Raw genomic sequence first — 227090 nt, forward strand, 5'->3', positions numbered from 1 at the left:
ATCATGATTCATCCAGCCTTACGTGTCACGGCTTTTGCGGTTTTAACCCTACCAGGAGGTTGTTCCCATGCAGAGCGTTATTCCCCCCAGGTCTAAGTTGCCCGATGTCGGCACCACGATCTTCACCACCATCGGACAGCTGAGCGCCGAGCACCAGGCCCTGAATCTGTCCTCGGGGGCGCCAAGCTTTGACTGCGATCCGCTGTTGATAGACGGCGTGGCGAAAGCCATGCGTGCCGGACATAACCAGTATGCGGCAATGCCGGGACTGATGGCCCTGCGCGAGGCGCTGGCGGATAAAGTCGAGCGCCTGTACGGCTGCCGGTATGATCCTGAAAGCGAAATCACCATACTCGCCAGCGCCAGCCAGGGGCTTTACAGCGCCATCAGCGCCCTGGTGCATCCGGGCGACGAGGTGATCTATTTTGAACCGGCGTTTGACAGCTATTCCCCCATCGCCCGCTTGCAGGGGGCGGTGCCGGTGCCGGTGAAAATCCCGCTGGAACAGCACGCTATCGATTGGGACGCGGTGGCCGCGGCCGTGACGCCGCGCACGCGCATGATTATCGTCAACAGCCCGCATAACCCTACCGGCATGGTGTTCAGCGAAGAAGATATCCAGCGGCTGACCGCCCTGACCGCCGGCACCGATATCCTGATCCTCTCCGACGAAGTGTATGAGCATATGGTGTTCGACGGCGCGCCTCACCGCAGCATGGCGGCGTATCCCGCCCTGGCCGAGCGAAGCGTGGTGGTTTCGTCCTTCGGTAAAACCTACAGCGTCACCGGCTGGCGCGTGGGGTATTGCCTGGCGCCGGCCGAATTGATGCTGGAAATCCGCAAGGTGCATCAGTTTATGGTTTTTGCCGCCGATACGCCGATGCAGTATGCGTTTGCCGAAGCGTTGGGCAAGCCGGAAAGTTATCTCGGCCTGGCGGCTTTTTACCAGCAAAAGCGCGATATACTGACCCGCGCCCTGCGGGATTCGCCGTTTAAACTGCTGCCCAGCGCGGGCGGTTTTTTCCTGTTGGCGCAGTTCAGCCATTTCTCGGCGGACAGCGATAACGATATGGTTATAAAATTAATCCGCGATGCCAAAGTCTCGTCGATACCCCTGTCGGCGTTTTACAGCGACGGCACCGAAACCGGCATGATCAGGCTCAGTTTCGCCAAAGATGAAGCCACGCTGCGCGAAGGCGCGCGCCGGCTTTGCGCATGGCGCCAGGCGTAAGCGGCCGGGATGGCCGTATTTTTTTGACGTTCACACACTACCTATGACGGGACACGACAATGAAAAAAATAGCGACACTGTTGATATTGGCCTGCGGCATGGCCGCGCTGCCGGCCATGGCGGCCGAGGGCAAAATCCGTTTTGGCCTGGAAGCGCTTTACCCGCCGTTTGAATCCAAATCGCCGAGCGGTGAATTGCAGGGGTTCGATATCGATTTGGGCAACGCCGTGTGCCAGGCCGCCGGCGTCAAATGCGAATGGCTGGATACCTCATTCGATGGTTTAATCCCGGCGCTGCAGGGACGCAAATTCGACGCCATCAACTCGGCGATGAATGTCACCGAGAAGCGCCGCCAGGCCATCGATTTCACCCAGGTGATCTATCGGGTGCCCACCAAACTTATCGCCCGCGCCGACGCGGGGCTGCAGCCGACCCCGGACGCGCTGAAAGGTAAAAGCATCGGCGTGCTGCAAGGCTCCATCCAGGAATCCTACGCCAACGCCCACTGGGCCGGCCAGGGCGTGAACGTGGTGGCCTACCAGGATCAAAACCAGATCTATATGGATTTGACCTCCGGCCGCCTCGATGGCACGCTGGTGCTGGCGCCGGCCGGGCAGTCCGGTTTCCTGTCCCAGCCCCAGGGCAAGGGCTTTGCGTTTAGCGGACCCGCGGTCAGCGATGACGCCATCCTCGGCAGCGGCATCGCCTTCGGCATTCGCAAAGGCGACGACGCCCTGAAAAAACAGCTGGACGACGCCATCGCCAAGGTGAAGGCCCAGGGAACCATCGGCACCCTGGCGAAAAAATATTTCGGCGATATCGACGTGTCCGCCCCCGACTGATGCGTCCGCAGGCCCCGGAAAGCACTTTTCGGGGCAATATTCATACCAGAACGACAAACCCTGACAATACCTCCACACTTCCTCCATTTTTACCCGCGTTTTTTTGGCTAAACTGGGTATATCATTCTTATTTTATGCGGGAACGTGCGATTCTGATGCCTTGTCCGCATGATTACAGGTATAGCGATACATGAAGGGTAAACGCAATGGACGCTTATTGCTCCTGATAACGACACTGCTGATCCTCCTTATCGGCGCGTTTTTCATATGGCGGCATGTCCGGGAACAGCCCGCCGCCGAACCCACCGCCGCCGCCCGGCCGGGCGCGGCCCGCCCCGAGACCGGGCGGCGTGGCGGCCGCGCCGGGCGCCACGCGCAAACGCTGTCGCCGGTGCAGGCGGCCACCGCGCAGTCCCGATCGGTGCCGCGGTTTCTCACAGGCCTGGGCACGGTGACCGCCGCCGGCACCGTCACCGTAAGGAGCCGGGTGGACGGCCAGCTGATGGCGCTGCATTTCGCCGAGGGCCAATGGGTCAAGGCGGGGACGTTATTGGCGCAAATCGATCCGCGGCCGTTTGAGGTGGCGCTGCTGCAGGCCAAGGGGCAGTTGGCGAAGGACCAGGCGACGCTCGCCAACGCCCGGCAGGATATGGCGCGCTACCAGCAGTTGGTCAAAACCAGCCTGGTCTCCCGTCAGCAGCTCGACACCCAGCAATCATTGGTGCGCGAGGCCGAGGGCACTTTGCTGGTGGACCAGGCGGCGGTGGCCAGCGCCGAGCTGCAACTGGCCTACAGCCGCATTACCGCGCCGATGGACGGCCGGGTCGGCCTGCGCCAGGTGGATGTGGGTAATTTTATCACCAGCGGCGATACCACGGGCATCGTGGTGCTGACCCAGACGCGGCCGATCGATGTGCTCTTTACGCTGCCGGAAAGCGATATTCCAAGCGTTATCGCCGCGCAGAAAACCGGCAACGCGCCCCTGATTGAAGTATGGGATCGCACCAATAAAACCAAGCTGACCGAGGGCGCGCTGCTCAGCCTGGACAATCAAATCGACGCCACCACCGGCACGGTAAGGCTTAAGGGCCGCTTTGCCAATGCCGACGACAGCCTGTTTCCCAATCAGTTCGTCAATATCCGCATGAAGGTCGACACCTTGCAAAACGCGGTGGTGATCCCCCCCGCCGCGGTACAGATGAGCAACGACGGCCATTTTGTCTGGGTCCTGAACGATGACGACCAGGTGAGCCAGCACCGGGTCACCACCGGCATGGAAGACAGCCAGCAGGTGGTGATCACCGCCGGCCTGCAGGCGGGGCAGCGGGTGGTTACCGACGGTCTTGACCGGCTGACCGAAGGGGTCAAGGTCGAGGTTATCGCCCCCGCCAGCACGCAGCCCGCCGCAGGCCCCCGCGCCCCCGCGCGCCGCGGGGAAAAATCCTGATGGAGTTGCTGCCGTCCAGCCATAGCGGCGGCCCCTCGCGCCTGTTTATCCTGCGGCCGGTCGCCACGACGCTGCTGATGATCGCCATCCTGCTGGCCGGTATCCTCGGCTACCGGACGCTGCCGGTGTCGGCGCTGCCCGAGGTGGATTATCCCACGATCCAGGTGGTGACGCTGTATCCCGGCGCCAGCCCGGACGTGGTCACCTCCGCCATCACCGCGCCGCTGGAGCGGCAGTTCGGCCAGATGTCGGGATTAAAGCAAATGGCGTCGCAAAGCTCGGGCGGCGCGTCGGTGGTTACGCTGCAGTTCCAGCTGTCGCTGCCGCTTGACGTGGCGGAACAGGAAGTGCAGGCGGCCATCAATAACGCCACCAACCTGCTGCCGGACGATCTGCCCAATCCGCCGGTATACAGCAAGGTCAATCCCGCCGATCCGCCCATTATGACGCTTGCGGTCACGTCGACATCCATGTCGATGATCCAGGTGGAAGATATGGTGGAAACACGGGTGGCGCAGAAAATTTCCCAGGTCAGCGGCGTGGGGCTGGTCTCGATTTCCGGCGGCCAGCGCCCGGCGGTGCGGGTCAAGCTTAACGCCCCCGCCCTGGCGGCCTACGGCCTTGACAGTGAAAGCGTGCGCACCGCCATCGACGCCGCCAACGTCAATTCCGCCAAGGGCAGCCTGGATGGCCCGCAGCGTTCGGTAACCCTGTCGGCCAACGATCAGATGAAATCCGCCGAGGATTACCGCCGGCTTATCGTCACCTGGCAAAACGGCGCGCCGGTGCGGCTGCGCGATGTGGCGACCATTGAACAGGGCGCCGAGAACAACCGCCTGGGCGCCTGGGCCAACCGTCAGCCGGCCATTGTCATGAATATCCAGCGCCAGCCCGGCGCCAATGTCATTACCACCGCCGACAGCATCCGCGCCCTGTTGCCTTCGTTAACCGCCAGCCTGCCGAAGTCGGTCACCGTCTCGCTGCTGGCCGACCGTACCGACAATATCCGCGCCTCGGTCAGCGATGTGCAGTTTGAACTGTTGCTGTCCATTGCGCTGGTGGTGATGGTGATTTACCTGTTCCTGCGCAATGCCGCCGCCACCATTATCCCCGCCGTGGCCGTGCCGCTGTCGCTGGTGGGCACCTTCGGGGTGATGTATCTGCTCGGATTTTCCGTCAATAACCTGACCCTGATGGCGCTGACCATCGCCACCGGTTTTGTGGTGGACGACGCCATCGTGGTGATCGAGAACATCTCCCGTTATATCGAACAGGGGGAAAAACCCCTGGCGGCGGCGCTGAAGGGCGCCGGCGAAATAGGCTTTACCATTATTTCCCTCACCGTGTCGTTGATCGCGGTGTTAATCCCGCTGCTGTTCATGGGCGATATCGTCGGGCGGCTGTTCCGGGAATTTGCGGTGACCCTGGCGATAGCCATCCTGATTTCGGCGGTGGTGTCCCTGACCCTGACGCCGATGATGTGCGCGCGCATGCTGAGCTACGAATCCCTGCGCCGGCAGAACCGCTTTACCCGCGCCAGCGAAAGGCTGTTCGAACAACTGGTGGCCGGCTACGGCCGCTGGCTGCGCAAAGTGCTGTTTCATCCCTGGCTGACGCTGTCGGTGGCGATTGCCATGCTGGCGCTGACCATTGTCCTGTACCTGGTTATCCCGAAAGGATTTTTCCCCACCCAGGACAACAGCGTGATCCAGGGCACGGTGCAGGCGGCGCAAAGCGTGTCGTTCAGCAATATGGCCCAGCGCCAGCAGGAGGTGCTGTCGGTCGTCATGCGCGATCCGGCGGTACAAAGCGTATCCTCGCTGATTGGCGTGGACGGCGCCAACGCCACGCTGAACAGCGGACGGCTGCAGATCAACCTCAAGCCGCTGGATAAGCGCCAGGACAGGATCGGCGTGGTGATCGAACGCCTGCAGCGGGCCACCGCCGGCCTGACCGGCATCCAGCTTTACCTGCAGCCGGTGCAGGACCTGACCATCGATACCCAGCTCAGCCATACCCAGTATCAGTTTACCCTGCAGTCCTTGTCCCTGACCGATTTGGGTAAATGGATACCGCCGCTGCTCACCCGGTTGCAAAGCCTGCCTCAGCTGCGGGATGTCAGCAGCGATTTGCAAGATCGCGGCCTGGAAGCCTATATCAAGGTGGACCGGGACAGCGCCAGCCGCCTGGGCGTCAGCATGGCCGATGTGGCGAACGCGCTGTATAACGCCTTTGGCCAGCGCTTGGTTTCCACCATCTATACCCAGGCCAACCAATACCGCGTGGTGCTGGAGCAGGATACCGACACCCTTTCCGGGCTCGCGGCGCTCGACGATATCCGCATCAGGGGCGCCGACGGCAATATGGTGCCGCTAAGCGCCATCAGCAGCGTACAGCAGCGCCTGGGCGCCTTGTCCATCAACCATCTCGAGCAATTCCCCGCCGCCACCGTCTCGTTCAATCTCGCCCCCGGGTATTCGCTGGGCCAAGCGGTGCAGGCCATTACCCAGGCGGAACAGGATCTGGATGTGCCCGACTCCGTGGCCACCCGGTTCCAGGGCAGTACGCTGGCGTTCCAATCGGCGCTGGAGAGCACCGTATGGCTTATCGTGGCGGCCATCGTGGCGGTGTATATCGTGCTGGGCGTGCTGTATGAAAGCTTTATCCATCCGGTCACCATCCTGTCCACCCTGCCCACCGCCGGGGTGGGCGCGCTGCTGGCGCTGATCCTGTCCGGCCACGAGCTGGACGTGATAGCCATAATCGGCATTATCCTGCTGATCGGCATCGTCAAGAAAAACGCCATCATGATGATCGACTTTGCCCTGGCCGCCGAACGGGAAAAAGGCATGACGCCCTATGACGCCATTTTCCAGGCGTGCCTGCTGCGCTTTCGCCCGATCCTGATGACCACCCTTGCCGCGCTGTTCGGCGCCCTGCCGCTGATGTTCAGCACCGGGGTCGGGGCGGAGTTGCGCCGGCCGCTGGGAATTTGCATGGTGGGCGGGCTGGTGGTGAGCCAGGTGCTGACATTGTTCACCACCCCGGTGATCTATCTGCTGTTCGACCGCCTGTCGCGCCGCGGCCGGGCCGTTGTCGATAAGCCGGAAACGACATGAAATTCTTCGCCCTGTTTATCTACCGCCCGGTGGCCACGCTGCTGCTGACGCTGGCGATTGCCCTGTGCGGGGTGATAGGCTTTCGCCTGCTGCCGGTGGCGCCGCTGCCGCAGGTGGATTTTCCGGTGCTGCTGGTCACGGCGTCCCTGCCCGGCGCCTCCCCCGAGACCATGGCCTCGTCGGTGGCCACGCCGCTTGAGCGGGCGCTGGGCCATGTGGCCGGCGTCAACGAGATGACGTCCACCAGCGCCCTGGGCACCACGCGCATTATCCTGCAGTTTGATTTTGACCGCGATATCAACGGCGCCGCGCGCGATGTCCAGGCGGCGCTGAACGCGGCGCAAAGCCTGCTGCCCAGCGGCATGCCCAACCGGCCGCAGTACCGCAAGGTGAATCCGTCCGACGCGCCGATCGTGATCCTGACCCTGACCTCGGACACCTACAGCCAGGGCCAGCTTTACGATATCGCGTCCACCCAGCTGGCGCAGAATATTTCCCAGATGGACGGCGTCGGCAATGTCACGGTCGGCGGCGGCTCGCTGCCGGCGGTGCGGGTCGAGCTCAATCCCCAGGCGTTGTTCAACCAGGGCGTGTCGCTTGACGAAGTGCGCGAGGCCATCAGCCAGGCGAACGTGCGCCGCCCGCAGGGGGCGCTGGAGGACAACCAGTCCCGCTGGCAAATCCGCACCAACGACGCCCTGTCTACTGCGCGGGAATACCAGCCGCTGATTGTGCACTACCAAAACGGCGGCGTGGTGCGGCTGCAGGACGTGGCCGACGTGCGCGATGCGGTACAGGATGTGCGCAACGCCGGCATGGTCAACAGCAAGCCGGCCATTTTGATCGTGATTTTCCGCTCCCCCGACGCCAATATCATTTCCACGGTGCAAAGCATACGGGCGGCCATCCCCGCCCTGCGCGCCTCGATACCGGCCGGCATCGAGATGAACGTGGCGCAGGATCGCTCGCCGACTATCCGCGCCTCCCTCGACGAAGTGGAACAGTCGCTGGTGATTGCGGTGGCGCTGGTGATCCTGGTGGTCCTGCTGTTCCTGCGCTCCTGGCGCGCGACGCTGATTCCGGCGCTGGCCGTGCCGGTGTCGCTGATCGGCACCTTCGCCGCCATGTACCTGTGCGGGTTCAGCCTGAATAATATCTCGCTGATGGCGCTGACCATCGCCACCGGTTTCGTGGTGGATGACGCCATCGTGGTGGTGGAGAATATCGCCCGTCACGTGGAATCCGGTATGAATCCCCTGGCGGCGTCCCTGCTGGGGGTGCGTGAAGTGGGTTTTACCGTACTGTCGATGAGCCTGTCCCTGGTGGCGGTATTTATTCCGCTGCTGCTGATGAGCGGCCTGCCGGGCCGGCTGTTCCGCGAGTTCGCCGTGACGCTGTCGGTGGCTATCATGATTTCCCTGGTGGTGTCGCTGACGCTCACGCCCATGCTTTGCGCCCGCCTGCTGGGCAGGGATACCGCGCGCGCCGCTAAAAAAACCGATCGGTTTACCGCCCTGCTGCTGCGGCTGCAGGGCGGCTACGCCCGTTCGCTGCACTGGGTGCTTAATCATGCCGGCTGGGTGCTGGTGCTGTTTTTGGCCACCCTGGCGCTGAATGTATGGCTGTATATCGCCATACCCAAAACCCTGATGCCGGAGCAGGATACCGGGCGGATACAAGGGTTTATCCAGGCCGATCAGAGTATTTCCTTCCAGGCGATGCGCGGCAAGCTGCAGGACTTTATGAAAATCGTGGCGGCCGATCCGGCGGTGGACAATGTCACCGGGTATACCGGCGGCTCGCGCACCAATGCCGGCTCGATGTACATCTCCCTGAAGCCGTTATCCGAACGCCGGGAAAACTCGCAGGAAATTATCGCCCGCCTGCGCGCCAAGCTTGCCCGGGAGCCGGGCGCCGATCTGTATTTGTCGGCGGTGCAGGATATCCGTGTCGGCGGGCGGGAGTCCAACGCCGCCTACCAGTACACGCTGCTGGCGGACGATCTGGCGGATCTGCGCGCCTGGGAACCCAAGGTGCGCCTGGCGCTGGCGGCGCTGCCCGAACTGGCCGATGTGAACTCCGACCAGCAGGATAAAGGGGCGGAGCTGGGATTGATCTATAATCGCGACGTGCTGTCCAGCCTGGGTCTGGCGGTCTCGGACGTCAATAATCTGCTTAACAATGCGTTCGGCCAGCGCCAGATATCCACCATCTACCAGCCCCTGAATCAATATAAAGTGGTGATGGAAGTGGCGCCGGCCTATACCCAGGACCCCAGCGCGCTGGACCACATGTTTTTGATCAACAGCGCCGGCCAGCCGATCCCGCTGTCGGCATTTGCCCAATGGCAACCGGCCAACGCCCCGCTGTCGGTTAACCACCAGGGACTGTCCGCTGCCTCGACCATCTCCTTTAACCTGCCGGAAGGCGTGGCGCTGTCCACCGCCTCCGGCGCCATCGAACGCGCCATGACGGAATTGGGCGTGCCCGCCAGCGTGCGCGGCACCTTCGCCGGCACGGCCAAGGTCTTCCAGCAGACCCAGCAATCCCAACTGTGGCTTATCATCGCCGCCATCGCCACGGTGTATATCGTGCTGGGGATCCTCTATGAAAGCTATGTTCATCCGCTGACCATCCTGTCCACCCTGCCCTCGGCGGGCATCGGCGCGCTGCTGGCCCTGGAGGCGTTCAGCGCCCCGTTCAGCCTGATTGCCATGATAGGCATCCTGCTGCTGATAGGCATCGTCAAAAAGAACGCCATTATGATGGTGGACTTCGCCCTGACCGCCCAGCGGCAAAGCGGCATCAGCGCGGCGGATGCCATTTTTCAGGCCTGCCAGCTGCGCTTTAGGCCCATTCTCATGACCACCCTGGCCGCGCTGTTCGGCGCGCTGCCGCTGGTGATCGGCAGCGGCGACGGCGCCGAGCTGCGCCAGCCCCTGGGCATTACCATCGTCGGCGGGCTGGTGGTCAGCCAGTTGATGACCCTGTACACCACGCCGGTGATTTATCTGTTTTTTGATAAATTGCGTCTGAAAGGGCGTCCGTCCCGCGCCGGCATCGTTATCCCCGAGCAAGAGTAACCGCGATATGCAATGGCATCCCTTTCATCATAACACCGCCCCCGCCGACCCCCGGCCCTCCGCCTCTGTGCACTGGCAGCTGTGGACGGTGGCCTTTGGCTTTTTTATGCAAACGCTGGACACCACCATCGTCAATACCGCCTTGCCCTCGATGGCCCATAGCCTGAAGGAAAACCCGCTGCATATGCATTCGGTTATCGTCTCCTATGTGCTGACGGTGGCGGTGATGCTGCCGGCCAGCGGCTGGCTGGCGGACCGGTTCGGGGTGAAAAAGGTCTTTTTCAGCGCCATCGTGCTGTTTACCCTGGGTTCCCTGCTGTGCGCGCGGGCCGGGTCGCTGCAGGAACTGGTGCTGTCACGGGTGGTGCAGGGCATCGGCGGCGCGATGATGGTGCCGGTGGGCCGCCTGACGGTGATGAAAATCGTGCCGCGTTCGCAGTATATGGCGGCGATGGCGTTCGTCACCATGCCGGGGCAGATCGGGCCGCTGATCGGTCCCGCCCTGGGCGGCTTCCTGGTGCAATACGCCAGCTGGCACTGGATCTTCCTGATTAACCTGCCGGTGGGGATTGTCGGCGCCCTGATCACCTGGCTGCTGATGCCGAACTACAAAATGGAAACCCGCGGCTTTGATATCGGCGGATTTTTCCTGCTGGCGGTGGGCATGGCCACCATGACCCTGGGGCTGGAAGGCCATAAAGGGCTGAATATCCCCCCGGCGTATATCGTCGGCCTGATGCTGACCGGCCTGCTGGCGCTGTTTGGCTACTGGCTGCACGCCAGGCGCAATGAAAACGCGTTGTTCAACCTGCGGCTGTTTGAAACGCCCACCTTCGCCATCGGCCTGCTCGGCAGCCTGCTGGGCCGCATCGGCAGCGGCATGCTGCCATTTATGACGCCGCTGTTTTTACAGCTCGGCATGGGCTACACCCCTTTCCACGCCGGGCTGATGATGATCCCGATGGTGATAGGCAGCATGGGCACCAAACGCATTATCGTGCAGTTGGTCAACCGCGCCGGTTATCGGAACGTCCTGACCGGCGCCACGCTCGGGCTGGCGGCGGTGAGCCTGGTGTTTCCGCTGGTGGCGCTGGCGGGCTGGACTTACGCCATTCCGGTGGTACTGTTTTTCCAGGGGGTGGTTAACGCCATGCGTTTCACCTCGATGAACACCCTGACGCTCAAGGATCTGCCCGATCCGCTGGCCAGCGGCGGCAACAGCCTGTTGTCGATGGTGATGCAGCTGTCCATGAGCCTGGGCGTGACCACGGTGGGCATCCTGTTGGGCTTGTTTGCCGGCGGTCAGGCGCCGCTGGCGACAGGCGATATCCACGGCGTGTTTATCGCCACCTATTTATGCATGGCGGTGGTGATTGCCCTGCCGGCGCTGGTATTTATGCGCGTACCGCCGGACACCTCGCCCAATGGGCTATTATCCCAAAGCGACCCGAAGGGCCAATAAGGCGTAAAAATGAAATTCGGCATTACCGCAAAGCTGTTCCTCGCCATTTTCGCCACCTGCATGTTGGTGGTGATTACCATGCACTGGGGCGTGCGCGTCAGCTTTGAGCGCGGTTTTATCGATTATATTAAACGCAGCAATAACCAGCGCATCGAGCTGTTAAGCACCGCGCTGGCCGAACAGTACCAGCTGCACGGCGACTGGCGTTTCCTGCGCAATAACGATCGTTTTGTCTATCAGCTGCTGCGTTCCTTTGAACAAAACCTGGACGAGGGCAAGAACCTGCCGCCCCACGGCCTGCGCACCCAGATCTGGGTGGTGGACGCGCAGCGGCAAAAGCTGGTCGGGCCGGGCGGCCCCCTGCCGGATGAAGGCCCGCGCCGTGCGATCAACGTGAACGGCACCCTGGTCGGCTGGGTGATGTCGACGCCGGTCGAGCGCCTGACACGCGATGCGGATATCAGTTTCGACGCCCAGCAGCGGCGCACCAGCTGGCTGATTGTCGCGCTGGCGGGACTGCTGGCGGCGGCGGTTACCTGGCTGACCGCGCGCGGCCTGCTGGCGCCGGTCAAACGGCTGGTGAGCGGGACCCATCAGTTGGCCGCCGGCAACTTTTCAACCCGGGTGGAGACCGGCACCCAGGATGAGCTGGGGCGGCTGGCCAATGACTTTAACCAGCTGGCCATGTCGCTGGAAAAAAACGACGCCATGCGCCGCGCGTTTATGGCCGATATTTCCCACGAGCTGCGCACGCCGCTGTCGATACTGCGCGGCGAGCTGGAAGCGCTGCAGGACGGGGTGCGCCAGCCCACCGGCGAATCCCTCGCGTCCCTGCAGGCGGAGGTCGCCATCCTGACCAAGCTCGTGGATGATTTGCATCAGCTTTCCCTCTCCGACTCAGGCGCGCTGGCCTATCGCAAGGACCGGGTGGACGCCATCCATATCCTGGCTATCGCCGCGGCCTCGTTTCGGGAACGTTTTGTGCTCAAAGGGCTGGACCTGACCCTGGCGCTGCCCGATAAGGCATGGATATTCGGCGATGCGGATCGCCTGACGCAGCTGTTCCTCAACCTGCTGGAAAACAGTTTGCGTTATACCGACGCCCCGGGCAGCGTGGCCGTCGAGGGATGGATACGGGAAGACAGCCTGACGCTGCGCTGGCGGGACAGCACGCCCGGGGTCGAGGATGACCAGCTTACGCAGATTTTTGAACGTTTCTACCGTACCGAGGGCTCACGCAATCGCGCCAGCGGCGGCTCGGGGCTCGGGCTGCCTATTTGCCAGAATATCGTCGAGGCGCACGGGGGACGCATATCGGCCGCGCATTCGGCTTCTGGCGGCCTGCAAATCACGGTACAATTACCCCTCGATCAACGGGCACCCAGGACTCTATGAGCGAACTCGACAGCGCGCCGCTAACCATCCTTATCGTCGAGGATGAGCCCAAGCTTGGGCAATTACTGGTGGATTACCTCCAGGCGGCGGATTATCGCACCCATTGGCTGACGCGGGGCGACGAAGTGGCCGACTATCTGCTGAAGACGCCGGCCGCGCTGGTGTTGCTGGATTTGATGCTGCCGGGCCGCGACGGCTTGTCGGTGTGCCGCGATATCCGGCGCTTTTCCGATGTGCCGATTATCATGATGACCGCCAAGACCGATGAGATCGACCGCCTGCTGGGCCTTGAAATCGGCGCGGATGATTATATCTGCAAACCTTACAGCCCGCGGGAAGTGGTGGCCCGGGTCAAGGCCATCATGCGCCGCTGCTATCGTCCGCAGGCCTGCGCGCCGCAGCCCAGTCCGTTAAAAATCGACGAGAACAGGTTCAAGGCCAGCTACCGCGATCTGGCGCTGGATTTAACCCCGGCGGAATTCCGCCTGCTGAAAATACTGGCCGGCGCGCCCGGCCAGGTCTTTTCGCGCGAAGCCCTGCTCAACCAGCTGTATGACGATTACCGCGTGGTGACCGACCGCACCATAGACAGCCATATCAAGAATTTACGCCGCAAGCTGGAAGCACTGGCCGACGATGTGGTGTTTATCCGCGCCGTCTACGGCATGGGCTATCGCTGGGAAGCCGAGCCCGGAGATTTAATTTAACCGATTCAGCCACGGTGACAGCCGCGATCGTCTCCTATACTTCATTTAGCGCGAAGGCGCCGTGCAACGTTGAGGAGGAGCCGACATGGCAACCGTACATTATGAGCTGGAAAAAGTGAAGAACGGGCATTTCATATTTAAATTAAAGGGTAATAACGACGAAATCATTTTATCCAGCGCCACCTTTTGCAGCAAGGCGTCAGCGGAAAATGCCATTCGTTTCGCCCGTTACAATGCCCCCGACGAGAATAACTACGAGCTGAAAAGCAGCCGGGACCGGCATGCGTATTTTATTCTGCGGGGCGGCAATTATCAAATCCTCGGCCAAAGCGGTCCTTACAATTCCGAAACCGCCGCCCGACGAGGCATCAAAGCCGCGATGGAATGCGCCGCCACGAAAGAGATCATGGATTTGACGGCCTGATCCGTTCCGCCGGGGGCGCATCCGGTGTCCCCGTTGCGATGAATTAACCCTGCCTGTTATCGGTTTTTGCTGATCTTTTCCCCGCCAGGGGCTAAAATCCCGTGCTGCACTGCCCCCGCAGGGGCAGCCTGACTTGACATCAGACGAGATTTATCATGTTTACTCCGGAATTACTCTCACCCGCCGGTTCGTTAAAAAATATGCGTTACGCTTTTGCCTACGGCGCCGACGCGGTCTATGCCGGCCAGCCGCGCTATAGCCTGCGGGTACGCAATAACGAATTCAATCACGAAAACCTGTCCGCGGGCATTCAGGAAGCCCATAGCCTGGGTAAGAAATTCTATGTGGTGGTGAATATCGCCCCGCACAACGCCAAGCTGAAAACCTTTATCCGCGATCTCACGCCGGTGGTCGAGATGGGTCCCGACGCGCTGATCATGTCCGATCCCGGCCTGATTATGCTGGTGCGCCAGGCGTTTCCGGCCATGCCCATCCATCTGTCGGTCCAGGCCAACGCGGTAAACTGGGCAACGGTAAAATTCTGGCAGCAGGCCGGACTGACCCGGGTGATCCTTTCCCGGGAACTGTCGCTGGAGGAGATTGCGGAAATCCGGGCGCAGGTACCGGAAATCGAGCTGGAAGTGTTTGTCCACGGCGCCCTGTGCATGGCCTATTCCGGCCGCTGCCTGCTGTCGGGATACCTCAATAAGCGCGACCCCAACCAGGGCGCCTGCACCAATGCCTGTCGCTGGGAATATAACGTGCAGGAGGGCAAGGAAGACGAGGTAGGCAATATCGTTCATCAGCATGAGCCGATCGCCGTTACCCAGGTTGAGCCGACGCTCGGCATCGGCGCGCCGACCGGCAAGGTGTTCATGCTGGAAGAGGCCCAGCGCCCCGGCGAATATATGAGCGCGTTCGAGGATGAACACGGCACCTATATCATGAATTCAAAGGATCTGCGCGCCGTCGCGCACGTGGAACGCCTGACGGCGATGGGCGTGCATTCCCTGAAAATAGAAGGCCGCACCAAATCTTTTTATTATTGCGCGCGCACCGCCCAGGTCTATCGCCGGGCGATTGACGACGCCGTGGCCGGCAAGCCGTTTGACGCCTCCCTGCTCAAAACGCTTGAGGGCCTGGCGCACCGGGGTTATACCGAAGGCTTCCTGCGCCGCCATGTCCATGAGGATCAGCAGAATTACGATTACGGTTATTCTGTTTCAGACCGCCAGCAGTTCGTCGGCGAATTTACCGGCGCCCGGCGCGACGGGCTGGCCGAAGTGGACGTGAAAAACAAATTCTCCCGCGGCGACAGCGTGGAACTGATGACCCCACAAGGCAATATCAGCTTTACCCTGGAACGCATCGTCACCGGCAAAGGCGCCGACGCCGACGTGGCGCCGGGCAACGGCCATAGGGTCTACCTGCCGATCCCGGAGGCTATCGACGTGCGCTTCGCCATATTGTTGCGAAACCTGCCGGGCACCACCACGCGTAATCCGCACGGCAGCGTCGCGGCGGCGGACAGCACCGCGGGCTGATCGTTCAACGAAATTCAGCATTGGTCATCCGGAAATTAGAATTGGGTCACAATACGTACCGGGGGCAAAGCGTATAATGCGCTTGCTGAATCAAAATGCAAAACAATGACCCAGCCTCACCAGGAACCACCTCTTTCGCCAGCTCATCCTCCCTTGAGCTGGCTTTTTATTTGGCGAAAAGCCCCTTCATGACGCATTATCATTTCTGTATGAAAACCCCTACTTCAAGGAAAGGCATTGATGCAATCAGCCATGGCAACCACTCCCGCCTCACTGCTTATCGTGAACGGCAAAAGCGCGGGTAACGAAGAGCTCAGACTGGCGGTGGAGCAGCAACGCGAAGCCGGTTTTCCGCTGCACGTGCGCGTTACCTGGGAGCATGGAGACGCGCAGCGCTACGTCGAGGAAGCCGTTCGCCTGCGGGTGGACACGGTCATCGCCGGCGGCGGCGACGGCACCATTAACGAAATCGCCAGCGCCCTGGCGCTGCTGCCGGCGGCGCGCCGCCCTTGCCTGGGTATCCTGCCGCTGGGCACCGCCAACGATTTTGCCCTCAGCTGCGCCATTCCCCAGGAGCTGGATAAAGCGCTGATGCTGGCCATTAACGGCAAGGCGGTGGATATCGACATCGCCCAGGTTAATCACGATCGTTATTTCATCAATATGGCCACCGGCGGCTTCGGCACCCGCATCACCGCCGAGACGCCGGCCAAGCTGAAATCCGCCCTGGGCGGCGCATCCTATTTTATCCATGGTCTGCTGCGCATGGATACCCTGAAAGCCGACAGCTGCGCAATCCGCGGCCCGGGCTTTAACTGGGCGGGCGAGGCGCTGGTTATCGGTATCGGCAACGGCCGCCAGGCCGGCGGCGGGCAGGCGCTTTGCCCGGACGCGCTGATCAACGACGGCCTGCTGCAGCTGCGCGTTTTCGCCTCGGAGGCGCTGCTGCCGATCCTCCTCAACAGCCTGACCAGCGATGAGCAAAACCCCCATGTCATCGCCGCTTCTCTGCCCTGGCTTGAAATCGAGGCGCCGCATGAGGTCACCTTCAACCTCGACGGTGAGCCGCTGAAGGGAAAAAAATTCCTGATTACCATCTTGCCGGCGGCGCTGGCATGCCGTCTGCCGCCCCTTTGTCCGCTGCTGGCCTAGGGGAACCGGCCATGTCGCCGCCAGTGATTTGATCTTACGCACATTTTCGACAGTCCGGGACGACACGCGCAAGAATTTGTATAACAACTTAGGGTAATCTATAGGCTATGTAGCTGTTTCAGGAAGTTATCATGCAAGCATTTTCACCCGCCCTGCCCGCGCCGCAAACGCTTTACTACAGCGCCGGGGAAGCCCATCCCCTGGAGACGCTGACGGAAAAAAGCCTGTGCGACATGGTCGAGGATATGAAAGTCACCCAGAGTGACAAAGAACATTATATTACCGGCTGGATGGGGCCCCACAGCGTGGTGGTTATCCATAACTACCGCGAAAAGCGCGGCACCTCCAACGGTTTTGTGTTGACCAAAGAGAACCAGTACCGGCTCAGCGTGCAATCCATTGAGTTCCGCATCCCAAAATTAATCCTTTGGCTGTCGCTGCGCCGCAATCCGCGCACCATGACGCTGATTACCTACAATACGCTGGGCGATATGGTCAGCCCGCTGATGCAGTTTCGCAATATGACCGATAAGCCGGTCAAGCGCATGCTGGAGCAGGACTGGCAGGCGCTTAACGACTATATCGGCATGGCCTGCTGGCAGTTGGAAAACGGCAATCCGCTGTGGCATCAGCTGCTGCAGACGTTAACGCCCGACCAGCTATCAGGCTTGATCAACGCGCCGGTGTTCAGCGAAAAACGACTGCAAAAAGACGGCGAGTACGAAGGTTTCTGGGCCGGGAATGTCTTTATCGGCCGCTGTCTCGGCCCTTATCCGGCGCTGCAATTATTATGGCGCGATGAAGACAACCAGATGCAGCCGGGGTATATCTATACGGCGGTACCGGAATACCGGGGCGGCACGCCCCTGCCGTCATTGCGCATCCGCCCGCACCGCGGCGAGAACAGTTATTTGCTCAACGCCTTCGACGCCCGGCATCTGCACGACGCCCGCTCGCTGCTTAACTTTGCCCAGGGCATTCTCACCGGAATGTCACCACCACTGGTGGAAATGATGGACCGGCCCGATCCCCTGCCCGACCTGTAGATCATCCGCATGTAGCAGCGCCTGCTGCAGCCAGGCTTTGGCCGCCGCGAGCGTTTGCGCCCAGTCGTCATGCAGCGGACGCAGGGCCGCCAGCGCGGCGGAGAGCGTGCAACCGGTGCCATGGGTATGCCGGGTGTTCACCCTGACGGCGTCGAAACGCCGTTCGTCCGTGGCGGTGATAAGCCAGTCGGGACTGGAGTCGCCATGCAGGTGGCCGCCCTTCATCACCACCGCCTGGCAGCCGTAGGCCAGGAGTTCCCGGCCCTGCCGGCGCATTTCCTCCTCGCTGGCGGCGGCGCGGCAGCCCAGCAGCGCCGCCGCTTCCGGCAAATTAGGGGTGATGATGGACGCCAGCGGCAATAAGACATCCCGCACGGCGCTCACGGCATCCGGCGACAGCAGGAAATCGCCGCTTTTCGCCACCATCACGGTATCGAGCACCACATAGGGTATGGGATATTGCCGCAGTTTTGCCGCCACCGTCCGCACGATGTCCGCCTGCCCGAGCATGCCGATTTTGGCGCTGTCGATACGCAGGTCCCCGAGCACGGAATCCAGCTGGGCGGCGACGAATTCAGCGCTGATAGGATAGATGGACTGCACGCCGCGGGTATTTTGCGCCACCAGCGCGGTGATGACCGTGGCGCCATAGGCGCCAAGCGCCGAGAAGGTTTTTAAATCAGCCTGGATACCGGCGCCGCCGCTGGGATCGGTGCCGGCGATACTGAGCAGGTTATGGCAGCGCTTCATGGTATATCCTCCTCCTGCAGGCCGTACAGCCGGTCGAGGAAGCCGACGGCAAAGCTGCCCGGACCCGCCGCGTCCCGGGCGGTTAACCGCCCGGCCAGCGCCATGATCCTGCAGGCGGCGGCCAGATGCTGCAACCGATCGCCCGGCAGGGCGCAAAACGCCGCCGCCACGGCCGATAAGGCGCAGCCAGTACCGGTGACGCGCGTCATCATGGCGTCGCCGTCGGTCACGGACCAGACCCGATCGCCGTCGGTGATAAAGTCCACCCGGCCGGTAACCGCGACCAGGGTGCCATAGTCCGCGGCCAGCCGGCGGGCAAAAGGCAGGGCGAGGCGGGAGTCGTCGGCGCTGTCCACGCCGCGGCCCAGGGCCGGCTGCCCGGCCAGCGCCAGGATTTCCGAGGCATTGGCGCGAATGGCGGCGGGTTTTAACGGCAATACGCCCCGGGCGAATTCAGTACGGAAGGTTAATGCGCCCACGGCCACCGGATCCAGCACCCATGGCGTGCCGGCCTGATTGGCCGACGTAATGGCGGCCATCATCGCCTCGGCCCGCGGCGCGGTCAGCGTGCCGATATTCACCAGCAGCGCATCGGCCATGGCGGCGAACTGAACCGCCTCACAGGGTTCGATCACCATGGCCGGGGCGGCGCCGACGGCCAGGAGCGCATTGGCGGTAAACGCCTGTACCACGTCATTGGTCATACAATGGACTAATGGCTTGCGCTGGCGCAGCAGGGTAAGGGAAGACGCGGCGGCTAAGCCGGGCAGTTCGGCAGGTTCGGTAATCATAGCGCTCCCAGCCGGCGCTGAGGAAGACGGACCCGGCGGGACAACAGGCCGTGACTTCCCTACGCTGGCATTATCCAGATCAGGTCATACGGGTAAAATCTCAGTCCGGCGCACAGCGGCGGACACCCCGAGTCAAGTGGCATGATTATCCGGCGGGCGGGAGAAAAGATCAATGGTGAGTTTGCCGGCGGAGCCTGGTCCCTCCGCCGGCGTCGATCTCATAAACACAATTATCAGCAGACTTAATAATAAGGCTATGAGCAGGGCCGCTGGGGACTGACCAACATCCGGCCGTAACAAACGTCCCCGCAGAATTGCGCACCCGTGGCGCCGGTGGGCGTCAACCACCACTGCGCACTGTCCCCGGCCCCCTCCAGGCGGGCAAATCCCGCCTCGGCCAGCGCGCTTAACCGCCCGGCCAGCCAGGGATCGTCTTTTATCGGCGGGGAAAAGCGCCAACGGGGCTCAGCATGACAAAACATTGGCTTATTATTCATGAGATCGATTAAAATTATTTTATGGAGATGCTCAGAGGAATATGCCGTTAATGAAAACAAAGCTAATAAATTAAAAAGACAGAATCTAATCATGCCTACCTTCAACAGCCAGAAGAATCACCGGGCAATGATAGCATCAAATTTCTCGCGGCAACGCCTGCATCTTAAACACTATATAAATGATTGCAAATATATTGGCAACGCTGTCCATTTTAAGCCGACAGCATAATAAAACTCCCACAGATGGACAGGGTTGTGATCGCGTTGCGCGAAATGATAAATGGATAGTTAACCAAATAATTTAAGTTCCGTGGCCCGGCTGATGGCATGTTTTGCATTCGTAACGCCTAGCTTATCAATAATATTTCTGATATGAAATTTTACCGTTCCCTCGCGTATTGCCAGGATGGTCGCGACCTCGCCATAGGTTTTTCCGACACTGGCCCAGAATAATACTTCTTTTTCCCGGGGAGACAGTGCCTGGACGTGTGATCTCTCGCCATGGGATGTGGCGTCGGGCAACGTATTTTGCATAAAGTTCAACACCTTATCATGAGTGCTAATCAGCAGCATCTGCAGTCTTTCTTTGTTTTGCTCAATAAAATGATAGAATTCCTCCTTTCCCTGGCGGTTGCTGATGCTTAATGTAGCCAGGTTGTTATCGCAATCATGCAACGTAAAAGTGTAGCCGCTGTCAAGCCGGTAATATTTTGACAGCCTGAAAAAGCTATGCTCTTGTATTATCGACGGATTATCAGGCCAAAAAAAAGGGGTGAATTTCCGGCAGGCGATGAGCATCACCGGGTCGATTTTTTGATAACCGTAACTGCGGTATTGATTCAGCCAGCCGCTGGGGTAGTCGGATATTATATAGGCTGGGAAGTTATCGCTTTTATTCATCATAAAGTAGGCAAAACAGAACGCGTTGGCGTTCTTGAATATCTGCTGAAGATAAAGTTTGATTTCTATTTTCATCGTTTGGATAAAGAAATCTTGATTATTCTCTAAGGGTTTTTCCATAAAATATGCCTGCCATATTAACTAACACTCATCATTTATTATCCATAAGGGGTAATAAAGAGCAGTTTCAACATGTAATACCGGTGGGATTTTGGATAATATAAGAGGCAGGCTATGGATGCAACCTCTAACAGTTTTATCAATCATTGCGGCGTTAATGACTGCCGCCCAGGGCTTGCGCCACCCTCATACCGGTGTTTAAGACGGTGTATCCTCAGCGGCATCCCGCGTTTATATTAATCTAGTTTAAGCTTCAGCTAGATGCGACCGGATAATAATCGCGATCGCCTGCCGGCGGACCGCACCGCGCCGGCACCGCATCCTTTACCGCCTGGAAATAATAAGCACAATATTATTTATTCCATCTATAAGTTAAACTTGATACTGAGAAGGTAACAAATCAATAAGTTAACTAAGGTTTAAGATGAAAAAAGAGGATGTGGTTGTCAGGGATTACCGGGAAGCGGATCGTCCTTTTCTGCGTACTCTCTATCTGTCGGCACGCAAGACCGGCTGGACCTGGCTTGATAACCGTCAGTGGCGGCTGGAGGATTTTGACGGCGCCACGTTCGATGAAAAGATCATCGTCGCCGAAATACAGGGCCATATTGCCGGTTTTGCCTCGCTTTGGCTGCCGGACAGCTTTTTGCATAATTTGTTTGTCGATCCTGCCTGGCAGCGCCGCGGGGTAGCCACCGCGCTGCTGACGGCGTGCTATCCGCTCTGCCGCGGCACCATGGCGCTTAAATGCCTGCAGGAGAATGTGGGTGCGCAGCAATTCTATCTGCGTCACGGCTGGACGATTATCTCATCCGGTGTTTCCGAGCACGGCAAATATTATCTGATGCACCGCAGGATCCGGCAGCAGTAGCCAGGCGCGCCCGCGCCGCGTTTTCGTGGCCGCTGCCCCCGTCTTGGGGTTACAGGACGATGCGCGGGCGTCTGTTGCCGTGACGATTTATTCTTCTGTGCGGCTTTTCCTGGCGGCCATGTATGTGCATAATACACATATTATCCATTTGAACCCGGTTGCCATCGGGGATGGCCGGATTCGCGCCCAGGGGTGAAACGGAATGAAAGCAGCGATCGTAACAACGGCGGGCCAGCCCCCCGTCTACGGAGACTTCAGTGAACCAGCGCCCGCGCCGGGCAAAAGCCTGATCCGCGTCAGCGCGTCGTCGCTGAGCCACATCACCAGGAATCGCGCGTCGGGCGCGCATTACAGCGCCGACAGCGCGCTGCCGTTTATTCCCGGCATCGATGGCACCGGCATCACGCAAGACGGCCGGCGCGTCTATTTTCTGTTGCCGGTGCAGCCTTACGGCGCCATGGCCGAGCAATGCCTGGTGGACGCGGGCCATTGCATCGCCCTGCCGGACGACCTGGACGAGGTTTCCGCCGCCGCCATGGCCATACCGGGCATGTCGTCATGGGCGGCCCTGGTGGAACGCGCCCGGCTGCGCGGGGGTGAAACGGTGCTGATTAACGGCGCCGCCGGCACGTCCGGCCGCCTGGCAATCCAGATTGCCCGGCATCTCGGCGCCGGGAAAATCATTGCGACGGGACGCCGGACCGCATCGTTCGGCGATCTCCGCCGTCTTGGCGCCGACGTGACGATTCCGCTGGTCCAGAATTTGAACGCCCAGGAGCAGGCCTTTACGCACGAATTTCGCCAGGGCGTCGATATCGTGCTGGATTATTTATGGGGGGTTAGCGCGCAAACGCTGGCCATCGCCGCCGCCAAGGCCGGTCCTGAGGGCGTACCGATTCGTTTTGTGCAAATCGGCTCGTTAAGCGGGGCCGATATCACCCTGCCGGGGGCGGCGTTGCGGTCGTCCGCATTGCAGCTGATGGGCAGCGGCATCGGCAGCGTGCCGTTTCCGCGCATGCTGGCGGCCATCCAGGGCGTGCTGGCGGCGGCCCCGGAGGCCGGTTTTGCCATCGCGGCGCAATCCATGCCGCTGGCGGAGGTCGCGCGGGCCTGGGCCGCTGATAACGACGGCGCGCGCATCGTATTGCGGCCCTGAAAGCCCGTTCAGGGTCATTGCCGAACCTGTTAGTCGATATACCCGTATAACGTCACTACTTTACCCCTACGGCCGGAAAGCCGATAGTAGCTCTTCGCCCATACCTCTCTGGAGAAGCTATCATGCGTGTCTTTGTTACCGGCGCTACGGGGTTTATCGGCTCCGCCATTGTCAGGGAACTGATCGCCGCCGGCCATCAGGTGCTCGGTCTCGCCCGCTCGGAGGCCTCCGCCGGGTCGCTTATCGCCGCCGGCGCCCAGGCGCATCGCGGCAGCCTGGAAGATCTGGACAGCCTGCGCGCCGGGGCGTCCCTGTCCGACGGCGTCATTCATACCGCCTTTATCCACGACTTCACCAAAATGAAGGAAAATTGCGTGATAGACCGGCGCGCCATCGAGGCGCTCGGCGCCGCGGTCTCCGGCAGTGGCCGCCCCCTGGTGGTCACCTCCGCCACCGGGCTGATGTCGCTCGGCCGTAGCGCCACCGAGGACGATGTCCCGGCGGCCGGCCCCGATGCGATACCCCGGGTCGCCTCGGATAACGCGGTGGCCGCGCTGGCGGCGCAGGGCGTGCGCGTCTCGCTGGTACGCCTGCCGCCTTCGGTCCATGGTGAGGGCGATCATGGCTTTGTGCCGCTGCTGATCGGCATCGCGCGCGAACGGGGCGTTTCAGCGTATGTGGACGAGGGCCTTAATCTTTGGCCCGCCGTGCACCGGCTCGACGCGGCGCGTTTGTTCCGGCTGGTGCTTGAACAAGGCGCTGCGGGCGCCCGCTATCATGCCGTCGCAGAAGAAGGGGTGCCGTTTCGCGCGATCGCCGAGGTTATCGGCCGCCGCCTGGGCCTGCCGGTCGTCGCCAAGACCGCCGGTGAAGCCGCCGCACACTTCGGTTGGTTCGCGCACTTCGCCGCGCTTAACAGCCCGGCCCTGAGCCGGCAGACCCGCGAACAGCTGGGCTGGCGGCCGGAGCAGCCTGGACTGATTGCCGATCTCGACCACCCACGCTATTTTTCCTGACCGGCACGGCGGTTTTCGGCCGGTGATCAGGAAGAAGCCGGTATGTTTTGGGCTTCGCCGGCGAGCAGATGGCGCCTGGCGCTCGCCATAATCTCATCCGAGAGCGCCTGCCCTTTTGTGGCCCGGGCCAGCACCAGCGCCCCGACCAGGGTGGCCATCTCAGCCAGTGCGGCTTCCCGCGCAGCGCCGGCATCGCCCTCTTCCAGCCCATCGGCAAGCAGGGCAATCAGTTTTTCCAGCCCCTGGAGAAACGCCAGGCGCACGGGCTTGTCTTGCGGCTCACGGGCGACATCGGTGGCCAAGGCGGCCAGCGGGCACCCCGTTGCCACCGCCGTCAGGTTCTGCGGCGCGAGATATCCCTCAATCAGCGCGGCGTGCGCCGCGGCGGGGTCCCCGGTTCCGTCCATGCGCGCATGCCAGCGCTCAACCGAATCCCCGAAGGCCTTGGCGCAGGCAATGGCGGCCAGTTCATCCTTCGACGCAAAATGCCCGTAGAACCCGCCATGCGTCAAGCCCACCGCGCCCATCAGATCGGCGACGCTGACGCGCAGGCCCTGTTCACGGAACAAACGTGACGAGGCGTCTACAATGGCGACGCGGTTGCGTTCGGTTTCGGCTCTTGATACCCGCGGCATGGCAACTCCCACTATGGCATATACATTATCAGCATCATCTATTATAGCCCTGGCAGCTATCCGGCGCTACACTGTTTGCCCCTGCCCGCGTGTTTCACTGTGAAGGAGAGAGCCCATGCCTTATCTGCAACTTGATGTAAACGGCCATTATGCCACGCCGGATAAGCAGCGCCTGGCCGCCAAACTCTGCGCCACCTATGCCGATATGATGTCCGTCGATATCCGGCGTATCAGCATCGCCATCCGGGAATTGGGCGCAGGCGGCGTCTGGCGTATTACGGCGGCCGATAGCGCGCCGGAGCCGGTTTCGGTGCTGATGCTGGACATCCGCAAAGGCCGGTCGGCCGACCAGCGCATGGCGGTGGCCAAGGCGCTTTGCGCGCACTGTGTCGAAATACTGGGACTGCGCGCGGATCGGCTCAACGTCGAGTTTACCCAGCATGACGGCGACGAGATGTATCACCCGCAGCTGGGCGGCTACAGCCCGGATTGGGAGCCAGGCCAACGCTAGGCGGCAGACAATTTGTCGGCGCTATTGCGCAGCGCCCGCGCAAAGACGCGCCAGAACGCCTGGGGATATTGCGGCGAAGGCTTTCCGCAAGCTGGCGCCGTTGGCCGGGCGCTACATTTCCATAACGATCTTGCCGAAAGCGCCGCGGTCGAGATGATCGAGCGCCGCGGCAAGATCAGCCAGCGGATAGCGGGTATCGATCACCGGTTTAAGGCCCGTCCGGTCGACGGCCCGGACCAGATCCTCCAGCGCGCGGCGATGGCCGGTGCCTATACCCTGGATGCTGACATCCTTAAGCATCAGCGGCATGGCCTGAGCCGACACCTCGAACCCCTCCAGCGCGCCAATCTGGTAGATGCGCCCGCCGACAGCCGCCGTCTGGACGGCCTTGCCGAGGTGCGGTCCGCCGACCAGCTCGAAAATATGATCGGCGCCGCGGTCGCCGGTGATGCGCAGTACCGCGTCCACCCAATCTGCGTGCCGGCGATCGATGCCATGATCCGCGCCCAGCGCCATGGCGCGCGCCAGCTTGTCGGCGCTGGCGGAGACAATGGCTTCGGCCCCATGCGCCTTGGCGATCTGCAGGCCGAACAGCGCGACGCCGCCCGTTCCCTCTATCAGCACCGTCTCGCCGGCGCGCAGGCGGCCGCGCTCGACAAGCGCGAACCAGGCGGTAAGCCCGGCGCAGGGCAATGTACTGGCTTGCGCATCATCCAGCGTATGCGGCGCCCGCACGAACCAGTCTTCCGGGAACGCCACATAGTCCGCCAGCACGCCGGGATAAAAACCGCCCAGGGTACGATAGGACGGCGTGCGGGCGTCACCGCGCCGGACGCCGTCGATCCAGCCGGGCGTGAAGGTCGAGATGACGCGCTCGCCGGTGCTGAAGCGGGCGGCATCCGCGCCCGCGGCGATCACCGTTCCCGCGAGATCGGAACCGGGGGTGAAGGGAAACGCGATGGGTAAACCCCGGCCGCTTTCGGTTACCATCTTGTCGCGATAATTGAGCGAGACGGCGGCCACCTTCACCAGGACTTCGCCCCGCCCCGGCGCCGGAATCGGCACCTCACGCAGCGCCAGCCGGTCCCGGCCTATGGCGTCCATCTCCCAACGTCTCATGGTTTTTGTCATCACGTACTCCGTTGCATCTTGGCGGAAAGGGCGTCCCGCGCGATCATCCGCCCGGCAGAGGCCCTTGAGGTTAGGGTCCGCACAGTATCGCATCCTGGATAGTGCATGATAATGCGCTATAATCGGCACAATCTGTTGAATGTGAGGCAACTGTATGAAAGGCGCGGAATTCGCCGAGCTGCTGGCTTTTATGGCCGTCGCGGAAGAAAGAAGCTTCCGTCGCGCCGCCCGGCGGCTGGGCCTGTCGCCCTCCGCCCTCAGCCACACCATCCGCTCGCTTGAGGAGCGCCTGGGCGCCAGGTTGCTTAACCGCACTACCCGCAGCGTGGCGCCAACCCAAGCCGGCAGCGACCTGGCCAATCGCCTGCGCCCCGCGGTCGCCGATATGGAGGGGGCCGTCAGGGACGTCGGCGCCTGCCAGCTGCAGCCGCGCGGCGTGGTGCGCGTGAACCTGCCGCGTATTGCCGCCCGCCTGGTGGTGACGCCTGTCCTGGCGGCGTTCCAGGCGCTTTATCCTGACGTATGGCTTGACCTGGTGATTGATGACAGCCTTACCGATGTCGTGGCCAGGGGGTTTGACGCGGGGATCCGTTCGGGGGAGCTGGTGCAGCAGGATATGGTGGCGGTCAGGCTGACGCCGGACCTGAAGATGGCGGTCGTCGGGTCACCCGCCTATTTCGCTGGCCGAACGGCGCCCCAGGCGCCACGGGAGCTGCGCGATCACCGGTGCGTCACCTACCGCTGGCACGAGACCGGCGCGCTGTACCGCTGGAGCTTCCAGGGTCCGGACGGCTCCCTGGCCGTCGACGTCGACAGCGCCATTACCGCCAACGACACGGATCTGCTCCTTGCGGCGGCGCTGCAAGGCGCCGGCCTCGCGTTCCTGCCCGAAAGCTTTGTTGCGCCCTATATTGACCGCGGGGAGCTGATCCATGTGTTGGAAGAATGGTGCAAACCCTTTCCGGGCTTTTATCTCTATTATCCCAACAAGCCCCATATGCCGGCGGCGCTCAGGGCGTTCGTCGACTTTATCAAGCTGCCGATCCCCTCGCTTGGCGCGCGGGTTTAGCGCGCCAGGGCGTCCTGCCCGGCTATGTCGTTAAAGATCCGCCATGCCGCCTGGGCGCGCTCAACATTCGGATAGTTGCGGTTGGCCAGCATCACGATGCCCATTTTTTTCTCGGGGATAAAGGCCACATAGGCGCCAAAGCCGTTGGTGGCGCCGGTTTTATTCAGGAAAACGGCCTGATTGGGCGGCGTGGGAGGGGTATGGATTGTTACCGGCTGGATAGCATGCGTCATATCATCCGCATTCCCGTCGATAACCGTCTGCAGCGCCACCGGCCAGGGGTATTGCTCCCAAATCATGTCCTGGGTGTATTTCGTGGTTGAGAAATAGCCGCGATGGGTTGCGGTCACGGCTTGCTGCACAGGCGATCCCTCGCCATTGCCCAGCATATTGGCGTCGACAAACCGGATCATATCGGCGGCGGTGGATTTTACGCCATAGGCCTCTTCGCCCAGCAGGCCGGGAGTGACGCGTACCGGCTTATTCTGCTTATCATACCCCCAGGCATAGTTTTTCATCTCCTGTTCCGGCACGATAATCCAGGTATGGCGCATGTCCAGCCCGGGCAGGATGACGTCCCGCAGCAGATTAACATAGGTTCCTCCCATCGCCCGGGCGGAGATAAGTCCCAGGACGCCGATACTGATATTGGAATAAGAGCGCCCCTGCCCGGCGCCCTGCGCGGAACGCCAGGCGCGCAGGTAGTCCATCAGCTGCGCCTCGTTGGTTACGGCATCGGGAACCTGCAGCGGCAGCCCGCCGCTGGTATGGGTGGCCAAATTGATAAGCGTCAGGTTGCCGAAAGGGGTATCCCGCAAGATGGGCAGGTATTGCCCGACTTTGTCGGATAAGGCCAATTTATTGTGCCGTGCGGCATAGGCGGCCAGCGCCACGTTAAACGTTTTACTCACCGACCCGAGCTCAAACAGGGTATCGGACGTGACTTTTTTTGCCGGTGCCCGTTGCGCCAGCCCGTAGTTATAGAAATAGTGCCTGCCGTCCACCGTAAGGGCCACGGCCATGCCGGGAATCTGGTGCTTTTCCATCATCGGCAGGATGGCGCGATCGACGTCGGCGCGATAGGCATCCGGCGCTGCGTCGGCAGCCCGGGCGCTTAGGGTGATGGCAAGCAGGGACAGGGCGATAAAGGGAAATGGCTTTGTTTTATACATAAAACGCTCATTACGATGGATGATAGGCACTGGTGCAGTCATTAACCTGTATGACGGTTAAAACAGCGTGGGTGCATGCGATGTTGTCTTCGCCAACGGATAACATGATCATCTCCACTGATTCAATATCTGATAAACCGGCCATGATTAGGTCGTATTTGCCCGCCGCGAATCCGCTGCTTAATGTCAAAAATACCCCCGCCGGGTACCGCCGCTCAGCGGCAAAATACGATGCCTACCCTTTATTGCCCGGTAATGCCGATGCCTTAGAAGATAACCCGCGCGCGCTATGCATCGGCCTGATTGTCGGACGCAGAGCGTTCAAGATCGTGCGCAAACCGGCACGCCAGCCGCACCAGTTCGTCAAATTCCGCCGGGTCCCAATGCGAAAAAATCGCCCGTCCCCTCCGCTCCCGCGCGGCATCCACGGCATCGGTCATTAATTTTCCCTTCGGCGTTACCTCCGCTTCCCGCAGGCGGCGATCGATCATCCCGGGTCGACGCGTCACCAAACCCAGGCTCTCAAGCTTGGCAACCTGGCGGCTGACCGTGGTGTGGTCGCGCCCGACGCGATCGGCAAGGCCCACCACGCCGATGGGCCCGAGACGCTCTATCAATACGAGCAGTGGAAACAAGGCCCGATCGAGCGCAATGCCGGCCTCCCGTACCATGGCTTCATCGTTCTGCGGACGGTTCATCACGCTCACGATCCCCAGCAGCGCCCCGTGCAACACCCGGAGCTGTTCAGAAATTTGTTTATCCCGCACTCTTTTTCCCGTTGATATAGCCCGATGTCTATTCGGTGCATATTACACAGACAGGATCGGATCGCGATAGCGAATTCAGCGGCTGAGCCATTCCCTTGCCGGAAATTAATCAATCAATCAACCACCACGATTGAGTATACTGACGTCCTACGCCATCGCATCAGGAAGGCCGCCATGATTTTTGAACCTGACGAAGCGGATCGCCGCCTGCGCAATGAAACCGAACACATCCGTGCCGGGCTTGCACGCCGGATCACGGCCTTTGTCGGGGACGGCGAGGAACGCGCCACGACTCTGCCCGGCCTGAGCTTTGCACAGGTCAGGGAGCCGAGACCGCCGACGTCCTATCTCTATGAGCCGAGCCTTTCCATGATTATTCGCGGCAGGAAGCGCGTTCAGCTCGGCAATACCACCTACCTCTATGACGAGTCCCGCTTCCTGCTGACCGCGGTCAATCTTCCTACCGTGACCGAGGTGCTGGAGGCCAGCCCCGCGGTCCCCTATGTCTCGTTGCTGATGAGGCTGGATCTTCAGGCGGCGCGGCAAATCATCGCCGACGTGGATACGCACGCATCGAACGCGCCTGTGGCGGGAACGGCCATGGCAACCGGCCCCGCCACCCCTGAGCTTTTCAATGCCGTGGCGCGTCTGGTCGATCTGCTCGACAAGCCTCGGGATCTTCCCCATCTGGGTGCGCTTATCCAGCGGGAGATCATCTATCGCATCCTCACCAGTTCAGCGGGGACGCGTTTTCGGGAAACCGTCTTACTCGGTACGCAAAGTCAACGAACCGCCAAGGCGATCGCCTGGCTGCGGGAAAACTATACGCAACCACTGCGCGTCGAGAACCTGGCGGAACTGGCCGCCATGGGCGTCTCCACGCTGCACCATCACTTCCGGGCCATGACCGCGATGAGTCCCTTGCAATATCAAAAGCATCTGCGGCTGCATGAAGCCCGGCGCATTCTCCTGGGAGAAAATATCGATGCCGGCACCGCGGCGATCCGGGTCGGCTACGAAAGCGTCACGCAGTTCAACCGCGAGTACCGGCGCATGTTCGGCGCGCCGCCCATTCGCGACGTCACGTCATTACGGACGGCCAGGGCGAGATGAACCGCGCAGGGCCCGCCCTCCCGTTACTGGCGGGCCAATAGGTAATTTAAAGGCGATAACCGGGGCCTGGGCGCGGGCTGTTTTTTAATGTGAGGACCGGCTGTAAACCATAATCCGTGCGCACGGGTAAACGCCGGTACGCCGAAGGCGTGATATGGAAATTTTTTTTAAACGCCCGGGTCAGGGCCGAATGATCGTCGAATTGGTATTTATGGGCGATGTCCTTGATGGTGATTGCCGACTGGCGCAACTCCTCGGCCGCACGGGTCAACCTTCTTTTGCGGGTGTAGGTGGCAAGGGAATACCCGGTGAGCTTTTTGAACAATCGCTGTAAATACCATTTGCTGTAGCCGGACTTGGCGGAGAGTATCCCCACATTCAGCGGCGCCTCAAGATTGCTTTCAATCCATATCAACAAATCATCCAAAATATTCTCATGGTACATAATGACTCCCAGGTTAAGATCGTTCTTTTCCACCCGGTTCCCTTTACAGGCACGGTAAGGCGGCAAGGTATGTTATGGCTTACCGGCTTACCACCCACTTACTGTCGCGCACCAGAACTCGGGGCGGCGAACGGATGGCACTGAAATACTTGCGGCCATTTCCCCTTTGATTTGCGCCGCGACCGCTTCTGGTGGATGAGCTGAGGCAACGCTTATGCTGCCTGGCCTCAAGTGGCGCGTCGCAATGAATCAGGCGGCAGGCCGCCGAAGCGTAACCGGCCCTTTGGCACCTTTGGCGACGACGAGATGCGGCTGGCCCTGTCATGCTGGATCCATTGCCGCCCCCGTTGTGCCAATCAGCGGACAAGACTACCGGCTAAGCGGCACGTTAAACATGATCCCGTTACCGCGGATAATCCCGGGCAACAACGCGCGATACGTTGGGAGGCCGTGTTACGTTGCCGTAAAGGATCGCAATTCTGTCGGCGTTGACATCAAGCTACAAACAAGAGGTTGGAACAATGTTGCTGTATCAATTTCGCATGGGCACAAACCCGCGGCGCGTCATCATCTATCTCGCGGAGAAAGGGATCGACATCCCACGCTACGAACTCGATTACGCGAACGGCGAGCATCGCTCCGTTCGCTACCTGGGCATCAATCCGTCGGGCAGGGCCCCGACCCTGGTAACCGATACCGGCCTTGCGATCACTGATTCGGCGGCGATCGTCGAATACCTGGAGGAACGCTTTCCGGACAGGCCGATGATAGGTTCCGACCCCCTCTCACGGGCACGCGTGCGCTCGCTTGAAAGGTTGGGCAGCGATCTGGTCGCCCGGGGCCAGTTGTGGCTCTGGAACCAGACCAACGCCTTCCCGGCAAAGGAGCCGGCCCCGTCGCAGGAGACGGCCGATCGCATCTCCCGCTACTTATCGGAACTTCTCGATATCCTGGAGAAAGAAATTGGCGGGAAGGCATTCCTCGCCGGCGATGAACCGACGATTGCCGACTTCACCGTCTTCCCGATTTTTCAAACGGCGCGCGAGAGGTTCAGCCTTCCCTTCGGCGAAGATCATCCGCGGTTGGATGCCTGGTACAGGCGCTTTCGGTTACGCCCGAGCGCAGACTATTAGAGCGGTTGGCGCAAACCATTATCCCCCATGGGCAGGGTAAAGGATCCATGGGGATACTGGTTGCACATGAACTCCACGAAGGCCCGGACTTTGGCGCTCTGCAAACGGCGCGACGTGTGCAGAACCCATAGCTCGACTTCGTCGCCGGCAATCCCCCACATCACCAGTTCGCCCTTTTCCAGCAGGCTCCCGATAATGGACTGCGGCAGCATCGCCGCCCCGGCGCCGGCGGCAATGGCATCCCGCACCATCAGGAGCGAAGACAAACGCAGAACAGGTTGTGGTTCGACGGTGAACTGACCGTTGCGGACCGACCAAATATCGCCGTCGCGATAGGAAGGCATGACGACCGCCGGAACCTGGAAAGGCTTGTCGCGTCGCCCCGTCGGCATCTGAACGGATGGCGCGGCGGCAAGGACCAGCCTGTCCCTGGCAAAGCACCTGCCGACCAATGTGCTGTCCTTGCCCGGATTGATGCGGATGGCGACATCGAAATGTTCTTCCACGAGATTGACGAGACGATCCTCCGCCACGGCGTCGATCTGGACGTCGGGATAGAGCACCAGGAACTCAGCGGCAAGCCGCCCCAGCGCCAACTGCGAAAACAGGAGCGGTGCCGCGAGGCGCAGACGGCCCCGCGGCGTCCCGAGGCCGTCCCGTGCCGCCGCCACCGCTTCAACAACCTCGCGCATCGGCCCCTCCGTTCTGCTCAGCAACAGGTGGCCGGCTTCGGTCAACTCCAGGCGCTGCGTACCCCGCTCGATAAGCCTAATGCCCAGCGCTTCTTCGAGATCGGCGACACGGCGCGACAGGGTTGCCTTAGACCGGCCGCTGGCGCGGCTGGCCTTGCCGAAGCCGCCGTGAGCCGCCACCAGCTGAAAATCCTCTAGGGCGTTAAAATTCATGATGTCTCATTTTCAATACAAGTTGTCTATATTTTAGAGTCTTTGTTTTGAATATGAAACCCTTTATTGTTGGGTCATACGCAACCCACACCCTAAAGGAGTTTCTTATGAACCACATTCGTGCACTGGTGCTCAACGAGTACGGCGGCCCCGCCGCCGTCGGGATTTCGTCAGTGGCGGCGCCGACGGCAGGCGCAGGCCAGGTGCTGGTCCGCGTCCAGGCCGCCGGCGTCAATGGCCTGGACTGGAAGGTCCGGGAAGGCTATGTCCGGGACGCTTTCCCGCTGCAGTTGCCGACCGTCCTGGGCATCGAACTCGCCGGCGTCGTCGAAGCGGCAGGCCCGGGCGTCACCCGGTTGCGCAAAGGCGATCGCGTCATGGGACCGCTCGGCGGGCTGGGCGCCTACGCCGACCTGGTGGCGGTGAGCGAAGCCAATCTCAGCCCGGTGCCGGACTCGCTGAGCTTCGTCGAAGCGGCGTCGCTTCCCGTCGCGTCGGTGGCGGCGTGGCAAAGCCTGAACTTCGCCGGCCCCATCGGTTCCGGGCAGCGCATCCTGATCCAGGGCGCGGCCGGCGGTCTGGGCGGCTTCGCGGTGCAATACGCACATCAAGCCGGCGCCGTGGTGTACGCCACCGCCTTGGGCAGCCACGCCGACTATGTCCGCGGCCTGGGCGCGAACCAGGTTATTGCCTACGATAAAGAGCAGTTCGAAGCCACGGCAAGCGATATCGACCTGGTGCTCGACTACATCGGAGGCGAGGTGCTGAACCGCTCGTGGTCCGTCCTCGCCGAAGATGGCGTCATCGTCAGCACCGCATCGCCGGCCATACTGGCGAGCACCCCGGCAGGGCGCCGCGGCCTTTGGTTCATGAACACGCCGGATGCCGCACGGCTGCAAGCGATCGCCGAAGATGTGGCGCGTGGACGCTTGCAGTCCAGGATTGGCGCCGTCGTGTCCTTCGGCGAACTGCCCGCGGCTATCGAGCGTAATCGGACGCAGCCACAGGTGGGCAAGACCGTGGTGGATTTCTCCCTGTGAATCCACTGCGCCACATTGAAATAAACCAACCAACCTAAACCATGGAGACATCATCATGACCATTCTCGTTACCGGCGCTACCGGCACTGTCGGCCGCCAAGTCGTCGAACAGCTCGTGAAGCGCGGCGCCGATGTCCGCGCGTTCGTGCGCGATCCCGCAAAAGCCAACTTCCCGGCCGGCGTCGGCATCGTCCAGGGCGACCTGCTCGACGTCGACGCGCTGCGCGCCGCGTTATCAGGCGTCTCGACGCTATTCCTGCTCAACGCCGTCGTTGCCGACGAATTCACGCAGGCGCTGATCGCGCTCAACCTCGCCCGCGACGCAGGCATCGAGCGGATCGTCTACCTTTCGGTGATCCACAGCGACCGCTACGCGAACGTGCCGCACTTTGCGGGCAAGTTCGCCGTCGAGCGGATGATCGAGCAGCTTGGCCTGACCGCGACCATCCTGCGCCCCGCCTACTTCATCAACAACGACGTCACCATCAAGGACGTGGTGACTAGCCACGGTATCTACCCGATGCCGATCGGCAGCAAGGGGCTCGCCATGATCGACGCGCGCGACGTCGGCGAGATCGCGGCCATCGAACTCTTGCGCCGCGAGAAGTCCGCCGCGGCGCTCCCGCTTGAGCGGATCAACCTGGTCGGCCCCGAGACGCTGACCGGCCCTGACGTCGCCGCCATCTGGACCGACGTCCTCGGGCGCCCGATCGCCTTCCCCGGCAACGACACCGCGGGGTTCGAGCACAGCCTGCGGCAATTCATGCCGGGCTGGATGGCCTACGACATGCGCCTGATGGGAGAGCGTTTCCTCACCGAAGGCATGCTCCCGGATGCCGGCGACGTCGAACGCCTCACCACGCTGTTGGGACGCCCGCTGCGCTCTTATCGCGCCTTTGCATCCGAGATCGCCGCCGCAGTTTGACAGCGCGATCCGCCTGGCGCTTGGCCGGGAAACACTTAGCCAGCTTTCGCCGCACGCCTGGCCACCCGGGATATGTCCGGGCTGGCCAACCGCACCGACTCCCTGCCGATACTTACCATTCACCTCCAAGTGCGCCGGTTCGACGTGTGGCCCGGACAGTTTGTTGAATTTGCCGCCGATTGGCGCCTGAGCCGGCTCAGCGGCGATCGGCGCATCGGGCTTACCTGCCACAGCCAATTCACTGAGCTTGCACTGGGCGAAGATGCGACTATGCTAGCGTCGCAACGCCAGGTGATAACGCGGCTGGCGGCGCAGATTGCCACCCAGGCCAGGAACTGGGTTCGTGACAATCGCGACGTTTGCGTCGCGCCATAACCCACGCCTGCGGGCCGCCGCGCAACGTGGCGCCCTGGGGTTATCTGATGATTAAACTGCATAGAGGCAGGAAACCACACTATGAAAAAAATACTATTGCCAGTTTACATCGCGCTGGCTTTTTTACTCAACGGCTGCCTGATGGTGGGCGGACACGACCGGCACCCGGACCGGCGCTATGACGATCGCTACAACCACCACCAAGGCCGGTTAAGCGACCGGGATCGTGAGCATATCCAGGGGCGTGATCGCGATCGCGACAATAGCCCGCGTTATAGATAAAACTTATCCGGCTACCATTGCTAACATCACGTCTATATACACTGACCCTTACCGGATTATCGTGGTCAGCGCAGCGATGCGGGCGCGCTGACCGGGGTAATGCCTGCACGACCAGAGCTTGGGAATCGGGGCGATCGGTGAAGGGAAGCCAGTCCCGCGAGGACCCTGCCCAATCGATTGACCATTGCGACAAGATGACGAGGCTAACCTCATGGTAATGTACGTTTTTTATACCAACGATACGGCATTAAACGTTTACGAAAGTAAGCTGCTACACCATGCCGAGATAGCAAAAATCACCGCCGACGGGTTTTATAAACTGGACCAGGAAGTTGAAGCATCAACACAAATTGAGGCGATAAAAAAGTTGGCCGCGCGACGCAGGGAAGACGCGGAATCCCTGGGCGCATTCACCAAAAACATGTTATTTTCCTCGGTGATAGGATCATTAATCTGATAAAGCAATTGTCATGTTAGTCTCCCCCTCCCGCCTATCCTTGGGTAAGTGCTGTGCAAGTGACATGCGGCTATTATTATAGTAGCCGCATTGCGGTTTTCCTCCCGCGGCTAACCCGACAATCAAAGTGTTCCGCCACGCCGCCGGCGTGCGTTGACGGCAGGCGTTGGTTACAGATGCGTGCCCAAGGAAATACAGCCGGATAACATCAACACTAATGGCGTACAACTTAGCCAAATGATTCTTTTCATATTCACCCCCCGAGATCGCGATGCTCAATAAACTCGCGCCCGTCCATAGATTAAAATAACGAAACACAGCCGGTTAGGACGAATATCGACAGCATGCATAAAGGTAAAATCAGTCGGTTCATAAAAACTCCAAATGGGTAAACAACTGGGATTATTTAAGGTACGGCTGTAGGTCACGGCTTTTACTGCAAGGCGTTGAGCGGAAACCCTACTAAACCGTACCGTACTGTTTAGTTTTGCATGATCTTTATTTGCCTGTCAATAGAACGATGCGCTATTTTTAATCCACCGCTGCCTGTTTGCTCGTAAGCGTAAGCGATGAGATGATCTTCCCCCTTCTTCACGACAGCATCCATTTCCGCCATGATGGATAAACTTTAATCAGAAGAAAAAGTAAGAGGGATACCCTGTTTGAAATGAAATTTACCGGCATCGATCTGGCTAAAACGACCTTTTATCTCTTCAGTACCCATGCTTACGGAAAACCGGCTGGCAAGATAAAACTTCCGCGTAGCCGTTTACGCTCAGCAACCGCCTATGACTGTTGCTATGGAAGCTTGTGGAGCATCACATCACTGGGCAAGAGAGATACAAAAGCTCGGCCATAAAGCAATCTTGATTCCGGCCCAATATGTCAGGGCTTATCAGCGGCGCCAGAAAAATGTGTCTTGCCGTGTCGCAAAAATCCTAAAATCAGCGACCCAAATGTGGCTTCAACGCACGCCTACCCCATTCAAAAACAGGCTCACCAGATGCGCGATCCGTGCTTTTGGAGAGCTGTCTTTCTCGACAGCGAGTGAGATTGCCGTTGCGATGCACACCAAGTCGTCGAAAGTGACATCAGGCCGAATAGCTCCGCCTCTCTGCGCCAGGTCCAAAAGACGGACCCCTTCCCCACTGGTTGCCAGGCATCCCGGCGTTCCAACCTGGAGAACCGTTCCGAGCAAGGCCGCGAGGCCGCGATAGACCGTAGTGTATTGAACCAGCTCTTCGAGATAGGCCCGCAAGCCGCCCAGTGGGGCAAGCTCTGCGTTTCTGGCACGGCTGGTTTCTGCTAATGCCAGGAAACGAGCGCTGTAGGCCGCCGCCAATAGATCTTCGCGTGTCGGAAAGCGCCGATATAGCGTGCCGATTCCTACGCCCGCTCGTTTCGCAACGTCCTCTAATGAGGCGCTCGCGCCTTTCTCAAGAAACACTTCCTCGGCGGCGGCAAGAATACGCTCCCTGTTTCGCTGCGCATCGGCTCTCAATGTGGGTTCATCGGTCAAAGGAATAGTCTCGCTGCTACTTGTTAAGTGGAGGATACCTCCATATAATAAATGGAGCAATCCTCCACTTGATACGAAAGCGAGCTCACGACATGACGAAACGATTTGAAAATAAGGTTGTGGTGGTTACGGGCGGCACGGACGGCATCGGTTTGACCACGGCGGCGTCCTTCGCGGAACAGGGCGCTCATGTGTACATCACTGGCCGCCGCCAAGAGCGCCTAAATGAGGTTCTGAAGGAAATCGGGCACGGTGCCATTGGGGTGCAAGGCGATGTCAGCAATCTTGCCGACCTTGATCGTCTGTACGCACAGATCCAGCGAGAGAAAGGCCGCGTGGATGTGGTCTTCGCCAATGCTGGCGTATCGGAATCCGCACCCATCGGTGGCATTGAGGAAGACCATTTCGATCGCGTGTTCGGCATCAATGTGAAGGGCACGGTCTTCACGGTGCAAAAAGCCCTGCCGCTGATGTCTGCTGGCGGCGCGGTTGTGCTGACTGGATCAGGAGCAGGCAGCAAGGGCTTTGCAAATCTATCTGTCTACAGCGCGACGAAGGCGGCGATCCGCTCGCTCGCCCGCACCTGGACGACCGACCTGAAAAGTCAGGGCATTCGGGTGAATGTCGTTTCGCCGGGCATGGTACTGACCCCGGCAATGCAGACCTATCTGCAAAACAACGCCGGCGCTGAAGAATGGATGCAGCAAACCATCCCGTTCGGCAGGCTCGCCACGACTGAAGAAATCGCCAAAGCCGTGCTATTTCTGGCGTCGGACGAAAGCAGCTTTGTCGGTGGTGAGGAACTGTTCGTTGATGGTGGCTTCGTGGCCGTCTGATATGCGGTGCGACCCTTCAGTCTTGTGACCTGTGCTAAGGCCGTCTAGCCGACTGGCGACGACAGGTTAATTCGCTCTTCGGGGCGACAATAAGGCCACTGGGTCTACCGCGCATTTTCGCCAGTCTGAGGGGGTGAAAAGAAATATTCCCTTTTTATCTTTGTCATTTGTCGCCTAAGTCCAACGTTTTGCGACAACACCTCGCCGTCGGTTTTTCCTGGCGCTCAGACGTTGCAAAAGTCAGTCGCAAATTCCCTATAATATGCGGCAATATTTGCAACACAATGGGGGCGCCATGAGAGACAAACACAGCCCCTGTACGCTCGACCTGGAAAGCGGCCGGCTGCGGATCGGTTACGCCAGGGTATTGAGCGATGACCAGGACTTGAGGAATCAGTGCGACGAATTGCACACGGCAGGCAGAAATGCAAACCTGAGCTTAGAAGGCTAAGCACCTTCAGACTTTCTAAAAAATGCCTCCAGTTCGGAGAAACCAATAGCCTTCTTCGAATAACCGAAAGTACCTTCAGCGCATATCTCGCGGGCTGCCTGAACAAAAGAACCGTATGCCAGTCTGGCCATTGATGCGCCAACGCTGATACGTTTCACTCCCGCGTCGGCCAGTTGCACAACACTGAACGTCTCACCCGGCAATCCCATAACAACGTTAACTGGCCTTGTCACTGATTCACAAACGGTCTTGATCATTGAAAGATCGTGAAGGCCGGGAGCATAAAGTACATCAGCTCCCGCCTTTTCAAAAGCTTGTAATCTCAGGATCGTATCATCCAAATCAGGACGTCCCCACATAAAATTCTCGGCGCGAGCCGTGATCACAAAATCATGATCCAGCGCCTCCCGCGCTTTTACTGCGGCTTCGATACGATCGACTGCGAGGCTTAAATCATAGACAGGGGCATCGGGCAGACCGGTATGATCTTCGAGGGAGCAACCTGCCAGACCAATATTGACCGCAATTTTTATGGTTTCCGCGGCACTGTCCGGATCATCACCAATTCCTTTTTCAAGATCCGCTGACACTGGCAGAGACGTTGATTCAACAATGGCCTGACAATGATCAATAGTCTGCTTCCACGAAACCCGCCCTTCAGGTACACCTAAGGAGAATGCAAGACCGGCACTGGTCGTAGCAAGTGCCTGGAATCCCATACTTTCAAGTATTCTGGCCGTCCCGATGTCCCAGGGATTAGGAATAATAAAAGTATCTGGCATTTCATGAAGGAGCCGAAAAGCCTTGCTCTTATCTCCCATAAATGCCCCTTTGAGTGGTATTAATTTGTTTTAAATGGCTGGAAATCATTCGGAGCCATCCGTTGATTATCAAACTAAATACACAGCTGTTTTCGCCGTGGAGAGTTTCATCACCCTATATCAAAAAACTCATTCGAGGCAACCGACCTTATGCTGGAGTTCTATTCCATATAAAGCCAGATGGATTCCCATGGCCCACAAAAAAAATCGCCAATAAATCCTATGATTTTACTGGCGATTTTAGACGTTAGCGGAACTCAGTGGATGCTAAAAACTTATTCCCACTCAATCGTCGCCGGCGGTTTCCCCGATATATCGTAAACCACCCTTGAAATCCCATCGACTTCATTGATGATTCTGTTAGACACCCGGCCCAGGAACTCATAGGGCAAATGCGCCCAGTGAGCGGTCATAAAGTCGACGGTTTCCACCGCGCGCAGCGAGACCACCCAGTCGTATTTGCGGCCGTCGCCCATGACGCCCACTGAGCGTACCGGCAGGAATACGGTAAATGCCTGGCTGACCTTATGGTAGAGCTCGGCCCGGTGCAGTTCCTCGATAAAAATCGCGTCGGCGCGGCGCAGCAGGTCGCAATATTCTTTCTTCACTTCGCCCAGCACGCGCACGCCAAGACCCGGTCCCGGGAAGGGATGACGATAAAGCATATCGTAGGGCAGGCCCAGCTCCAGGCCGATTTTGCGCACTTCATCCTTGAACAGTTCTTTCAGCGGCTCCACCAGGCCCAGTTTCATCTCTTTCGGCAGGCCGCCGACGTTGTGATGGGACTTGATGACATGGGCCTTGCCGGTGGCGGAGGCGGCGGATTCGATCACATCCGGGTAGATGGTGCCCTGCGCCAGCCATTTGACCAGGGATTGTTTGCTGGCTTCCTGATCGAAAACCTCGACAAATACCCGGCCGATGATTTTGCGTTTGGCCTCCGGCTCGTCCACGCCGGCCAGCGCACTGAGAAAACGCTCTTCGGCGGCGACATGGACGATATTCAGGCCGTATTTCTGGCCGAACATTTCCAGCACCTGGTCGGCTTCGTGCAGGCGCAGCAGGCCGTTATCGACAAACACGCAGGTTAAACGCTTGCCGATGGCGCGGTGCAGCAGCATGGCGGTGACCGAGGAGTCCACCCCGCCCGACAGACCGAGGATCACGTGATCCTCGCCTATCTGCGCGCGCAGCCGGCTGACCGCGTCCTCGATGATCTTATCCGGCGTCCACAGGGCCTCGCACTGGCAGATATCAAGGACAAAGCGTTGCAGAATGCGCTGTCCCTGGCGGGTATGGGTCACTTCCGGGTGGAATTGCACGCCGTAAAAATGCCGTTCTTCGTCGGCCATAATGGCGAACCGGCAGCTTTCGGTGCTGGCGACGGTAACAAAACCCGCCGGAATGCCGGTGACCTTGTCGCCGTGGCTCATCCACACATCGAGCAGCGGCCGGGTGTTGACGCTTAAGGAATCCTGGATATCGCGCACCAGCTGGCTGTCGGCCACCACCTCGACCTGGGCGTAGCCGAACTCGCGCTGGCTGGAGCCTTCCACCCGGCCGCCCAGCTGCATGGCCATGGTCTGCATGCCGTAGCAAACGCCCAAGACCGGCACGCCGGCCCGGTACACATAGTCCGGGGCGATGGGGCTGTTCAGTTCGGTGGTGCTTTCCGGGCCACCGGAAAGGATGATGCCGCTGGGGGCGAAGGCGCGGATCTGCGCCTCCGTCACGTCCCAGGCCCAGAGTTCGCAATAGACGCCGAGCTCACGGACGCGGCGGGCGATCAGCTGCGTATATTGCGAGCCGAAGTCCAGGATCAGGATGCGGTGTTGATGAATATTGTCTGTCATAGAAGGCATATTCCAGGAGCGGATAGCAAATAAAATACGTCCCGGCCGCGGCCGGGAAGAATAACAGCTGGGAGGGCCGTTACTCGGCCATCCGAAGCGTAATTAACTGCGGGCCGCCGACGCGGGTCAACGCCGCGCCGTGCGCAGCGCTTAGCCCATGCGGTAATTCGGGGATTCTTTGGTGATGGCGACGTCATGGACGTGGCTTTCCTGAATACCCGCGCCGCTGATACGCACAAATTCAGCCTTGGTGCGCAGCTCGTCGATAGTAGCACAGCCGGTCAGGCCCATACAGGAGCGCAGCCCGCCCATTTGCTGGTGGACGATTTCCTTCAGGCGGCCTTTATACGCCACCCGGCCTTCGATACCTTCCGGCACCAGCTTGTCGGCAGCGTTGTCGGTCTGGAAATAGCGATCGGAGGAACCTTTGGACATGGCGCCAAGCGACCCCATGCCGCGGTAGGATTTAAACGAACGGCCCTGGTAGAGCTCGATTTCACCGGGGGATTCCTCGGTGCCGGCCAGGAGCGACCCGACCATGACGCAGGAGGCGCCGGCGGCGATGGCCTTGGCGATATCGCCGGAGAAGCGGATACCGCCGTCGGCGATAACCGGGATGCCGGTGCCTTCCAGCGCTTCCACCGCATCGGAAATGGCGGTGATTTGCGGCACGCCCACGCCGGTGACGATACGGGTGGTGCAGATGGAGCCGGGACCGATGCCCACTTTAACCGCGCTGACGCCCGCCTCGACCAGCGCGATGGCGCCGGCGCCGGTGGCGATATTGCCGCCGATAATCTGCAGGTCGGGATATTTGGCGCGGGTGGCGCGGATACGTTCCAATACGCCCTCGGAATGGCCGTGGGAGGAATCGATCAGCAATACGTCGACGCCGGCGGCGACCAGCGCGTCGATACGCTCTTCGTTACCGGCGCCGGCGCCTACCGCCGCGCCTACCCGCAGGCGGCCGTGCTCGTCCTTGCAGGCGTTGGGCTTGCGCTCCGCTTTCTGGAAATCCTTGACGGTAATCATGCCGAGCAGATGGAAATGCGCATCCACCACCAGCGCTTTTTCCACGCGCTTTTCATGCATTTTCTGCAGCACGACTTCGCGCGCCTCGCCTTCTTTTACCGTGACCAGGCGCTCTTTCGGCGTCATGACCGCGGTAACCGGCTGGGACAGGTCGGTGACAAAACGCACGTCGCGGCCGGTGATAATGCCCACCAGCTCGTTGTCGTCGGTGACCACCGGGTAGCCGGCAAAACCGTTACGGGCGGTCAGTTCCTTTACCTGAGATAAGGTGGTGGCGGGAGTAACGGTCTTGGGATCGGTGACCACGCCGCTTTCGTGTTTTTTCACCCGGCTGACTTCTTCGGCCTGGCGTTCGATGGACATATTTTTATGGATAAAACCAATGCCGCCTTCCTGGGCCAGGGCGATAGCCAGGGGCGCTTCAGTCACGGTATCCATGGCGGCGGAGAGCAGCGGAATATTCAGGCGTATTTTTTTAGTCAGTTGCGTGCCGAGTTCGGCCGTGTTGGGTAACACCGTGGAATGTGCAGGTAACAGGAGGAGATCGTCGAACGTTAGAGCTTCTTTTGCGATACGTAACATAGCAATATCTCACCAGGATGAATGTATAAAATATTGCCGTGGCATTATACAGAACGTAACCGGTTGCCTCCAGCACTTTTTAAAAAAAATGCTTGATCTGCGCTGAGCGATAAGTAATATCAATCGATTAACCCTTATTTATAGAAGTTGATCTGGCTCACATGTCTTCACCGCCCACCGCCTTGATTTTTACCGTCTCCCGTCTTAACCAGACGGTGCGCGAACTGCTGGAAGGCGAAATGGGCCAGGTCTGGCTGACCGGCGAAATCTCCAACTTCTCGCAGCCCGCCTCCGGCCACTGGTATTTTACGCTGAAGGACGATCGCGCCCAGGTGCGTTGCGCGATGTTTCGCAACAGCAACCGGCGGGTAACCTTCCTGCCGCGCAACGGCCAGCAGGTGCTGGTGCGGGCGGCGCTGACGCTGTACGAACCGCGCGGCGAATACCAGTTGGTAACCGAAAGCATGCAGCCCGCCGGCGACGGCCTGCTGCAACAGCAATTCGAGCAGCTTAAGCAGCGCCTGTCCGCCGAAGGTCTTTTTGACAGCATCCATAAGCAGCCTTTGCCCAGCCCGGCCCGCCGGGTCGGCGTGATCACCTCCGCCAGCGGCGCGGCGCTGCATGATATCCTCAATATTCTGCGGCGCCGGGATCCCTCGTTGCCGGTGGTGATTTATCCCACCCAGGTGCAGGGCCAGGACGCGCCGGCGCAGATCGTGCGCGCCATCGAGGCCGCCAACCGGCGCGGCGAGTGCGACGTGCTGATCGTGGGCCGCGGCGGCGGTTCGCTTGAAGATCTCTGGGGCTTTAACGATGAGCGGGTGGCGCGGGCGATTTTTGCCAGCCGCCTGCCGGTGGTGAGCGCGGTCGGCCATGAAACCGATGTCACCATCGCCGATTTTGTCGCCGACCTGCGCGCCCCTACCCCTTCGGCGGCGGCGGAGCTGGTCAGCCGCAATCAGCTGGAGCTGGCGCGGCAATTACAGTCCCAGCAGCAGCGCCTGGAAATGGCGATGGACTATTTTATGGCACAGCGCCAGCAGGTCCTGACCCGGATGCAGCACCGCCTGCAGCAACAGCATCCGCACCTGCGCCTGGCGCGCCAGCAAACGGCGCTGATAAAACTGCGCCGCCGGCTGGACGACAGCCTGCAGGGGCAGTTGCGCCAGGCGCGCTTACGCCAGGAGCGTTTGCTCCAGCGCCTGGGCCAGCGGGCGCCGCTGCCGCGCATTAATCACGCGCAGCAGCGCTTACAGTCTTTAGGCTACCGGCTGCGGCAGGCGATCGGCGGCCGCTTGAACCAGCAGGGGCACATACAGGCGCTGCGCTACCGGCTGGCGCAGGGCATCACCCGGCAGTTAAGCGGGGAGCAGCGGACCTTCGGCATGCTGTGCTCCCAGCTGGAAGCGGTCAGCCCGCTGAAAACGCTGGCGCGCGGGTTCAGCGTTACCACCGATACCAGGGGGGCGCTGGTCAAACGGGCCCGGCAGGTGAAGGCGGGGGATATCCTGTCAACACGTCTGGAAGACGGGCGGGTGGAAAGCCAGGTGCTGAGCGTCACGCCCGCCGCGGCGAAATCCGCGCGGCGCGCCAAAGACGCCGGATAACGCCCGGGGCCGGCGCCGTACGCCTGATTAATTCTGATTACCGCGCGCGGAGGCCAGGCGGGCAAAAGCGTTATAGCCCGCGCCAATCACCAGCAATGCGCAGGTGCCGAAAAACACCGGCCGCATACCAAAATGCCCGCCGATAAACCCGCCCAGCAGCGGCCCCGCCACCTGGCCGACATATTGCGCCGAGGTGGAATAACCCAGCATCCTGCCGGCAATCTTGTCCGGCACGTTATGGCGGATAACGCTGGCGATACAGGGCAGCAGCCCGCCCAGCGCCACGCCCATAAAAAAGCGCAATACCACCAGTTGCCAGCCGCGGGTGACCATCGCCTGCGGAATCAGCAATAGCCCCGCGACCAGCAGGCAGCCGATTATCACCGTCCACGGCCCGTTGCGATCGGCCAGCCTGCCGAGCCAGGACGCGGAGACAATGCTGCCCAGCGCCGCGCTGGCCATCACCAGTCCGGCGACAAACGTGACCTGCGTGGACGCCACCAGTTGCGCCACGTACAGGGTGATAATCGGCTCGATGGACATATTGGCCACCATCAGCAGCGCGCCGGTAATCAGCATCGCCAGCACCGGCCGGGTAAACCCGGCGGCCTCCTCCGGCACGCTCTCTTTTTTGCGCCTGATGGTGGCGCCCGGTTCTTCCCGCAACAAAAACGTCGTCGCCAGGAAGGAGATAAAAATCGTCGCGCCGGCCACCATAAACGTGGCGCGGATGCCGATAAGCGGCGGCAGGGTGCCGCCTATCAGCGGACCGATGAAATTACCGGCCATGATGCCGGAAGACAGGACGCCCAGCGCCCAGCCGGTGCGCGCTTTGGGGGTTTGGGTCGCCACCAGGATCATGGACCCCGACGCATAGCCCCCCAGCAGGCCGGCCAGCAGGCGCAGCGCCACCAGTTGCCAGACGCTGTGCGCCATGCCCAGCAGTGTCATGGCGACCGCCATGCCGAGGCTGGCGCGGATCAGCATCAGCTTGCGGCCATAGCGATCGCCCAGGCGTCCCCACAGCGGCGCGGTCAGCGCCGCGCTGAAAAAGGTGGCGCCATAGGCCAGGCCCGACCAGAGGCTGATGGCGGCGTGGGTCGTTGCGCCCAGCTGTTCTACATACAGGGGCAGGAACGGCAGCAGCAGGGTCATGGCGATAATGGTGGTGAACGAACCAAAGACGCAGACAAACAAATTTTGTTGCCAGTAGCGGCTGCCGTCAGCCGAATCCGTCGGGGTGCTTGTCATATCCTTCCTGCGATCTGTGATGGCCATGGATTGGCGGAAATAATTAACCGCGCGTCGCCGTAGTGCTCCCGAGTAGCAAAAATAATATCAATCCAGCCGCCATGAAAACAACTTCTGCGCTACGGAAAAAAAGAGTGAAATGACGAGCTGCTAATTATTCCCGTAATAAAGAGGATCCGGCTGCCTAATGGGTCAACCATCGCAGATTACACTTAAAATGCCTTTTTTGTCCTGATAAAAAGAGAGTAAGCATTTGTTAATGAATGGTAAAAATTAATCAGCACCTTTGGACAAACAGCTGTTTATCAACCATTTACAACCTATAAGCTTTATGTATCTTAACCAGGTGATAACATCACTTTTTAGTTTACTTAGCCGTTGACGGCTAATAGAATCAAAAACGCTAAGCAGACAGTATTGGGCTCAAAGCAACCTCAATAATATTGCCCTGCGGTATACTTAATTTTCTTAAATAGAGACACTGCGCATGAAAGAGCATTTCATCGCACCCCTTTGCATGAATTTGTTGGCATCGTCCCAACGGCAAACGGCTGCGAATAACGCCCCGGTGGATGTTGTCCTGATCGGCGGTGGAGTCATGAGCGCTACGCTTGGAACCTACCTTAAGGAACTTGAGCCAGACTGGACCATCAATATGTATGAGCGTCTGGATAAGACCGCGGAAGAGAGCTCCAATGGCTGGAATAACGCCGGCACCGGCCATGCGGCGTACTGCGAGTTAAATTACACCCCGGAAATGGCCGACGGCTCGATTGATATCACCAAAGCGGTGGCGGTCAACGAGGCGTATGAAATTTCCCGCCAATTCTGGGCCTATCTGGTAAAAAATAATATTCTCGGCGCCCCCAAATCCTTTATTAATAACGTTCCCCATATGAGTTTTGTCTGGGGGGAGGAAAACGTTAATTTCCTGCGCAAGCGTTATGCCGCGTTGCAGGGCAGCACGTTATTCCAGGGCATGGAATATACCGAGGACAGCCACGTCATCAGGCAGTGGGCGCCGATGATCATGGCGGGCCGCGACACGTTCCAAAAGGTGGCGGCCACGCGCATGGCCATGGGCACCGACGTCAACTTCGGCGAACTGACGCGGCAGATGCTCGCCGCGCTGGAACGGCGGCCGAACGTTAACCTGCACCTGCGCCACGACGTGCTGGATATCAGCCGCAACGACGACAGTACCTGGACGGTAAAAGTCGCCGACCTGAACAACAACGGCCGGCAAAGCTCGGTGCGCGCACGCCATATTTTTATCGGCGCCGGCGGCGCGTCGCTGACGCTGCTGCAAAAATCCGGCATTCCCGAAGCCCGGGGTTATGCCGGCTTTCCGGTGGGCGGCAAATTCCTGGTGACCACCCGGCCTGAGGTGGTCAACGGCCATCTGGCGAAAGTTTACGGCAAGGCGTCGGTCGGCGCGCCGCCGATGTCGGTGCCGCATATCGATACCCGCATGCTGGACGGCGAGCGCACCCTGCTGTTCGGCCCCTACGCCACGTTCAGCAGTAAATTCCTTAAACGCGGCTCCTGGTTTGATTTGTTCGGTTCGCTGACGTGGCAGAACCTGATGCCGATGATCCGTGTCGGCCTGGATAATTTCGGCCTGCTGGGATACCTGGTGAGTCAATCGTTTATGTCGGATAAAAAACGGCTGGCGGCGCTGAAGGAATATTATCCCGAGGCCAGGCTGGAGGATTGGGAACTGACCGACGCGGGCCAGCGGGTGCAAATCATTAAAAAAGACGCCAGGAAAGGCGGCATCCTGCAGTTCGGCACCGAGGTGGTCAGCTCGGCGGACGGCAGTCTGTCGGCGCTGCTTGGCGCGTCGCCCGGCGCCTCGACCGCCGCGCCGATTATGCTGCAACTGCTTGAGAGCATGTTCAAAGAGCAGGCGGCCTCCCCCGCCTGGCGCGCCAAGCTCCAGGAAATCATCCCCTCCTACGGCCGCCCGCTCGACGGCAGCGTTGAAATGACCAATAAAATACGCGCCTATACCAGCGGGATCCTGCAGCTGGCCTGCGTCGAGGCTACCCAGGGCAGCGCCGCCGGGTCCGCCGGCCTGTGGGATACCTTGCCCAAAGCCATCTAGCCCACACAGCGGCCGGCTATGCGCCGGCCGCCCGCCGCGGCAAGCAAGCGCCCGGCGGTCATCGCGTTTTTTCCCCCGCCAAGCCGCCTTGCCCCGGCGGCCGGGTGCACGGACCCTGAACGCCCCTGTCCGCCGTTTGGCGATGGCGTATACATTGGCATTTAACTGAAATACTATGTGAACAAAGTACATGCTTTCCCTGCCGGCCATGGCATCACCGCCAAAGACGCCCGGGCAATCATCACCCTAAAGAAGGTATGCCATGCCGCTATCCCCGACACAAGAAAACAGCCCGGCATCGTCGTTATCCTCGCTGGCGGCGGTGCTGGCGCGCGGGGATTGGCAAAATCCCGGCGCGACCCATTACCGCAGGCTGCCCGCCCATCCGCCCTTCCATAGCTGGCGCGACGAGGAACTGGCGCGTCGGGACACCGAAAGCGAACAACGCCGTTCCCTGGACGGCGAATGGCGTTTCAGCTATTTCCCACGCCCCCAGGCGGTACCGGAAAGCTGGCTGGAGGACGATCTGCCCGGCGCGCAGGCCATGGCCGTGCCGTCAAACTGGCAAACCGCCGGTTATGACCGGCCCATTTATACCAATGTCAAATACCCTATCCCGGTCAATCCGCCCTATGTGCCCGAGGATAATCCCACTGGCTGCTATTCGCGGGATATTCTGCTGCCCGACGGCTGGGCCGGCCAGGGCCGGACGCGGATTATTTTCAACGGCGTTAATTCGGCGTTTTATTTGTGGTGCAACGGACACTGGGTGGGGTATTCGCAGGATAGCCGCCTGCCGGCGGAATTTGACCTGAGCGATTATGTGCATCAGGACCGCAACCGGCTTTGTGTTTTAGTGTTGCGCTGGAGCGACGGCAGCTATCTGGAAGATCAGGATATGTGGCGTATGAGCGGCATTTTCCGCCCGGTGTCCCTGCTGCATAAACCGCCGGTCGGTTTTACGGATATCCGTATTCACACCCGGCTGGATGCCCTGTTGCATGACGCCGTGCTGGACGTGGACATCGCGATTACCCCTCAGGCCGCCGGCGCCGCCTCGGACTATAGCGTCGAGGTCGCCCTCTGGCGGGGTGACCTGCGCGTGGCCGCTCAATGTTCTGCGCTCGGCAGCGCGATAATCGACGAGCGCGGCCGCTATCCGGAGCGGGTTACCCTGGCGCTGCCGGTGGCCGCGCCGCGCCTGTGGAGCGCCGAAACGCCGGATTTATACCGGGCGGTGGTGGCGCTGCGCGACGGCCGGGGCGCGCTGGTGGAAGCCGAGGCATATGACGTAGGCTTTCGCCGGGTGGAGATACGCGACGGCCTGCTGCGCCTTAACGGCCAGCCGCTGCTGATCCGCGGCGTTAACCGTCACGAGCATCACCCGGCCCATGGCCAGGTCATGGACGAAGAAACGATGCGCCGGGATATCCTGTTGCTGAAACAGAATAATTTCAACGCGGTGCGCTGTTCGCATTACCCCAACCATCCGCTGTGGTATCGGTTATGCGATCGGTATGGCCTGTACGTGGTGGATGAAGCCAATATCGAAACGCACGGCATGGAACCCATGAGCCGGCTGGCCGACGACCCGGCCTGGTTTGCGGCATTCAGCGAACGGGTTACGCGCATGGTGCAATGCAACGGCAATCATGCCAGCATCATCATCTGGTCGCTGGGTAACGAGTCCGGCCACGGCGCCACCCATGACGCCTTGTATCAGTGGGTGAAAGCCCATGATCCCAGCCGGCCGGTGCAGTATGAAGGGGGCGGGGCCAATACCCGCGCCACCGATATCATCTGCCCGATGTATGCGCGCGTCGATGAAGATCAGCCGTTCCCGGCGGTGCCGAAATGGTCGATAAAAAAATGGATCGGCCTGCCCGATGAGCAGCGTCCGCTGATTTTATGCGAGTATGCCCACGCCATGGGCAACAGCCTGGGTGGTTTTGCCGCGTATTGGCGCGCCTTCCGCCAGCATCCGCGCCTGCAGGGCGGCTTTATCTGGGACTGGGCGGATCAGGCGCTCGAGCGCCAGGACGGCGAAGGCCGGATGTTCTGGGCCTACGGCGGCGATTTCGGCGATACCCCAAACGATCGCCAGTTCTGCCTTAACGGCCTGGTGTTTCCCGACCGCACCCCTCATCCGGCCCTGGTGGAGGCAAAGCACCAGCAGCAGTTTTTCCAGTTCCGCCTGCTGGACACCCGGCCGCTGAAAATAGACGTCGCCAGCGAATATCTGTTTCGCGCCAGCGATAACGAGCTGCTGCGCTGGACCCTTGAATGCGACGGCGATCCGCTGTTAAGCGGCGCGACGCCGCTGCGGCTGGCGCCGGGGCAACACGCCGCGCTGACGTTAGGCGACCTTCCGCCGCAGGCGGAAAAGGCGGGCGAATGGTATCTGCGCGTCAGCGTCGAGCAGCCTGCCGCCACCCCCTGGTCCCCCGCCGGACATCAGGCGGCTTGGGCGCACTGGAAACTGGCCCGCGGGTTTATGGCGCCCATCGTCCCCGGCCCCTCCCGCCCGACGGACGAAACGCCCAGTCTGACTGAGAATGCCGGCGAGTTTATCGTCCGCCATCACGATCAGCGCTGGGTGGTGGATAAACAGCGCGGCCAGTTAACCCAGTGGTATCGCGGCGACGCGCCGGGTCTGCTCAGCCCCTTAACCGATCAGTTTATCCGCGCGCCGCTGGATAACGATATCGGCATCAGCGAAGCGGACTGCGTCGACCCCAACGCCTGGGTGGAGCGCTGGCGCGCCGCCGGCCTGTATGACCTTGAGCACCGCTGCCTGCGGCTTTGCGCCGATCAATTGGCGGATCGGGTTGTGTTCGAGGCGGTACACGGCTATTTCCACCAGGATCGCCTGCTGCTGCAAAGTCACTGGCACACGACCATCGACCATGCCGGCCAGATGGAAAACCGGGTCCGGGTGGTGGTGTCGCCGTCCCTGCCGCCCCTGGCGCGCGTCGGCGCGGCATGCCAGCTCGCCCCCGGCGCGCAGGAGGTGTCCTGGCTGGGGCTGGGGCCGCACGAAAACTATCCCGATCGCCTCGCCTCGGCGCAATTCTCCCGCTGGCGCTTGCCGCTGGATAAGATGTATACGCCTTATATTTTCCCGGTGGAAAACGGCCTGCGCTGTTTTACCCGTGAAGTGGCCTTCGGCGACTGGCGGATTGACGGCAATTTCCATTTTTCCCTTAGCCCCTACGGCACCGGGCAGCTCACCCGCGCCACCCACTGGCATTTGCTGCGACCGGAACCGGGCCTGTGGCTGCATCTGGACGCCCGCCATATGGGCGTGGGCGGCGATGACTCCTGGAGCCCGAGCGTGCATCAGGATTATCTGCTCTGTGAGCGGGAATATGATTACAGGTTGCGTTGGCGCCGGGTATCCCTTGACAGCGCGGCCATTTTATCGACAACACCGGTATCAACCTCGACCATACCGGACCGGGGAGGCGCCCATGACTGATGATACCAGGATAGTTATCCGTGCCATGACGCTTGCAAATAAAGAGGAATGGAAATTCCTCTGGCGCCGTTATTTAAGTTTTTACTCCACCATCCGCGACGATGCGCTATATGAGCATACCTTCGCGCGCCTGCTCGACCCGGCCTGCCCCGGCATGTTTGCCTATGTGGCGCTGTTGCAGGGGCATCTTATCGGCCTGGTCAATTGTATCGTGCACGATCACGGCTGGTATCATGAAAAAGTCGTGTACCTGCAGGACCTGTATGTGGAGGAATCGGCGCGCGGCAAAGGCGCGGGCCGGCAGTTGATCGAACGGGTTTACGCCCATGCGGACAGCCACGGCATGGCCAATGTGTACTGGACGACGCGCACCACGAACCATTCCGCCATGAAACTGTATGACAAGGTGGCCCATAAGACCGATTTTATCAAATACCAACGCTAGCCCCGCGGCGGGTGAGCCCGGTTTCTGGCGCGCCGCCCGCCACCGGCAACGACCTGCCGGCAGCCAAGGCTTAGCGATCCGCTTTGGTCGCGATGATAAAAACCCCTATACTTTAATAAAATGCTAATTATTGATAGGGGGTAAAATGGAAAACCTATACCGGCGGCACCTGAGCGTTATTCCACCCTATATACTGCGGCGCATTATCGAAAAAGGCAGCGAACACCAGCGCCAGTATGCCCGGCATACCCTGAACCATGTCTATAGCCTGATGGGACAGAACCCGGTGGCGGCCCGTTACCAGCCGACGGCGCAAGCCGGCACGGTGGAACGCGCCATTTATGACGCGCATAACACCACTAACCTGCCCGGCAAGGCGGTGCGGCGGGAAGGCCAGGCGGCGGGGAACGACGTTGCGGTCAATGAAGCCTACGATTACCTGGGCGTCACCTACGATTTTTATTGGCAGGTGTTCCAGCGCAACTCGCTGGACGCCAAAGGGTTGCCGCTGACCGGCACCGTGCATTACGGTACCGATTACCAAAATGCCTTCTGGAACGGTGAACAAATGATATTTGGCGATGGCGACGGTGAAATATTTAACCGATTTACCATCGCTATCGACGTGGTGGCCCATGAATTAACCCACGGCGTCACGGAATCCGAGGCGAATTTAATCTACTTTGAACAGGCGGGCGCGCTTAACGAGTCGCTGTCGGACGTCTTCGGTTCGCTGGTGAAACAATATCACCTGGGACAAACCGCCAAACAGGCCGACTGGATCATTGGCGCCGGTTTGCTGGCCGCCACCATCAAGGGCAAAGGGCTGCGCTCGATGGCCAAGCCCGGCAGCGCCTACGACGACCCGGTGCTCGGCAAGGATCCCCAGCCCGCCGACATGGCCGGTTTTGTGCACACCCGCGAGGACAATGGCGGCGTGCATCTCAACTCCGGCATTCCCAACCGGGCGTTTTACCTGGCGGCCATAGCCCTGGGCGGCCATGCCTGGGAAAAAGCGGGTGCTATCTGGTACGCCACGCTGTGCGATAGCCAGTTAAAACAAAACGCCGACTTCGCCGCTTTCGCCAGGCTGACTGTTAAACACGCCGGCGAGCGCTTTGCCGCTAAAGAGGCCAAGGCGGTGGAGCAGGCCTGGCACGAGGTGGGCGTATTGTCTTAAGGCCCGGGCCGTTCGCACCGGCAAGGGCCGGCATGCGGCCCGGAGTGGGTGTTGCGTTGGCATAATGCCGGGAGAGCCTGATGGACCTGTTATCTTTATTAAACGAGCATGCGGTAATTGAACTGTCGCGCGAGGGGGGCTTTGCCTATATTCCCAAGCTTGCCGCCCAGCAGCGTTTTGCCCTGTGCGACCTGTCGTCGGCGCAGCGGGAGCAATTGTGCCATCTGGTCAGCCGCGTGGCGCTGCTGGCCCAGCACAGCGGGCAGAACCGCGCGCCCGGCAGCGGCGATCAGCGGTTTTACCGCATCCTGATCGTCGGCCAACCGCCGGGAGAGGCGCAGCCGGCACAGGCCGAAATCGTGGTGCCGGAGAGCAGCGCGCCGCCGGAATTGGAAATTTTATGGCAAAAGGGGACGTTTTAAAGCGCGGCGTAATGCCAATCCACCCTTTTCCTGGAAATCAGGCCGTCGCCGCGCGGACAGAAATAATCCACCGCGCCGCAGGCCTTAAGCACGTCCAAGGGCTGCCCGCAGTCGGGACAGATAGCCTGCGCCTGAAAGCGGCGACGGCAATGCTCGCAAACCTGGTCTTCGCCGTCGGCCTGCATCGGACCGGCGCATACCGGACACCGTGGCGTCATGATCGCCTCCCCCTTGCCCACGTGTAGCCGCACCCGGCCGCAATTCACCCGCTTAGCGCGGACCCGGTGGGCATCGCGTGCTTATTTACTTTTTTTAATGTGACTAATCAAACGCTTGCGTTTACGCATCTGGTTCGGCGTCAGCTTGTTATGCTTGCCGGCGAACGGGTTTTCCCCTTCATTGAACTGGATGCGGATCGGCGTGCCCATGATTTCCAGCGAGCGGCGGAAATAATTCATCAGGTAGCGTTTATAGGAGTCCGGCAGGTTTTTGACCTGGGTGCCGTGGATCACCACAATCGGCGGATTATAACCGCCGGCATGGGCATATTTCGGTTTTACCCGGCGCCCGCGCACCAACGGCGGCTGATGCTCTTCCACCGCCATTTGCATGATTTTGGTCAGCATCGCGGTGCTGATGCGCTTGGTGGAGCAACGATAGGCTTCATTCACCGATTCGAACAGGTTGCCCACGCCGCTGCCGTGCAGGGCGGAAATAAAGTGCACCCGGGCAAAGTCGATAAAGCCCAGACGCATATCCAGGGTTTCCTTGACCTCGTCCTTGATCTCCTGCGTCAGGCCGTCCCATTTGTTCACCGCGATCACCAGCGATCGCCCGCTGTTAAGGATAAAGCCCAGCAGCGACAGGTCCTGATCCGAAATCCCCTCGCGGGCATCGATAATCAGCAGCACCACGTTGGCGTCTTCGATGGCCTGCAGGGTCTTGATCACCGAGAATTTCTCCACCGTCTCGGTAATCTTGCCGCGCTTGCGCACCCCGGCGGTATCGATAAGGATATATTCCCGCTCGTCGCGCACCATGGGGATATAGATACTGTCGCGGGTTGTGCCCGGCATATCGTAGACCACAACGCGATCCTCGCCCAGGATACGGTTGGTCAGGGTGGATTTGCCGACATTGGGACGCCCGACGATGGCCAGCTTGATCGGCAGGGACTGCGGATCGAACGCTTCTTCCTCGTCCTGCGGGATTTCGTAATCGTCCTCGTCTTCTTCGGTCCAGGGTTCCATGCCGGGATACTCGATAGGCTCCTCGACCGCGCCGCCATCGCCTACCAGCGGTAGCAAGACTTCTTCCATCAGGGCATTAACGCCGCGGCCATGGGAGGCGGCAATGGCGAAGACTTCACCCAGCCCGAGGGAATAAAAATCGCCCACCGCGCTCTCGGCATCAATGCCGTCGGTTTTGTTGGCTACCACCACCGTGGTTTTCTGCCTGCTGCGCAGGTGTTTGGCAATGCCCTGATCCGCCGCCATCAGTCCGGCGCGGCCGTCGACCAGGAACAGCACGATATCCGCTTCCTCGATCGCCACCAGCGACTGCCCGGCCATACGGGTTTCGACACCATCCTCGGTGCCGTCGATACCGCCGGTGTCAACGACGATATACTCATGGCCTTCCCATTCTGCACGACCATACTTGCGGTCACGCGTCAGCCCCGGAAAATCCGCCACCAACGCATCGCGGGTATGCGTTAACCGATTAAACAGGGTGGATTTTCCTACATTCGGGCGCCCGACCAGCGCGACGACAGGTATCATTGTTACAACCTCATCAGGTAATTTTTCTGTTTCAGCACTTAATCAGGCTGATTATATAAGACAAAACGGCTCCTGAACATGTCAGGAGCCGTTAATGACCCGCGCGCCCAGACGTCAGCGGCGGATAAGCACAGGCATTAGCGGGTAAAGGCGTACACCTCGCCGCCGTTGGCCTGCAACAGCAGCTTGCCGCCGGCAACCACCGGATTGCTTTGCAAGCCGGAGCTGTCCACCTTAACCTGCGCGACAAAACGTCCGTCGTCGGTATTGATCCAGTGCATATAGCCCTCCGAGTCGCCAACGACGATATACCCGTCGAACAGCACCGGCGACGTCAGGTTGCGGTGCAGCAGCTCGCTTTGGCGCCACAGGGTAACGCCGCCCTGGGTATCCAGCGCAATCAGGCGATCGTCCTGATCGACCAGGTAAATGCGGCCGCCTTCGACGATAAGATCGTTGACCGAACCGATTTCACGGCGCCAGATAATTTGCCCGGAACGCAGATCCAGCGCCGCCAGGTTGCCGTTATAGGCCAACGCGTAGACCACGTTATTGACCACCACCGGCGTCATGTTGACATCACCGAGACGCGCGATTTCCGTCGCGCCGCTCGGCTGGGAAATACGCTGCTGCCAGATCAGCTGGCCCTGGGTCATCATCACCGCGCTGACCCGGCCGTTATCGCCGCCGACGATGGCCGCGCCAAACGCCGGCGTCGGCGCCGATTCGCCGCGCAGGGTCAGCGGCGGCATATCGAGGTTAACCGTCCACTTCACGGCGCCGTCGGTTTCGTTAAGACCCTGCAGCATGCCGTTGCTGGTATGGACCAGCACCAGGCCGTCGCTGACCACCGGCGTCGACAAGGCTTCGCCCGCCACCTTGGCCTGCCAGGCGATGGTGCCGTCCTCGGCGTTCAGCGCATAGACCTGGGCCTTTTCGCTGCCGACGAAAACATGCCCGTTGGCCACGGCCAGGCCGCCGGATAACAGCGCGGGAAGATTACGCGACAGGAAGCCGGTCTTTTCCGACAGGTCCACCGACCAGATTTCCTTGCCGGTATCAATATCCATCGCGGTTACGGTACCGCGGCGGTCCGCGGCGAACACGCGGTTATCCTGCCAGGCGGGACGCAGGTTGGAGTAAAACTCGCCGGTACCATTACCGACCGAGCGGCTCCATACCTGGGTAGGCTGAAACTGATTGTCCACTTTCGGCAGCGGGGACATGGTCACCACATCTTCTTCACCGCTAAACCAGGAACAGCCGCTGAGCAAGGCAACGGAAATCAGACCTACGAAAAATGTTTTACGCAATTGCATGGGGTCCCTCTTAGCTGGACAGGTTATTCAGTTTCATGCGCAACAAGGCTTGTAATGCCTGAGGCGGGTTCGCTTTAAGCGCTTTATCGTACGCTTCACGCGCCGCTTGATTATTGCCTTTGATGACCTGCGCGTCGCCACGGGCATCTTCCACTAATGCCGACCAGCCGGCATGCGTTTCTTTTTCCAGGGTCTTCAGCGCGCCGTCGACGTTTTTCGCCTCGATCTGGACACGCGCCAGACGAATGTTTATCAGCGCCTGCAGGTTTTCTTCATTGGTCTGGGTCAGCGCTTTTTGCAGCTGCTTTTCGGCGGCGGCGAAATTACCGTTATCCACATAAAAACGCGCCAGATCCATGGAGGTCAGGGCGCCATAATTATTGTTGTTGGCGTCGGCGAATTTCTGCGCTGCGTCGACGGCGGGCGGGGCGGCGTCGTGGGTCAGCGCCGTGTTCACCTGCTGCCATGACGCAGACGACGCCATCATGGCGTCATTTTGATGGTTATGCCAATAACGCCAGCCCACCAACGCGGCGATACCGATGACCACGCCGATAACCAGCGCTTTACCGTTATCCGCAAAGAACCGACTGAGCGCTTCGCGCTGTTCGTTTTCCGAGCTGTAGACTTCCACGTGGTCCTTCTCCTTAACCTAATATCGATGCCAGGCGCGCCGCGACATCGCTTTGCGCCAGCGTTTCCTGGTCGCCCGTGGCCAAATTCTTCATCACCACCTGTTGGGCGGCGACTTCGTCCTCACCGAGCACCAGGGCCAGGCGCGCGCCCCATTTGTCGGCCCGGCCGAACTGCTTCTTAAAATTACCGCCGCCGTAATTGGTCATTAACCGCAGGTCGGGCAAGGCGTCGCGGATTTGCTCCGCCAGCGCCATTGCCGCGCCCTGGGTCTCATTGCCGGAGGAAATGAGGTAGACATCCACCACCGCCCTGGGCTTGAACTGCGGGTTCGCTTCCCGCACCAGCAGCACCAGGCGCTCCAGCCCCATGGCAAACCCTACCGCCGGCGTGGCGCGCCCGCCCAGTTGCTCGACCAGCCCGTCGTAACGGCCGCCGGCGCAGACGGTGCCCTGCGCGCCAAGGCTGGTGGTGACCCATTCAAAAACGGTACGGTTATAATAATCCAGGCCGCGCACTAAACGCGGATTAACCGTATATGGGATACCGGCCCGCGCTAAAAGTTCACACAGGCCGTCAAAGTGTTCGCGCGACTCGTCGTCAAGGTAGTCGGTCAAGACCGGCGCATCGTTCAGCAAGGCCTGGATGCCGGCATTTTTGGAGTCAAGTACGCGCAGCGGATTGGTATGCATGCGCCGGCGGCAATCATCGTCCAGCGCCTCCTCATGCTGCTCGAGGAAAGCCACCAGCGCCTCGCGATACCGCGCGCGCGCGTCCAGCGAGCCGATGGAATTCAGTTCCAGCGCCACATGTCCGTCGATGCCCAGCGCCCGCCACCAGCGCGCGGTCAGCAAAATCAGCTCCGCATCGACATCCGGCCCCGCCAGGCCGAACACCTCGACGCCCAGCTGATGGAACTGGCGATAGCGGCCTTTTTGCGGGCGCTCATAGCGGAACATCGGGCCAATATACCACAACCGCTGTTCCTGGTTGTACAGCAAGCCGTGTTCAATCCCCGCGCGCACGCAGCCCGCCGTGCCTTCCGGGCGCAGCGTCAGGCTTTCGCCGTTGCGATCCTCGAAGGTGTACATCTCTTTTTCCACGACATCGGTTACCTCGCCGATGGCGCGCTTGAACAAGGGCGTCTGCTCAACGATGGGCAGGCGAATTTCGCTATAACCGTAACCGGCCAGGACGTTCTTAAGCGTGCCTTCAATGCGCTGCCAGACAGCCGTATCTTCCGGCAAATAGTCGTTCATGCCGCGAATGGCCTGGATGTTCTTTGCCATGTCGATTCTCTTCGGGTTTTGAGTTACTTATCAATCAAATTAACGGTAATGCGATTGCTTTCATCAAGCATTGCCGCCTTAGCGCGAATTTTAGCCTCGAGCTGATCTATCATCTGCTCGTTATCAAAACGATCCCGCTGGCGCACGCCGTCTTCATAGAAACCGCTTTTATTATGGCCGCCGGTAACGCCGATGGTCGAGACCAGGGCTTCGCCCGGACCGTTAACCACGCAGCCGATAATCGAGATGTCCATCGGCGTGACAATGTCCTCGAGGCGCTGTTCGAGGGCGTTGACGGTGCCGATGACATCAAACTCCTGCCGCGAGCAGGTCGGGCAGGCGATAAAATTGATGCCGCGCGCGCGGATGCGCAGGGACTTGAGGATATCGAATCCCACCTTCACTTCCTCAACCGGGTCGGCCGCCAGCGAGATACGCAGGGTGTCGCCGATGCCCTCGCTCAGCAGCATCCCCAGGCCGATGGCGGATTTCACCGAGCCGCTGCGCATGCCGCCCGCTTCGGTAATGCCCAGATGCAGGGGCTGCCCGATGCGCGCGGCCAGCAAGCGGTAGGACTGCACCGCCAGGAAAACGTCGGACGCCTTGACGCTGACCTTAAACTGGTCAAAATTCAGTTTTTCCAGGATATCCACATGGCGCATGGCCGATTCCAGCAGGGCCTCGGGCGTGGGTTCGCCATACTTTTCCTGGATATCCCGTTCCAGCGAGCCGGCGTTGACGCCGATGCGGATCGGGATGTTTTTATCGCGGGCGCAGTCCACCACCGCGCGGATGCGCGCCTCGCTGCCGATATTGCCGGGGTTGATGCGCAGGCAATCGACGCCGTACTCCGCCACTTTCAGCGCGATGCGGTAATCAAAATGGATATCGGCCACCAGGGGAACATTGACCTGCTGCTTGATAAGCCGGAAAGCCTCCGCCGCATCCATGGTGGGTACGGAAACGCGCACGATATCGACGCCCACGCGCTCAAGCGCCTGGATTTGTTTCACCGTCGCCGCCACGTCGGTGGTGCGGGTATTGGTCATCGACTGCACGGCAATAGGCGCGCCGTCGCCGATGGGCACGTTGCCTACGTTAATCCGGGTCGATTTGCGGCGGTTAATGGGTGCTTTATTATGCATTATGTTCTCTCCATAATTGCCGAACAGAAGCTTAGTTAGCCGCTATTGTAAATCGGGCAACCTGGTTTGACCTGACATAACGGCTAAGATCAACCGGCTTGCCCTGGAACTCAATCTGTACCGCGGCCGGCGCGCCGATTTTCAATTTATAGGGGGCCTGACCCGCCAGGTTAAGCTTGCCGCCGCTGCGCTGGGTGCCGCTGAACAGCTTCTTGCCGCTGGCATCCGAGACTTCGAGCCAGCAATCCGCGGTAAAATTCATCACCAGTCCGCCGCCGGCGGTGGTGTCGGACGGCGCCGGCGCGGGCTGTGATTCAGCCGGGGTGGGCGTGGGGGCGGAGCTTGCCGCGCTGTTGGGGGCCGGCACGGCCGCGCCCTGGGGCGTGGCGGGCTGGGGCGTTGCTGGCTGCGCCGCGGCGGGCGACTGGGCTAGCGGCACCGAATGCGCTTCGCTCTCCGCAGGCTGGTCGGCGGGGGGTTGCCCCACCTCGTCGGTGGACGTATTGTCGCCGCCGTTCTGGGCGGCGGCGGTATTATCGCTATCCGCCCCCGTCGCGAGCCGGTTGGAGGACTGATCGGCCATATCGGTAATATCCTGCTGCTGCGCCTGGTGATTTTGCCACCACCACGCACCGGTCAGGCCGATGACCACGAATAAAATCAGCCAGGTGAACCCCATCAGCCAGCCGTCCCGCTTTTTGCGGGTTTTCCCGAGGGAAAAACTCTGCATCGGAGCAACCTTCGAGGCCCGGATCGGCGCCTGTTTCGCCATCATCGGCAGGAGTTCTTCCTCAGAGACATGGACCAATCGGGCATAGGAGCGGATGTAGCCGCGTAAAAAGGTCGAAGCCAGGTTGGGGTTGGCTTTATCCTCTTCTATTTCCCTGACGGTAGTGACCTTCAGGCACAGGCGTTCCGCCACGGCCTGCTGGCTCAAACCCATTTGTTCACGGGCCTGACGCAGGCGTCCGCCTGTCGTCGTCGGTACTGCTTGATCTTGGAGGGCTTCAGTATTCATTAGCTAGGAACTGCTGGTACTGTTTAGATTGTGGAAAACTTCGCGCAAGCCGTGCGCCATAACGTTGTACGTCATTCTGGCGTCCCGCTAACGCAGCGAAACGAATCTGTAACCATAAACTTTCAGCGCTTGCCGGAAGAATATGCTGATAAACATCCAATAATAGTTGTGCTTTGTCGCCTTTCCCTTCACTGAATTGCCGGTCTGCTTCCGCCAGCAAAGGCACGCCTTTCTCCGGATCGTATTTTAGCGCGCGGCTGAGCAACGTCCGCGCCTCTTCTTTTTGGCCGGCCTTATAAAAGCAATAACCGGCGTTTTCCAGGCTGTCGGCAACCAGACCATAATCCGCCGCTTGCGCCGCGGCGGCAAACTGTTGTTGCGCCGGTACATACTGCCCTAAACTACATAAAAACGCACCGTAATTATTCAGAACAGTGGCGTTTTGCGGCGCCAGTTTCAGCGCCAGCCGGTAACGGCTGTCAGCGGCGTCGTTTTCACCGACCCGCTGCTCATAAAGCGCCATGCCCAGCTGCGTACGGTAATCGTCCGGCGCCGCTTTGACCGCCTTGGCGAGATTTTGCCGCGCCGCGTCAAGGTTATTGGCGGCCAGGTACTCCATGCCCAGCTGCAAACGCGTTTGCGCGGACTGGGCGGAAACATCGGTCGGCGGTTTTTCGCCGGCGCATCCATTCAATAAGGCAATAACCACTACTGCTGCTATCCCACTTAACCGCGTCAGCGTCATGCTTGTTCCCTTTATCCTGTTCTGTGAGCGTCCATGCCGTTAATCAAGGCGCGCGGACTCAATCCCGATGCCGTTTCCCGGCGTCAAACCGCCTTGACGTCGATCGGCTGGCCCGCCATACGCTTGCGCAGCGTTCTTTTGGTGCGATCGATGACGTCGCCGGCCAGCTGGCCGCAGGCGGCGTCGATATCGTCGCCCCGGGTCTTACGCACGATCGTGGTAAAACCATATTCCATTAATACTTTTGAAAACCGATCGATGCGGCTGTTGGAACTACGGCCGTAGGGCGCCCCGGGGAAGGGATTCCAGGGGATCAGGTTGATCTTGCACGGCGTGTCTTTCAGGCATTCCGCCAGTTGGTGGGCATGTTCAGTGCCGTCGTTGATATGATCCAGCATGACGTATTCCACCGTGACCCGTCCCTGGTTGGCATTGGATTTATCCAGGTAACGCCGCACCGAGCCGAGGAACGTTTCGATATTGTACTTTTTATTAATCGGCACGATTTCATCACGGATGGCATCGGTGGGCGCGTGCAGGGAAATAGCCAGCGCCACGTCAATCATTTCACCGAGCTTATCCAACGCCGGCACCACGCCCGAGGTCGACAGCGTCACCCGGCGCTTGGACAGGCCGAAGCCAAAATCGTCCATCATGATTTCCATTGCCGGCACCACATTGTTGAGGTTCAGCAGCGGTTCGCCCATGCCCATCATCACCACGTTGGTGATCGGACGCTGGCCGGTGACGCCGACGGCGCCGATAATCCTGGCGGCGCGCCATACCTGGCCGATAATTTCCGATACGCGCAGGTTGCGGTTGAACCCCTGCTGGCCCGTGGAGCAGAAAGTGCATTGCAGCGCGCAGCCCACCTGCGACGACACGCACAGGGTGGCGCGATCGTCTTCCGGGATATAGACCGTTTCCACCTGCTGGTCGCCGACCTTGATGGCCCATTTGATGGTGCCGTCGGTGGAGCGCTGCTCGGTCGCCACTTCGGGCGCGCGGATTTCGGTCAGCTCTTTTAACCTGGCGCGCAGATGTTTGTTGATGTCGGTCATCTGGTCGAAATCATCGCAGCAATAGTGATACATCCACTTCATCACCTGATCGGCGCGAAAGGGTTTTTCACCCAGGCCGGCGAAGAATTCCCGCATCTGCTGGCGGTTCATGTCCAGCAGGTTCAGTTTTTGATGGGCGGACGCGCCAGCCGGTGGCGCCGATGCGGGCGCGTCGGACAAGGCGTCCGAGACTGCCGCGGTGATAAGTTGTTCTGACATAATGTAGAAATGCCTCGTTATTACACGTTATGGCGTGGAAAAGATAAAAAAAGCCCCGGAGAGAGTGCGGACTAACTCCTCGTCAACTCCTGATCCGGGGCGCATTGGAAATAGATTTTAGCGCAGAGCCGCGCGGCTTAAAAGCATAAGCCCGGCTTTTTTATCGATAATGCGCGACGCTTAGCGTGTGCGCGGGCAGATTTCGTCATCACTGAAGAAATAAGCAATTTCCCGCGCGGCGGATTCCGCCGAGTCGGAACCATGCACCGCGTTTTCGGTAAAGCTGTCTGCGTAGTCGGCGCGCAGGGTGCCGGCCAGGGCGTTGGCCGGGTTGGTGGCGCCCATGATGTCGCGGTGACGGTGCACGGCGTTTTCACTTTCCAGTACCTGGACCATAACCGGTCCGGAGATCATAAAACCCACCAGTCCATCAAAGAAGGGTTTGCCCTGGTGCTCGGCGTAAAAACCTTCAGCCTGTTCGCGGGTAAGGTGCAACATTTTTGCTGCAACCAGAGTAAAACCGGCGCTTTCATAACGGTTAAAAATCGCGCCAATGGCATTCTTTGCCACCGCATTGGGTTTTAAGATGGATAAAGTACGTTCTATCGACATTATGACCTCTATGTTACACAGCAATGGAAGACCGGGTTAATCAGTTGTTATGCCGGCCTGTTTAAGTGGCGCAGATTATAGGGATCGGACAGCCGCTTGCCTACCAGAAATGCAACATTCCATTAAAAAAAATGCAGCTTATTCCCTACTTTTCAAGGGGCTATTCTATTTTCCATAAATAAAAAATAAATTCTAGCGTAATTTTCATCCAACCGGCGAGATTGTCCCGCCGGGACGCCGACGTGGGCTAAGTGCTTGAGGCCGACGCAATTTATGCGCAGGACGTTAACATTATCATCGGGACGAAAACGCGTCCTATCCGTCATTTTCCGCGTTTAGGCCGTGCAAAGCCGGTTTCGGCGCCGGCATGCGGATAACGGCGGCGGCCAGCGCCGTCTTCCTCTTGTCCGGCGCGGAAAAATCGCTGACAATGCCGGTTATCTTACCGCTGCGCGGCGGGCGCCTCTGCGCCCGCCGGGCCGTTACCGGAGAGCCCGCATGAATTCATCCCTGTTTGTTGCCCCAGACTGGCTGGCCGAGCGCCTGGACGATCCCGAGGTAAGGGTTATCGATGCCCGTATGCTGCCGCCAGGCTACCAGGGGCCGCGCGACCTTTATCAGGAGTATCTCGACGGACATTTGCCGGGGGCGGTTTTTTTTGATGTGGAAGCCCTCTCGGACAACGCCAGCCCCCTGCCCCATATGCTGCCGCGCCCGGAGGATTTTGCCCGCGACATGGCGCAGTTGGGCATCAGCGATGACCAGCACCTGGTGATTTACGACGACGGCTCGCTGTTTTCCGCGCCCAGGGTATGGTGGATGCTGCGTATTGCCGGCGTCGGACAGGTGTCGTTGCTGGCGGGCGGACTGGCGGGGTGGCGGCAGGCCGGCCTGCCGCTGGCGCAGGGTCCGGTGCCCGCGGCGCCGGGCGTCTTTACGGGCCGGTTTGCCGCGGACAAAGTCCGGGATATAGCCCAGATGCGGCGCCTCATCGCCGGACGGTCGGCGCAGATTGTCGATGCCCGCCCCGCCGCCCGCTTCAGCGGACAGGCGCCTGAACCGCGTCCCGGCCTGCGCATGGGCCATATCCCCGGCAGCGTCAATGTGCCCTGGAACACGCTGGTGGCGGACGGGCGGTTAAAATCCGCTGACGCGCTGCGGGCGCTGTTCGCCGATGCGGGGGTGGATTTGCGCCGGCCGCTGGTGGCCAGCTGCGGGTCCGGTGTTACCGCCGCGGTGGTGGTGCTGGCGCTGACGGCCCTGGGGGTGGAGGATGTGGCGCTGTACGACGGGTCCTGGAGCGAATGGGGCGGTCGGGACGATGTCCCCGTCGCCGACTGAGTTGGCGTGACGTCCGAAACGGGCATGGCGGGCAGGAAGAATAACGCGTAGCGCGCCGGCAGTGTTTTGCCGTCACAGGCGGCGCCCCCGGCGCGGGCGCGGGGACGCGATGTCAATGTTTGCCGCTGTCGCGCACGGTGCGCAGCCAACTGCCCCATTTGCGCTCGTAAAACGGCGTAATATGATGGATAAAGTAGTGGCTGATGCCCGGTTCCTCCTGTCCGACCAGGCAGATATCCACCGGCTCCTCGTCCGGCGCGGTATCGGTGGCAACCCGCCCCACCGCCTGGATGGTCGCTTCCTCATCGCCCTCGCACTCCAGCCCAATCAGCCAGTGCGGCTTCTCCTGCGGGGAGTCCTGCACCTGGACGACAAACGCCCGGCGCACCTGCTTGATATCCGCGAATAGCCGGGTGAGCGAGTCGATCATCTGCGCGGGTTTTTCCGCCGGATCGCTTAGCGTAATACGCATTTCGCCCTCCAGGATCTCCCGCTCGGTCAAGGCGTCGCCTTCATTCATCATAAGGGCGGTAATTTCATCCGGCCCGAAGGCTTTGCCGTACGGCAGCTTAGGGTTCAGGAACAGCTCCGCGCCGGCGGTCATGGCAAACAGGGTGCGGGCGGGCAGCGCCAGGAACGGCTGGGTCTGGCTCACGGCCTGTTGCAGTGCGTCAAGTGAGGTAAAAAAAGGAATGGCGGTGGTGCCGTCCGGTTTTTCCCAGTGCTGCAAATTGACCGGCTGTTCCCCGTCGTGGCGGGCGGCGCCGGCAATCCAGCCGTCCCCCGCGTCGCCGAGGACATACACCGTGGATTCCAGCAACAGGCTGAAAAAGGCCGGACGATGGGCCGGCTCGTTGGCCGCCAGCGCCAGCGCCTGTTCCAGCGCATTATCGAGGGATGCTTTCATGACGTATTTCCTGCAATCACGTCCCGGCCGCCGGCAGGGTCACCGCACGGCGGCCAGGGAAAACCAAAGCGACAGCATAACCGGCCTCAGGGCCGCCGGTGTGCCGCCAAATGCCCTATTATTCCGCCGCCTGGGCCAGCAACAGGTTGGCCAGGGTGCGGACGCCCAGTCCGGTGGCGCCGGCCGACCACTGGTCCACGGCGCTCTTGCGATAGGTCGCGGAACAGTCGATATGCAGCCAGCCCTGACGGTAGTTTTCGACAAAGTGCGACAGGAACGCCGCGGCGGTGCTGGCGCCGGCGCTATGCGCCGCGCCCGCCACGTTGCTCAGGTCGGCGAAATTGGACGGCAGCTGCGCGCGATGGAACTCCGCCAGCGGCAGGCGCCAGAACGGTTCGTTTTCCGCCGCCGCGCTCTCCAGCAACGATTGGGCCAGGACATCGTCAAAGCTGAATAAGGCGTGGAAATCATTGCCCAGCGCGGTCTTGGCGGCGCCGGTCAGCGTGGCGCAGTCGATGATAATGCGCGGTTTTTTCGCCGACGCGTCGATCAGGCCGTCCGCCAGCACCAGCCGCCCCTCGGCGTCGGTATTCATCACCTCGACGCTCTTACCGTTACGATAGCGGATGATATCGCCTAACTTGAAGGCGTTGCCGCTGACCATATTATCGGCGCAGCACAGATAAAGACGCACGCGCTGTTTCAGGCCGCGGGCGATGGCCAGCGCCAGCGCGCCGGTCACCGTGGCCGCGCCGCCCATATCGGACTTCATCGAATCCATAAAGCTGCTGCCTTTCAGGCTATAGCCGCCGGTATCGAAGGTAATGCCTTTCCCCACCAGGCAGGCCAGCACCGGCGCGTCGGGATTGCCGCCCGGGTTATAGTCCAGCGACAGCAGCACCGGCTGGCGATCGGAACCACGGCCGACGGTGTGCAAGCCCATATAGTTTTTGTCGCGCAAATCCTCGGCCTTGGTGATCTTATAGCTGATGTCGTCGCAGGCGACGGAGCACATAATATCCACCGCGCGCTGCGCCAGCTGTTCCGGCCCCAGCTCTTCCGCCGGGGTATTAATGGTGTGGCGTACCCAGTCGATGATCTTCAGCCGGTTATCCAGCTCCAGCCTGGCCGCGGCGTCAAGCTCGGGCCAGGATACCTCGCGCTGTCCCTTCGGCCCGCGATAGCCTTGCCAAAAGGACCAGCAGCCCTCGAGGTCCCAGAGTTCGCCGTCGAGGCGCACATGCCTGACGCCCTGCCCGTCGATTTTGCGCGCCGCGCGCTGGATCGCCGCCAGACGGTTTTCACCCGTCAGGTGGATGGTCATGCCGCGATCGTTCACGCTCAGCAGCGCTTTTTCGCCCCAGCGGGCGTCGGCGGGGGTGGTTGCCAGCATCACCGGCATCGCTTCGGTTGTCATAACCAGGCTCCTAGAGTTTTTATGTTTAATCCCATGCCGTGCGTATCCCGCGCGGTGACGGTTAATCGTGATTTGACAGGATATTACCTGAAAGGGCGGACGTTATCACCGGCCAGGATGACCAGCCGGGATGACAAGGAGATGACAGGAGCCGCTTAGCGGCGGACCCAGTCGGCGCCGCTGCGCTGCGCGCCCTGTTTGTACATGCCCCACTGCGGCGAAAGCTCACGCAGGCGGCCGATGGCCTGATGCACCACCTGGATGGCGTAGTCGATCTCTTCCGCGGTGGTATAACGCCCGAGCGAAAAACGAATGGAGCTGTGGGCCAGCTCGTCTTCCACGCCCAGGGCGCGTAGCACGTAGGACGGCTCCAGGCTGGCGGACGTGCAGGCGGACCCGGACGACACCGCCAGATCCTTTAACGCCATGATAAGCGATTCGCCATCCACGTAGTTAAAACCGACGTTAAGAATATTTGGCGCGCCCTGCGCCAGGTCGCCATTGAGATAGATTTCCTCGATATCCTTCAGCCCCTGCCACAAGCGGTCGCGCAGAGCCCGCAGGCGAGGCGTTTCGGTAGCCATTTCTTCTTTGGCGATGCGGTAGGCCTCGCCCATGCCGACAATCTGGTGCACCGGCAACGTGCCGGAACGCATGCCGCGCTCATGGCCGCCGCCATGCATCTGGGCGTCAATGCGTACCCGCGGCTTACGGCAAACATACAGCGCGCCGATGCCTTTCGGCCCATAAATTTTATGGCCGGAAAAAGACATCAGATCAACGTGCAGTTGGCTGAGATCGATAGGCAGCTTGCCGACGCTCTGGGTGGCGTCCACATGCAGCAGTATGCCGCGGCTGCGGCACAACTCGCCGAGCGCGGCGATATCCTGTATCACGCCGATTTCGTTGTTGACGTGCATGATGGACACCAGGATGGTGTCGGCGCGCATGGCGTCCTGCACCTGTTGCAGCAGAATAATACCGTTGCGCTGCGGCGCCAGGTAAGTGACCTCGAAACCCTCGCGCTCAAGCTCGGCGCAGGTATCAAGCACGGCTTTGTGTTCGGTTTGACTGGTGATGATATGGCGGCCTTTCCCTTGGTGAAAGGTGGCCGCGCCTTTGATCGCCAGGTTATCGGATTCTGTCGCGCCGGAGGTAAACACGATTTCGCGCGGGTCGGCGCCCACCAGCTCGGCTATCTGGTTGCGCGCAATGTCCACCGCTTCTTCGGCCTGCCAGCCAAAACGGTGCGAGCGGGAAGCGGGATTGCCGAAAGTACCGTCCATGGTGAGATACTGCATCATTTTTTCAGCCACACGCGGATCGGCTGGCGTGGTGGCGGAATAATCCAGGTAGATCGGTAGTTTCATTGCTCATATGCCCCTGAAACACTGCGTATATCGCAGCCGTCGTATTTCTGCTTATGCGCGCAGATTAACGTTAATGGTTTCCTGTATACGTCCGTTGGCGGTAGCGGTGCGGCGGATATCGTTGTTTTGCCGATCGGCCACGTCCAGGACTTCTTCGTTATTGACCAGTTCGGCCAGAGAGATATTATTGAGGAAATCACTGATGCGCACGCTGAGATCGCGCCACAGGGTGTGGGTCAGGCAGCGTTCGCCGTTTTGACAGGCTTCTTTTCCCTGGCAACGGGTGGCGTCGACGGATTCATCGACCGCGGTGATAATGGCGCCGACGGCAATCTGATCCGCCGCCTTGCCCAACAGATAACCGCCGCCCGGTCCGCGCACGCTGGCCACCAGGTCATGCTTGCGCAAGCGGGAAAACAGCTGTTCGAGATAAGAGAGGGAAATGCCCTGGCGTTCGGAAATTTCAGCGAGGGGAACTGGCCCCTCGTTGGAATGCAGCGCAACGTCGAGCATGGCGGTAACCGCATAACGGCCTTTGGATGTCAGTCTCATAATGGTGGTCCCGGTGGGTGAAATATCGTAAAAGTCTGCCATTCCTGACTAATTTAGTCAACTATTTAACCAACCGTTTTACTCAAGTATTCCCGTCCGATATCACAGTGTCCCGTCATGAGACCTATGCTGTTGCTCGATGGAGGTCAGGATGCCGCGCAATATATGCAGCTCCTGGCTTTCCGGCCGGGCGCGGGCAAACAGGCGGCGCAGCTTGTTCATCACCTGCCCCGGATGCGCCTTGCGGATAAAACCGGTCTGGTCCAGCACCTGCTCCAGATGCTGGTAAAACCGTTCCAGCTCATCCACCAGCGGGTAAGGCGACGGTTCGTGGTTTTCCGGCACGCCGGCCTGCTGGCGCTCGAGAAAGGCAATGCGCACCTCATAGGCCAGGATCTGCACCGCCATCGCCAGGTTTAAGGAACTGTACTCCGGATTGGCCGGGATCTGCACATGAAAATGGCATTTTTGCAGTTCGTCGTTGGTCAGGCCGACGCGTTCGCGGCCAAACAGCAGCGCCACGGGCGCATGCTCGCCTTCCTGCACGCATTTCACGCCGCATTCGCGCGGCTCCAGCATCGGCCAGGGCAAGGTGCGCGAGCGGGCGCTGGTGCCGACTACCAGGCTGCAGCCGGCCAGGGCCTCGTCCAGGGTATCGACGAGGGTGGCGTTGCCGATGATGTCGCTGGCGCCGGCCGACAGGGCAATGGCCTGCGAATCGGGTTTCGTCAGCGGATTGACCAGATACAGGTTGCTTAATCCCATGGTTTTCATGGCCCGGGCGGCGGAACCGATATTGCCGGTGTGGGAAGTTTCAACCAGGACGACGCGGATATTGTGCAGCATAGACTTTCAAGGCAAAGGAATTATGGTCAATAGTTTATCACAGCCGTAGGCATATTGCTGGCGCTCTGCTATAATCTGCGCCGTTTTAGTTCTTTAACATCTTAGTGGACGATATCCATGCATCCGATGCTCAACATCGCCATTCGCGCTGCGCGAAAGGCGGGTAATTTAATTGCCAAACATTATGAAACCCCCGATGCCGTCGAAGCCAGCCAGAAAGGCGATAATGACTTCGTGACCAACGTCGATCGCGAGGCGGAACGTTTAATCATCGAAGTTATCCGCAAATCTTATCCCCAGCACACCATCATCAGTGAAGAATGCGGCGAACTGGCAGGCGAAGACCCCGATGTACAATGGATTATCGACCCACTGGATGGCACCACCAATTTCATCAAGCACCTCCCGCATTTCGCCGTGTCCATCGCCGTGCGCATTAAAGGCCGCACCGAAGTGGCCGTGGTCTACGATCCCATGCGCAACGAACTGTTCACCTCCACTCGCGGCCAGGGCACCCAGCTGAACGGCTATCGCCTGCGCGGCAGCACCTCCCGCGATTTGGAAGGGGCGATCATCGCCACCGGTTTCCCGTTTAAGCTAAAACAGCACTCCGCCACCTATATGAACCTTGTCGGCAAGCTGTTCAAGCAATGCGCCGATTTCCGTCGCAGCGGTTCCGCCGCGCTGGATCTGGCCTATGTGGCGGCCGGCCGGGTAGACGGTTTTTTTGAAATCGGCCTGAAACCCTGGGACTACGCCGGCGGCGAGCTGCTGGTGCGTGAAGCCGGCGGCCTGGTCACCGATTTTGTCGGCGGCCATAACCATCTGGTCTCCGGTAACCTGGTGGCGGGCAACCCGCGCGTGGTCAAGGCCATGCTGGGCGCGATGCGCGAAGAACTGAGCGATGCGTTAAGGCGTTAAGCGCCATCAGCTTCACTGGCTGAAAGGCCGGATGCCGATCGTTGGCGCATAGTGCGCGCCGGCGAAGAGTACCGCGCCGGCAACGATCAGCGCCATGCCGCCGGCGAGGGATAATGCCGCCCAGGCGGCAGCGCGCGCAGCGCCGCCTGCGTGCCTGCGAGTCAGGTGTTCGGCATAACGGCGCCCGAAAAATACCAGCAGCGATACCAGCAACAACGTCAGCGACGTCCCCGCCGCCATCACCAGCGCCGACAGCACACCCCACAGATAAACCCCCAGCACCTTGGCAAACAGCAGCACCATTACCGCCCCGGAACAGGGACGCACGCCCATGGCCAGCACCACCGCCAGCCGGGTACGCCAGCCCTCCGCAGAGACCAGCTCCTCATCGCCGGGCAGATGGCGGTGGCAGCAGCCGCCATGATGGTGATGATCGCCCGGCCCGCCGCTCCCGGAAGGCAAATAAGTCAGCCGGGGATAACACGCCAGCGGCAGGGCCCGCCCGCGGGTAGCGTAGCGCCGGCTCAGCGTCCGCCATAGCCGCAGGGCCGCCCGGCGGCACAGCAGTACGCCCGCCAGGATCATCAGCAGATAACCGGCCCGCTCCAGCCACGCTTCGCTCAGATGCAGAATCCCGGAAGAGAGCCGCAGCGCCACCAGCACCAGCGTCACCAGCGCAATCGCCATGGCGCCCTGCAGCAGCGAGGCCGCAAGCGTCATCGTCAGGCTGAGTTTTAAGCGCGCGGGATGGGTGGAAAGATACGTGGTGATAACCACCTTGCCATGTCCCGGGCCGACCGCGTGCAGTATGCCGTAGGTTAGGCTGAACAGCAGCAGGGCGCCGCCGTATCGCCCGGGATCACGCTGCACCTGCTGCATCAGCTGGGCCAGCTGCTGATGCAACTGACGCTGCCACTCGATGCTTAGCGTCATGATGTTGGCCCAGTGCAACGATATCCAGCCCAGCGCGCCCAGCAACGCCAGCAAAAACAACCAGAACGGCCACAGGCTGAACCAGGGATTGGCCGCGGGCCCCGGCGCTTGGCCGGTTCGCATCCTTAATGACATTGCAGCGTCACCCGCTGGGCAAACTGTTTGCCCAGCGCCATATCGACGTCCGGCGCCGCCGCTTTATCCAGCGACAGCGCATAGCGCTGCAGCGCCGCGTTGGGGGCGGGGGTCATCAGGTCGATGGCGCACCGCGCGGCCAAGTCCGGCGGCAGGCTGACGGCGTGTTTATCCGCATAGGTCATATCGACAAAATAGGTAGGATCAAAGGTGGAAAACACGATGGGCGCCCCTTTCAGCTCCGGCGGATGCGCCAGCGGCAGCACAAATACCAGCCGCGCCTTGAGTCCATTGCGCTCCAGATGATATTCCGTGGGCAGGTTTTCAAATTTCACCGCCTTGCCGTCCCGGTACACTTCCGTGAAATAGTGCTGGCCCAGCACATTGGCCATAATCTGCGCCGCCAGCTTTTTCCAGATCACCGAATCCGGTTTGGCGTCGCCGGCGTCATAAAATACATCGGCTGAGGTGATCTCATCCATGGTCCAGGTCATCTTCAGCCCGGTAAGCCGCTCGTCTTGCGCCAGGATGTCTGTTTTCATATCGATAAAACTATGTGGATGAGCATATACCGGCCGGCAAAAACCACCGGCGACGGCCAGAAACAATCCGAGGGGCAATCGCCGGCATGGCGTATTACCCCTGTCTTTACCCATGTTGCCACATAACATTTTGCCGTCCTGTTATTCCCCGGGAAGATGCTAGCGGAAATCCGGAACGCGCCGCAAGACATTTTCGGTCAACTTTGCATAACCGGCGGAACGATTAGGAAGGCTAAAGTGTGACCGGGCTTAAAGCCCGCAAACAAAATAGGCTGTAATCTCACTTAGGGAAATTGTTTCGCTATTATTAGCTGTATTCCTTAACGTAAGGGCATCACATCTATGAGCCTGAACACCCCAGAGGTGCCAGCGCTTTCAGGTCCACAACGCCGTAGCCATTTGCTTTTGATGCTTTTTGCGCCCGTGCCGTCATTGTCATTGGCCGCCCTGGCCCGTTATAACGGCGAGGATTTGCCCACGACACGGCGCGATCTGGCTCATATAGAGAGCGAGATCCGACGCATATACCATCTTCAGCTGATTGCGCATCATGACGGCAGCTACCGGATCGAAGGCACAATCCTGAACCAGCGCCTATGCCTGATAGAAGGCATGCGCCGGGCCTTACGCCTGTGCGCGGACAAAGTAACCCGCTATTTCCTGCCGTTGCAGGAACAGCTCTGGTCCCAGGCTCCCGCCGCTTTTCAGGCAAGCGCGCTACAAATAGACGAACTGGTTGAGCGGTTCACGGTGCTTATCGATCGCCCCGCCGCCCCGTATGACCGGGCTTTTCTCGCGATTTATCTGCGCTATATCCTTTGTCAGTGCCCGTTGGCCGATCATCCTGAATTCAACCAGCATCAGCAGCAGTGGCTGCGGCAAAAAGCCGAGTATGCCGCCGTGACGGACATGTTCCGCCATTGGCCGGTCCCTCCCGCCGAACTATTGTGCCTGACGCTCCTGTCGCGGATGCTGAAAACCCCGCACCGCGCCCGTTCGCCTTCCGGCGAGGACCGGCAGTTACTGCACGAGGTGGAGGAACTGGTCAAACGCTTCGAGCAACTGGCCGGCATGAGTTTCAATGAGCCGGAAATGCTGGCTGGCCAGCTGTTTTCACATCTCAGCGCGGCCCTGGAACGCTGTCATTTTCACGTGGGCATCGACAACAGCCTGCAAATGGAGGTGGAGGAGAAATACCCGCGGCTGCTGCGCACCGCCAAGACGGCGGTTATGCCGTTTGAGGCCGCCTATCGCATTCGTTTTTCACGCGAAGAGATGGGATTGATTGCGGTCATTTTTGGCGCCTGGCTGATGCAGGACAATGATTTGCAGGAAAAACAGGTGGTGATCCTGACCAAAAGCGGCGGCGAGCAGGAGAAGTTGCTGGAGCTGCAGATTCGCGAGTTAACCCTGCTGCCCCTGAATATTAAATTCCAGGCGCTGGCGGAATTCCAGGCGCAAGGCGCGCCGAAAAACACCGTTCTGGTGGTGACCTCGTTCGCCATGCCGCTGCCGCTGTTTTCCCCGCCGTTGATGCTGGTGCGCCTGCCGCTGGCGCAAAGCCAGCAAGAGCGCATCCGCCAGCTTTTGGAAACCCCGGGCACGGCCGGCAACTGCTGAGACAGATTCACACCGAACGCAAAGCAGACGCGTTAAAGGGAATGCGTGCCGATGGGGGGCCGAATCGGGCGTGGTTTTCACGCCCGCCCGAGCGCCCCATGGCACGATAGGCCCGCCAACACGATATTCAAACCAGACGTATCAACGTGAGCGCGGGCCTGGGGGGCTATCAGGCATAAACCGGATAGCGCGCGCAGATATCCAGCACTTTCTTTTTAGTGCGCTCGATAACCGCTTCGTCATGGATGCTGTCCAGAATATCGCAAATCCAGCCGGCCAGCTCGCGCACCTCCTGCTCGCCGAAACCGCGCCGGGTGACCGCCGGCGTGCCGATACGGATACCGGAGGTGACAAACGGACTTTTAGGATCGTTTGGCACGGCGTTCTTGTTCACGGTGATATTCGCCCTTCCGAGCGCGGCATCGGCTTCTTTACCGGTCAGGTTTTTGTCCACCAGGTCCAGCAGGAACAGATGGTTATCGGTACCGCCGGAAACAATGTTGTAGCCGCGTTCCAGGAACACCGCCACCATGGCCTTGGCGTTCCTGGCCACCTGCTGCTGGTAAATACGGAACGCCGGCTCCATCGCTTCTTTCAGCGCCACCGCCTTGCCGGCGATCACATGCATCAACGGCCCGCCCTGCCCGCCCGGGAAAACGGCGGAATTGAGCTTCTTATACAGTTCTTCGCTGCCGCCCTTGGCCAGGATCAGGCCGCCGCGTGGACCGGCCAGGGTTTTATGGGTCGTGGTGGTCACCACATGCGCGTGAGGCACCGGGTTCGGATAGACATCGGCGGCGACCAGGCCGGCCACATGGGCCATGTCGACAAACAGGTAAGCGCCCACTTTATCGGCGATTTCACGCATCTTAGCCCAATCGACAATACCGGAATAGGCGGAAAAACCGCCGATAATCATCTTCGGCTTATGCGTTTCGGCCAATTGCGCCAGCTCCGCGTAATCGATATGGCCGCTCTCATCAATGCCGTAAGGAATGATGTTATACAGTTTGCCGGAAAAGTTAACCGGCGAACCATGGGTCAGGTGACCGCCGTGGGCCAGGTTCATGCCCAGCACCGTATCGCCGGGCTGCAACAGCGCGGTATAGACGGCAAAGTTGGCCTGCGACCCGGAATGCGGCTGCACGTTGGCATAATCGGCGCCGAACAGCTCCTTGGCGCGATCGATGGCCAGCTGCTCGACGATATCGACAAATTCGCAGCCGCCGTAATAACGCTTGCCCGGATAACCTTCGGCATATTTATTGGTCAACTGGGAGCCTTGAGCCTGCATGACGCGCGGACTGGTGTAGTTTTCCGAGGCAATCAGTTCAATGTGCTCTTCCTGGCGCACCACTTCCTGCTCCATTGCCTGCCATAATTCGGCATCATAATCTGCAATGTTCATATCACGCTTTAACATCCGCTTCTCCTGGCTCAGCTGGCATCGCTGTGGGGTGAAAAAAAAGATTGTAAGAATCCGTTGACGCTATGGCGATAGTGTAAACTTTTTTGCCCCTGCTCCGATAGGGCCCGCGCCGGTTTTTAAGCAAACGATTCCGTCGCCGCGCGCCCATAAGGGCGGGCACGCGCGGGTCGCAAGGGGATTGGGATTTTTTTTCATGCCGGCGGGGAATTTTTTCATGACCACGGGACTCCCCGCCCAGCGGTATATGCCGCGGGCGCGGGAATAACGGCGGGCGTCAGATCGCTTCTTCGTCCTGCTCGCCGGTGCGGATACGCACAACGCGCGCAACGTCGAAAACAAAGATTTTACCGTCGCCGATTTTACCGGTCTGGGCGGTATGCATGATGGTATCGACGCAGCTGTCGACGATATCATCGGCCACCACCAGCTCGATTTTTACCTTGGGCAAAAAATCCACCATATATTCCGCGCCGCGATAAAGCTCGGTATGGCCTTTCTGGCGCCCGAAGCCTTTCACCTCGGTGACGGTCATGCCGGTGATGCCGACTTCCGCCAACGCCTCGCGCACATCGTCCAGTTTGAACGGTTTGATAATTGCATCGATTTTTTTCATCGTAAAACCTTTTTCAGGCAGCCCGGCGACGCCGGCCGCGCAGCATGGGTAAAAAGAGAGCCAACTTAGGCTTTAAAGTCGTTAGCGTCCAGCTCGTGACGAGACAAAAGCTTATAAAATTCAGTGCGGTTACGTCCGGCCATACGCGCCGCCTGGGTAACGTTACCTTTGGTGATCTGCAATAATTTACGCAGATAATGTAATTCAAATTGCAATCTGGCCTCAACAAACGTCGGCAAGACGGTATTTTCCCCCTCCAGCGCCTGCTCCACCAGCGCTTCGCTGATGACCGGGGCCGACGTCAGGGCCACACACTGTTCTATCACGTTAACCAGCTGACGTACATTGCCAGGCCAACTGGCCGCCATCAGACGTTTCATGGCATCGGTGGAAAAGCTGCGTACAAACGGCTTATGGCGCAGCGCCGCCGCCCGCAGCAAATGATTGGCCAGCACCGGGATATCCTCGGCACGCTCATGCAGCGCCGGCAATTTCAGGCTGACCACATTCAGGCGGTAATACAAATCTTCGCGAAACCCGCCTGCGGCCATCACCTTGGGCAGATCGCGGTGGGTGGCGGAAATGATCCTGACGTCGATATCCACATCCCAATTGCTGCCCAGCGGGCGCACTTTGCGCTCCTGCAGGACGCGCAACAGCTTGACCTGCAAGGATAGCGGCATATCGCCAATCTCGTCCAGGAACAGCGTCCCGCCCGCGGCCGCCTGGAACAAACCCTCCCGGCTGCTCACCGCGCCGGTAAACGCCCCTTTGGCATGCCCGAACAGCTCCGACTCCAGCAACTGCTCCGGCAACGCGCCGCAGTTAATGGCGATAAAAGGATGTTTGGCGCGGGGGCTGGCGGCATGGATCGCCTGCGCCAGGATCTCCTTGCCGGTGCCGCTCTGGCCGTTAATCAGCACGCTGACATCCGACTGCGCCACCATTTTAGCCTGCTCCAGCAGCCGCAGCATGAGGGGGCTGCGGGTGACGATTGACTCGCGCCAGCTGTCGTCGCCCGCCGGCATCGACAGTTGCAGGGCATGATCGATAGCCTGGTATAAGGCATCCCTGTCGACGGGTTTGGTCAGGAAACTGAACACGCCTTTTTGCGTGGCGGCTACCGCATCGGGTATGGAACCATGGGCGGTCAGGATGATCACCGGCATGCCGGGCTGATGGCGCTGGATCTCGCCGAACAGCGCCAGCCCGTCCATTTCGTCCATGCGCAGATCGCTTATCACCAGATCGATTTTTTCCCGCGCCAGCACGCGCAGGGCGTCCTGGCCGCTTTCGGCGGTGGTGACGGTAAATCCTTCGCTGGTCAGGCGCATGCCCAGCAGTTTCAGCAGGCTGGTATCATCGTCGACCAATAATAAATGGGCGGTTTGATGTTGGCTCATTATTTACCGGTTCCCTGTTGTGGTCCGGCGGCGCCACGGCCCGCGGCGGCGTCCGGCGCGTCGTTATCGTCGTTGTCGGGCATATCCGGCGACAGCTGCTTGCGGGAGGATAACCGCTGCTCGATTTCCGTCAGGTTCTGCAGTTTGCGGGTGGTCACGTCCAGCTTACGCTGCAGCTCCATCTGCTGGATGCGCAGCATGTCTATCTGGCTGGCGCTGGTTTCCTGCTGCCGCTGGCTGCGGCTGCGCTCCTCCGCCAGCATCAGGCGCAGCGCCTGTTGTTGGCGCCACATTTTAAACAGCGGATAGATCGTCGCGGGAAATTGGGAACGGAATTCCAACAGGTGCTGATAAGACTCGCGCCGTTCAATCACGCTGATGCCGGCTGAATTGAGCAAAATACTCTGCCTGAAGGCGTCATGCCAGGTCTCGCCCGACTGATGCCCGGCTTCGGCGCGCGCCTGGGTGGGCGTTATGCGTTCGGCGCACTGCATGGCGCGCAGCCAGTAGCCGGGGTCGGCCAGGGTGGATTCTGCGTCGGTTTGCCAGAGTTCGTTGCATTCGGCGGCGAAACGGTTCGGCGGCGAGACCTGCTGCACCTGGGCCGTGGAAGAGCCGGCCACATCGCGGTGAGCGGGATAACCATGGCATCCCGCCAGCAGCACGGGCAGCAGGCATACCGGCCTGAACAGCCCGCGTATTGATGCCGGCGGCAAGGAAAAGCGAATCAGGCGATTAAAGCTTAGCGTCAATCTGCCCATCGCCGGTGCGGTACGTAACATCATTATTATTCATTCTCGGCGGTTAAGGGTAATTCTATCCGAAAGCAGACCCCGGCATACTCCACCGTCACCAGGTTAAGCTCGCCGTTCATCCTGCGGATACAATCACGCGCGATGCTTAATCCCAGGCCGCTGCCTTTAACCGCGCCCTTGCGTTGAACGCGGCCCTGGTAAAACGGCTCGAAAATCATGGTTTGCTCCGCCGGCATGATCGGCTCTCCGCTGTTGGCGATGTCCAGGATAAGGCGACCGGACGAAGTGCGGCTGCGGATCCAAATGTTACCGGATTCCGGGCCATAGTGCACCGCATTGGAGTAGAGATTGTCCAGCACGCGCATTAACAGCACCGGCTGCGCCCTGACGCGTTCGCACTCCAGCGCCACCAGGGTATGGATGTCCTTGGCGCGGGCCGGCAGGCTATGGGCGGTAATAACCCGCTCGATCATGGCGCCGAGAGCGATATCTTCATAGTCCGCCGGACTGTCGGCCAGTTTGCGATTGTAGTCGAGCAGCTGTTCGATCAGTAGTTGCAAGTGACGGCTGCTGCTGTCCAGGATGGCCACCACGTCCTGCTGATCCGGCGTCAGCGGACCGGCCACCTCGTCCGCCAGCAGCGCCGTGCCCTCGCGCAGGCTGGCCAGGGGCGTTTTCAGTTCATGGGAGATATGGCGTAAAAACTCATGGCGCTGGGATTCCAGCCAGGACAATCGTTCGTTAAGCCATAAAATGCGCTGCGCCAGCGACTGGATTTCACGCGGGCCGGTAAAAGAGACCCAATCGTCCAGGGGCCGTCCCTGCCCAAGCCGGTTAATCATTTTTTCGACCCTTTTCACCGGACCGATAATCATGCGGGTAAAGAGGATCACCAGCACCAGGCTAAACATAAACAGCAGCAGTGCCTGCCAGCCGAAAAAACGGCCGCGCTCGGCGATGGCCCGCTGCAATTGCTGGCCGCGGGTAAAAATATCATTGCGCGTGGCCTGCACCATATCATTGTTGGCATGGGAAAAATCCCTCAGCAAGGCGGACGCCTGCGCATTCGGTCCGCTGTTTTCGCATTGAATGGCGGCGAGCTGGTCCAGTAGCTGGGTAAGCCGCTGATAATAGCGTTGATCGGGCAGCATGCCGGCGCGGACGTTGAGGATTTGGGTATATTGCCGTCGCTGGTTTTGGTAAAGGGTGACCAGGGTTTCATCGTCGAGCACGCAATACTGGCGATAGCTGCGCTCCATCTCCAGCGCCACGCTGCCCATGGACTCGATGCGCCGGGCGTCCGAGAGCGTGGTACGGTTGATATCCGCCGCCTGCTCGCTAAGATTATCCAGGCTTTGCCAGGCCTGGTAAGCCAGTAACAGCAGGGGCAGCAGCACCAGCGTAAAGGCCAGGATCACCAGTTGCCGCAGGGATCGGGGAAAGGGACGCCACGTCTTCAAAAAAATCATCCTGTGATTGCCGACAAAGTCTTTGCCGATGCTATCCGGTTCGGTGGCTTGAAGAAAGCATAAAAAAAGCACTTGGCCCGCGGGCAAGTGCTTTTTTATCGGAATAGGGGGTGCCTCACTCAACGTGTCGTCCTGTGGGTGATAAAGCCGTAAGGCAATTATCGGTATGTTGGACGATAGGCACCGTTCTTTGGCGTCATTCGGTAGTTATGAAGCAAAAGCCGTTGGTTAAGCGTAAACGGCGCTGTCATATCGGGGTGAATGAGCAACTGGGCTATAGTATGCAGCATTCATGCCATAAATAAAATAATTTTATAATACGTTGAAAATAAATAACATTTTCAGGTACCGCTCCCTATACCGCATTGTACTGCCCGGGCCGGCGCCGCCGTTTGTCTCCCGAAAGAGACATAAATCGCAGTAAAATAAAATATCATTAAAAAACAATTAATTAAGTGTCTCTAAAAAGAGACAGAATTATCTTAAGAAATGAATTAAAGCGACACTTTGCTTTCGGCTGCCCCACCGGCGGAGTACGTGAAAAAAAAGCGCCGGCAACGAGCCGACAGCCGCTGATTAGCCTCTGACGGGACGGCGCCACGGCACGCACAGGATGCCGCCGCGCGCGCCGTAAGCGCCACGGCCGGCTTAGCCCAGCTGTTTGCGCGCGTTGCGGAACATGCGCATCCAGGGACCGTCTTCGCCCCACTCGCCGGGATGCCAGGAATTGCTCACCGTCCTGAATACCCGCTCAGGATGCGGCATGGTCAGAGTGACCCGCCCGTTGGCGCTGGTCACGGCGGTGATGCCGTTCGGGGACCCGTTCGGATTGGCCGGATAGGTTTCGGTAACCTTGCCGGTGTTATCCACGAACCGCAACGCCACCAGGCCCGCATGTTCCAGCGCCGCCAGATGCGCGGCATCGCGCACCTCCACCAGCCCTTCGCCGTGGGATACGGCGATGGGCAGGCGGGAACCGACCATGCCCTGCAACAATAACGAGGGGCTTTGCGTCACCTCCACCAGGCTGAAGCGGGCTTCAAAGCGTTCCGACTTGTTGCGCACGAAGCGCGGCCACAGTTCGGCCCCCGGGATAAGCTCGCGCAGGTTGGACATCATCTGGCAACCGTTGCACACCCCCAGCGCCAGGGTTTGCGGACGGTTGAAAAACGCCTCGAACTCGTCGCGCACGCGCGGATTGAACAGGATGGATTTGGCCCAGCCCTCCCCCGCGCCCAGCACATCGCCGTAGGAGAAGCCGCCGCAGGCCACCAGCGCCTGGAACTCCTGCAAATCACGGCGCCCGGACAGCAGGTCGCTCATATGCACGTCGATGGCGTCAAAGCCGGCGCGATGGAACGCCGCGCCCATCTCCACATGGGAATTCACCCCCTGCTCGCGCAGGATAGCCACCCGGGGCTTCGCCTGCCTGGCGATATAAGGCGCGGCGATATCCTCGGCCGGGTCAAAGCTCAGCGCGACATTCAGGCCCGGATCGCTATCATCCTGCTTGGCGGCGTGCTCCTCGTCGGCGCAGCCGGGGTTATCACGCAGACGCTGCATCTGCCAGGTGGTTTCCGCCCACCAGGTGCGCAGCAGGGTGCGGCTTTCGCTATAGACCGCGCGGTCGGCGCGGCGGATAACCACCCGGTCGCCCGCTTCGGCCCGGCCGAGATAACGCAGGCAATCCGCCAGGCCATGGTCGGCGAACAGTTGTTCGACGCGATCCCGATCGCCGGCGGCGATCTGGATCACCGCGCCAAGCTCTTCATTAAATAACGCCGCCAGCGTATCCTCGCCAAGGGCCGCGATATCGATATCCAGGCCGCAATGGCCGGCAAAGGCCATTTCCAATAGCGTCACCAGCAGGCCGCCGTCGGAACGGTCGTGGTACGCCAGCAGAACGCGGTCCGCCACCAGTTGCTGCAGCGCGCGATAAAAGCCGCCCAACTGCGCCACGTCGCGCACGTCCGCCGTATCGTCGCCCAGCTGGCGATAGACCTGCGCCAGGGCGGTGGCGCCCAGCGCCTGATGCCCGGCGCCCAGATCGATAAGCAACAGGGCGTTATCCTGCCCGGCGCGCAGCTGCGGGGTTACCGTGCCGCGCACGTCTTCCACCCGGGCGAAGGCGGTAATCACCAGCGACATGGGCGACGTCATTTCACGCTGCTCAGCACCCTGCGGCCAGCGGGTTTTCATCGACATCGAATCCTTGCCCACCGGAATGGTCAGGCCCAGCGCCGGGCAAAGCTCCTCGCCCACCGCCCTGACCGCGTCATACAGGCCGGCATCCTCGCCGGGATGGCCGGCGGCGGCCATCCAGTTGGCGGAAAGCTTGATGCGTTTAATATCGCCAATCTGGGTCGCCGCCAGATTGGTAAGCGCTTCGCCCACCGCCAGACGGGCCGAGGCGGCAAAATTCAGCAGCGCCACCGGCGCGCGTTCGCCAATGGCCATCGCTTCGCCGTAATAGCTGTCCAGGCTGGCGGTGGTAACCGCGCAGTCCGCCACCGGCACCTGCCACGGCCCGACCATTTGATCGCGCGCTACCATGCCGGTGACCGTGCGATCGCCGATGGTAATCAGGAAGGTTTTTTCCGCCACCACCGGCAGATGCAGCACCCGTTTTACCGCCTCGGCCATCTCGATGCCGCCGCGGTTAAGCGGCGTGCCCGCCACCGGCAGCCGGACAACGTCGCGCGTCATTTTCGGGGTTTTGCCGAGCAGCACGTCCAGCGGCAGATCGATGGGACGGTTGTTGAAATGGCTGTCGTCCAGGCTGAGATGCAGTTCTTCCGTCGCCTCGCCAATCACCGCGAAGGGCGCGCGCTCGCGGCGGCAGATGGCCTCGAAGGCCGCCAGCTGTTCAGGCGCCACCGCCATCACATAACGTTCCTGCGATTCATTGCACCAGACTTCCAGCGGGCTCATGCCGGGCTCGTCGTTGGGAATATCCCGCAGCTGGAAACGCCCGCCGCGATTGCCGTCGCTGACCAGCTCCGGCATGGCGTTGGACAGCCCGCCGGCGCCGACGTCATGGATAAACAAAATAGGATTGTCGTCGCCCATCTGCCAGCAGCGGTCGATCACCTCCTGGCAGCGGCGCTCCATTTCCGGGTTGTCGCGCTGCACCGAGGCGAAGTCGAGATCGGCGTCCGACTGGCCGGACGCCATCGAGGACGCCGCGCCGCCGCCGAGACCGATATTCATCGCCGGGCCGCCCAGCACGATAAGCTTGGCGCCGGGGGTGATCTCTCCTTTCTGCACATGGCCGTCGCGAATATTGCCGAGGCCGCCCGCCAGCATAATGGGCTTATGGTAGCCGCGCAGCTCAACGCCGTTATGGCTGTCGACCCGCTCCTCATAAGTGCGGAAATACCCGGTCAGCGCGGGACGGCCGAACTCATTGTTAAACGCCGCGCCGCCCAGCGGACCGTCGGTCATGATATCCAGCGCGCTGACAATGCGATCCGGCTTGCCGAAATCCTCTTCCCACGGCTGGCCGAAACCGGGAATGCGCAGGTTGGAGACGGAAAAGCCCACCAGGCCGGCCTTGGGCTTGGACCCGCGGCCGGTGGCGCCCTCATCGCGTATCTCGCCGCCGGAGCCGGTGGCGGCGCCGGGCCAGGGTGAAATAGCCGTGGGATGATTATGGGTTTCCACCTTCATCAGGATATGCGCCGCTTCCTGGTGATAATCGTAACGGGCGCTGCCGGGTGCGGCGAAGAAACGTCCCACCGCCGGTCCCTCCATGACCGCGGCATTGTCCTTATAGGCGGACAGGACAAACTCCGGCGTCTGTTCAAAGGTGTTCTTGATCATTTTAAACAGCGACTTCGGCTGTTCCTGGCCGTCGATAATCCAGTCGGCGTTGAAGATTTTATGGCGACAATGTTCGGAATTGGCCTGGGCGAACATATACAGCTCAACGTCGGTGGGATCGCGGCCCAAGCGGGTGAACGCCTCGAGCAGGTAGTCGATTTCATCCGGCGCCAGCGCCAGCCCCAGCGTCTGGTTGGCCTGCTCCAGGGCGTCGCGGCCGTCCGCGAGCATAGCCACGGTGCGCACCGGCGCGGGCTCGTGGTGGGCAAACAGCGCCTGGGCCTGCTCCAGCTCGCTGAAGACGGTTTCCATCATCCGGTCATGCAGCAACGTCCCCAGTTGCCGCCACTGGTCCCCGGTCATCGACGCGCCCTGGAAATAAAACGCCAGCCCGCGTTCCAGGCGCTTGACCTGCGCCAGCCCGCAGTTATGGGCGATATCGGTGGCCTTCGACGACCAGGGGGATAATGTGCCGGGACGCGGCGTAACCAGCAGCAGCCGGCCCTGGGGCGCATGTTCGGCGAGAGAGGGGCCATACTTCAGCAGCCGTTGCAGCCGGGCAAGCTCGTCGGCGGAAAGCGGCGCGCTCAGGTCGGCAAAGTGGACATATTCAGCATAGACATCGCTGACCGGAAGCCGGGCATCCTGGCAGCGGGACAATAGCTTGTTGATACGAAATGCCGACAGAGCGGGCGAACCACGCAGTATTTCCATAATAAAAGATCTCTCGTCTTTGAACCGGCGACCAAAGGTGCTCGGGTACGGCTTGCCATGGGGCGCATCTTTAGCGCAGCTTCAGGGGGGAAACGCGCGCCATTATAGAGAATCCCGGCGGCGGACGAAACCGTTTGCGCGGTTATTGTTGCGATTCTTCTTGTTAAAACGTCCCCGCGGCGGGAATGCAATAAATTTGCACCTTGGCGTTTTGTTAAGCAAAATGCTCCGACCCCAGGGAAAAAAAGATAATAACACCGCGATCACAGACCGCGATAAAATCGCCCCGGCGAGAGATAACTATTTGAAGCGTTTTAAATTAAATTATGTCGTGACCGGCGTTATCGCCGTCTTGCTGACCTGGGCGTTGTGGTTAAACGTCCCCTGGCACAGCATGCAGGACGATAAACTCAGCCAGATAAAAGCCAGGGGAACGCTGCGCGTCAGCACCATCGACGCTCCGCTGAGCTTTTATACCGCCAACAACCAGCAAACCGGTTTCGATTACGAACTGGCGAAGCGTTTCGCCGATTATCTGGGGGTCAGGCTGGTCATCCGCCAGCGCCATACCCTCAATGAACTGTTCGACGATCTGGACAACGACGATGCCGATCTGCTCGCCGCCGGATTGCTCTACAATAACGACCGCCTGCAGCGTTTTACTACCGGCCCCGCCTATTATTACGTTTCCCAGCAACTGGTGTACCGCCTGGGCCAGCCGCGGCCGAAAAACCTCGGCGCCCTGCAGGGCCGGCTGGCCGTCTCCTCCGGGTCGGCGCATATCTCGCTGCTGCGCGGCCTGAAGGAAACAAAATATCCGCAATTGCAATGGGAGGTATCCTCCGATCTCAGCAGCAAGGCGCTGCTGGAGCAGGTGGCCGAAGGCAAGCTCGACTATACGCTGGTGGATTCGGCGACCGTCGGCCTGCTGCAACGGGTGCATCCGCAACTGGCCGTGGCCTTCGACGTCAGCGACGAGGAGCCGGTCACCTGGTATCTGCCGCGGCGCAATAGCGACAACCTTTCCGCCGCCCTGCTGGATTTTTTCAGCGGCCAGGAAGCGGACGGCACCATGGCGCGGCTGGAGGAAAAATATCTCGGCCACGTGGGCAGTTTTGATTACGTGGACACCAAGACCTTTTTGACCTCCATCGACGCCACGCTGCCGACGCTGCAAGGGCTGTTCCAGCAATATGCCAAGGAAATCGACTGGAAACTGCTGGCGGCCATCTCCTATCAGGAATCCCATTGGAATCCCCAGGCCGTCTCCCCCACCGGCGTGCGCGGCCTGATGATGTTGACCCGCGCCACCGCCGATAGCCTGGGCATTACCGATCGGCTGGACATTGAACAAAGCATCCGGGGCGGGGCGCTGTATCTGGAACGCATGATGCAAAAAGTGCCCGATACCATTCCCGAGGATGAAAAAATCTGGTTTGCGCTGACCGCCTATAATATGGGTTATGCGCATATGCTGGACGCGCGCGCCCTGACGGCAAAGCAGCAGGGCAATCCCGACAGCTGGGTGGACGTCAAGCTGCGCCTGCCGATGCTCAGCCAGCCGCGCTACTATCAGCAAACCACTTACGGCTATGCGCGCGGCCAGCAAGCCTACAATTACGTGGAAAATATCCGGCGCTATGAAATGAGCCTGAACGGCTACCTGGAAGAGAAAGAGAAAAAGGCGGCGCAGCTGGCGGCGACCGGGGCTGAACCGCTAGCCCCGTCCCCGGCCGCGACGCCCGGCCCGGCGCCGGCGAAAATCCCGCCGCAGATCACCGGACTGTTCCCGCCCAATGCGACCGGCGCCGTGGCCGCGCCGCCCTGGATCCGGCCCGGCGGCGTTATTCCGTAATCGTCGGGTCCTGGGACTTCAGCGCCAGGCGGCGCGCTTTATGCGCCTCGCGGCGGGCACGGAAAAACGCGCTCAGCTGGGCGGAGCACGCCCCGGCCAGTACGCCCTCGGTAATAGCCACGCAATGATTAATGCCCGGCTGGCGCAGCACATCGCACAACGAACCCGCCGCGCCGGTTTTCTCATCCCTGGCGCCGAAGACCAGCCGGCCGACGCGCGCATGGATAATCGCGCCGGCGCACATTACGCAGGGTTCAAGCGTGACGTATAGCGTGGTATTCACCAACCGGTAGTTGCCAAGCACCGCCCCGCCCTGGCGCAGCGCCATGATTTCCGCATGGGCGGTGGGATCGTGACGCCCGATGGAACGATTCCAGCCTTCGCCGATGACCCGGCCGTCCAGCACCAGCACCGCGCCCACCGGCACCTCGCCCTCGCCTTCGGCCCGGCCGGCCAGGGAGAGGGCATGGCGCATCCAGATTTCGTCGCCCTGTTCGCCGTGCATATCTGTTCTCCCGGATGATTCGCAGCCGGTGATTATACAGGGATAAAGGGATTTTTTAATCCAGTTGTTTTAACTCGCCCTCGCGGGTGACGCGCCAGCGATGTTCGCAAAAATAGAGCAGCGGGCTGTCGTGCTGGCTATCGCTATAGCCGCTGAACAGCTTAAGCGGCGTGCCCAGTTCGCGCTCGAGCTGGGCCACTTTTTCATGCCCCAGGCAGCGCAGGGTCAATACCCAGCCGCCGTGCCGGCGGGTCATCCTGCTGCCGATAAGCTTAACCCGCGGCAAAAACAGCGCGTCGGCGTACACTCCTTGCACCAAGGGTTCCGGCGAGCCGGTGATCAGCCACACCTGCGCATCCTGGCTGGCCAAATAGTCGTTCAGGCGCTGCAGCACGATGGGAAAGCCGGTGACCCGCTGGCGGAACCAGACGACAAAACGTTGCTGCAACTTGATAAGCCGGGCTTCGCTGTGGCCGAAGGTAATTGCCCATAACAACAGGCTCATCGGCCAACGCGCCGAGCGCCCCTTCACCAATAGCCCGATGCCGACGACCGGCAATACCGGCAGGACCAGGATGGCGTTCAGCGGCAGGTGGCGCAGCAGATAACGCAGAAAACAACCGAACATATCCTGTTGATGCAGCGTGCCGTCCAAATCGAAAAAAACTATGCGCGAGGCTGCTGTGCGACTCAAAACAACTCCTCCGGTTAAAATATCTTATGATCCCGGGCGTCCGTCCCCGTCGCCAGGGTAACGATCATGCCGGCCCACGGAAAACATGTCCGGCGCCGGAAGGGGAAAAATACGCGCATGCGCATACGGTTGTTATCAGTGTAGACAGTACTGGTGGATGTAGCCTGTTTACCGCGCCCTGAAAACGGTGTTTTATTTCCCGGCATCAAGGGCATGGCGCAAATAGCCCCGGTGCTCCGACAGCAGGCGCGCCGCCTCGTCGGCGTCAGCGCCGGTGAGGATCATCAAAATCGCCGGTTTCACCGCATAGCCGGTCAACGCGAGGATTTCACCGGCCCGCGCCGTATCGCAGCCGGTCGCCTCGGCCACAATACGGCAGGCGCGATCCGCCAGTTTAATGTTGGTGGCCTTCACATCCACCATCAGATTTTGATAGACCTTACCGAGTTTCACCATGGCGCCGGTGGAAATCATATTCAGCACCAGCTTTTGCGCGGTGCCGGACTTCATCCGGGTGGAGCCGGTCAGCACCTCGGGGCCCACCACGGGCGAAATGGCGATACGCGCCTCGCGGGCCAGCGGCGAACCGGGATTGCAGGAAATGGCCGCCGTGGGACACCCCAGCCCCGCAGCATAGCGCAAACCGCCGATCACGTACGGGGTACGGCCCGATGCCGCCAGCCCGACCACCATATCCACGGCGCGCAGTCCGATGGCCTGCAAATCATCCCGGGCCAGGGTCAGGCTATCCTCGGCCCCCTCCACCGCTTTCAGCAAGGCGCCCGGCCCGCCGGCGATCAGCCCCACCACCATGCCTTCGGGCACGCCGAAGGTGGGCGGACATTCAGCCGCGTCCAGCACGCCCAGCCGGCCGCTGGTGCCGGCGCCCAGATAGATCAGGCGACCGCCGGCGGCAAGCGCCGCCGCCGCCAGATCCACCGCCCCGGCGATGGCGGGTAATTCGCGGCCGATGGCCTCCGGCACCAGGCGATCCTGTTGATTAAACAACGTCACCATCTGCAGGGTGGAGAGCATATCCAGGTTCATCGAGGCCGGATTACGGGTCTCCGATACCAACGCGCCCAGGGTTGCCACATCATTGTTCATCTCGTCACCATTGAATTTTTTATTCATTTAATTGAATCTATTATTGAATATTAAATTCCGGCAGGCGAGAAAATTCTGTACTCTGTCGTCTCCGGAGCGGAATGGCCATGGCAGGGTTCGACATGCATATTCACCCTGGGCGCTTTATTTATAATCCCTTGTTAATGGGCCGTTGTTTTATGAGTTTTTCGTTATGAGTCTTTTGTTATGAGCAGTGTGCTTCGTATTCGTCAGCTATATCGCTCGCTATCGCTCAACGACCGCAAGCTGGCCGATTATCTTTTAACGCAAACCGACCAGGCAAGGCATCTCAGCTCGCAAAAAGTCGCCGAACAGGCAGGCGTCAGCCAGTCAAGCGTGGTGAAGTTCGCGCAAAAGCTGGGTTACAAAGGCTTTACGGCGTTAAAACTGGCGCTCAGCGAAACCTTGGCCGGCGCCTATGAGCTGCCGTCCATCAGGGTGCATAACCATATCTTAAGCGACGATCCGCTGAAAGCGGTGGGCGAAAAGCTGCTGACGGAAAAAGTGGCCGCGCTGCGGGCGACGCTTGATATCAATAGCGAGGAAAAACTCCGCCAGGCGGCGGCCATGTTGCAGGAGGCCCGCCGGGTGATTATCGTCGGCATAGGCGCATCCGGCCTGGTGGCCAAGGATTTCTCCTATAAGCTGATGAAAATCGGCATGTCGGCGGTGGCGGAAACCGACATGCACGTACTGTTGGCCACCATCCAGGCGGTCAGCCCCCATGACCTGCTGCTGGCCATCTCCTTTAGCGGCGCGCGCCGCGAGATTAACCTGGCGGCGCAGGAGGCGCACCGGGTAGGGGCGCGGGTGATGGCAATCACTCACTTCTCGCCTAATGCGCTGCAACAGCACGCCGATATCGCCCTCTACACGGTGGCGGAAGAACAGGCGCAGCGCAGCGGCGCCATTTCCTCCACCATCGCTCAGCAATCGCTGACCGATCTGCTGTTTATGGCGCTGGTGCAGCGCGACCTGGAAAATGCGCCGCAGCGCATCCGCCATAGCGAAGAACTGCTCAAAAAATTAGTATAATCCCCATCCTGACGAGAGATGCGCCGGCGCGGCCCCGGCCGCATCCCCAGCCGGTTTCAGCATTCAATGCGCCCGTGCCAAAGGCGTAGCCCCGTCGCGGTCAGCGCGGGTTCGGCTTGCCGTCAGGGGACGCCGGCAGGCGGGTTTTCTGATTAAAGATAAAAAACCGGGCGGTGGAATAGTTAAATACCATCCCGGTCAGGCTACCCGCCGCCACCCCCAAAATCGGGTACTGCTGCACCAAGGTATAACAGGACACCAGAAACCAATAGGTCAGGTAATTGACCGCCCCGCCGCTAAGCATACATATACCGTACCTGATGGCCTCGGACAGGGCCGAGCGACCGCTGCGGCTTTGGCGAAAGGTAATCATTTTATTCAGGATCCACGTGGTCAGCACCGCGCAGACAAAAGACACCCCGCGTCCGGCATACAGGCCTAACGCATCCTTTAATAGATACAGCACTCCCGAGTCGACGATAAAACCGACACCACCAATCATACCGAAGAAGAACAGTTCTTTAATTTTTTGCATATTTTCCACTCAACGTGTGCTGCTGCCCATAAGGCATCAGGGCCGGCCATGTTGATTTTTTGTCTGGGCGCCGCGAAGCGCAGGAGCATTGCCGATACTGTATCTCAAATTCACGCCAGCGGCCTCCTTTCCTGAGCGTAAAACCGTTTTGCCAAAAGCCGCGTCAATAAATGATAACCACGTTTGGCCCGTGAGATAAAGCACCGCCGGAAGTGTGCAACCCCCGGGCGCCGCCGCCAGGCGGATAATGCTGATGTAAACGTCAAGCGCACCGCCAGAGGTCATAATAAGAAAGGGAGTTAATGCAAGGGGACATTGATAAAAATCGTCGCAATATTGATTATAAAAACGTCACTTTATCCTGATAAGCGTTATAGGACATTCATTTCACATCATTATTTTACTTATAAAATTTCATATGCATTTAAATTTCACTCACTTTTCATCCCCTCTTTATTGAATATCACTGGGCTCACATGCAAACTGACGCCGTTATATTTTTTAACAGAAAAGCATCAAAGTTTAAAAAATAAAATAACCATTTTGCGACCAGGAACCCTTTCCAGGGTTTCGGGTAGAACAAACATACCCAGGAATAAATAACAATGAATAAATCTATTTTTTTAATACCCTTGTCTTTTTTAATCCTTATGTCTTCAGGATGCAGCTATTTAAGCGGGACGCCGGGAGAACAGCCTTCCAACGTTTCACCAAAAATCGTCACGGCCGCCGGTCAAAAACAATTTTGGAACGATCCGGGATTATTCGGAGCCGTACCAAAGAACCAGCAGCAGGAAGGTGATAACGCCTGTGCCCGCGATGGCAACGGTAAAGCCATCGGCTACCACCCGCATCCGAAGAAATACGATGGCACCTATTTCCCAGGCGGCGGCTATTTATGCCGGATGATATAAAAAAGGCCGCCTGTGCGTGAAAACGGCAGGTATGCTATTAAAAATCTATTGTAGCGTTAAGCAAAGTACCTTGAAGCCATGGCCGGATAATGAGATACGGGGGGGTGCTCTTTTCGTCCTTGGGCCACAGGTACTTATTCAGCGCGGGGGCAAAAATGATTTTTAGCCGCCGCAACACCGACTTCACCGCGCGCCTGCGTCAGGCGGTTTACCGCCGTGCCTGAACGCGGTTGCGGCTAAAAATCCCGTATTATTGGCCTTTAACGTACTTTGTGGTACTGTGCCCGTCATTAAAAATCCTTTGCTGCTTTGGTTTTTAATGTGATTTAAACTGTATTAATACACATGCTTTTCACAATGGCGTGCTGATAAGCAACCCGTCCTCTTGATGATTTATAATAAGATATTACCTAAGTTATTGATATGGCTTTATTCATTACCAAGAAGTGCATTAATTGCGATATGTGCGAGCCGGAATGCCCGAACCAGGCCATTACCATGGGCGCGCAGATATACGAGATCGACCCCAACCGCTGCACCGAGTGCGTCGGCCATTACGACACGCCCACCTGTCAGAAAGTGTGCCCGATCGATAATACCATCCTGCCGGATCCCGCGCGTAGCGAGAGCAGCGAACAGCTATGGGAAAAATTTGTCGTCATGTACCACGGCGATCGACTCTGACGGCCACGCGCCAGACGTTCTCTGCCAGCCAGATAAAGCGCCATCCCCCTGCAACCCGTCATTGCCGCCCGCGCGTCGATAATCGCCCTGATGCCGGCCTGGGTTATCCCCTGCCGTGCCGGTTCCCTATCGCCCTGATTTCAGCCCTGGCCCTCGATAATCACCGTCGCGCAGGCGTAGCGCCGTTCGTCGGCAAGCGTAACGTGGACGCTGGTGACCCCGAGGCTAATCGCCAGCGCGGCGGCCTGTAAATAGAGTTTCAGGCCGGGTTTACCCAGTACATCATTGACCACCTCAAATTGCGCAAACGCCAGCCCGTTGCGGATGCCGGTGCCGAAAGCCTTGGCCGCCGCCTCTTTTACCGCAAAACGTTTCGCCAGGAAGCGTATCGGCTGCCGATGGGCCTGGTACTGCGCCCACTCCGCGTCGCTGAGAATGCGGCGCGCGAAGCGGTCGCCGCTGCGCTCCACCACGGCCTCGATTCGCTCAATCTCAACGATATCGGTGCCGATGCCGAGGATAGCCATCAGGCGCGCGCCGCGAGCATCAGCCGTTTCATTTCCGCCACCGCGCCGGCCAGGCCGCTCATGACCGCGCGGCCGATAATGGCATGGCCGATATTAAGCTCATGCATCTGCGGCAGCGCCGCGATCGGCTGGACATTATGATAGGTCAGGCCATGGCCGGCATTGACTTTTAAGCCCAGGCCGGCGGCATAGACCGCGGCCTGCCGGATACGTTCGTATTCAACCTGGCGCGCGTGGTCATTCGCGGCGTCGGCATAGGCGCCGGTATGGATTTCAATATACGGAGCGCCAACGGCGGCGGCGGCGGCGATTTGTCCCTCGTCGGCGTCGATAAATAATGAAACCTGGATGCCGGCCGCCGCAAGGCGCGCCACAGCATCGGCCATTTTCGCCCGCTGTCCGGCCACGTCCAGCCCGCCTTCGGTGGTGACTTCCTGGCGTTTTTCCGGCACCAGGCAGCAGAAGTCGGGACGCGTGGCGCAGGCGATGGCGACCATCTCGTCCGTTACCGCCATTTCCAGGTTCATGCGGGTATGCAGCGTTTCACGCAACAGGCGCACGTCACGATCGGTGATATGGCGGCGATCTTCGCGCAAATGCACGGTGATGCCGTCGGCCCCGGCCTGCTCGGCGATAAACGCCGCCTGCACCGGATCGGGATAAGCCGTGCCGCGCGCGTTGCGCAGGGTGGCGATATGATCGATATTGACGCCTAATAACAGTGCTGACATACCATCCTCGGTTACTGTGACGCGTGGATCCAAAGATCCCAGTTTAACTGGAGGGGCCGCCGTTGGGCAACGTTTTCAGCGGGGGTTTCCGGGCCATGAATTGACGAAACAGCTCGGCGCTTTTCAGCGGCTTGCCGCCCAGGTAGGGTTTGAGGGCCATGCGGGTAAAGCGTTTGGCGGCGCGCAGGGTGGCGATATCGGCGAATTCACGCGCGGCAAGCGAGCGCAGCTCGCGGCCGGTAAAGCTGTAATGATCGATGATAACGCTGGCGATAAACCCTTTTTCCTCGCGGTAACGATAGGTCATCTCATCGCTGACCGGTTCGCCGCTGCCGGCGCAGTGCAGAAAATCCACGCCGTAGCCGAGGTGCCCGAGCAGGGCCAGCTCAAAGCGCCGGAGCGCGGGTTCAGGCGAGCCGCTGGCGCCGGCCAGGGTTTGCAGGCAGTGCAGGTAATCAAAAAACAGCGAGGAGTAATCGGTTTCGTGCGCCAGCACGCGGGAAAGCAGTTCGTTGGTGTAAAGGCCGCTGTAGAGCATCAGACCGGTAAGAGGCAGTCCCATGGAGACCGGTTCGGCGCTGCGCAGGGTTTTCACCTCGCCGCGTCCGCTCCAGCGGATCAGCAACGGCGTAAACGGCTGCAGCACGCCTTTAAGGGCGGAACGCCGGGAGCGCGCCCCTTTGGCCAGGATACGCACCCGTCCGTCGTTTTCGGTAAAAAAATCCAACAGCAGGCTGGTTTCGCTATAGTGGCGTCCATGCAGGACGAATGCGCGCTGCCAGCCTTCCATCGGCGGGTTCCTCAGACGTCGTCGCCGTAACCCAGGCTTTTCAAGGCGCGTTCATCATCGGCCCAGCCGGATTTAACCTTGACCCACAGTTCAAGATGCACCTTGTTCTCGAACATGGTTTCCATATCCTGACGGGCTTCGATACCGATGGTCTTGATCTTGGCGCCGCCGTTGCCGATAACCATTTTCTTCTGGCCTTCGCGCTCCACCAGAATCAGGCCGTGGATATCATAACCGCCGCGCTCGTTGGTGATAAAACGCTCAATCTCGACCGTCACCGAATACGGCAGCTCTTCGCCCAGGAAACGCATCAGCTTTTCGCGAATGATTTCCGAGGCCATAAACCGCTGCGAGCGGTCGGTGACATATTCTTCCGGGAACTGATGTTCGCCCTCGGGCATATGCTTACGCACTATGCCCGCGAGAGTATCGACATTCATCCCGGTTTCGGCGCAAATAGGCACCACATCAAGAAAATCCATCTGCTGGCTGAGGAACGTGATATGCGGCAGCAGCTTGCTTTTGTCGGTGACGTTGTCCACTTTATTGATGGCCAGCACCACCGGGCAGTTTACGCCGCGCAGCTTGTTGACCACCATTTCATCGTCCGGCGTCCAATGGGTGCCTTCCACGACAAAAATCACCAGTTCCACGTCGCCCATGGAGCTGCTGGCGGCGCGGTTCATTAACCGGTTAATGGCGCGTTTTTCTTCAATATGCAGCCCGGGGGTGTCGACGTAGACGGCCTGGTAAGGCCCCTCGGTATGAATGCCCATAATGCGGTGGCGCGTGGTTTGCGGCTTGCGCGAGGTAATGGAGATCTTCTGCCCCAGGAACTGGTTCAGCAGGGTGGACTTGCCCACGTTAGGCCGTCCGACAATCGCCACGAATCCACAATAGGTTTTATCTTCGTTCATTCAAGCTCCAGCTCTTTCAGCGCCTGCTCGGCGGCTGACTGTTCGGCTTTACGGCGGCTTGAGCCATTGCCCACGACGGGTTCCGGCAAGCCACTGACATGGCAGTGAATAGTAAATTCCTGGTCATGCGCCTCGCCACGCACCTGAACCACCAGATAAGTCGGTAACGGCAAATGGCGCCCCTGCAAATATTCCTGCAGCCGGGTCTTCGGATCCTTTTGTTTGTCGCCGGGGCTGATTTCGTCCAGGCGGCTTTGATACCAATTGAGGATCAGGCGTTCGATATTTTCAATATCGCTATCAAGAAAAATACCGCCAATCAGCGCTTCCACCGTATCGGCTAGAATGGATTCGCGGCGAAATCCGCCGCTTTTCAATTCGCCCGGCCCCAGGCGCAGGCACTCGCCGAGTTCAAACTCGCGCGCCATCTCGGCCAGGGTATTGCCACGCACCAGCGTAGCGCGCATCCGGCTCATATCGCCTTCGTCCACCCGCGGAAAACGCAGGTACAGCGCATTGGCGATAACAAAACTCAATATGGAATCCCCCAGGAATTCCAGCCGTTCGTTATGTTTGCTGCTGGCGCTTCGGTGTGTCAGGGCCTGTAACAAAAGCTCATGCTGTTGAAAAGTGTAGCCCAGTTTTTTCTGGAGCCTGTTTATTAAGATGGGATTCATGCGTTACCAATAACTCAACCATGCGTCAAATAACTACAGCAGACGGAACAGGCCTGTCGGGACAATACCGGATCAAAGCTGTTTCGTGTGCAGTGGCCCCCGAATCGGGGGCCAGTCTTTATTGCCAGAAGGGGGTATTCTACAACGGGAAGCATAATAATGCTTCGCTTAAAAAACGTATTTGATTAATGTATTGCACCAATCCGCCGTAAACGCACGCCGGTGGGCCATTGGCCTTCTTGTTTTTCAAAACTCATCCAAATCGCGGTCGCTTTGCCAACCAGGTTTTTTTCCGGAACAAATCCCCAGAAACGGCTGTCGGCGCTGTCGTCGCGATTATCGCCCATCATAAAATACTGCCCGTCCGGTACCGACCATTCCGCCAGTTGCTGATTGCGCTGGTGGTAATACATTCCCACCTGATCCTGCTGGCCCGGCACCGTCAGGATATGGTGCGTCACGTTGCCCAGGGTCTCGGTGCGCTCCGCCAGGCGGATGCCGCCGTCCACCTGCTGATCGGGCGGGACCTGCAGGAAGCCGGTGGCGGACTCGCCGCTGCCGGTGGAATCAAAGGTCTGGACAAAATCGCTCGGCGCCATGTCGCTATAAGTCACCGCTAATGCGCTGGAACAGGACGAATTATTGGCGCAGCCCGGCTGTACCGTCACGCTTTTGTTCAGGGGATCGTAAATAATCCGATCGCCCGGTAAACCAATCACCCGTTTAATATAATCCAGCTTGGGATCGGGCGGATATTTAAATACCACGATGTCCCCGCGCTGCGGATGACCGGTCGGTATCAGCGTCGTCTGGGTAATGGGATTTTTGATGCCATAGGCAAATTTTTCCACCAGGATAAAATCCCCCACCAGCAGCGTCGGCATCATGGAACCGGAAGGAATTTGAAACGGCTCGTAAATAAATGATCGTACAATAAATACCACCAATAATACCGGGAATATGGAACCGCAGGTTTCAACCCAGCCCGGCTGTTTGGCCTTTTTCAGCAAGGCCTTGTTCTGTGCCGCGTCACCTTCCGCGGCCGTGCTTAACTGCGCCTGCCTGATGCGGCGCGCCGGTGCCAGTTTAAATCGATCCACGCACCAGATAATGCCGGTTATCAAGGTGGCTATTGCCAGGATCAGGGCAAACATATTTGCCATGCCAACTCCTTTGGGTTATTTACTGTCTTTGCCAACGTGCAGGATCGCCAGGAACGCTTCCTGCGGGAGCTCGACGTTCCCCACCTGCTTCATGCGCTTCTTGCCTTCTTTCTGTTTTTGCAGCAATTTCTTTTTACGGCTGACATCGCCGCCGTAACATTTCGCCAGGACATTCTTACGTAATTGCTTAATGGTGGAACGGGCAATAATGTGATTGCCGATGGCGGCCTGAATGGCGATATCGAACTGTTGGCGCGGGATCAGCTCCTGCATTTTTTCCACGATATCGCGGCCGCGGCGCTGGGAATTGTCGCGGTGGGTGATCAGGGCCAGGGCATCCACCCGTTCGCCGTTGATAAGGATATCCACCCGCACCATGTCCGAGGTCTGGAACCGCTTAAAACCGTAGTCCAGCGAGGCGTAGCCGCGCGAAGTGGATTTCAGCCGGTCGAAGAAGTCCAGCACCACCTCCGACATGGGAATGTCATAGGTCAACGCCACCTGGTTGCCGTGATAGACCATATTGGTCTGCATACCGCGTTTCTCGATGCACAAGGTGATCACATTGCCCAGGAACTCCTGCGGCAACAGCATGTGGCATTCGGCGATAGGCTCGCGCAGCTCGAGGATATTATTCAGCGGCGGCAGCTTGGACGGGCTGTCGACGTAAATGGTCTGGTTATCGGTGGTCACGACTTCGTAGATTACCGTGGGCGCGGTGGTGATAAGCTCCAGGTCGTATTCGCGTTCCAGCCGTTCCTGGATGATCTCCATATGCAGCAGGCCGAGGAAGCCGCAGCGAAAACCAAAACCCAGGGCGGTGGAGCTTTCCGGCTCGTAGAATAACGAGGCATCGTTGAGGCTGAGTTTGCCCAGCGCGTCGCGGAACGCCTCATAGTCGTCGGAGCTGATGGTGAACATGCCCGCATACACCTGCGGTTTGACCTTTTTAAAGCCCGGCAGCGCCTTATCGGCGGGCTGGCGGGCCAGGGTCAGGGTATCGCCCACCGGCGCGCCCAGGATATCCTTGATGGCGCACACCAGCCAGCCCACCTCGCCGCACCTGAGAATATCGCGATCGATGCGTTTGGGGGTGAATATGCCCACCCGGTCGGCGTTATAAGTCAGGCCGGTGCTCATCACCTTGATTTTGTCGCCCTTGCGCAGGGTGCCGTTTTTCACCCGCACCAGCGACACCACGCCCAGATAGTTATCAAACCAGGAATCAATAATCAGCGCCTGCAGGGGCGCTTCCGGGTCTCCCTGCGGGGGCGGGATATCGCGCACCAGCCGCTCCAGCAGTTCGGGGATGCCCACGCCGGTCTTGGCCGAACAGCGCACCGCGTCGGTGGCGTCGATGCCGACGATATCCTCGATTTCCTGTGCTACCCGGTCGGGATCGGCGGCGGGTAAATCGATTTTGTTCAGAACCGGCACCACCTCCAGATTCATTTCCATGGCGGTATAGCAGTTGGCCAGGGTCTGCGCTTCCACGCCCTGCCCCGCGTCCACCACCAGCAGCGCGCCTTCGCAGGCGGCCAGGGAACGGGAAACCTCATAGGAAAAATCCACATGGCCCGGCGTGTCGATAAAATTAAGATGATAAATCTGGCCGTCGTTGGCTTTGTAGTCGAGCGTTACGCTCTGGGCCTTGATGGTAATGCCGCGTTCACGCTCCAGGTCCATGGAATCCAGGACCTGGGCTTCCATTTCACGTTCCGCCAGGCCGCCGCAGGTCTGGATCAGCCGGTCGGATAGGGTCGACTTACCATGGTCGATATGGGCAATAATGGAGAAATTACGAATGTTCTTCATTTATAAGGAATTTTCTCGGGTATTTTTGATAAAAAATAGGACAATGGGCACGGACGTGGGCACAAGTACAAACCACCCGTGAAAATATGGAGGCATCTTACACTGAAAGGACAAATCATTAAAGGTGGGCGCTGTTAGCATCGATGACAGCCCCCTTCCCGCATCGCCGAGCCATGCCCGCGATCCCTCGCGCTACTCAAGATTGCCATCGGCGAAGATCATCAGGCGCAATGACGTCGGCTTTAATCATGGTATGGAGTGGCATAAGTCGTAATGGGGGCCGCAAGGCCAGACGGCCTTAGTCCCTGGATGGGGTTTCACGGCGGAGATAAAACGAGGACGGCGGCAGCGCGACTTGCAAAATCACCGGCTGGTATTCGCGATCGTTGCCGATGCGCCGGGCAAAAAACCGCGCCAGCATAAACCCGCCGACACCGCCCATAAGCCCGCCGCAGGCCGCGGCGAGGTCGGTATTAAACCAGCCTTGCATAATGGCCGCGCAGCCGATCAGGCCCACCAGCGGCAGCATATAGACCAGCAGCGCAGAACGGATCAGGCTGGCCTCGGTGATGCCGACTTCCACCCGCTGCCCCGGTACCAGCGGATGCTTGCTTTCCACCTTTAGCTGATGCGCTGAGTCAGCCCCCATTTTATTGAGGATGCTGGTGCCGCAACTGCTGCTGGCGTGGCAGCTGCCGCAGCCGGAACGCTGTTCGCAGCGCAGTTGCGCCACACCCTGCTGCCAGGAGATAACCGTCGCCCATTCTTTGATCATGGTTGCGCCTTAAATAAAACGCCGTCGGCAATGCGTTTGGCGGTAGCCGGAGGCAATTCGCCGACAACGGTAATGTCTTTATTGTCGCGCACCTCGGTGTGTATGGTGCGCCGGCCGGTGCGGATAAACCGCTCCGCGTCGCCCTGCTGCGCCGGCGAGACATTTACCGAGAAACTGAACAATCCGTCGGTAAACAGCCTGGTCTCGATAGGCACGTTAATGCCGGGCAATGTACGGCGGCTGCGCGAGACTTCACTCACGCCCGCCGGCAGCCAGTTGGTCGTCCAGTCAAACTCCGCTTTCTCCGAGGCGGGCATAGCCAGCAGCGGCGGCAGGTTGACCGTTTCCAGACCCTGCATCAGGGACTGCACCTGCGGATCCACGATAAACGAGATCACGCGAAACTGTTCAAGCGCCTCGCCGTCGCGATCGAGCAGATCGGCGCGCAGCGGCAATTTGGTGGCGGCGTCAATCCACAGCACATAACCAAATCGCGTGCCGTCCCGCGCCACAACCCGTACCACGTCGCACAGACGATCGGTAACCCGGGTGCGGCCGACAGGAATAAAATCGTAGAATTGGGCCAGGCGTTCAAAATCAGCGTAAACGATAGAAGGGAGAGAATCAACGATATGATCGCCGGCCAGCGTAAAAGGCTCCAGACCAGGCTCGAAAAAGCTGATCTCGTTATCACGCTGTAAGATTTCGCGGCGGGGACCGTCCATTTGCAGCAGCTGGGCCAGGCGATGTTTTTGATACACCGCGTGACGAAAGCGTAAGGAGTCGACACCCTGCTTGCTGACGCTGACAAAAGCAAACTCATAATTCAATGACTGGCTGGCCTGGCTCATCTGCTGCAACAACGCCCCGGGCGCCATGGCCGGCGTATCGGCGGCGTTCGCGCTGGAGGAAAAGAGCAGGCTGCCTGTCATTAAACACACAGCACACCAAAATGGCTTCATTACTGCGGTTGCATTCCTAAAGACTGGGTACCAGGCACCTGTACCGCGGCCTGCTGGGTTTCATGCTGGTCGAATTGCAGCTGCGTGGAGTGAACCCGACGCTGCAGTTCATAATCCTGCAATATGGCGTTGATACGCTTGCGCTGTTCCTGCACCTGCTGCTGGGAACCGTTATCAGCGGTGTTGGTCGCCGAAGGCACACCCAGGCTGACCGGAGACGCCTGGCCCATCATCGGCAGCGTATTGAACACCGGCGCTTCCGGCTGGGTATCGTTGTTGACCGGCTGGTTATAGTGTTGCACGCCCACAATCACCGCCAGCGACACGCACGCGGCCAGGCCGATTTGCGTAATCTGCGCGGCCCAGGGACGGGCTTTATGCCAGAACGGCAGCTTGTGCCAGGTCTCGGGCTGCGGCTGCGATTCCTTGACCGCATCGGGCACCAGGCGGACCGGCTCACGGGCGATAGCCTGCGCGACGCGGTCGGCGATATCGAGATGCAGCGTCGCGCCGATGTCCCCGCGCAGGGTATCGCGAATCAGATGATACCGTTGCCAGCTTTGTTGTAACTTATCATCCCTGGATAATTCGTTGAGCAGTTCGTTATCGAACGACTCCCCATCCATAAGAGCGGAAAGCTTTTCGTTATGCATGCGTGGGTACCTTCTCCTGCCGCCATCGTTATCGCTGAATCAGCGGTTGAATTTTGTTGTCAATAGCTTCGCGCGCACGGAAGATTCGCGATCTTACCGTTCCCACCGGGCAATCCATGATGGACGCTATCTCTTCATAGCTCAGGCCATCCAGTTCCCGAAGCGTGATTGCCATACGCAAATCTTCGGGAAGCCCTTCGATAGTGCGAAACACTATCTGTCGCAACTCTTCAGACAACATTAAATTCTCAGGGTTCGATATTTCTTTCAACGCGCCGGCACTTTCATAATTTTCGGCGTCGTTGGCGTCCACATCGCTTGACGGTGGGCGCCGGCCCTGAGCAACCAGATAATTTTTAGCCGTGTTAACAGCGATACGATACAACCATGTATAAAAAGCGCTATCCCCCCGAAATGACTCGAGGGCGCGATAAGCTTTGATAAACGATTCCTGGGCCACATCCGGCACATCCCCCTGGGGAACATATCGGGATACCAGGCTCGCCACTTTGTGCTGGTAACGAACGACCAGTAAATTGAACGCTTTTTGGTCGCCTTTTTGTACCCGTTCAACCAGCACCTGATCCGTTAACTGCTCGCTCATCCGAGGTAAATTCTCCTCAAATTTATCTCCACGCGAAAAATAGTACCGCCAGCCTCTAAACCCATAACACGAGCAAGCTCCCGTTTGGAGTTTACGCTATACATAAAGTTCCGTCCCGCCTGTCTTTTTTGTTAAATGTAATCGGGGACGGATCTCGGCGCGCCAGCACGTTGGCCGGGAAGCAGTCAGACTATCATGAAATAAAGTTTTATAGTGTCAGAATCCTGAAATCACTCTGCCGAAGCGGCACGTTTACGCCCGGCACCCTATTGAAAGCGCAGGGTACCGTGAAATCCTCCGGATGTCAGTAAACATGCGTAAATACCCCCACGGGTAAAATATCAGCAATTAGCGGTTCAGCCCTAAATCATACAGTGCTAACATCGGAAAACTATTATTTCTGGCAGGGTAACCACCCCATTATGCAACCTTTAACTGAACATGTAACCGACGTGCTGGTCATTGGCAGCGGCGCCGCCGGTCTTTCACTGGCGCTGCGTCTCGCGGGACATTGTAAGGTCATGGTTTTAAGCAAGGGCCCGCTTAACGAAGGATCAACCTATTATGCCCAGGGCGGGATCGCGGCGGTGTTCGATGAAACCGATACTATCGCCTCCCACGTCGAGGATACGCTGATCGCCGGCGCCGGCCTGTGCGATCGCGAGGCGGTGGAATTCATCGCCGGCAACGCCCGTCATTGCGTACAGTGGCTGATAGACCAGGGCGTGTTGTTCGATACGGAATCCGGCACCGGCACCGGCGGCGTGGAAACGGAACACCATGCCGGCACGTCTCCCGATGAGCGCTATCACCTGACCCGCGAGGGCGGCCATAGCCACCGGCGCATCCTGCACGCCGCGGACGCCACCGGCAAAGAGGTGGAAACCACCCTGGTTTCCCAGGCGGCCAATCATCCCAATATCCATATTATGGAACGCTGCAACGCGGTGGATGTGATCAGTTCCAATAAAATCGGCCTGCCCGGCACCCGGCGCGTGGTCGGCGCCTATATCTGGAACCGCGAAAAGGAACGCGTGGAAACCTGCCGGGCCAAAGCCGTGGTGCTGGCTACCGGCGGCACCTCGAAGGTTTATCAGTACACCACCAATCCCGATATTTCGTCTGGCGACGGCATCGCCATGGCCTGGCGCGCCGGTTGCCGGGTGGCCAATCTGGAATTCAACCAATTCCACCCCACCTGCCTGTTCCATCCCCAGGCGCGTAATTTCCTGCTTACCGAGGCGCTGCGCGGCGAGGGCGCCTACCTGAAACGTCCGGACGGCTCGCGCTTTATGCCCGATTTCGACGAGCGCGCCGAGCTGGCGCCGCGCGATATCGTGGCCCGCGCCATCGACCATGAAATGAAGCGCCTGGGCGCCGACTGCATGTACCTGGATATCAGCCATAAGCCCGCGGACTTTATCCGCCAGCATTTCCCGATGATTTACCAAAAATTGCTGACGCTGGATATCGATCTGACCAAAGAGCCGATTCCCATCGTGCCGGCGGCACACTATACCTGCGGCGGCGTAATGGTGGATCAGCACGGGCGCACCGATCTCGACGGACTCTACGCCATCGGCGAAGTGAGTTATACCGGCCTGCACGGCGCCAATCGCCTGGCGTCCAATTCCTTGCTGGAATGCCTGGTCTACGGCTGGTCGGCCTCGGAGGATATCCGCACGCGCCTGCCGGCCATCAAGCTGGCCAAACAGCTGCCGGCCTGGGATGAGAGCCGGGTGGACAACTCCGACGAGGAGGTGGTGCTACAGCATAACTGGCACGAGCTGCGGCTGTTTATGTGGGATTACGTGGGCATCGTGCGCACCACCAAACGCCTGGAGCGCGCCCTGCATCGCATTAACCTGCTGCAGCGGGAAATCGACGAGTACTATTCCAACTTCCGTATCTCGAATAACCTGCTGGAAGTGCGCAACCTGACCCAGGTGGCCGAGCTTATCGTCAAGAGCGCCATGCTGCGTAAAGAAAGCCGGGGCCTGCATTACACCCTGGATTATCCGGAAATGGCCGCCAACCCGCAGCCGACCATCCTGCATCCCTGATCCATGGCAAACCGGCGGCCCGCCCGCCGGTCCTACCCTGCCGGCCGGGATAAATAAAACCCGTCGGTCAGTGCGCGATAGGCGGCGGAATAAGCGCCGTCGCCAGCGCGCAGCGCCAATGTCGTATACGTCAGTTCTCCCGCCTGCGGCGAAAAGCCCAGCAGCACCCGATGACAGGGTTTTCCCGCGCGATCGGCCACGTCGGTGCGATAACGCAAATGCCAGCCCCCGCGCTGCGCCATGGCGATGACCTCTTCGCCGGTAGCGGTCGGCAATACCAGCGTCAATAGGCCGTCGCGGGCCACCAGCCGCCGCGCGGCATCCAGCAGGCGCCGGTGGGTCAGGGTCGCCGTGTAACGCGCCTTATCGCGCTCAGCGCTTCTGGTGGCCAAACCGACCGGAAAATAAGGCGGATTGCTGACGATCAGCCCATATCCCGCCCCGGGATCCTCTTTCCCGCCGCGTTGCGCGGAAAACCCCGGCGTCGCCTGCGGCGCAAAGTCCAGTATATCGCCGTTAAAAATGCGCAAGCGGGACGACCACGGGCTGGCGGCGAAATTTTCCCCCGCCTGTCCGGCGGCGGCGGGGTCCAGCTCGACGGCGTCAATGCGCACGCCAGGGTCCGCGCGCTGCGCCACCATCAGAGCGATCAGGCCGCAGCCGGCGCCGATATCCAGCACCCGCCGCGCCGTGCCCAGGGGCGTCCAGGCCCCCAGCAGCACGCCGTCGGTCCCCACTTTCATTGCGCAACGGTCGTGGGCGACAAAAAATTGCCTGAAGGTAAAACCGTCCCGGCGCAGCGGCATAGTCTGTTTTAACGATTCGATCATTATTAGGCTCTTTGGGACATATCGGGGTACTTTATGGCAAACCGGCCGCGGATGAAATCATCCGTTTGCGCGGAAACAGATGAAGATTATCCGCGATCCGTCTATAATCTGCGCCCCAACCAGAGGTAGACCATGACTGTAACCCAATTTTCCGAACTCGACCTGCATGAAAGCCTGATCGCCGCACTGCGCGATAAAGGTTACGAGCGCCCCACCGCCATTCAGTCCGAAGCGATCCCGCCGGCGATGGACGGGCGCGACGTATTGGGTTCGGCGCCTACCGGTACCGGCAAGACCGCCGCCTATCTGTTACCGGTATTGCAACACCTGCTTGATTTCCCCCGCCGGAAATCCGGCCCGCCGCGGGTACTGATTATCACCCCTACCCGCGAGCTGGCCATGCAGGTGGCGGAACAGGCCAAGGAACTCGCCGCGCATACGCACCTGGACATCGCCACCATCACCGGCGGCGTGGCGTTTATGAATCATGCCATCGTGTTCAGCGACAACCAGGATATCGTGGTGGCCACCACCGGCCGGCTGCTGCAATATATCAAGGAAGAAAATTTTGACTGCCGCGCGGTGGAAACGCTGATCCTGGATGAAGCGGATCGCATGCTGGAAATGGGTTTTGCGCAGGATGTGGAGCTGATCGCCGCCGAAACCCGCTGGCGCAAGCAGACCCTGTTGTTTTCCGCCACCCTGGAGGGCAACGCGGTCAAGGATTTCGCCGAGCGGCTGCTAAACGATCCGGTGGAAATCGACGCATCGCCCTCACGGCGCGAGCGTAAAAAGATCACCCAATGGTATTATCGCGCCGACGATATCAAGCATAAAACCGCCCTGCTGGCCCATCTGCTCAAACTGCCGGACGTGACCAAGGCTATCGTTTTCGTACGCAAACGCGAGCGGGTGCATGAACTGGTCGGCTGGCTGCACGCGGCCGGCATCGCCACATGCTATCTGGAAGGCGAAATGGTGCAGGCCAAACGCAATGAAGCCATCAACCGCATGACCGACGGGCGGATGAACGTGCTGGTGGCGACGGACGTGGCGGCGCGCGGCCTGGATATCGACGATATCAGCCATGTCATCAACTTCGATTTGCCGACCACCGCCGACGTCTACCTGCACCGTATCGGCCGTACCGCCCGCGCCGGACGCAAAGGCTCGGCCATTTCTCTGGTGGAGGCGCACGATCATCTGCTGTTGGGTAAAATCAGCCGCTACCTGAACGAGCCGCTGAAAGCGCGGGTGGTGGATGAACTGCGTCCCGTCACCCGTGCGCCGGCCGAAAAAACCACCGGTAAACCTTCGAAAAAAGTGCTGGCCAAACGCAAAGAGAAAAAAGAGCTGAGCCAGATGAAGGACAAGGTTAAGGTCAAGGTGCGTTTACGCGATAAGCGCAATATCGGCAAACGCCGGGCGCCAAAATCGGCCGCGGAGGATGCGGCGGCGGCCGTTACGCCAAAACCGCATGATGAATAAACCATCACGCGCCCTGAAAAGCCGCCCGCACGGGCGGCTTTTTTGTCGCCTTAGGGGTAAGTTTCAACGCCTTAAGCCATTTTTCGCCTAAATCAGCTAATTTCCGGCTGAAAGCTGCGCGCGCCACAAACAAGCGCGGCGTAAATGAATGAAAAAAACAATTTATTTCATTAGGTTAAAGATAGTTTTGCCATAAAATGGCATTGGTCAAAATAGGCGCAGGGGGTGAATATTCATATTTTGATCCAGACGGGAATTCAGCATTTCTAAACGCAACATATTGATTTTAATACAGAGTCTTTGCCGTGCGGAAATAGCGGAAATCAAAAAGGGAGCCTAGGCTCCCTTTTATACACCGCGACGCCGTTAAAGGGCGGCGGTAAAGGTACGGGTAATGACATCGCGCTGCTGTTCAGGCGTCAGCGAGTTAAAACGCACGGCATAGCCCGAGACACGGATGGTCAGCTGCGGATATTTGTCCGGGTTGGCCACGGCGTCTTCCAGGGTTTCACGGGTCAGCACGTTGACATTCAGATGCTGGCCGCCTTCCACGCGTACGGTTTCCTTGGCTTCTAGCGGAATTTGACGGTATTCGATATTGCCCAGTTCGCTTAAGGCAACGACCTGATCGTCGGCGTAGCCGGCAACGGCACACAGGCAACGGGCCTGTTCAATGCTGTTATCCAGCAGCCAGAAAGAGTTAACCAATGCTTTGTTGTCGGCCTTGGTGATTTGAGTTCCGATAATCATAGAATGTCTCCATGGTGTGGCTACAAAATCTGCCCGTCGTCGTCCGGTAGGCTACCGGCTGCTTGGGTATTTGGTAAAACCAATTTGTCTAACTGACTGTATACCAGCCAATCGGCATCGTTTCCTTGATTTAAATCAATTTATCCGTAGTAAAGAAACGCATCAAAAAGTCATGTTTTTGTTTTATATCAATTTTTGAGTTATTTATCACTTTCACTAATTTAACTTTTTTTTAAGCTTTATTTATTTTGTTGGCGTGCCCCTGGCGGCGGAAAAGATTCCGCCTGCGGACATAAGCCGGTAAGCTAACGCCAGTCGCCAATCCACATGGAGCGTACCATGACACAAAGTCCAACCTGGCGGGATGCGCTCGCCGAAGAGAAGACCAAGCCCTATTTCCAGCAAACGCTGAACTTCGTCGCCAGCGAGCGGGCGGCGGGCAAGATTATCTATCCCCCGCAAAAAGACGTATTCAACGCGTTCCGCTTCACCGAACTTGCCGCGGTAAAGGTGGTGATACTGGGGCAAGATCCCTACCACGGCCCCAACCAGGCGCACGGCCTGTCCTTTTCCGTCCGGCCGGGCGTGCCCGCCCCGCCCTCGCTGGTCAATATCTACAAAGAGCTGGCCAATGATATTCCGGGTTTTACCAAACCGGAGCACGGCTGCCTGCAAAGCTGGGCCGGGCAAGGCGTGATGCTGCTCAATACCGTGCTTACCGTCGAGGCGGGCAAGGCCCATTCCCACGCCAGCCTGGGCTGGGAAACCTTTACCGATAAAGTGATTGCCGTGCTGAACGAGCAGCGCGAGGGGATCGTCTTTATGCTGTGGGGATCGCACGCGCAAAAAAAAGGCACGATTATCGACCCGCAACGCCATCATATTCTGAAAGCGCCGCATCCGTCGCCGCTGTCGGCGCACCGGGGTTTCTTAGGCTGCGGGCATTTCTCCAGGGCCAACGCCCTGTTGGCACAGCAGGGAAAACCGGAGATTGACTGGCAACCGCGGTTGCCGTCGGAATAACTGGGGGAACAGGGAATGGGCCGGTTATCGGGCTCGACGACCGGCTCGCGGGCGCGGAAATCCTACGCCTTGGCTTTCGATACCGCCACCATGGCGGGACGCAGCAGGCGGCCGTTCAGGGTGTAGCCTTTTTGCATAATCATCATGACATGGTTTGGCTCGTGCTCATCGGATTCCAGCATGGTCATGGCCTGGTGCACCGCGGGATCGAACGGCACATGGGTCTGGTCGACCACGGCGATGCCGTACTTGCGCACCACGTCCAGCAGCGACTTCAGGGTCAGTTCGATGCCTTCGATAAGCGGGGTCAGCTCGCTATTGTTTTTATCGGCCATATCCAGGCCGCGTTCCAGATTGTCAATCACCGGCAGCAGTTCGCCGGCAAATTTTTCCAGGGCGAATTTATGGGCTTTTTCCACATCCAGCTCGGTGCGGCGACGAAGATTTTCCATTTCCGCCTTGGCGCGCAGCAGGCTGTCGCGCTCGCGCTGCTGCAATTCTTCCAGCTTGGCTTCCAGACTGGCGATACGCTCATCGCGCGGATCCACGACGTTCTCCGTCTCGGGCGCCGCGTCCATCCGCTGCCCGGCATCCATCTCATCCGTGGTAATGTCTTGTGAGACTTGCTCGTCAGGTATCTTCTGTTCTTTACTACTCATCATGAGTTCTCCGCGTTTTAGCCTTTTAGTCTTGCTACTCCGCTTATTATGGGGATGAATAGCAGGTATTCAAGGGATGTCGCATAATGTAGTCAGCAAAACACGGCGAGGAAAAGCAAATACATGAACACCCCTTTCAAAAGCATCGGCATTGTCGGCCATCCGCGTCATCCCAACGCCCTGGCCACGCACGAGATGTTGTACCACTGGCTGATCGGGCAGGGACATGAGGTGATCATGGAGCAGCACATCGCCCGCGACCTTGATCTTACCGGCGCTATTACCGGCAGCCTGGCGGATATCGGCCAGCGGGCCGATCTGGCGGTGGTGGTGGGCGGCGACGGCAATATGCTGGGCTCGGCGCGCATCCTGGCGCGGTACGATATTAAAGTCATCGGCATCAACCGCGGCAATCTGGGCTTTCTTACCGATCTCGATCCCGATTCCGCGCTGCAGCAGCTTACGGACGTGCTGGCGGGCAATTACCGCTGCGAACAGCGTTTTTTACTGGAGGCCCAGGTCTGCCGGGGCAATGAATGCGGACGGCTCAGCACCGCCATCAACGAAGTCGTGCTCCATCCTGGAAAGGTGGCGCATATGATTGAATTTGAAGTGTATATCGACGATAGCTTCGCCTTTTCGCAGCGTTCCGACGGCCTGATCATCGCCACGCCGACCGGTTCCACCGCCTATTCCCTCTCCGCCGGCGGCCCGATCCTGACCCCGCCCCTGGATGCGATCGTCCTGGTGCCGATGTTTCCGCATACCCTGTCCTCCCGGCCGCTGGTTATCAACGGCAGCAGCACCATCCGGCTGAAATTTTCCCAGGCCAGCAGCGAACTGGAGATCAGCTGCGACAGCCAGATCGCGCTGCCTATACAGGAGGGCGAGGAAATTTTTATCCGGCGCAGCGAATATCACCTGGATCTGGTCCATCCCCATGATTACAACTATTTCAATACGCTCAGCACCAAGCTCGGCTGGTCGAAAAAATTATTCTGAAAATCAGCATTCGTTTCTTTACTGTATATAAAACCAGTTTATACTGTGTTTAACCACAGCTGTGTTTTTATATACAGGAAACGTATCATGCTGGCTCAACTGACCATTGCTAACTTTGCGATCGTGCGCGAGTTGACGATTGATTTTCAATCGGGAATGAGCGTTATCACCGGCGAAACCGGGGCGGGCAAATCCATTGCCATCGATGCCCTCGGTTTGTGCCTCGGCAGCCGTTCCGACGCAGGCATGGTGCGCCCCGGCGCCCCCAGGGCGGATATCTGCGCGCGTTTCGCCCTCGGCGACGCCCCGCTGGCAGCGCGGTGGCTGGCGGACAATGAGCTGGATAACGGCAATGAATGCCTGCTGCGGCGCGTGGTCGGCCATGACGGGCGCTCGCGGGGGTTTATCAACGGCATGCCGGCGCCCTTATCGCAGTTGCGCGAGCTGGGCCATCACCTGATCCAGATCCACGGCCAGCATGCCCACCAGTTGCTGCTGCGTCCCGACTATCAAAAACAGCTGCTCGACGCCTATGCGGATGAACAAGCGCTGCGGCAATCCATGGCCGGCGCTTATCGGCAATGGCACCAGAGCTGCCTGGATCTGGCCGCGTTCCGCCAGCACGCCTCGGAGCGCGAGGCCAGGCGCGAATTATTGCAGTACCAGTTAAAGGAGCTGAACGATTTTATCCCGGCGGACGGCGAATTCGAGCAAATCGATCAGGAATACAAGCGGCTGGCCAACAGCGGCCAGTTGATCACCACCACCCGCCAGGCGCTTGAGATGCTCAGCGAGGGCGAGGACCAGACCCTGCTTGGCCAGCTGTACGCCGTCCAGCAGCGGGTAGGCGAACTGGTGGGCATGGACGGCGCGCTTTCCCCGGTAATGGATCTGCTGGAAGAAGCCTCAATCCAGCTGACCGAGGCCGCGGAGGAGCTGCGCCATTACGGCGATCGGCTCGACCTGGACCCGGCGCGGCTGTATGAGCTGGAACAGCGGCTGTCCCGCCAGATCTCCCTGGCGCGCAAGCATCATGTGAAACCGGAAGACCTGCCGCTGTTTTATCAGCAGTTGCTGCAAGAACAACAGTTGCTGGAGCAGCACGACACCGACGCCCAGGCGCTGGTCGAGACCGTGGCGCAGCACCACCTCCAGGCGGTGCAAACCGCGCGGCGGCTGCATGAAAAACGCGTGCATCATGCCACTGAACTTTCCGCCCTGATTACCCGCAGTATCCGCGAGCTGTCCCTGCCGCACGGCAGGTTGGAAATCACGACGCATTTCGATGCCGAACAGCTGAGCGCCGAAGGGGCGGATCGTATCGAATTCCTGGTCACCACCAACCCCGGCCAGCCCTTGCAGCCGTTGGCGAAAGTGGCCTCCGGCGGCGAATTATCGCGCATCGGCCTGGCGATACAGGTGATTACCGCCCGCAAGATGGATACCCCGGCGCTGATTTTTGATGAAGTGGATGTGGGCATTAGTGGCCCCACCGCCGCAATTGTGGGTAAAATGCTGCGTCGGCTGGGGGAATCCACCCAGGTGATGTGCGTAACCCACTTGCCCCAGGTTGCGGGCTCCGGTCACCATCACTTTTTTGTCAGCAAAAATACCGACGGTAACGAGACCGAAACCCAAATGATCGCCCTGGACAAAAAAGCCCGCCTGCAAGAGCTGGCGCGCCTGTTGGGCGGGAGCGAGGTCACCAAAAATACGCTGGCAAACGCTAAAGAACTGCTCGCAGCTTAGAAAAGGCTAACTTTTTTACGTTCCCGTGGTCATAGATGGGCCTTGTAGAGGTTCCCAATGTCGGCAAGGTCTATTATCATCGGCATCCTATGCCTAAAAGGAATGTGATTATTATGAGCTGTAAGACGTTGACCGCTGCTGCCGTCGTTCTCCTGATGTTAACCGCCGGTTGCTCCACGCTTGAAAGATTGGTCTACCGCCCGGACATTAACCAGGGAAACTATCTGACAGCAACTGACGTAGCTAAAATTCATACCGGCATGACCAAGCAGCAGGTGGCGTATATCCTGGGCACGCCAATGATGCAGGATCCGTTCGGCAGCAGTACCTGGTTTTATGTGTTCCGCCGCCAGCCCGGTCATCAGCCTGTCACGCAACAAACGCTTACCCTGACCTTTAACAACACCGGCACCCTGACCAATATCGATAACCGGCCGTCATTGGATACCCCGCGCGGGTAAATCAGCGGTAAAAAGCCGAACTGAAGCGAAGCGGCAACGCCTGGCGAAGTAATCCCAGCGCAGGCGGCACAGCGGTAAAACGGGGGCAAGGCGAAGAACACGCTTGAGAGGGCAACGGGCCGGACGCCTGGGGTATATGACCTACCCTGCCGGCCCCCGGCGTCCCGCGCACCCGTCTACTTTTTCGTGCGTTCCGCGCGCTGGCGGCGCAACTCCTTGGGATCAATCAGCAGCGGGCGGTAAATTTCCACGCGATCGCCGTCATTGAGCCGATCGCTTAATTTGGCCGGGCGACTAAAGATACCGACCTTATTCTTGTCCAGATCGATATCGTGCCGTATTGCCAGAAGGCCCGAGGCCTGTATCGCCTGCTCAAGCGTACTGCCCGCAGCCAGCACCAACTGCCGCAGGTATTGCCGCTCAGGCAGCGCATACACCACTTCCACGCGGATATCCGCAGCCTCAGGCGGCACGGTAAACCTCTTTTGCCCGCTGGGTGAACGCCTGGACCATGTTATTCGCCATCTCTTTAAAGATTGGCCCGAACGCCAGCTCGATTAGCCGGTTCTTAAACTCAAAGCTCATTTCGAATTCGACCTTGCACGCTTCTGGACTCAGCGTGGTAAAACGCCAGTCGCCGGCAAACGAGCGGAATGGCCCTTCCACCAGGCGCATTACGATACTTTCGTTATCGGTGATGACATTACGTGTCCTGAATGTTTTGCTGATGCCCGCTTTGGAAACATCCATCTCGGCGGTCAGTTCGTTTCCTTCCTTGGCCAGCACGCGGCTGCCGGTGCATCCGGGAATAAACTCCGGATAAGCGCGAATATCATTGACCAAGGCAAACATTTGCTCCGCGCTGTAGGGCACTAACGCGGAACGACTGATATGAGGCATAAGGGTTCCTGTCTTGACGATCATTGCTTAATATTATCATTTATCTGTCTTGAGACAAAAAGTGTTGGCGCCCGTTTGTCTTAAAAAGCATCAATACCGCAAGGTAACGTAAGGAAAGCATTTTATTCCCGCCCATAAAACTGTATAATATTTAGTATCATGACAAAGAAAAAAGCTTACAAACCCGGTTCAGCCACCATTGCGCAAAACAAGCGCGCCCGACATGAATATTTCATCGAGGAAGAGTTCGAAGCCGGACTCGCGTTGCAGGGATGGGAAGTCAAATCGCTCCGTGCCGGCAAGGCCAACATCAGCGATAGCTATGTGCTGCTTAAAGATGGCGAAGCCTTCTTATTTGGCGCCACCTTCCAGCCGCTTATGGCCGCCTCGTCGCATGTGGTATGCGACCCTATGCGCACGCGTAAACTTCTGCTCAACAAGCGTGAGTTAAGCTCGCTGTTCGGCCGGGTGAACCGCGAGGGCTACACCGTGGTCGCCCTGTCGCTGTACTGGAAAAACGCCTGGACCAAGGTCAAGATTGGCGTCGCCAAGGGTAAAAAAGATTTCGATAAGCGTGAGGATGTCAAATCACGCGAATGGCAAGTCGATAAAGCACGCATTATGAAGAACGCCAACCGTTAAGATTTGCCGCGCTATTGAATTTTTGCTATAATGAAATTAACAACTTGGGGCTGATTCTGGATTCGACGGGATTTGTGAAACCCAAGGTGCATGCCGAGGTGAGGTAGGCCTCGTTAAACAGCCTCAAAAAAAATAATTGCAAACGACTCGCAATACGAACCCGCTGCTTTAGCAGCTTAATCAGTCTAAACCACTGATGGTTCCCTCTCTCCCTAGCCTCCGCTCTTAGGACGGGGATCAAGAGAGGTCAAACCCAAAAGAGCTCGCGTAGAGATCCTGCCTGGGGTCAAAGCGTCAAATCTAATCAGGCTAGTTTGTTAGTAGCGTGTCCATCCGCAGCTAACTGGCGAATGTAATGATTGGACTAAGCATGTAGTACCGAGGATGTAATAATTCCGGACGGGGGTTCAAATCCCCCCAGCTCCACCAATTTATCATCCGGACATGTCCGGCGAAGTCCTGAAAGCCCGCATCCCACCTAGGTTTGCGGGCTTTTTTGTGTCTGTAACAGTCCGAGCATATCCAGCTAAATCCAGCGTCTATTGGTATACGAATTGGTATACGCTATGATGTATACCAATAAACGTATACCAATTAATGGACGATCCCTCACATGGCGCGGACTACACGCCCCCTCACCCACACCGAAGTACAAAAAGCCAAAGCCCTCGATAAAGACCTTACACTACATGATGGCGACGGTTTATTTTTGCTGGTAAAAACCACCGGCAAAAAAATATGGCGCTTTCGCTATCAGCGACCCGGTACAGCACAGCGCACCATGATTAGCCTCGGAGCTTACCCTGCCCTGTCTTTGGCCGATGCCAGGGAAATCAGAGGGGAAAAGCTCTCCCTTTTAGCCAAGGGCATTGATCCCCAGGCCAAAGCCGAGGATGAGGCAGAACAGCGTCAAATCGCTCAAGACAGCATTTTTATCAACGTCGCGCAACACTGGTTTGCCCTTAAACAAGGCAGCGTTAGCGCCACGCATGCGCAAGATATCTGGCGTTCGATTGAAAAGGATCTGTTGCCCGCATTAGAAAATATCCCCGTGCAGGACATCAAGGCCAGAACCCTGATACAGGCGTTAGAGCCGATCAAAGCCCGTGGCGCACTTGAAACGGTACGCAGACTAGTACAGCGCATCAACGAGATTATGATCTTTGCCGTTAACACCGGTTTAATTGAAAACAATCCGGCATCGGGGATTGGCAATGCGTTCGAGCGCCCCAAAAAACAGCACATGCCGACTATCCGCCCCGAAGAGCTTCCTAAGCTAATGCGCACCATATCGATGAGTAACCTGTCCATACCAACCCGGTGCCTGCTGGAGTGGCAGCTATTAACACTTATACGCCCGGCAGAGGCATCGGCAACAGCCTGGGCAGAGATCGATATCGAGAACAGGGAATGGCGTATTCCTGCAGAACGGATGAAGGCTAAACGTGATCATGTCGTTCCATTGTCTATACAGGCGCTGGAGATACTGGACATCATGCGGCCTATTAGCGGCAATCGGGAATTTGTTTTTCCAAGCCGCAATGATCCCAAAAAACCGATGAACAGCCAAACGGCTAACGCTGCGTTAAAGCGCATAGGCTATGGCGGGAAATTGGTTGCGCACGGCTTGCGATCTCTAGCCAGTACTGCTATGAATGAGGCAGAATTTAATGCGGATGTGATTGAGGCTGCGCTAGCGCATAGTGATAAAAATGAGGTTAGGAAAGCTTATAACCGTTCTTTATACCTTCAGCAGAGGAAAGAACTTATGAACTGGTGGGGGCATGCCATTGATAATGGTTTTTTCACAAGGCGAAAAAAATGATAACTAACATTACAGCTCGTGATAAAAAATATCATTTGATAGGCAAAAATTATATTACAAATAATGAAAATGTTTTTACACTTATTACTGGGAGGAACGGAGTTGGCAAAAGCAGGATGTTAAGTTTTATTGTTAATCATTTTATTCCGAAGAAAGACCAAAATAAATTTTATAAGGAACTTTATGATTCAGTTGATGACCGTTATTTCGAAATAGACTATGACTTTGTGCCATCTAATATCATCGCAGTATCCACAAGTGCATTTGATAAATTTCCAGTGCCTAAGCGAAGAGAACGCCTTAGCAATTACTCTTATCTAGGAATTAGGGGTTTATCCAGCTTAAATATTAGTTCTGAATATCTTTCTAAAATTATCTATAAACTAATAGCATCTTTAATTAATCACAACATGGATATGTCTAGAATCGCAAACGTTCTAGGCTATTTAGGTTATCATGATGAAATTGAGATTTCATTAGTCATGAGATCTTCAAATGAAAGGTTCAAAGAAATATCTGCCTCGCATGACCATTATATAGCATTTGAACAAATATTTTTAAAAAGCATACCGTTTCCAATGAACATAAATAGAAGTGCGTTTTTAAAGGATGATGGGGCGCTTGATAAAGAAAAAATAGATTATGCGTTATATATACTCAGTCAACTAAATTACAAAGAAAAAAGACCGATTCATAAAATGATAATTGATCAACTCGGTGTCCACATTGATACTGGTCTCTTCAATGAAGTATCTGACGACTTTATTTTTCTTATTGAATCTGGTTTTTTATATACACGATATGTTACCCTTCATAATAAAAACTCAAACGAAAGATTCCGTATAAACAATGCCAGTTCCGGAGAACAATGCATTGTAATGAGCATATTAGGCATTGCAAGTCAAATTCAAGATAACTCTATAATTTGTATAGATGAGCCTGAAATTTGTTTGCATCCAGAATGGCAAGAAAAATATATTTCAATTTTAATGGACACGTTTAAAGACTATCATAACTGCCATTTTATCATTGCAACGCACTCGCCTCAAATAACATCAAAATTGAAATCCCACAATTGTTTTATATTGTCGATGCAAGATGGAAAAGTAAATAATGCATCCAATTTTATAAATCGGTCAATAGATTTTCAACTTGCTAATATTTTCAAGGCCCCTGGTTATAAAAATGAGTATCTTATGAGGGAATTAATAAGTTTTTTATCAGAGTTGACTGAAACTAAAAAAATAAGCCATACAAGATTAATCGAAATTGAAAAAATTTTAGGTCTAAAAGATGTCATTGAAAATACAGATCCAGTCAAAAAACTAATGACTCTTGTTGCAAAATCATTATCGGAGAGAAGAAATGATTTTCAATAAAGTTGAATACAATGAACAATTAATGTCAAAGGTAAGTGAATTTGAAAGACTGCCAAAAAAAGAAAAAATTGGTGGATATTGGGATAGGCAGGATGATAATGAATTGAAAAATTTGAAAAAACATATTAAAGATCATTATATTATCGCACAAGATTACACTTGCCCTTATTGCCAACAAAAAATAGTAGTTGATCATAATATGGCTTGGGACATTGAGCACATCATACCAAAATCGACACATCCAAGTTTTCTCTTTAAGCCATTAAACCTCTGCATAGCATGCAAAGACTGTAATACTGAGAAAGATAATAAGAATGTTTTAGTTAATGCTACAAGAAAGACGTTACCTATTAAAAGTGAAGACTATATTATATCTCATCCTCACTTAGACAATTATGATTCCGACATTAAAGTAATAGAAGAATCTTTATATTTTTTACCAAAGACAGACAAAGGAAGAAAGACAATTGAGATATGTGGATTATTAAGATTCATATATAAATATTCAAATTATGGTAATGTTCAACAAAGCATCAAGGAGGGTATTTTGGCATACACACAAGCACTTCTAAACACATCTAATCCCATAGAGGAGAATTTATATCTCTCATTCATTGAGGATCTTACACTACAAGGTAAAAAATTATCAAAATTGGAATTCCAGCGAAACTTTCATAAATAATATCGATATGAATATATACAAAGTTGATGCACTCGGCCCCAGCGCGCGCAGTGTCCCCCGCCTGCCCGCTGTGACTACATCATGCACCTTTCATGCACGAGCCAATAGCCCACAAAGCCCATACGTAGCGCGCTTTCAGCGGTTTTATAGGGGTATCTGTTGCATGCAGATCCATGCATCCACTGCATGCACGGTCATTTTACAGCGGGCTGACCAGAGAAAAGGCGTTTTGCGAAGGTGTCGGGGGTGGAGCATCTACCCCACCCGGGAGAATGTCTGAGGTACTGATTAGTGCAAACGGGCACCCGAACCATAACGATTTAATACCCGTTTCTCTGGCTGAACGATTAACGCTACCGGTGCAACCTCGGGTTCAGGGGGCCGGTTAATAATTCTATCGATACTTTCCACCGATTTAAAGGTACTGGAGCATTGCAAATTCTGGCATTGATAATACGCCTCTTTGACCTGCTCCGATAAATAACGGCTGGAGCGAATATGCGATGCTGCGCGGCATACCGGACACCGCATCATGATTTGTTAACCTTATCGTTTTCTTTGCCCTCGTTAACTTCTTGCTCGGCTTTCCTTTTTATCAATGCCTCAGCCAATCGCGTTCGTCTAATCGGGCTGTTATATAATTCTTGGTCGAGACCTTTCATGACATCCGGATATTCCAAGCCTATTTGCATCGCGATAGGTTCATTTTGCATATCCAGCGGTGTCGTCTCGCATATCGTACGCAACATGCTGCCAAAAGAGGCCATAATTTCCTGATAAACATTCCCATCGGAATGACTGTAGGGATGGCGCAATGCCACGCTTAATTTCATGGCACGGATCAGTTCCGGCATTTTAATGCAGCTCAGGGCGCTGGCGACCTCATGGCGGGCATAAGCACAGGCGGCACGGATATGGGCCTCTTTATAGGTTTTCGCCGTGCCACAGCAGCGCAGCATCGCCTGTTTGTGATCCCATTCCATATCTTCCAGCAAACCGGCAAATTCCTTTGCCAATTCCCGTTGCGCGATACGAGTGTTATATCCGGCTTTCAGTTCGTCGGTCATTTCACCGCGCAGACTGCGAAACAGCTTACGCCAGTTACTTTCCGACTCTTGGCTGGACACTTCCGCGTCGTGTTGTTGTTGGTGACAGCGGGTGATGGCCGTTTTGATATCCTTCAGGGCAGCGGTATTTGTGTTATGCGCGCTGCGGGCTTTGTCCAAGTCGGCCAGGATTTCAATCATATTCGCTGAAAGGGGTTGTGTGCTCATGGTAAAAACTCGTGTTGTTTGGGGTGTGCTTATTCTGTCCGGCACCACACAACAGCTCAACGTATTGGGGTTTACCTGCCGATGGCACAACAGACGGTCAAAAAGTCCCCAAATCTGCACCTTACCAAAAAGAGTTTTTATATAAACTATTCACTACTCTTCACCTTTGAAAAAAAGTAATAGTAATCAGTAAGTAAAGGGATGAATAGTTTACGATTAACTCATCACCGAGTATTCACACCTGTTCACCGGGTTTAAAACAGCCTTTTCTTTGGTCAGCTTTTTTATAACGTTTATTTCTATCAATATGGGTTATTTATTCAGTTTTACCTATCAATGAAAATTACCGGTTCGTATTACTTAGTATTAGTTAGCATCACTTAGTATTTGTTGGTAGGTCAATATTTGAACACATTTTTTCAAGCCACTGGCACAACACCCCCTTGTTGCCACAGCCAAAAATAACCACATAATAGGCAGCTACCAGACGCATCCACCCAGTCACGGCCACGTATGACCGCACTCATGATAAGGTAGCTTTTGATGCTTGCAGTTGCTCGACACACCCCACCGGCTTGCCCGCCACCCTTGTTAAACGGCTATCCCCCTGACCGCTTTATGCGCCTGCCGGAAGTCATTAATACCACCGGACTGTCCCGCTCATCGATTTACGATTACATCAGCCGTGATGCGTTTCCGTCGCAGATCTCCCTGGGCGGTAAAAACGTTGCCTGGCTGGCCTCGGAAGTAAATGAATGGATGAATACCCGGATCGCCGCCCGCAATGAGGAGTCCCGCCCATGATCACCGTCACGCTGAATTCACAAGACTTTACCCTGACCGACAAAGAAGCCGAATACCTGTCGCTGGCGCTAGCCTCGGCCATCAGCCACCCCGAGAAAGTGGTACGCAGTTTGATGACCGCGCACTGCGGCTCTATGGGCGTGCGCTTGACCGCAGCAAAACCCTTCGAGTCACATTCGGGCCTCATCGGTCGGGAGAAGTACTACACCGTATTGCCTGCCCGTAAAGGGCGTACCGATATGCAAACCGACTGCTGAGAATTTACCGTGCTACTGCAAAAAAGCCTTTTCTCTGGCGAGCCAGTTCGTTATAGTTTCCGCGCTGCCGCAAAATCGGCAGCCGGGCGTGAGAACCCGAGTTACTCAATGGCGACACAACACGCGCCAGGCGTGTTTTTTTACGTCGCGGCCTTAGTTTGCCTGTTTTTTGCGCAGCCATTTCCATTACGTTGCGCTAATCGAACAATGGTGGCTCAGGCGGGGCAGCCTTCGGGCTGGCCGGTATTCATTGAGGCCGGTTTCTCACCCCCGTCTGGGCTACCACCCGAGCGTGAGAACTTCCGTGGTAGCAATAACCATTACTCAATGGAGGCTGCCAATATGGCTACAACCCTCGCTCATTCTCATTCTTCTTTTACTTTTATTTTTGCCGCCGTGCTTCGCAGCGTGCCCAATAGCCGCCCGTGCATGGTGCGTACCATTGCCGCCTGTGAACACGACGCCCGCCAATCGTTGGCGCGAGATTACGTATTGTCATTTGCCGGTCGCCTGCCGGTACGGGAGGTGGCATGAATACCCTGGCCGCCCGGTTTCACGCCGATGAGTCTTACCCCATTCCCCATGCGGATTTTTTACGGCTCCAGAACGCCCACAATATGGGGGTGTTGTTCCTCGATATGCTCGACCGCCAGCACTGCCTTAGCCTGGATGCCGAACACCACCTTAATGACAATTTCGCGGCGGTTATCGCAGTACTGACTGACCATATCGGCCAGGTGGTGAATACCTGTGAATCCCTGATTTCCGCCAGCATGGAGGCGACCCGCTGATGAATACCGATAATCAATCCTGTATCCCCGTAGAACTGCGAATTGCGCTTTATCGCCGCGCCGTGGCCTGTGCCTATCAGACCACTTGTCAACAGTACGGCATGCAACTGGCCTTAAGTCTGGACGCGCTGGAAGCGAAAATAGCCAATGAGGTGGAAGCCTTTCATGTGGCGGAGCATGGCCTTGAACTCGGAGTGGAAATCGCCTGCGCCATGTTGGGCGATATGGTGACGCCGGATTTTCTCGACGCCTCACCGCGCCTGACGGCATTAGGCGAGCGGGTGATGGATGAAGTTTGCCAGCACCATTTAAAAACCGTCCGCCTCAACGCCACCCTACATTAAGGAAATGCGCATGAACGTAACCGATACAGTGCGCAGTGCGCAAGGATATTGGCCGCAACTGTTACCAGCCCTGGGCATTAAGGTGGCCCTTAATGGACAACACTCTCCTTGCCCGCTGTGCGGCGGTAAAGACCGCTTTCGTTTTGACGACAAGGCCGGTAAAGGCTCTTGGATTTGTAACCAGTGCGGGGCCGGTGACGGCCTCAACCTGGTGGAAAAGGCGTTACAGCTTTCACCGTCCCAGGCAGCCCGCCAAGTGGCCGAACTGATAGGCGAAAATGCGCCGATTTTCGCAAGCCTGCCGACAGAACAGGACAAGACTCTGGCACGGCAAAACGCTGTCAAACAGGCGCGCCAGATAGTCGCCGCTGCCATCGAGCAACCTCGGCAAACCTACCTGGCGGCCAAAGGCTGGCCGGGTGTAGAAGCCCTGACCCTGGCGCAACCGCTGCGCGTCGGCGGTATCGACTATCAGCGTGGTGACATGGTGGTGCCGTTGACGATTGCCGGGGGTGAGGTGGTTAACGTGCAGCTTATCAATGCTGCCGGTGACAAACGCACCTTACCCGGCGGACAGGTGAAAGCAGCCTTTCACTGTTTTGCCGGTATTGACAGCAAACACCTGTGGTTGACCGAAGGTTACGCCACCGGCCTGACGGTGCATGAGCTGACCGGGGATTCGGTATATGTCGCGCTTAGCGCCAATAACCTGCCGTCGCTGGCCGCACTACTGAAAACGCAATACCCGGATACTACCTTATTGATTGCCGCCGACCGTGACGACAACGACACCGGACAGGCCAAAGCCGAGGAAACCGCCCAGGCGGTTAACGGTGTGGTTGCCCTGCCGCCGGTTGCCGGTGACTGGAATGATATTTATCAGCGCCAGGGTCATGAGGCGACCCGGCAACTACTGCGCGCCTTTATCACCCCGGCCTGGCACAGTCCGTTTGAGACCATTAGTGATGCTGATATCAAGGCCATGAGCACCAGTGAAAAAGCCGAACTGGTGGCCGGCCACTATCATGGTGATTTGGCGGTGCCGGTGTTAGGGGAAGAGATATTGCAATACGACGGCGGCGCCTGGAAAGTCCTGCCGCCAAAGCTGATTAACCGCGAGATTGCCACGCTGTTTCAGAAAGCCCGTGCCCCGTTCTCGGCTTCCGGCATCAATAGCCTGGTGGATACGCTAAAACTCATGGTGCCACAAATGGGCGACCCGGTGCGCAGACTGATAGGCTTTCGTAATGGGGTGTTTGATACGCTGGCCGGGGAGTTTCGGCCACACCGCAAGGAAAACTGGCTGCGCACCGTTAATAATGTGGATTACACCCCACCAAAAACCGGGGAAAACCTGGCCGACGACGCGCCGCATTTCTGGCAATGGTTAACGCGGGCCGCCGGGCATAATACTGATAAGCAGGACAATATCCTCGCGGCGTTATTTATGGTGTTAGCGAACCGCTACGACTGGCAATTGTTTCTGGAAATCACCGGCCCCGGCGGCAGCGGTAAGAGCATTATGGCGACCATTGCCACCATGCTGGCCGGTGAGGACAACACTACCTCGGCCACTATCGACACGCTGGAATCCTCCCGCGAACGGGCCTCAGTGGTGGGATTCTCACTGATTATTTTACCCGACCAGGAGAAATGGAGCGGCGACGGTACGGGCATCAAGGCCATTACCGGCGGCGATGCGGTGGCTATCGATCCCAAATACCGGGACGCCTACGCTACCCATATTCCGGCGGTGATCCTGGCCGTTAATAATAACCCGATGCGCTTTAGCGATCGCAGCGGTGGCGTATCCCGCCGCCGGGTGATTATCCATTTTCCCGAGGTGATCGCCGCTGGGGATCGTGACCCACAGTTAAAAGACAAAATCCGCCGTGAACTGTCAGTTATCGTCCGTCACCTGATGCAACGGTTTGCCGACCCAACCGACGCTCGCCGCAGACTGGAAGCGCAACAGAACTCCAATGAAGCCCTAGAGATCAAACGTAATGCTGACCCGTTAGTGGACTTTGGCGGCTACCTGCTGGCAAACAGCGAGGCCAACGGCATGTTTATGGGCAATGCCAATATCACCCCGCGCAATCCGCGCAAATATGTCTATCACGCTTACCTGTCGTTTATGGAGGCACGAGGCTACCAGAAGCCCATGAGCCTGACCGCTTTCGGTCTGGCGCTATCGGGGATCTTACGTGAATACGGCTGCGAGTTGATCAAACACAAAAGCAAAAACGGCATCCAAACCAATCTTGAATTAAGCGACGATAGCGACGCGGATTGGCTGCCGCAGTGCAACGCGGTGTAACCTCAGTATGAACAAAAACCAACCGGCCCCGGCCGGTTTTTTCGTATCTGCTACAAGGGTAGTCACCCTGGGGTGATGAGTTTAGGGTTGCTGTTCACCAACTCATCACCACTTAACAACATGTTTTATATGGATAAAAGTCAAAGGTGAATAGGGTGAACAGTTTTGCGTAAAATCTTTTTTTCTTGAGTATTTTATGAAGAAGAACTTTTCGGGAGTGGGATTCTTGAGGCATAATCGATCGCATCGTTCCCGTATTGCCATTGAATATTACGCCATAAATTACCAAAGGCTAATGATGATAGATGAATCTCAAAAAAACCAACAAATCATGGCGTTATTATCGCAGGCTAAAAAAATCGCCGGACAATACCAATCGCTTACAGGAAAACCTCTGGGAATCACCGGAGAGATTGCCGAATATGAAGCAGCAAGGATACTTGGCTTAAAACTTGCGGAAGCACGCCAGGCGGGATTCGATGCGATTGAATATAGAGAAAAGGAAGCGGTTAAATTACAGATAAAAGGGCGATGTATCCACAATATAAAAAAAACAACTCAACGAATGGGATCAATCGATTTAAGCAAACCCTTTGATGCGGTTTTACTCGTACTAATGGATGCTAATTATGATGTGCTTGCTATATATGAATGCTCGCGTGAAAAAGTTATAGAAGCATTGATGTCACCTGGTTCAAAAGCACGCAACGAACGCTCAATGTTGGGAATAAAAAAGTTCATATCGATGAGCATAATACGTTGGGAACGTCCAGCCTTGCCAGGTGGCATTGATGTGGATGAAGTCATTAGCAGTGATTTATCGATTCTGGATTAATGCACAACATAAGAGGACTCGTGATGCCTGTACACCCTATCCTGGCAAATGTGGCGGTGAGCATTAGCGATTTTAAAAAATCACCCAATCATGTGCTAAAAGACTCTAATGGCCAACCGGTGGCTGTATTAACCAACAGCCATATCTCCGGTTACTACGTTTCCCCTGAAACGTGGGAAGCCATGGTTGATTGCCAGGAAGATATCGAACTCGCCAAGATCGCCCGCTCCCGAATAAGCGGTAAGCGCGTCAAGGTCGATCTCGATAAACTATAAGCTTTAATGAAATGAACCCGCCCTGAAAGCGATAACAATGTGATTGTGCTGGCAATGGTTAAGCATAAATGCACAGAAGTGTATAAGCAGTAAAAGCCCGGCGCTAACCGGGTGGCATATGCGGGAACAACGGTTCAAAATTTGCCTTCATTATCCCATCACTTTTCCGCATTGGTATACGTTTGGGTATATCCTAAAATCTGAATTGAAACTTAATCCATATATACCAATGCATTACACGAAAAATTCAGATTCCCCCGGCGCTGAAGCCAGATTGAAAGAGATAACATATGAACGCTAAACGCCTGCCGCCAACCAAAACCCATGACGAAATGGTCACTGAGTGGATGGGGCAACCGGAATTCAAGGCTGAATACGAAAAACCGGATCGGGAATGCGCCCTACTTGATGAGCGGTTGGCCGCACGCAAAAAAGCCGGCCTCGCCCAAGCGCAAATCGCTGAGCGAATGTGAACCAAAACAACGGCTATTACACGGTTGGAACGCGGTTTAGCCTCCGGTACCCAATTGCCGCGTTTGCCCCGGAAGACGAAGACATGGCCGGACAACGGATCTTCCCGGAGGGCGGATACGACTTTGGCGGCGAGGCCCTGGAATCCCTTTCTCATATCAGTGTGGCCGGCGACCAGCCAGATACTGTAAGTATCTCTGCCAAACGGACCATTCACATTTAGAGATCTTCCGGCATATTGATTATGTCCCGATAGGAGATCGCCATGCGCAAAGCCCGATTCACCAAACACCAGATCATCGCCGTTCTGAAGTCAGTCGAAGCCAGACGCAGCGTTAAAGATGTCTGCCGCGAAGCCGGTATCGCTGAAGCCAGCTACTACAATTGGAAAGCGAAGTTTGGCGGCATGGAAGCCTCTGATATCAAAAAGATGAAAGATCTTGAGGATGAAAACCGTAGCCTGAAACAGATGTTTGCCGATCTCAGTCTGGAAAACCGGGCGTTAAAAGATGTCATCGAAAAAATGTATGGTTCGCCCCCGTTTTGCAAGCATACGATGATAAAAGCTGTTTGCGTTAATGTATACGGCCTCTCGCAAGTCAGCTGCTTTTGGCAGCAAGGCCATGATGGGATAAGCGCGTCGTTAGAGTGCTGGATCGGATAGTGGCAAATCGCGGATATCCGCTGAAACTGCGGATGGATAACGGTCCGGAACTGATATCGCTGGCGCAATGGGCGGAAGAACATGGCGTGATACTGGAATTTATCAGGCCGGGCAAGCGGACACAGAATGCGTTTATCGAACGGTCTAACCGGACGTACCGGACAGAAATACTGGATTTTTATCTGTTCAGGACACTGAATGAAGTACGGGAAATCACAGAGTGCTGGCTGACTGAATATAACAGCGAGCGGCCTCATGAATCGCTGAATAACCTGACGCCGGAAGAGTACCGGCTGATGGCTGAAAATCCGGAAATCTCAAAAAGTGTGTGGGACTAAAACCGGTGTGCTTACAGTTTCAGCCCTATCTCAGAAATGAGCCGCAATCGCCTAACCACCTGATTGACCCTGATCCCGGATTAGTGGCCCGAACCCCAGAAGAAATTTCAAGCCACAATATTGTCGAGGTAGGTGCGGGACTATGGTGGCTGATTGTTAGATTTAACAGATAGGCCAACAAGGAATGGCCACCCGGAGGCAGTATTGTTAAAAGTGGTTATTATACCCACTATCATATTGACTCATATTTTTTCTGTGGGTACTATACCCATAGAGGGACAAAATGGAGTCAGGATGGAAAGCGCTAAGTTAATCAAGCTATTGATAAATGATGGATGGATAGCAAGGAAACAAAAAGCAAGCAGTCACATCACGCTTGAAAAGGAGGGAGTAAGGGAAATCATCCCCCTTCCCCACCCAAGGAAAGAAATCTCAAAAGGAGTTTTAAGACAAGTAAAGAAGATTTCGGGGCTAAAGGTCATTTAACAGAAAGGACGGCGCAAGCTGCCTTTAAAAGCGCGTTCCCCATTAGTATAGTAAGTCATGCGAGGTACTTAATGATCTATCCAGTTTTCATTTTCGGAACTAAAAGCGGTGAATATGACGGTTATTTCCCCGATATTCCCGGTTGTTTTTTTGCCGGGGATACATTGGAAGAAGCCGTTCGCGATGCAGAAAAAGCATTCGGTATACATGCTGAAGCCCTAACAGAGCGCGGCGAGCACGTTCCCGCCCCTACTGATCCCTCAGCCTATATTCACGATGATCGCCTGTCAGAGGATGACGGCTTCCTAGGCTTTTTTGAGCTCGATCCGACAAAGTACGAAACCAAAGCCGTTAAATTTAATCTCACTATGCCCGGCAATCTCATTACGGCCATCGACCGTTATATTGAGACAAACGGGCATTACAAAAACCGTTCGGCGTTTCTTGCGGAGTTGGCCCGCAAGGAAATTGCGAGAAATTGATTGATATGGCCTCTAGCGGGGCCAATCTTGTTTACACCTACAGAGATTTTCGCTGAAGCCCCCTTATTCCCATGAAAGCACGTTTAACCGGGAACGGACGACGTTGACGTCGCCTTTGGCCTTGTTCCTTCGCGCCGTCGCACAGCATTAGCCAATCATGTAAGTTCGGCCATAAACTGCCCCAGAACCGAAGGCTCAAGGTAAAAATAACCGGAAATAATGAGCATTTTACTTTTCTTATCCTGCAGTCCAGCCGGCCTCAACACATGGCGAAGTGGGATAAGATAATCAAAAGTGTGTAAGCACAATTTTGCCCTGGATACTGCCTGATAAAGCACGCTTATGTGCAGCTGAAGCCATTTGTAAAGGGTAGGTGCTATCAATGACGACCCTGATAATTCCTGTTTCCAGAAGGCTACCCGCCGCTGAGAGTTGCGCGCCACTGGAACGCACTTGCGTTGTTGACACCGTAATTCCTCTTTCGGCGGCCTCCTTCTGCCCGGAAAAATGCAAAGGATTAACAAGAAACATTGCCCCGCCTTGCTTGATGCTGCTCAAAAAGCGCTCAACGTGCGTTCCACCTGAAGTATCAATGACAAGATCGGCATTTTTTACTACGGTCTCGGGAGCTATTTTGGTGTAGTCGATAAACTCATCCGCACCGAGATCGCGTAAAAGCGCCTCATTGCGGGAAGAAGCGACTGCAATCACTCGCGCGCCTTTCCACTTGGCAATCTGCACCGCAAGGTGTCCTACGCCTCCTCCGGCGCCGTTGACCACTACTGTCCGGCCTTTTAGAGGAACAGGTGTATGTTTGAATGATTGAAACGGATTAGGCGCGTCATGCCCCAGTTCGACAAGGAACTGCCAGGCCGTGAGCAGTGACATCGGCGCACCCGCGGCCTGGACATGTTCGATGTTCTGAGGTTTTAACGCCAGCTCTGATGCAGGAACGCTCACGTAGTCGGCATAGGCACCGCTGCCTTCCATGGCTCTTTCAGGAAAACGCACCATGGAATAGACTTCATCGCCAATGCTGAATCCGGAAACATTTTTGCCGACCGCTACGACTACACCGGATATATCCGTGCCCAGGATGAGCGGAAAGTGGGGATGGGGCCACCATTCAGGCGGCAACGCCCGATAACCGTCACGCAGATACCCGTCTGGCGGGTTGAGACTGACCGCATACACCCGAACAAGCACTTCCGTACATCCCATCGTTGGCCGGGGTGCATCTTCATATTTAAGGTTCTCTGGACCACCAAACGCGTGCAGTCGTACTGCTTTCATCATTTCAGTCATCACAAGCTCACTCTAATGGGGATTCAGTTGCCAGATAATATGACTAATAATGATGATTGATAATGGGGCTGGATTTCGCTTTAATGTTGCCATGAAGGAACAAATAGGTTTTGAAAGACTCACCGGTCTTATCGCATTCGCTCGCGCGGGAGCGCTTGGCAGCTATACCGCCGCTGCCCGCTCGCTATCCGTTTCACCTTCAGCGATAAGTAAGAGCATCCAGCGACTGGAACAGCGTCTCGGCGTCACTTTATTCACCCGAACCACACGCTCGCTGGTTTTGACTGCTGAAGGCCGCGAACTGCACGAGAGGGCTTTACGGTTGCTGCGCGATGCCGAGGAGCTCGAGCAGGTAGCCATGCGTACGCGGGCAGAGCCCGCGGGAACATTACGCATTGCGGCATCGTTGCCGATCGGTCTCCATATGATCGCCCCTGCGCTTGCGCAATTCTGCGCCCTGCATCCAAAAGTGACGATTGACTTACGGTTAAGCGATCGCGTGATAAGTATCGTTGACGAAAGTATTGATATTGCCATCCGGCTCGGCGACCTCGCGGATTCAAATCTCCTGTCGCGTCGCCTTTCACCCTATCAGATGGGTTGTTATGCTTCGCCTGATTATTTGGCCAAATGCGCCCCGCCAAAACACCCTAATGATCTTATAGGGCATAAAACGGTCAATCTGCGTTACCAAAATACGGGGCGGATTTTTCGCTGGCCGTTCCGGGTTGGCGAGCGGGAGATCGAAATCGTGCCGTCATCTGCTGTCATCGTCGATGCAAGCGAAGCCGTTATAGCGGCAGTCGCTGCCGGTGCCGGAATAGGAATGGCGACAAGTTTTATGGCGGCTTCTTTGGTAAGGCGCCAGGAGTTAATTCCCGTTCTGACGGATTTTTCTGTAGAACGGCATAATATTTCGGCAGTCTGGCATGAAAGTCGTCGTTCAAACCCTGCCGTACGTGCGTTTCTGGAATTTATGCTGGAGCAGTTTTAAATTCTCTTAACTGGACCGCCCGCAAAACGGCGGACATGTCCCGTCACCACGCGGCAACAGGTGACAGCCGGTAGCAGCGCACAACCGGAGGAAAGCGCGTCGGGTATAGAATGCATTGCCCCTCCTGCCACAGTGATCCTGAAAACCCGCGGCATAGCAGCGCAGCCGGGATACGCGCTATGGTCGTTTATTTCAGACGTCTGGATTTCAGCGAACAAGCATCCGGGCATGAAATGCGTTATACCTGATGACCCCCTAATTAAACAGCAGGAGCCCGTAATGGATTTGGATCTCAAAGACAAAGTGGCGCTGGTGACAGGCGCCAGCACCGGTATCGGTTTCAGCATTTGTGAAGAGCTGGCGGCAAACGGTGTGCATCTGGTGATGGTGGCCAGGACCCAGACGCGGCTGGACGACGCCGCCGACAGGCTGGCGCGGCGTTATGGCGTCTCCACGCTGCCGCTGGCGGGCGACGTGACCGATGCCGCGTTTCCCCGTGAGGCAGTCCGCCTGGCGGAGCAGCAATTTGCCGGCATTGATTTACTGGTCAATAATGCGGGCCGGGCCCATGCCGGCACGCTGCTGACCACCACGGAGGAAGACTGGGAGGCGATGACCGCCACCAAATTTACCGCCATGCGCCGTTTTTGCCGCGAGGTGATCCCGGGTATGCAACGGCGGCGGTGGGGGCGTATCGTGAACATCTCCTCCATCGGAGGGCTGTATCCCAACCCGCCGCTAACCGTTTCCCATGCCCTGAGTGCGGCCATTAATAATTTGACCCGCAGTTTGGCGCTTGATGTCGCGCCGATGGGCATTCTGGTCAATGCCATTGGCGTTGGCGCGGTCGCGACGGAAAACTGGGCAAACAACATGCTGCCCAACGTTCGCGAGCGCCGTCCGGAACTGGCCGGTAAAACCGATGAGGACATTATGGACATTCTCGGTAAGGAAAGAACCCCCGTCGGGCGTTTCGGACGCCCGGAGGATATCGCCGTTATCGCCGCGTTTTTGCTTTCCGCACGCAATCAGTTCGTTACCGGGCACACCGTGGAAGCGTCCGGCGGCGCGGACCGGTTTATGTAATGCTGATCACACCCGCGGCTATGGCCAGGTATGCAGCGGGTTGACATGGGTAAGGAGGCGCCGCCGCATTGTCTCCCCAGACAAATTGTCCCTTTTAGGATAGCGGCCTGCGTGCCGCTTCGCGGCACAGGCATCAGAAGAAACGCAACCCAGGTTGCATCCTTCGGGATCAGCGCGAGCCGCTAAATCGTCTGGATATGTTGTGAAGCGTTTTCTCTTCTGCCGCCAATGGCATAGGTCTTTCCCTCCCGCGGCAGGAGATGGAAATGTTCCGGGGGTAAAGGCGGCGGTACGGACACACGCCAGGCGTTATCCGCCGGCTCGTCGAGGCATGGGGTCGGTCCGAATTGTTTCAAACCTTGAGCAGTTTTACCGTGGCATCCACGTCTATCTCATCTTCCGAGAAAATTAACGTCGTTCCCTGAAAGGTGGTGATCGCCAGTTTTTTCAGCGAACGCATTTCGCCAGGCTTCGTGGCTGATTTCGGCCGAATGCTACTCATCAGCACCCCTACGGACAGCACCGCATTTTCTTTATCAATGCGGGTATCGGCAGGCACCTCTTCGCTGTAAACCAGATAAGACTTGATCGACGTAAGCTTAAGACGCTCGCCTGCGATATAGATGTATTTGCTTTCCGGTGCGACTTTCACGGCATAAGCCGACAACCCCTTGTTATTCGTGGTGGGTTCGAAGGTCACCGCCGCATCTTTCTTAATCAGCTCAGGGTTGGCGACCTTAATCACATGAAAATAACGGTTATCGCCGTTTTCATCTTTGATAAATCCAAAACCTTTATCTTTAAACCAGGTTGTGATCGTTCCATTCATCGCCGTTACCGCCTGCTTAATCGTTTATCTAATCAGTTTTTGCAGCGCGCAGTGTAAAACACAATGCCTGCGCAGACTACGTCTTTGGTTTAAGTCTGGACGATAAATGTAGGGTATGCGAACGGGACGGCCAGGTAAAGGCGTCAGCGACGCAGAGTGAAACGCTGCGGCCAGACGTGGCGGAAGAGTTAACGTGGCGGCAGCAGCATCAGGTCTGGCTATTTTTTGCGCAAAAGAAAAACAGCCGCTGCCGTCAGAACACCTATCAGGGGCATGGCTCCGGCGCCGGCTATGAAGTTATGCTGATCTATTCGTTTTTCCCGGCGGATATCAGCAAAGCGGGCAAGCGCGTGTTTTTCATCAGCGGCGTTGACCTCTTCAAATTGTTTTTTATAACCCTGATGGGTCAGCCGAGAGGCCAGGTCCGTGTCTGATCTTTCCAGCACGACGGTTTGCTTCCCCTTTTTGAAAAAAAGGTATTCCGGCATTGGGTGCTCCACATGGAAGAGGATTTGATATAAATAATATATCCGGTCTCACTTCATGTTGTACACATCTGCCTGTATATTCGCCGCCGCCAGATCAATCACGCGTATTTTATTCGCTCATTTCCAGTAAGGAATGTTTTTGGCCCTATTCATCTGCCACTCCCGGGCTGATATGGTCTGGATGATTGTTCAGTGTCAGCGCAAGCAGCCTCTGCTGAAGGCTGAGCAGGCTTTCCCTGTTTCCCGGCGTTCCACCTTTAAGCAGACTCGTGAACCAGATGCCGTCTGCCGCAAGTCTGGCAATCTCCAGATCCGGTGCACTGTCAGTCTCCTGATGCTGTTTCAGGCGCTGAGCGAGCCAGCTTTCCCAGCGTGTTATCAGTTCAGGTTCAGCACAGAGAGAAAACGTCAGAGCTGACATCTTTTCCGTGCAGGCGACAATTGTCGTCCTGATATAAGCCCGTGTAAAGCGACCGTAGCCGCCGGGGTCACGCGCCATGAAGTCCTCAAGGAGTACATTGAACTGCTCCAGCTCATCATCAAATACCGCAGTGATAAGATCCTGCTTGCTGGAAAAATGGTGAAACAGGCCGCCTTTGGTCACACCCGCGTCAGAGGCGATGTCGCTGACGCTGACACCGGCAAAGCCACGGGCCGCCATCAGACTTGCCGTACTATTGAGCAAACGGCGGCGCACATTGACAGGGTCTTTTTTTGGTCTGCCGGACGCTGTCATCATCAGTGGGCACTCATCTTGGAAAAGCCGTTAATCACCACCACGCCGACAACAATCAGCGCGATACCCGCGATGGCCGCCGCATCAGGTTTTTGCCTGAAAACGACCACGCCGATAAGGGTCGTCAGAATAATGCCCAGCCCTCCCCAGGAGGCATAAGCAATCCCTAGCGGAAGCGTACGCAGCACCTGAGCCAGCAGATAAAAGGAACAGGCATAAAGAACAGCGCAAATTAGCGAGGGCATAAGGCGGGTAAAATGTTCAGACTTGCCCAGAAACAGGGTGCCCACCACTTCCAGAACGATGGCGAGTGCGAGTGCTGCGTAAGCGAGTAGTGAAGACATGGTTTTCTCCTGAAATAAAAACCAATACTAGATACCTACCGGCCGGTATGCAAGTTAAGCGTCAGCGGTTTTTTTCTGCTGCGTAACCTCGGATTAACATAAGACGTGCTGTGACAGGCGGGCCCCCCCGCGGCCATCCTCATGGCACCACGTTGCCGGTCACGCCTGTTGGCACCCATAACAGCAAAAAGGGACTAGCCCTAGTCTGGATACGATAAAAAGCGGGAACGCCAAAAGACGTCATCCCGTCGGGCCGGCAGCGCGGGCGTTGACGACTGTCGAGAATAACCCCGCGTTTTCCGGTACTGGCTGAACATCCGATGTTAATGAAAAGCCCGGAAGGACTTTTCATACATCAGCATCCGCAAGGCGTTGATTACCACATCAAATCATCCGGCACTTTAAAATCGGCATACGGATCTTCTTCATCTTGTTCTTCCTGACTTAGCGCACTATTTAATACAATACTGTTCGCATCTCGCTGCGCAATTTTATCGGCTACGCTCGCCGGGATAATAGCGTATTTACTCACGCCGCTGTTATCATCAACCAACCGGGCAATGGCGAGACGGCCACTGATCAGCTGAGATTGAGTCAGCTTGTCCACAGCTATCTTTTTAATGAGATTATTATCTGTGAAGTTAAAATCAATATCGCCTCTGGCAATATTGATTCGATTCATTTCAATTAACTGCTTCACCTGGGCTTTATATTCTTTCGATAAAGCAGCGTGTTTTTGTTGCTCGCTGAGCTGTTTATCACGTTCAAGCTGGGCTTTTTTATTTTCTTCCACGGCCTCCCTTGCCTCACGGGCCTGCGCTCGTGATTTTTTAGCCGTTTTTTGGACTTTGGCTATTTTTTTGCTGGTTACTAATCCAGCTTTTAGCATCTGCTCTTGTAAGGTGAGTTTTGTCATCTTCGTTTCTCAAACAGTCGAATAATTTGTGTGATTATACCCGTAATGTATGAGGCTGTACCAGATTGAGCACCTGATCACCGTGCGGCATGAGTTTGGCGGGTCTATCAGAGGTTGGCGTGGCCTGCCCTTAGGATTTCAGCCCGGCCCCTCGCTCCCTGCCGCCAGCAATGGCACCAGCACGTCGCTGATGGGCGTGGGAATACCCTGTGAGCGACCATAACGCTGTATCACACCGTTGCGGATATCCCACTCCAGTGGGCGATTGGCCTGCCGGTCCGCGAGAATGGAGGTGCCCAGATCCGCAGGCGCATGATGAAAGCCGTTAACGATTTCCTGCGGAACGTTATCATCCAGTACAGCACCTTCCGCTCGCGCAACCGTCAGACACTCACGCAGATAAGCCAGTGCCAGTTCAGTGATATCCTCGCGTGAGAACATCCCGGCACGGCGATTCGCCAGTACCATCAGACCCGCGACCGCATTCTGCAGCAGTTTGCGCCAGGCGATGGAGATAAAATCGGCTGACTGCTCAACCGCGCAGCGTGTGCCGCTGAGCGCATCCGCGACCCGTTTTGCCGGCGCCACATCCGGCAGCGTCAGGCGCGGTTTGGCGCGCAGCCAGACTGAGGCATCCGGCTCGCGCTGTGCCGGGAACCACACTACCGAAGGCAGCACCGTTGCGCCGTTGACCAAGGGTTCCAGTTGGGTTTTCTGCTCGACGCCATTTTGCAGTGCGCATACCACAGTGTTTTCATCGCACAGTGCGGCCAGCCAGTGGGCGCTGTCAGCTACCTGGGTGGTTTTCACCGCGATAAACACCAGATCGAACGGGTGGCTGATAGTCACCGGACGAGTCAATACCGGACCGGGCACCACAATTTCACCCTCATCGTGACGCAGAATTAACTGCGGATGCGCGGTGCGCCCGCAAAGGACAGGCGTGCGGTCAACTTCATGCAGTACAGCGGCGATGGTGGTACCGATAGCACCCGGACCAATAAGAGCAATTGTGGGATGATCAGACATCTTGTGTTCTCCTGATGTGAGTACCGCCGCGTAATAAGGCGTTCCAGCTGGCATGTTGCAGGGCGGCGAATAACGTAAGCAAAATAATGTGTCCAGGCATAGGCTCATGCTAAACAGCGCGCGCCCGGATGAAAAGTGAAGTGTCGTCATCGAGGCATGAGTAAATACTCATGTAGTAATGGTAACTGAGCTGCGCCTGTTGTGATTCTGCCAGTAACCAGCGACGGAATTTCATGATGGTTCCGATGACGCTTAGCAGTCCGGTCCTCATTTTGGCAGGGACGGTTGGCATACACCAGCCCACACTATGTCACCCCAATTCTGTCATGTCCCGCCAATAATTTCAGCCAGTAGCCAGCGTTCAAAATCCTGCAGTGCAGGTTCATTTATTCCTGTTTCCACCGGTTTTACCAAACAGAATTTTTTGCTCAGGTTTTCTGATTCTGGCCAGGGTGCGACAAGCGCTCCGCTACGCAGTTCTTTTTCGACGTACATACGCGGCACCATTGCCACGCCTTGTCCCGCCAAAGCGGCAGCTATTGCCATTTCATGAAGGTCATACCGGACACCTTGCGCCGGATTATCAAAGATTATTCCGTTTTCCTGGGCATAGTGATGCCATGCTTCCGGATTCTGCCGCCGGTGAATACGCGGTAGTTCGTTCAACCTCTCATAGACGTTCTTGTCCGTTAACAGTGCAGGATGGCATACAGGCACCAGCTTTTCCTGAAAGAGAAAATGCAAACGCATCCCTGCCCATGCGGGATGTTCAAAATGAACTGCGGCGTCAAAGCCACTCCCGGTGAGAATGAATGGGTCGGTTCTGGCCGCAATATGTAATGTGATATCCGGATGCATAGATCTAAAGCCGATCAGGCGGGGAATCAGCCATCGACTGGAAAACGTCGGCAGGACGGCAATTTCCAGACTTTTGCTTCCTTCAGGCATCCCCATTATGTATTGAGTATCCCTGTCGAGTCGTTCGAGCGTTTCGCGTATGTGATGTGCATAGCGCGCACCTACAGGATTAAGCTTGACGCGGCTTCCGGTACGGTCAAACAGTTTGCAGTTCAGCAAAGATTCAAGGCGCGCAATCTGCCGGCTGATGGCGCCTTCCGTCAGCGATAACTCCTCTGCGGCCCGGGCAAAATTACCGTGCCTTGCGGCAGCCTCAAAAGCCTGCAGGGAAGTGCTGCTGGGAATTTTTCTGCGCATAAAACCGCCCCTGTTGTGTGTATAGGGTGACCCATCAGTGACTGAATATCACTAAACCATGAAATAATATCGATTTATAGCCAAAAAAACAGCATGTAGCATGATGAAAAATCATTAAACGGGCTCATGAGATTCCTGCCGTTTATTCATGCAGAGGTTAGTCAATGTTGTATATCGTGGAATGCACCTATGCCAATCCCGGAAGCGAGGAAGACTGGAATGAATTTTACAGCCGGGAAAAACTGCCGGCGCTGGTCTCCGTCACCGGATTCAGCACTTCCCAGCGCTTCCGGGCCCTGAAACCTGGCTGCCCTGTTTATCTCGCCCTTCATACCATTAAGGATGCGGATGTGACCCCCTGTGTCAGAGTAGTTGAGAAGATCCCTTTTTCGGGATTTCATTCTCAATCCAGGGGGCCGGAGCATCACCATGTCGCGTTTACCTCAGGCTCGCAAGGACGCCATTTTAAGTAAAATGCTTGCCCCTCATCCGCCGACCATCCGTGAATTGGCACAAAGAGAAGGGATTTCAGAAGCTACACTGTACAATTGGCGTAATCAGCTTCGCAAAGAAGGTCGCCCTGTGCCCGAACATGATCGCAGCAGTGAGAATTGGTCTGCGCAAACTAAATTCGCCGTCGTCGTCGAAACCTCGTCGATGTCGGAGATCGAGTTGAGCGAGTATTGCCGAGCCAAAGGTCTTTTCCCAGAGCAGGTTAAGCAGTGGCGCGAAATATCGATCCAGGCCCATGCAGAGCCAGGCGGTTTTAATGATGCGGCCAGCGCACAGCAGAATAAGGCCCAGCGTAAGCAAATTAAACGTCTTGAGCGCGAAGTCCTGCGTAAAGATAAAGCACTGGCGGAGGCAGCGGCATTACTGATCCTGCAAAAAAAAGTTCGCGCCCTTTGGGGCGACAACGAGGACGATTAACTCCTCTGGCGTACCGGGAACAGATCACCGCCTGGGTTCAGCAGGCGTGCAATGATGGCGCATCGTTGTACCGTTCTTGCGAGGGGGTAGGGATCTCTGTTCACAGTTGGTATCGGTGGCAACAGGATGGTGCTGTTATTGCGGATCAGCGTCCATTGATTGACCGCCCTGAGCCGGCCAACAAACTGAGCTCAACGGAACGCCAGTCGGTGTTGGCGGTATGCAATAGCGCGCGTTTCGACAGCGTTCCGCCGAGTCAGATCGTACCGATTCTGGCAGACGAGGGTTGCTACATGGCCTCTGAATCGACGATGTATCGGGTATTAAGAGAGGCGGGTCAAGTGCAGCATCGTGGACGTGCCGCCAAGGCTGTGCGCGTGGCAAAACCGACCAGCTTTACCGCCACCGCCCCTAACCAGGTCTGGATGTGGGACGTGACCTGGTTGCCGAGTAGTGTTAAGGGGCTGTATTATAAGCTGTATTTATTTGAAGACCTATTCAGTCGCTACCCGGTGGGTTGGGAAGTCCATGATGAAGAGACCGGCGAGCTGGCGGCAGATCTGCTACAACGATGTGTCCTGGGGCAGCGCTGTGCTATGCAACCCTTGGTACTGCACTCGGATAACGGTGCGCCGATGAAAAGTTATACGCTGAAGGCCAAGATGGAAGCCCTGGGTATAACGTCATCCTTTAGTCGGCCGCGGGTATCCAATGACAATCCGTACGCAGAATCAATCTTTCGTACATTGAAATATTGGCCGTCCTGGCCGCGCAAAGGATTTACCTCGATTGATGCTGCACGGCAGTGGGTGAAGCGCTTCATTGATTGGTATTGCCACGTCCACCGCCACAGCGGGATCAAATTCGTGACGCCGGCGCAGCGCCATCAGGGCAAGGATAAAGCCTTGCTGTTAAAGCGTCACCAAGTCTATCAAGCCGCCCGCGCTGCGTGCCCGGAACGGTGGCGAGGTGAGACAAGAAATTGGGGTTGGGACAAGGAAGTTCAACTCAATCCAGATCGGCCGTTGACACAAGAAAACGCCGAGAATTTACAGGCTGCATAAATCGCAATTTTATCTCAACATCTTTGACAAACACCGGTGATCTCCAGTGACGAATACCGGCTGAAAGGCGGCGGTAATTTCTCGCGCTGGCAGGAGCACATCACTGACTGGCACCGTAATCTGTATGAGTGTGAAGGCCCGGCTCCGGCCGTATCCTCGGATGAACTGCTGCTGCTCAGCGCCCGGCCGATCGGCTTTATCGAGAGCGGGCTGGGATACCGGGCACTGGCAATGCAGGCGTCAGGGCTGGATAAATCCCCGGAACGGCGCGTTGCGTACGTTCTTGCACGTGAAAATGCCGCGCAGTTAGCAGAAGTCCCCGGAGCCTACCTCTACGAAACGCTTACACCGCAATTGCAGAACCCTGCTAAGGGTCACCAGAGAGGAAAACAATAAAATCATGCCAAATCTGACTTTTTACATTTCTGAAGATCAGTCTGACAGGTTCACCGATCTCTCCGATTTCACCCATATCTGCCGCGCACTGTGCAGTGAGATTCTCGGCGCAGAAGCAGAAAAAGTTCACATCATATATGTCGATGTCAGGCCGGGATGCGGGCATCCGGTGTATGCCGAACTCTGTTATCGCCTGACAAAATCGCGTGTGCCGGACGTGATGGAAAAGTTTATGCGTGAACTGGATCTGGCCATTCGGCTGGCCTCGGGGCTAATGGCGCGTATCCGCTGTTTTGGCTCGAGCGCACCACAAATATTCGCTCGAAACTGACCATGAGGAATTTATGAACCATCCGCCTTTCACATCCCGTCAGATTGGGGATTTTCTGGTTACCGCCCTGAGTGATGGCAATATGTCAGCCAGCCTGGATTTACTTTCAGGCATTGAGACGGCGGATGCTGGGTTAATTCAGCGCAGCGCCGGGATCGCTGAACCCGGTAATATCCATATCAACTGTTATCTGATCCGCGGTCAGGGACGCACCATTCTGGTTGACGCCGGCGCGGGAGGCCTGAACAACGTCGGAGGGCTGCTCAAAAGAAACCTCGGTGCAGCGGGGGTAAGCCCCGCTGACGTGGACACCGTCTTATTGACGCACGGCCATCCTGACCATATTGGCGGCCTGCTGGATGCTGAAGGAAGGCCAGTCTATAAACATGCTGAACTCTATCTTCATCCTCTTGAAGCGGAATACTGGCGGGATGATGAAAGATTAAAAATGGCCAGCGAGCGTGGGCAGCGTAATTTTAAGCTGGTCCGCCGAACGTTAGAAGCGTATGCGCAGAACTTGCGCTTTCTGGACGGGAAGGAGATAACCGGGGGCATTCTCCCGGTATGGCTGCCGGGTCACACGCCAGGCCATACCGGATTCCGCATCGATTCAGGTGATAAATGCTTATTGATATGGGGAGACATCGTCCACTTCCCGCATATCCAGTCAGCACACCCGGCCGTTTCCATTGTATTTGACTGCAATCCCGCTCAGGCCGAAGACACTCGGAAAAAACTCCTGGAACAGGCAGTCAAGGAAAAACTGCTCGTTGCAGGCATGCACTTAGAGCGTCGGGGGTTTGCCAGCGTTCTCATGGCTGATGGCGGATATCGAATTTCCTACCCGGAAGAATGAATGGCTATTCGCATCTCATGAAATACCTGTTCGCAAATCACTTAACCGCTTCCAAAAAACCAGAAGTGGTAGAGGAGTAAGCCAGGAGAGGGCGATCTGCTCTCCATTGATTAACGCACCGCGATGTTAGTCGTGTTTGCTCGTGGCGCAGGCTGTGTGAAAACCCTAGTCAAAAACTGAAGTGCGCGTGTCTACGCAAAATCTGAAATTAATCGACCGGTTAGTAGAGCCGAATTTTACGTATAAGCACGGTTTTCAGCTCTGCTTTTGACAGTCTCTGTAACCAAAAGTCTTTTCACACAGCCTGGGTACGAAGCAGACATGCTGATGTGAATAGTCCGATATGAGCTGTGAGTTCAACGGGTCGACGCAACGCTATCCTTAAACAAGGGGGGACGTTGCCATGAAACGAAGAACGCGCATTTACTACACGCCAGAACAGAAAGCGATTATCTGGGACAGGTATAAGCAAGGTGATTCCCTGCATGATATCGCCAGAATGTTCGACAGATATCACTCTTCTGTTATGCCCACTATTCACCAAACTGGTGGTTATCGCCCTTCTGTCAGAAAGCGACACCGGCTGGCTCTTTCACTTGATGAAAGAGAGGAAATATCCAGGGGGCTGGTAGCAAAAAGTAGCATCAGGGACATCGCCGACAAATTATCAAGAGCCCCTTCAACTATTAGCCGCGAGATCAAAAGGCATGGAGGTGCAAAACATTACCGAGCTGCAAAAGCGGATAAGGACGCGTGGGACAGTGCCCTGAGGCCAAAACCTTGCAAGCTAATTGGATGCCCCGCATTGTGTAAAATCATTGCAGAGAAGATGTATCAGGACTGGTCGCCGGAACAAATCGCCGGTTGGCTTAAACGCTGTTATCCGGATAATCAGGAAATGCAGGTGTCACACGAAACGATTTATAAAACGCTTTTTATACAAACCCGGGGAGCTTTAAAAAAAGAGCTGCAGCAGTGCCTAAGAAGCGGGAGAGTAGTACGTAAATCCAGAACGACATCACTTAAAGGAAAGGGATTAGGCTCAATACCGGATGCAATACCCATCAGCGAAAGGCCATCTGATGTTGCAGACAGAGCTATACCAGGTCACTGGGAGGGAGACCTAATACAGGGCTCTAAAAACTCATATATTGTCACGATGGTAGAACGCCATTCCCGCTTTGTTATGCTTGCCAAAATCAGTGATAACAAGACAGCCACAGTCATATCCGCACTAATCAAACAAGCCCGGCAGCTGCCTGTTGAACTTTATAAAACATTAACTTGGGATCGAGGGGCGGAAATGACTAATCACACCCTTTTTACTGTAGCAACAGAAATTGAGGTCTATTTTTGTGATCCACAATCTCCCTGGCAACGCGGCTCCAATGAAAATACGAACAGATTGCTTAGGCAGTATTTTCCAAAAGGAACTGACTTATCGGTTCACAGCCAGCAAAGACTAAACAGTGTTGCCAGGCAGCTCAACGAGAGGCCAAGAAAAACGCTAGACTATGAATCACCCGCAGAGCGTTTTAACCAATGTGTTGCATCCATCGGTTGAACTCACAGCGAATAGCAGACATTCATTAGTATGTTTGTTAGGCTAACTTAAAACCTGTTCACAATCCGCTACAGGTGTTTCGAAAATATTTAGGGATATTTGCCTGTATATATGAAAAAGCTGCCACAATCTCTATTTGATGTTTATGCCCTTGCATTGCCCTGTGGTCATGGCTTTGGTAGTGCTCCACCAATTGCAGCATGGCAAAGTTATGATGGCTTGTCATATGCGGGTTTAACTTATGATGATTCTAATGACATACTTGGCCTGTTCGCAGCTAGGCGTCGCACAGATCAAACATGGGCAATATTATCAGCGGCTCGGAAGTGTCTAGATTATCCGTGACGATTCAAAACGTCTATTTTATGTTCTAAAACCATCATTCAAAACGAGTCAGAACCGACTCTAGAAATTGGTGATTTATATGATGATTGCTGAAATTGACCTTCTTTTGAGAATTGCATAAGGGGAATAAAATGGATGTCAATGAACTTAGAGAGATTCTCATCCAGCATAATGGTCTTCAAAATACTGATGAAGTCTATACGTTTTATTATGATGAAACGAATAATATCCGAAAGCTATATTTAAAAAATGCTGGCTTTAATGTTAACAAGGCGGATAATTTCGTCCTTGCAGGAATACTACACAAAGGGTTAAGCACTGGCAGTGATTATTCAACCCTATTTCAAATGCTTAATCTTCAAAAAAACACCCATGAGCTAAAACTCAAGCATATTGCTAAGGGTGATTTTTTGAATATGCTTAAATCTGATAAGCTTTTAATTATTCTAAACTGGTTCATCGAAAACAAATTCTACATCCATTATTTTAATCTTAATATCACATACTGGTCTGTTATTGACATTATTGATTCTATTATTGGTGAGTTACATCATCCTTTTTATATCATGAATCACATGTCACTTAAGAGCGATTTTTATGAGCTTGCTAATAGCAATTCTGATGTTTTCCTGAATGTTCTACATGAATTTAACTACCCAGATATTCCAGAAGAAAAAGCTCATGAGTTTTGCCTATGGCTTATCGATTTTACATGCATGCACAGTTGTATGCTGTCGGATTTTCGAGCGAATGTACTCGAAAATTTGGTTAAAGAATCTCTGAAAATCGAAGAACTACCGTTCATATCGGGATTTCATGGTCGAGAACTGATCGATAGCTTTATGGTATTTTATTTAAGGAACTTGTATCTATTTAAAAATTCCATTCACATATTTGATGAAGAAAAAAACATTCAGGATGAAATTAAAGATTTCCCGTTAACTGAAAATGGCATGCCAATACTGAATCATGAATTCGTTAAATCCCACAACTCAGAGGCTGTACAACTATCTGATGTTATCGCAGGCTTTTTGGGTAAGTATTTTTCTTACTTAAAAGATGTAAATGACGAGCAATTAGTGCTTGATAAGGCAGACTTAACTAGCAAGCAATTTAAGACACTTTCTGCGTTAAAACAGATTATTGATGTTTCTGATGATGTTAGCAGAGGATTTTTTAATGTAGTTAGCAGCGAGGGAGAGCAACGAAGAAATAACCGGTTTTTACATGGTGTAAAATTGTAAAGGTTGAAGTCTGCTTTGGCACAGAGCCCCCGGAAAGCAAGAGCATGATGTCTGCTTTGAGCTGTGAGTTCAACGGGTCGACGCAACGCTATCCTTAAACAAGGGGGGACGTTGCCATGAAACGAAGAACGCGCATTTACTACACGCCAGAACAGAAAGCGATTATCTGGGACAGGTATAAGCAAGGTGATTCCCTGCATGATATCGCCAGAATGTTCGACAGATATCACTCTTCTGTTATGCCCACTATTCACCAAACTGGTGGTTATCGCCCTTCTGTCAGAAAGCGACACCGGCTGGCTCTTTCACTTGATGAAAGAGAGGAAATATCCAGGGGGCTGGTAGCAAAAAGTAGCATCAGGGACATCGCCGACAAATTATCAAGAGCCCCTTCAACTATTAGCCGCGAGATCAAAAGGCATGGAGGTGCAAAACATTACCGAGCTGCAAAAGCGGATAAGGACGCGTGGGACAGTGCCCTGAGGCCAAAACCTTGCAAGCTAATTGGATGCCCCGCATTGTGTAAAATCATTGCAGAGAAGATGTATCAGGACTGGTCGCCGGAACAAATCGCCGGTTGGCTTAAACGCTGTTATCCGGATAATCAGGAAATGCAGGTGTCACACGAAACGATTTATAAAACGCTTTTTATACAAACCCGGGGAGCTTTAAAAAAAGAGCTGCAGCAGTGCCTAAGAAGCGGGAGAGTAGTACGTAAATCCAGAACGACATCACTTAAAGGAAAGGGATTAGGCTCAATACCGGATGCAATACCCATCAGCGAAAGGCCATCTGATGTTGCAGACAGAGCTATACCAGGTCACTGGGAGGGAGACCTAATACAGGGCTCTAAAAACTCATATATTGTCACGATGGTAGAACGCCATTCCCGCTTTGTTATGCTTGCCAAAATCAGTGATAACAAGACAGCCACAGTCATATCCGCACTAATCAAACAAGCCCGGCAGCTGCCTGTTGAACTTTATAAAACATTAACTTGGGATCGAGGGGCGGAAATGACTAATCACACCCTTTTTACTGTAGCAACAGAAATTGAGGTCTATTTTTGTGATCCACAATCTCCCTGGCAACGCGGCTCCAATGAAAATACGAACAGATTGCTTAGGCAGTATTTTCCAAAAGGAACTGACTTATCGGTTCACAGCCAGCAAAGACTAAACAGTGTTGCCAGGCAGCTCAACGAGAGGCCAAGAAAAACGCTAGACTATGAATCACCCGCAGAGCGTTTTAACCAATGTGTTGCATCCATCGGTTGAACTCACAGCGAAAAGCGGAAGCTCGTAATTGCTCCCACAGTGGATCATGTGTGCTAATCAATGGAGAACATGCCAGAGTGTTTTCACAGGCTTTATTAGTTTCGGTTATGGCCAAACTCCCGTGAGAGCAGTATTTGTTTCCAGTGGCTTTCGCGGCGGTCAATCTCTCCGTCCTCGGCATTGGAGTCCATAACTTCGAGGATCGAAAAAGTGATATTCTGCAGCCTGTTTTCATCGCCAGTACCGAAAGCTTCCTTAAGCCCTACATTCCCACCATGTCCGGAGCCAAAATAATATTCCCATCTACCCCATATTCCCTCTATTCCATCGGCTTTTCCCACATAGAGCTTTCCGCCATCACGATCAGTTAATACATAAATACCTTTAACAACAGATAGTGCGGTGCGCCAAGATTGCAAATTAAGCCTGAGGATCGCTCCTATGCTGTTACGGTCTAGCACAATGTTACGGTAACCGGGAAACTCGCCGAAGCTCTGACGTACCGGGGAGATAGAGTTTATTATCAATTTGTTCTGAATACTTTCGCCCAGACGGATGAAGTTGCGGGCCGGATTTTTAAAGCTGATATACATCCGCCCCGCGTATTCTTCAGTCTCAAGGATTTTATGAAGATAGTACTGATAATAAAGTTCCTTACGGTTAGGGTAGGTTTTCTTTCCTGCATTGCCTGTTTGTTGAAAGGCTCCCGCAAACATCCAGGTTTCAGTCCCTGGGATCTTAATCAGTGAAACGACATACCTGCGTGTAAAATCCAGCTTCTTCTGCCAACACTGCCAGTCGTCGAAAGTCTCTTCCCGGAATTTAACCAGCGGATCCTCTTTGTAATCATTCATTTGCGCAAGATGGACTTTGGTGGTTTCAGGTGTCAGATCCGGAAACTCCATCTTCAAATAATCAAAAAGCTTCAAAACTGCTCCTTAATGATAAGTTGAGTCTTTTGACTCTTTGCCGTGACTTTACTTTACACGCCCGCATTACGCTAAACTATTGCCCATAAAATTATATAGTTCGATGCCATCAACGTCCGCTCTTGGCACACAAAAGATATGAAAAATCATCACGGTTGTGGCGCAACAACTGTCAGCCTGGACACTCAGTTAATTCTATCCATTGCTGGCATTCAACAAGCAGCAGCAGCGCGGCCAGTAGTGGTTTTGACCCCATATATCCATGCACCTATTCCCGCTTAGGTTGATGGTTTCCCCCTGCGCCGATATTCTCTTGGTGAGCGATATCCTAAAGCGCTGTGCGGGTGATATTCGTTGTAATGTTCGAACGCTAACGACAGGTTTAACACTGCCGTCTGGCTGTCCGGTTTTGGCATCATGCCGATATAATCACGCTTCATCGTCTTAACGAAGCTTTCTGCTACACCATTACTTTGTGGACTTCTGATCGCGGTCGTTCGGGGCTCCAGGCCCAGCATTTTAGCGAAGCTCCGGGTTTCATCGGCACGATAGGCCGAACCGTTATCCGTCAGCCATTCGAGGGGCGCTGTCGGCAGGTTTTGCCCGAACCGGCGTTCAACTGAGCGTAGCATAACGTCCTGTACCGTATCGCTGTCATAACCGCCGGTGCTGGCCGCCCAGTCCAAGGCTTCCCTGTCGCCACAGTCGATGGCGAAGGTGACCCGCAGCTTTTCGCCGTTATCGCAGCGGAACTCGAAGCCATCCGAACTCCAGCGCCGATTGCTTTCGGCCACCGCCACCCGGCCTGTGTGACGACGGGTATCCGGTGTGGGACGGGGTTTCGACTCTAACAACAAGCCGTTGTCACGCATCACGCGCCATACCCGTTTTGCGTTCACCCTCGGCAGACCTTCCTGCTCCGAACGGCGGCGCAGATTAGCCCAGATGCGTCGATAGCCATAACTCGGAAGGTCGGCAACTTCGGCACGGATGTGTTCCAGTAATTCGGCGTCATCTTGATGCCGCTGCATGCGACCGTCCTGCCAGTCAGCCTGCCGATAACGATAAAGCGAGAGCTGCGCACGCGACACACCCAGAGCTTCACTCACTGGTTTTACTCGTCGTCCCCGGGCAATAAGGGTCCGTGCGCAATCCATTTTTTTGCTTTGCCGTATTCTACCGCCTCCTTAAGGATCTCATTTTCCATGGTTTTCTTACCCAGGAGACGCTGGAGTTCACGGATCTGTTTCATGGCACTGTTTAACTCAGAAGCCGGCACAACTTCTTCGCCGGCAGAGACCGCCGTCAGGCTGCCATCCTGGTATTGCTTACGCCATTTAAAGACTTGATTAGCATTCACATTATGACGACGAGCGACAAGAGAAACGGAGCTTCCTGGCTGGAAGGTCTCCTGAACGATGGCGATCTTCTCCTGCGGAGTGCGACGACGGCGTCGCTCTGGCTCAGTAAGAACAGTACCCATGATTTCGCTTTGACCAGTCTTGAACATACCCCCTGTGTCAGAGTAGTTGAGAAGATCCCTTTTTCGGGATTTCATTCTCAATCCAGGGGGCCGGAGCATCACCATGTCGCGTTTACCTCAGGCTCGCAAGGACGCCATTTTAAGTAAAATGCTTGCCCCTCATCCGCCGACCATCCGTGAATTGGCACAAAGAGAAGGGATTTCAGAAGCTACACTGTACAATTGGCGTAATCAGCTTCGCAAAGAAGGTCGCCCTGTGCCCGAACATGATCGCAGCAGTGAGAATTGGTCTGCGCAAACTAAATTCGCCGTCGTCGTCGAAACCTCGTCGATGTCGGAGATCGAGTTGAGCGAGTATTGCCGAGCCAAAGGTCTTTTCCCAGAGCAGGTTAAGCAGTGGCGCGAAATATCGATCCAGGCCCATGCAGAGCCAGGCGGTTTTAATGATGCGGCCAGCGCACAGCAGAATAAGGCCCAGCGTAAGCAAATTAAACGTCTTGAGCGCGAAGTCCTGCGTAAAGATAAAGCACTGGCGGAGGCAGCGGCATTACTGATCCTGCAAAAAAAAGTTCGCGCCCTTTGGGGCGACAACGAGGACGATTAACTCCTCTGGCGTACCGGGAACAGATCACCGCCTGGGTTCAGCAGGCGTGCAATGATGGCGCATCGTTGTACCGTTCTTGCGAGGGGGTAGGGATCTCTGTTCACAGTTGGTATCGGTGGCAACAGGATGGTGCTGTTATTGCGGATCAGCGTCCATTGATTGACCGCCCTGAGCCGGCCAACAAACTGAGCTCAACGGAACGCCAGTCGGTGTTGGCGGTATGCAATAGCGCGCGTTTCGACAGCGTTCCGCCGAGTCAGATCGTACCGATTCTGGCAGACGAGGGTTGCTACATGGCCTCTGAATCGACGATGTATCGGGTATTAAGAGAGGCGGGTCAAGTGCAGCATCGTGGACGTGCCGCCAAGGCTGTGCGCGTGGCAAAACCGACCAGCTTTACCGCCACCGCCCCTAACCAGGTCTGGATGTGGGACGTGACCTGGTTGCCGAGTAGTGTTAAGGGGCTGTATTATAAGCTGTATTTATTTGAAGACCTATTCAGTCGCTACCCGGTGGGTTGGGAAGTCCATGATGAAGAGACCGGCGAGCTGGCGGCAGATCTGCTACAACGATGTGTCCTGGGGCAGCGCTGTGCTATGCAACCCTTGGTACTGCACTCGGATAACGGTGCGCCGATGAAAAGTTATACGCTGAAGGCCAAGATGGAAGCCCTGGGTATAACGTCATCCTTTAGTCGGCCGCGGGTATCCAATGACAATCCGTACGCAGAATCAATCTTTCGTACATTGAAATATTGGCCGTCCTGGCCGCGCAAAGGATTTACCTCGATTGATGCTGCACGGCAGTGGGTGAAGCGCTTCATTGATTGGTATTGCCACGTCCACCGCCACAGCGGGATCAAATTCGTGACGCCGGCGCAGCGCCATCAGGGCAAGGATAAAGCCTTGCTGTTAAAGCGTCACCAAGTCTATCAAGCCGCCCGCGCTGCGTGCCCGGAACGGTGGCGAGGTGAGACAAGAAATTGGGGTTGGGACAAGGAAGTTCAACTCAATCCAGATCGGCCGTTGACACAAGAAAACGCCGAGAATTTACAGGCTGCATAAATCGCAATTTTATCTCAACATCTTTGACAAACACCGCATAGTTCCAAGCCTACCTCTTATTTTAGGCGGGTCAAAGTGTATGGATCATCAGGGGGCTAATACAAGTAGCAAAGATGCTGGCAAAACTCGCATTCTGTCCGCCGGTTCACTTGCAGACCTACTGGAAAATCGCCGCTGTGACGTAATCATTCTTTCAACTGGGACAGTCAGGCATTTCTGCCCATAGTGCATGATTCTGTCTGGCTGCGGTAAGATTAATCTTTGAATACTGATGCCTTAGGAAGTGACAAAATGCCAAAATCAACCATTTATCTCATCAACTCTTTGCTTGTGATCTTGCTTATGGTCGCGCTTGTTTGGATTGGTAATACTGTTGTAGCTTGGCTTCAAAGCAAAAGTTATCACGGCAATGAAATTTATAACTGTCCAAAAGACATCAGTAAGAGCTTAGAATGGTTTGAAGCTAAAAAATTCTGTCAAACAGTTGAACGAGTTGACGGTAAATTTTCCGAAGTTGACGAAGATGATGTGAAAGAACGGGCAAAACGGCAGGCCAAAACAGCTGAATTCATGTCACATCAAAATATTTTGGGTGAAAAGCCTCGCCAACAAAACACTTACTACCGCATTTGGTAATTTGTGCAACGGTATGGATCTTCAGGTGTTTCTGTCCATCGAACGTTGATTTGATGCCGTATCTAGACGGCTGCTATGAGCGAACAGCGGGAGTTCGCAGTTGTTCTTCCAACTAATGAAGACATTCCTAACATTGCTGTTAATCTACGAATAGCAAATCAGTGCGATTTAAAAATTATGAGTCGGTTAATCAGCTGAAGTGAAAGAAACTCCTATCATTTCTATGCCTCTCACATTCCATGTTTTTAGTGTATAGGTCCTGCCAACACATCAAGTAAGGAGTGCGTGACAGGTCTTATGAGGTCAGAGAGGGCATCGTAACCATGAGCCGGGATTCCTGAAGTGATATATCTCTCGTTGAGATAATGCTGGCATAATTTCTGAGTATCTTCGACAAGTTTTCCTGAGGACGCCAGATAACGAGAAAAACTCGAAATTTCACTTTCAGTGGGGGTCGATGCCAGCCATTCTCCCATCAATGTGACAAAATGCGCGTCGTTTCCCATCCTGAATTTGAGTGCTTGGTTAATTCTGTCCTGAAAATCCCACAGATCATGATCATGGCGGTTTATCATTTTTTTGACGATAACACCGAGTTGCTGGCTGTCAGATCTTGCTGAGCCAAGAATGATAGGTGTCACAAACTGTAATTGAGACTCTGCCTCTTGAAAAACCTTTTCGACAAGATTATCAAGGCTGGAATGGTGAGGATCATAAATCGCCATAGCAGCAATGCCATGACTATAATCAGTATCCTGGAGTACTTTTAGTATTTGAACTGTCAGCTCAGACGTGCCAGGAAATTGGTCACGTAATATATAGGAAGCTTCGATGTAGCTTTGGTATAGCGACCATGTGTCATTGGTTTTTACTTTTTCCAACGCTCGAATGGCTGATATGCAGTGCCTCTGAAGCAAATCACTTTTTGGAAATTCCTTTGCGAGTGACTGTAAAGTCTGGGTATCCAGAACATGGGATGAATTTTCACAGTAAGCGATGAACTTTTCTCGTAAAGATGCACTCCTACCAACATATGGGGATATGAGAGACCAGAAATGGTCTTCTGAATTTATTTCGCTAATTCGAGACATAAATGTTTTATCGAAACACACATCAATTTCATCCCAGTGCTCAGCAACTAATCTTAAAAGGGCTTTAGATTCTCTGCTGTATGGCCCCAGTGAAACAGTTAATGGCTTATTATTCCATTCGAGGCGAACAAACTCGTTTACGGCGCCGTAAGCCACCAGTCCCGCAAAAGCAGCTGCATGGCGCTCTTCAAAATCCGGTGCTGCAACCTGAGCATCTGATATCAAACGGTCAATAATCGTTTGACGCTCCACGTTTGCGGGTAATAATGCCTGATGGTATTTTATTGCACCTTCGATTTTTAACTGACTGTCAACCTCATCGTCATATCGGCTGAGTATTTTTTCTGCAGTCTCATTTCTATCGAATTCACTGGCTGCAGCGTCCATAATTTGATGGCGCATGGCAACGGAAAGAGACCCTACATGTTTCGCTATTTGTAAACGGACTTCAGGCAGTTTGTGATAAGTAGAGGCAATCATTGCAAGGGGCGGATTACGATCTTCAAGTTTTGAAAGCGCGTATTCTTTTAACCTTGGCTCATCCGGACAGATCAACAGCAAATTGTTGAGGCCTGAGTACCTATTGTCTGGCTCAGTTAAAAAGTGGGTAACCAGGAAGCCAGTGATGTCAGTATCTGAACCAACATCAAGTTGCGTAAAAGCAGACATGAGCAGGTCTGTCCTGACGCCATCCGTGGTCTTGGTAATCCTAATCAAAGCTTCAATGCATTCCTCCCTGTCCAGCATTTGGGGGAATAAACTGACAATATGCCGCTTTCTTTCATCTGGCCATTGCAGAATTTCGTTAACAAGAGAATCCACTTCGTGGTCGCCGGCCTTTCGCTTGTGAAGTAAGGGGCTTAAAAACCAGAAAATTCTAAATCCTTTAGCAGTTTTTACCTTATTTATTAGGTGCTGTTTGATTCGTGGATCTTCAATTTCACTAAGGACAGGATTCAACACATATTCTATGTGCTCCATCCTTTCAGACAACATGGTGGAAATGACTTTTTCACGGATCTCTTCATTTGCCTCAGTAAACCGTAACAACCATTCCCAGCTCCGCCCGAAATGGGCCACGAAGGGATGTTTTGATTCCAGTTCGCGTAAAATCCAGGCAATGACGTCGGTATTTTTCGCGTTGCAGTTTGTGAGGTATAGCTGCGCTATGTCTTTTTCAATCCCTTCGCCTCTCCTAAACGTATTATTAAACGAATCTAGGCATTTCTTAATGACTGACTCATTATCCTTCCAACCCAATATTAGGCATTGTCCAGCGAGATCTCTGCAGTGATAATCGATGCGGCTATACCAGCAAAGCAAATCCAACAATGCATCCAGGTCTTGATCATCATGTATGGATAGTTTCACTTTGCAAAAAATCGCACTGAGCCGCAGGTGTGGGTCTTTTGAGGCTGCCGCAGAAGAAATCAGCGCAGGTAATGCACCATTTTTCGGCCATCCAAGCACAAGTGTCTCTAACGCTATCCCCACGATCATTAATTCTGAATCACCCCGAAAGAATGACAGTAACCATTCCTCTACCCCGGCATCTCCGGCGTATTTTAAAGCAAGAACATGAGCAGCAGGCCGTGCATTGTAGAAGCTTTCGTCCTTCATACCGTGCTTAAGGATATTCAGCGTTTCATCTGAGTGCGGCCATGCTGATAAGGTGTGATAGAAGTTATGCAGGTAATCGGCGCTTTTGGTGCCCCAGCTACTGATAGCTGTTGAGGCTTTTTCTCTGAGAGTTGTGTTATAAACCCCCTCAAAGGTGGCGGCAAGATGCGCACGCCTTTCCCCTATCCAGCCCGAACCTGTTATGATATTGAAACTTTGCTCAGCAAGCCTGATGGCGGTTGGCTTGTTGATCTCAGCGCCGCCAAACGCGACATTAGCCAGCAGTAAACGGCGCTGCAATGCACCGACAGCATCACTCTCAGGTTCGGCAATAACCCTGACGATATTCTCTGCCTCGGAACGCCGGTTATTTCTTGCAATCAAATCGCCAAAAACACTTCTCCAGCGAAAGTGGCTAGCATTGGCCCGGACAAACTCTAAAATACGCTCAATGGGCCAGCCGTGGATGTGAACCGATGCCAGATATTCTTCCAAACTTGCATGTACAAATCCGACTTCTGCACGTCCTTTTTCGACCAGCAGTCCCATGGTTTCTGAGTTCACAGCCAGGATCTCATTGGCAACTTCCATTGCTTCTCGTTGCGTATAGCTGAACCCCTCAGGATCCGTCAGAAACGTTTGAATGCATTTTCGGGCCAGATGAATGGGATACCCGGCATCGCCACCCTCAAAGCGGATTTTAAAAGCGAGTGCGGCAAGTGCTTCCCGTCGCACATCATTTGAAGCTGCAGGTGAAAAGCGCGGAACGACATCTCCCGCAGCGGTTGCACGGCTGTGAGGATGGCGTTCTAATAGAAGTTCAGTGAGCTGACTCAGAGCCTGAACTTTGTTAATAGGCAGAACCAGCTGGCGGATAGCAAGAGCAATAAGTCCCAACAGCAGTAGTGGTGTTTCAGCCAGGGTGGACAGCCCACGGCCCTTGTTTAACTCATCAAAAAAGCGGTTTGTCTGCCAGAGTACGGACTCTGCGCTTTGAACCGGATCGCGATGTTGATCTACGTTTCTTGAAAACCAGATGGTGGCAATTTGTGTTTGCTGCCTTTTCGATAAAGGCGCAAGTACGCCCACGGCCCAGTTATCTGGAATGCCCCCAATGGTTGTCAGCCCCCCAGGGCGAGCACTGACCAGAATGGGAATGCGATGTGCAGAAACCACAGTCAGCATCGCCTGAAGCGTGGTACGTGCAGCCTGCTCGTTAGCCCACTCGTCAAGGCCATCCACAAAAAGTACCACACGGCTTTCATCAATCGCCTTATCGATCAAAGCAACCAGATCTGCCGTCAACTGCTGCTGCCACGTTTCCCGGATTAACGCTTTAATGCTCACGACACCGCCATTCGCTTCCGTCAGACGTACCCATTTTGCGAATGAGATGAATAGGGGAAGATGGCGTCCCCATTTTTTTGCCACGTGCGTGAAATGATTCTGCTCCCCAAGCAGATCAAGCGCCAGACAGCGCAGCACTGTGCTCTTTCCTGTGCCGGCATGACCAATAACAGCAATCTGATCAGATTCCGCTAGCCAGCTCAGAATGGGGGTTCGTCGGTATTGTTCAGCCTGACGGCTTTCTTCACTCCGGGATTGCGGATGCGGTTCAATCGACTGCTGATCATGCGCGAGAACTTTCTTTTCGGCAGGTTTTTTTTCGGGTGCATGATTCTTGACGTTTTCTCTCAATAAAACATCGGGAGCGGAGAAACGTTCGAGTAAAGAAATGGGTTCAATCGTCTGGTCGGAAAAAGGCGTTGGGGCATTGACCGGGATTTTATCAAGTAGCTCAAATCCCGCTTGGTAGACCCTCAGCAGTTGCGATCTGACTTTCTGGATTTCCCCGCCATCAAGCTTATTAAGAAGATCCTGACTGACAGTATCGCCAAAAAATTGTTTTGCGCATTCTCGTCCAAAAAATTCCAGAACGATATCCGTATGGTCACGCAGGTCGGTGCACAAGTCATGCCCGCCCAGAACTTTTAACACAATATTCCGCGCATGAAAGTTCTCAGCCTGTTTTTCAATGGCGTCTTGAAGGTTTACATCATCAACAGGACATTGTACGGCAATATAAAAGATGTCCGTTTTGCCCGCCCATCCGCCTGACAGAAATGTCGCACAAGCACTGTTAAGATCGTTATGCGTGTATTTTTTATAGCGTTTTGCTTGCCAGGTGTTGTATCGCCCGTTGCGCTTCCTCGCGAAGATATCGATTCCCTGCTGGGCCTGGCCTGTTCTGCCATACAGGCTGTGTGACTCAACATCCGCATCCTTCCCCGCTAACCGATAGCAGAGTTTTTCGAAGTTTTCCCAAGTCAGCTCAGCAAAAGGCAACGTCATCGTAACAGAACGTACGGCCACAAAATCTGGTACGTGATTCGCAGGTGAAGTCATCGCCGTTTCTGTTATTTCATCCAATTCCATGTTCACCTGCTTTTCATGTTAAACGGTTTGGGGATTTCGAACATCCGGCAGACAATGCCGTTGGGTTTATATAATAACGAATTGGTTAACTGCCGTCGAAGGCCATGGCGGGATTCTTGCTAATAAATGCAGCGCCTTTTAGTCAAATGTGTATTTACTAAACTTGGTGGATATCTATGCAGAATGTTTAACGCAGTTGGACTCGTAAAAATTCTTATCTTGTGCATTTGTATAGCAATAAGCAATTAGCATTTTCCCTTCGACCTGATCAACATGGCAGGATACACTCAACGTCTGCTCTTGGCACTAAGCTGCCATTTTAAATGCGCTAAAATTACTTTTCATTATAGCCGGAGCTGCCATTTTTCCCAAATCTAATGACTGCATAACTCATATCTTGGGGTATTAATCAGTGGAGAGCAGATCACGTTAAAAACATTTATCTGCGGTTTGTACCGGTATGCTTTTATGACATTCCAGCATACCGGTCCATAGCCAGACCGATGAACTCGCCTGTAGAACAAGCTGAATGTAACCTGTCCAGAGTCATGCTTTTCAGGTCTGATAGTTTTGAGCACTGTTAAAGTCATTGCCCTAACTCAACCACTTCCTTAACTTACTCCAAATGGATAGAGGTTCGGTTCTCATCCCAGAAGACTCCTCAGTTGGTTCCTGTTTCAACTCTTCAGAAGTTTCGGTCGCATTAGTCTGCGCGTAATAACGCTCCTTAGCCGCTTTATCCCGACGCATCTCTGCATCGATTTTGGCTTTATCCCAAGGAGCTGCTTCCAGTACGCGGTTACACTTAATTACATAGTGCGATCGACAGGGTAAATTCCAATTTCCTACGGATGGCCAAAGCGAAATGGTCTCGCCATCGAAGGTTAACTTCCAGTCAGTTGGGGTTAGAGGGGTTACTACTTCATGTCCGCAACCACAACAGCAACTGTGGATAACCGTGCCATACTTCATGGAAACGTAGAGAGTGCCGGCTTCAAGTTCTCGTGGAATCCCTTTAACGAAACACGGGGTCAGTTGGTAATGGCGTATCATAGTAAGTCACCATTCAGTAACATATTCCCGTCAGTCGTATATGAACAGTGATGTTCATTTTCAAGATCACGATAAAACCCGAGTAGTTTCTTCCATTTGATGACGGCAAGTGCCGCATTCAACATGTTTAACTCGGCGACTTGAATATTTGAAGCGTAAACGTTTTCTGCGCCACGCTCCTTGAAAGACACACGGGTGCGAATATGTTCACGCTTCTCTGGAGTGCTGGTCGTCACCCTCAGGATGCCACCAAGCGATCCTTCCACCAACTCGAGCCCCATTCCCACGTCTACGAATGACACTCCCATATCTTCCAGCTTCTGCATCGCTAAACGTTTTGGCTCGCCTGCGTCCATGCAAAGGAAGGCAAAGGTGATTCCATCCAAGAGATTAAGATTATCCAGGCTTATCTGTACTGCATGCGTAACGATATGACGGTGCATCTGACCGTAAATTCCCGCCAGGTAATCTACTTTCTTCGGCACTTCCCTGAGAGTGTTAATGGACGGGGCGCCAGGTGCGCGAAAAGCGTTGTGCTGAAGAAAATCATCACCATCGATGAGACGTATCTCACTAACCGGCGTTTTAGCTATCTGGTCCAGTATGTAGGAACCTGTACCACCGACTCCAATGATGGCAATGTGCTGACCTTCAAGTCGTGCAGTTAATGCCCCGATCCCGACCCGGTCAGATGCAGTTTCAAGATAGTTAAATACGCCCCCTTCCTCCTCATCAGGGGTTTTAAAAACACGTGGACTAACGCCAGGTTTGAGGGTTGCGGCGTGGCCAGAAATGATCGTCGCATAGATGGACATCTTCTGATGGTAGTCACTGTAACCTTCAGGCCCTGGCTTACTGGAGAATAAGTGCTGAGCAGATAGTCCATGCCCAAGATTTACCGTTTCACTCTGATGAAAAATAGCCTGAATGCGCACCCCCTGGGAAGTGCATGGAAATTCTCCATCAAAGTGAATTGTGTGTGGTTCTGGTTTTTGAGTTACGTCGCCAGACATGCAAAGGCTCGATATAAGCGTGCCGGTTTTCACTTCCCGTTGCGCGTTAACATACGGCACGTCACGCATGACCAGGAAACCACCCACAATGTGTACGTGGTAACCTTCTTCGCGCAAGCGCTTCAGATCGCTATTAAGATTGAATGGTGCGGCCGACATTGATTACGCTCCCATTTTTCACTTCGATAAAGGCACCTGCAGCTAACTCACCACTGTGTGGTTTTGAGCTCGCTCCACGATATGTAATTGAATATACGATCTCAGCAGTTGGAGCTTCACCTGGATATGCGATAGCCACAAATTGCTCGAAAGTTTGATGACTATCGCTGACCTGAACTTCACGTCCATTAACGACGATATCAATCTTTGGTTTACGCTTTGGCGCCGTTACAAAGTGTTCAATTCCCGGAGTCGTAAGATCAACCGCCTCATTCGGTTCAATCTGGCGATCATCACCGCCACGGACAACCATAAATACGGCATCGCCGTCGCCTGGTTTTGCCAGTTCATAAAGTGTTGCCCCCGAAATTGCAGGTTTACCCCATGATACTTGGCTGTCGTTTACAGTAAGTTTGAAATCACGATCGGTCTGGAAGGCCACGAAACGTTCAGCGCCATGACCGCGTAAATCGAAAGGTTCATCAAGGCGCAGATCTTCAAAGTCTCCCGTCTGAAGAATGGCGAAGAGGCTATAGTCATCATTTGCACGCAGACCCGCAGCAATCAGAATTTGTCGACCCAGTGGAAGTGGGTCATTGACTACAATTGCGTGAAAATCCAGGTTTTCCTGCGCAAACAGGATGCGGTAGGCATTTGCCGGACGCAGTTCGCGGCCTTCGCGAATCGCTTCTCCGACATCGTCGATATTGTTAATATTTTGGCTGTTCATGTTTTGCATATCCTTGAGTTTGGCCAGACGATGTCTGGCTCTAATACTCAATCGATGCAGCTCTACCAAAGCGGTAAATTATTTTAGAATTTTTTTTGAAGCGCGCCTGGAGGGGTCAATCCGCAGACGAAAAATGCCGGGCAGGAGGGACAGACCCGGGATGATGATTCGGTGGGAAATACACCCCGACTTATAGAGTCTATGGCAACATAAAGCTTTTCCTGCCGGTTATGTAGCACCTTAGTGCTCAGATCAATCGGCGTTACAGTCTTATCAGAAAGATGAACTAACTCCACTATCGCGTCAGGAAAGGCTCTCCGTGCTGCCAGTATAAAAGCGGCTGCGCCAAGGTCCGATTCTTCTTTATCTCTTTTATGTCCGGTTCTAACACGGCGAAACGTACGTCGCCCATCTGAGTAAATCAACACATCGTCAGGTTGTACGGTGATAGTGATATCCCCAAACTTCATCGTGAGTACACTGGGTGTTTCAGGGGCGTGACCTTCGCGAATTGAATTAAAATATCTAACCATGTCAAGTGCCAGAGACTTAAACTCAGGGGCATATCCGTGCTCAGCCAGACCTTCAACTTTGAGGGCTTGCTCAACGCTGCCTTCTATATTCGTAATTATTGTAGACTCTGCCTCGATCATATCCCTGAACACTTTTCGGACAGCATCGTGCATTTTTGAGAATGGGGTTGGTGATCGTCGCCCCCCGATTTGAAGGACGTGAGTATAGAAAAATCGTCGAGGACAAGATTCATAGAGGGAGACCTGATCGCCACTAAGTTTGAATTCTCCATCCGCAACCCAGTCTATTGGTAAAGATTCGGGAGGCTCAATGACCGGATGATGAGGCTCTATGTTTCTTTGAATCAGATTGGGCTCAATACGATCCAGATACTCGGATTTCCTTCGGGTACTACCTGCAGCGTTTCGTAGTGCAGCATAGAGGAATAACTGGTCCCTGGCTCTCGACAATGCAACATAGAATAAGCATTCTCTTTCCGCCTTGTGCTCCAGACTAAACTGCTCCCTGGCATTCGCCTTACTACCGGCTATCATCCCATCGGGTGGTGGGCAGGCTTGCTTTTGCGTATAACCAGGAAGGGTATCTGCATTCATCCCCGGGACATGGACCACAGGAAATTCAAGCCCTTTTGAGCCATGTATAGTCATGAGGCGAACCGCGTCAATGCTTTGTGCTGCTACCGGGAGTTGCCTGAGGTCACGATCGTCCCCGAGTCGGACTAAACGGCGGATGCGATCTAATGTGCGAGTGATAAATAACCCTTCGCCAGTTGAGGGCTGGACTCGCAAGAAATTAAGTAACTGCCAGGTTGCAATACATTGGGAGCGGTCACTGCAACCTGAAGAAGTTGCCAGGCGAGCTACAATACGAGTCCTGTCTAAAAGTACAGTGGCCAGCACAGTCCAGGGTGAAGTATCGCCGTTAAAACCGTCCAGTGTTTTAATCAGCCGCTTTAAGGCAGTAAGGCCATTTGCAGAGATTTGGAACTGATCTACTCTATCTCTCCAATCCCCCCTGTCATCTTCTTCACGCAGGCATGCAAGAATATTTCCGACATCTTGCAGCGACATCGTAAATTCTGGCAGGCAAGCCATCCTCACCAGGCCCATTGCGCGGCGATCCACTAAAAGGGAAAGCAGTGACAGCCAATCCTTTATCTCTGGACGCTCGAAAACACTGCCCAAGAAAAGAACAGGGATGCCTAAACGCTCGAGTTGTTGCCCAATTTCTGAGAGTTTTTCGTTGCCTGTACAGAGAACGGCCTGATCACGATATGGGTAACCGGCACCTCGCATTTCCTGTATAGCGTCCGCAAGAGCTGGTGACTGTTGAACGCCTTGTCCCACAAAGCGAAGCTCGGGTTTGCAGGCATTACTGCCCCGATTGGGGCGTAGCTCGCTATCAGCATCCCCTACAGCCATACCCACCGCAAATCTCGAAAATGTTGAAACTATTTCAGGTACCGATCGGTAGTTCATTTTTAACCGATATCGCACCCCGCCTGGAAAATCTTCATTTCCAAAGCGCGTCATGTTAAATGAAGAGGCACCTCTAAAACGATAGATTGACTGCTTAGCATCCCCAACTGCCCACAAATTTTCACCATTACCACATATAGCTTTCAGCAGTCGCACGCTGCTGTGGTTGACGTCCTGGTATTCGTCCACCAAAACGTGTTCATAGGTAGACTGGACATGGGAGCGAATAGCTTCATTTTCTTCAAGTAGCTTTACAGGTAATGAAACCAAATCCCCAAAGTCTATACATTCAGACTGTTGCTTAAGGTTCTCATAAGCTGCGTACACTTTGGCGACTTCAATCGCTTTCTCTGCATCGGTAATAGCATCATTCTCAACAGCGCTATCGCGCATGGCCTGCGCCAGTCTCAGGTAGGTGCTTGCATCAGCTACCTCGTCTTTAGCACGTGAAATGCCAGCGAGAAAGTCCGCAATAATCCGGCTTGGATCATAAAGATTGCGGTAATGAACCAGTCCTAATTTTGGGAACTCATGCTCCAGCAATTCTACTGCTTCTGTACGATCCAACATCCGGGGGGATTGTGGCAGATTCAACTTATCGTGAAACCGGCGAACCAAATCGAGGCCGAATGAGTGGAAGGTACCGATCCACATTGCAGCTGCAGCATCGCTATCGACACGCGCAATTCTTTCAGCCATTTCTCCTGCCGCTTTATTTGAAAAAGTCAGCAAGAGAATTTTCCGGGGATCAACCCCTTCATTAAGCAGTCCTTTTACACGGCCTACCAATGTCTGTGTTTTTCCTGTGCCAGGTCCGGCTTCAAGCAAAAAGGCAACTCCACGATGGGCTGCGGCTTTAGCCTGCTCATCGTTTAAAGGAAATTCAATTGCTGACTCTTGATTTTCAGGCAAAGTTGGGGGCAACAGTAGTGCATCAAAAAGTTGTTGAGCAACGACGTCAAATGGCGCTCCAAGCTTTTCGGCAATACTTGAAGCACTTTGGCTCTCCAGATAAAGCGTTCTAACAAAATGTCTAGGTAGTAAAAACTCGCGCGCAAAAAGATCCATCTGGACCTCTCTTCGCTGTCTGCGACTGTAATCTACGACTCGCTCAACTCCCAGTGGGGAGGTCTCCGACGTCCTTGTGGGATCTATCGTATAACTCTGTTCATCCTCTTCGACATCATCTCCAAGTTCAGCGTGACCAATTTCATGAGCGACGAGGAATGCTTGTTCAAAAAGAGTTGCGCATTTTTCGTGGAGAATAAACATCTCCTCTGGAATAAAACGAGCGCGCGCGCCTCTCAGGTTAGGCGATCCTTTTCTTGTACTCTCTACATCAAGGCCTCGTCTGTTGGCTTCAGCAACAGCAAACTCATAGGGAGTCCATGGATTTTGTCCTGAATCAACGGCCTGATCATGTAGAGCAGCAGCGGCCTTACGAGCCAGTTCCACTGCTTGCACGTTATCTATCCTCTTCCATTAAGTTTCTGATTTCTTCCTCAGACAACCCGGCATCCCGAAGCAGTAGTTCGAAAGTAATCTTCTCTACTTCACCCGGTTTAGATTCGGACTTATAACTCCCTGCAACCTCCATGTGCGGCTGCTCGAGTGAGGTAAATAACTGTTGTACGCTGATCTGAAGTTGTTCAGCAAACCTGACCAGAAAACCCCTGGGAACAGATTTGGCGACTACGTTTCGCTCTTTGAATGCCATGACGACCTGTCGAGGTATCTCTAGCGATTTAGAGAGAGCCCGCATTTCTTGTGCCGAGAGTCTAGCGAAGGGGTCCACCGCTGTTTTGCCCGGTGAATTTTGGATGCGAGTGGTAGCAGAATTGATTAAGCGGCGCTGGGACTCAGAGAGTGGCGCTTCATCTTCGATTGATATTCTGGCTATCTCTCGAGATAAATCTATGAGGTCATTGGCATATTCCGGGAAGGCTGCAAGGTACTTTTGCAGAGTCGCTTTTCCCACATCATGCTCTATGGAAAATGACTCCAGTACCTCTTCCAGGGATGCCTGAGGTGAAAGTCCGGTCATAATATGCCCCCTTCAAGCAGTGAACGAAGACGTGCAAACGCCTTATTTTTATGATTATGGATGGTCTTTTCAGACTTGTTTAGAGCTTTGGAAATCGTTATCTCTTGTGGGTCGATGGAGTCTATTGGAAAATCTAATCGGAGCATTTCAATGATTCGCTTCTGTAGATCGGGTAAAGTCTCAATCGCCGCATCAAGCTCACGACGGTAATGAAAATGATTGAGATCTGTTTCTCCAAAAGGATTAAAACCTTCAGAAGCAGTTTCAACCTCTATAGTTACGTCCTCTGAATCATCGTACTCCAGATCAGTATTCCTATTTTCCGACCGATAAGACTTCTCCTGAGCATCTTTTTTTAAATTTGAAAAGGCCAAATCAAAACGAATTTCAAAAATGTCCAACCGTTCTTCATAACCTGCTTTATCAATCATAAGCATCTCAACGATACGGTCAAAGACACTCTCCTGAATGTCGCTGTTCAGCATTGATACAGAATTTCCACCATGATTAACGGCTCGAGGAAGCTTCCTGAAAATGCGTTCTGAGAGGATCCTGAAGAGGGGATCAAAAAGAGTTTGGTTAGACAATGCGCTGCGCCGGACGAAGTAAAGAAGACATTCACTAGGCACATATTGCGGATGTGTCTTGCTCTGCTTACACAACTGAATCAGATTTTCATCCGTGAGGGTGACTAATTCTGTCAGCCTGGCTTCGGTCTCAGGTAAGCGGGTGTAGAGCGTCCCACCCTCAGTTTGTTTTTGAAGAGGAATGATCAATGCAACCTCCATCATAATGCTTGTGTGTCGGAAAAGTGCTTTCTGCTCTAGAAAAGAGTGCGCAAGGTTAAAGAAGCACAATGATTAATTTGTCGGTGTTATTATCATTTCACATCCAGCAATCTGCTCATGTTTACTGGTCTAGTAAGGTCCACATCAGTTCGCGATTTAGCTCGGTTTCACTTCTCTGCTTCTGAGAAGGTTGAGTTAACAAATCGCATCAGCCACATGCTATGAAGCCTACATGGGGTTGGTTCTGCTGAATGTACCCGATCCAAGGGCTTTTATGCATTATTAATTTGGTAACAGCTTTTACAGCGTTAGCCACAGCAATCTGATGTGGTACACCAGTATGCAGTAATTTTCTTAAAAGTGAATCTCCGCATTATGCTCAATACATTCATAAAATGTGTTTAACTATGAGCGAAAAGCGAAAGTTCGAAGTTATTTTTAAAATTGATTAAGGCATCACTTAAATCTTGATGTCTCAATCAATCAGGAGCAGGCCAAGTGTATTCACGTTTGAATTCAGAGATGATAATTCTTTTTTCATTGGGGTCCTGTTTTATCCTGAGTTGTGTATATCACCTCTGTTCAAGTTACCAGAGTTATTAAACCTCTATACTCAGATGGTCTCTGCGCTGCTGTTTATGTTATGCGCGGCAGTGTGGAGAGCTGTTGATTACAGCTCCTGAACTTCATTGTTGAGAGACAGAGGGATGGTTGCCGATTAACCCTGTTCAGAAGGCGAGTCATTTGCTTCTTCCCTTCTGGCCGCTCTCATTTTTCGCCATACAGCTGACAGTGAAATGAGCTGGATAAGTGGCCTGATAACTCCAGTCGCAAGCATCCGGCACATCAGCAATGCTTTGATAGCAATAAATCTGATGATCATGAAAAGCCATGAAGGGGGGCGAACCTTGTCATGTTCGACCATCGACCTTGAGGCGTTGGCAAGCTTACCTCCGGCTACAAAGGCCAGTAAGAGAAACACGAAATAGCGCACATTATGCCCCCGCTCGATTTCCTGAATATGATCATCGGCCTTCTGCATGGATTTATGCAGTCCCCCCTGTGTCAGAGTAGTTGAGAAGATCCCTTTTTCGGGATTTCATTCTCAATCCAGGGGGCCGGAGCATCACCATGTCGCGTTTACCTCAGGCTCGCAAGGACGCCATTTTAAGTAAAATGCTTGCCCCTCATCCGCCGACCATCCGTGAATTGGCACAAAGAGAAGGGATTTCAGAAGCTACACTGTACAATTGGCGTAATCAGCTTCGCAAAGAAGGTCGCCCTGTGCCCGAACATGATCGCAGCAGTGAGAATTGGTCTGCGCAAACTAAATTCGCCGTCGTCGTCGAAACCTCGTCGATGTCGGAGATCGAGTTGAGCGAGTATTGCCGAGCCAAAGGTCTTTTCCCAGAGCAGGTTAAGCAGTGGCGCGAAATATCGATCCAGGCCCATGCAGAGCCAGGCGGTTTTAATGATGCGGCCAGCGCACAGCAGAATAAGGCCCAGCGTAAGCAAATTAAACGTCTTGAGCGCGAAGTCCTGCGTAAAGATAAAGCACTGGCGGAGGCAGCGGCATTACTGATCCTGCAAAAAAAAGTTCGCGCCCTTTGGGGCGACAACGAGGACGATTAACTCCTCTGGCGTACCGGGAACAGATCACCGCCTGGGTTCAGCAGGCGTGCAATGATGGCGCATCGTTGTACCGTTCTTGCGAGGGGGTAGGGATCTCTGTTCACAGTTGGTATCGGTGGCAACAGGATGGTGCTGTTATTGCGGATCAGCGTCCATTGATTGACCGCCCTGAGCCGGCCAACAAACTGAGCTCAACGGAACGCCAGTCGGTGTTGGCGGTATGCAATAGCGCGCGTTTCGACAGCGTTCCGCCGAGTCAGATCGTACCGATTCTGGCAGACGAGGGTTGCTACATGGCCTCTGAATCGACGATGTATCGGGTATTAAGAGAGGCGGGTCAAGTGCAGCATCGTGGACGTGCCGCCAAGGCTGTGCGCGTGGCAAAACCGACCAGCTTTACCGCCACCGCCCCTAACCAGGTCTGGATGTGGGACGTGACCTGGTTGCCGAGTAGTGTTAAGGGGCTGTATTATAAGCTGTATTTATTTGAAGACCTATTCAGTCGCTACCCGGTGGGTTGGGAAGTCCATGATGAAGAGACCGGCGAGCTGGCGGCAGATCTGCTACAACGATGTGTCCTGGGGCAGCGCTGTGCTATGCAACCCTTGGTACTGCACTCGGATAACGGTGCGCCGATGAAAAGTTATACGCTGAAGGCCAAGATGGAAGCCCTGGGTATAACGTCATCCTTTAGTCGGCCGCGGGTATCCAATGACAATCCGTACGCAGAATCAATCTTTCGTACATTGAAATATTGGCCGTCCTGGCCGCGCAAAGGATTTACCTCGATTGATGCTGCACGGCAGTGGGTGAAGCGCTTCATTGATTGGTATTGCCACGTCCACCGCCACAGCGGGATCAAATTCGTGACGCCGGCGCAGCGCCATCAGGGCAAGGATAAAGCCTTGCTGTTAAAGCGTCACCAAGTCTATCAAGCCGCCCGCGCTGCGTGCCCGGAACGGTGGCGAGGTGAGACAAGAAATTGGGGTTGGGACAAGGAAGTTCAACTCAATCCAGATCGGCCGTTGACACAAGAAAACGCCGAGAATTTACAGGCTGCATAAATCGCAATTTTATCTCAACATCTTTGACAAACACCGCAGTCGCTGGAGTGCCTGTGCATAAGGCGGGGGGAGGAAGGCAACTGGATTCTTGTAGTCATCCTCGTCGAGCGACATCTCAATGGGGACGGTCTGGCAGTTGCCTCTGCTCTGGCCTGGTGAGCAAGTAATGGCGTTGAATGCATCGATCTGTTTTTTAAGCGAAGGATCGCTGGCGACGCTACTGACCCAGTCTGGCAGGTCGATTCTGGCGCGCAGAATGTCCTTTAAAATAAAGTTATCCTGAAATGCCCATTTCATCGCTGGTGCCAGACTGCACAAATCAGGAGCCTGATTTACCACTATCGGATCTTTGCACAGGGCTGCGAGGTTCTGCTCACCGTTGCGATAGAATTGCATGATCGAGGTTGTGCGATCGCCGGATTCAGAGAGGTCTTCCTTATACGAAGGCAAACCACTGTCTACAACAAAATATAGAGCCGCGATTAAGCCTAAAACGTACCAGATATGATCGTAGGCGTTTTTGAAGGTATTTTTCTTCCATAAAGCACCGAAGAGCATAATGACTGACCAGCCAGCAATCAGGCAGATGATCAGATTTGCTGCCGCCGATGTCGTACTGCCGGTAAAGTTAGCCCCAAACTGAAACTTATCAGGTCCAAAATTACGAAGGTCGGGAACATAGCCCAGCATGCTCATTCCGCCAGGTATGACCCACAGGCACAGGCTAAACCAGCCTGCCCATTTGTTCAGGTAAAATCCAGCCCGGATGTTCAGCAACGAAATGGGGATCAGCATAAGGGTCAGTACACCAGATAACCCATTAACACCATGTATTGGGCTGAAATTCAAAGGATAAATCACCTCGTTTCCTACACGCATTGGAAAATCATTTATGTAGTGGAAGAGCCCAAGACCTTCAAGGTTCTGTGCAAGTCCCCAGGCGGACAAATTGCAAAATAACAAGTAAGGATGAAGAAATTTCAGAAGCAGTAGCATCGGCAGGATAAATCCATTTATAAAATTGCGTGTTTATAGAATACGTAAAAAATTCGGGCCATTCTATTCTTTATTCCTCACGAGCGTGGCGGGTCGACAGCCCTAGAACGCTAACCGGCAGAGTCGGTTTCTGGCACAGGGCTGCTGTTGCAGCCCTGACAATCTTAGACTTCAATCGATTCAGAAATCTCCAACGCATCATCCACTTCAATGCCCAAGTAACGAACTGTGCTTTCCAGTTTCTTATGGCCCAGCAGGAGTTGGATCACACGGAGATTTTTGGTTTTCTTGTATATCAGGTAAGGTTTTGTTCTTCTCATGGAATGTGTGCTGTACAGCGAATCGTCGGTGTCGAGACCAAGCTTTGCTATCCATCCATGAAAAATACGGCTGTACTGTCGGGTTGAGATATGTTGGCGAGAACCGACCCGGGATTGGAACAAGTAGTCTTTACAGTGAAGATTACCCAGCTTTATTAGTGCCGCAACGGCTTCTCTTGTCCCTTTGGTTAACTCAAACTGAACGGGACAGCCAGTCTTCTGTTGCAACACCGTTGCTCTGCTTGAAATTGAACTGCCATATGCAACATCTGATACTTTGAGTTTCACCAGATCACAGCCCCGCAGCTTACTGTCCAAAGCCATGTTGAACAGGGCCAGATCGCGCGTTTTACCTTCCAGTTCAAGCCTGATTCGGATCCCCCAGATATGAGATATCTGAAGCGGTCTTTTTTGGCCGATGATACGGTCTTTGCTCCACGGTAACGTGTTCATACTCAAATCTCCTGCAATGGGGGAGATTTGAGTATGGTTGTCCTTCAAGAGCGAAAAGCAGACTGTATGACTCAATACAGAATTATGATGCTTTTTTCAGACTAGATTCAGCGATAGAGAAGGTTTTTAGACTTTAATTTATAAGAAAAATTTGTGTTATTTTCCTATAAAAATAATTTATTTTATAGTACTGGGGTTCTTAATGGCTAATGACTTATCAAAGTGAAAATTATTCTGAAATGAGGCCGATAGCAACGGGGAATTAAAAGGCTTTCAACTTTGAAAGATTTAACAGTATTTTCCTCCCCACATCACTAGACCAACAACAAATAAAGAGCTAAAATAAAATGATTTCAAATCATTACACGGGGATTTATGAATAGTACTTTAAAAGAACTTGAGAGAAACTGCGCGCCAATAGATTTTATTGAACCTTTGGCTCAATTGGTCTTGGATGGTTTATCTGTGTGGGCAAATGATAATATATACTCAAAACATTCTGGGTGTTTAACTTATGAATTGCCTCTTGATGGAAATATAAATGCAGGGTGTACAAGCTATCATGATTCACGCTATCGAACCAAGATTACAATAAACCTAGGAATGATTCAGGAAATCTACATCCAGTCATTTACCTATCCAGGTTACATTAAAAATCTAGAAAGAGGAAATTGGAATTTTAACGCTATTGATGAATCCTTTAGTGATGCTGAATTTTTGTTTGAAGGTGGTATCCCTCCAAGAGTCAGTGCGTCTGACACGGTCACTTATATGATAGAGCTATACAAAAATATTCCTGGCAATAGCAATTCCATGTGGAATGATGAAGAATTAATTTGCCGTTTTACTATGTTTTAATTAATGATTACGTGGATATTTTTTCATGAACTTGCACATCACGTTCAAGGGCACTACAAGATCAAAAATGAAAAAAAAGAATCGGTTACTTATCACGAATTAGATTACTCAAGCAACGTTAATAATTCCAATCCTGAGGTAACTCCCAGCGCCATAGAAAATAACATTGACCAGCATGCCCGAGAAATACTTGCAGACCTCGAAGGCATGCATTTAACGCTGAGGATGATGGTTCGGAATAATACATTAACACCACCTAACACTTTTTTGCTTTTGTATGTCCAATCCTCAATGTTTAATGTATTCTATAAATTATCTGAGAGAAAGTATGTGGAGTTAGATAACGTTAAAGTTTCTCACCCCCACCCTGTAATTAGAAACAAATTTGTACACGCCCTGTATGTCTCTGTTATGAGTTGGGAATTGGATGATGAGATATACCAAGATTACCGTCAATCTGTTAGCCGAGGCCTTGAATATTATGTTGTAAAGTCCTCATTGTTAGCTGGAATGATATGGGCAATGAGACAACCTGATTACAGCCCAGATGCAATGCCAAAATTTCTTAAATTTAGTGATGAGACCGAGTATGTCACAGATTATAACTACCTCATGAAATTGACATTAAGCGCTGAAAGGCAATCATCCATCATATCAAGCATGCATATCATCGATGATGATTCAGATAATATTTTTAAATTAACAAAACTAGAAAAGCTATTCACTCATTTTTTAAATGTTAATGAAGAATAATATACGATGGTTAGTGTTCAATTTCACCAGTGTTCTGAACACCTGTAATTCACACAAGCTACTGTTGCAGCCCTGACAGCCCTAGATTTCAATCAACTCAGAGATCTCTAACGCATTATCGCCTTCAATGCATATATAGTGGAATTAGCTTTCCATGTCAGATATAACAATGTCCGCATCTGGCACGAAGCTGACGAGCTAATTGAGCCGAAGGTCCGCTGTGAGCGAGGAGCGGAAGTTTGCGATTGCTTTCAAACCAGGTATTGTCATTTCTGACATAGCCGTATGTTCATCAACGAGCAGCAGGTCACAGACCCGGTATAATCCAGGAATTCACTGTGCAGGATGTTCTTTACCCTCAAGTTGGATTACTGTTGATGTATCCGTAACTTTTAATAATTTCCTACCATGACTCAACTACGCTATCGCCTTATACCGCTAGTTTTTTTATCAGGATACGTTTTACACAGTTATGCCGAAGCGGTGTTTGTCAAAGATGTTGAGATAAAATTGCGATTTATGCAGCCTGTAAATTCTCGGCGTTTTCTTGTGTCAACGGCCGATCTGGATTGAGTTGAACTTCCTTGTCCCAACCCCAATTTCTTGTCTCACCTCGCCACCGTTCCGGGCACGCAGCGCGGGCGGCTTGATAGACTTGGTGACGCTTTAACAGCAAGGCTTTATCCTTGCCCTGATGGCGCTGCGCCGGCGTCACGAATTTGATCCCGCTGTGGCGGTGGACGTGGCAATACCAATCAATGAAGCGCTTCACCCACTGCCGTGCAGCATCAATCGAGGTAAATCCTTTGCGCGGCCAGGACGGCCAATATTTCAATGTACGAAAGATTGATTCTGCGTACGGATTGTCATTGGATACCCGCGGCCGACTAAAGGATGACGTTATACCCAGGGCTTCCATCTTGGCCTTCAGCGTATAACTTTTCATCGGCGCACCGTTATCCGAGTGCAGTACCAAGGGTTGCATAGCACAGCGCTGCCCCAGGACACATCGTTGTAGCAGATCTGCCGCCAGCTCGCCGGTCTCTTCATCATGGACTTCCCAACCCACCGGGTAGCGACTGAATAGGTCTTCAAATAAATACAGCTTATAATACAGCCCCTTAACACTACTCGGCAACCAGGTCACGTCCCACATCCAGACCTGGTTAGGGGCGGTGGCGGTAAAGCTGGTCGGTTTTGCCACGCGCACAGCCTTGGCGGCACGTCCACGATGCTGCACTTGACCCGCCTCTCTTAATACCCGATACATCGTCGATTCAGAGGCCATGTAGCAACCCTCGTCTGCCAGAATCGGTACGATCTGACTCGGCGGAACGCTGTCGAAACGCGCGCTATTGCATACCGCCAACACCGACTGGCGTTCCGTTGAGCTCAGTTTGTTGGCCGGCTCAGGGCGGTCAATCAATGGACGCTGATCCGCAATAACAGCACCATCCTGTTGCCACCGATACCAACTGTGAACAGAGATCCCTACCCCCTCGCAAGAACGGTACAACGATGCGCCATCATTGCACGCCTGCTGAACCCAGGCGGTGATCTGTTCCCGGTACGCCAGAGGAGTTAATCGTCCTCGTTGTCGCCCCAAAGGGCGCGAACTTTTTTTTGCAGGATCAGTAATGCCGCTGCCTCCGCCAGTGCTTTATCTTTACGCAGGACTTCGCGCTCAAGACGTTTAATTTGCTTACGCTGGGCCTTATTCTGCTGTGCGCTGGCCGCATCATTAAAACCGCCTGGCTCTGCATGGGCCTGGATCGATATTTCGCGCCACTGCTTAACCTGCTCTGGGAAAAGACCTTTGGCTCGGCAATACTCGCTCAACTCGATCTCCGACATCGACGAGGTTTCGACGACGACGGCGAATTTAGTTTGCGCAGACCAATTCTCACTGCTGCGATCATGTTCGGGCACAGGGCGACCTTCTTTGCGAAGCTGATTACGCCAATTGTACAGTGTAGCTTCTGAAATCCCTTCTCTTTGTGCCAATTCACGGATGGTCGGCGGATGAGGGGCAAGCATTTTACTTAAAATGGCGTCCTTGCGAGCCTGAGGTAAACGCGACATGGTGATGCTCCGGCCCCCTGGATTGAGAATGAAATCCCGAAAAAGGGATCTTCTCAACTACTCTGACACAGGGGGGAAGTTCCGCTGCCAGACAGTGTACTGAAGGATAATACCGAAACTTTTGAAATAGCTTGCCCTGACAATCCCCAGCAGACAACTATTGATATGAATGATTGTATAGGCACAAAACGTGATGCAGTTAAGTCTGTCGAAGCGAAGTATTTAAACACAGCACGTCAACGTATTTCGGCAACACAAGATAACCAGACCCTTAATGCCTTTGAGGCAGAAAATAAGGCGTGGGACATTCTGATTGATACGGCATCACATGCTACTGGTGTAGAGTGGCAGGGAGGCACAATTCGAGGGGTTAAAGCTACTGACCGTGAGATAGCCCTGATTGAATTAAGGATTCATAATCAGTGGCAGAACTGGCTGCGCTATGAAGACTCGACACCGCCAGTACTACCGGAACCACTTTTCCATAACGTCGAATGAAATACTAGAAAACAGTGCAACAAGCATGCTTTCCATGAGTACAGAATCGGTCTCGGGAGATCGATTGAAAATGCGGGTTGAGTGTATTTAGCATAAAGCCTCATGCCTCATGATACATCAATGTGATGTGGGGCTTTCCGGCGCTTTTACACTCTTCCCTGCCCCCCGTTTATTAACATAGACTGATTTAGCAACGTCTGCTTTTGGCTGTGAGTTCAACGGGTCGACGCAACGCTATCCTTAAACAAGGGGGGACGTTGCCATGAAACGAAGAACGCGCATTTACTACACGCCAGAACAGAAAGCGATTATCTGGGACAGGTATAAGCAAGGTGATTCCCTGCATGATATCGCCAGAATGTTCGACAGATATCACTCTTCTGTTATGCCCACTATTCACCAAACTGGTGGTTATCGCCCTTCTGTCAGAAAGCGACACCGGCTGGCTCTTTCACTTGATGAAAGAGAGGAAATATCCAGGGGGCTGGTAGCAAAAAGTAGCATCAGGGACATCGCCGACAAATTATCAAGAGCCCCTTCAACTATTAGCCGCGAGATCAAAAGGCATGGAGGTGCAAAACATTACCGAGCTGCAAAAGCGGATAAGGACGCGTGGGACAGTGCCCTGAGGCCAAAACCTTGCAAGCTAATTGGATGCCCCGCATTGTGTAAAATCATTGCAGAGAAGATGTATCAGGACTGGTCGCCGGAACAAATCGCCGGTTGGCTTAAACGCTGTTATCCGGATAATCAGGAAATGCAGGTGTCACACGAAACGATTTATAAAACGCTTTTTATACAAACCCGGGGAGCTTTAAAAAAAGAGCTGCAGCAGTGCCTAAGAAGCGGGAGAGTAGTACGTAAATCCAGAACGACATCACTTAAAGGAAAGGGATTAGGCTCAATACCGGATGCAATACCCATCAGCGAAAGGCCATCTGATGTTGCAGACAGAGCTATACCAGGTCACTGGGAGGGAGACCTAATACAGGGCTCTAAAAACTCATATATTGTCACGATGGTAGAACGCCATTCCCGCTTTGTTATGCTTGCCAAAATCAGTGATAACAAGACAGCCACAGTCATATCCGCACTAATCAAACAAGCCCGGCAGCTGCCTGTTGAACTTTATAAAACATTAACTTGGGATCGAGGGGCGGAAATGACTAATCACACCCTTTTTACTGTAGCAACAGAAATTGAGGTCTATTTTTGTGATCCACAATCTCCCTGGCAACGCGGCTCCAATGAAAATACGAACAGATTGCTTAGGCAGTATTTTCCAAAAGGAACTGACTTATCGGTTCACAGCCAGCAAAGACTAAACAGTGTTGCCAGGCAGCTCAACGAGAGGCCAAGAAAAACGCTAGACTATGAATCACCCGCAGAGCGTTTTAACCAATGTGTTGCATCCATCGGTTGAACTCACAGCACAGAGCGGACGTTAATCCCACTCGGGCATAATCAGTTTATCGGAAGCTCTCTAAATGTGGACGATTCGAATTACACGAACACTTAGATTTCAAGTGCAGCAAGAATTACGGTTTCCATTTTCTCTGGGGTGGTGAACGGTGCAAAACGCTTGACCGGTTTGCCGTCGCGTCCGATCAGGAACTTAGTGAAGTTCCACTTGATCCGCCCACCCAGCACACCGGGCAATTCGTCTTTCAGGTAACGAAACACCGGGTGCGTAGCAGCGCCGTTGACCTCCACTTTTTCGAATATCGGGAAGCTCACACCATAGTTGATGTGGCAGGTCTGCGCGATTTCATCGGCACCGCCGGGTTCCTGATTACCGAACTGGTTACAGGGGAAACCAAGCACCACCAGACCCTGCGCGGCGAACTTCTTGTAGAGCGATTCAAGGCCTGCGTATTGTGGCGTGAAGCCACAATGGCTGGCGGTATTAACCACCAGAACCAGCTTACCCGCATAGTCGGCCATAGAGATGAGCTGGCCACCCAGACTGGTGGCGGTGAGTTGATGAAAGGTGATCATGTCGGGCTCCTCAGAGAAGATTTGCAAAGTCGAACGAAAAGAACAACAAACAGACGTGCTAAAGGCCTCGTGTCGCTATGAGTAAGATAGAGTCAGTAGCAGCGCCGATTCAATGAGTATTCACGACCGTGGCTGGCAGCCAGCCCGGTAAACCATAACAAGACTGAAAATACTGAGTGGTTTCGATTCTGTAGACGCAACACAAATCTGAGGGTCACTCTGGGGTGGAGGGTGACGGAATAGGTCGCTGTAATTACTGGCGACATGCGGCAGAAGCCCTGCCCGCAAAACCGATGCCTATAGGGCATCCAAGCACTCTGTAGATCTCAGAAATAACCTGCATCGTTGCGTCTTCGATGATTCCTTCATTACGGCATAAAACCCAGCCGTGATCTGCAACTTCTCGCTCAAACGCCTTGGTACACGCGACATGCTCTTCCAGCTTATGAATTACCGTACTACTTAGCCCACGCGTTCTGGCCGCGGCCCTTGTCCATGAAATGTCAGGCGCAGTAACAACCCCGACATGCAGGTCTGGCGTTCGCACGTTTCGTTCAATGTTGAGCTGTAAGATCTCTGCAAATGGAACCATCCGGCGAAACGCGGCTTCCGACGGGTACCAACGATCCATTAAGATAATGCTGCCCGGTGGCTGTTTAGTCAGCACATGCTCGGAAATCCAGGCACGGCTATCGGCAAAGCGCTCACAAACTTCCAATTCCAAATCCAGGGTGGGATTTCTAGCGAGCCTGTTCACGAGGGCCATTGTTTCCCTCCTGTAGGGATCGCTTTTTTTCTCGCAAAGTCGGATCACCGTCTTGTTATCTGCCCTGAGTACTTTCGTAATGGCCTCCAACAGTGTGGTTTTGCCGACTCCCTTGGGCCCATCCAGAGAAATAAACAGCGGACGACTCATACTTGAAATGACGATTGACATAGGGTTTGCTTAAAACTCAAATCTGGCAAAAGCATCTTATTACCTTCTTATTAACCGCTGACCACCCTTTCGTTCGTAGCAGTTGCCTGTAGCGTCAGCGTGAACCAAATGCCCAAAACAGGCAAATGAATAGATTACCAAATCATATAGTAAGATAATGATCTAAATTGGGTTTCACATTAATAGTGAACCAGCCCGCCGTCCACAGCATACTGGCTTCCGGTTACGTAGGACGCATCCTCTGAGAGCAGAAAAAGTGCGACAGCGGCAGCTTCATCAGCTGTACCGGCTCGCCTGAGAGGCACCTGGCTTACCACAAAATCTTCAAACTTTTGCCGCGACTCCCCGGACATGAAGTGTCTAAAATTAGTCTCGATAGGTCCTGGCACCAGCGTGTTGGCGCGAATATTGCGCGCGGCCAGTGAGGCGGCCCAGCTTTTTACCATGGCGACAACGGCGCCTTTTGTTGCACCATATAAGCTCGTCATGGGCGCACCTTCATAGACTGAAGACGATGCGGTGACCAACACTGATGCACCTGGGTTCAACGTGTTGGAAAGTGATGCAAGCTGCAGCATAGGTCCACGAACATTGGCATTCATCATGCGATTAAAGGCGTCGGCCGTAACGGATTCCGGTGCGCCAATTTCTGCGTAACCCGCATTCAGCCACAATCCGTCGAGGTGCCCCCAGCCGCTGACTGCCGTTGCGAGCGCATCAATATCAGCCTCACTTGCAGCATCACTTTTCAGGATCAGTGCAGTGTCCGGCATCAGTTTGCGGGTTTGGGCCAGACGTTCTTCACTCAGCCCCGTGATGGCAACGTGTCCTCCCTCTTTCACAATTCGCAGCGCGCCTGCCAGCCCAATGCCGCTGGTGCCACCCGTTATAAGTACACGTTTACCGTGAAATCTTCCCATAATTACGCCCTTTTGATCCTTATAATCGCCATTTACCTTACGAAAGATAAACATAGTCGTCATCTGTTTAATCGTATAGAAGTGGCATGAATGGATGACCTATCCAGAGCAGATGCACTTTTGGTTCGTTATTTCGTTGTCAGGCGTTTTGAGAATTGTTTCAAAGTCTGCTCTGGCACAGAGCGGACATTTCAGCTTTCCCCTACCCTTGACATCTGAACTTAGCCTTGACACCAGAACACAGTAATTAGCCCAGCGCGCTCATACGGGTCAAACACACCTCATGGCTTCATAACGATGCGCCCAAGCGGTTTCGCTGTCTCGGCGAATTCGTGGGCCGCAGCAGCGCTGGCCAGGGGGAAGATGCGGTCAATGACAATCCTGATGCGCCCTGCTGCTAAAGCCTGCAACATGTCGTCCACACTTGCCCGAACTCCGGGCCTTTCAAAAAGGGGTCCCATGAATACCCCCATGAGTGTCTGGTTAGACTGCATTGGCGGCCACAAGTCGACAGTCAGGCCTCCACCGCCCGCATTACCGACGAAGATGAGACGTCCTTCCGGAGCGAGTGCAGAAAGCGAAGCAGGCAACGTCGTCCCCACCGGATCGATGACGAGGTCAACACCGCTGCCATGGGTGTACTGTCTGACACTGTCCACGACGTTATTCTCTGCACGATCCACGACATGATCGGCACCAAGTTCCAGCAACCGGCTTCTTCGCTGCGTTCCGCTTGCCACGGCGATGACCGTTGCGCCTGCTTGTGAGGCAAGCTGAACGACCGCGAGCCCCACGCCACCAGCTGCTGCCTGAATAAGGACGGTTTCTCCGTGCCGGAGCATGCCTCGAGTGAAAAGGCAATGGTGCGCGGTTCCAAAAGAAATCGGTAAAACCGCCGCTTCTGCCATATCCACCCCATCGGGTATAAGCCAGGTTCGTTCCGCGGGCACAGACCAACGTTCCGCATGTGATCCCTGCATGTGAAAAGCCGCGACTCTGTCCCCAACCGTACGGCTACGGACGTTCGATCCTACTGCAACAACTGTGCCCGCGGCCGCGTAGCCGACGATCCATGAAGGAAGAGGCGGCGGAGTTAAACGGCGGTTGATCAGATCTCCACCTTCTATCGAGATAGCCTCGACAGAAATCAGAACGTCGTCAGGTCCTGCGACCGGATCGGGGATATCGACATATTTCAGGACGCCGGGAGCGCCTTCCACGTCATAAACCGCTGCTTTCATAAATTTTCCTCTGTCTCATCAGTAAATCCTGACCAGCCTGGCAAACCATCCCGATGCGGCATATAGCAATTCAGAAATCTCTCTGCTGCCTCTACAGGCAGCGCGGTCTGCCCTGTTGAATTTTCGACTGGCGGAAAGACCCGTAACGCTTAGGGCAGCCTGGCAATCACCTTAATCTCAAACTGGAATCCGTAAAGCCACGTCACGCCGATCCCGGTCAACGTAGGGTAAGGCGCCTCCCCCCAATATTCTGGCAGGATACTCCAGATAGCGTCGAGGTTTGACTCGGGATCGACGACAAAGAGGGTAACGTCAACCACATCACCGAACGTGCAGCCCGCAGCCGCGAGAACAGCATTAAGGTTATCGAATGCCAGCCTGATCTGCTCTTTAAGATCCTGTTCAGGCAAACCATCCTCCCGGCTACCCACCTGCCCCGAAACGAACAAGAAACCGTTGGATTTGATGGCCGGTGAATAGCGATTGCGCTCATAGAGCGCCTGCCGACCGAAGGGAAAAACTGCTTCGCGTGTTGTCATGTTTGTACCTTTGCAATGGGCGAAATCTGCCCGGTGAACATAAAGACACTTTACAGGTACTGGATCGGGCGGATAAACAGGCGACTTTGTCCATCATTGTTTGTAAAATCCAAACAATCGGTGAGAAAGAGAGGATAAGGAATGGATCGTTTCGATGCGATGCGCGCCTTTGCTCGCGTGGTGGAGGCAGGTAGCTTCACAAAGGCTGCCCAGACGCTTCATATGAGCAAAACCACGGTGACGCAACTTATTCAGCAGTTGGAAGCGCGCCTGCGCGTCAAGTTACTCCATCGCACCACCCGCAAGCTCGGTGTCACTCCCGACGGCGCGGTCTACTACGAGCACGTCATCCGCCTGCTGGCGGACATGGAGGATGCTGAAAACAGCCTCTCCAGTGCGGCGATTACGCCCGGAGGACGATTACGGGTGGATGTGCCCAGTCCGCTGGCCCGCCTTGTGCTGGTGCCAGCGCTACCGGCTTTCCACGCACGCTACCCTGATATCCAGTTCGACATGGGCGTGAGCGACCGGGTGGTGGATCTGATCGGCGACAATGTGGATTGCGTCTTGCGCGGTGGCGAAATCACCGACCAGTCCCTGATCGCACGCCATGTCGGCGATTTGCAAATCGGCGTCTACGCCGCCCCCAGCTATGTGGAACGCCTTGGCGCTCCTGCGCACCCGCGCGATCTGGAAAACACCGACCATCGCATAGTGGGATTCTTGTCTTCACGCACCGGTAAGATTGATCCTCTGGTGCTGCACTGTGAGAGTGAACATATTGAAATCAAAAGCAGCTATGTGCTTGCAGTGGATGATGGCAATGCTTACCTCGAAGCTGGGCTAGCCGGGTTAGGCGTGATTGCGCTGCCAGTCTATATGGCGGCAGCACATCAGGCTTGTGGCTCCTTGACTCCGCTATTTGAACACTGGCGTATTAATCCAATGCCCCTGTACCTGGCGTTTCCGCCGAACCGCCATGTCAACGCCAAACTGCGAGTTTTTATTGATTGGATCGTTGAATTGATGCAGCACCATGTCCCCAATTCTAACAATAAGTAACTACGTCCCAGCCCCTGATTCGCTCATCAGCGTCGATTGGTGGTCATTCTGGTGGTCTTGACTGAAAGGGAATTCAGATGTCGACGTCCGCTCCTGGCACGGAGCAGACAGACCAACTTACTGTCAGGTCTGCTTCGAGCGAGAAGCGGAGGTTGACACTTTTAACCTCACCAAAACTGACTACATAAGGAATGGTTATTCAGTTCTCAACGAATTGTCTTTGAAACAACTCTATTTTTCAATTCAATTTCCAATTTAGATAACTGGTCATTCACCTTTTTAGAAAGAATCTTATAGTCTTCAGTAACCTGCTCTTGGCTCTTGTTTGCAAGGAAAAATAAGGTGCCTGACATCGCTTTCAGCAAGAGAATAGCGCGATCTGTATTGCTGAGATCATTGTTATTAGACCATCGGTCTATGGCTTTCTCTGTCAGACTTAGCAATGGCTCACAGAATAATCCTGAGCCATTGACTACTTTTAATGCTTCTCTTTGTGCTTTAATTCTATTATTAAACTCACTCATTCTTGTCACCAATCATTTTTATTTTTTCTCGCATCCAACACTCAATTAAGTCTAATTGGGATTTGACTTTTTTAATGTCATCAGCATTGAGAATTTCACCAGTACCTCTGGTACAAAGCACTCTGGCCCTTTCGAGTAATTGATAGGTCAAATCACAAACTGGTATGCTGTGAATGCCCAGATTACGCGCGGAATTTCGCGAAAAGTCGGGCCTTACATCGCAATCTAAAGAAAAACATGTCGCAAAATTTCGTATCGACAGAAATATTGAAGATAGATCAAAAATCTCAGTAAGAACAGATGTTTCAATTGAATTTTTAGCGCTGATAAATATCTCCAGGAACTTTTTACAATCAGCCAAGCCTGAATTATAATTACTAGGTTTACCTAAGCTCCGTAAATAATCAATTCTATCGGGTGAATAAATAAGCATGGATTCCAAAAACAGATGCCAAGCGAATGGGTTACCTTCTTTCCAGAGTTCATTTATCCGTTCATACGAGTAAATTGAGTAATCTTTCGGATTAAATCTTTCATCCCGACCACTGACAATAGCCAACATGTCAACGTCTGAAAATGAATCAACTTCCCCGCGACATATCGAACCAAAAGCGTAGATATGCATAATTATCGCCTATTGAACCGTTTAATTATTATGGACATAAAGAAACCAAACATAATTAACCTTACCAAAACGACCATTGTCAGAAAAGATGCTGAATATTGAGGGAGTAACAATGTACCCAGAAGTATTTGTGGGGAAATTGCTAACGCTTCAGAATATGAGTTAACTAGTTTTGGATCCCCATAGTTAAGGACGTGATGTAAAGCTATGATGCACAAAATAATAATGACAGCCCTGCATAATTTAAAAACAGACTCCCCGTTCCCCCAGATAAGATCTAGTGCCTTGAACTCAAACCATTCGCCAAACATTTTTAAACGGTCAAATCCTTTATATTTATTTCGGTAATAAGATTCTTTGGATTTCCATGCTTTATAAAGATGCGCTCCTGTAGCCTGTAGTTCTATTGCTATAGCGTTGTTTGCTGATTTTGAATCACCTATTTGCTGATAATTCAATCGTAATGAACGCGCAAACTTGAGTTTAAGGTTGTCCGGTCCAGGGCACCCATTTTCGAGAATGTCATTATCAATGTAAGATTTATCAAAAGTGGCGTAGTCAAATTTGCAGCCACTAAAGCTTGAACCCATTAAGTTGCAATTTAAAAACCTGCAACCGGTAAAGTCACAATCCTGAAAACTACAGTTTCTGATGTAAGCAGCATCGAAAATACAGTAGCTAAAGTTCACATTTTTGAATTTAATATCTAATGCAACTAATCGTTCAAATAATTTATTAACGAACTTATCCTTGGCTACTACAGAGTCAAATCTTTTGTCTGACAGCTTTTCTCTTCCGCTATCTTTTATCATTTTTTTCTCTATAAGCTAATAGACTAAACATTATGCATTATAGTAGTTTTTTTGGCTGATTTGAAGCCAGGCTGACCTGCAATAGCAACTTCCGCTTTTGGCACAAAGCAGACAATACTTTGATAGCAAGGGCATTCCCGGCAGTTCCCTTGGCCAGGAGCGCTGTGGCTAAGTCTATTGAATTGAGCGGTTGCCTTGGCCAACATCTCAAACCGACCCGCTACCCTATATTCTTGTCCAGGAACGCACGAATCACCGGAATAATTTGCCTGGCGTGGGTTTCGAGCGCGAAGTGCCCGGTGTCATAGAAGCGAATATCCGCCTTGGGCAGATCGCGTTTCCAGGCTTCGGCCCCGTCCGGAAGGAAAAACGGATCGTTCTTTCCCCAAACCGCCAGCAATGGTGGCTGGTACTTGCGGAAGCACGCCTGGAAGGCGGGGTACATTGCTACGTTGGAGGCGTAATCCAAAAGCAGGTCGAGCTGAATGTCCGCATTGCCAGGCCGCGATATCTGGAGCCCTTCCAACGTATAGCCATCTGGCGAAACCGAATCCTTGTCGGTAACCCCTTCCAGGTATTGCCACTTAATCGAGGCCGGTGTCGGAAAGTCATGCAGGGCGTTCCGGTTCTGCTGCGTCGGTTCGCGCCAGTACTTTTGAATAGGTGCCCAGCTATCGCCCAATCCTTCCTCATAGGCGTTGCCGTTCTGAGAAATAATGGCGGTCACCCGCTCAGGATGGGCGACAGCCAGGCGCCATCCCACCGGGGCGCCGTAGTCGTGAACCATAAGCGCGTATGTAGCGAGCTTAAGCTGTTCGGTAAACTGGCCGATGGTCTGCGCCAGCTGGCTGAAGGTGTAGGCGTACTCGCCCCGCGCCGGGGCCGCGGTAAAACCAAAGGCCGGTAAATCCGGCGCGATCACATGATAGCGTTCGGCCAGTTCGGGAATAAGGTCGCGAAACATAAACGATGAGGCTGCGAAGCCGTGAAGCAGCAGTAGCGTGGGTGCGCTGGGGTTGCCTGCCTCGCGGTAGAAAACCTTCACATCACCCACCTGCTCGTAGCGGTAACGAATGGGGCCGATAGCATTGGCGGTATGCGCACCGTCAACAAGCAGAGAAGTCGCGGGTCCGGTAGCTGCAATCGATTTGGAAGAGGTCATGATAGTTCCTTTTGTAACCGTTAAATTTATCATTTGAAGGTTACGTGGTTTTTTGGTAACCTGTCAAATATATTTTATTAGTTACAGGCCAATATGAATCCGACCAGCACGTCTTCCGGCCCGCTCTTTCTGGCGGACAATCTTGCCCTCGATTTCATTAACACTGAGTACGGTGTGGGCGACCAACGTCATGACTGCCTAACCGACGATCAAAGCGTCGCGAGCTGGCTGAAACTGGCGGGCCTTTGGCCCGATGGCGCTAACCAGCCGATCCCCTGTGGCCTGCTGGCTGAAGCCCGCGGGCTTCGCGACTGTGCGCGGGCAGTGGTGAACGCGGCAATGAAAGGCGTTCCAGCCGATTTCACCGCCATCAATCAGGTGCTTGCGGCGGGTTGTCCGGTGAAGAGGCTGGAATGGGATGGCGAAGCGCAGGAATTGCGCATCGGTGTTCACCACCGGGATAGCAGCCCGGCAAGCCTGCTTTGGCCTGTGGCCGATGCTTTGGTACGTCTGGTTACGGGCGATAAATTCGAATTCGTACGCCAATGCGAAGCCCATGGCTGCATTCTGCTCTTCCATGACCTGAGCAAATCGCACCGCCGCCGCTGGTGCAGCATGGCCACTTGCGGCAATAGGATGAAAGTGGCAGCGTTTCGTTCCAGGAAGAAATCTGCATAGGGCTGGTTGCGGCATCCCTGGTCCCGGTTCGCCTTGAAGTTCCCTCTGAATTTAGTGTTACCGCTTAATGAAGTTCGGTTAAAATGCGCCCAATGGATGCTTATCATGAGAAAGACCCTCGATAAAATCTTTCCCGATCGTTAGCGGCCGTGCTAGATTTTTATCACCTCCCAGTGCAGAACTGTAATTTCCAATGTAACGATTTCTCAATGTAGACAGTTTTCTCTTCCGTGTAGTCCCGGCTATGCGCAATATTCTGTTTTTATTGAGAACGTTATTGATGAACAATTTGCTAATAGGATTAGTACGCGCCCTGCACCACCATCGCTGGTTGCGCCTGCTGGGTGGCGCCTTTATTCTTTCTTCTTTAGGTAATGGCCTGACGCAGGTGGTAATTTTCGGCCAAATGTTGCGCTGGCATGCCCCACCGTCCGCCCTGACACTTGCCTACATGCTGGCGACATTACCCGGTTTTTGCGGCAGCCTGCTTGGCGAAAATTTGAGTCGTCGGGTGCCACCGCTACGTTTGTTGATCCTGACTGAGCTATTCGGCATGTGCGCCCTGATATTGCCGGTGCTGGGCCTGCTGCACCACAATATCCCGGCGATGCTGGCCATGCAGTCGGTAGAAGCATTCTTGGGTGGAATGTCATATCCAGCCCTGACGCTTATCTTCAAGCAGGGATTATCCGTACAGGAGCTTCCGGCCGCCACCTGCATGGAAACACTGATTTTTGCAGCGCAGGTTCTGCTGGGAACCGGGCTGGGTGTTCTACTGTTTGATGTGCTTTCCCCGCCGGCATTACTCAGCATTGATGCAGTAAGTTTTGTTGCGGCCACAACGCTATTGGTCTCCACGGCACGCGATACCCACATCAGCCAGATAGTACCGATTGTCGCGCAGAGTAAGGTGGCAATACTCCGCTGGGACGGATTGTCTGTATTGCAAAAGCGCAGCCTGTTATTACTACCGGCATTGGCCGCCGTTGGCTCGCCGGCTATGGCGCTGTTGCCGGCAATGGCACAACAAATCCGCCCCGTGGATACCACCAGTCTGGCATTACCTTTACTGTTCGCCCGCAGCCTCGGACAGTTATGCGGTCCATTAGTGCTCAGTGGCGATAGGCTGAGCCGCTACGCTAAAAGTAACGGCCGCCTGTTGCTGTGTATGGGGATTTTTCTGGCTGCCTATGGCGCGTTTCCTTTCCTGGCTTCACAAAAAGCGGTGGCGTTAGGGCTTATATTCGGTGCGCATCTGGCCTCTAATATTGTGTTTGCTCTAGGCACCTTCAGCATTCTCGCTTATTTCCCGGCAGAACAGGTTTCGGGCGCCAGCGCTAAAGCATGGCGATGGCAAGCTTTAACCTCAGCCCTTGTCGCCGCCATCGCCGCCGTATTGGCATCTGAATGGGATGCGGTCCAGGCTTTGTATACTGTTTGCCTCACTTCTCTGGCCGCTGTCGCACTCATTTTGGTGCGCTATCGTCAATAATCGCCCGGCAAAGAGGCCGCTTAATAAGTGGCGCTAAATACACTGGCGGCATCCCCATTGCGTTCTGCCGCCATCGCTGCGCTGACGATTCAGGCAGGCTGCCACCCCGGGGCGCTCCCTGCCCCGCGTCTCCTTTTATACGACGATATCGGATCAGTCCTCTGCGACCCATACCCGCATCTCCCCTTCGCCGCGGTTGGCCCAGCAAAAATAAGGAATAAACAGCAGGGATTGCTGCCGGCGCCGCGGAGGTACTCCGTCATAATCATAAAGCGTTTGTTGCGAAACATCCACAGGCGGCAGGCCCTCCCCCGGCGCCTGGATCAGGGTTTTCCCCGCCAGCACGCCTTCACCGGGCACTAAGCGAAAATCACTTCCGGCGGACAAACGCAACTGGTGCAGATTATCGCCGTTATCGGCCTGTTCAAGGCAATACACCAGCGGTCCACGCTGCAAAGCAACCTTTCCCAGGTTTTGGCGCACCAGCGGATTGCTGCGGACCCGGCGCACCGGCATCGGCAAAGTCAGTTGAATACTGTCGCCTTCCGACCAGGTACGCGTGAAATAGGCATATCCCCGCCGGGGCGCCATAGCCACCGGTTCGCCGTTCAGCATCGCCTGCGGCGACGGACACCAGCCCGGCAAACGCAGCGCCAGCGTAAAGGATGTCGGCGACGCACAGCTGACGGCGAGAGTAACGGTCTCGTCCCAAGGGTAATTACCGGTTTGCCGCACCGTCAGGGAGCGATCGCCCGCCGGCAGGGTCACCTCGCTGCCGATATAGAGGTTTACAAACAGGGTCTCGTCGTTGCGGGTGTAAATATAATTGCCGAGCGAGCCCAGCAACCGGGCGATATTGGGCGGACAGCAGGCGCAGCCGAACCATTGCTGGCGCACCGGTTTAACGTGATCGTAAATATGGTTGCATTTAATGGCGCCAGGATGGACTTCCAGCGGATTGACGTAGAAAAAATGTTTGCCGTCAAGAGCCATGCCCGCCAGCACGGTATTATACAGCGCTCGCTCCATCACGTCGGCATACTGCCCGTCGGCCTCCATTTGCAGCATGCGCCTGGCAAACATCATCAGGCCGATGGACGCGCAGCTTTCCGTATAAGCGGTGTCGTTGGGCAGATCGTAACCGGAAGTAAACGCCTCGCCATGGCTTTGGGCGCCGATTCCGCCGGTAATGTACATCTGGCGCCGGGTCATGTCGTCCCATAAGCGACGGCAGGCGCGGCGCTTCTCATCATCGCCGCTGACACGCGCCAGATGGGCGACGCCCGCCAGCAGATAAACGAACCTGACCGCATGGCCTACCGCCGTTTCCTGCAGCGCAATGGGTTTATGCGCCTGGCTATACGCCTTGTCTTTCACCATCCAGGCCGTGCCGTAGTTGTGCCAGTGGGAAGTGCGGCCGCGGCGCTCGTATTCAAGGTCATAGAAATGAGGTTCGGTACCGCGCTGCTCAACAAAATAGCGCGCCAGGGCGAGATAGCGCTGATTGGCCGTGACGTCATACAATTCCATCAACGCCAGCTCGATTTCCGGGTGGCCCGGATACCCATGCAACTGCCGGGGACCCGGGCCGAAAACCCCGTCAATATGATCGGCCAGGGCGCACACGACCTCGAGCAGGCGGGTTTTGCCGGTGGCGCGGTAGTAAGCCACGCCGGCTTCAATCATATGTCCGGCGCAATACAGCTCATGGCATTCCGCCAGGTTGGTCCAGCGTTTTTCCGGCGCCTTCACGGTAAAATAGGTATTCAGGTAGCCGTCCGGCTGCTGGGCGGCGGCGATCAGCTCAATGGTTTCATCGGCGGTACGCTCCAGCTGCGGATCCGGCTGCCGGCACAGCATCCAGGCCACCGCCTCCAGCCATTTCGCGACATCGCTGTCCTGGAATACCATTCCGTAAAATTCTCCCTGGCTGCGTCCGGCCGCGAGGCGGAAATTTTCTATGGCATGACTGGGTTCCGCGTCGGCGATACGATCGTTTAGCGCCTCCCACTGGTACGGCAAGACCACATCCCTGACCAGTCGCTGATAATCCAGCCAGAAGGAATCGCTCAGCTTGATATGATGCAGGTCGATTTCGGATGTTTTTTCCATTTTTGATTACCTAATCAATGTTTAATCAATGTTTATGCCAACCGACGGTCCTGAAGATCGCGGGATATACGGGCCATACTGGTATTGTCCAGCCGGCAAAAACGCAACGCTACCGCCAGCAATAAATGGAATATCGTCGGTATCAGGGTTTCCATCATCTGGATACCGTGGAGCGACGCGGGGGTTTGGTGATCGATGCCGGGAGCATAGGCCACCAGAACGAACACCAGGCTGATAATACCGGCGCTGGATGCCCAGGCCAGTTTGATAAAAAACAGATTAAACGCAAAGCTCATGCCGGATGAGCGGATACGCGTTTTCCAGAAGCCATAATCATCGGCAAACGCCATGAGGGAGAAATGCAGCGTCAGGGTAAAACCGAGGATAATGCTGTTGATGAAAATCAGCGCCAGCCATAGGGTGCGGTACGCCTCGCCAATGGGGATAAACCACATCAGGATGCCCAGGACCGCCAGGGTAATATTGGTGTAATAATAGAGTTTTACCGTATCGATGCGCCGTGACAGGCCATTGACGATCATGGCACCAAGAATGGACGCCACGGTGACGGCGGTAAAAAACAGCGAAGCGTAGCCGGCGCTGCCGTGCAGCGCATAGGTAATAAAATACATATAGCCGCCGCCGCGAATATTAAAGACATTTATCAGCAAAAATGACATCAGCAACATCAGCAGCAACTGATCGTTTTGCCGCAGACCCCGCAAATGGTCCCGTAGTGAAAACTTACCCATCACCGCCAGGGGCACCCGTTCACGCACCCAGAAAAAACAGCACAAAAACATCGCCACCGCGATAACGCACAGCACGGCGACGCCGCGTTGATAGCCTTGGGCCGCATGGCCGCGCCCCAGCGCCTCCACCAGCCAGGGCAATCCCACCGAGACCAGGAAACCGGCGACGCCGCACAGCACAAAACGCCAGGCCTGACAGGAAATCACCTCCCGGTGGACACCGGTCATGGTGTTTATCAGCGCGCAATAGGGCACATTGATGGCGGTATAACTCAGGGAGAGCATCAGGTAGGTGACAAAGGCCCAGAGGATTTTTGCATGGATGCCCACATCGGGCACGGTGAACGTCAGGATACCGATAATACCGATGGGCAGCGCGGCCCATAGTTGCCAGGGGCGAAACCGTCCCCAACGGCTTACGGTCCGGTCAGCCACCACGCCCATCAGGGGATCGGAAACGGCATCCACGACGCGCAGCACGATAAACATAATGCCGACCAGCGCCGGGGTGAGTCCGAATATATCCGTATAAAAGAAGGTGAGGAAATTCATCATCAGGCAGGTAATAACGGTACCGCCCGCATCGCCTAAACCGTAACCGATTTTTTCACGCATGGATAAATAGCTGCCGGCGGTTATTGCCGGGGCAACCGTATGGGGAATGGAGGTGGTTGACATTATTTTCTCCTCGCCGATAACGCGTTATTGGCATGCGGAAGGGTTAAGAAGTTAACGCTTCAATGTAATAAGCATTTTTAGGGTTCCACCGGTTAAACGTCGCACACTACCGGGGCCGCAACAAGGTGAGGAAAAGGCAGATAAAGGGTACAATTCCGACATGGATTTAAAATTGTGAAGCAGATCAATAGTGCGTTCATATTACCTGACATGCCCAGTCAGGTTTGCTAAGGTGAGGGAAAACGGCAACCAAGGTAATTTATTATGCTAGAAATATCAGTTAATTACCCCATTAGAATTGAAAATGGCGGCCTTTTTATTTCCCGCGGCCTGGGCCACCACCCCACCCGCGTCCTGGGATCCTATGAATTAATTTTTGTTGAACAGGGGATATTAGCGATTCGAGAGAACCAGCATGATTTTTATGTCAAAGCCGGGGAATCGCTTTTATTATGGCCAGGCCGGGAACATACGGGCATAGGTAATTTTCCCGCGGATTTAAAATTTTACTGGCTGCACTTCGGCATGACGGCCAGTAATGCCGCCAAAGAACAGGCGATTAAATTACCTATACCGCAATACAGTAAAATACGCGATCCACGCCGGTTTGTTACGCTGTTTAGACTGTTTCTCAGCGAGCAGGAAAACCGATCGCCCCCTTCCTCGCTGGAATTAATTCTGCTGCTGCTGTTGCAACAGGTGGCGGACGGCTGGACCGAAAGCACTGAACCGGCGGAACCGGGCATAGCCTTGGCATGGAAAGCGCAACAGCTGATCGGCACCCAGTTCCATCTGCCCCTTACCGCATCCGGGTTGGCGTCTCAACTCTTCTGCAATGCCGACTATCTGGGCCGGGTCTATAAAATGACGTTCCGTATGACCCTTACCGAGGCCATTCACCGGCGGCGCATCGGCAACGCAGAAAAGCTGCTGGTTGCGGACTGCGGCATCATTGCCGATATCGCAAAACGCTGTGGTTTCCAGGATGTGGGATATTTCAGGCGGCTGTTTCGCCGGCTAACCGGTTTGACGCCGCTGGAATATAAAAAGCGTTACTGTAAAGAGCATATTAATTCGGATATCTAGGCGAAGAGGAGAACATCCGGCATTAAAGAGATACGGTGGCGACGCCCTGACATCGCCAACGCAGGCCCTCAATCAACACTCATGACAAAATGGTCTCCGCCTGGAAGTAACAGCCTGAATTTAAGGCTGGAGACAAAAACCGGCTGGGGATGCGCCCGGCTTGATGCACCATTGGCCGCACAAAAGCCGGCCCTGCTTAATCACCCGTTACTGAGCGAATAATACCTTGAGATAATGTGGGCCGCCGTCGCCGGGAAATTTATGTGCAGTATGATATTAATTATCATTACGGTACTCACTGGCTTAATAGGTCATTGTTAAAATGCTACAACAAGTTTACCTAATCGCAATCGGTTTAACGCGAATGGATTCACTTACTGCATATAATTTTGATTAAGTCACAATTTTGCCACTAAAAATTCATGTTAAATGCACTTTAAGCAAAATAAAGAGCCTAAATATTTAACACTTCAATTTAATTACCATGCTAATATTTTTAATATCAGCTATTACTAAAAAATAGCGAAAAGTCAATAAATTATTAGTGGTTGATTTTTATAGGTATTTATTTAATATGTCGATCGCTGTAACATTTGCTTAATTAAACGCGTTGTCTTAATATAAAATTAATACTTTGTTACTATTATCCTCGCAGCAATTAAGTCAAATATTGATGGCTTCACACTTAATTCTTGGTTGCGAGAAGGTATCAGTTGTTAACTTTCATGAAAATAAATGGCATCTCATCTATTTGGTTGGTCATACAACTAATGTATGACAGACGAGCTCTCCGGCTAGTTAATAGTGAATAATTGCCCGGTGATACCAGGCTATTTTTAGCAGCAATCAGGAAAAGAGAGTCGAATATGACCGAATGTGTGATGTTATGCGTTGGATTGTTATTCTTTAGTGCTTGTTTTATATAAATAATAATATCAATACTCTAATTATAGTTAACGGTGATTGTCAGGATGAAAAAATGAACGCCAAAGAAATTCGCCAATATATCTTCGATCTTAATTTTTCCTATTTACTTCTGGCGCAACGCTTGATTAATCAGGATAAAGCCGCCGCAATGTTCCGCCTGGGTATTGATGAAGACATGGCCGATACGCTGAAAAAGCTGATGCCATCACAAATGACGAAACTGTCGGAAGCCAGTCAACTCTTATGCCTGTTTCGCTTTGATGACCATCAGACCATCAGATTGCTGACCCAAGAGTCGCGGATTGACGAATTGCAGCAACTTCATACGGGTATTGTTTTGTCGACTGTGTTAGCAAAACGTACAAGCGCAAAAATAGTGCCTTTACCTAACCCAAGGGGGTGACCATGACCTATAAAAGCATCATTCAGGAAGCAAAAGATATCCAAATGGCCATGGAACTGATCACCCTGGGGGCCCGTCTCCAGATGCTGGAATGTGAAACACAGATCAGCCGCCCCAAATTAATCAAACTCTATAAGGAATTGCGCGGCAGCCCTCCGCCGAAAGGGATGCTGCCGTTCTCTACCGACTGGTATATGATATGGGAGCAGAATATCCACTCCTCTATGTTTTATAATATCTTCCGGGCATTAAAGAAAAACGGCGAATCCAGCGATATAGCGATAATTATCCAGGCTTATCACCTCTATCTGGAGCAGTGCCCGCCGCAGGTGGACGAGTTACCGCTGCTGACCATGACCCGCGCCTGGACCCTGGTACGCTTTGTCAATAGCGGCATGCTGCAATTAACGCCCTGTAGCCATTGTCAGGGCCATTTTGTCACTTATGCCCATCATCCGGTTTATGGGTTTGTCTGCAGCTTATGCCAGCCGCCGTCGCGGGCCATAAAAAGACGTAAAATTATGCCCGAATCAGAAATGCCAGCGATAACGCCACAATATGCGTACTAATTAATGCCCCCTGTTTATCACGCTGGCTGAAAGGCATGAAACGGACTGTTGAAATCGGCACATTATGAGTGGCATACGCGCCCAGGCTAAGAGCGCCGGACAGGTTTTTTTTCGCCAGGACATCCGTCTCGCCACATTGCCGTTATGACGCCACAGCGGCTAACCGCCTGAGGTTATCCGTGGCCTATACCACCTGGTCTATAAATCAGTTAATTTGAACAACACCAGCGAATTTATTCGATATCCCATTATGTTAATGAGCGTTATATTTATTCCATCGAAAGCAAAACGCTTTCACTCATACCACACAGGATATCAATCATGAAAAAGACCATCGCAGCCCTCGCCCTTATCGCAGCCGTTCTTGCTCCAGCAGTTTCCATGGCGGCAGGCGGTGATTACCAAAGCTACACCAACACGTATCCGGTGACGCAAAGCAGTAATCATCACGTCAATACCGCCGAATAAGGGCGTCATATAGTAAAAGACAAAAAAATTGATTAAATCGCAAAACCATGGCGCAAAAGTCGTGGTTTTGCGATTTTTTTTTGCCCGCCTTGAATGGCCTTGCCAGCATGATTTGCCATCAGCGCCGCCTGGGCCACGCCAGCCGGCGCAACGTGACCCGTATGCCCGCAAAATAAGAGACAACATGGCCGTTGGGCTATAAGATTCAGTGTCAGTAAACGTTGCCTGCGAGATCCCAGTGTATTTGTATTTATTGAATTCAGCTGATTTGCCGGGGTTTTCCCCGGTTATGTTAACTTTATCGGCGCGGGTTAACTCCGATGAGCACTATTGACGCGTTAGGTCCAATGGGGCCGCTTAAGGGAACCCTTAGTGGAGTGCCAGATAAGTGTTCGCCAGTGGTCCTTATCATCCCGGGGTCCGGCCCAACGGATCGCGACGGCAATAGCGTACTGGGAATAAAAGCCGCGCCCTATAAATTATTGGCGGAAGGACTGGCCGCCAAGGGGATAGTCAGCGCACGCATCGATAAGCGCGGCATGTTTGCCAGCGCGGCAGCCGTACCGGACCCGGATGCGGTGACCGTCGCTGATTATGTCGATGACATTCACAACTGGATTAACACCCTGCGCCGGCGTACCGGCACAAACGCGGTATGGTTGCTTGGCCATAGTGAAGGCGGTTTAGTGGCGCTTAGCGCACTAACACGAGCGTCGGAACATATAGCCGGGCTGATATTGGTCGCATGCCCCGGCCGGCCGGCCGGCGAAGTGCTGATGTCCCAGTTGCGCGCCAACCCCGCCAACGCGCTGTTGCTTGACGCGGCCGCCAAGGCGATCGCCGCGCTTTCGTCCGGCCAGCTCATAGATGCCAGAGCAGTGCCGCCGGCCCTGGAGGCGTTATTCCGGCCGGCGGTGCAATCCTTCCTGATCAGCCTCTTTGCCTTAGATCCCGCGCAACTCATCAAGCAGGTTAACAAGCCGGTGCTGATACTGCAGGGAAAACGCGATCTCCAGGTCGGTATTGCGGATGCCAAACGTCTCCATCAGTTCGCGCCGGCCTCTACCCTTCTCCTGATCCCCGACACCAATCATGTGCTTAAACGGGTCACAGTTGATGAGCCCAGCATCAATCTGGCCGCCTATGCCGATGCGAACCTTCCCCTGGCTCCGGGCGTTATTGAAGCCATTGCGCTTTTTATCAGGTCGAATAGCGGATAAACCCCACATCAAATCAAATAATTTGAACAATAAAAACAAATTTATTCACTAGACTATTTAATTAATGAGCGTTATATTAATCACATCGAAAGCGAAAGGCTTTCACCTGTACAAACAAAACGAGAGGATATCAATCATGAAAAAGACCATCGCAGCTTTAGCCCTTATTTCCGCCATGCTCGCCCCCGCAGTTTCCATGGCCGCCGGCGGTGACTACCAGAGCTATGCCAATACCTATCCGGTAACGCAAAGTTCTAACCAGCATGTCAATACCGCGGAATAATAGCGCGGTAAAAGTAAGACAAAATTTTTCATCAAGGCGCAAATCCATATCAAGATATGATCATGGATTTGCGTTTTTTTTTGCGCTTATGGCGGTCGCATAGCCGCGCCCACGCCAAGCCCCTCCCCTCTTTATCTATACCCCCTTACCCATTAGGCAAACTCTGTTGATGGCGGTGCCTCATTACAGTGCGCCGCGCTACATGATGGAACATCCAGGCTCCCGCCCTAACTCATCATCGCGCAGGCAACGGGGCGTCCCGCCACCGCTGTGGGCGGGCGGACATCCGACTGGAGTTGGCATCTAAATTGCTTGGTTGTACATACAAGAATATACATGCCTGATTTTACAGCGCGGATTATAAATTTGATGGATAAGCCATGATCGCATTCGACAATGTCACCAAATTTTACCCCGATGGCACCGTTGCCGTGGACAGATTATCTTTTGTCGCGCCTACGGCAAAAATCACCATTCTGGTCGGCCCCTCCGGTTGCGGCAAAACCACCTCGCTGCGCATGATCAACCGGCTGATTGAGCCGAGTTCGGGCGTGATTACGCTCAATGGGCAATCCACGCAGGATATGGATGTGGTGCGGCTGCGGCGCAAGATAGGCTATGTCATCCAGAATGCCGGCTTATTCCCGCATAAAACCGTACAGGATAATGTCGCCGTTACCGCGCGCCTTAACGGCGCGACGCGGCATGCCGCCCGGAAAACCGCGCTGGATTTACTGGCGCGGGTGGGCCTGTCGCCGGAGATGGGCCAGCGTTATCCCTGGCAATTGTCCGGCGGGCAGCAGCAGCGGGTAGGTGTTGCCCGGGCGCTGGCCTCGGATCCGGAATTCATGCTGATGGACGAGCCCTTCAGCGCGGTGGATCCGGTGGTGCGCGAGCAGTTGCAGGATGAATTCCTGCGCCTGCAAAGCGATATCGGTAAAACCATTATTATGGTCACGCACGATATTGATGAAGCCATGAAGCTGGGCGATCGGGTGGCGGTGTTCAGGCCCGGCGGCAGGCTGGCGCAGATCGACGCGCCGTCTAGGCTGCTTAACCATCCCGGCGATGCGTTTGTCGCCGATTTTATCGGCCGGGACCGTGGCTACCGTAAGCTGGCCTTTAGCGCCATCCCCTCCGGCCTGGCCTTGTCCAGCGAACCCTGCGCCGCCGTGGGGATGCCGGTCGCCGAGGCCCGTGAGCGGGCGCAGGGCCGGTGGATACTGGTGACCGCTGACAACCAGCCCCTGGGCTGGTTTGATGTCGCCCAGCCAAAAAGCCATATCCTGGCCGGCGACATTAACCTGAGCGGTACGTTTGCGCCGCTGAGCGGCTCGCTGCGGCAACTGATGGACGCGGTGCTGAGCTCGCCTTCCGGCCGGGGGATCGTCGTTGACGATAACCGGCAATTACTCGGTTCGGTGAATATCGAGCAGGCGTTCGGCGCCGCGCGTCAACCGATGGACGTGGAGCAACGCCATGCGGTTTGACTGGCTCTGGGCGCAAAAAGACACCATTTTCAACCTGCTGTGCTGGCACCTGTATTTGTCCGTGGTGCCGGTATTGATTGGGTTAATCCTGGCCATCCCGGCCGGGATCGTTATCTATCGCAGCGCGCATATCAAGAACCTGCTGCTCAATATGCTCGGACTGCTCTATACCATTCCCTCCCTGGCGTTGTTTGTGCTGCTGCCGGGGATCCTTGGCACCCGAATTCTCGACACGCTTAACGTGGTGGTGGCGCTGACGCTGTACGCGTTTTCATTACTGGTGCGCACGGTATGCGACGGGCTGGATTCCGTGCCGGAAGACACCCGCCAGGCCGCCGTGGCCCTGGGATACCGGCCGCTGCAGCGGTTCTTGCTGGTGGAGCTCCCCCTGGCGGTTCCCGTTATCGCCGCCGGGATGCGGGTGGTCCTGGTATCCAATGTCAGTATCGTGTCCATCGCCGCGGTGGTGGGCATGCCGCAGCTCGGAGCGCTGTTTACCCAGGGGTTCCAGCTGCATTTCCTGACGCCGATTATCGCCGGCATCGTCTTATGTATCGCGCTGGCCCTGGTTCTCGATAATTTACTGCTGCTGGGCGCGAATAAGATTACGGCCTGGAAACCTAAACGGAGCGGACGATGATAGCGTGGTTTATGGACAGCGCCCATTGGCTGGGCGATGACGGCCTGCTGGTATTAATCACCCAGCATGTTATTTACAGCGCCGAAGCGTTGCTTATCGCGTTGATTATCGCTTTTCCCATTGGCTGTTATGTCGGCCATACCGGCAAAGGCACACGCACGCTTATCGGTATCGCCAACGCCATGCGGGCCTTGCCCACGTTTGGCCTGATTATTTTACTGGTCATTATTTTCGGCCCGGTGTTCGAATCGGATCTGGCGTTTATCGTCCCCTGTCTAATTGTGCTGATTATACTGGCGCTGCCGCCGATTATGATGGGGATCTATTCCGGCATGACCGCCATTGATCCCAGCGTTATCGACGCCGCCGTCGGCATGGGGTATTCACCCTGGCGCCTGCTGCTGACCGTGGAAATTCCCTGCGCGCTGGCGCTGATCCTGTCCGGCATTCGCAGCGCGGCGCTGCAGATTGTCTCCACCGCCACCATTGCCGCCTATGTGTCGCTGGGCGGCCTGGGCCGGTTGATTATCGACGGCCGCGCGCAAAACGATTATCCGCAGATGGTCGCCGGCGCCATTACGGTGGGCGCGCTGGCCCTGGCGGTGGATTTTATCTTCTCGTTGTTCATTCGTTTCATGGTCTCATCCGGCATACAGCGGCGCGAGCGCCGGCGTAAGCCTTTTATTCTATTAACCCACTATATCAATCGCCTATATCATTAACCGGAGCCCGTCAAAATGAAAATGAATCAATTGCTCGCAGCAACGTTGTTTTCCGCCGTTTTATTGCAGACCGCCCCGGCATCGGCTGATGATAAAACGTCCGCGACCGGCGATATCGGGACCATTATCGTGGGATCGGCGGATTTTCCGGAAAGCCAGTTGCTGGCCACGATCTATGCCGACGCGCTGGCCGCGAAAAATATCAAAGTGGAAAAGAAATTAAACATCGGCAGCCGGGAAGTGTATATGCCCGCCTTGCTGGACGGTTCCATTAATTTAATCCCGGAATACAGCGGCGCGACACTGAGCTATCTGGACGAGAAAACCCAGGCCCATAGCGTGGAAGATGTCGAGGCCGCGCTGGGTAAAGCCCTGCCCGCCAAGATCAAGATGCTGTCCATCTCCCGGGCGCAGGATAGCGACGTGCTGGCGGTTACCGACAAAACCGCCAAAAAATATAACCTGAAGACCATCAGCGACCTGCAGCCCGTCGCCGGCAAACTGGTGTTGGGCGGACCGGCGGAATGGAAAAGCCGGCGCGAGGGGGTGAAGGGTTTAAAAGACATTTACGGCCTGACCTTTAAGAACTTCAAGGTACTGGATGTGGCGGGACCGCTGACTTTGTCGGCGCTGGTCAATAATCAAATCCAGGTGGCGGATATGACCTCGACCGACCCGGCGATGAAAAAAAATAACCTGGTGGCCCTGGAGGATCCCAAGCATCTGTTCCCGGCGCAAAATATCGTGCCCCTGATTGCCGCCGACAAACTCAGCGCCCCGGTCGGTGACACGCTGAATAAGATTTCCGCCCAGCTTACCACCGATGATCTGATTGTCATGAACGGCAAACTGGCCAATTTTGACAGTATCGATGCGGTGGCAAAGGAATGGCTGACCCAGCACGGCCTGGATAAATAATGTCGGTGAATGAAAACCATCCGGTCGGGAGCATGATATGGCTTTAGTGGATAGCATTCTGTTAGGCAAAACCGCGACCACCACCGGCGATATCGCCGCGATTGCCGCAGGCGCCGAGGTACGGCTCGATCCGCCGGCGCTGGCGGGCATGGCGGCGGTGCACCAGGAAATCAACCGGGCGCTGGCCGCGGATAAAGTGATTTACGGCCTGACCACCGGCGTGGGCGATCTGGTTACCCAGCGCCTGTCCTCGCCGCAAATCGCCGCCGTGCAGTTGAACATGCTGAAAAGCCATGCCTGCGGCACCGGCGCGGATCTGGCGCCCCGGGAAGTGCGCGCCATGATGGCGGTAATGATTAAATCGCTGTTGCAGGGTTATAGCGGCGTCAGTCCGTCTCTTGTGACCAGCATGGCGATGATGCTGAACCGGGGTGTTATTCCCTGGGCGCCCGCCAAAGGGTCGGTGGGGTATTTGATAGCCACCGCGCATATCGGCCTGGCGGTTTTCGGCCACGGCAAAGCCTGGTACCAGGGGGAACTGCTGCCCGGCGGGGAAGCGCTGCGCCGGGCGGGTATCGAGGTGCGCACGCCGGGACCGCGCGAGGGACATGCCCTGGTCAGCGGCACATACGAAATCACCGCCCTGGGATGCCTGGCGGTGGAGGAATTTACCGCGCTGCTGCCGGTCGCCGACGCGGCCGGCGCAATAAGCCTGGAGGCGTTGAAAGGCAATATCCGTGGTTACGATGCCCGTCTGCACGCGCTGCGTCCGCATCCCGGCCAACTGGAGACGGCGCGCATCCTGCGCTGCCTGCTCCAGGACAGTGAAATACTGGACCGCTATCGTGATTTTCGCGTGCAGGATGCGCTGAGCCTGCGCTGCATTCCGCAAATTCACGGCGCGGTACGCGACGTGCTGGCCTGGTGCCGGCAGGTATTGACCACCGAGATCAATTCCGTCACCGATAATCCGGTATTTCTGGTGGAGGACGGCGAGCTGCAGGTTCTGCCGGGCGGCAACGGCCATGGCGCGCCCACCGCCCTGTGTCTTGACGCGCTGGCGATCGCCGTTGCGCAGCTCAGCACGGCGTCGCAGGCGCGTTCCGACCGGTTGACCAACAGCCACCTCAGCGGTCTGCCGGCATTTTTGATCCAGGAAGGCGATGCGTATTCCGGCATGATGATCCCGCCTTATGTCGCCGCGGCGCTGGCCGGCGAAAACCGCGCCCTGGCCTCTCCCGCCAGCGTTCACACGGTGTCGACCTGCGCGGGCCAGGAAGATCATGTCAGCATGGGTGTGACGGCGGCGCGTAAAGCGCTGGATGCCCTGCAAAACGCCGTCGATATCGTGGCCATCGAACTTCTCTGCGCCACCCAGGCCATTGATTTCCATCGGCCGCTGCGCCCCGCGCGGGGAACCCGGGCGGTGCTGGCGGTAATACGCCGGGAAGTGCCGTTCCGCCAGCGGGACGACGAGATGTATCCGGATATGTTGGCCATCCGGCGGCTGATCGCCGACGGCCGGTTATCGCAAGCCCTGGAACCCGTGCTGGCCGATGGCGCCGCTACGGGAGCGCGCCTATGACTATCCCCGTTTCACCGCGGCCGCTGGAAGGCATCCGGGTGCTCGATCTCTCTCGCGTACTGGCGGGTCCTTATTGCGCATCCCTGCTAAATGATTTGGGCGCGGAGGTGATTAAAATAGAAATGCCGGGCAAAGGCGATGATTCCCGTGATTTCGGGCCGCATATCGGCGGCGAAAGCAGTTATTTCATGCTGCTCAACCACGGCAAAAAAAGCCTGACCCTGAATCTTAAAACCCCCGAGGGCCGGCGGCTGCTGGAGCAATTGATCGCAACGGCCGATGTGCTGGTGGAAAACTTCCGCCCCGGGGTGACCCGGCGTCTGGGCATTGATTACGGCGCGGTAAGTGAAATCAATCCCAGGCTTATCTACGCCAGCATTTCCGGTTTCGGACAGGAGGGCCCCCTGGCGCATAAGGCCGCGTATGATCACGTCATCCAGGCCATGGGCGGCATTATGCAGGCGACCGGCTGGCCGGACGGCGAGCCGACCCGCGTCGGCGACGCCATCGGCGATGTCGTCGCCGGGCTTTATTGTTCATGGGGCGTGCTGGCCGCGCTGCTGCAACGGGGCATCACCGGCCGCGGCCAGCAGGTGGACATGGCGATGCTCGACGCCATGGTCTCGTTGCAAATGGTCTCGCTCACCCAGTTGCTGGGCGGCAAACCCTCCGCCGGGCGCCTGGGCAACGCGCATCCCATCAGCGCGCCGATGGACAGTTACCGGGCCGCCGACGGCCACGTGGTCATCGCGGTCGCCAACGACAGCCTGTTCGCCCGTCTGGCGGCGGCCATTGACCAGCCCGGGCTGGATAAGGACGCGCGCTTCGCCACCGATCCGCAGCGGCTGCGACATCAGTCCGAGCTGCGCGGTTATATCGAGGCGTGGCTGCGGGATAAAAACGTGGCGCAGGCGGTGACGCTGCTCGACCAGGCGGGTATTCCCGCCGCGCCGGTTTGGGGGCTGGACGAGGTATTGCAAAGCCCGCATGCCTTAGCGCGGGGACTACTGCAAAAAGTCGTTCATCCCACCGCCGGCGAAATCAGCCTGCTCCCCCAGCCGGTCAAGCTGAGCGGCATGGCGCAGCCGCCTGAACTGATGCCGCCGCGGCTGGGCGAGCATACCCGCGGCATCCTGGGCGACATCCTGGACCTGAGCGAGCGCGAGCTGGATGAACTCCAGCAACGCGGTGTTATTTAACCCGGCAACGGAGCAAAACGCTATGCAGCCAAATAAAATCGCCGTAATCGGCGCCGGCACCATGGGAACACGCATCGCGGCGGTATTCGCGGCGCGGGGTTTTGCCGTTTCGCTCTATTCGCGCACTGCCGCCTCGCTGGAGAAAGCGGAGCCGGTGATCCGGACCCTCGCCGGGGGGGACGCGCCGGTGACCTTCACCACCGTATTAGCGGATTGCCTGTCCGGTGCGGGGTTTGTGTCGGAGAACATCGCGGAAAACCTGGCGCTGAAACAGGAGGTTTTCCGGCAGATTGAGCAGCATGTCGGCGATGACTGCCTGCTGACCACCAATACGTCCAGCGTGCCGATCGGCGCTATCGCCACCGTTCTGCGGCGGCCGCAGCGGTTTATCGGCCTGCACTGGTTTAACCCGGCGGACGTGATGCCGATGCTTGAGATCGTGCGGGGACCGCTGACCGGCGAGCCCGCCTTTCAGCAGACAATGGCGCTGTGCCGCGCGCTGGGAAAGACGACCATCGCCGTCGACAAAGACGTGCCGGGATTTATCGTCAACCGTTTGCAATACGCCTTGCTGCGCGAGGCTTTGCATTTGGTATCGGCGGGCATAGGCACCGTCGAGGACGTGGATTTCGCGGTACAAAGCACCCTTGCGCCCCGCTGGTCCGCCATGGGGCCGATGAAATTAATGGATTTCGCCGGGCTGGATACCGTGCGCAACGTGGCGGCTATCCTGTTGCCGGAGCTGGCCAACGATACCCATTTGCCCGCGTGGGTGCTGGATCGGGTGGAGCAAGGCCATCTCGGCGTAAAAAGCGGCCGGGGCTTTTATGTCTGGAGCGAGGAAGAAATCAAAACCGGCATGGAACACCGCAACGACATCATTAGCCTGCTGACCGCGAAGAGGTCGTCATGAGCCTTATTTCCTGTCGCCGCGACGGGGCCGTGGCGCATATCCAGCTGGACCGGCCGGAAAAACTGAATGCCCTGAGCGCCGGCATGCTGGACGAACTCTACGCCGAACTCTCGTCGCTTGATGCCGATGCGGATATCCGCGCGGTGGTTATCTCCGGCGGTCCCCGGGCTTTCGCCGCCGGCGCCGATACCGGCGAACTGGCCGGCGCATCCGCCGTTGCGCTTTATGTCAGCGGCTTCAGCGAAAAATGGGATCGCATCGCCGCCATCGACACCCCCCTGATTGCGGCGTTATCCGGCCACACGCTGGGCGGCGGGCTGGAACTGGCGCTGTTATGCGATATTGTTATTGCCGACGATACCGCGCGGCTGGGGCTGCCCGAGACGCATATCGGCATCATTCCCGGCGCGGGGGGCACGCAGCGGCTGGTCAAAGCGGCCGGTAAAGCCATGGCGATGGACATGATCCTGACAGGGCGCCGTCTGTGCGCCGCCGAAGCGCTGGCGGCGGGCTTGATAAGCCGCATTGCCGCGCCCGGGCAATTGATTGCCGTTGCGATGGAGATTGCCCATAGCGTGGCGGCGGCGGCCCCGCTGGCGGTTAAAATGGCCAAACGCGCCGTGCTGGCGAGTTTTGATATGCCGTTGACGGCGGGCATCGGCTATGAGCGTTCGCTGTCGGCGCTGATTGCCGCCAGCGACGATCGCGACGAAGGCATGCGCGCGCTGGCGGCAAGGCGCCCGCCGCAATTCAGCGGGCGCTAATCAGTTATCGCGACGGCCGCAAGCCTGTGGGTTCGCCGGTAAACAAAAACCGCGCCTTGGCCAGCCGGGAAGCCGGCATTGGGGGCGCGGCGCTCACAACAGGCGGGGATGCAGGATCAGCGCGGCGTTTGGTGCCATCCCCTGGCCTCACCTAAGACAATCTCGCGGTACGCCGTGGCGCGGATGCCCTGATTGGTACCGCCGGAGACCATTTCGTATTTGAGCTGTTCATCTGCCTCCGTTCCCACATTCAAGGTTTTTTTAACCGTTAAAGTCACCAGTGATGACTCCTGTAAAAAATTTGACCTGGAATCTTGTCACATGCCAGCGGCGCACAAGCAGATCCGCATGACATTTTTTGTTTAATTTTTGCTCGCGGCCGGGGGTAAGATTTCTTAAGTTAACCTTAAGAAGGAGGTGAATCATGGCAACCGTTGCGGCGTTTATCATCTATGCCATCGTCATGACCGTTATTGCGGTGAAAGTGCGCGAGTAGCGGCGGCGATCTCCCCGCCCGTCCCGGGACGCGCACCGCGCCCCGGGAACGCCGTCCGCGAAGACGGCAAAGGGGCGACGTGAATTCGGCGCAGGCCTGAGCGGGAATTTCTTTAAAACTGAACGGCGGTTATTTGCCGGATTTATATTTCCAGTTCCATTTAATGGAACCCATTAGGTAAATACGCCAGCGGGTTTCCCTGGCGACGTTAACCCTTTGCCGCCTGGAAAGTGAGGACTGTTTCGGCCGGGACATATTCTCTCTTGCCGTAATAATGCATTATCACAGAACAATTGTTACGCATTTAACATTCATGTAACGCCAAAGCCAATATTGTCTTGCGCCGCCACGGCGGGAGGACTATTCGGTAAAACACCATTCCGGATTGATATTTACCCGGCATGATCCGCCATACTTGAAAAGGCGTTAATGCCGTCATCGCTTGCCCGATCCGGCCCATTGCGCAGGATTACGTAATGAATGATTAATGAATATAAAAATGAAATGTCATCCTAGTTACGATAATAACTTTGCATTGCACAGTACGTCTTCGCGGAAAACGCTGTTTAATTATATCTCAGTAAAATCTGATAAACCATCATAAACCTCAGTGGATCTTAATAATAAAAACGTTTAATTTCATAAAGATACTTAATTTTCAGCTCTGCTGGCGCCGGGCTTTCCGGCACTGCTGTAAAAATGAATATATCCTAAAGTAATTAATAATATATGTTTTAAGTGTTTTTTCTTGCCATACTGTCCATTTTTTGCTGACCGATTAAACAGCGGAAATAAATATTACTTATATATTAAAATGTATCTAATCATTTCAAATCCTTGCCAAGGCGCTTTACATTATCTTACTATCCGGCTATTAATATTCACAACTTTTCCACCTTGCAGATGATTATAAAAATTAAGGCCAATGGTAGCAAATTTCCAATTTACCGACGATTTGCGTCAAATGTTAACCACTACTATTGCAACACCTGTTTATCCGCACAAGGTCATTAAGCATGCCAAATCGCATACCCACAAAAAAAATAGTGATTTTGGGTATTCCACCGATCGATCTTTTAAATGTCGCCGGTCCAATGGAAGCGTTTCGTCTGGCGAATACGCTGGCGGAAAATAAATCCCCTTACCAGGTGGAACTGGTCTCCGCCGGACCGGATAAAACCATCGAAACTGAAGCGGGAATAAGCCTGCTGGGCCATTCAGCCCTGACCGATAAAAAATGGGATACATTCGTTATCGATACGTTGATCATCACCACCACTATTGCATCATTCGGCCTGTATCCGGCGCATACCATTGAGTGGATCAGCAGCCAGGAAAGCCGGGTCCGCCGCATTTGCACCGTCTCCGGCGGTATCTTCGCCCTGGCCCAGACGGGCATGCTGGAGGGAAAACACGTGACGACCCACTGGCGCGTAATGGATGAATTCGCCAAACACCATCCCGGAGTTCATCTGGAGGAGCAGCCCATTTGGGTCAAGGATGGCAAAATATACTCCTCCGCCGGCATGTCTTCCGGCATTGATCTGGCGCTTAACCTTATCGCCGACGATCATGGCGACCGGCTGGCGGGGGAAGTGACCAAGGAGCTGGTGATGTTCCTGCGCCGGCCCGCCGATCAGGCCCAGCTCAGTTTTTCACTGTTGGCGCAATACTCCAGCCACCGCAGCCTGAAAACGCTGCAACCCTGGATACATGAGCATTTAGCCCAGGAACTTACCGTTGATGTGCTGGCGGATAAGCTGGCCATGAGCCGGAGCACCCTGATCAGAATATTTAAACATGAGCTGAACACGACGCCGGCGAAATATATCGAGAACATTCGCCTGGAAACCGCGCAGCGCTACCTGCAAATGACCACCATGAACCTGGATAAGATTGCGGCCAAATGCGGCTTTACCAGCGCGGATGTGCTCAGGCGGGTATTTCAGCGCAATATCGGCATCAGCCCCCAGGCCTATCGGCAACAGTTGGCCAAAGAGGATTGAACGTCCCGTCAGTGTAGCCCGCCGACAGCGACTCTGGCCACGGGGAGCGCGGCCGCCGGCGTCGGCAAGTCGGGCATTGCCGTTGATTTTCTCACGCTGGCCAAGTCCTTGCCGTCCATTTCGGTGGCCACCCAAGCCGCGATATTTTGATACGGGACAAAGATGCTTTGCCTGCGTTTCGGGTGCGTGGCGGTAAAGATGCCGACGATAGCGCCGTCGGCCACATATACCGGCCCGCCGCTCATGCCCTGGATGCCCCCGGCGTCGGTCAGCCCCATCCGGCAACTGGTGCCGGGCTTATCCCACCAGCCGAAGGCCTGTAACGTGCCGGATGACGATGTGGGCAGCGTCGTATAGGCGTTGTAGCCATAAAGATTGACCCGTTCGCCTTTAACCGCTGATTCCAGCCTGGGCAACGCCCGTCCCTTATTATTATGGTAGATTATGGCCACATCGCAGACGGGATTATAGGCTTTTACCCGGACCATCATTAATTTAGCCACATGCCCGGCGGTAAGACTGTAATTTTCCGTCAGCGGGAAACTGGAGCCGACAGCGCCCGCCAATACAGGAATACCGATAAAATGAAAATCTGCTTTGTTACTGGCGGTCTTGTCGACATTATAATGACCTACCGCGCTGCAACCCGTCAATAATGACGCCAGGATAAAGATAATTACTTTCACTGTTGTGCCTGCTGATAACATGCATTGCAAAGAAGAGCCTTGCGACTGCTAATGAAAATGATGCCCTGTAATATACAAATAGCGTCAATCAATTTTTCATTGAGATATTCTATATTTCGGGCATGCCATGACATCCTTATCCACGCGAGTTTAAGGGAATGTTCGCTATGACGTCATTATAATGACCCATGAAATAACCATTGATTTACATCAATTTTATGCCGCCTTGTTCATCATCGACTCCTGGCGGCCATGGGTTTCCACCCTATTGTCCACAGCATAGAAAGCCTGATGTCGTATTACGGGTGGTAACGGTAATTTTATATAGCTATATAATCTTATTTCTTTTTTATGCCGTTTTTTAGGCAAGCTTCTGCTGGCAATAAATTGCGCATGCCGGTGAAAACTATACAGCATAGTTAAAACAAGAATCACACATATAATTAACAAATTCATTGATAGTAAACCGGTTCGGATTTTTGATAAATATGACCCGTCCTGACCACATTCGGGGGCCATCGCGTTACGCTTTTATCGGTACAGTTATTTCATACAGATCGCCAAAAACTGGGGATATTAATTCGCCCGTGTTTTCATCAGCGCGCGAGTATATTAAGACTATAGGAAAATTCCTAGGTGTCATTGTTACGACGATATGCTTCTTTTTTCAACAGCGGGGATACGTGGTTTTGCCGGACGGGGATATTGCCGGATCTTGCGTCCGGCCGGGGGAATGGAACCTACCGGCGGCCCCTTACGGCCGCCGGCGGGATTTACTCCAGCAGCCGCGTCGGGACAAAATCGCCCGCCTCCGCCGCGTCCCGGCGGAATTTGTCCAGCGCTTCGCGACTGTCCGCCGCGCGTACCTGGAGCGGGGAGATGCTGAACCCCTGCAAAAGTACCGCGCGGATAATAATGCCCGCCGCCGGATCGTCCAGGGACTGGGGGGTGATGACGTCGGCTTTGCGCAAAAAGATAAAATGCTGTTGTTTCATGCCATTCTCCTTTATCTACCGGATAACCGGAACGCTATGTGAGCGGGATCACAAGAGCATTCATTAGGTCCGAAAACAGTAGAGCGCAAAAAATGATTGAAATATAATCACTTAAATTTCGCCATTGATAACCGTTTGGAATGGATAATCGATTATTGCGCGCCTTTGTCATCCTGGCGGCTACCAGGAACTACCGCGAGGCGGCACAACAGCTGTGTATTACCCAGCCGGCGTTGTCAAAACAGATTAAAGCCCTGGAACATGCGCTGGGCATCACGCTGTTTGTCAGGGGAAGACGGGGCGCCCTGCTGACGCATCCGGGAGAATTGCTGTTGCCGAAAGCCGCCGAACTGGTGGAGCTGGCAGGGACATTCAGGCACTATGCCCTTGGGGTGGCGAAAGGGACCACCGGCAACCTGGCGATCGGTTTTGGCATCTCCGCCTTAAAAACGGTGCCGGACTTGATTGCCCGCTTCCGGCGCGCGTATCCGGACGTGACCGTCAGTTTGGAGGACCTGTCCTCGGCGCAACAGCATGCCCGCTTATTATCCGGCCAGCTGCAGCTGGCTTTTATGCGCCTGCCGGTGGATCCGCCGCTGCAGGGGCGACGGTTTATGTCGGAAAGCCTGGTGCTGGCGGCCAATAAATCCGCCTTGCCGGCCAGAGACCCCGACATGCGGATGTGGCGGCATTTCCTGCTGGCGCAGCCCTGGGTCCAGCTTTTGCCGGATAAAGGGCCGGGGCTGTATCAGCAGATAGAACAGTATTTGCGCTTTAACCAGATTAGCCCGCGGGTGGTCCAGCAGACCCGGGATATGCAAACCCTGATGGCGCTGGTCGCGGCGGGCGTGGGAATCGCCATCGTGCCGGAAAGCGCCGCGCACATCGCTCCCAGGAATATAGCGATGATCCCGCTGCAGGGAGCCTATGCCCGCTGGGAGGTGGGCATGATTTGGAACCCCACGCTGGCGGACCCGGTGCGGGATGAGTTTATCGGCATGGTTAACGCTTAACAAAAGGCGGCAATACAATGAGCGAATTGGAGAAAATGCGCCGGGGCGAGCATTATTTTATCAACGATCCCGAACTGGTCGAAATACGGCACGCCGTCAGGGATAATATCGATCGCTATAATGCCCTCGGGCATCGTGAAACGGCACGGCAGCAGCAGCTGCTGGCGGAAATCTTTGGCCAGATCGGCGATGATGTGCATATCGAGAAAAACCTGCGGGTCGATTACGGCATGAACACCCGGCTCGGGAGCCATGTGTTTATCAATTTTAATTTTGTCCTGCTCGACTGCGCGCCGGTAAACATCGGCAACCATGTGTTTATCGGCCCGAACGTGCAGCTCTACACCGCCCATCATCCGCTCGACCCCGGGGAACGCGGCCGGCATATCGGCTGGGCCGAACCGGTTACGCTAAGCGATAATGTCTGGATTGCCGGCGGCTGCATTATCCTGCCAGGCGTGACAATTGGTGAAAATACCACCATCGGCGCGGGCAGCGTGGTGACGCGCCCGATTCCCGCCAATGTCGTGGCCTGCGGTAATCCGTGCCGGGTATTACGCGCCCTGCCATGAAGACGCTATTTATTTTGCAGTAATTCGCGCATCCTGACCAACGCGAAAACAGCCGCCTGTTCAATAACGGCTTCGCAATCGCCGCTGAACCGTTTTACCTGCGCATGGACCTTGTTATCCGGCGTAACCCATCCGAACCAGATGGTGCCCGCGGGGGTGCCGTCAGGTCCGTCCTCGGGTCCGGCGTAGCCGCTGACCGACAGGGCGATATCTTCACCTGCGACCTGCAGCGCGCCCGCGGCCATCTCTTTCACGACCTGTTCGCTCACGGCGGTATAGGTTTCCAGGGCGTGCCATCCGACGCGCAATACTTCATGTTTGGCGCGATCCGTATAAGTGATGAAGCCGCGGGTGAAAAAATCACCGCTGCCGCCCACGGCGCACAGCGCCATGGCCACCAGTCCCGCCGTGCAGGATTCCGCGGTGGTCAATATGAGCCTATCCCGGCGTAATGTTTCGGCAAGAGCGCCGGCGGCGGCGTTGAGTTGTGAATTCATCAGTCGAGTTTCCATAAACCTGTGGTGTTGTTCTTTTATATTATAATATCGAGGCAACACGGAAAGTGCCGGTGTTCTGAATTATAGCATTGCGCTTTTTAGCTGGATTATAAAAAATTCATGGGCTGCTGATAGTTAACATCAGCAGCCCATGGGCTTAGGCTAACAGTGCGCCCTGCCGGCGGCATCATTATTTTTTGGTGCTGCTTTTCCCCTTGGCCTTATCGTCTTTTTTATCTTTGTCGTCACTTTTGGCTTTTGCCGGCGACTTCGCTTTTTCAGAAGGTTTGTCCTTGACGGGCGCTTTATCTTTGGAGGGGGCAAACGTTCTCTTACCTTCATGATATAGGGTCATTTTAACTCCAATGCATTAGGTGATGATTTGGTAAGAAATATACAAAGTGCCGATGACCGCAAAATAACAACAGACACTTTTATTGCACTAGCATTATTAGTTTAGACCGGGCACGGGTTAACACAACTTTATTTTATCCGTGGAACCGGGACGTCCGGATTGAACGAAATGATGTTATGTTTAATAATAGACCGGGGCCACCGGCGCGCCGGCATACCCCCTGTCACCGCTGCCCAGAGGATAATGCCATGCTGCCGACATTACAGTTTATCAGTGAGCTTCTCAAGCTGATCCACAGCCTGTTCAGCTAAGGACGGACGCGGCCCTTAGCTGAAGCGTTAACGCAAATGATCGTCGCCGCGCAGGGTTATCAGCGCCAATAGACTGATTGCTGAAATTATAACGACATAATAAGCCGGTATATCAATGTTACCCGTTTGTTTTATCAATCCGGTAATGATGAGCCCCGCGCAGCCGGAAAATACCGCGTTGGAAAGCGAATAAGAAAGACCGAGACCGGTATAACGCACCCGGGTCGGGAACATTTCGGCCAGCATCGCCGGCCCGGGACCGGCCAGCAGCCCCACCACCGCGCCGGCGACCAGCACCGCAAGCGCCTTCATCGCCAGGGGGCTAGACGGATCCTGCAGCAGATGCAGCAGCGGGAACGTAAACAGGATGGTGGCCAATATCGCCGCCACCATCACCCGCTTGCGCCCAATCCGATCGCTCAGCATACCCGCCGGCAGAATGGTCAGGGCGAAACCCACATTGCCAAGCACGGTGGCGACCAGCGCCTGTAAAAAACTGGCGTGCAGCGTCGTTTGCAAATACGCGGGCATGACCACCAGAAAGGTGTAGCCCGCGGCGGACCAGCCCATCATGCGGCCGATGCCGAGCATGATGGCCTTGACGACGGCCAGCGCCGGCGCCGAGGGCGCTGCCGGCGCGGCGTCGTGATGGATGGCGCGAAAGGTGGGCGTTTCCTCCAGGCGCAGGCGCAGGCCCAGCGCGACGACGCCCATCGGCAACGCCAGCAGGAACGGAATGCGCCAGCCCCAAACATGCAGCTGATCGGGAGTAAGGCAGGCGCCCAGCAGCGCCACCATGCCCACGCTCGCCAGCAATCCCAGGGCCACCGTGAACGATTGCCAGGCGCCGAACAGGCCGCGCCTGCCCGGCGGAGCGAACTCGGTCATCAGCGCCACCGCGCCGCCGAACTCACCGCCGGCGGAAATCCCCTGCACCATACGCAGTAGGGTCAGCAGCAGCGGCGCGGCCACGCCCAGGGTGGCGTAGGTCGGCATTACGCCGATAAGCGCGGTGGACAGCGTCATCATGATGATAACGGTAATCAGCGTCGGCTTACGGCCAAGGCGATCGCCGATACGGCCAAAAATTATCGCTCCCAGCGGGCGGCAGAAAAAAGCCAGGGCGAAGGCGGCGTAGGTCAGCACCAGGCTGGCCGCGGCGCTTTCGCCCTGCAGGGTAAAAAAATTGGCGGCGATGAGGGTGGCGAGAAAACCATAAACGCCGAATTCGTACCATTCAATAAAATTGCCCACTGAGCCGGCAATCAGCGCTTTGCGTTGCGCGGGCGTTACCGCAATGGCGGTGCGGGAGAAAGTCATACGGTCACGGTCGCTGTCGATAAATAGGAACATGCACTATAAATCATTTGCCCGCGCTGGCAACAATACCGGCGGCGCGCGGCGTCTTGCCCGATGCTAATCGCGTTTTTCAGCGCGATTGCGTCCCGCCTTTTTCGCCTGGTATAAGGCAATATCGGCGCGATCGATTAGGGCGTCCAGGTTTTCCATTGGCCGGTGTTCCGCCACGCCGCAACTGACCGTGGCGCTTATCACCGCCCGGTCGGTAACCACCTCCGACTGCCCGATATCGTGGGAAAGGGTATTCATGCGCCGCAGCGCCTCGTCGCCATTGCATTCGGTAAGCAGCACCAAAAATTCATCGCCGCCCCAGCGGCAGACGAAATCCGTGCGGCGCAGGGACGTCCGGATTAAGCGGGCGATATGCTGGATGACCCGATCGCCCGCGCCGTGACCATAACGATCGTTGATTTGCTTAAAATAATCGATATCAATGATCGCCATGGCCAGCGGGGCGTTTTCTGCCGCCCTGGCCCCCCGCAAACGCTGGAAGCGATACTCAAACGCCTGACGGTTCATGATGCCGGTCAGTTTATCGGTGGTGGCCATTGTTTCCAGGCGGCGCTGGTAGCCGCCGATGGTCAACCATAAAAACAGGATAAACAGTACGCTGACGCCGGCCCCGATGCCGAGGTTCTTAAGCAGCGTCATAAACAGGACCCGCTCCAGGGGATGCTCGCTTTGCTCCACCATCAAATACCAGTCGAATTCCGGAATGAGGCGCGTATGGAGCAGCACCTGCCTGCCCTGGTAATCATATTGATAGCTGCCGCCCGGCACGGTCAGAATCGACGTCGCGAGCGGGCCCAGTCCCGGTTGCAAGCGGATTTGCAGCGGCCGTTTGAAGGTGGTGCCGTGCAATATGACCGCCCCGGTTTTATCAACGAAATAAATGGTGCGGTTATAGCGGCGTTCATATTTTTCAATCAGGTATTTGACTTTTTCGACGGAAAGGCCGATGCCGGTAATCCCGATAAAATTGCCCTGGTAATCCATAACCTTATGATTAACGAAGATATCCAGGTGAGTATGGTCCTCGGGATCGGGGCGCGCGTCGATAAAATACGGCTTGTCGCCGGCCGTGGCTTTTATCTGGAAATACCACCGATCCTCATCCTCCTGCTCGGAGACGGTTTCCAAAACCCGTTTGGGATCATAATAGCGCCGGGTTTTGTCGGAGACAAAAAAGGAAAAAATAGTGTCGAAACGCCGATCGATCTCGCTCAGATAGCGAATCATCGCCTTCGGATCCTGCTCGCCATCCACCAGCACCCAGTCGCGGACAAAGGTGTCATGGGCCATCAGGGAAGAAATAAATATCGGTTTTAACAGATCTTGCTGGATCTCGGAATAGACATTGTCGCTGGTCAGCGGTAGCGTGTTTTCTTCGATTTCGTCGTTGAGCGATTGCCTGGCCACCTCATAGCTGCTCCAGCTGATGATTAAAAAAGCAGTGAGCAACATCAGGGTAAATAAAATAATGGCCCGTGTTTTATTCAACCAATGCAGGTTGTTCATCAAGTTCACCTGGTACGTCATCTTCTTGCCATAAAGAGTGCGTTAATAGTGTGTCCCTGTCACGCGACAAATCCCGGTCGGGTTTCATCGGCAGGTGGAGGTTGCCACTGTTAAGGTTTATCCTGACGGCATCATAAATCACGCAGGAGCCGCAGATGTTTATCGTTGATTTAACGTATGAAGAGCCCATGGAAAAAGTTGAGGCGCTGCTGGAAGCGCACCTCGCCTGGTTGCGTAACTATTTCGCCACCGGCGATTTTGTGGCCTCCGGAAGGAAAGTGCCGCGCATCGGCGGCATCATCCTGACGCGGACCCTGCCGCGTCCCGATCTGGATGCGATCCTGGCGCAGGACCCCTTTAAGGAAGTGGCCAACTACAGCATAACCGAATTTGTCCCTTCCACCACCAGCGAACTGCTCAGCGCCCTGCGTACGCTCTGATAATGAGCAGGGCGTCACGCTCAACGCGTTGGCGCCCCCTCCTGCGGTCAATGGATTTCTGTGATATTGCTCAAAATTACACATTAATATTGCCTGTCTGCCGGACAAGGTATTTTTGAGATATTAATCACAGCGTTCTTGAAATGGTTGCCAGACTATTTTTCCTCGTGGCAATAAGACAAAGATACTGCGCGCAAAATGCGGCAAAAGCCAGGGATGCGGGGACCCATGCCGCCGCCGGGGCCATTGCATTATTACGACGGCCGGAGTAAAACTTTTATCCAATGCGCAACAATAACCCTACAATTTCTTAATGGAGTTGCAGCGATGGCAATAATACAGCAACAGATGTATATCGACGGCGAGTTTGTTTCCAACCGCAGCGATAAATGGATTGATGTCCTCAACCCCGCCACCGAGGAAGTCATATCCCAGATACCGGACGCCGATGCGGACGATGTGCGCAACGCCATCGACGCCGCCGCGCGGGCGCAGCATGATTGGGAAGACTTGCCGGCTCAGGAACGGGGCGTGTGGCTGCATAAAATTGCCCAGGGCATCCGCGCCAGGGAACAGGAGCTAACCGATATTATCGTGGCCGAAGGGGGCAAGACCCAGGGCCTGGCCAGGACCGAGGTCTTGTTTACCGCCGATTATCTCGACTATATGGCCGAATGGGCGCGGCGCTATGAGGGCGAGATCATACAAAGCGACCGGCGCAACGAGAATATTTTTGTGTTTAAAAAAGCCATCGGCGTGACCACCGGCATCCTCCCCTGGAACTTTCCCTTTTTCCTGGTGGCGCGCAAAGCGGCGCCCGCGCTTATCACCGGCAATACCATCGTCGTAAAACCCAGCCAGCTGACGCCGAACAACGCCATTGCCTTTGCCGGCATCGTGCACGAGGCCGGCTTGCCCCGCGGCGTGTTTAATCTGGTGACCGGCCGGGGTTCGGTGGTGGGCCAGGAGCTGGCGGCCAACGCAAAAGTCGGTATGGTAAGCCTGACCGGCAGCGTGGCGGCGGGAGAGCAGACCATGGCGGCGGCGGCGAAAAACATTACCAAGGTCTCGCTGGAGCTCGGCGGCAAGGCGCCGGCCATCGTCATGAACGATGCCGATCTGGATCTGGCGGTCAAGGCGATAGTCGCCTCCCGCGTCATCAATACCGGGCAGGTCTGCAACTGCGCCGAACGCGTGTATGTGCAGGAAGATATTCAGGATGACTTTATCGCCCGGCTCACCGCGGCGTTTAACCAGGTGACTTTTGGCGATCCTGCCCGGGAAGAAAACCTGGATATGGGGCCGTTGATTGACGCGGCCGCGCTGAAAAGCGTGCAGGACAAAGTGGATAACGCCGTGGCGCAAGGCGCCAGGGTGGTCACCGGCGGGCGGCGGGCGGGCGATAAGGGCTATTTTTTCCAGCCTACCCTACTGGTGGATGTAAAGCATGAGATGGATATCATGCATGAGGAAACCTTTGGCCCGGTGCTGCCGGTCACGACCTTCCGCACCCTTGACGAAGCGGTGCAAATGGCCAATGACTGCGAATTCGGCCTGACCTCCTCGATTTATACCACCAACCTCAATACCGCCATGGCGGCGATAAAAAAACTGAAGTTCGGCGAAACCTATATTAACCGGGAAAATTTCGAGGCCATGCAGGGCTTCCACGCGGGATGGCGCAAGTCGGGCATCGGCGGCGCCGACGGACGCCACGGGCTGGAAGAGTATTTGCAAACCCATGTGGTGTACCTGCAATACCAGGCCTGATGGCGGCCAGCGCCGCCGGCGGAGCGGGTTGCCGGGCGCCGGGCGCGGGTTCCAGCCGGCCTGGCGCCCGGCGGCGATTGGCCCGCCGCCGCGCCTGCGCTAGAATAACCCTCGTCCGCGGCATGCCCGCGCGGGGTCCTGCACCGCCGGACCGGAGATAAGCGACGAGGTAACCATGTCTGATAAACCGGTGCTATTTATGGCCTGCCCGCTATTTACGCAGGCCCATACCTTATTAAGCGCGCATTTCACCCTGCGCCATACCACGGAAAGCACGCTGGCAGGCACCCTGGCGTCGCTGTCCGCCATGACCGACGTGCAAGCGTTATTGGTTTCCCTGGCCATGCCGCTGGACAGCCAGGCCATCGAACAATTGCCGCGCTCCATCAAGGCTATCTGCACCTATTCGGTGGGGACCAACCATATCGATTTGGCGGCAGCCAAGGCGCGCGGCATCAAGGTGTTGTTTACGCCGGATGTGCTGAGCGAATCCTGCGCCGACACCGCCCTGCTGCTGATGTTGGGCGCGGGCCGCCGCGCGCTGGAAGGGCTGCGTCTGTTAAAAGGCGGTGATTGGCCGGGCTGGGCGCCGGACCAGCTGTTGGGCAAGGATGTCTGGAACCAGCGCCTGGGGATCTTCGGCATGGGCCGCATCGGCCAGGCCATTGCCCGGCGCGCGCGCGGTTTTGATATGGAAATTCATTACCATAACCGGCACCGGTTGCCGCCCGCGGCCGAACAACACGCCGTGTATCACGATTCCCTCGCCGACCTCGCCGCGCACAGTGATTACTTTTGCATAGCCTGTCCGCCCGCCCCGGAAACCCGGGGCGTGGTGGATGCCCCCTTGCTGGCGCAGCTGCCCAAGGGCGCGGTGGTGGTGAATATTTCGCGCGGCGACATTATCAACGATAACGCGCTGATCGCCGCGCTCAACGCGGGCCACGTGGCCGCCGCCGGGCTGGACGTTTTCGCCGGCGAGCCCGATATCCATCCCGCCTACCGGCAGATGGACAACGTATTCGGCCTGCCGCATCTGGGCAGCGCCACGCTTGCCACGCGCCTGCGCATGGCGTCGCTGCTGCGCGACGGACTGGTGGGTATTCTGGCGGGCAGGATGCCGGCCAATGCGGCCAACTGATCGCAGCCGTCGTTAACCACGGGCGGCGATCCGTCACCCCTGGGGTGTTGGCGCATCCAGCAACAGTTTTTTGTGCAATTCCGCGGCCAGCATCTCAATGCGCTCGCTCAGGTTTTTGGTCAGAGTGGTCAGCTCGGTATTTTGCTGCAGCAGCACCATGATTTGCGCCGAGGTTTGCGCCGCCCGCTCCTGGCGTTCGGCATTGGCGACGGCCAGCGCCTCGCGATGCTGGGCATCCGCGTCGGCATGCGCCTTGTCCCGCTCCGCCTGGCGCGTCTGGGCCAACAGGATCAGCGGCGCGGCATAGGCCGACTGCAGACTGAACGCCAGATTAAGCAGGATAAACGGATAGATATCGAATTTGGCGAAACCAAAGGTATTGATGCATACCCAGGCGATAACGATCAGCGTCTGCGCCCCTAAAAACATCGGCGTGCCGAAGAATCGGGCGAAACCTTCCGCCTTACGCGCAAACCAGCCGTTGCCGAACGGCGCGGACAAATGGGCGTGACGGCGGTGGAAACGCAGATGATCAATCTTTGCGGGCGCGGCGTCCGCGGCGTCGGGCGTGGCGGCTGAAGTCGGTTTTTCCATGGTTTTTCTCATCCGGGGCAATGATGTTTATCTTGCTGATAATACCGGTTATGCCAAAGGCCGAGCTCGGCCGTTGACGCATGCGCCCATTATAGTTGCCGGCGCGCGGAAACCGGCACATATAATATGTAACCGGGCGATCGCCCGGTTTCCCCATGACCTACCCTCACATCCGCAGGATCGGCGTGGTGTCGGCGTAAGCGCTGGGCACGATTCGGATACTCACGTGATCATGCAATTGCCGCTGGCAATAGCGATAGGCGGAATACGTCAGCGGCCAATACGGCTCATCCTGACGGCCTTCAATTTTCATGGCGGTTTGGTGCCGGAAATTCACATCGAAATTAACCATAATCTTATAATAATTGCTCCACTCCAGCCCCAGCTTGATGATACGTCTTAATAGCATCGTTTTTATCGCCCCCGCCAGATGAGGCCTGTTTTTATCGCCGCGCCTGCGCAAGGCTTTAAAACCCGCCACATCGCCCCGCCGTATAAATTTTCTCGCCAGCGCTCTGGTATCCCGCCATAACCCGTCATCAAAGCGCGGCCTGGAAGGGCTGTTTTTAAGCAATATGTTTTTTGCGCACTCGCAATTCCTCCCTAAGATCCGGCATTTTTCTATTTTCTCAAGCAACCGAGATTTTACGGATATAAAATCATAATTATCCCGTAAAAAGTCACGCCATGACATCAGCAACATTTTGGCGGTCGCGCCGTCGATACCCGTTAATACGGTAAAACGCCTCACCCTGCGGCGGCTAATGGCAACCCCCAGGCGTAGTTGCCTGATTTTACGATAATCCAGTTGCTCGGTAGTGATACCCAGCGCCTGGTTAAGCTGATCAAGGGTAAATTGAGTCACGCCGTCCCCGCTGTCAAGATTACGGACATTAGCAAAACCATAGACTAAAGCCACCCGTCTATTCATCGGGCGTTGATTTGTGATCACAGGGACGAATACGCTATTATCATTGGCGGCGAAAACGATATTATTTAATTTTTTATTGCAAGCGCCCTTATGATTTGCATTCATTCCAGTGATGTCATCAGTCGGAATTTTATTTAATAAGCACGCGATACTTGACGGTATAAAATTCACCATAAAACTCCTTCGTATTTAATAATATTTATCTATAACGATAACATAAATATCCATTACCCGGATTTACTAGCGCGGACGTGCCGGCGAGAAGAGTTACGATTGTATATTACTTATATTATCGGCGGGATATATTCATATACTGCAATAAAATTATTAAACAGAAGTCGTATTGTCGCGCTCTCTGGCGCACTGCGCGGCGTAGGACGTGAGGATGGCCTGGATCAGGGGGCCGAAGCGTTCCTGCAGATCGTCAAGCCGGGACGTATTGCGCACTTCCACCCCTTTGCGTTCACTGCGGATCAGGCCGGCTTCCCGTAATATCTTGAAGTGCTGGGACAAGGTGGATTTCGGCACGGCGCGATCGCTGAACGCAAGAAACGCCGAACAGGGCCGGGCGCACCCGGCCCGGGCGATCTCGGCGAAGATATGAACGCGCAGGGGATCGGACAGGGCATGCAAAATCCCCTCTACGGTAATGTCTTCAGGCGCGGGGTGCATTATCGGTCTCATAAAAAATTTATAGCAGATTGTTGACAAGGTGTCCAATAGTTCATACTTTACGAACTAAGATAGTTCATAAATTCCGAACTAACGTACTTCATCCTATCCACCCTCCGGAGTCTGCTTATGAGTCAGTTGCAAGGTAAAGTCGCCGTCGTCACCGGCGCATCCAAGGGCATTGGCGCCGCTATCGCCAAAAGCTTTGCCGCCGCCGGCGCGTCGGTTGTGGTTAATTATGCCGCCAGCCGCGAGGATGCGGATAAAGTGGTCGCCGGGATCGTCGCCGACGGCGGCAAGGCGATTGCCGTACAGGGCGACGTGGGCAACGCGGCGGATGTCGAGCGCGTGTTCAGCGCCGCCAGGGACGCCTACGGCGCGCTGGACGTGCTGGTAAACAACGCCGGGGTCTTCGCCTTCGGACCGCTTGAAGAGGTGACCGAGGCGGAGTTCCACCGCCAGTTTAATATCAATGTGCTCGGCACTATCCTGTCGACGCGGGAAGCGCTAAAGTATTTTAATCCCCAGGGCGGCAGTGTTATCAACATTACCTCGGCGATCAGCACCCACCCCACCCCCGGCTCGGCTATTTATGCCGCGACCAAAGGGGCGATTGATACCCTGACGGTCGGCCTGTCGCGGGAACTGGGCGCACGCGGCATCCGGGTCAATGCCATCGCGCCGGGCGGCGTGGCAACCGAAGGCGCCGCCCGGTTAGGCATAGTGGGCAGCGACTTTGAAAAAGAATTGATTGCGCAGACGCCGCTGGGCCGGTTCGGCCTGCCGGGGGATATTGCCGCCGTCGCGCTGTTCCTGGTGTCTGACGCCGCCGCCTGGCTGACCGGCGAACGCATCAGCGCCTCCGGCGGCTGGCGCTGACGGCCGGCGAGCACCTTACCGATAAGCCCGGCCCGGACGCCTGTCCGGCCGGGATACCCCTTTATCCGGCGGCGGCGGCGACGCCCCTGCCCCTCACACCCCGGGAGCGACTATGCCGGCCTATTTTGTTGCGGTACGTGAAGCGGTAAATGATCCAGAACAAATGAAAATCTACGGCGAGAAGGCGGGAAAAAGCACCGCTATCCATCAGCCTGTTCCCCTGGCGCTGTACGGGCGTTTGCGCCATACCGACGGCGGCGCGGTGGAAGGCGCGGTGATCCTGGAATTTCCCACCTTCGAGGCGGCCGAAGCCTGGTATGATAGTCCCGAGTACCAGGAGGCGGTGGCGCACCGGTTTCGCGGCGCGACCTACCGGACGTTTATCATCCAGGGCGTGGAAGGCGAATAACGCGGCCGCGCCCGCGGAGAGAAACCATGAAAGTGATGATCTGGGGCGCCACCGGCATGGTGGGCCAGGGCGTACTGCGGGAATGCCTGCTGGCTGAAGACGTGACGGCGGTCGTCGCCGTGGGGCGCTCGGCGCCGCGCGTGGAACATCCCAAACTGCAAACCCTGATCCACACCGAGCTGCTGCAGTATGACGCGATTGCGCACCGGCTCGGCGGTATCGACGCCGCATTTTTTTGCCTGGGGGTCAGCTCGGTGGGCATGGACGAACAACGCTACGCGACCATTACCCATGATATGACCCTTGCCGCCGCGCAGGCGCTGGCGCGGATAAGCCCGGCGGCGACCTTTGTCTATCTCTCGGGCGCGGGGGCCGACAGTGCGGAAAAAAGCCGCACCATGTGGCAGCGGGTACGCGGCGGCACCGAAAACGCCCTGCAACGCCTGCCGCTGAAAGCGGTCTATATTGTTCGCCCCGGCATCATCCTGCCTAAACACGGCGCGCGGTCGAAAACGCCGCTGTACCGCGTGCTTTACCTGCTGCTGACGCCGGTGATGTCTTTGTTTAGGCCTTTGTTTCCCCGCCGTATCCTGACCACGCAAACCCTGGGCCTGGCCATGCTTAACCTTGCCCGGCGCGGTTTCTCCCGTCCGGTGCTGGAAACCGGGGATATATACGCTGTTTCCCATACGGCAAAAACAAAATAGCGTCCGGTCATAAAACGGTGTAATGGCTATAGCCGGTAATGTATGATGAATACATTATGTCGCCTGGGCCATGATATGCTTGACGTCCTCATTAAAGCCTTCTCGTTCTTTTTTATTATCGTGGTCGGTTATCTGTTAAAAAAATACGGCGTGCTGCAGCGATCCGATAGCATCGCCTTATCGAAAATAATGATGAACCTCACGCTGCCCGCGGCGGTCATTACCGGCTTTGCCAGCTTTGAAGTGGACCCTTCCCTGCTGGTTCTGGTGCTGATTGGATTTCTCTGTAATATCCTGCTGCTGGCGGCGGGCTATCTTCTTGCCCGCAAACGCGACAATGACACCAAAGTATTTTATATGATCAATTCGCCCGGCTACAATATCGGGTGTTTTACCCTGCCTTACGTGCAAAGCTTCCTCGGTCCGGTGGGCATCGTCGCCACCTGCCTGTTTGACGCGGGTAATTCGGTTATCTGCACCGGCGGCAGTTATGTCGCCGCGTCCAATGTCATCGGTATTAATACCGGCCTGAAAAATACCTTCAAGCGCTTATTTTCCTCTATTCCGTTCGACGTCTATATGCTATTGCTGGTAGCGGCCCTGTGCGGCTACCATCTGCCAAGCCAGGTCACCATACTGACGTCTATCGTCGGCAACGCCAATCCTTTTATCGCCATGCTGATAATCGGCATGATGCTTGAAATCAATATTGACCGGTCGCAGCTGAAAAACGTCTCTAAGGTGCTGGCGCTGCGTTATGGCGCCGGCGCCCTCCTGGCCGCGCTGTTTTATTATGGCACCCCGCTGCCGCTTGAAATCCGCCAGGTGCTGGCGGTGGCGGTATTTGCCCCGGTATCCGCGCTGTCGCCGATGTTTACCGCCCGGTGCAGTTCCCTGGGCTCGGTATCCAGTTTTACCGGTTCCCTGTCGATATTTATCAGCATTATCATCATCACCACCCTGCTGACGCTGATGCAGGGATAAACGCGGAGGAAGACATTATGCAGATAGAAGGCAGTATCGCACTGGTGACCGGCGCGAACCGCGGGCTTGGCAAGGCCTATGCCGAGGCGCTGCTCAACGCGGGCGCGGCCAAGGTTTACGCGGCGGCGCGCAATCCAGCCGCCATTACCGATCCGCGTCTCACACCGGTGAAGCTGGACGTGACCTCGCCGGCCGATGTTGCCGCGGCGGCGCTTGCGTGCGCGGATGTGACCCTCCTGGTCAACAACGCCGGCATCCTGCTGCAAAGCCCGATACTGGCCGCGGGTGCCGGCGACGCCATGCGCCGGGAAATGGACGTGAATGTCTTCGGGCTGCTGGCGATGATGACCGCCTTTGCGCCGGTGCTGGCGAAAAACGGCGGCGGCGCCCTGGTCAATATGCTGTCCGTGGTGAGCTGGTTCACCTCGCCGTTTAACGCCACCTACGGCGCGTCGAAACATGCGGCGCTGTCGATCACGGATGCGGCGCGCATCCAGCTGCGGGCGCAGGGAACGCGCGTTATCGGCGTCTACGCCGGGTTTATCGATACCGATATGACCGCGGGCATCGACGCCGCCAAGGTATCGCCCGCGCAGGTGGCGGAACAAACCCTGGAGGGCATCCGCCACGATCGGGAGCATGTGCTGGCCGATAAGCGCGCCCGGGATGTGTGGGATAGCCTCAGGCGTGATCCCGCGGCGATAGAAGCGCAAATGCAGCAGCTGTGGGATCAGCGTTCATCATAATGGGCGCGCGGTATGCGCCGCCGCGCCGGCGGAGGGGATCTCGTGATATAAGGAGCGCGCCGCGTTGCCGGCAGCCGGCCGGCCGTTTAATACATGGCGCGGCGCCCCGTGCTGCATGACCCGGGTAAGGCTGGCGTCATCCAGGCCGTCGCCTTCCACCAGCAGGTACTGCAAGCCGCGAAAAGCATCCGGATACCTGCGCGCCACCTGGTTAAACAGGGCGGCGGGAATAAACAGGATACTGATGGCGAACTGCGCCAGCGCCGCCGTTAAGCGGGAAGCATCGCGCACGATATCCTGCGGCAGCACCACCGCCGCCGCGCCGTTAAGCAACGCCCCCCAGACCTCGAGCTGATAGGCACAACCGGTGGCAGCGGCGATGCAGCCTACCCGATCGTCGGGATTAACCCGCACGTGCCGGCGATTGATGACCTGGCCGACAAGGCTGTGCGCGTCCAGCTCACGGCTGGCGGGCCGCCCGGTTTGCGCCGTCACCAGCAGGTGGGTGCGCTGCGGCAGGGACGTGGGCTGCGGCATAAAATCGCTATCGTTACCGTCGCCCACCGCGATATCCTCAAGAATGATCAAACGGGTGTCCAGCGCCCGCTCCCGGCAAGGCGCATCGGTCAGGGTAAAAAGCACCCGCCACTGGCGCAGCATGGCGGCCAGCCGTTCGTCCGGCAGCGACACGTCCAGCGGCACCACGCTGCCGCCGGCCAGTATAACGGCCGCCTGGGCGGTGATATGCTCGATGCCCGGCGCCAATAATACCCCCACCGGCGTTTCATGTCCTACCCCCAGCCGGCGCAGATGCGCGGCCAGGGAGCGCGCATCGCGGGCCAGTTCGCCATAGCTCAGGATGCGGTCCAGCGTAATAATCGCCGGTTTGCTTTTGTTCAGCACGGTCTGGCGCAAAAAGCGCTCGCTTAACACACCGTCCGGCGCCGGGGCGCCGGCAAGGCGCTGCGGGTAAAAACGAACGGCGGAATGAACCGGTAACTGAACCATGGGGGCACCTGAGCGCGGGGAGTCATGTTAACATTATGGGCCAAATACTGTTGCAGTTTTATTAATTAAAGTAAAAATTATAGTTCTGTGAGTATTATCTCACTTAACGTCAGGAAAAATAGTTACTTATTGATTATATACGATTTTCTTATTTCTTAATCGACAATAATGCTCAGAACAATTCATCATTTATTAATGCACTTTCAGCAATATATTACCCCTGTCATTTGCTGTAACCTTTAATAAAAGCGCATGCCCCAGGGCTGACCGCCGGATTTGCCCACACCTTCAACCCAGCCGGATAATTCTCCGGCCATTGACCTATTCTGGAGTCGCGGTAACATGACACTCACCTATAAAACCATCGCCCTTGCCGGCATGATGGCCATCCCCCTATTGTTAAGCGCATGCGATAATGCGGATAAAAACCCCGGCCATATCAAGGTAGGCATCAGCGCGGGCATCGACCAGCCGCTGTGGGACGCGGTAAAAAAAGTGGCGAAGGATAAGTACAACCTGGACGTGGAGGTGGTGACATTCACCGATTATGTGCTGCCGAACGAAGCGTTGAACACCAAGGATATCGACGCCAATGCCTTCCAGCACGGCCCTTACCTGGATCAGCAAATCAAGGAGCGCGGCTATAAGCTGGCGGCGGTCGGCAAAACGTTTGTCTACCCCATCGCCGGCTATTCGCGCAAAATCCATGCCATCGGCCAGTTGCCGGACGGCGCGCAAATCGCCATCCCCAACGATCCGACCAATTTGGGACGATCGCTGCTGCTGCTGCAGAAAAACGGCCTGATCACACTCAGGGACGGCACCGGACTGCTGCCGACCTCGCTTGATATTACCGCCAACCCGAAGCACCTGAAAATTGTCGAAATCGAGGCGGCGCAGCTGCCGCGCACGCTTGACGACGGCAAGGTCGACGCGGCCATCATCAATACCAACTATTCCACGCAAATCGGCCTGTCCCCCCATAAGGACGGCCTGTTCATTGAAGATAAGGATTCTCCCTACGTCAACCTGATCGTGGCCCGGGAAGACAATAAGGATAGCGATAAGATAAAAAACCTGGTGAAAGCGTATCAAACCGATGAAGTGGCCGCGGCGGCGGATAAAATCTATCACGGCGACGCGGTAAAGGGCTGGTAACGCCACAGGGCCGGTTTACCGGCCCTGTACACGTGTTATTAATTATTAACCGGGATTACCGCGCCTTTATATTTTTCGCGGATCCAATCCTGGATGGTCTTGGAATGCAATACCTTGACCAGGGCTTTTATATCCGGCTTATTTTCATCGCCGCGATGGACGGTGATAATATTGGCATAGGGGTTATTTTCGCCGCTTTCCACCGCGATGGGATCTTTAACCGGGTTAAGCCCGGCGTCGATGGCATAGTTGGCGTTGATGACCACCGCGTCGCCCTCGTTATTGTTATACATCTGCGGCAGCAGGGATCCTTCGATATTCGGCAGAAACTGGAGATGCTTCGGATTGTCGGTGATATCGGTAATGCGCGCGTCCACCTTGCTGACGCCGGGTTTCAGTTTAATCACGCCCTCGCGTTCAAAAATCGACAGGATGCGGCCTTCTTCCGCCACCGAATCGCGCATGATCACCTTGCCGTTTTGCGGCAGCGCCTTCAGGCTTTTATATTTCTTCGAGTAAATGCCGATGGGCTCGATATGGATGGCCCCCGCGCTGACGAAATCATAGGTCTTGTCGCCGGCGTGATCCTTGAGCACGCTGTTCAGGTACGGCACATGCTGGAAGTAGTTGGCGTCGATATCGCCGCTCGCCAGCGCGGTGTTGGGCAGGATGTAGTCCTGGAAGGGTTTGATTTCAAGGTCGATGCCCTGTTTGGCCAGGATGGGTTTGGCCTGCTCAAGGATCTCGGCGTGCGGCACGTTGGAAGCGCCGACGGTGAGGGTATCCGCCCGGGCCTGAGCCGACAGGCTAAGGACGGTCAGGGTGGCGGCGGCTATAAGTGTCAGGCTTTTTTTCATAATGTGGTATCCCGGTCTGTTTAACGTTTATCAAGCAGTGAGGTAATGACGTCGCCAAGCAGCTGGATAACAAACACGATGATAAGAATCATCACGGTCGCCACCAGCGTGACATCGTTATGGTTGCGTTGGAATCCTTCCAGATAGGCCAGGTTGCCCAGCCCGCCGGCGCCGATCACCCCGGCCATGGCGCTGTAGCTGACCAGCGCTATCAGGGTGACGGTGATGCCCGACACCAGGGCGGGCGAGGACTCCGGCAATAACACGCGAAAGATCAGGGTGGCGGGGCGCGCGCCCATGGCGCGGGACGCCTCGATCACGCCTTTATCCACTTCGCGCAGTCCGATCTCCACCAGGCGGGCGTAAAACGGCGCGGCGCCGACGATCAGGGCCGGCAGCGCCGCGTTGGCGCCCAGGATGGTGCCGATCAGGATTTTGGTAAACGGGATCAGCAGCACGATTAATATAATGAAGGGAATGGAACGGAACACATTCACCAGCACCGAGATCGCGCCATACACAATGCGATGGGCAAACAAGCCGCCGCGGGCGGTGAGGAACAGCGCCAGCCCAAGGGCGATGCCCAGGGCGAAGGTCGCCAGGCCGGCCAATGCGGTCATATAGAGCGTATCCGCGGTTGCCGCCCAAAGCTGGTCAATGCGCAGATGGGGAAACAGGGACTCAAGCATGTTTTACCACCTCGGTGGCGATGCCGTGGCGGGCCAAATCGGCCAGGATAGCGGCCAGCAGCGCCTCATCGGCCGCCACATGCAGCCACAGCTCGCCGAACACGCCGCTGGCGGTTTGCGTCATCTTGCCGTGCAGGATATTAAACGGCAGCTGATAACGCAGCGTCAGCTCCGCCACCACCGGCTGATGGGTGCTCAGACCGACAAAGGTCAGCTTCAGGATGGCGCCGGGCAGGTTTTGCACCAGCAGCGGGTTAAAGCCCTGTTCAATCTCCTGATACTGGCTGACCTGCCTGACAAATTGCCGGGTGATCTCCTGCCGGGGATGGGTAAACACTTCCAGCACCTCGCCTTCCTCCACCACGCGCCCCGCCTCCATCACCGCCACCCGCCCGCAGATTTTGCGCACGACATGCATCTCGTGGGTAATCAATACGATGGTGAGAGTAAGCTTGCGGTTAATGTCGAGCAGCAAATCCAGAATGCTGTCGGTGGTCTGCGGATCCAGCGCCGAAGTGGCCTCGTCGCACAGCAGCACCTCGGGATTGTTGGCCAGCGCCCGGGCGATGCCCACCCGTTGTTTTTGCCCGCCGCTGAGCTGCGAGGGATAGGCGTTTTCCCGGCCCTCTAGCCCCACCAGCGCCACCAGTTCCGCCACCCGCGCGGTGATGGCGGCTTTGGACGCGCCGGCTATCTGCATGGAAAAGGCGATATTGTCCCTGACCGTGCGCGACCACAGCAGGTTAAAATGCTGGAAAATCATGCTGATTTTCAGCCGCGCCTGGCGCAGCTGTTCACCGCCGGCGCGGGCGATATCCTGGCCGGCCACCCATACCTCGCCGGCGCTGGGTTTTTCCAGCCCGTTCAGCAGGCGCACCAGCGTGCTTTTGCCCGCGCCGCTGTAGCCGACAATACCGTAAATCTGGCCGCGCCCTACGCGCAGACTGACATTATCCACCGCCACGATCGGCGTTTTATCACCGTCGAATATCTTGCTCACGTTCGTCAGCACGATCATAACCCGTCGATCCTTATTACCCCTGCCGGGACTGCGTTAAGCTGATGATTAATTTCACTGATTATTTTTTAATCATTATTTGAGATGCTAATAATGTTCGGGATAGTAGGGGAAGCTTCGTCGCGGCAGAAGAAACAATAAAATATGAGATATATTTTATTCTTCTATCTATTTGGCGAACGCCGGTTTATAACGCGTTTATTAAAGGCCAGGGATCGCTTAGCTGTATTTATTATAAAGTTAGCCAGGATTGTTATTTGGTTATGCTTTTTCCGGCAATGGATATTTGAATATATCTGTTCTGCTGGCGCGGTATTTACCCGATATTGGCTCCCATGTTTCGCCTGAGGGTTCGTCATGCAGAAAAAAAACCGTTCCAACAACAAGCATCCTGGTTTTAATGGCTTCAAACATTTCCGCGTCACGGGCCTGACGCTGGCGCTGCTCAGCCTCGCCGCCGCGGCGGCCGCAGAGACAACCAGCGCCGCCACCCCGGTACAGGGCGGCACGCTGATTTATCTGGAGCAGCAGGCGCACACCAATCTTTACCCGCCGGCCGGCGGTTTTTATCCCAACGGCGGCATTTTGAACCAGATTACCGATAAGCTGACCTATCAAAATCCGCAAACGCTGGCCATTGAGCCCTGGATCGCCGAATCCTGGACCACCAACGACGATAAAACGCAGTACACCTTTAAAATCCGCCCCGGCGTCACCTTCTCGGACGGCACGCCTCTTGACGCCAACGCGGTGGCGAAAAACTTCGATACCTTTGGCCTGGGCAATAAAGAACATCACTTGCCGGTGTCGGAAGTTATCAACAACTACGATCACAGCGAAGTGATTGACCCGCTGACGGTGAAATTCATCTTTAAAAAATCATCGCCCGGTTTCCTGCAGGGCACCGCCACCATCGGATCGGGGCTGGTATCGCTCGGCACGCTGGCGCAAAACTTCGATGCCCTGGGCGACGCCCGCCATATCATCGGCTCCGGGCCGTTTGTGGTCAGCGGGGAAACCCTGGGCCGCGAGGTGGATCTGGCCGCGCGGCCGGATTACCGCTGGGGACCAAAAAATCTGCCGCAGCAGGGGCGGGCCAATCTTGACGGCATCAAATACCTGATAACGCCGGAAGACAGCGTGCGCATCGGCGCGCTGCTGGCCGGCCAGGCGGATTTTATCCGCCAGGTCCAGGCCTACGACGAGAAACAGGTCGCCGAACAGCAGTTTAACCTGTACGCCGCGCCGACGCGCGGCGTCAACGACGGCATTTCCTTCCGGCCGGATAACCCCCTGGTGGCCGATGTGCGGGTCCGCCAGGCTCTGCTGCGCGCCACCAACAGCAAACAGATCGTCGAAACCCTGTTTTCGCCGCACTATCCCCAGGCGACGTCGGTGATAGCCGCCACGGCGGCCGGCTACGTTAACCTGGCGGACCAACTGGCTTTTGACCCGCAGCAGGCGAAAAAACTGCTTGATGAGGCCGGCTGGGCGCCGGGCGCGGACGGCGTGCGCCAGAAAGACGGCCGGCCGCTGGCGCTGACCATCTATGAATCGCCGCCGCAGCCGCAAAATAAAGAAGTCCTGCAACTGGTGGCGCAGCAGTGGAAACAGGTGGGAGCGCGGTTGAATATCCTGGCCGGCGATGCCGGCAGCAAGGCGGCGGACAGTCTGGACCCGCTGAAAACCCCGGTCAACGTGGTGGAAGTCGGCCGCGCCGATCCGGATGTGATTAAAAGCGAGTTTTACCCCACCAATCGTGACGCGCTGCTGCAAAAAGGCGGTCTGAGCAGCAAGGTGAACACCTTTAGCGACGATAAGCTTAACGCGCTGCTGGTGGCCATCTCAGCGGAAGTGGACGGGCAAAAACGGCTGCGTCTGGCGGGCGATGCCCAACGTTATCTGCTCGAACAGGCCTATGTTATCCCGATTTTTGAAGAGCCGCAGGTCTTTGCCGGCGCGCCCTATCTGAAAGGCGTCAGCTTCGAGGCGGTGGGACGCCCGTCGTTTTACGGCGCCTGGCTGGAAAAACACTAAACCGCGCCGGCGGCCCTAACGCCCAGGAGGCCAGAATGAACCGTTATTTTTCCGCACGTATCGGACAGGCGCTGCTGGTGCTTTGGGCGGCCTTCACCGTTTCTTTTATCTTATTGCAGGTGCTGCCGGGGGATGCCGTCCTGATAAAATTCCAGGATCCGGATATGGGCCTGAGCGCGGCGCAAATCGCGGATATGCGCGCCGCGTACGGCGCCGATGTGTCCTTATGGCAACAGTATCTGCACGCGGCGGGCAATGTGCTGCGCGGCGATCTGGGGTACTCGGTGCAGGCCGGCGTGCCGGTAACGCAACTGCTGGCCGCCAATCTGCCCCCCACGCTGCGCCTGGCGACCGCCGGTTTCCTGGTGGCGGCGACCCTGGCGCTCGGCATAGCGTTTCTGTCGAGCCTGACGACGTTCCCCTGGCTGCGATCGCTGCTGCACGCCCTGCCCTCGTTGTTTATCTCCGTGCCCACTTTTTGGCTGGGCATCGCCCTGATCCAGCTGTTTTCCTTCCGGCTCAGGCTTATCCCGGTCGTCAATCCCGGCGAGTGGCAGGGGCTGATCCTGCCGGTTATCACCCTGGCTCTGCCGATTGCCGCCCCGCTGGCGCAGATCCTTTCCCGCAACATCGACGAGGTGCAAACACTGCCCTTCGTGGCGGTGGCGCGGGCCAAGGGCGGCAGCCGCGGCGGCGTGCTGTGGCGCCATGTGGCGCGCAACGCCGCCCTGCCGGCCCTGACCATGGCCGGCCTATTGCTGGGCGAACTGATTGCCGGCGCCCTGATAACCGAAACGGTGTTCGGCCGCGGCGGCCTGGGCCAGCTTACCCTGCAGGCGGTCAATAACCAGGATGTGGCGGTGTTGCAGGCGCTGGTGCTGATTTCCAGCGCGGCCTTTGTCGCCATTAACCTGGCGGTGGATTTAGTCTATCCGCTGCTCGATCCCCGGGTGAACACCAAGACGGAGGCCGCGCCATGAGCAGCTTGCCTTTGAATACCCCCGCGCCGACCCCCACCGAGCCGCCGCCATCGGCCGGCGCCGGCGCCACGGCGCGCCGTGGCCGGGGGCCTTTGCCCGCAGTGCGCCCCGGCCTGCTGCTGTCCTGGCTGGTGATTGCCGTCGTGCTCTGCTGGGCGATAGCGCCGGGGCTGTTTACCTCCTATAGCGGTACCGAAGGCATAACCGGCGCCCAGCGGCTGGCGCCGGGCGCCGATCATTGGCTCGGCACCGACCAGTTGGGACGCGATCTCTATGCCCGCATCGTCTACGGCGCGGCGTTTTCGCTGTCGGGCGCCCTGGTGGCGGTGAGCGTGGGACTGGTGCTGGGCACGCTGCTTGGCGTCGTGGCCGGCGCCACCGGCGGCATCGCCGAAAGCCTGATCATGCGTTTTATCGATGTCCTGCTGTCGATACCGGGGCTGCTGTTATCGTTGAGTATTATTATTCTGCTGGGTTTCGGCACCGTGCATGCCGCGATCGCCGTGGGCGTCACCTCGGTGGCGAACTTTACCCGGCTCGCCCGCTCGGAGGTGGTGCGGGTGCGCCACAGCGATTACGTCGAGGCGGCCTACGGCAGCGGCGGCACCTTTGGCGCCGTCCTGTGGCGGCATATCCTGCCCAATTCCCTGACCTCGGTTATCGCGTTTTCCGCCCTGCAGTTCGGCAGCGCCATCCTGGCTATTTCCACGCTGAGCTTCCTGGGGTACGGAACGCCGCCGCCGACGCCGGAATGGGGCCTGCTGATTGCCGAAGGACGTAACTATATTTCCACCGCCTGGTGGCTGACCACTTTCCCCGGCGTGGTGGTGGTGCTGGTGGTGCTGTCCGCCAACCGTATCAGTCAGTCTTTTGCCAGGAGCCGCTGATGAGCCTGCTGCACGCTTTACCCGGATTGGGCGGCAAGCCCGCCGCCGCGCGCGATAGCGCAGAGCCGGCGCTGGAGCTGGATGAGGTCTGCATCGCCTACGAGGCGGGGGGGCAACGTCGGCGCGTGGTGCATGACGTCTCGTTTCGCATCCGCGCCGGCGAAGTGGTGGCCCTGGTAGGCGAGTCCGGCTCGGGCAAAACCACCATCGCCCAGGCGATTATCGGCCTGCTGGCGGACAACGGCCGGCTGGAACAAGGCGGCATCCGCCTTAACGGCGTTGACATCGCCCGCTGGCCGCAGCGTCGCCTCGACGCCCTGCGCGGGGCGCGCATCAGCCTGATCCCGCAGGACCCGACCAGTTCCCTTAATCCGGTCAAGACCATCGGCAGCCAGGTGGCGGAAATCCTCGCCATCCACGGCCGTATGCCACGCAAGGCGCGCGATGCCCGGGTCATCGCGCTGTTAACCCGCGTCGGGCTGGCGCATCCCGAGCTGCGCGTTCATCAGTATCCTCACGAACTGTCCGGCGGCATGAAACAACGGGTGTTGATCGCCATCGCCATAGCGCTGCGCCCGGCGCTGATTATCGCCGACGAACCCACCAGCGCCCTGGACGTCACGGTGCAAAAACGTATCCTGGACCTGATCGATGAGCTCAGGCGCGAATTCGGCACCGCGGTGCTGCTGGTGACCCACGATCTGGCGGTGGCGGCCGAGCGCGCCGATCGCCTGCTGGTGTTCCGCCATGGGCGGATACAAGAGCAGGGGCCGGCCGCGGAGGTGCTGCGCGCGCCCAAAAACGACTATACCCGCCAGCTGTTTAACGATGCCCCGGCGCTGTCGGCGCGCGCCCGTCCCCCCCTGCCCCGGCAGGACGCCGCGCCGATGGCGATCGTGGTCGAGAATATCGGCAAAACCTTTGCGCTGGGCGGCAAGAACGCGGCGCCCCTGCGCGCGGTGGACCAGGTGTCGTTTACCGTGGCGCAGGGCACCACCCACGCGCTGGTGGGTGAATCGGGTTCGGGCAAGACCACGCTGGCGCGTATCCTGCTGGGTTTCCAGCGGCCGGACGCCGGGCGGGCGTTTGTCGACGGCACCGAGATTACCGGGCTGCGGGGAGAGGCGCTGCGCCGGTTACGCCAGAAAATCCAGTTGGTCTACCAGAACCCCTTCGGTTCCCTTGATCCGTCGCAGCGTCTGTTTAACGTTATAGAAGAACCGCTGCGCAATTTCGACCCGCTGAGCACAAGCGAACGCCGCCGGCGGGTGGAGGAGATGGCCGAACGCGTCGCCCTGCCGCCGGCGCTGCTGGATCGTAAAGCGCGCGAACTGTCCGGCGGCCAGCGCCAGCGCGTGGCCATTGCCCGCGCGCTGATCCTGCGGCCGCGCATCCTGGTCCTCGACGAGGCCACCTCGGCGCTGGATGTGACGGTACAGGCGCAGATCCTGGCGCTGCTGCAGGAATTGCAGCAGCAGTTGGGCCTGACGTATTTATTCATCTCCCACGATCTCGCCATCGTGCGCCAGATTTCCCATAGCGTTTCCGTGCTGTACAAAGGCCGCCAGGTGGATGCCGGCGCCGTGGGGCGCATCTTCAGCCAGCCCGGCGACGCGTACACCCGGGAATTGATCAATGCCATACCCGGCCGGCGACCTGATCATGACGTCGTACGGCTGCAACCAGGGGACACCTTATGAGCAATAACACTATCGGCGGTAAACGATTAGGTTTTTTTACCCGGCTGCTGGATGAGGTTAATCCACGGCAACGGTATCGTCTGGCGACCGAGCAGATTGCGCATGCCGAAACCCTTGGTTTCGACACCGCCTGGGTGGCCCAACATCACTTTCATGAAGCCGAGGGCGGCCTGCCCGCGCCGCTGGTATTTCTGGCGCACGTGGCGGCGTTAACGCGCCGTAT

216 protein-coding genes, 1 other RNA gene, 5 pseudogenes and 1 riboswitch (1 of these 223 cut by a window edge) are annotated in these 227090 nt (G+C 55.8%); of the genes and pseudogenes, 114 read left to right on the forward strand and 108 right to left on the reverse strand.

All coding sequences use genetic code 11. The features are described 5' to 3' along the window. Positions 1–67: 67 nt before the first annotated feature. The 12 genes from ACL2XQ_RS19100 to ACL2XQ_RS19155 all read left to right on the forward strand — a co-directional run bounded on the left by ACL2XQ_RS19100 (position 68) and on the right by ACL2XQ_RS19155 (position 17452). The gene (locus ACL2XQ_RS19100; RefSeq protein WP_410014063.1) at positions 68–1231 is read left to right on the forward strand and encodes a methionine aminotransferase; all 1164 of its coding nucleotides are present in this window, start codon (positions 68–70) and stop codon (positions 1229–1231) included. A 59-nt stretch (positions 1232–1290) separates the two neighbouring features. Further along, entirely contained in the window at positions 1291–2073 is a 783-nt protein-coding gene (locus ACL2XQ_RS19105) for an ABC transporter substrate-binding protein (RefSeq protein ID WP_413721144.1), read from the forward strand. A 190-nt stretch (positions 2074–2263) separates the two neighbouring features. Continuing rightward, positions 2264–3520 (forward strand): MdtA/MuxA family multidrug efflux RND transporter periplasmic adaptor subunit, encoded by a 1257-nt coding sequence (locus ACL2XQ_RS19110; RefSeq protein ID WP_410014061.1) that lies wholly within the window; start codon positions 2264–2266, stop codon positions 3518–3520. After that, positions 3520–6639, forward strand: coding sequence for an MdtB/MuxB family multidrug efflux RND transporter permease subunit (locus ACL2XQ_RS19115; RefSeq protein ID WP_413727886.1), 3120 nt, complete (start codon positions 3520–3522; stop codon positions 6637–6639). The genes ACL2XQ_RS19110 and ACL2XQ_RS19115 overlap by 1 nt, the downstream gene beginning before the upstream one ends. Beyond that, positions 6636–9722, forward strand: a complete 3087-nt coding sequence (gene mdtC, locus ACL2XQ_RS19120) for a multidrug efflux RND transporter permease subunit MdtC (RefSeq protein WP_413739557.1) — start codon at positions 6636–6638, stop codon at positions 9720–9722. The genes ACL2XQ_RS19115 and mdtC overlap by 4 nt, the downstream gene beginning before the upstream one ends. A gap of 7 nt (positions 9723–9729) precedes the next feature. After that, positions 9730–11184, forward strand: coding sequence for a multidrug transporter subunit MdtD (mdtD, locus tag ACL2XQ_RS19125; protein ID WP_413721146.1), 1455 nt, complete (start codon positions 9730–9732; stop codon positions 11182–11184). A gap of 9 nt (positions 11185–11193) precedes the next feature. Next, on the forward strand, positions 11194–12579 hold the full coding sequence (gene baeS, locus ACL2XQ_RS19130) for a two-component system sensor histidine kinase BaeS (RefSeq protein WP_413721147.1): 1386 nt from the start codon (positions 11194–11196) through the stop codon (positions 12577–12579). Then, a complete protein-coding gene (gene baeR / locus ACL2XQ_RS19135) occupies positions 12576–13286 on the forward strand; it encodes a two-component system response regulator BaeR (RefSeq protein ID WP_410014056.1) in 711 nt (236 codons plus the stop codon). The genes baeS and baeR overlap by 4 nt, the downstream gene beginning before the upstream one ends. Positions 13287–13371: 85 nt before the next feature. After that, a complete protein-coding gene (locus tag ACL2XQ_RS19140) occupies positions 13372–13710 on the forward strand; it encodes a YegP family protein (RefSeq protein ID WP_410014055.1) in 339 nt (112 codons plus the stop codon). 155 nt (positions 13711–13865) lie between these two features. Next, positions 13866–15254 carry a tRNA 5-hydroxyuridine modification protein YegQ gene (gene yegQ / locus ACL2XQ_RS19145; protein ID WP_413732186.1) on the forward strand — a complete coding sequence of 463 codons (1389 nt, stop codon included), beginning with the start codon at positions 13866–13868 and terminating at the stop codon, positions 15252–15254. Positions 15255–15506: 252 nt separating this feature from the next. Next, positions 15507–16406 (forward strand): lipid kinase YegS, encoded by a 900-nt coding sequence (yegS, locus tag ACL2XQ_RS19150; RefSeq protein ID WP_410016752.1) that lies wholly within the window; start codon positions 15507–15509, stop codon positions 16404–16406. Positions 16407–16537: 131 nt separating this feature from the next. After that, positions 16538–17452: a hypothetical protein gene (locus tag ACL2XQ_RS19155; protein WP_413732185.1), complete on the forward strand. Its 915-nt coding sequence runs from the start codon at positions 16538–16540 to the stop codon at positions 17450–17452. On the opposite strand, the gene thiD is transcribed toward ACL2XQ_RS19155, so the two are convergent. The 4 genes from thiD to ACL2XQ_RS19175 form a co-directional block, all read right to left on the reverse strand. After that, positions 17399–18202: a bifunctional hydroxymethylpyrimidine kinase/phosphomethylpyrimidine kinase gene (thiD, locus tag ACL2XQ_RS19160; protein WP_410014052.1), complete on the reverse strand. Its 804-nt coding sequence runs from the start codon at positions 18200–18202 to the stop codon at positions 17399–17401. The two genes, ACL2XQ_RS19155 and thiD, sit on opposite strands and share 54 nt — an antisense overlap. Next, positions 18199–18993 (reverse strand): hydroxyethylthiazole kinase, encoded by a 795-nt coding sequence (thiM, locus tag ACL2XQ_RS19165; protein ID WP_413721150.1) that lies wholly within the window; start codon positions 18991–18993, stop codon positions 18199–18201. The genes thiD and thiM overlap by 4 nt, the downstream gene beginning before the upstream one ends. Before the next feature lie 39 nt (positions 18994–19032). After that, positions 19033–19133, reverse strand: a riboswitch (TPP riboswitch). Positions 19134–19247: 114 nt separating this feature from the next. Further along, complete coding sequence (locus tag ACL2XQ_RS19170) at positions 19248–19475, reverse strand: hypothetical protein (protein WP_410014050.1); 228 nt, start codon at positions 19473–19475, stop codon at positions 19248–19250. 303 nt (positions 19476–19778) lie between these two features. After that, positions 19779–20510, reverse strand: a complete 732-nt coding sequence (locus ACL2XQ_RS19175) for a helix-turn-helix transcriptional regulator (RefSeq protein WP_413739558.1) — start codon at positions 20508–20510, stop codon at positions 19779–19781. A 424-nt stretch (positions 20511–20934) separates the two neighbouring features. Here ACL2XQ_RS19175 and ACL2XQ_RS19180 point away from each other — a divergent pair, with 424 nt between their 5' ends. The 3 genes from ACL2XQ_RS19180 to ACL2XQ_RS19190 all read left to right on the forward strand — a co-directional run bounded on the left by ACL2XQ_RS19180 (position 20935) and on the right by ACL2XQ_RS19190 (position 23553). Next, on the forward strand, positions 20935–21381 hold the full coding sequence (locus ACL2XQ_RS19180; RefSeq protein ID WP_413721152.1) for an N-acetyltransferase family protein: 447 nt from the start codon (positions 20935–20937) through the stop codon (positions 21379–21381). 202 nt (positions 21382–21583) lie between these two features. Next, positions 21584–22537, forward strand: a complete 954-nt coding sequence (locus ACL2XQ_RS19185; protein ID WP_413721153.1) for a quinone oxidoreductase family protein — start codon at positions 21584–21586, stop codon at positions 22535–22537. A gap of 122 nt (positions 22538–22659) precedes the next feature. Next, the gene (locus ACL2XQ_RS19190) at positions 22660–23553 is read left to right on the forward strand and encodes an SDR family oxidoreductase (protein WP_413721154.1); all 894 of its coding nucleotides are present in this window, start codon (positions 22660–22662) and stop codon (positions 23551–23553) included. Positions 23554–23579: 26 nt separating this feature from the next. On the opposite strand, the gene ACL2XQ_RS19195 is transcribed toward ACL2XQ_RS19190, so the two are convergent. After that, positions 23580–24188 (reverse strand): TetR/AcrR family transcriptional regulator, encoded by a 609-nt coding sequence (locus ACL2XQ_RS19195; protein ID WP_413739559.1) that lies wholly within the window; start codon positions 24186–24188, stop codon positions 23580–23582. 115 nt (positions 24189–24303) lie between these two features. Here ACL2XQ_RS19195 and ACL2XQ_RS19200 point away from each other — a divergent pair, with 115 nt between their 5' ends. Further along, complete coding sequence (locus tag ACL2XQ_RS19200) at positions 24304–24699, forward strand: hypothetical protein (protein WP_413721156.1); 396 nt, start codon at positions 24304–24306, stop codon at positions 24697–24699. Positions 24700–24810: 111 nt separating this feature from the next. On the opposite strand, the gene ACL2XQ_RS19205 is transcribed toward ACL2XQ_RS19200, so the two are convergent. After that, positions 24811–25830 (reverse strand): zinc-dependent alcohol dehydrogenase family protein, encoded by a 1020-nt coding sequence (locus ACL2XQ_RS19205; RefSeq protein ID WP_413721157.1) that lies wholly within the window; start codon positions 25828–25830, stop codon positions 24811–24813. 154 nt (positions 25831–25984) lie between these two features. On the opposite strand from ACL2XQ_RS19205, the gene ACL2XQ_RS19210 reads away from it, so the two are divergent. Further along, positions 25985–26899, forward strand: coding sequence for a LysR family transcriptional regulator (locus ACL2XQ_RS19210; protein ID WP_413721158.1), 915 nt, complete (start codon positions 25985–25987; stop codon positions 26897–26899). On the opposite strand, the gene ampC is transcribed toward ACL2XQ_RS19210, so the two are convergent. Together ampC and ACL2XQ_RS19220 are read right to left on the reverse strand one after the other, a co-directional pair. Then, complete coding sequence (gene ampC, locus ACL2XQ_RS19215; protein WP_413721159.1) at positions 26896–28071, reverse strand: class C beta-lactamase; 1176 nt, start codon at positions 28069–28071, stop codon at positions 26896–26898. The genes ACL2XQ_RS19210 and ampC overlap by 4 nt on opposite strands. A 287-nt stretch (positions 28072–28358) precedes the next feature. Beyond that, entirely contained in the window at positions 28359–28856 is a 498-nt protein-coding gene (locus ACL2XQ_RS19220; RefSeq protein WP_413723479.1) for a MarR family winged helix-turn-helix transcriptional regulator, read from the reverse strand. 156 nt (positions 28857–29012) lie between these two features. Between ACL2XQ_RS19220 and ACL2XQ_RS19225 the strand changes: the two genes are divergently transcribed. Next, on the forward strand, positions 29013–29951 hold the full coding sequence (locus ACL2XQ_RS19225; RefSeq protein WP_413721160.1) for an AraC family transcriptional regulator N-terminal domain-containing protein: 939 nt from the start codon (positions 29013–29015) through the stop codon (positions 29949–29951). A 46-nt stretch (positions 29952–29997) separates the two neighbouring features. Here ACL2XQ_RS19225 and ACL2XQ_RS19230 read toward each other — a convergent pair whose 3' ends face one another. Further along, positions 29998–30429: a helix-turn-helix domain-containing protein gene (locus tag ACL2XQ_RS19230; protein ID WP_413721161.1), complete on the reverse strand. Its 432-nt coding sequence runs from the start codon at positions 30427–30429 to the stop codon at positions 29998–30000. 488 nt (positions 30430–30917) lie between these two features. Between ACL2XQ_RS19230 and ACL2XQ_RS19235 the strand changes: the two genes are divergently transcribed. Next, positions 30918–31529: a glutathione S-transferase family protein gene (locus ACL2XQ_RS19235; RefSeq protein ID WP_410014038.1), complete on the forward strand. Its 612-nt coding sequence runs from the start codon at positions 30918–30920 to the stop codon at positions 31527–31529. Here ACL2XQ_RS19235 and ACL2XQ_RS19240 read toward each other — a convergent pair. Further along, on the reverse strand, positions 31526–32434 hold the full coding sequence (locus ACL2XQ_RS19240) for a LysR family transcriptional regulator (protein WP_413739560.1): 909 nt from the start codon (positions 32432–32434) through the stop codon (positions 31526–31528). The two genes, ACL2XQ_RS19235 and ACL2XQ_RS19240, sit on opposite strands and share 4 nt — an antisense overlap. A gap of 107 nt (positions 32435–32541) precedes the next feature. Here ACL2XQ_RS19240 and ACL2XQ_RS19245 point away from each other — a divergent pair, with 107 nt between their 5' ends. The 5 genes from ACL2XQ_RS19245 to ACL2XQ_RS19265 all read left to right on the forward strand — a co-directional run bounded on the left by ACL2XQ_RS19245 (position 32542) and on the right by ACL2XQ_RS19265 (position 35513). Beyond that, positions 32542–33474, forward strand: a complete 933-nt coding sequence (locus ACL2XQ_RS19245; RefSeq protein ID WP_410014036.1) for an NADP-dependent oxidoreductase — start codon at positions 32542–32544, stop codon at positions 33472–33474. A gap of 55 nt (positions 33475–33529) precedes the next feature. Continuing rightward, a complete protein-coding gene (locus ACL2XQ_RS19250) occupies positions 33530–34399 on the forward strand; it encodes an SDR family oxidoreductase (protein ID WP_410014035.1) in 870 nt (289 codons plus the stop codon). A 57-nt stretch (positions 34400–34456) separates the two neighbouring features. After that, positions 34457–34774, forward strand: coding sequence for an ABC-type transport auxiliary lipoprotein family protein (locus ACL2XQ_RS19255; RefSeq protein WP_413723480.1), 318 nt, complete (start codon positions 34457–34459; stop codon positions 34772–34774). Positions 34775–34855: 81 nt separating this feature from the next. Next, complete coding sequence (locus ACL2XQ_RS19260; protein WP_410014028.1) at positions 34856–35056, forward strand: hypothetical protein; 201 nt, start codon at positions 34856–34858, stop codon at positions 35054–35056. Between the two features lie 211 nt (positions 35057–35267). Continuing rightward, positions 35268–35513 (forward strand): hypothetical protein, encoded by a 246-nt coding sequence (locus ACL2XQ_RS19265; RefSeq protein WP_413739561.1) that lies wholly within the window; start codon positions 35268–35270, stop codon positions 35511–35513. Between the two features lie 481 nt (positions 35514–35994). Here ACL2XQ_RS19265 and ACL2XQ_RS19270 read toward each other — a convergent pair whose 3' ends face one another. Further along, the gene (locus ACL2XQ_RS19270) at positions 35995–36129 is read right to left on the reverse strand and encodes a hypothetical protein (RefSeq protein ID WP_410014026.1); all 135 of its coding nucleotides are present in this window, start codon (positions 36127–36129) and stop codon (positions 35995–35997) included. A 348-nt stretch (positions 36130–36477) separates the two neighbouring features. Next, positions 36478–37032, reverse strand: a complete 555-nt coding sequence (locus ACL2XQ_RS19275; protein WP_413721163.1) for a TetR/AcrR family transcriptional regulator — start codon at positions 37030–37032, stop codon at positions 36478–36480. A 92-nt stretch (positions 37033–37124) separates the two neighbouring features. Here ACL2XQ_RS19275 and ACL2XQ_RS19280 point away from each other — a divergent pair, with 92 nt between their 5' ends. Continuing rightward, positions 37125–37868 carry an SDR family NAD(P)-dependent oxidoreductase gene (locus tag ACL2XQ_RS19280; protein WP_413721164.1) on the forward strand — a complete coding sequence of 248 codons (744 nt, stop codon included), beginning with the start codon at positions 37125–37127 and terminating at the stop codon, positions 37866–37868. A 447-nt stretch (positions 37869–38315) separates the two neighbouring features. Here the strand turns inward: ACL2XQ_RS19280 and ACL2XQ_RS19285 are convergent, their stop codons facing one another. The 3 genes from ACL2XQ_RS19285 to guaB form a co-directional block, all read right to left on the reverse strand. Next, positions 38316–39140: an isocitrate lyase/PEP mutase family protein gene (locus ACL2XQ_RS19285; RefSeq protein WP_413721165.1), complete on the reverse strand. Its 825-nt coding sequence runs from the start codon at positions 39138–39140 to the stop codon at positions 38316–38318. 275 nt (positions 39141–39415) lie between these two features. Then, positions 39416–40993 (reverse strand): glutamine-hydrolyzing GMP synthase, encoded by a 1578-nt coding sequence (gene guaA, locus ACL2XQ_RS19290; protein ID WP_413727866.1) that lies wholly within the window; start codon positions 40991–40993, stop codon positions 39416–39418. 150 nt (positions 40994–41143) lie between these two features. Continuing rightward, positions 41144–42607 carry an IMP dehydrogenase gene (guaB, locus tag ACL2XQ_RS19295; protein ID WP_410014021.1) on the reverse strand — a complete coding sequence of 488 codons (1464 nt, stop codon included), beginning with the start codon at positions 42605–42607 and terminating at the stop codon, positions 41144–41146. A gap of 161 nt (positions 42608–42768) precedes the next feature. On the opposite strand from guaB, the gene xseA reads away from it, so the two are divergent. After that, the gene (gene xseA / locus ACL2XQ_RS19300; protein ID WP_413721168.1) at positions 42769–44214 is read left to right on the forward strand and encodes an exodeoxyribonuclease VII large subunit; all 1446 of its coding nucleotides are present in this window, start codon (positions 42769–42771) and stop codon (positions 44212–44214) included. A gap of 27 nt (positions 44215–44241) precedes the next feature. Here the strand turns inward: xseA and ACL2XQ_RS19305 are convergent, their stop codons facing one another. Beyond that, a complete protein-coding gene (locus tag ACL2XQ_RS19305) occupies positions 44242–45465 on the reverse strand; it encodes an MFS transporter (RefSeq protein WP_413721169.1) in 1224 nt (407 codons plus the stop codon). A gap of 487 nt (positions 45466–45952) precedes the next feature. Between ACL2XQ_RS19305 and mqo the strand changes: the two genes are divergently transcribed. The 5 genes from mqo to ACL2XQ_RS19330 all read left to right on the forward strand — a co-directional run bounded on the left by mqo (position 45953) and on the right by ACL2XQ_RS19330 (position 53097). Continuing rightward, positions 45953–47572 (forward strand): malate dehydrogenase (quinone), encoded by a 1620-nt coding sequence (gene mqo, locus ACL2XQ_RS19310; RefSeq protein WP_410014018.1) that lies wholly within the window; start codon positions 45953–45955, stop codon positions 47570–47572. Positions 47573–47834: 262 nt separating this feature from the next. Then, on the forward strand, positions 47835–51050 hold the full coding sequence (locus ACL2XQ_RS19315) for a beta-galactosidase (RefSeq protein ID WP_413739562.1): 3216 nt from the start codon (positions 47835–47837) through the stop codon (positions 51048–51050). Continuing rightward, complete coding sequence (locus ACL2XQ_RS19320) at positions 51043–51495, forward strand: GNAT family N-acetyltransferase (RefSeq protein WP_413727862.1); 453 nt, start codon at positions 51043–51045, stop codon at positions 51493–51495. The genes ACL2XQ_RS19315 and ACL2XQ_RS19320 overlap by 8 nt, the downstream gene beginning before the upstream one ends. A 145-nt stretch (positions 51496–51640) precedes the next feature. Further along, a complete protein-coding gene (locus tag ACL2XQ_RS19325; RefSeq protein ID WP_410014015.1) occupies positions 51641–52675 on the forward strand; it encodes a M4 family metallopeptidase in 1035 nt (344 codons plus the stop codon). Between the two features lie 80 nt (positions 52676–52755). Further along, positions 52756–53097, forward strand: coding sequence for a protealysin inhibitor emfourin (locus tag ACL2XQ_RS19330; protein ID WP_410014014.1), 342 nt, complete (start codon positions 52756–52758; stop codon positions 53095–53097). Here the strand turns inward: ACL2XQ_RS19330 and ACL2XQ_RS19335 are convergent. From ACL2XQ_RS19335 to ndk, 10 genes are all read right to left on the reverse strand, one after another. Continuing rightward, positions 53094–53315 carry a zinc ribbon domain-containing protein gene (locus tag ACL2XQ_RS19335; protein WP_410014013.1) on the reverse strand — a complete coding sequence of 74 codons (222 nt, stop codon included), beginning with the start codon at positions 53313–53315 and terminating at the stop codon, positions 53094–53096. The two genes, ACL2XQ_RS19330 and ACL2XQ_RS19335, sit on opposite strands and share 4 nt — an antisense overlap. Before the next feature lie 81 nt (positions 53316–53396). Further along, the gene (gene der / locus ACL2XQ_RS19340) at positions 53397–54878 is read right to left on the reverse strand and encodes a ribosome biogenesis GTPase Der (protein WP_410014012.1); all 1482 of its coding nucleotides are present in this window, start codon (positions 54876–54878) and stop codon (positions 53397–53399) included. 137 nt (positions 54879–55015) lie between these two features. After that, positions 55016–56197, reverse strand: a complete 1182-nt coding sequence (bamB, locus tag ACL2XQ_RS19345) for an outer membrane protein assembly factor BamB (RefSeq protein WP_410014011.1) — start codon at positions 56195–56197, stop codon at positions 55016–55018. A 10-nt stretch (positions 56198–56207) separates the two neighbouring features. Next, positions 56208–56831 carry a YfgM family protein gene (locus ACL2XQ_RS19350; protein WP_410014010.1) on the reverse strand — a complete coding sequence of 208 codons (624 nt, stop codon included), beginning with the start codon at positions 56829–56831 and terminating at the stop codon, positions 56208–56210. Between the two features lie 13 nt (positions 56832–56844). Continuing rightward, complete coding sequence (hisS, locus tag ACL2XQ_RS19355) at positions 56845–58119, reverse strand: histidine--tRNA ligase (RefSeq protein ID WP_410014009.1); 1275 nt, start codon at positions 58117–58119, stop codon at positions 56845–56847. A 23-nt stretch (positions 58120–58142) separates the two neighbouring features. Next, entirely contained in the window at positions 58143–59264 is a 1122-nt protein-coding gene (gene ispG / locus ACL2XQ_RS19360) for a flavodoxin-dependent (E)-4-hydroxy-3-methylbut-2-enyl-diphosphate synthase (RefSeq protein WP_410014008.1), read from the reverse strand. A gap of 31 nt (positions 59265–59295) precedes the next feature. Further along, complete coding sequence (rodZ, locus tag ACL2XQ_RS19365; RefSeq protein ID WP_410014007.1) at positions 59296–60282, reverse strand: cytoskeleton protein RodZ; 987 nt, start codon at positions 60280–60282, stop codon at positions 59296–59298. Continuing rightward, positions 60272–61027, reverse strand: a complete 756-nt coding sequence (gene pilW, locus ACL2XQ_RS19370) for a type IV pilus biogenesis/stability protein PilW (RefSeq protein ID WP_410014006.1) — start codon at positions 61025–61027, stop codon at positions 60272–60274. The genes rodZ and pilW overlap by 11 nt, the downstream gene beginning before the upstream one ends. Positions 61028–61110: 83 nt before the next feature. After that, a complete protein-coding gene (locus tag ACL2XQ_RS19375) occupies positions 61111–62307 on the reverse strand; it encodes a bifunctional tRNA (adenosine(37)-C2)-methyltransferase TrmG/ribosomal RNA large subunit methyltransferase RlmN (RefSeq protein ID WP_410014005.1) in 1197 nt (398 codons plus the stop codon). A gap of 180 nt (positions 62308–62487) precedes the next feature. Then, positions 62488–62919 carry a nucleoside-diphosphate kinase gene (gene ndk / locus ACL2XQ_RS19380; protein ID WP_331122459.1) on the reverse strand — a complete coding sequence of 144 codons (432 nt, stop codon included), beginning with the start codon at positions 62917–62919 and terminating at the stop codon, positions 62488–62490. Between the two features lie 498 nt (positions 62920–63417). On the opposite strand from ndk, the gene sseA reads away from it, so the two are divergent. Beyond that, positions 63418–64260 carry a 3-mercaptopyruvate sulfurtransferase gene (gene sseA / locus ACL2XQ_RS19385; protein WP_413721176.1) on the forward strand — a complete coding sequence of 281 codons (843 nt, stop codon included), beginning with the start codon at positions 63418–63420 and terminating at the stop codon, positions 64258–64260. Positions 64261–64372: 112 nt separating this feature from the next. Here sseA and sseB read toward each other — a convergent pair whose 3' ends face one another. The 5 genes from sseB to trmJ all read right to left on the reverse strand — a co-directional run bounded on the left by sseB (position 64373) and on the right by trmJ (position 69352). Continuing rightward, the gene (sseB, locus tag ACL2XQ_RS19390; protein WP_413721177.1) at positions 64373–65167 is read right to left on the reverse strand and encodes an enhanced serine sensitivity protein SseB; all 795 of its coding nucleotides are present in this window, start codon (positions 65165–65167) and stop codon (positions 64373–64375) included. Between the two features lie 118 nt (positions 65168–65285). Further along, positions 65286–66584: an aminopeptidase PepB gene (gene pepB / locus ACL2XQ_RS19395; RefSeq protein WP_413721178.1), complete on the reverse strand. Its 1299-nt coding sequence runs from the start codon at positions 66582–66584 to the stop codon at positions 65286–65288. 155 nt (positions 66585–66739) lie between these two features. Further along, positions 66740–67954, reverse strand: coding sequence for an IscS subfamily cysteine desulfurase (locus ACL2XQ_RS19400; RefSeq protein WP_413721179.1), 1215 nt, complete (start codon positions 67952–67954; stop codon positions 66740–66742). A gap of 51 nt (positions 67955–68005) precedes the next feature. Continuing rightward, on the reverse strand, positions 68006–68506 hold the full coding sequence (iscR, locus tag ACL2XQ_RS19405) for a Fe-S cluster assembly transcriptional regulator IscR (RefSeq protein WP_413721180.1): 501 nt from the start codon (positions 68504–68506) through the stop codon (positions 68006–68008). 102 nt (positions 68507–68608) lie between these two features. Further along, the gene (gene trmJ / locus ACL2XQ_RS19410; protein ID WP_410013999.1) at positions 68609–69352 is read right to left on the reverse strand and encodes a tRNA (cytosine(32)/uridine(32)-2'-O)-methyltransferase TrmJ; all 744 of its coding nucleotides are present in this window, start codon (positions 69350–69352) and stop codon (positions 68609–68611) included. A 117-nt stretch (positions 69353–69469) separates the two neighbouring features. On the opposite strand from trmJ, the gene suhB reads away from it, so the two are divergent. Further along, a complete protein-coding gene (gene suhB, locus ACL2XQ_RS19415) occupies positions 69470–70273 on the forward strand; it encodes an inositol-1-monophosphatase (protein ID WP_331122451.1) in 804 nt (267 codons plus the stop codon). Between the two features lie 12 nt (positions 70274–70285). Here the strand turns inward: suhB and ACL2XQ_RS19420 are convergent, their stop codons facing one another. Both ACL2XQ_RS19420 and ACL2XQ_RS19425 read right to left on the reverse strand, forming a co-directional pair. After that, complete coding sequence (locus tag ACL2XQ_RS19420; RefSeq protein WP_413721181.1) at positions 70286–71329, reverse strand: nickel/cobalt transporter; 1044 nt, start codon at positions 71327–71329, stop codon at positions 70286–70288. Positions 71330–71331: 2 nt separating this feature from the next. Continuing rightward, complete coding sequence (locus tag ACL2XQ_RS19425; RefSeq protein WP_413723481.1) at positions 71332–71997, reverse strand: DUF1007 family protein; 666 nt, start codon at positions 71995–71997, stop codon at positions 71332–71334. Between the two features lie 228 nt (positions 71998–72225). On the opposite strand from ACL2XQ_RS19425, the gene csiE reads away from it, so the two are divergent. Continuing rightward, complete coding sequence (csiE, locus tag ACL2XQ_RS19430; RefSeq protein WP_410013995.1) at positions 72226–73503, forward strand: stationary phase inducible protein CsiE; 1278 nt, start codon at positions 72226–72228, stop codon at positions 73501–73503. Positions 73504–73672: 169 nt separating this feature from the next. Here the strand turns inward: csiE and glyA are convergent, their stop codons facing one another. From glyA to purL, 6 genes are all read right to left on the reverse strand, one after another. Then, positions 73673–74926, reverse strand: a complete 1254-nt coding sequence (gene glyA, locus ACL2XQ_RS19435; protein ID WP_410013994.1) for a serine hydroxymethyltransferase — start codon at positions 74924–74926, stop codon at positions 73673–73675. Between the two features lie 280 nt (positions 74927–75206). Continuing rightward, positions 75207–75545, reverse strand: coding sequence for a nitrogen regulatory protein P-II (glnB, locus tag ACL2XQ_RS19440; RefSeq protein WP_331122444.1), 339 nt, complete (start codon positions 75543–75545; stop codon positions 75207–75209). Between the two features lie 65 nt (positions 75546–75610). Next, positions 75611–76948 carry a two-component system response regulator GlrR gene (gene glrR, locus ACL2XQ_RS19445; protein WP_410013993.1) on the reverse strand — a complete coding sequence of 446 codons (1338 nt, stop codon included), beginning with the start codon at positions 76946–76948 and terminating at the stop codon, positions 75611–75613. After that, complete coding sequence (locus ACL2XQ_RS19450; protein WP_410013992.1) at positions 76948–77733, reverse strand: two-component system QseEF-associated lipoprotein QseG; 786 nt, start codon at positions 77731–77733, stop codon at positions 76948–76950. Before ACL2XQ_RS19450 ends, glrR begins: the two co-directional genes overlap by 1 nt. A 2-nt stretch (positions 77734–77735) precedes the next feature. Beyond that, positions 77736–79172 (reverse strand): sensor histidine kinase, encoded by a 1437-nt coding sequence (locus ACL2XQ_RS19455; protein WP_410013991.1) that lies wholly within the window; start codon positions 79170–79172, stop codon positions 77736–77738. A 648-nt stretch (positions 79173–79820) separates the two neighbouring features. Then, positions 79821–83708 carry a phosphoribosylformylglycinamidine synthase gene (gene purL / locus ACL2XQ_RS19460; RefSeq protein WP_413729649.1) on the reverse strand — a complete coding sequence of 1296 codons (3888 nt, stop codon included), beginning with the start codon at positions 83706–83708 and terminating at the stop codon, positions 79821–79823. Between the two features lie 223 nt (positions 83709–83931). Between purL and mltF the strand changes: the two genes are divergently transcribed. Further along, complete coding sequence (mltF, locus tag ACL2XQ_RS19465; protein WP_413739563.1) at positions 83932–85563, forward strand: membrane-bound lytic murein transglycosylase MltF; 1632 nt, start codon at positions 83932–83934, stop codon at positions 85561–85563. On the opposite strand, the gene tadA is transcribed toward mltF, so the two are convergent. The 3 genes from tadA to murQ form a co-directional block, all read right to left on the reverse strand. After that, positions 85553–86068, reverse strand: a complete 516-nt coding sequence (gene tadA, locus ACL2XQ_RS19470; protein ID WP_413721184.1) for a tRNA adenosine(34) deaminase TadA — start codon at positions 86066–86068, stop codon at positions 85553–85555. The genes mltF and tadA overlap by 11 nt on opposite strands. A 55-nt stretch (positions 86069–86123) precedes the next feature. Then, a complete protein-coding gene (gene yfhb, locus ACL2XQ_RS19475) occupies positions 86124–86762 on the reverse strand; it encodes a phosphatidylglycerophosphatase C (RefSeq protein ID WP_410013987.1) in 639 nt (212 codons plus the stop codon). A 192-nt stretch (positions 86763–86954) separates the two neighbouring features. Then, a complete protein-coding gene (murQ, locus tag ACL2XQ_RS19480) occupies positions 86955–87896 on the reverse strand; it encodes an N-acetylmuramic acid 6-phosphate etherase (protein ID WP_413739564.1) in 942 nt (313 codons plus the stop codon). Between the two features lie 180 nt (positions 87897–88076). On the opposite strand from murQ, the gene ACL2XQ_RS19485 reads away from it, so the two are divergent. Then, positions 88077–88925: a MurR/RpiR family transcriptional regulator gene (locus ACL2XQ_RS19485; RefSeq protein WP_410013985.1), complete on the forward strand. Its 849-nt coding sequence runs from the start codon at positions 88077–88079 to the stop codon at positions 88923–88925. A gap of 100 nt (positions 88926–89025) precedes the next feature. Here ACL2XQ_RS19485 and ACL2XQ_RS19490 read toward each other — a convergent pair whose 3' ends face one another. Beyond that, a complete protein-coding gene (locus ACL2XQ_RS19490) occupies positions 89026–89460 on the reverse strand; it encodes a GtrA family protein (RefSeq protein ID WP_413739565.1) in 435 nt (144 codons plus the stop codon). 605 nt (positions 89461–90065) lie between these two features. Here ACL2XQ_RS19490 and ACL2XQ_RS19495 point away from each other — a divergent pair. Together ACL2XQ_RS19495 and ACL2XQ_RS19500 are read left to right on the forward strand one after the other, a co-directional pair. Then, positions 90066–90374 (forward strand): hypothetical protein, encoded by a 309-nt coding sequence (locus ACL2XQ_RS19495; protein ID WP_410013983.1) that lies wholly within the window; start codon positions 90066–90068, stop codon positions 90372–90374. Positions 90375–90797: 423 nt separating this feature from the next. Next, a complete protein-coding gene (locus ACL2XQ_RS19500; RefSeq protein ID WP_410013982.1) occupies positions 90798–91058 on the forward strand; it encodes a YfhL family 4Fe-4S dicluster ferredoxin in 261 nt (86 codons plus the stop codon). 140 nt (positions 91059–91198) lie between these two features. Here ACL2XQ_RS19500 and acpS read toward each other — a convergent pair whose 3' ends face one another. The 11 genes from acpS to rpoE form a co-directional block, all read right to left on the reverse strand. Then, positions 91199–91585 carry a holo-ACP synthase gene (acpS, locus tag ACL2XQ_RS19505; RefSeq protein ID WP_410013981.1) on the reverse strand — a complete coding sequence of 129 codons (387 nt, stop codon included), beginning with the start codon at positions 91583–91585 and terminating at the stop codon, positions 91199–91201. Beyond that, positions 91585–92316 (reverse strand): pyridoxine 5'-phosphate synthase, encoded by a 732-nt coding sequence (pdxJ, locus tag ACL2XQ_RS19510; RefSeq protein WP_410013980.1) that lies wholly within the window; start codon positions 92314–92316, stop codon positions 91585–91587. The genes acpS and pdxJ overlap by 1 nt, the downstream gene beginning before the upstream one ends. Before the next feature lie 43 nt (positions 92317–92359). Beyond that, complete coding sequence (recO, locus tag ACL2XQ_RS19515; RefSeq protein WP_410013979.1) at positions 92360–93106, reverse strand: DNA repair protein RecO; 747 nt, start codon at positions 93104–93106, stop codon at positions 92360–92362. A gap of 11 nt (positions 93107–93117) precedes the next feature. Beyond that, complete coding sequence (gene era / locus ACL2XQ_RS19520) at positions 93118–94023, reverse strand: GTPase Era (protein ID WP_410013978.1); 906 nt, start codon at positions 94021–94023, stop codon at positions 93118–93120. Beyond that, positions 94020–94700: a ribonuclease III gene (gene rnc / locus ACL2XQ_RS19525; protein ID WP_162368421.1), complete on the reverse strand. Its 681-nt coding sequence runs from the start codon at positions 94698–94700 to the stop codon at positions 94020–94022. Before rnc ends, era begins: the two co-directional genes overlap by 4 nt. 185 nt (positions 94701–94885) lie before the next feature. Continuing rightward, positions 94886–95863, reverse strand: a complete 978-nt coding sequence (gene lepB, locus ACL2XQ_RS19530; protein ID WP_410013977.1) for a signal peptidase I — start codon at positions 95861–95863, stop codon at positions 94886–94888. Between the two features lie 15 nt (positions 95864–95878). Then, the gene (gene lepA, locus ACL2XQ_RS19535) at positions 95879–97678 is read right to left on the reverse strand and encodes a translation elongation factor 4 (RefSeq protein ID WP_413727848.1); all 1800 of its coding nucleotides are present in this window, start codon (positions 97676–97678) and stop codon (positions 95879–95881) included. A 298-nt stretch (positions 97679–97976) separates the two neighbouring features. Further along, positions 97977–98453 (reverse strand): SoxR-reducing system protein RseC, encoded by a 477-nt coding sequence (gene rseC, locus ACL2XQ_RS19540; RefSeq protein WP_413721187.1) that lies wholly within the window; start codon positions 98451–98453, stop codon positions 97977–97979. Continuing rightward, the gene (gene rseB / locus ACL2XQ_RS19545; protein ID WP_413739566.1) at positions 98450–99415 is read right to left on the reverse strand and encodes a sigma-E factor regulatory protein RseB; all 966 of its coding nucleotides are present in this window, start codon (positions 99413–99415) and stop codon (positions 98450–98452) included. Before rseB ends, rseC begins: the two co-directional genes overlap by 4 nt. Further along, on the reverse strand, positions 99415–100068 hold the full coding sequence (gene rseA / locus ACL2XQ_RS19550; RefSeq protein ID WP_410013973.1) for an anti-sigma-E factor RseA: 654 nt from the start codon (positions 100066–100068) through the stop codon (positions 99415–99417). Before rseA ends, rseB begins: the two co-directional genes overlap by 1 nt. Before the next feature lie 28 nt (positions 100069–100096). Further along, entirely contained in the window at positions 100097–100672 is a 576-nt protein-coding gene (rpoE, locus tag ACL2XQ_RS19555) for an RNA polymerase sigma factor RpoE (RefSeq protein ID WP_162368415.1), read from the reverse strand. 422 nt (positions 100673–101094) lie between these two features. Between rpoE and nadB the strand changes: the two genes are divergently transcribed. Next, positions 101095–102735 carry an L-aspartate oxidase gene (gene nadB, locus ACL2XQ_RS19560; protein WP_410013972.1) on the forward strand — a complete coding sequence of 547 codons (1641 nt, stop codon included), beginning with the start codon at positions 101095–101097 and terminating at the stop codon, positions 102733–102735. A 32-nt stretch (positions 102736–102767) separates the two neighbouring features. Here the strand turns inward: nadB and ACL2XQ_RS19565 are convergent, their stop codons facing one another. Further along, positions 102768–103565: a tRNA1(Val) (adenine(37)-N6)-methyltransferase gene (locus tag ACL2XQ_RS19565; RefSeq protein WP_413721189.1), complete on the reverse strand. Its 798-nt coding sequence runs from the start codon at positions 103563–103565 to the stop codon at positions 102768–102770. A gap of 132 nt (positions 103566–103697) precedes the next feature. On the opposite strand from ACL2XQ_RS19565, the gene srmB reads away from it, so the two are divergent. After that, positions 103698–105053, forward strand: a complete 1356-nt coding sequence (srmB, locus tag ACL2XQ_RS19570; RefSeq protein WP_413721190.1) for an ATP-dependent RNA helicase SrmB — start codon at positions 103698–103700, stop codon at positions 105051–105053. Positions 105054–105419: 366 nt separating this feature from the next. Here srmB and grcA read toward each other — a convergent pair whose 3' ends face one another. Continuing rightward, a complete protein-coding gene (gene grcA / locus ACL2XQ_RS19575; RefSeq protein WP_410013969.1) occupies positions 105420–105803 on the reverse strand; it encodes an autonomous glycyl radical cofactor GrcA in 384 nt (127 codons plus the stop codon). Positions 105804–106142: 339 nt separating this feature from the next. Here grcA and ung point away from each other — a divergent pair, with 339 nt between their 5' ends. After that, positions 106143–106826, forward strand: coding sequence for a uracil-DNA glycosylase (ung, locus tag ACL2XQ_RS19580; RefSeq protein ID WP_410013968.1), 684 nt, complete (start codon positions 106143–106145; stop codon positions 106824–106826). Positions 106827–106888: 62 nt separating this feature from the next. Here the strand turns inward: ung and grpE are convergent, their stop codons facing one another. After that, positions 106889–107485, reverse strand: coding sequence for a nucleotide exchange factor GrpE (gene grpE / locus ACL2XQ_RS19585; RefSeq protein ID WP_410016750.1), 597 nt, complete (start codon positions 107483–107485; stop codon positions 106889–106891). A gap of 123 nt (positions 107486–107608) precedes the next feature. Here grpE and nadK point away from each other — a divergent pair, with 123 nt between their 5' ends. From nadK to bamE, 3 genes are all read left to right on the forward strand, one after another. After that, the gene (nadK, locus tag ACL2XQ_RS19590) at positions 107609–108487 is read left to right on the forward strand and encodes an NAD(+) kinase (RefSeq protein WP_413721191.1); all 879 of its coding nucleotides are present in this window, start codon (positions 107609–107611) and stop codon (positions 108485–108487) included. A gap of 87 nt (positions 108488–108574) precedes the next feature. Continuing rightward, complete coding sequence (gene recN / locus ACL2XQ_RS19595; protein ID WP_410013966.1) at positions 108575–110236, forward strand: DNA repair protein RecN; 1662 nt, start codon at positions 108575–108577, stop codon at positions 110234–110236. A gap of 113 nt (positions 110237–110349) precedes the next feature. Then, the gene (gene bamE / locus ACL2XQ_RS19600) at positions 110350–110697 is read left to right on the forward strand and encodes an outer membrane protein assembly factor BamE (RefSeq protein ID WP_410013965.1); all 348 of its coding nucleotides are present in this window, start codon (positions 110350–110352) and stop codon (positions 110695–110697) included. A 176-nt stretch (positions 110698–110873) separates the two neighbouring features. Here the strand turns inward: bamE and ACL2XQ_RS19605 are convergent, their stop codons facing one another. Then, entirely contained in the window at positions 110874–111170 is a 297-nt protein-coding gene (locus tag ACL2XQ_RS19605; protein ID WP_413721194.1) for an RnfH family protein, read from the reverse strand. Next, positions 111160–111597: an SRPBCC family protein gene (locus tag ACL2XQ_RS19610; RefSeq protein ID WP_413721195.1), complete on the reverse strand. Its 438-nt coding sequence runs from the start codon at positions 111595–111597 to the stop codon at positions 111160–111162. The genes ACL2XQ_RS19605 and ACL2XQ_RS19610 overlap by 11 nt, the downstream gene beginning before the upstream one ends. Positions 111598–111756: 159 nt before the next feature. On the opposite strand from ACL2XQ_RS19610, the gene smpB reads away from it, so the two are divergent. From smpB to ACL2XQ_RS19635, 5 genes are all read left to right on the forward strand, one after another. After that, on the forward strand, positions 111757–112239 hold the full coding sequence (gene smpB, locus ACL2XQ_RS19615) for an SsrA-binding protein SmpB (protein ID WP_410013963.1): 483 nt from the start codon (positions 111757–111759) through the stop codon (positions 112237–112239). A gap of 46 nt (positions 112240–112285) precedes the next feature. Beyond that, positions 112286–112668, forward strand: a transfer-messenger RNA (tmRNA) gene (gene ssrA, locus ACL2XQ_RS19620). A 184-nt stretch (positions 112669–112852) separates the two neighbouring features. Further along, on the forward strand, positions 112853–114064 hold the full coding sequence (locus ACL2XQ_RS19625; RefSeq protein WP_413739567.1) for an integrase domain-containing protein: 1212 nt from the start codon (positions 112853–112855) through the stop codon (positions 114062–114064). After that, entirely contained in the window at positions 114061–115443 is a 1383-nt protein-coding gene (locus tag ACL2XQ_RS19630) for an AAA family ATPase (RefSeq protein WP_413739568.1), read from the forward strand. Before ACL2XQ_RS19625 ends, ACL2XQ_RS19630 begins: the two co-directional genes overlap by 4 nt. Next, the gene (locus ACL2XQ_RS19635; RefSeq protein WP_413739569.1) at positions 115430–116125 is read left to right on the forward strand and encodes an HNH endonuclease; all 696 of its coding nucleotides are present in this window, start codon (positions 115430–115432) and stop codon (positions 116123–116125) included. The genes ACL2XQ_RS19630 and ACL2XQ_RS19635 overlap by 14 nt, the downstream gene beginning before the upstream one ends. Before the next feature lie 288 nt (positions 116126–116413). Here ACL2XQ_RS19635 and ACL2XQ_RS19640 read toward each other — a convergent pair whose 3' ends face one another. Together ACL2XQ_RS19640 and ACL2XQ_RS19645 are read right to left on the reverse strand one after the other, a co-directional pair. After that, on the reverse strand, positions 116414–116659 hold the full coding sequence (locus tag ACL2XQ_RS19640) for an ogr/Delta-like zinc finger family protein (protein WP_413739570.1): 246 nt from the start codon (positions 116657–116659) through the stop codon (positions 116414–116416). Continuing rightward, positions 116656–117399 carry an aldehyde dehydrogenase gene (locus ACL2XQ_RS19645; RefSeq protein ID WP_413739571.1) on the reverse strand — a complete coding sequence of 248 codons (744 nt, stop codon included), beginning with the start codon at positions 117397–117399 and terminating at the stop codon, positions 116656–116658. The genes ACL2XQ_RS19640 and ACL2XQ_RS19645 overlap by 4 nt, the downstream gene beginning before the upstream one ends. 543 nt (positions 117400–117942) lie before the next feature. Here ACL2XQ_RS19645 and ACL2XQ_RS19650 point away from each other — a divergent pair. The 9 genes from ACL2XQ_RS19650 to ACL2XQ_RS19690 all read left to right on the forward strand — a co-directional run bounded on the left by ACL2XQ_RS19650 (position 117943) and on the right by ACL2XQ_RS19690 (position 123498). After that, positions 117943–118203, forward strand: coding sequence for a helix-turn-helix transcriptional regulator (locus ACL2XQ_RS19650; protein ID WP_413739572.1), 261 nt, complete (start codon positions 117943–117945; stop codon positions 118201–118203). Further along, on the forward strand, positions 118200–118460 hold the full coding sequence (locus ACL2XQ_RS19655) for a hypothetical protein (RefSeq protein WP_413739573.1): 261 nt from the start codon (positions 118200–118202) through the stop codon (positions 118458–118460). Before ACL2XQ_RS19650 ends, ACL2XQ_RS19655 begins: the two co-directional genes overlap by 4 nt. A 9-nt stretch (positions 118461–118469) precedes the next feature. After that, positions 118470–118994, forward strand: a complete 525-nt coding sequence (locus ACL2XQ_RS19660; protein WP_413739574.1) for a host cell division inhibitor Icd-like protein — start codon at positions 118470–118472, stop codon at positions 118992–118994. Then, on the forward strand, positions 118991–119251 hold the full coding sequence (locus ACL2XQ_RS19665) for a hypothetical protein (protein ID WP_413739575.1): 261 nt from the start codon (positions 118991–118993) through the stop codon (positions 119249–119251). The genes ACL2XQ_RS19660 and ACL2XQ_RS19665 overlap by 4 nt, the downstream gene beginning before the upstream one ends. Continuing rightward, positions 119251–119595 (forward strand): DUF5375 family protein, encoded by a 345-nt coding sequence (locus ACL2XQ_RS19670; protein ID WP_413739576.1) that lies wholly within the window; start codon positions 119251–119253, stop codon positions 119593–119595. The genes ACL2XQ_RS19665 and ACL2XQ_RS19670 overlap by 1 nt, the downstream gene beginning before the upstream one ends. A gap of 4 nt (positions 119596–119599) precedes the next feature. Further along, positions 119600–121915 carry a primase-helicase zinc-binding domain-containing protein gene (locus ACL2XQ_RS19675; RefSeq protein WP_413739577.1) on the forward strand — a complete coding sequence of 772 codons (2316 nt, stop codon included), beginning with the start codon at positions 119600–119602 and terminating at the stop codon, positions 121913–121915. Positions 121916–122111: 196 nt separating this feature from the next. Beyond that, complete coding sequence (locus tag ACL2XQ_RS19680; protein WP_413739578.1) at positions 122112–122750, forward strand: DUF6998 domain-containing protein; 639 nt, start codon at positions 122112–122114, stop codon at positions 122748–122750. Positions 122751–122773: 23 nt separating this feature from the next. After that, a complete protein-coding gene (locus ACL2XQ_RS19685; protein ID WP_413739579.1) occupies positions 122774–123025 on the forward strand; it encodes a prevent-host-death protein in 252 nt (83 codons plus the stop codon). 290 nt (positions 123026–123315) lie between these two features. Continuing rightward, positions 123316–123498: a hypothetical protein gene (locus tag ACL2XQ_RS19690; RefSeq protein ID WP_410016824.1), complete on the forward strand. Its 183-nt coding sequence runs from the start codon at positions 123316–123318 to the stop codon at positions 123496–123498. Between the two features lie 47 nt (positions 123499–123545). Here the strand turns inward: ACL2XQ_RS19690 and tnpB are convergent. Beyond that, a pseudogene (gene tnpB, locus ACL2XQ_RS19695) lies at positions 123546–123653 on the reverse strand (IS66 family insertion sequence element accessory protein TnpB); the annotation flags it as partial. A 108-nt stretch (positions 123654–123761) separates the two neighbouring features. Here tnpB and ACL2XQ_RS19700 point away from each other — a divergent pair. From ACL2XQ_RS19700 to ACL2XQ_RS19715, 4 genes and pseudogenes are all read left to right on the forward strand, one after another. Next, a pseudogene (locus ACL2XQ_RS19700) lies at positions 123762–124019 on the forward strand (transposase); the annotation flags it as partial. 113 nt (positions 124020–124132) lie between these two features. Next, positions 124133–124498, forward strand: a pseudogene (locus ACL2XQ_RS19705) (integrase core domain-containing protein); the annotation flags it as partial. Positions 124499–124651: 153 nt separating this feature from the next. Continuing rightward, positions 124652–124984, forward strand: a complete 333-nt coding sequence (locus ACL2XQ_RS19710) for a type II toxin-antitoxin system HicA family toxin (protein WP_413739580.1) — start codon at positions 124652–124654, stop codon at positions 124982–124984. 71 nt (positions 124985–125055) lie between these two features. Then, positions 125056–125466, forward strand: a complete 411-nt coding sequence (locus tag ACL2XQ_RS19715; protein WP_413739581.1) for a type II toxin-antitoxin system HicB family antitoxin — start codon at positions 125056–125058, stop codon at positions 125464–125466. A gap of 288 nt (positions 125467–125754) precedes the next feature. Here the strand turns inward: ACL2XQ_RS19715 and ACL2XQ_RS19720 are convergent, their stop codons facing one another. Beyond that, positions 125755–126771 carry an NADP-dependent oxidoreductase gene (locus ACL2XQ_RS19720; RefSeq protein WP_413739582.1) on the reverse strand — a complete coding sequence of 339 codons (1017 nt, stop codon included), beginning with the start codon at positions 126769–126771 and terminating at the stop codon, positions 125755–125757. A 91-nt stretch (positions 126772–126862) separates the two neighbouring features. On the opposite strand from ACL2XQ_RS19720, the gene ACL2XQ_RS19725 reads away from it, so the two are divergent. Then, positions 126863–127765: a LysR family transcriptional regulator gene (locus ACL2XQ_RS19725; protein ID WP_413740534.1), complete on the forward strand. Its 903-nt coding sequence runs from the start codon at positions 126863–126865 to the stop codon at positions 127763–127765. A 279-nt stretch (positions 127766–128044) separates the two neighbouring features. Continuing rightward, a complete protein-coding gene (locus tag ACL2XQ_RS19730) occupies positions 128045–128851 on the forward strand; it encodes an SDR family NAD(P)-dependent oxidoreductase (protein WP_413739583.1) in 807 nt (268 codons plus the stop codon). Positions 128852–129203: 352 nt separating this feature from the next. On the opposite strand, the gene ACL2XQ_RS19735 is transcribed toward ACL2XQ_RS19730, so the two are convergent. The 7 genes from ACL2XQ_RS19735 to ACL2XQ_RS19765 form a co-directional block, all read right to left on the reverse strand. Continuing rightward, entirely contained in the window at positions 129204–129680 is a 477-nt protein-coding gene (locus tag ACL2XQ_RS19735) for a cold-shock protein (protein ID WP_410013956.1), read from the reverse strand. 218 nt (positions 129681–129898) lie between these two features. After that, entirely contained in the window at positions 129899–130168 is a 270-nt protein-coding gene (locus tag ACL2XQ_RS19740) for a hypothetical protein (protein ID WP_413739584.1), read from the reverse strand. A 145-nt stretch (positions 130169–130313) separates the two neighbouring features. Further along, positions 130314–130907 carry a TetR/AcrR family transcriptional regulator gene (locus tag ACL2XQ_RS19745; protein ID WP_410013954.1) on the reverse strand — a complete coding sequence of 198 codons (594 nt, stop codon included), beginning with the start codon at positions 130905–130907 and terminating at the stop codon, positions 130314–130316. Next, entirely contained in the window at positions 130907–131248 is a 342-nt protein-coding gene (locus ACL2XQ_RS19750) for a DMT family transporter (RefSeq protein WP_410013953.1), read from the reverse strand. The genes ACL2XQ_RS19745 and ACL2XQ_RS19750 overlap by 1 nt, the downstream gene beginning before the upstream one ends. A gap of 376 nt (positions 131249–131624) precedes the next feature. Beyond that, positions 131625–132164 (reverse strand): DUF2058 domain-containing protein, encoded by a 540-nt coding sequence (locus ACL2XQ_RS19755; protein WP_413727840.1) that lies wholly within the window; start codon positions 132162–132164, stop codon positions 131625–131627. 138 nt (positions 132165–132302) lie between these two features. Continuing rightward, complete coding sequence (locus ACL2XQ_RS19760) at positions 132303–133193, reverse strand: oxidoreductase (RefSeq protein WP_413739585.1); 891 nt, start codon at positions 133191–133193, stop codon at positions 132303–132305. Positions 133194–133517: 324 nt separating this feature from the next. Continuing rightward, positions 133518–134408 (reverse strand): LysR substrate-binding domain-containing protein, encoded by an 891-nt coding sequence (locus tag ACL2XQ_RS19765; protein ID WP_413739586.1) that lies wholly within the window; start codon positions 134406–134408, stop codon positions 133518–133520. A 164-nt stretch (positions 134409–134572) separates the two neighbouring features. On the opposite strand from ACL2XQ_RS19765, the pseudogene ACL2XQ_RS19770 reads away from it, so the two are divergent. The 8 genes and pseudogenes from ACL2XQ_RS19770 to ACL2XQ_RS19805 all read left to right on the forward strand — a co-directional run. Beyond that, a pseudogene (locus ACL2XQ_RS19770) lies at positions 134573–134761 on the forward strand (sugar ABC transporter); the annotation flags it as partial. A gap of 76 nt (positions 134762–134837) precedes the next feature. Further along, positions 134838–136402, forward strand: a protein-coding gene (locus ACL2XQ_RS19775) for an IS3 family transposase (protein WP_413730138.1) whose coding sequence is annotated in 2 segments (ribosomal slippage) — positions 134838–135294 and positions 135294–136402 — 1566 coding nt in all. Because the reading frame shifts where the segments join, the coding sequence is not laid out codon by codon here. A gap of 36 nt (positions 136403–136438) precedes the next feature. Then, the gene (locus ACL2XQ_RS19780) at positions 136439–136798 is read left to right on the forward strand and encodes a hypothetical protein (protein WP_413739587.1); all 360 of its coding nucleotides are present in this window, start codon (positions 136439–136441) and stop codon (positions 136796–136798) included. Positions 136799–136802: 4 nt separating this feature from the next. Continuing rightward, on the forward strand, positions 136803–137129 hold the full coding sequence (locus ACL2XQ_RS19785; RefSeq protein WP_413739588.1) for a hypothetical protein: 327 nt from the start codon (positions 136803–136805) through the stop codon (positions 137127–137129). A gap of 13 nt (positions 137130–137142) precedes the next feature. Beyond that, positions 137143–137985 (forward strand): MBL fold metallo-hydrolase, encoded by an 843-nt coding sequence (locus ACL2XQ_RS19790; RefSeq protein ID WP_413739589.1) that lies wholly within the window; start codon positions 137143–137145, stop codon positions 137983–137985. Positions 137986–138388: 403 nt separating this feature from the next. Next, a complete protein-coding gene (locus tag ACL2XQ_RS19795) occupies positions 138389–139549 on the forward strand; it encodes an IS30 family transposase (RefSeq protein ID WP_013203711.1) in 1161 nt (386 codons plus the stop codon). A gap of 476 nt (positions 139550–140025) precedes the next feature. After that, positions 140026–141138, forward strand: coding sequence for a DUF3800 domain-containing protein (locus ACL2XQ_RS19800; protein WP_413739590.1), 1113 nt, complete (start codon positions 140026–140028; stop codon positions 141136–141138). 116 nt (positions 141139–141254) lie between these two features. Beyond that, the gene (locus tag ACL2XQ_RS19805) at positions 141255–142415 is read left to right on the forward strand and encodes an IS30 family transposase (RefSeq protein WP_013203711.1); all 1161 of its coding nucleotides are present in this window, start codon (positions 141255–141257) and stop codon (positions 142413–142415) included. A 95-nt stretch (positions 142416–142510) separates the two neighbouring features. Here the strand turns inward: ACL2XQ_RS19805 and ACL2XQ_RS19810 are convergent, their stop codons facing one another. Beyond that, positions 142511–143344 carry a GIY-YIG nuclease family protein gene (locus ACL2XQ_RS19810; RefSeq protein ID WP_413731550.1) on the reverse strand — a complete coding sequence of 278 codons (834 nt, stop codon included), beginning with the start codon at positions 143342–143344 and terminating at the stop codon, positions 142511–142513. A 299-nt stretch (positions 143345–143643) separates the two neighbouring features. Further along, positions 143644–144827, reverse strand: a pseudogene (locus ACL2XQ_RS19815) (IS3 family transposase); the annotation flags it as partial. 103 nt (positions 144828–144930) lie between these two features. Between ACL2XQ_RS19815 and ACL2XQ_RS19820 the strand changes: the two are divergent. Both ACL2XQ_RS19820 and ACL2XQ_RS19825 read left to right on the forward strand, forming a co-directional pair. After that, positions 144931–146495, forward strand: a protein-coding gene (locus ACL2XQ_RS19820; protein WP_413730138.1) for an IS3 family transposase whose coding sequence is annotated in 2 segments (ribosomal slippage) — positions 144931–145387 and positions 145387–146495 — 1566 coding nt in all. Because the reading frame shifts where the segments join, the coding sequence is not laid out codon by codon here. Between the two features lie 291 nt (positions 146496–146786). Further along, positions 146787–147131 carry a hypothetical protein gene (locus tag ACL2XQ_RS19825; RefSeq protein ID WP_413731547.1) on the forward strand — a complete coding sequence of 115 codons (345 nt, stop codon included), beginning with the start codon at positions 146787–146789 and terminating at the stop codon, positions 147129–147131. Positions 147132–147376: 245 nt separating this feature from the next. On the opposite strand, the gene ACL2XQ_RS19830 is transcribed toward ACL2XQ_RS19825, so the two are convergent. From ACL2XQ_RS19830 to ACL2XQ_RS19865, 8 genes are all read right to left on the reverse strand, one after another. After that, positions 147377–152278, reverse strand: coding sequence for an NACHT domain-containing protein (locus tag ACL2XQ_RS19830; protein ID WP_413739591.1), 4902 nt, complete (start codon positions 152276–152278; stop codon positions 147377–147379). 594 nt (positions 152279–152872) lie between these two features. Beyond that, positions 152873–153331, reverse strand: a complete 459-nt coding sequence (locus ACL2XQ_RS19835) for a DUF6527 family protein (protein ID WP_413739592.1) — start codon at positions 153329–153331, stop codon at positions 152873–152875. After that, positions 153328–154503, reverse strand: a complete 1176-nt coding sequence (locus tag ACL2XQ_RS19840) for a ThiF family adenylyltransferase (protein ID WP_413739593.1) — start codon at positions 154501–154503, stop codon at positions 153328–153330. Before ACL2XQ_RS19840 ends, ACL2XQ_RS19835 begins: the two co-directional genes overlap by 4 nt. After that, a complete protein-coding gene (locus tag ACL2XQ_RS19845; protein ID WP_413739594.1) occupies positions 154478–155233 on the reverse strand; it encodes a multiubiquitin domain-containing protein in 756 nt (251 codons plus the stop codon). The genes ACL2XQ_RS19840 and ACL2XQ_RS19845 overlap by 26 nt, the downstream gene beginning before the upstream one ends. Before the next feature lie 83 nt (positions 155234–155316). Next, positions 155317–158709, reverse strand: a complete 3393-nt coding sequence (locus ACL2XQ_RS19850) for a UvrD-helicase domain-containing protein (protein ID WP_413739595.1) — start codon at positions 158707–158709, stop codon at positions 155317–155319. A gap of 1 nt (position 158710) precedes the next feature. Continuing rightward, on the reverse strand, positions 158711–159289 hold the full coding sequence (locus ACL2XQ_RS19855; RefSeq protein WP_413739596.1) for a hypothetical protein: 579 nt from the start codon (positions 159287–159289) through the stop codon (positions 158711–158713). Further along, on the reverse strand, positions 159286–160065 hold the full coding sequence (locus ACL2XQ_RS19860) for an RNA polymerase sigma factor (RefSeq protein ID WP_413739597.1): 780 nt from the start codon (positions 160063–160065) through the stop codon (positions 159286–159288). Before ACL2XQ_RS19860 ends, ACL2XQ_RS19855 begins: the two co-directional genes overlap by 4 nt. Before the next feature lie 730 nt (positions 160066–160795). Beyond that, positions 160796–161119, reverse strand: coding sequence for a hypothetical protein (locus ACL2XQ_RS19865; protein ID WP_413739598.1), 324 nt, complete (start codon positions 161117–161119; stop codon positions 160796–160798). Between the two features lie 89 nt (positions 161120–161208). Here ACL2XQ_RS19865 and ACL2XQ_RS19870 point away from each other — a divergent pair. Then, positions 161209–162773, forward strand: a protein-coding gene (locus tag ACL2XQ_RS19870) for an IS3 family transposase (RefSeq protein ID WP_413730138.1) whose coding sequence is annotated in 2 segments (ribosomal slippage) — positions 161209–161665 and positions 161665–162773 — 1566 coding nt in all. Because the reading frame shifts where the segments join, the coding sequence is not laid out codon by codon here. A gap of 9 nt (positions 162774–162782) precedes the next feature. Here the strand turns inward: ACL2XQ_RS19870 and ACL2XQ_RS19875 are convergent. Together ACL2XQ_RS19875 and ACL2XQ_RS19880 are read right to left on the reverse strand one after the other, a co-directional pair. Then, positions 162783–163769, reverse strand: a complete 987-nt coding sequence (locus tag ACL2XQ_RS19875) for a hypothetical protein (protein ID WP_413739599.1) — start codon at positions 163767–163769, stop codon at positions 162783–162785. Between the two features lie 164 nt (positions 163770–163933). Next, positions 163934–164542: a tyrosine-type recombinase/integrase gene (locus tag ACL2XQ_RS19880; protein ID WP_413739600.1), complete on the reverse strand. Its 609-nt coding sequence runs from the start codon at positions 164540–164542 to the stop codon at positions 163934–163936. Between the two features lie 375 nt (positions 164543–164917). Here ACL2XQ_RS19880 and ACL2XQ_RS19885 point away from each other — a divergent pair, with 375 nt between their 5' ends. Then, positions 164918–165400, forward strand: a complete 483-nt coding sequence (locus tag ACL2XQ_RS19885) for a hypothetical protein (RefSeq protein ID WP_413739601.1) — start codon at positions 164918–164920, stop codon at positions 165398–165400. A 3-nt stretch (positions 165401–165403) separates the two neighbouring features. Then, positions 165404–166153 carry a hypothetical protein gene (locus ACL2XQ_RS19890; protein WP_413739602.1) on the forward strand — a complete coding sequence of 250 codons (750 nt, stop codon included), beginning with the start codon at positions 165404–165406 and terminating at the stop codon, positions 166151–166153. A gap of 517 nt (positions 166154–166670) precedes the next feature. Here ACL2XQ_RS19890 and ACL2XQ_RS19895 read toward each other — a convergent pair. Beyond that, positions 166671–168235 (reverse strand): IS3 family transposase gene (locus tag ACL2XQ_RS19895; protein WP_413730138.1). Its coding sequence is split into 2 segments (ribosomal slippage): positions 166671–167779 and positions 167779–168235, totalling 1566 coding nucleotides; the frame shifts between segments, so codons are not numbered across the junction. 126 nt (positions 168236–168361) lie between these two features. Here ACL2XQ_RS19895 and ACL2XQ_RS19900 point away from each other — a divergent pair. Together ACL2XQ_RS19900 and ACL2XQ_RS19905 are read left to right on the forward strand one after the other, a co-directional pair. Beyond that, positions 168362–168733: a lysozyme inhibitor LprI family protein gene (locus tag ACL2XQ_RS19900; protein ID WP_413740535.1), complete on the forward strand. Its 372-nt coding sequence runs from the start codon at positions 168362–168364 to the stop codon at positions 168731–168733. A gap of 262 nt (positions 168734–168995) precedes the next feature. Next, positions 168996–170156, forward strand: a complete 1161-nt coding sequence (locus ACL2XQ_RS19905) for an IS30 family transposase (RefSeq protein WP_013203711.1) — start codon at positions 168996–168998, stop codon at positions 170154–170156. 92 nt (positions 170157–170248) lie between these two features. On the opposite strand, the gene ACL2XQ_RS19910 is transcribed toward ACL2XQ_RS19905, so the two are convergent. The 5 genes from ACL2XQ_RS19910 to ACL2XQ_RS19930 all read right to left on the reverse strand — a co-directional run bounded on the left by ACL2XQ_RS19910 (position 170249) and on the right by ACL2XQ_RS19930 (position 174368). Further along, positions 170249–170731 carry a glutathione peroxidase gene (locus tag ACL2XQ_RS19910; protein WP_410013943.1) on the reverse strand — a complete coding sequence of 161 codons (483 nt, stop codon included), beginning with the start codon at positions 170729–170731 and terminating at the stop codon, positions 170249–170251. A 253-nt stretch (positions 170732–170984) separates the two neighbouring features. After that, positions 170985–171647, reverse strand: coding sequence for a dTMP kinase (locus ACL2XQ_RS19915; RefSeq protein WP_410016746.1), 663 nt, complete (start codon positions 171645–171647; stop codon positions 170985–170987). A 200-nt stretch (positions 171648–171847) separates the two neighbouring features. Further along, the gene (locus tag ACL2XQ_RS19920) at positions 171848–172588 is read right to left on the reverse strand and encodes an SDR family oxidoreductase (protein ID WP_413740536.1); all 741 of its coding nucleotides are present in this window, start codon (positions 172586–172588) and stop codon (positions 171848–171850) included. A 281-nt stretch (positions 172589–172869) separates the two neighbouring features. Further along, positions 172870–173829 carry a quinone oxidoreductase family protein gene (locus ACL2XQ_RS19925; RefSeq protein ID WP_413727411.1) on the reverse strand — a complete coding sequence of 320 codons (960 nt, stop codon included), beginning with the start codon at positions 173827–173829 and terminating at the stop codon, positions 172870–172872. Positions 173830–173978: 149 nt separating this feature from the next. Continuing rightward, positions 173979–174368, reverse strand: coding sequence for a RidA family protein (locus ACL2XQ_RS19930; RefSeq protein WP_413721223.1), 390 nt, complete (start codon positions 174366–174368; stop codon positions 173979–173981). Between the two features lie 141 nt (positions 174369–174509). On the opposite strand from ACL2XQ_RS19930, the gene ACL2XQ_RS19935 reads away from it, so the two are divergent. Then, complete coding sequence (locus ACL2XQ_RS19935; RefSeq protein WP_413721224.1) at positions 174510–175430, forward strand: LysR substrate-binding domain-containing protein; 921 nt, start codon at positions 174510–174512, stop codon at positions 175428–175430. A 206-nt stretch (positions 175431–175636) separates the two neighbouring features. Here the strand turns inward: ACL2XQ_RS19935 and ACL2XQ_RS19940 are convergent, their stop codons facing one another. From ACL2XQ_RS19940 to ACL2XQ_RS19955, 4 genes are all read right to left on the reverse strand, one after another. Then, positions 175637–175954, reverse strand: coding sequence for a hypothetical protein (locus ACL2XQ_RS19940; RefSeq protein ID WP_413739603.1), 318 nt, complete (start codon positions 175952–175954; stop codon positions 175637–175639). Next, positions 175947–176579 carry a nucleotidyltransferase gene (locus ACL2XQ_RS19945; RefSeq protein ID WP_413739604.1) on the reverse strand — a complete coding sequence of 211 codons (633 nt, stop codon included), beginning with the start codon at positions 176577–176579 and terminating at the stop codon, positions 175947–175949. The genes ACL2XQ_RS19940 and ACL2XQ_RS19945 overlap by 8 nt, the downstream gene beginning before the upstream one ends. 2 nt (positions 176580–176581) lie before the next feature. Continuing rightward, positions 176582–177391, reverse strand: coding sequence for a pentapeptide repeat-containing protein (locus ACL2XQ_RS19950; RefSeq protein ID WP_413739605.1), 810 nt, complete (start codon positions 177389–177391; stop codon positions 176582–176584). 220 nt (positions 177392–177611) lie between these two features. Beyond that, positions 177612–178553 (reverse strand): alpha/beta fold hydrolase, encoded by a 942-nt coding sequence (locus tag ACL2XQ_RS19955; protein ID WP_413739606.1) that lies wholly within the window; start codon positions 178551–178553, stop codon positions 177612–177614. Positions 178554–178646: 93 nt separating this feature from the next. Here ACL2XQ_RS19955 and ACL2XQ_RS19960 point away from each other — a divergent pair, with 93 nt between their 5' ends. Together ACL2XQ_RS19960 and ACL2XQ_RS19965 are read left to right on the forward strand one after the other, a co-directional pair. Beyond that, positions 178647–179231 carry a CGNR zinc finger domain-containing protein gene (locus ACL2XQ_RS19960; protein WP_413739607.1) on the forward strand — a complete coding sequence of 195 codons (585 nt, stop codon included), beginning with the start codon at positions 178647–178649 and terminating at the stop codon, positions 179229–179231. Positions 179232–179475: 244 nt separating this feature from the next. Further along, positions 179476–180723 (forward strand): MFS transporter, encoded by a 1248-nt coding sequence (locus ACL2XQ_RS19965; protein WP_413739608.1) that lies wholly within the window; start codon positions 179476–179478, stop codon positions 180721–180723. Positions 180724–180876: 153 nt separating this feature from the next. Here the strand turns inward: ACL2XQ_RS19965 and ACL2XQ_RS19970 are convergent, their stop codons facing one another. Continuing rightward, entirely contained in the window at positions 180877–182835 is a 1959-nt protein-coding gene (locus ACL2XQ_RS19970; protein ID WP_413739609.1) for a glycoside hydrolase family 127 protein, read from the reverse strand. 32 nt (positions 182836–182867) lie between these two features. Beyond that, the gene (locus ACL2XQ_RS19975; protein WP_413739610.1) at positions 182868–184265 is read right to left on the reverse strand and encodes an MFS transporter; all 1398 of its coding nucleotides are present in this window, start codon (positions 184263–184265) and stop codon (positions 182868–182870) included. 264 nt (positions 184266–184529) lie between these two features. On the opposite strand from ACL2XQ_RS19975, the gene ACL2XQ_RS19980 reads away from it, so the two are divergent. The 14 genes from ACL2XQ_RS19980 (at position 184530) to ACL2XQ_RS20045 (ending at position 197452) form a co-directional block, all read left to right on the forward strand. After that, positions 184530–185351, forward strand: coding sequence for an AraC family transcriptional regulator (locus ACL2XQ_RS19980; protein WP_410013938.1), 822 nt, complete (start codon positions 184530–184532; stop codon positions 185349–185351). 979 nt (positions 185352–186330) lie between these two features. After that, a complete protein-coding gene (gene flhD / locus ACL2XQ_RS19985) occupies positions 186331–186681 on the forward strand; it encodes a flagellar transcriptional regulator FlhD (protein ID WP_413729624.1) in 351 nt (116 codons plus the stop codon). 2 nt (positions 186682–186683) lie between these two features. After that, positions 186684–187250, forward strand: coding sequence for a flagellar transcriptional regulator FlhC (gene flhC / locus ACL2XQ_RS19990; protein ID WP_413721230.1), 567 nt, complete (start codon positions 186684–186686; stop codon positions 187248–187250). Between the two features lie 321 nt (positions 187251–187571). Then, positions 187572–187718, forward strand: coding sequence for a hypothetical protein (locus ACL2XQ_RS19995; RefSeq protein ID WP_410013935.1), 147 nt, complete (start codon positions 187572–187574; stop codon positions 187716–187718). A 398-nt stretch (positions 187719–188116) separates the two neighbouring features. Further along, on the forward strand, positions 188117–188938 hold the full coding sequence (locus ACL2XQ_RS20000) for an alpha/beta hydrolase (RefSeq protein ID WP_413739611.1): 822 nt from the start codon (positions 188117–188119) through the stop codon (positions 188936–188938). A gap of 136 nt (positions 188939–189074) precedes the next feature. Further along, the gene (locus ACL2XQ_RS20005) at positions 189075–189221 is read left to right on the forward strand and encodes a hypothetical protein (protein WP_410013933.1); all 147 of its coding nucleotides are present in this window, start codon (positions 189075–189077) and stop codon (positions 189219–189221) included. A 380-nt stretch (positions 189222–189601) separates the two neighbouring features. Beyond that, complete coding sequence (locus tag ACL2XQ_RS20010; protein WP_410013932.1) at positions 189602–190711, forward strand: ABC transporter ATP-binding protein; 1110 nt, start codon at positions 189602–189604, stop codon at positions 190709–190711. Then, a complete protein-coding gene (locus ACL2XQ_RS20015) occupies positions 190701–191351 on the forward strand; it encodes an ABC transporter permease (RefSeq protein ID WP_410013931.1) in 651 nt (216 codons plus the stop codon). Before ACL2XQ_RS20010 ends, ACL2XQ_RS20015 begins: the two co-directional genes overlap by 11 nt. Then, positions 191348–192073 carry an ABC transporter permease gene (locus tag ACL2XQ_RS20020; protein ID WP_410013930.1) on the forward strand — a complete coding sequence of 242 codons (726 nt, stop codon included), beginning with the start codon at positions 191348–191350 and terminating at the stop codon, positions 192071–192073. Before ACL2XQ_RS20015 ends, ACL2XQ_RS20020 begins: the two co-directional genes overlap by 4 nt. 15 nt (positions 192074–192088) lie before the next feature. After that, the gene (locus ACL2XQ_RS20025) at positions 192089–192991 is read left to right on the forward strand and encodes an ABC transporter substrate-binding protein (protein ID WP_410013929.1); all 903 of its coding nucleotides are present in this window, start codon (positions 192089–192091) and stop codon (positions 192989–192991) included. A gap of 37 nt (positions 192992–193028) precedes the next feature. Then, entirely contained in the window at positions 193029–194576 is a 1548-nt protein-coding gene (locus ACL2XQ_RS20030) for an HAL/PAL/TAL family ammonia-lyase (protein ID WP_413739612.1), read from the forward strand. Further along, positions 194573–195775, forward strand: coding sequence for a CaiB/BaiF CoA transferase family protein (locus ACL2XQ_RS20035; RefSeq protein WP_410013927.1), 1203 nt, complete (start codon positions 194573–194575; stop codon positions 195773–195775). The genes ACL2XQ_RS20030 and ACL2XQ_RS20035 overlap by 4 nt, the downstream gene beginning before the upstream one ends. A gap of 22 nt (positions 195776–195797) precedes the next feature. Then, on the forward strand, positions 195798–196688 hold the full coding sequence (locus ACL2XQ_RS20040; protein WP_413739614.1) for a 3-hydroxyacyl-CoA dehydrogenase family protein: 891 nt from the start codon (positions 195798–195800) through the stop codon (positions 196686–196688). Further along, positions 196685–197452 (forward strand): enoyl-CoA hydratase-related protein, encoded by a 768-nt coding sequence (locus tag ACL2XQ_RS20045; RefSeq protein WP_413739615.1) that lies wholly within the window; start codon positions 196685–196687, stop codon positions 197450–197452. The genes ACL2XQ_RS20040 and ACL2XQ_RS20045 overlap by 4 nt, the downstream gene beginning before the upstream one ends. A gap of 116 nt (positions 197453–197568) precedes the next feature. Here ACL2XQ_RS20045 and ACL2XQ_RS20050 read toward each other — a convergent pair whose 3' ends face one another. Beyond that, positions 197569–197730: a hypothetical protein gene (locus ACL2XQ_RS20050; protein ID WP_413739616.1), complete on the reverse strand. Its 162-nt coding sequence runs from the start codon at positions 197728–197730 to the stop codon at positions 197569–197571. Positions 197731–198964: 1234 nt separating this feature from the next. Between ACL2XQ_RS20050 and ACL2XQ_RS20055 the strand changes: the two genes are divergently transcribed. Continuing rightward, the gene (locus tag ACL2XQ_RS20055; RefSeq protein ID WP_410013923.1) at positions 198965–199954 is read left to right on the forward strand and encodes a GlxA family transcriptional regulator; all 990 of its coding nucleotides are present in this window, start codon (positions 198965–198967) and stop codon (positions 199952–199954) included. 8 nt (positions 199955–199962) lie between these two features. Here the strand turns inward: ACL2XQ_RS20055 and ACL2XQ_RS20060 are convergent, their stop codons facing one another. Both ACL2XQ_RS20060 and ACL2XQ_RS20065 read right to left on the reverse strand, forming a co-directional pair. Further along, entirely contained in the window at positions 199963–200640 is a 678-nt protein-coding gene (locus ACL2XQ_RS20060) for a trypsin-like peptidase domain-containing protein (RefSeq protein WP_410013922.1), read from the reverse strand. Positions 200641–201413: 773 nt separating this feature from the next. Next, entirely contained in the window at positions 201414–201635 is a 222-nt protein-coding gene (locus ACL2XQ_RS20065; RefSeq protein ID WP_410013921.1) for a hypothetical protein, read from the reverse strand. Between the two features lie 140 nt (positions 201636–201775). Between ACL2XQ_RS20065 and ACL2XQ_RS20070 the strand changes: the two genes are divergently transcribed. Both ACL2XQ_RS20070 and ACL2XQ_RS20075 read left to right on the forward strand, forming a co-directional pair. Beyond that, on the forward strand, positions 201776–202648 hold the full coding sequence (locus ACL2XQ_RS20070) for a LysR family transcriptional regulator (RefSeq protein WP_413739617.1): 873 nt from the start codon (positions 201776–201778) through the stop codon (positions 202646–202648). 17 nt (positions 202649–202665) lie between these two features. After that, positions 202666–203220: a sugar O-acetyltransferase gene (locus ACL2XQ_RS20075; protein WP_413739618.1), complete on the forward strand. Its 555-nt coding sequence runs from the start codon at positions 202666–202668 to the stop codon at positions 203218–203220. A gap of 5 nt (positions 203221–203225) precedes the next feature. Here ACL2XQ_RS20075 and ACL2XQ_RS20080 read toward each other — a convergent pair whose 3' ends face one another. Next, complete coding sequence (locus ACL2XQ_RS20080; RefSeq protein WP_410013918.1) at positions 203226–203717, reverse strand: CinA family protein; 492 nt, start codon at positions 203715–203717, stop codon at positions 203226–203228. Between the two features lie 190 nt (positions 203718–203907). Continuing rightward, positions 203908–204072 carry a hypothetical protein gene (locus ACL2XQ_RS20085; RefSeq protein ID WP_410013917.1) on the reverse strand — a complete coding sequence of 55 codons (165 nt, stop codon included), beginning with the start codon at positions 204070–204072 and terminating at the stop codon, positions 203908–203910. Between the two features lie 176 nt (positions 204073–204248). Here ACL2XQ_RS20085 and ACL2XQ_RS20090 point away from each other — a divergent pair, with 176 nt between their 5' ends. Further along, positions 204249–204383, forward strand: coding sequence for a hypothetical protein (locus ACL2XQ_RS20090; RefSeq protein WP_413732123.1), 135 nt, complete (start codon positions 204249–204251; stop codon positions 204381–204383). A 27-nt stretch (positions 204384–204410) separates the two neighbouring features. Here the strand turns inward: ACL2XQ_RS20090 and ACL2XQ_RS20095 are convergent, their stop codons facing one another. Both ACL2XQ_RS20095 and ACL2XQ_RS20100 read right to left on the reverse strand, forming a co-directional pair. Next, a complete protein-coding gene (locus ACL2XQ_RS20095) occupies positions 204411–205703 on the reverse strand; it encodes an MFS transporter (RefSeq protein ID WP_410016744.1) in 1293 nt (430 codons plus the stop codon). A 96-nt stretch (positions 205704–205799) separates the two neighbouring features. Then, complete coding sequence (locus ACL2XQ_RS20100; protein ID WP_413729618.1) at positions 205800–207260, reverse strand: diguanylate cyclase; 1461 nt, start codon at positions 207258–207260, stop codon at positions 205800–205802. A gap of 155 nt (positions 207261–207415) precedes the next feature. Between ACL2XQ_RS20100 and ACL2XQ_RS20105 the strand changes: the two genes are divergently transcribed. The 3 genes from ACL2XQ_RS20105 to ACL2XQ_RS20115 all read left to right on the forward strand — a co-directional run bounded on the left by ACL2XQ_RS20105 (position 207416) and on the right by ACL2XQ_RS20115 (position 210611). Further along, complete coding sequence (locus tag ACL2XQ_RS20105; protein ID WP_410013915.1) at positions 207416–207700, forward strand: YciI family protein; 285 nt, start codon at positions 207416–207418, stop codon at positions 207698–207700. A 327-nt stretch (positions 207701–208027) separates the two neighbouring features. Beyond that, the gene (gene aldA, locus ACL2XQ_RS20110; protein ID WP_410013914.1) at positions 208028–209470 is read left to right on the forward strand and encodes an aldehyde dehydrogenase; all 1443 of its coding nucleotides are present in this window, start codon (positions 208028–208030) and stop codon (positions 209468–209470) included. A 175-nt stretch (positions 209471–209645) separates the two neighbouring features. Continuing rightward, complete coding sequence (locus ACL2XQ_RS20115) at positions 209646–210611, forward strand: 2-hydroxyacid dehydrogenase (RefSeq protein WP_410013913.1); 966 nt, start codon at positions 209646–209648, stop codon at positions 210609–210611. A gap of 33 nt (positions 210612–210644) precedes the next feature. Here ACL2XQ_RS20115 and ACL2XQ_RS20120 read toward each other — a convergent pair whose 3' ends face one another. The 3 genes from ACL2XQ_RS20120 to ACL2XQ_RS20130 form a co-directional block, all read right to left on the reverse strand. Next, on the reverse strand, positions 210645–211205 hold the full coding sequence (locus ACL2XQ_RS20120; RefSeq protein WP_410013912.1) for a DUF1003 domain-containing protein: 561 nt from the start codon (positions 211203–211205) through the stop codon (positions 210645–210647). 166 nt (positions 211206–211371) lie between these two features. After that, positions 211372–212124 (reverse strand): hypothetical protein, encoded by a 753-nt coding sequence (locus ACL2XQ_RS20125; RefSeq protein ID WP_410013911.1) that lies wholly within the window; start codon positions 212122–212124, stop codon positions 211372–211374. A 339-nt stretch (positions 212125–212463) separates the two neighbouring features. Then, positions 212464–212808 (reverse strand): ArsR/SmtB family transcription factor, encoded by a 345-nt coding sequence (locus ACL2XQ_RS20130; protein ID WP_410013910.1) that lies wholly within the window; start codon positions 212806–212808, stop codon positions 212464–212466. A 129-nt stretch (positions 212809–212937) separates the two neighbouring features. On the opposite strand from ACL2XQ_RS20130, the gene ACL2XQ_RS20135 reads away from it, so the two are divergent. From ACL2XQ_RS20135 to ACL2XQ_RS20155, 5 genes are all read left to right on the forward strand, one after another. Further along, the gene (locus ACL2XQ_RS20135) at positions 212938–213687 is read left to right on the forward strand and encodes an SDR family NAD(P)-dependent oxidoreductase (RefSeq protein WP_410013909.1); all 750 of its coding nucleotides are present in this window, start codon (positions 212938–212940) and stop codon (positions 213685–213687) included. 112 nt (positions 213688–213799) lie between these two features. Beyond that, entirely contained in the window at positions 213800–214096 is a 297-nt protein-coding gene (locus ACL2XQ_RS20140) for a DUF1330 domain-containing protein (RefSeq protein WP_410013908.1), read from the forward strand. A gap of 26 nt (positions 214097–214122) precedes the next feature. After that, positions 214123–214803 carry an NAD(P)H-binding protein gene (locus tag ACL2XQ_RS20145; RefSeq protein WP_413739619.1) on the forward strand — a complete coding sequence of 227 codons (681 nt, stop codon included), beginning with the start codon at positions 214123–214125 and terminating at the stop codon, positions 214801–214803. Positions 214804–214845: 42 nt separating this feature from the next. After that, positions 214846–215787 carry an AEC family transporter gene (locus tag ACL2XQ_RS20150; RefSeq protein ID WP_410013906.1) on the forward strand — a complete coding sequence of 314 codons (942 nt, stop codon included), beginning with the start codon at positions 214846–214848 and terminating at the stop codon, positions 215785–215787. A gap of 17 nt (positions 215788–215804) precedes the next feature. Then, positions 215805–216533: an SDR family oxidoreductase gene (locus tag ACL2XQ_RS20155; protein WP_413729613.1), complete on the forward strand. Its 729-nt coding sequence runs from the start codon at positions 215805–215807 to the stop codon at positions 216531–216533. Here ACL2XQ_RS20155 and ACL2XQ_RS20160 read toward each other — a convergent pair. Next, positions 216528–217541: an AMP-binding protein gene (locus ACL2XQ_RS20160; protein ID WP_413729612.1), complete on the reverse strand. Its 1014-nt coding sequence runs from the start codon at positions 217539–217541 to the stop codon at positions 216528–216530. The genes ACL2XQ_RS20155 and ACL2XQ_RS20160 overlap by 6 nt on opposite strands. Positions 217542–217883: 342 nt before the next feature. Between ACL2XQ_RS20160 and metQ the strand changes: the two genes are divergently transcribed. Further along, complete coding sequence (gene metQ, locus ACL2XQ_RS20165) at positions 217884–218699, forward strand: methionine ABC transporter substrate-binding lipoprotein MetQ (RefSeq protein ID WP_413739620.1); 816 nt, start codon at positions 217884–217886, stop codon at positions 218697–218699. 38 nt (positions 218700–218737) lie between these two features. On the opposite strand, the gene ACL2XQ_RS20170 is transcribed toward metQ, so the two are convergent. Genes ACL2XQ_RS20170 through ACL2XQ_RS20180 form a run of 3 tightly spaced genes read right to left on the reverse strand, consistent with a single transcriptional unit; the run spans position 218738 to position 221263 of the window. Beyond that, positions 218738–219556, reverse strand: a complete 819-nt coding sequence (locus ACL2XQ_RS20170) for a MetQ/NlpA family ABC transporter substrate-binding protein (protein ID WP_413739621.1) — start codon at positions 219554–219556, stop codon at positions 218738–218740. A 20-nt stretch (positions 219557–219576) separates the two neighbouring features. After that, the gene (locus ACL2XQ_RS20175; protein ID WP_413721242.1) at positions 219577–220245 is read right to left on the reverse strand and encodes a methionine ABC transporter permease; all 669 of its coding nucleotides are present in this window, start codon (positions 220243–220245) and stop codon (positions 219577–219579) included. Further along, positions 220238–221263 (reverse strand): methionine ABC transporter ATP-binding protein, encoded by a 1026-nt coding sequence (locus ACL2XQ_RS20180; protein ID WP_413732118.1) that lies wholly within the window; start codon positions 221261–221263, stop codon positions 220238–220240. The genes ACL2XQ_RS20175 and ACL2XQ_RS20180 overlap by 8 nt, the downstream gene beginning before the upstream one ends. A gap of 357 nt (positions 221264–221620) precedes the next feature. Between ACL2XQ_RS20180 and ACL2XQ_RS20185 the strand changes: the two genes are divergently transcribed. The 5 genes in view from ACL2XQ_RS20185 to ACL2XQ_RS20205 are tightly spaced (at most 35 nt apart) and all read left to right on the forward strand, a layout consistent with a single transcriptional unit that may run on beyond the window. Beyond that, a complete protein-coding gene (locus tag ACL2XQ_RS20185) occupies positions 221621–223300 on the forward strand; it encodes a TIGR04028 family ABC transporter substrate-binding protein (protein WP_413739622.1) in 1680 nt (559 codons plus the stop codon). 35 nt (positions 223301–223335) lie between these two features. Next, a complete protein-coding gene (locus ACL2XQ_RS20190; RefSeq protein ID WP_410013898.1) occupies positions 223336–224280 on the forward strand; it encodes an ABC transporter permease in 945 nt (314 codons plus the stop codon). Further along, positions 224277–225167: an ABC transporter permease gene (locus tag ACL2XQ_RS20195; protein ID WP_413739623.1), complete on the forward strand. Its 891-nt coding sequence runs from the start codon at positions 224277–224279 to the stop codon at positions 225165–225167. The genes ACL2XQ_RS20190 and ACL2XQ_RS20195 overlap by 4 nt, the downstream gene beginning before the upstream one ends. Then, positions 225167–226867 carry a dipeptide ABC transporter ATP-binding protein gene (locus ACL2XQ_RS20200; RefSeq protein WP_413732115.1) on the forward strand — a complete coding sequence of 567 codons (1701 nt, stop codon included), beginning with the start codon at positions 225167–225169 and terminating at the stop codon, positions 226865–226867. The genes ACL2XQ_RS20195 and ACL2XQ_RS20200 overlap by 1 nt, the downstream gene beginning before the upstream one ends. A gap of 11 nt (positions 226868–226878) precedes the next feature. Further along, a protein-coding gene (locus ACL2XQ_RS20205; protein WP_413740537.1) for a putative FMN-dependent luciferase-like monooxygenase crosses the window boundary here: on the forward strand, positions 226879–227090 show its 5' end (the start). Its footprint extends 853 nt past the window's final position; only the first 212 of its 1065 coding nucleotides appear in the window; its start codon is at positions 226879–226881; its stop codon lies off the right edge, out of view.

The sequence above is a fragment of the Sodalis sp. RH14 genome, assembly GCF_047324285.1.
Classification (GTDB): Bacteria; Pseudomonadota; Gammaproteobacteria; order Enterobacterales; family Enterobacteriaceae; genus Acerihabitans.

Bases quoted from the DNA above. Each gene is read 5' to 3' on its own strand.
- ACL2XQ_RS19100 (WP_410014063.1), top strand. From the start codon at position 68: ATGCAGAGCGTTATTCCCCCCAGGTCTAAGTTGCCCGATGTCGGCACC.
- ACL2XQ_RS19105 (WP_413721144.1), top strand. From the start codon at position 1,291: ATGAAAAAAATAGCGACACTGTTGATATTGGCCTGCGGCATGGCCGCG.
- ACL2XQ_RS19110 (WP_410014061.1), top strand. From the start codon at position 2,264: ATGAAGGGTAAACGCAATGGACGCTTATTGCTCCTGATAACGACACTG.
- ACL2XQ_RS19115 (WP_413727886.1), top strand. From the start codon at position 3,520: ATGGAGTTGCTGCCGTCCAGCCATAGCGGCGGCCCCTCGCGCCTGTTT.
- mdtC (WP_413739557.1), top strand. From the start codon at position 6,636: ATGAAATTCTTCGCCCTGTTTATCTACCGCCCGGTGGCCACGCTGCTG.
- mdtD (WP_413721146.1), top strand. From the start codon at position 9,730: ATGCAATGGCATCCCTTTCATCATAACACCGCCCCCGCCGACCCCCGG.
- baeS (WP_413721147.1), top strand. From the start codon at position 11,194: ATGAAATTCGGCATTACCGCAAAGCTGTTCCTCGCCATTTTCGCCACC.
- baeR (WP_410014056.1), top strand. From the start codon at position 12,576: ATGAGCGAACTCGACAGCGCGCCGCTAACCATCCTTATCGTCGAGGAT.
- ACL2XQ_RS19140 (WP_410014055.1), top strand. From the start codon at position 13,372: ATGGCAACCGTACATTATGAGCTGGAAAAAGTGAAGAACGGGCATTTC.
- yegQ (WP_413732186.1), top strand. From the start codon at position 13,866: ATGTTTACTCCGGAATTACTCTCACCCGCCGGTTCGTTAAAAAATATG.
- yegS (WP_410016752.1), top strand. From the start codon at position 15,507: ATGGCAACCACTCCCGCCTCACTGCTTATCGTGAACGGCAAAAGCGCG.
- ACL2XQ_RS19155 (WP_413732185.1), top strand. From the start codon at position 16,538: ATGCAAGCATTTTCACCCGCCCTGCCCGCGCCGCAAACGCTTTACTAC.
- thiD (WP_410014052.1), bottom strand. From the start codon at position 18,202: ATGAAGCGCTGCCATAACCTGCTCAGTATCGCCGGCACCGATCCCAGC.
- thiM (WP_413721150.1), bottom strand. From the start codon at position 18,993: ATGATTACCGAACCTGCCGAACTGCCCGGCTTAGCCGCCGCGTCTTCC.
- ACL2XQ_RS19170 (WP_410014050.1), bottom strand. From the start codon at position 19,475: ATGTTTTGTCATGCTGAGCCCCGTTGGCGCTTTTCCCCGCCGATAAAA.
- ACL2XQ_RS19175 (WP_413739558.1), bottom strand. From the start codon at position 20,510: ATGGAAAAACCCTTAGAGAATAATCAAGATTTCTTTATCCAAACGATG.
- ACL2XQ_RS19180 (WP_413721152.1), top strand. From the start codon at position 20,935: ATGAAAAAAGAGGATGTGGTTGTCAGGGATTACCGGGAAGCGGATCGT.
- ACL2XQ_RS19185 (WP_413721153.1), top strand. From the start codon at position 21,584: ATGAAAGCAGCGATCGTAACAACGGCGGGCCAGCCCCCCGTCTACGGA.
- ACL2XQ_RS19190 (WP_413721154.1), top strand. From the start codon at position 22,660: ATGCGTGTCTTTGTTACCGGCGCTACGGGGTTTATCGGCTCCGCCATT.
- ACL2XQ_RS19195 (WP_413739559.1), bottom strand. From the start codon at position 24,188: ATGCCGCGGGTATCAAGAGCCGAAACCGAACGCAACCGCGTCGCCATT.
- ACL2XQ_RS19200 (WP_413721156.1), top strand. From the start codon at position 24,304: ATGCCTTATCTGCAACTTGATGTAAACGGCCATTATGCCACGCCGGAT.
- ACL2XQ_RS19205 (WP_413721157.1), bottom strand. From the start codon at position 25,830: ATGACAAAAACCATGAGACGTTGGGAGATGGACGCCATAGGCCGGGAC.
- ACL2XQ_RS19210 (WP_413721158.1), top strand. From the start codon at position 25,985: ATGAAAGGCGCGGAATTCGCCGAGCTGCTGGCTTTTATGGCCGTCGCG.
- ampC (WP_413721159.1), bottom strand. From the start codon at position 28,071: ATGTATAAAACAAAGCCATTTCCCTTTATCGCCCTGTCCCTGCTTGCC.
- ACL2XQ_RS19225 (WP_413721160.1), top strand. From the start codon at position 29,013: ATGATTTTTGAACCTGACGAAGCGGATCGCCGCCTGCGCAATGAAACC.
- ACL2XQ_RS19235 (WP_410014038.1), top strand. From the start codon at position 30,918: ATGTTGCTGTATCAATTTCGCATGGGCACAAACCCGCGGCGCGTCATC.
- ACL2XQ_RS19240 (WP_413739560.1), bottom strand. From the start codon at position 32,434: ATGAATTTTAACGCCCTAGAGGATTTTCAGCTGGTGGCGGCTCACGGC.
- ACL2XQ_RS19245 (WP_410014036.1), top strand. From the start codon at position 32,542: ATGAACCACATTCGTGCACTGGTGCTCAACGAGTACGGCGGCCCCGCC.
- ACL2XQ_RS19250 (WP_410014035.1), top strand. From the start codon at position 33,530: ATGACCATTCTCGTTACCGGCGCTACCGGCACTGTCGGCCGCCAAGTC.
- ACL2XQ_RS19260 (WP_410014028.1), top strand. From the start codon at position 34,856: ATGAAAAAAATACTATTGCCAGTTTACATCGCGCTGGCTTTTTTACTC.
- ACL2XQ_RS19265 (WP_413739561.1), top strand. From the start codon at position 35,268: ATGGTAATGTACGTTTTTTATACCAACGATACGGCATTAAACGTTTAC.
- ACL2XQ_RS19270 (WP_410014026.1), bottom strand. From the start codon at position 36,129: ATGGCGGAAATGGATGCTGTCGTGAAGAAGGGGGAAGATCATCTCATC.
- ACL2XQ_RS19280 (WP_413721164.1), top strand. From the start codon at position 37,125: ATGACGAAACGATTTGAAAATAAGGTTGTGGTGGTTACGGGCGGCACG.
- ACL2XQ_RS19285 (WP_413721165.1), bottom strand. From the start codon at position 39,140: ATGGGAGATAAGAGCAAGGCTTTTCGGCTCCTTCATGAAATGCCAGAT.
- guaA (WP_413727866.1), bottom strand. From the start codon at position 40,993: ATGACAGACAATATTCATCAACACCGCATCCTGATCCTGGACTTCGGC.
- guaB (WP_410014021.1), bottom strand. From the start codon at position 42,607: ATGTTACGTATCGCAAAAGAAGCTCTAACGTTCGACGATCTCCTCCTG.
- xseA (WP_413721168.1), top strand. From the start codon at position 42,769: ATGTCTTCACCGCCCACCGCCTTGATTTTTACCGTCTCCCGTCTTAAC.
- ACL2XQ_RS19305 (WP_413721169.1), bottom strand. From the start codon at position 45,465: ATGACAAGCACCCCGACGGATTCGGCTGACGGCAGCCGCTACTGGCAA.
- mqo (WP_410014018.1), top strand. From the start codon at position 45,953: ATGAAAGAGCATTTCATCGCACCCCTTTGCATGAATTTGTTGGCATCG.
- ACL2XQ_RS19315 (WP_413739562.1), top strand. From the start codon at position 47,835: ATGCCGCTATCCCCGACACAAGAAAACAGCCCGGCATCGTCGTTATCC.
- ACL2XQ_RS19320 (WP_413727862.1), top strand. From the start codon at position 51,043: ATGACTGATGATACCAGGATAGTTATCCGTGCCATGACGCTTGCAAAT.
- ACL2XQ_RS19325 (WP_410014015.1), top strand. From the start codon at position 51,641: ATGGAAAACCTATACCGGCGGCACCTGAGCGTTATTCCACCCTATATA.
- ACL2XQ_RS19330 (WP_410014014.1), top strand. From the start codon at position 52,756: ATGGACCTGTTATCTTTATTAAACGAGCATGCGGTAATTGAACTGTCG.
- ACL2XQ_RS19335 (WP_410014013.1), bottom strand. From the start codon at position 53,315: ATGACGCCACGGTGTCCGGTATGCGCCGGTCCGATGCAGGCCGACGGC.
- der (WP_410014012.1), bottom strand. From the start codon at position 54,878: ATGATACCTGTCGTCGCGCTGGTCGGGCGCCCGAATGTAGGAAAATCC.
- bamB (WP_410014011.1), bottom strand. From the start codon at position 56,197: ATGCAATTGCGTAAAACATTTTTCGTAGGTCTGATTTCCGTTGCCTTG.
- hisS (WP_410014009.1), bottom strand. From the start codon at position 58,119: ATGGCAAAGAACATCCAGGCCATTCGCGGCATGAACGACTATTTGCCG.
- ispG (WP_410014008.1), bottom strand. From the start codon at position 59,264: ATGCATAATAAAGCACCCATTAACCGCCGCAAATCGACCCGGATTAAC.
- rodZ (WP_410014007.1), bottom strand. From the start codon at position 60,282: ATGAATACTGAAGCCCTCCAAGATCAAGCAGTACCGACGACGACAGGC.
- pilW (WP_410014006.1), bottom strand. From the start codon at position 61,027: ATGACGCTGACGCGGTTAAGTGGGATAGCAGCAGTAGTGGTTATTGCC.
- ACL2XQ_RS19375 (WP_410014005.1), bottom strand. From the start codon at position 62,307: ATGTCAGAACAACTTATCACCGCGGCAGTCTCGGACGCCTTGTCCGAC.
- ndk (WP_331122459.1), bottom strand. From the start codon at position 62,919: ATGTCGATAGAACGTACTTTATCCATCTTAAAACCCAATGCGGTGGCA.
- sseA (WP_413721176.1), top strand. From the start codon at position 63,418: ATGAATTCATCCCTGTTTGTTGCCCCAGACTGGCTGGCCGAGCGCCTG.
- sseB (WP_413721177.1), bottom strand. From the start codon at position 65,167: ATGAAAGCATCCCTCGATAATGCGCTGGAACAGGCGCTGGCGCTGGCG.
- pepB (WP_413721178.1), bottom strand. From the start codon at position 66,584: ATGACAACCGAAGCGATGCCGGTGATGCTGGCAACCACCCCCGCCGAC.
- ACL2XQ_RS19400 (WP_413721179.1), bottom strand. From the start codon at position 67,954: ATGAAACTACCGATCTACCTGGATTATTCCGCCACCACGCCAGCCGAT.
- iscR (WP_413721180.1), bottom strand. From the start codon at position 68,506: ATGAGACTGACATCCAAAGGCCGTTATGCGGTTACCGCCATGCTCGAC.
- trmJ (WP_410013999.1), bottom strand. From the start codon at position 69,352: ATGCTGCACAATATCCGCGTCGTCCTGGTTGAAACTTCCCACACCGGC.
- suhB (WP_331122451.1), top strand. From the start codon at position 69,470: ATGCATCCGATGCTCAACATCGCCATTCGCGCTGCGCGAAAGGCGGGT.
- ACL2XQ_RS19420 (WP_413721181.1), bottom strand. From the start codon at position 71,329: ATGCGAACCGGCCAAGCGCCGGGGCCCGCGGCCAATCCCTGGTTCAGC.
- ACL2XQ_RS19425 (WP_413723481.1), bottom strand. From the start codon at position 71,997: ATGGGTAAAGACAGGGGTAATACGCCATGCCGGCGATTGCCCCTCGGA.
- csiE (WP_410013995.1), top strand. From the start codon at position 72,226: ATGAGCCTGAACACCCCAGAGGTGCCAGCGCTTTCAGGTCCACAACGC.
- glyA (WP_410013994.1), bottom strand. From the start codon at position 74,926: ATGTTAAAGCGTGATATGAACATTGCAGATTATGATGCCGAATTATGG.
- glnB (WP_331122444.1), bottom strand. From the start codon at position 75,545: ATGAAAAAAATCGATGCAATTATCAAACCGTTCAAACTGGACGATGTG.
- glrR (WP_410013993.1), bottom strand. From the start codon at position 76,948: ATGAGCCAACATCAAACCGCCCATTTATTATTGGTCGACGATGATACC.
- ACL2XQ_RS19450 (WP_410013992.1), bottom strand. From the start codon at position 77,733: ATGATGTTACGTACCGCACCGGCGATGGGCAGATTGACGCTAAGCTTT.
- ACL2XQ_RS19455 (WP_410013991.1), bottom strand. From the start codon at position 79,172: ATGATTTTTTTGAAGACGTGGCGTCCCTTTCCCCGATCCCTGCGGCAA.
- purL (WP_413729649.1), bottom strand. From the start codon at position 83,708: ATGGAAATACTGCGTGGTTCGCCCGCTCTGTCGGCATTTCGTATCAAC.
- mltF (WP_413739563.1), top strand. From the start codon at position 83,932: ATGCTCCGACCCCAGGGAAAAAAAGATAATAACACCGCGATCACAGAC.
- tadA (WP_413721184.1), bottom strand. From the start codon at position 86,068: ATGCACGGCGAACAGGGCGACGAAATCTGGATGCGCCATGCCCTCTCC.
- murQ (WP_413739564.1), bottom strand. From the start codon at position 87,896: ATGAATAAAAAATTCAATGGTGACGAGATGAACAATGATGTGGCAACC.
- ACL2XQ_RS19485 (WP_410013985.1), top strand. From the start codon at position 88,077: ATGAGCAGTGTGCTTCGTATTCGTCAGCTATATCGCTCGCTATCGCTC.
- ACL2XQ_RS19490 (WP_413739565.1), bottom strand. From the start codon at position 89,460: ATGCAAAAAATTAAAGAACTGTTCTTCTTCGGTATGATTGGTGGTGTC.
- ACL2XQ_RS19495 (WP_410013983.1), top strand. From the start codon at position 90,066: ATGAATAAATCTATTTTTTTAATACCCTTGTCTTTTTTAATCCTTATG.
- ACL2XQ_RS19500 (WP_410013982.1), top strand. From the start codon at position 90,798: ATGGCTTTATTCATTACCAAGAAGTGCATTAATTGCGATATGTGCGAG.
- acpS (WP_410013981.1), bottom strand. From the start codon at position 91,585: ATGGCTATCCTCGGCATCGGCACCGATATCGTTGAGATTGAGCGAATC.
- pdxJ (WP_410013980.1), bottom strand. From the start codon at position 92,316: ATGTCAGCACTGTTATTAGGCGTCAATATCGATCATATCGCCACCCTG.
- recO (WP_410013979.1), bottom strand. From the start codon at position 93,106: ATGGAAGGCTGGCAGCGCGCATTCGTCCTGCATGGACGCCACTATAGC.
- era (WP_410013978.1), bottom strand. From the start codon at position 94,023: ATGAACGAAGATAAAACCTATTGTGGATTCGTGGCGATTGTCGGACGG.
- rnc (WP_162368421.1), bottom strand. From the start codon at position 94,700: ATGAATCCCATCTTAATAAACAGGCTCCAGAAAAAACTGGGCTACACT.
- lepB (WP_410013977.1), bottom strand. From the start codon at position 95,863: ATGGCAAATATGTTTGCCCTGATCCTGGCAATAGCCACCTTGATAACC.
- lepA (WP_413727848.1), bottom strand. From the start codon at position 97,678: ATGAAGAACATTCGTAATTTCTCCATTATTGCCCATATCGACCATGGT.
- rseC (WP_413721187.1), bottom strand. From the start codon at position 98,453: ATGATCAAAGAATGGGCGACGGTTATCTCCTGGCAGCAGGGTGTGGCG.
- rseB (WP_413739566.1), bottom strand. From the start codon at position 99,415: ATGAAGCCATTTTGGTGTGCTGTGTGTTTAATGACAGGCAGCCTGCTC.
- rseA (WP_410013973.1), bottom strand. From the start codon at position 100,068: ATGCATAACGAAAAGCTTTCCGCTCTTATGGATGGGGAGTCGTTCGAT.
- rpoE (WP_162368415.1), bottom strand. From the start codon at position 100,672: ATGAGCGAGCAGTTAACGGATCAGGTGCTGGTTGAACGGGTACAAAAA.
- nadB (WP_410013972.1), top strand. From the start codon at position 101,095: ATGCAACCTTTAACTGAACATGTAACCGACGTGCTGGTCATTGGCAGC.
- ACL2XQ_RS19565 (WP_413721189.1), bottom strand. From the start codon at position 103,565: ATGATCGAATCGTTAAAACAGACTATGCCGCTGCGCCGGGACGGTTTT.
- srmB (WP_413721190.1), top strand. From the start codon at position 103,698: ATGACTGTAACCCAATTTTCCGAACTCGACCTGCATGAAAGCCTGATC.
- grcA (WP_410013969.1), bottom strand. From the start codon at position 105,803: ATGATTATCGGAACTCAAATCACCAAGGCCGACAACAAAGCATTGGTT.
- ung (WP_410013968.1), top strand. From the start codon at position 106,143: ATGACACAAAGTCCAACCTGGCGGGATGCGCTCGCCGAAGAGAAGACC.
- grpE (WP_410016750.1), bottom strand. From the start codon at position 107,485: ATGAGTAGTAAAGAACAGAAGATACCTGACGAGCAAGTCTCACAAGAC.
- nadK (WP_413721191.1), top strand. From the start codon at position 107,609: ATGAACACCCCTTTCAAAAGCATCGGCATTGTCGGCCATCCGCGTCAT.
- recN (WP_410013966.1), top strand. From the start codon at position 108,575: ATGCTGGCTCAACTGACCATTGCTAACTTTGCGATCGTGCGCGAGTTG.
- bamE (WP_410013965.1), top strand. From the start codon at position 110,350: ATGAGCTGTAAGACGTTGACCGCTGCTGCCGTCGTTCTCCTGATGTTA.
- ACL2XQ_RS19610 (WP_413721195.1), bottom strand. From the start codon at position 111,597: ATGCCTCATATCAGTCGTTCCGCGTTAGTGCCCTACAGCGCGGAGCAA.
- smpB (WP_410013963.1), top strand. From the start codon at position 111,757: ATGACAAAGAAAAAAGCTTACAAACCCGGTTCAGCCACCATTGCGCAA.
- ACL2XQ_RS19625 (WP_413739567.1), top strand. From the start codon at position 112,853: ATGGCGCGGACTACACGCCCCCTCACCCACACCGAAGTACAAAAAGCC.
- ACL2XQ_RS19630 (WP_413739568.1), top strand. From the start codon at position 114,061: ATGATAACTAACATTACAGCTCGTGATAAAAAATATCATTTGATAGGC.
- ACL2XQ_RS19635 (WP_413739569.1), top strand. From the start codon at position 115,430: ATGATTTTCAATAAAGTTGAATACAATGAACAATTAATGTCAAAGGTA.
- ACL2XQ_RS19640 (WP_413739570.1), bottom strand. From the start codon at position 116,659: ATGATGCGGTGTCCGGTATGCCGCGCAGCATCGCATATTCGCTCCAGC.
- ACL2XQ_RS19645 (WP_413739571.1), bottom strand. From the start codon at position 117,399: ATGAGCACACAACCCCTTTCAGCGAATATGATTGAAATCCTGGCCGAC.
- ACL2XQ_RS19650 (WP_413739572.1), top strand. From the start codon at position 117,943: ATGCTTGCAGTTGCTCGACACACCCCACCGGCTTGCCCGCCACCCTTG.
- ACL2XQ_RS19655 (WP_413739573.1), top strand. From the start codon at position 118,200: ATGATCACCGTCACGCTGAATTCACAAGACTTTACCCTGACCGACAAA.
- ACL2XQ_RS19665 (WP_413739575.1), top strand. From the start codon at position 118,991: ATGAATACCCTGGCCGCCCGGTTTCACGCCGATGAGTCTTACCCCATT.
- ACL2XQ_RS19670 (WP_413739576.1), top strand. From the start codon at position 119,251: ATGAATACCGATAATCAATCCTGTATCCCCGTAGAACTGCGAATTGCG.
- ACL2XQ_RS19675 (WP_413739577.1), top strand. From the start codon at position 119,600: ATGCGCATGAACGTAACCGATACAGTGCGCAGTGCGCAAGGATATTGG.
- ACL2XQ_RS19680 (WP_413739578.1), top strand. From the start codon at position 122,112: ATGAAGAAGAACTTTTCGGGAGTGGGATTCTTGAGGCATAATCGATCG.
- ACL2XQ_RS19685 (WP_413739579.1), top strand. From the start codon at position 122,774: ATGCCTGTACACCCTATCCTGGCAAATGTGGCGGTGAGCATTAGCGAT.
- ACL2XQ_RS19690 (WP_410016824.1), top strand. From the start codon at position 123,316: ATGAACGCTAAACGCCTGCCGCCAACCAAAACCCATGACGAAATGGTC.
- ACL2XQ_RS19715 (WP_413739581.1), top strand. From the start codon at position 125,056: ATGATCTATCCAGTTTTCATTTTCGGAACTAAAAGCGGTGAATATGAC.
- ACL2XQ_RS19720 (WP_413739582.1), bottom strand. From the start codon at position 126,771: ATGACTGAAATGATGAAAGCAGTACGACTGCACGCGTTTGGTGGTCCA.
- ACL2XQ_RS19725 (WP_413740534.1), top strand. From the start codon at position 126,863: ATGAAGGAACAAATAGGTTTTGAAAGACTCACCGGTCTTATCGCATTC.
- ACL2XQ_RS19730 (WP_413739583.1), top strand. From the start codon at position 128,045: ATGGATTTGGATCTCAAAGACAAAGTGGCGCTGGTGACAGGCGCCAGC.
- ACL2XQ_RS19735 (WP_410013956.1), bottom strand. From the start codon at position 129,680: ATGAATGGAACGATCACAACCTGGTTTAAAGATAAAGGTTTTGGATTT.
- ACL2XQ_RS19740 (WP_413739584.1), bottom strand. From the start codon at position 130,168: ATGCCGGAATACCTTTTTTTCAAAAAGGGGAAGCAAACCGTCGTGCTG.
- ACL2XQ_RS19745 (WP_410013954.1), bottom strand. From the start codon at position 130,907: ATGATGACAGCGTCCGGCAGACCAAAAAAAGACCCTGTCAATGTGCGC.
- ACL2XQ_RS19750 (WP_410013953.1), bottom strand. From the start codon at position 131,248: ATGTCTTCACTACTCGCTTACGCAGCACTCGCACTCGCCATCGTTCTG.
- ACL2XQ_RS19755 (WP_413727840.1), bottom strand. From the start codon at position 132,164: ATGACAAAACTCACCTTACAAGAGCAGATGCTAAAAGCTGGATTAGTA.
- ACL2XQ_RS19760 (WP_413739585.1), bottom strand. From the start codon at position 133,193: ATGTCTGATCATCCCACAATTGCTCTTATTGGTCCGGGTGCTATCGGT.
- ACL2XQ_RS19765 (WP_413739586.1), bottom strand. From the start codon at position 134,408: ATGCGCAGAAAAATTCCCAGCAGCACTTCCCTGCAGGCTTTTGAGGCT.
- ACL2XQ_RS19785 (WP_413739588.1), top strand. From the start codon at position 136,803: ATGCCAAATCTGACTTTTTACATTTCTGAAGATCAGTCTGACAGGTTC.
- ACL2XQ_RS19790 (WP_413739589.1), top strand. From the start codon at position 137,143: ATGAACCATCCGCCTTTCACATCCCGTCAGATTGGGGATTTTCTGGTT.
- ACL2XQ_RS19795 (WP_013203711.1), top strand. From the start codon at position 138,389: ATGAAACGAAGAACGCGCATTTACTACACGCCAGAACAGAAAGCGATT.
- ACL2XQ_RS19800 (WP_413739590.1), top strand. From the start codon at position 140,026: ATGGATGTCAATGAACTTAGAGAGATTCTCATCCAGCATAATGGTCTT.
- ACL2XQ_RS19805 (WP_013203711.1), top strand. From the start codon at position 141,255: ATGAAACGAAGAACGCGCATTTACTACACGCCAGAACAGAAAGCGATT.
- ACL2XQ_RS19825 (WP_413731547.1), top strand. From the start codon at position 146,787: ATGCCAAAATCAACCATTTATCTCATCAACTCTTTGCTTGTGATCTTG.
- ACL2XQ_RS19830 (WP_413739591.1), bottom strand. From the start codon at position 152,278: ATGGAATTGGATGAAATAACAGAAACGGCGATGACTTCACCTGCGAAT.
- ACL2XQ_RS19835 (WP_413739592.1), bottom strand. From the start codon at position 153,331: ATGATACGCCATTACCAACTGACCCCGTGTTTCGTTAAAGGGATTCCA.
- ACL2XQ_RS19840 (WP_413739593.1), bottom strand. From the start codon at position 154,503: ATGTCGGCCGCACCATTCAATCTTAATAGCGATCTGAAGCGCTTGCGC.
- ACL2XQ_RS19845 (WP_413739594.1), bottom strand. From the start codon at position 155,233: ATGAACAGCCAAAATATTAACAATATCGACGATGTCGGAGAAGCGATT.
- ACL2XQ_RS19855 (WP_413739596.1), bottom strand. From the start codon at position 159,289: ATGACCGGACTTTCACCTCAGGCATCCCTGGAAGAGGTACTGGAGTCA.
- ACL2XQ_RS19865 (WP_413739598.1), bottom strand. From the start codon at position 161,119: ATGCAGAAGGCCGATGATCATATTCAGGAAATCGAGCGGGGGCATAAT.
- ACL2XQ_RS19875 (WP_413739599.1), bottom strand. From the start codon at position 163,769: ATGCTACTGCTTCTGAAATTTCTTCATCCTTACTTGTTATTTTGCAAT.
- ACL2XQ_RS19880 (WP_413739600.1), bottom strand. From the start codon at position 164,542: ATGAACACGTTACCGTGGAGCAAAGACCGTATCATCGGCCAAAAAAGA.
- ACL2XQ_RS19885 (WP_413739601.1), top strand. From the start codon at position 164,918: ATGAATAGTACTTTAAAAGAACTTGAGAGAAACTGCGCGCCAATAGAT.
- ACL2XQ_RS19890 (WP_413739602.1), top strand. From the start codon at position 165,404: ATGATTACGTGGATATTTTTTCATGAACTTGCACATCACGTTCAAGGG.
- ACL2XQ_RS19905 (WP_013203711.1), top strand. From the start codon at position 168,996: ATGAAACGAAGAACGCGCATTTACTACACGCCAGAACAGAAAGCGATT.
- ACL2XQ_RS19910 (WP_410013943.1), bottom strand. From the start codon at position 170,731: ATGATCACCTTTCATCAACTCACCGCCACCAGTCTGGGTGGCCAGCTC.
- ACL2XQ_RS19915 (WP_410016746.1), bottom strand. From the start codon at position 171,647: ATGAGTCGTCCGCTGTTTATTTCTCTGGATGGGCCCAAGGGAGTCGGC.
- ACL2XQ_RS19920 (WP_413740536.1), bottom strand. From the start codon at position 172,588: ATGGGAAGATTTCACGGTAAACGTGTACTTATAACGGGTGGCACCAGC.
- ACL2XQ_RS19925 (WP_413727411.1), bottom strand. From the start codon at position 173,829: ATGAAAGCAGCGGTTTATGACGTGGAAGGCGCTCCCGGCGTCCTGAAA.
- ACL2XQ_RS19930 (WP_413721223.1), bottom strand. From the start codon at position 174,368: ATGACAACACGCGAAGCAGTTTTTCCCTTCGGTCGGCAGGCGCTCTAT.
- ACL2XQ_RS19935 (WP_413721224.1), top strand. From the start codon at position 174,510: ATGGATCGTTTCGATGCGATGCGCGCCTTTGCTCGCGTGGTGGAGGCA.
- ACL2XQ_RS19940 (WP_413739603.1), bottom strand. From the start codon at position 175,954: ATGAGTGAGTTTAATAATAGAATTAAAGCACAAAGAGAAGCATTAAAA.
- ACL2XQ_RS19945 (WP_413739604.1), bottom strand. From the start codon at position 176,579: ATGCATATCTACGCTTTTGGTTCGATATGTCGCGGGGAAGTTGATTCA.
- ACL2XQ_RS19950 (WP_413739605.1), bottom strand. From the start codon at position 177,391: ATGATAAAAGATAGCGGAAGAGAAAAGCTGTCAGACAAAAGATTTGAC.
- ACL2XQ_RS19955 (WP_413739606.1), bottom strand. From the start codon at position 178,553: ATGACCTCTTCCAAATCGATTGCAGCTACCGGACCCGCGACTTCTCTG.
- ACL2XQ_RS19960 (WP_413739607.1), top strand. From the start codon at position 178,647: ATGAATCCGACCAGCACGTCTTCCGGCCCGCTCTTTCTGGCGGACAAT.
- ACL2XQ_RS19965 (WP_413739608.1), top strand. From the start codon at position 179,476: ATGCGCAATATTCTGTTTTTATTGAGAACGTTATTGATGAACAATTTG.
- ACL2XQ_RS19970 (WP_413739609.1), bottom strand. From the start codon at position 182,835: ATGGAAAAAACATCCGAAATCGACCTGCATCATATCAAGCTGAGCGAT.
- ACL2XQ_RS19975 (WP_413739610.1), bottom strand. From the start codon at position 184,265: ATGTCAACCACCTCCATTCCCCATACGGTTGCCCCGGCAATAACCGCC.
- ACL2XQ_RS19980 (WP_410013938.1), top strand. From the start codon at position 184,530: ATGCTAGAAATATCAGTTAATTACCCCATTAGAATTGAAAATGGCGGC.
- flhD (WP_413729624.1), top strand. From the start codon at position 186,331: ATGAACGCCAAAGAAATTCGCCAATATATCTTCGATCTTAATTTTTCC.
- flhC (WP_413721230.1), top strand. From the start codon at position 186,684: ATGACCTATAAAAGCATCATTCAGGAAGCAAAAGATATCCAAATGGCC.
- ACL2XQ_RS19995 (WP_410013935.1), top strand. From the start codon at position 187,572: ATGAAAAAGACCATCGCAGCCCTCGCCCTTATCGCAGCCGTTCTTGCT.
- ACL2XQ_RS20005 (WP_410013933.1), top strand. From the start codon at position 189,075: ATGAAAAAGACCATCGCAGCTTTAGCCCTTATTTCCGCCATGCTCGCC.
- ACL2XQ_RS20010 (WP_410013932.1), top strand. From the start codon at position 189,602: ATGATCGCATTCGACAATGTCACCAAATTTTACCCCGATGGCACCGTT.
- ACL2XQ_RS20015 (WP_410013931.1), top strand. From the start codon at position 190,701: ATGCGGTTTGACTGGCTCTGGGCGCAAAAAGACACCATTTTCAACCTG.
- ACL2XQ_RS20020 (WP_410013930.1), top strand. From the start codon at position 191,348: ATGATAGCGTGGTTTATGGACAGCGCCCATTGGCTGGGCGATGACGGC.
- ACL2XQ_RS20025 (WP_410013929.1), top strand. From the start codon at position 192,089: ATGAAAATGAATCAATTGCTCGCAGCAACGTTGTTTTCCGCCGTTTTA.
- ACL2XQ_RS20030 (WP_413739612.1), top strand. From the start codon at position 193,029: ATGGCTTTAGTGGATAGCATTCTGTTAGGCAAAACCGCGACCACCACC.
- ACL2XQ_RS20035 (WP_410013927.1), top strand. From the start codon at position 194,573: ATGACTATCCCCGTTTCACCGCGGCCGCTGGAAGGCATCCGGGTGCTC.
- ACL2XQ_RS20040 (WP_413739614.1), top strand. From the start codon at position 195,798: ATGCAGCCAAATAAAATCGCCGTAATCGGCGCCGGCACCATGGGAACA.
- ACL2XQ_RS20045 (WP_413739615.1), top strand. From the start codon at position 196,685: ATGAGCCTTATTTCCTGTCGCCGCGACGGGGCCGTGGCGCATATCCAG.
- ACL2XQ_RS20055 (WP_410013923.1), top strand. From the start codon at position 198,965: ATGCCAAATCGCATACCCACAAAAAAAATAGTGATTTTGGGTATTCCA.
- ACL2XQ_RS20065 (WP_410013921.1), bottom strand. From the start codon at position 201,635: ATGAAACAACAGCATTTTATCTTTTTGCGCAAAGCCGACGTCATCACC.
- ACL2XQ_RS20070 (WP_413739617.1), top strand. From the start codon at position 201,776: ATGGATAATCGATTATTGCGCGCCTTTGTCATCCTGGCGGCTACCAGG.
- ACL2XQ_RS20075 (WP_413739618.1), top strand. From the start codon at position 202,666: ATGAGCGAATTGGAGAAAATGCGCCGGGGCGAGCATTATTTTATCAAC.
- ACL2XQ_RS20080 (WP_410013918.1), bottom strand. From the start codon at position 203,717: ATGAATTCACAACTCAACGCCGCCGCCGGCGCTCTTGCCGAAACATTA.
- ACL2XQ_RS20085 (WP_410013917.1), bottom strand. From the start codon at position 204,072: ATGACCCTATATCATGAAGGTAAGAGAACGTTTGCCCCCTCCAAAGAT.
- ACL2XQ_RS20090 (WP_413732123.1), top strand. From the start codon at position 204,249: ATGTTTAATAATAGACCGGGGCCACCGGCGCGCCGGCATACCCCCTGT.
- ACL2XQ_RS20095 (WP_410016744.1), bottom strand. From the start codon at position 205,703: ATGACTTTCTCCCGCACCGCCATTGCGGTAACGCCCGCGCAACGCAAA.
- ACL2XQ_RS20100 (WP_413729618.1), bottom strand. From the start codon at position 207,260: ATGAACAACCTGCATTGGTTGAATAAAACACGGGCCATTATTTTATTT.
- ACL2XQ_RS20105 (WP_410013915.1), top strand. From the start codon at position 207,416: ATGTTTATCGTTGATTTAACGTATGAAGAGCCCATGGAAAAAGTTGAG.
- aldA (WP_410013914.1), top strand. From the start codon at position 208,028: ATGGCAATAATACAGCAACAGATGTATATCGACGGCGAGTTTGTTTCC.
- ACL2XQ_RS20115 (WP_410013913.1), top strand. From the start codon at position 209,646: ATGTCTGATAAACCGGTGCTATTTATGGCCTGCCCGCTATTTACGCAG.
- ACL2XQ_RS20120 (WP_410013912.1), bottom strand. From the start codon at position 211,205: ATGGAAAAACCGACTTCAGCCGCCACGCCCGACGCCGCGGACGCCGCG.
- ACL2XQ_RS20130 (WP_410013910.1), bottom strand. From the start codon at position 212,808: ATGCACCCCGCGCCTGAAGACATTACCGTAGAGGGGATTTTGCATGCC.
- ACL2XQ_RS20135 (WP_410013909.1), top strand. From the start codon at position 212,938: ATGAGTCAGTTGCAAGGTAAAGTCGCCGTCGTCACCGGCGCATCCAAG.
- ACL2XQ_RS20140 (WP_410013908.1), top strand. From the start codon at position 213,800: ATGCCGGCCTATTTTGTTGCGGTACGTGAAGCGGTAAATGATCCAGAA.
- ACL2XQ_RS20145 (WP_413739619.1), top strand. From the start codon at position 214,123: ATGAAAGTGATGATCTGGGGCGCCACCGGCATGGTGGGCCAGGGCGTA.
- ACL2XQ_RS20150 (WP_410013906.1), top strand. From the start codon at position 214,846: ATGATGAATACATTATGTCGCCTGGGCCATGATATGCTTGACGTCCTC.
- ACL2XQ_RS20155 (WP_413729613.1), top strand. From the start codon at position 215,805: ATGCAGATAGAAGGCAGTATCGCACTGGTGACCGGCGCGAACCGCGGG.
- ACL2XQ_RS20160 (WP_413729612.1), bottom strand. From the start codon at position 217,541: ATGGTTCAGTTACCGGTTCATTCCGCCGTTCGTTTTTACCCGCAGCGC.
- metQ (WP_413739620.1), top strand. From the start codon at position 217,884: ATGACACTCACCTATAAAACCATCGCCCTTGCCGGCATGATGGCCATC.
- ACL2XQ_RS20170 (WP_413739621.1), bottom strand. From the start codon at position 219,556: ATGAAAAAAAGCCTGACACTTATAGCCGCCGCCACCCTGACCGTCCTT.
- ACL2XQ_RS20175 (WP_413721242.1), bottom strand. From the start codon at position 220,245: ATGCTTGAGTCCCTGTTTCCCCATCTGCGCATTGACCAGCTTTGGGCG.
- ACL2XQ_RS20180 (WP_413732118.1), bottom strand. From the start codon at position 221,263: ATGATCGTGCTGACGAACGTGAGCAAGATATTCGACGGTGATAAAACG.
- ACL2XQ_RS20185 (WP_413739622.1), top strand. From the start codon at position 221,621: ATGCAGAAAAAAAACCGTTCCAACAACAAGCATCCTGGTTTTAATGGC.
- ACL2XQ_RS20190 (WP_410013898.1), top strand. From the start codon at position 223,336: ATGAACCGTTATTTTTCCGCACGTATCGGACAGGCGCTGCTGGTGCTT.
- ACL2XQ_RS20195 (WP_413739623.1), top strand. From the start codon at position 224,277: ATGAGCAGCTTGCCTTTGAATACCCCCGCGCCGACCCCCACCGAGCCG.
- ACL2XQ_RS20200 (WP_413732115.1), top strand. From the start codon at position 225,167: ATGAGCCTGCTGCACGCTTTACCCGGATTGGGCGGCAAGCCCGCCGCC.